Below are 165,426 nucleotides of genomic sequence, written 5' to 3'. Positions count from 1 at the left end.
TTGCTCAGGACTCAACGTCCAGGGGCACGAAGTGCTCACCGGCCAGCGGCTACCAACCCAGGAGTCTGCCCGAACGACCAACTCCTAGCACTCATTAGGAGGCCCGGGAGGGTAGCTGGCGTGCGGTTCTGGCGGCGGCGTGGAGTGGGGCGCTGACGCGCGCGGGCGGCGGCGTGGAGTGGGGCGCTGACGCGCGCGGGCGGCGGCGTGGAGTGGGGCGCTGACGCGCGCGGGCGGCGGCCTGGGGTGGGGCGCTGCCGGGCGCGGGCGGCGGCCTGGGGTGGGGCGCTGCCGGGCGCGGGCGGCGGGATCCGCTTGGGTCGGGCCCGGCCCAAGACAGGCGCGCGCCCCCTCGGGCAGCCGGGCACGGGAGCCGGAACTGGGGTGGCTGACCTGCGCACCGCCGGCTCCAGCTGCGTCTCGCCACCCTTTGTGCACCCAGACGCACAGCTCTGCGCATCCGGGGCGCCCTAGACTGCTCGGTGCACCGGGCGAATCGCTCTGCGCGCCGGGGGGCACGTTGGGTCACGGCGAGGAGGGCGGATGGGCCGGAATTGTCGTGGCGGTCAACGGGCGCGCGCCGATGACCCGGCCTGTCGAGCGGGACAGCCCGGCGGCCGCGCGCGGAGGATGACCACGACGGCGCCGGGGCGCTGCACCGGAGACTTATGGTGAATCCCGTATTTTACGGTGTTTGGTTCTGTGGCTATACGGTCGAGTTGGCCGGCGCGACCGGATCGATCGCGGGAGTGTCCCGCCCGGCCTGCGCAAGGTCGATCTGTTGGGGGCGGCGCAGCAGGAACGTGGTGATCAGCAGGGCGGCGACCACGAAACCGGCGGCGACCAGGAACGCTCGGACGTAGCCATCGTGCAGCGCCTCGACCGCCGGGATTCCCGATGCGGATCGCTGCGCGGTGTGGGAGGCCGCTACCACCGCCAACACCGCCAGACCCAACGCGCCGCCCGCCTGCTGGGCGGTGTTGCCGAAGCCGGAGACCATGCCGGTGTCGGCCGGGTCGGCACCGGCCATCGCCAGCATGATGATCGACGGGACGGTGACGCCGACGCCCAGGCCCATCACGATCAGCGGTGGTAGCAGATCGGCCACGTAGGACACGTTCGCCGGGATCCGGGCCAGCAGCAACAGGCCGATCAGCAGCAGCGACAGGCCGGCGATCAGCACCGGGCGCGGGCCGAAGCGGCCGGTCACGCGGGGGGCCACGAAGAGCGACACCAAACCGATCACGATCGGGGTCGGGAGGAAGGCCAGCCCGGTGCCGAGCGCGTCGTAGCCCATCACTCGCTGGACGAACAGGGCGTTCAGGAATTGGAACCCCATGCCGGTGGCGAAGACCAGCAGCACGGCGGCGTTGGCGGTGAGCAGCCAGCGGCGGGCCAGCACGCGCAGGGCGATCAGCGGGCGGCGGGCCAGGCGCTGCCGGAGCAGGAAGCCGAGGATCAGGACCACGGCGGTGGTTCCGCTGAGCGTGGCGGGCGCGGTTGCCTCCGGCGATCCCGTACGCACGATCGCGTAGACGCCGAGCGAGAGGCCGGCCGTGATCAGGAGCGCGCCGGGCAGGTCGAGGCCGGCGGCCAGTCCCGGGCCGGTCTCGCGGGGCAGCACCCGGCGGCCGAACAGCCAGACCGCCACCCCGATCGGCACGTTGACCAGGAAGATCGCCGGCCAGCCCACGGCGTCGGTGAGCACGCCGCCGGCCACGAAGCCGACCGCGGCGCCGCCGGCCTGGGTGAAGCTGTAGATGCCCATGGCCCGGGCCTGTTCCGCGGGGGTGGGGTAGAGGCGCACGATCATGCCGATCACCACCGCGGCGGCCAGCGCGCCGCCGGCGCCCTGCAGGAAGCGGCCGGCGACCAGCAGCCCGGCGCCGGAGGCCAGGCCGCAGAGCAGGCTCGCGACGGTGAACAGGCCGAGCCCGGCGAGGAACACCCGCCAGGCGCCGACCAGGTCGCCGAGGCGCCCGGCGAGCAGCAGCAGGCCGGCGAAGGCGACCAGGTACGCGTTGACGACCCAGGCCACGCCCGCGGGGGAGAAGCCCAGATCGCGCTGGATGTCGGGAACGGCCACGGCGACGATCGTGCTGTCCAGCACGATCATCAGCGACATGGCGCAGAGGACGGCGAGGGCGGCCGAGCGACGGCTGATATCCATGGCCCGACGTTAGCAGATAATCCGCTACCGGACTATCTGCTAGTGGACCTCAGCGGTTCCGGGGCCGCCGGATCGGCTGCGGCCCGGGGTCGCGAGTGGTCCCGGCCAGCGCGCCGAGCGCCTCGACGAAGGCGGCCCGGGCCTCGGCCGGCAGCCCGCCCAGCGCGTCGGCGTGCACCCGGTCGACGATCCGCTGCGCCTCCTCGGCGGCGAGCCGGCCCTTCTCGGTGACCGCGATGATCCGGGCGCGGCGGTCGGTCGTGGACGGGCGGCGCTCGGCCAGGCCGCGCCGCTCCAACTCGTCGACGGTGCTGACCATGGTGGTCTTGTCCAGGTCGGCGAGGGCGGCGAGCTGGATCTGGGTGCGCTCCTCCTCGAGCGCGTGGATCAGCACGCACTGCATGCGCGGGGTGAGGTCGACCTCCTCGAGGGCGGCGGAGAGGCGGTTGGAGAGCGCGTGCCCGGCCATGTTGAGCAGGCCGGTGATGTCGCGCTCGGTGCGGAGGGGTGCTGCCATGGGCCCATCCTATCGCCGGATCGTCTGGTAGTAGATGATCCGAGCGCTGGACGACCGGCGGGCCATCCCCCGTGCCGGCCCACCGGTCGTCGTCTGCCGGCCCAGAAAAGGACCATATTTCGGAAATACCCGGCTATTACCCGTTCAATCAGGCGTCAAACCAGGTCGGCGCGTACGGACGCACCAGCAGCGGCATCCGCGCCTCGCCGGGCGTACGGTCGCCCTTCCGGTTGTTGCACCGGCCGCAGGCCGCGACCGTGTTCGCCCACTCGTTCCGGCCGCCGCGCGAGCGCGGCAGCACGTGATCGATCGTCGACGCCGGGCCACCGCAGTACCCGCAGCAGCGCTTGTCCCGCGCCAGCACGCCGGCCCGCGACCACATCGGCCCGCGACTGTGCCGCCACCGCGTCACCACGTAGCTCACCAGCCGCACCACGGTCGGCATCGGATAGACCCCGATCCGCCTGTCCGGCTCGGCCTCGTGCACCACGGCCACCTCGCGGAACAACATCCGGACGGCATGCCGGAGGCTGACCCGGTGCAGCGGCCCGCAGTCGGCGTTCAACACCAGCACCGCGCTCATCGTGGCCCACCTCCCCTACAGATGAAATAGAAGTTGTCCGGCCAGCCCACCGCGTCTTTCATCGATCGGCTGTGTCACGGACCACGGTAGGTTCGCGCTCCACCCCGGACAACCGAATAACGATCTATCGCCGCCCGCACCGTAGCTTGTGGACGGTGGCGGCACTCGCCGGACGGTGCTGGGGATCGCTGGGTTGGGCGGGGTTGGGCTGGACTCGGGCTCGCTGGGCGGGGTTGGGCTGGGATGGTCGGGCTGGGCGGGGCCCGTGATCGCCGGGCCGGGCTGGGCCGGGTGGGGCTGGGCTCGTGATCGCCGGGCCGGGCCGGGCCGGGCCGGGTGGGGCTGGGCTCGTGATCGCCGGGCCGGGCTGGGCCGGGTGGGGCTGGGCTCGGGATCGCCGGGCCGGCCGGGCTGGGCTGGACTCGTGGTCACTGGCCTGGGTGGTTTAGGGGACCGCCGGGCTTGGCTCGGCGGCCGTCGATCGGGGGCGGTAGCGGGCGGCGGCGACGGCCAGCGCGGCGGTGATGAGGAAGAGTGGGGTCGGTCCCCAGTGGACCAGGGCCGAACCGAGCGGGATCGTGACCGCGGCCGGGCCGAACATGACGGTGTTCGAGGTGGCGGAGACCCGGCCCAGCAGGTGGTCGGGGGTGCGGGTCTGCACCGCCGTCACACCCGCGATCAGGGCCGGCACCAGCCCGAAGCCGGCAAGCACCCGGCCGGCGATCATCGCAGGCCACCACGGAATCGCCGAGCAGGCGCAGGCGGCCGCGAAGAGCGTCGTCCCCAGGGCGGCCACGGCGAGCGGGGAGCGGCGGGCGAGCAACCGCCCGACCACGAGCCCGCCGACGATCGAGCCGACGCCCTGCGCGGTCGAGAGCGGCCCGAGTCGGGTGGCGGGCAGGTGCAGCCCGTCCACGACCTGCCCGATGACGGCCGCGTTGACCAGCCCCGACAGCCCGATAGCGCCGGCGGCGACGAGGACCGGTCCGCGCACGGCCGGATTACCGAAGAGCGCCCGCAGCCCGGCCCGCACCTCGCCACGGCTCAACCAGTCGGCTCGTCGCCCCGCCCGCGCCTCGGCGCGACTCCGCCGGTCGGCTCGTCGCCCCGGCCGCGCCTCGCCACGACTCGACCGGTCGGCTCGTTGCCCCGCCAGCGCCTCGCCACGACTCCGCCGGTCGGCTCGTTGCCCCGCCCGCGCCTCGCCACGACTCCGCCGGTCGGCTCGTCGCCCGGCCCGTGCCTCGCCACGATTCGACCGTGCGGCCGCCCGCGGTGGGTCCGCCTCGGCGTTGACCGCGGGCGGGTCGCAGTCGGACGGCAGGCGGATGAGGGCGTAGCACGCCGCCGTGCACAGGGGGAGCCCGGCGCAGATCAGGACCACCAGGGTGGGGCCTCGCCAGGCGTAGAGGCCGGCGCCCAGGAGCGGGGCCACGATCTTCATGCCCTCCTGGGCGCTCGACCGCCAGCCGTTGACGTCGCCCAGCAGCTCGGCGGGCAGGGCGGACGGGAGGATCGCCGACTCGCCGGCGTCCCCCAGGACATAGCCCACGCCTCGGGCCAGCAATACCGCGTAGATCAGCCAGGCCGAATCCCGGGACGAGACCAGCAGCAGGGTCAGGATCAACAGGCCCATGACGGCATCGACCGCGATCAGCAACGGTCGGCGCGGCAGGCGATCCACCACGGCGCCCAGCCACGGCGCCGCCAGCGTAGGGGCGTAGATGCACAGGCCGGTCAGGGCGGCCAGCCCGACCGAACCGGTCAGGTCCAGCACCCAGATGCCGGCGGCGAGGCTCATCGCGGTGCTGCCCAGCCCCGACAAGAGGGAGATCAGCACGAACAGCAACGCGTTCCGGCGCACGGCACCGACCTCCCGAGGGGTTGAGTCAACGGGACTCATCCTCAAGAGTTGAGCGGCAATCTGTCAAGTCTGCGGAGTGGCGGCCTCCAGAGCAGCGACCAGCCGAGCAACGGCCGCCCGGGTCGGCCCGGGCAGCGGCGCACTGGCCGTGGCGAGGTCGGCCACGGCCTCGGTGACCAGCGCATACAGGGCCGAGACGGGGGTGTCGGGGGCGGCGGCGAGGGTCTGGCGGACCAGGGCGGCTCGGGTGAAGCGGCGGTCCCAGCGGCGGTCGGCCCCGATCCGGCGGTGCAGGTCGGCGGCGGCGGTGCGCAGGGCTGTCACCTCCGCGCCCAAGCCGCGATCGAGCGACGGGGAGACCGGGTGCACGGCGGCGGTCAAACGGAGGCGGCGCTGCTCGGCAGCCTGGCGACTGCCCAGCCCCAGCGCCTCGGCGACCTGCACCCAGGTGGCGCCCTCCCGCCGGGCCTGGTCGATCAGCGCCAGCTCTCGGGCGTCCAGCCGCGCCCGCTCGGCGGGAATCGCCCGGAGCGCGCTGAGGTCGGCCACGACTCAGATCCTACCGTTGTCAACGATAAATTGACAATGTGCCGCACGATGGGGTGCGCCGGGCGGCGGGAAGGGCGCTAACCATGCAGGACAGCCCGGCGGCCGCGCGCGGAGGGTGACCAACGACGGCGATCGGCGCCGCACCGGGGACTTGGCCCACGCGTACGGTCAAGGGATTTTGAAGTTGATCGGAGTTATGCGCCGCGCTGGAGGGGGAAGACGTCCTCGCCAGAGAGGCGGGAGGGGCGGTGGCCGTCGTCGCCTCGGACGCGGGCGGCTATTTCCTTGCGTGCCTCGGGGCGTAGGCGGCGCAGGCGGGGGGCGGCCGGCTCGCGGGTGATGTAGCCCTGGACGTGCTTGATCTTGCGTTCGAAGATCTGGCGCAGGGTCAGGGGGGACTCGTCGTCGACGCCCTCGACGATCACCACGCGCGGGGTGTGCGAGGCGTCGCGGGCGACCGACACGACCAGGGAGAGTTCCTGCAGCGCCTGGGGGTGGTGCAGGATCGCGCGGTCGACCTTGATCTGGGTCAGCGGGAGCTCGGCCATCCGGGAGAGCGAGGCGTAACCGGTGCCGAAGTCGTCGACCGCGAAGGCCACGCCGACGTCGCGGGCGATCGCGGCCAGGCGCTTGTGGAAGTACGCGTGCGGCTCGTCCGGCCACTGCTCGCCGTCGCGCGGCTCGATCGGGTCCTGCTCGGAGATCTCCAGGGTCACGGCCGAGGGGGTGAGGCCGGCCTCGGCGATCGCGACCCGCAGGGTCTCCACGTACGAGTCGTTGAGCAACGCCCGGACCGAGACGTTGACCGAGACCGGCTTCGGCTCGTCCCACGGGCCGGCGGCGTTGGCCTCGGCGTAGGAGCGCAGCGCCGTGCGGAGGATGACCTTGTCCCGCTCGACCACGAAGCGGTCGCCCCAGATGCGGGCGATCTGCAGCATCGCGACCGGCGCGCGGGTCTCGTCGAGCGAGCGGCGGGCCAGCGCCTCGTAGCTGTGCACGCCGACATTCGCGACCGCGGGGCCGATCGTGACGACCGGCTGGAAGACTATGCGGAACGACTCCAGCACCTCGCGGTAGAGGCGGAAGCAGCGCTCGTAGAGCGGGTTGGGCAGCCGGCCGAACGTCTCGCGCAGCGCGGTCAGCACCTGGATCTCGGCCTCGGCGGGGGAGGCCGCGAAGTCGGTGCGCCAGATCGTCTCGATCACCTTGGCCATCGGCTGGCCCATCGCGACCAGGGCCTGGGGCGGGTCGACCACGGCGAGCAGCAGCACCGTGCCGTCGCTGCGGCTGACCGGGACGCACAGCAGGGTGCGGCTGGTGTCGCGGAAGATGCGGCCGAACCACTCGAGGCTCGACGGGTCGTCGGTGAAGTGCAGCAGGTCCTGCACCGAGGCCTGGTCGAAGCGGGCGGTGGCGTCGATCGTGGTGATGCCGGTCGCCGTGTACTCCAGCAGGGCCACCGACTCGGCGCCGGTCGCGGCGCGCAGGTAGTGCACGCGGTCGGCGCGCAGCATCGTGCCGGAGAGCCGGGGCTCGCGGGCGGCCCGGGACAGCCGATCGATCAGGCCCGCGATCGCGGTGGCGTGCCGGTCGATCGGGTTTTCCAGGGGCAGCACCTCGACCTGCTCGGGCACGCGCTGCACCGGGAGCGGGGTCGTGATGATCAGCTCGGGGCCGGAACTGGTCAGCGCCGTGGTGGTGGCCCAGTCCTGGACGATCGCGGTGGGCTCCGGGTCGAGGCCGCGCTCCAGCACGTACCGGCTCAGCGTCTCGAAGGTCACCCGGCCGGTGGAATCGGCGGCCGCGCCGCGCAGCCCCGCCAGCAGGTGGTGGGTGAGCACGCCGTGACCGAGCGACGGGTCCTCCCGGGCGGCGCCGTCCCGGGCGGACACGGTGAGCGCCGAATACCGGCCGCCCACGCCGATCGGGTCGCGGTGCCGGCCGAGCAGGCTGCCCGAGCGGCAGCAGTCGAGGATCAGGGTGGCCGCGCCGGCGAACAGCTCCAGCACGTCCTGATGCAGGTAGGACAGCCGCAGGCCGGCGTCGGGGTCGTCGCCCAGCGCCGCCTCGTCGAGGTCGGGGGTGACCAGGTAGAAGTCGTTGCCGAGGCTCCAGGCCGGGGTCAGCGTGTGGCCGGCGAAGTAGACCAGCAGCGTGTCGGACGGGTCGGAGTGCAGCGCTATCCGGCGCAGCGCCGTCTTGACCGCGGCGGCGCTGGTATACGGCCCGGCGAACAGCTCGACGTCGGCCGGGTCGAAGGTGCCGATCGCGGGGTCGCAGAGCAGGTCGCGGACGCACTCGGCGTCGCGGGCCGCGTATCGCAGCGGGGGCAGGGCAGCGCGGATGGCGGGATCGTCGACCCCGACCACTACCGCGTAGCGCTTGTCTGTCACCGACTGTCCCCGGGATCGAGCCCTCGGTAGTGAGGGCTGTCGAAGGCGCCAAGCGATGATAGCGACTCGGCAGCCCGGATCAAATCGGTGAGATTGACCGTTCGTAGCGCTCGATGCCGGGCCGGGCACGCCATTGTGCCCGGCCCGGAGCCTCAGCGGTTGCGCAGTGCCTTGCGGTAGTCGCTGTTGAGGCGACCGATCAGGGTCAGCGGGATGCCCTTGGGGCAGACCGTGGTGCACTCGCCGGCGTTGGTGCAGCCGCCGAAGCCGGCGTCGTCCTGCGCCTGGAGCATGTCGATCACCCGGGAGTCGCGCTCCGGCTGGCCCTGCGGCATGAGGCCCAGGTGGGCGACCTTGGCCGCGGTGAACAGCATGGCCGAGCCGTTCGGGCAGGCCGCGACGCAGGCGCCGCAGCCGATGCAGGTGGCCGCCTCGAACGCCAGGTCGGCGTCCTTCTTGGGCACCGGGGTGGCGTGCGCCTCGGGCGCCGCGCCGGTCGGGGCGGTGATGTAGCCGCCGGCCTGGATGATCTTGTCGAACGCGGACCGGTCGACCACCAGGTCCTTGATGACCGGGAAGGCGGCGGCCCGCCACGGCTCGACGTCGATCACGTCGCCGTCCTTGAAGTGCCGCATGTGCAGCTGGCAGGTGGTGGTGGCCCGCTCGGGGCCGTGCGCCACGCCGTCGATGACCATGCTGCACATGCCGCAGATGCCCTCGCGGCAGTCATGGTCGAACGCGACCGGGTCGTCGCCGTCGAGGATCAGCTTCTCGTTCAGGACGTCGAGCATCTCCAGGAAGGAAGCGTCGGGGGAGATGTCCGTCACGTCGTACGTGACCATGCGGCCGTCGTCTTCGCTGGAAGACTGGCGCCAGACGCGTACCTGGATGTCCATTACTTGTAGCTCCGGGTGCTCGGGTGGACGTACTCGAATTCGAGCTGTTCCTTGTGCAGGGTGGGCTTGCCGCCCTCGGTGGCGTACTCCCAGGCCGCGACGTAGCTGAACTCGTCGTCGTGGCGCAGCGCCTCGCCGTCCTCGCTCTGCGACTCGGCGCGGAAGTGGCCGCCGCACGATTCGCGCCGGTGCAGGGCGTCGATGCACATCAGCTCGGCCAGCTCGAAGAAGTCGGCGACCCGGCCGGCCTTCTCCAGGTTCTGGTTGAGCTGCTCGCCGGTGCCCGGCACCTTGACCCGCTGCCAGAACTCCTCGCGCAACGACCGGATGAGGCCGATGGCCTTGGTCAGGCCCTCCTCGGTGCGCTCCATGCCGCAGTACTCCCACATGATGTGGCCGAGCTCGCGGTGGAACGAGTCCACAGTCCGGTCGCCGTCGACGGCCAGTAGCCGCGAAATGCGTTTCTCGACCGACTTGCGCGCTTCGACCACGTCTTCGTGATCTTCTGCGATTTTCTCGAACGGCCCCGCGGCCAGGTAGTTCCCCAGCGTCGTCGGCAGCACGAAGTAGCCGTCGCCCAGGCCCTGCATCAGTGCCGACGCGCCGAGCCGGTTGGCGCCGTGATCGGAGAAGTTCGCCTCGCCCACCACGAACAGGCCGGGGATCGTCGACTGCAGGTCGTAGTCGACCCAGAGGCCGCCCATCGTGTAGTGGACGGCCGGGTAGATCCGCATGGGCGTGCGATATGGGTCCTCGCCGGTGATCCGCTGGTACATCTCGAAGAGGTTGCCGTACTTGGCCTCGACCGCCTTCTTGCCCAGCCGCCGGATCGCGTCCGCGAAGTCCAGGTAGACGCCGAGCCCGCCGGGCCCGACGCCGCGGCCCTCGTCGCAGACGTTCTTGGCGGCCCGGGAGGCGATGTCCCGGGGGACCAGGTTGCCGAACGACGGGTAGATCCGCTCGAGGTAGTAGTCCCGCTCGTCCTCGGGGATGTCGCCCGGTTTTCGGGAATCCCCGCGAGCCGTCGGAACCCAGACCCGCCCGTCGTTGCGCAGCGACTCGCTCATCAGGGTGAGCTTCGACTGGTGCGTGCCGGACTCGGGGATGCAGGTCGGGTGGATCTGCGTGTAACAGGGGTTGCCGAACAACGCGCCCTTGCGGTGCGCCCGCCACGACGCCGTGACGTTGCAGCCCTTGGCGTTGGTGGAGAGGAAGAAGACGTTGCCGTAGCCGCCGGAGGCGAGCACGACCGCGTCGGCCATCTCGGTGGTGATCTCGCCGGTCACCATGTCCCGGACCACGATGCCACGGGCCTTTCCGTCCACCACGATCAGCTCGAGCATCTCGTGCCGGGCGTTCATCTCGATGTTGCCGAGCCCGATCTGCCGCTCCATCGCCTGGTACGCGCCGAGCAGCAGCTGCTGGCCCGTCTGGCCGCGGGCGTAGAAGGTGCGGGACACCTGGGTGCCGCCGAACGAGCGGTTGTCCAGCAGGCCGCCGTACTCGCGGGCGAACGGCACGCCCTGCGCCACGCACTGGTCGATGATGTTCACCGAGACGGAGGCCAGCCGGTAGACGTTGGACTCGCGGGCGCGGAAGTCGCCGCCCTTGACCGTGTCGTAGAACAGCCGGTAGACCGAGTCGCCGTCGTTGCGGTAGTTCTTCGCGGCGTTGATGCCGCCCTGCGCGGCGATCGAGTGCGCCCGCCGCGGGCTGTCCTGGTAGCAGTACGACTTGACGTGGTAGCCGGCCTCGGCCAGGGTCGCCGCCGCCGAGCCGCCGGCCAGGCCGGTGCCCACCACGATCACCGTGAGCTTGCGGCGGTTGGCCGGGTTGACCAGCTTCGCCGAGAACTTGCGGCGCTCCCAGCGGGTCTCGATCGGGCCGTCCGGGGCGGCGGTGTCGGCGATCGGGTCGCCCTCGTTCCAGTATTCGGACATATCCTTTTTAACCCACCAATCCGGTCAGGACCGCGAAGGGGACGCTCAGGTAGCCGACGACCAAGATGAGCGAAAGGACGAGCGCCGTCGCCCGGGCGATCCGCTCGCCGCGCGGCTTCTGCTGGCCCAGCGTGCGGAAGGCGCTCCACAGGCCGTGCCGCAGGTGGAAGCCGATGGCCACGATCGCGAGCGCATAGAACAGCGTCACGTACCAGCGGGCGGGCGCGAAGTCGGCGACGACGTTCGCGTAGACCTTGCCCTGCTGGCCGTTCGGGTTCAGGGTGAGCGTGGTCAGATCCAGGATGTGGTAGATCACGAAGAGCAGGATGATCACGCCGCCCCAGCGCATCGTGCGGGCCGCGTAGCTGCCCTGCACCTTGGGCCGGTGCGCGTACTTGACCGGGCGGGCCCGGCGGGCGCGCCGGGCGAGGACTGTGGCCGCCCAGATGTGGCCGACGATCGCGATCGTGAGGCCGCCCCGCTGGATCCACAGGTACCACTGCTCCGGCAGCAGCGGCTCGCCGATCGTGCGCAGCCAGTGCGCGTAGTGGTCGAAGGTCGTCTCGCCGAAGAAGATCTTCAGGTTGCCGATCATGTGCAGGTACAGGAACAGGACCAGCATGATGCCGGTCACCGCCATGAGGATCTTCAGCGCCACGGACGAGGTCCGCTTCTTCGCCGGAGCCAGTGCCGGCGCTGCCGCCGCCCGGGGAACTTTCGTGTCTACCGCCACGACTCTGACGGTAAGAAGCCCCTATGCGATTCGTCTAATGCATGCTCGGGTAGGTGTTCATAGCGATAGGCTATGAAGGTGCAGCTGCAACAGCTTCGATACTTTCTGGCGGTCGCGGAGACCCGGCATTTCACCCAAGCGGCGGACAATCTGGACGTCGCCCAGCCGACTCTCAGTAAACAAATTCACACCCTGGAACAGAGCCTCGGCGCGCCGCTGTTCGAGCGCGTCCGCGGGGCGGTCGCGCTCACCGTCGCGGGCGAGACGCTGCTGCCGCTGGCCCGCCGGATGGTCGCCGACGCCGACGCCGCGCGCGAGGCCGTGCAGGACATCGTCGGCCTGCGCCGCGGTGACGTCCGGCTGGGCGCCACCCCGAGCCTCTGCTCGTCGCTGGTTCCGGAGGTGCTGCGTACCTTCCGCGCCGAACACCCCGACATCCAGCTGTACGTGAACGAGGGCAGCTCGCAGGACCTGATCGGCAACCTGCTCGCGCACACCCTGGACCTGGCCCTGATCGTGCAGCCCGACGAGGGCGTCGACCCGGCCCTGGTCACCACGCCGGTGCTGCGCGAGAGCCTGGTGGTGGCCTCCGCCTTCGACCGGCCGCCGCCCACCTCGCAGGGGCAGATCGTGCTCTCCGAACTGGAGCACACCCCGCTGGTGATGTTCCGGGCCGGCTACGACATCCGCGGCGTCACCCTCGAGGCCTGCCGGCAGGCCGGGTTCACCCCGAAGTTCGCGGTCGAGGGCGGCGAGATGGACGCGGTGCTCGCCTTCGTCGAGGCCGGGCTGGGGGTGGCGCTGGTGCCGAGCATGGTGCTGGCCAACCGGCCGATGCTGCGGGCGACGCCGCTGGCGCCGCCGGGCATGCGGCGGACCATCGCCCTGGCGCATCGCAAACGGTCCGTGCTTCCCCATGCCGCGGAGGCCTTGCGTACGACGTTGCTCGCGCACGTGGCGACGGAGGAACTGCCCTCCGGCGTACGCCCGCTCTAGAACCTGGCTTCTTCCCGCCACCGCTGCCAGAGCGCCCGGTCGCCCTCGATATCCGCCGGCTCCCGGCGGCGGTTGAGGATGAGCAGCAGGTCGCGGGCCGGGGCGTTGATCTCGGCAGCCGATTTCTGGGCCTTCGATTTCTGGGCGTTGGTCTGCCAGGCGAGGCCATTCGGGGTCAGCGTGACATGCCAGCTCTGGCCGGTGTCGGTGGCGGTGAAGAGCAGCGACTCGCCGGCGCCCTTGAAGCGGGGAAAATAGCCGAGCGCGAGCAACAGGTCGGCGATGCCGTCGGCGGCCAGGTCGGGGGCGAGATCGCCGGCCGGGTCGGCGTCGAACCGGTGCACGATCAGGTCGTGCAGCATCCGGCGCTGCCAGAAACCGGCCGTCTGGTGTTTCGGCTGCCAGCTCCAGACCCTGCCGTCGAAGCCGAGATCGTCGACGGCGGCGTTCAGCCGGCGGGCGCCCTCGGCCAGCCAGGCCGGCCAGTCGGCCGGCTCGTCCGGCGCGGCGATCAGGCGATACTCCGCCGGACGGTCGCGGCGTTCCTCGATGATCCCGGCCGCGAGACGGTGGCCGGTGCCGACGTGGGTGACGAGGTCCCGGACGGTCCACTCCGGACAAGTCTCGATTTTTCCGTCCGTGGGCCTTTGCGCGGCGGCAGCCGCCAGCCGGGCGGTTTCCGCTTCCATCTCGTCGGCGTAGCGCCGGGGCGACAGCCAGTCCATGCGGCCGACCCTATACAACTCGTGGCGTTCATTCCGTCCCCCGCTCACTGCCCGCGTTCGCGGTATTCCGATCTTGCTCGGGTGGGTGGCCCTTTCGCGGCCCATTCGATCTTTATTGATTACCTACCGTATTGACGGCCGTTTTATACCCCGCCCGCGTACCTATCCGGGGTGACCTGGGGTTTCATAGTTTGTTTGGTACGAAAATCAATTTCCCTATTGCCTTCCACGCGCGGGCGGCTACTATTCGGCCTCGTTCGAAATCGACCGTGCGTAATCGCGATCTTCCGGGGAAGGAGGGTGGTGGCATGTCGGATCATCAGCGGCATTCCGCCCTGCCCGATCCGGACGATCAGCCGGCCAGCCTCACCGTCCGCGTCCTCCTCGCCGTCATGATCGTCGGCGTTCTGGTGGTCGTGGGCGGGGGCACCGCCTGGTGGATCTATTCGCAGAAACCGACCGCCCAGGCCGCTCGCCCCGCGGGCCCGTGCCCCGACACGGTCCTGCACGTGATCGCCGCCCCCGAGATCGCTCCGGTGGTCCAGGAGGCGGCGCGCGCCCTCAACGACGGTGGGGACTGCGGGCCGGTCGGCGTCACTGCCCAGGACCCGGTCGTCACGGCGTCCGCCCCCGAACAGCCCGACGTCTGGATCCCCTCCTCCAGTGCCTGGCTGCGAATCTCCCTGGTGGGCGGCGTCGACGCGTACCGGGTCGACGGTGACCCGATCGCCCGCAGCCCCATCGTCCTCGCCGGCCCGACCGCCATCGCCGGCCGGTATGCCAAGGGCGACCAGACCACCTGGATGCAGCTGATGGCCGGCGTCGCCGGCCATCAGATCCCGGCGATGACCATGCCCGACCCGCTGCACTCCACGGTCGGCATGCTCGCCGTCTACGCGATCCAGACCGCGATGGCCTCGAGCACGCCGGACGCGGGCATCGCCCAGCTCCGCGCGCTGACCCTGCGCAGCCGGCTCAAGGACGCCTCCGCCGATCCGGAGGAACTGCTGAAACGGGTCGCCGCGGCGGACGACGCCAACGCGGTCGCCAACGACGTCGGCGTCTTCCCGATCACCGAACAGCAGCTGATCACCTACCAGCACGGCGGGCACACGATCCCGCTGACCGGCTCGTTCCCGTCCGACGGGCTGATCGAGGCGGACTACCCGTTCGCGGTCTCCACCTCGACCAAGCACGCCGAGCTGGCCGAGCGGCTGCGTGCCGCGATCGGCAAGCCGCTGCTGACCGAGGCGGGCTTCCGGACGTACCCGATGGCGCACACCACGGCGGTGCCGGAGCGTACCGACAAGCTGCTCGGCCCGGCGGTGCAGTGGGCGCAGTACCGCACGCTGGCGTTCCAGGTGCTGCTGTTGATCGACGCGTCCGGCTCGATGAACAAGCCGGCCACCGACAAGGCCGGCAAGCCGACCACCAAGGCGGCGCTGCTGCGCCAGTCCGGCCTGGCCGCGACCGAGCTGCTCGGCGACGAGACGAGCGTCGGGATGTGGTTCTTCGACACCCCCGGCCCGAAGAGCCCGCCGCACACCGAGCCCGTCCCGTTCGGCCCGATCAACGCCAAGGTCGGCGCGGGCACCCGGCGTGCGGCGATGGCCGCCGCGATCAACGGCTACCAGGCGCCGAACCAGGCCGGCACGCCGCTGTTCCAGACCATCCTGGACGCCCAGGCCGCGATGCGCCCGCGGGTCGCGCCCAACACCATCACCCTGGTGATCGTGCTGACCGACGGCGCCGACGGTGAGTCCACGTACTCGATGCCGAAGAAGACCTTCCTCGACCGCCTGACCAAGTCCCAGGACCCGAAACGTGAGGTCCCGGTGATCGGGGTCGGCTTCGGCCCGGATGCCGACATGGGCACCCTGGCCACGATCGCCAAGACCACGGACGGCAAGGCGATCGCCGCGAAGAACCCGGCCGACCTGGCATCGGCGATGGCCAAGGCGTTCCTGGCCGCCCACGCCGCCACCCCCTCCTGATCCGCCCTAGATCGCCAGCGGCGGGGCGTGGCGGACGGCCGGGCTGACGGTCGCGCCGACCGCCGTCGCCAGCATGATCGCGGCGAGGACGAGGACGGCGCCGGTCGGGCCCACGGTGGTCAGCAGCAGGCCCGCGCCCAGGGAGCCGATGGGCATCACGCCCCAGGAGAGGGTCATCGCCGCGCCTTTGACCCGGCCCTGCAGGTCGTTGGGCACCAGCAGAGCGGCGTAGCTCCCGATCACCACGTTCCAGAGCGGTCCGATGAAGGCGGTGGCCGCGCCGATCGCGCCGATCAGCAACGGGTCGGTGGTGCAGAGGAAGAGCGGCAACAGGGCGGCCCAGCTCCAATTGATCCCGATGATGACCGTCCTGGGGCTGACGTAGCGGTAGGCCCGGCTCGCCGCCAGCGCGCCGGCCAGGCCGCCGCCGGAGTAGATGCCGAGCATCGCGCCGATGGAGCCGGCGGTGGCGCCGTGGCGCTGGGCGAGGACGACGATGACCAGGACGAGGGCCTGGAAGACCAGGTTGCTCGCGGCGACGAGCAGGATCGCGGCCCGGATCAGCGGGTGGCGCCAGATCCAGCGCAGTCCCGCGACGGTCGCCCGCCACAGCGGCTCGGCCGGGGCGGTCGGCTCCTCCTGCAGGTCCTTGCGGACGAACAACAGCGCAATGGCGGCGACGGCGTAGGAGACCGCATCGGCCAGGAAGGGCAGGACACGATCCAGTCCGAACAGCAGGCCGCCGAGCGGCCCACCGGCCAGGGCCGCGCCCCGGCCCCGGGTCTCGTTCTGGGCCAGGGCGGTGGGCAGGAGGGCCGCCGGCACGATCCGCGGCAGGGCGGCGGTCTCGGCCAGACCGAAGAAGACCGCGCACAGGCCCTGGACGAAGGCGACCACGGCGAGGTGCGCCACCGTGAGCACGTTGAACGCCATCGCGACCGGAACGGTGGCGAGCGCCAGTCCGGCCGCGACCTCGCTGGTCAGCAGGATCCGCCGGCGGTTCCACCGGTCCACCAGGGGGCCGGCCGGTAGGTGGGCGAGGAGGAAGGGCGCCGTGCCGGCCGCGCCGACGAGGCCGGCGTCGGCCGGCGAACCGGTCGTGGCCAGCACGAGCAGCGGCATCGCGGTGGCACTGATCCGGGTACCGAGCGCGGAGACGACCTGGCCGCTCCACAGCGCGACGAAATCGGTGTTGCGCCACAGCGAGCGCCGCACGGTTGTCGCCCCGGCCACGGCGGTCACGACTCCTCCGCCGGGTCGGGGGTCTCCTCCGCCGGGTCGGGGGTCGGGAAGGCGTGGAACAGCACGGAGATGTGTCGCCGGCCGGGGCCTGGTTCCCGGTGCCAGCGCTTGAGGAACGCGATGTACTCCTCGCCGAACTCCGCCAGTTCCGCCGCGGTGAGTGCGGTGCCGCCGAAGGAGTGCGGCGCGGCGCCGGCGAACTCGCCGTACCGCTCCCGGTTCGCGAGGAAGGCGTGCAGGTCCTGCTCGGAGCGTTCCAGCCACTGGCGGCCGATCTCGACGGCGACCGCTGCGACGTCGGGGTCGGCCGGTTGCTTGGGCAGCCGCATGTCCTGCGGGATGGCGCGCCAGTAACGCCGGCGGCCGGCCGACCGCTCGGCGTCCTCCTCGACGAAGCCGAACCGGGCCAATTGCCGCAGGTGATAGCTGGCCGCCCCGCGGTCCACGTCGAATTCGCCGGACAGGTCGGCCGAGGTGGCCGGGCCTCGCTGCTGCAACCGCGCGAGGAACTGCTGCCGTAGCGGATGAGCGAGGGCCTTGAGCGCCTCGATGTCGGAGAGCACACGCGGTTGTCGATCGGCCATAGTGAGAAGATATCTTTGCAAAGAAATATTCTCAACCTGGTAGAGCCGGGCCGATCCGGGTCGCGGCAATCTCGGCGGAGAGGGTGACCATCGGGAGGCCGCCGCCGGGGTGGACCGAGCCGCCCACCAGGTGCAGGTTGGCGAGCGGGCCCTGGTTGGGCGGGCGCAGCAGGCCGCCGGTGGTGCCGTAGATGGCGCCGCCCGGGGTGGCCGTCGCGGCGGCCAGGTCGGCGGGCGTGTGGGTTTCCCAGAACACCAGGCGGTCGCGGACGTCCACGCCTTGGCGGGCCAGCAGATCAAGGACATGCCGGCCGTACGCGTCGGCCAGGCCGGGGCGGCGCCAGTCGATCGCCGACCAGGCCGTGCCGTGGCGTGGGGCGTTGACCAGGACGAACCACGCCTCGCAGCCGGGCGGGCGGACCGCGGGGTCGGCCGGCCGGGTGACGAAGATCGCGGGGTGGTCGGCGAGGCGGGCCCGGCGCGATGCCGTGCCGAAGATGGCGTCGAACTCCGCGTCGTAACAGGGCGGGAAGAAGACGTTGTGGTGCGCCAGCCCGGGCGTCTCGCCGCGTACGCCCAGCAGCAGGACGAAGCCGGCCAGGCTGCGGTCGGTCAGGGACGGCAGGCGGGACGGGGTCGGCACCAGGTCGCGGTAGAGGGCGAGGGCGTCCACATCGGACACGACCACGTCGGCCGGGTGGAAACCGCGAGCGCGGACGCCGGTCGCCCGGCCGCCCGACGTGACGATCCGGGTGACCTCGGAGTGGAAGTTCAGGCGCACGCCCAGCGCCTCGCATCGGGCCACCATCGCCGACCCCAGCGTGGTCAGCCCGCCGGACAGGTACCAGCCACCGAAGGCCAGTTCCGCATACGGGATGGCGGCCAGCGCGGCCGGCGCCCGGCGGGGATCGGTGCCGGTGTACGTGGCGTACCGGTCCAGAAGCATCCGCAGGCGTGGGTCCCGGAAATACTGATAGCCCAGGTGGCGCAGGCTGCGGCCGGGGGCGATCGCGGCCAGGTCGGGCAGCCGCCAGGAGAGGCTTGCCAGGGTGGCGGGCGTGACCGGGTGACGCAGTACCGAGCGCCACGACGCGCGCCAGATGCGCGCCGCCCGGCGCCAGAAACGTTCCCACTCGGCGGCGGAGGCCGGGCCCAGCGACTGCGCGATCCGGTCGGTGAAGACGAGATGACTCGACGAGGAGTCCAGCGTCGTGCCGTCGGGGAAGAAGTGCCGTACGACCGGGTCGAGCGGGACCAGTGGGAGGGACAGTTCCAGGTCGGCGAAGACCTGGGGAAGGGTCAGCAGGCTCGGCCCGGTGTCGAAGCGGAACCCATCCCGCTCGTAGCAGCCCAGTTTGCCGCCCGCCGCGCCGGAGCGCTCGTGCACCTCGACGTCGTGCCCGGCCTGGGCGAGCCGGATCGCGGCGGCCAGCCCGCCCACCCCCGCGCCGATCACGACGATCCGGCTCATACCGGACGGCCTCGCCAGGACAGGCGGGACCGGCGGCGCAGCCGGAACGATCGGGCGGTCAACCAGGCGAACAGCGCTATCGACACGGGATGGGCCAGGCAATCGGGCCAGGGGCGTCCGCCGGTCGCGACCGCGGAGATCGCGCGGCCGGCCACGCCCAGCAGGTAGGCGGTCAGGGCGATCAACGCCGCGGACCCGTGGCCGGTGACGGCCAGGACGGGTGCGGCGACGGCCGGCACCGCGTACAGCAGGAGCAGGGTGACCACGACGATCGCCGCGGCCGGAGCGGAGCCGAAGGACGCCCACAGCGACTTGGCGTAGCCGGCCGTCAGGCCGGACCAGGACGTGTACATCCGGCAGGTCGCGAGGCGGGACGCGTCGGCCAGCGCTATCCGGCCGCCGGCGCGTTTCACCTGCCGGGCGAGCGCGATGTCCTCGAGGATCTCGGCGCGCACGGCAGCATGCCCGCCGGCTCGTAGATACCCCGCGCGGTCGGCGAGCAGCCATTGCCCGCCGGCGGCGGCCAGCGACGGTCGCGGCGAGCGCTCCATCGCCCGCAACGGCAAAAACGTGATCCAAGACCATTGCAGCAGAGGTTGCAGCAGGCGTCCGGCTCCGCCGATCTGCGGGTACGGCGAAAGCAGGGTCACCTCGATCTCCCGCAACAGCCGCACCGCCGAGGCCAGGGCATCGGGCGCGAGCACCACATCCGCGTCCACGAAGGACAGGATGTCGGCATCGGCGGCCGCCGTCGCCAGTTGCCAGCACGCGTGCGGCTTGCCCAGCCACCCAGCCGGCAACGCCGCCCCGGCGATCAGGGTGACCTGGTCGTCGGCCAGCGAGCGGACCAGCTCGGCGGTCCCGTCGGTCGAGCCGTCGTCGAGCACGTAGATGGTCAGGTGGGGAATGCCGCGCTGGGCCAGCAGCGACTCGAGGCAGGGCGTCACCCGATCCGCCTCATCGCGCACCGGAAGAAGGACGGCGACCCTTTCCTCCGTTTCGCCCGTTTCCTCTGCGGAATCGGGCAATCGCCGCAGGAGCCGCGCGTTGACCGCGGCGTGCATAGTCAGCGCGAGCCAGGGGAGAAGAATGAGCCAGCTCATCGCCGCACCCGGACGGCCAGCGGCAGGACGGCGAGGCCCATCAGCGCCCCGCCCCAGGCCGCGGAGGCCGGGAGCCCCAGGAACACCGCGTGGGCGAGCACGGACGAAGCGTACGTCCAGAACCAGAGCACGATGATCGGCGCGTCGGCGGCGTCCGGGGTTTTCGTGGCGCGGCCGCCGGCCGTGGTCAGCGCCGCCATCAGGAGCAGGGCGAACCCGAACCAGCCCAGGTAGTTGCCGATCGGCACGCCGGGGACGCCGGGCAGCGCGGGGGTGGGGTCCGGCCAGCGCCAGTAGCCCTCGGCGACCATCTGCGGGTCGAGGAAGAGATCCCAGGCGGCGAGCCCGAAGGCGGCGATCGCGACCCGGGCGGGGGTGGAGCGGGCCAGGCGGAGCGCGGCGAGCCAGGCCGGCCAGGCCATCCAGGTCCAGGCCAGCGGGATGATCAGCGGGACGCCGAGGAGTTTCGGGCCGAGTTGGCCGGAGTAGTCGTAGGTGCCGAACGGGAAGCCGGTCGCCACGCCGATCGCCTCCACCGCGAAGCCGCCGAGCGTGGCAGTGCCGATCAGGGCGAGGGCCACTCTTGCCCCACGGGTCGTCGCCGCGTGGCCGATTGAGATGATATATCCGATAAGGACGGCTGAATCGGTCAATGCCGCACGAGTGGGGCCGCTCGTGAGCGGGTAGCAGATCTGGATCAGGATGAGCGCGCCGAGCGCCGCCCAAACCGGATATTTCGTCAAATGCCGACGATGCCCGGTGCGTCCTCGGCGGGGCGCTCGGCCAGCGGCAACTCCCGCCCCAGGATCGCGAACGCCCGCTCGTCGCCCGGGAAGAAGAAGTGCCGCAGCACGTCCGCGAAGCCGAACCGCCGGTACAGCCGCCACGCCCGGGACTTCTGCTCGTCGGCCTCCGGCGTGGACAGCAGCACCGTCTTGCCGTCGGCCATCGCCAGCAGCGCCCGCAGCTGCCGGGCGCCGATCCCGTGCCCCTGGGCGGCCGGCCGCACGTGCAGCTCGACCACCTCGAAGCAGTCGCTCAGCCACTGCTCGCGGGCCGGCTCGCCGAGCGCCGAGCGCACCTGGTCGTGCCACCACTGGCCGGGGCCGGAGGTGTAGCCGTACCCGAAACCGGCGAGCCGGCCGTCGGTGGTGAGGGTGGCGACGGCTCGGAAACCCTGCCGCCGGACGTGCGCGCCGATGTAGCCGCGCCGGGTCTGCAGCAGCTCCTGGCGGTAGCCCATCGCCTCGCCGTAGACCGCGACCACGTCGTCGAGCCGTCGCAGCAGGTCGTCCGGCTGCCACGCAACGAGCCTCATACCTAAGTCTGCCCCTCCTCCAGCCACCCCAGCACCGACCGGTCACCCGTCAGGTCGCGAACCGCGAACCGGGCGAACAACTCCTCGGCGTACCACCGATCGGTCGGGGTGCGTGCGATCACCGCACGGTGTTCCGGCTGACGGTACGCGAACCGGGTCAGGTCCGCCGCATCCCGCCACAGGCTGACCGTGCCCTGCCAGCCGACCGGCGCCTCGCCGATGCCGAACGTGGCCAGCAGCCCGGGGGCTCGCCGGACCTCGCGGGCCACCGGTGCGATCGCCCGATAGAACGCCATCGCCCTGGTGGGGCGCAAGCGGGCACGGGTCAGCGCGAGCGTCAAGCCGCCGGATTCACGGCGTTGCGGGAGGAATGGCGTTTTGCCCGACCAGGTGCCGCGGCTGGTCAGCGGCTCGAGGTCGACCGTGGCGCGCTCGACCGCGAGTCGGTCCCAGGTCGGGTATCCGACCGGCGTGTCGCTGACGGTTATCGCCGCGTACCGCGTCAGGTCCGCATTTTTCGGCTGAAAGCCATCGCCAGTGCCCATGAACTTGACAAATCGGACGCCCGGCGGCGTGCGACGGAAGGCGATGCGCAGCCAGGCGGCGCCGACCCGGTGGCGGGGCACCCGCCACACGTGCAGCGTGACCGGCATGCGGCCTCAGGCCACCTCGGTGGGCGTGCCCGCGGTGACCCGGACCAGCTCGTCGTACGAGATCGGGAAGACCGCCCGCGGCACGCCGCCGGCCGCCCAGATCACCTCGTATCGCGCGAGGTCGACGTCGACCAGCGTGCGCACCGGCTTGGGGTGGCCGAGCGGGGCGACCCCGCCGATCGCCTGGCCGGTGTGCTCGCGGACGAATTCCGGGGTGGCCCGGCGCAGCTTCGCGATGCCCAGCGCGGACGCGACCTTGGCGGTGTCCACCCGGTGCGCGCCCGAGGTGAGCACCAGCAGCGGCTCACCCTCGGCGTCGAAGATCAGCGAGTTGGCGATCTGGCCGACCTCGACGCCGAGCGCCTCGGCGGCGGCCACCGCGGTGTGCACGGCGTCGTCCAGGACCACGACCTGGGCGGTGTGCGCGCCGGCCGCCTCCAGGGCCTCGCGCACGGCGACCACGTTCGGATGCTGTTCCATGCCGTTCATTCTTCAACCAGGGCCTTGCCGAACACCCACGGGGCAATGCCGTCGATGAAGTCATGCGGGAAGCCGCGGCGGAAATCGGTCGCCGCGGTCAGCCGGTCGACCTGCTCGGCGGCGAGTTTCACGTCGATCGCGCCCAGGTTGTCGGTGAGCTGGGGGAGCGAGCGGGCGCCGATGATCGGGACGATCGCCGTCGAGCGCGCGACCGTCCAGGCGATGGCGACCTGCGACGGGGTGGCGCCGATCTCGTCGGCGACGGATTCCACCGCTTCGGCCGCGGCGCGCTGCTGATCGTTGAGCGTCGCCGCGTCGTGCCGCGTCGGGCCCGTCAGATTTTTACTGTATTTTCCGGACAAGATGCCTCCGGCTAGCGGGCTCCAAGCGGTCACCCCCAGGCCCAGCGACTCGGCCATCGGCAGCAACTCCCGCTCGATGTCCCGGTCGATCACGTTGTAGGGCACCTGGAGCGCGGTCAGCGGGTTCCACCCGTGCCACTCCGCGAGCGTCTGACCGCGGGCGACCACCCACGCCGGCGCGTCGGAAATACCAACATAAAGGACCTTTCCCGACCGTACGGCGTCGTCCAGCGCCCGCATCGTCTCCTCGATCGGGGTCGACGCGTCCCAGACATGCACCCAATACAGATCCAGGTAGTCGGTGCGCAGCCGGCGCAGGCTGGTCTCGAGGGAGTGGCGCAGGTTCTTCCGGGCGTTGCCGCCGGCGTTCGCGTCGTCCACGTTCCGGCTGGTCGTGTACTTGGTGGACAGCACGAACGACTCGCGGCGGCCGGCCAGCAGCTCGCCGAGGATCTCCTCGCTGCGCCCCTCCCGGTAGTTGATCGCGGTGTCGATCGCGTTGCCGCCGGCCTCGGCGTACGCATCGACGATCTTGCGACACTCCTCGATCGGCGCGCCGACGCCGCCCTGCTCGCCGAAGGTCATCGCGCCGAGGATCAGTTCGGACACGCGCAGGCCGCTGGTGCCGAGGGTCCGGTATCTCATACCGTCCGTTCTACCCCTCGGCGCCACCGGTTTTTCCCAAGCCGACGGCCTCGGCGCTGGCGTCCCAGAGCCGGGCGGCGAGCGCCGGGTCGGCAGCGTGCGGCCGCGGCTGCCGCACCCGGTGGCCGACGTAGTAGCCGCCGTTGACCAGCTCGTCCTCGGGCGCGGTGATCAGCCAGGCCAGCAGCGCGCCGGCCTTCTCCGGCGAGACCAGGAACGGGGCGTACTTGTAGAAGAGCCGCATCGCCCGGCCGTAGCCGAAGTTGGTACGCACCACGCCCGGGTGGAAAGAGACGCTGGTCACGTCCGGCCAGCGGCGGTGTGCCTCGGCGGCGAACAGGATGTTGGCCGACTTGGTGGCGCCGTAGGCGCGGAACGCGCGGTAGTTCGCCGGCTCGCCGACCAGGTCGTCCGGGTCGGGCGCGCCGGAGCTGTGCGCGTCCGAGGCCGTGTTCACCACCCGCTTGCCGGTCAGCCGCTCGCGCAGCAGGTTGGTCAGCAGGAACGGGGCGAGGTGATTGCCCTGCATGGTGGCCTCGTAGCCGTCCTTGGTCCGCCGGTACCCGGCGATGATGCCGCCGGCGTTGTTCGCCAGGACGTCGATGCTCGGGTACGTCTCGAGCAGGTGGGCGGCGAGCGCGCGTACGTCGTCGAGATCTTCGAAATCGGCGCGGAACTGTCCCGGCTCGCGCCCGTTGCCCGCGGTCCTGACCTTGGCCACGGCCGCCGCCAGGCGGTCGGCGTTGCGGCCGATCACCACGACCTGGTCGCCCTGGGCGGCCAGTTGCTCGGCGGCCGCGAGGCCGACGCCCGAGCTCGCCCCCGTGATCACGACGGTCCGGTCCATCCGTGTCCTCCAACGCTCATCGATTTGTCGCACCCGTAGGGCATCCTGGCACCTGTCAGTCGCCGGGCCCAGTGGAGCGTGGATGAGCACCGAGATCAATGTGCCGGCCGTGGTGGCCAGCCCCGAGCGGCCGCATGTGCCGGGTCATCGGGTCAGCCGCTGGCTGCTCGCCCACCGGGTGCAGCCGGTCGGCCCCGAGTCCGCGCAGACCGACCACGAGCAGGCCTGGTGGAAGGTGATGTGCCTGACCGGGGTCGACTACTTCTCCACGCTGTCCTATCTGCCGGCGATCGCGGCGCTCGCGGCCGGCGCGCTCTCCCCGCTGGCCACCCTGCTGATCGTGGCACTGACCCTGTTCGGCATGCTGCCGATGTATCGGCGGGTCGCCCGGGAGAGTCCGCACGGTCAGGGCTCGGTGGCGATGCTCGAGCACCTGCTGCCGTTCTGGCGGGGCAAGGTGTTCGTGCTGGTCCTGCTGGGCTTCGTGTGCACGTCGTGGATCATCACGATCACCCTGTCGGCGGCCGACGCCACCGTCCACATGTCGGAAAATCCGTATCTACCGGGTTTTCTGCATGGCCACGCCGTACTCATCACGGTGGTCCTGCTCTTGATCTTGGGGTTTGTCTTCCTGCTCGGCTTCAGCGAGGCGGTCGGCGTGGCGATCCCGCTGGTCGCGGTCTTCCTCGCGCTCAATGCGGTGATCACCGTGGTCGGCCTCGCCGACGTCTTCACGACGCCCGGCGTGCTGTCCCGCTGGACCGACGCGCTCACGTCCTCCGGCGGCGGCTTCCTCGGCGTCGTCGGGCCGTCCATCCTGGCCTTCCCGGCCCTGGTCCTGGGCCTGTCCGGCTTCGAGACCGGGGTCAGCATGATGCCGCTGATCAAGGCGGGCAACCAGGAGGAGCGCATCCGCAACACCCGCAAGCTGCTCACCACGGCCGCGCTGATCATGAGCGTCTACCTGATCGCAACCAGCTTCGTCACCACCGTGCTGATCCCGAAGGAGCAGTTCCAGCCGGGCGGCCAGGCGAACGGGCGGGCCCTGGCCTACCTCGCGCACGCCAAGCTCGGCGAGGGCTTCGGCACCGTCTACGACATCAGCAGCATCCTGATCCTCTGGTTCGCGGGCGCCTCGGCGATGGCCGGCCTGATCAACATCGTGCCCCGCTACCTGCCCGGCTACGGCATGGCACCCGAGTGGGGCCGGGCGGTGCGCCCGGTCGTGCTGGTCTACACCGCGATCAGCATCGGCATCACGCTGGTCTTCCAGGCCGATGTGGACGCGCAGGCCGGCGCGTATGCCACCGGCATCCTGGCGATGATGGTCTCCGGGGCGGTCGCGGTCACGATCTCCGCCCTTCGGGCGAAACAGCGGGGAGCCACCGTCGGCTTCGCGATCCTCACCCTGATCCTGCTGTACGCGCTGGGCGACAACATCATCGAGAAACCCGACGGCATCGCCATCTCCGCGGTGTTCGTGGCCGGCATCATCCTGGTCTCGCTGGTGTCCCGGGTCAGCCGGACGACGGAGCTGCGCGCCGAGCGGATAGAGCTGGACGAGCCGGCCCGCCGGTACATCGCCGACTCGATCGTCAACGACGGCGAGCTGGACATCGTGACCAACCGGCGGCAGCGCGGCGACGGGGCGGAGTATGCGTCCAAGGAGAGCGAGCAGCGCCGGACGAACCCGGTGCCCGGCCGGCACGACGTGCTGTTCCTCGAGGTGGATGTGGTCGACCCGTCGAAGTTCAGCGAGGTGCTCGAGGTGCGCGGGGTGGCGGTCGACGGCCACCGGGTGCTGCGGGTGCAGAGCCCGGCCGCGCCGAACGCGATCGCCGCGGTGCTGCTCGCCCTGCGCGACGCGACCGGCGTGATCCCGCACTGCTACTTCGCGTGGGCCGAGGGCAGCCCGCTGGCGCACCTGTTCCGGTATCTGCTGCTCGGCCGCGGCGACACGGCGCCGGTGGTGCGCGAGATCATCCGCCAGAGCGAGCCCGATCCGTCCCGTCGGCCGGTGATTCACGTGGGCGGAGTCTAGATTCTCTGACCGTAGTCAGAGATTATGGAGGCGTGGACCAGATCGAGCTCGTACGCGACTTCAACCGGTACTACACGCGGCGCCTCGGGGTGCTGGGCGATCACTACCTCGGGTTGTCCCGGCCGTGGAGCGAGTCCCGGCTGCTCTTCGAGATCGGGCCGGACGGGGTCGACGTGCGCGAGCTGCGCCGCCGGCTCGGGCTCGACTCGGGGTTCGTGAGCCGGATGCTGCGGTCGCTCGCCGACCAGGGGCTGGTGGAGGTGCGGCCGCACCCGCAGGACGGCCGGGTGCGGGTCGCGGCGCTGACCACGGCCGGGCTCGACGCTCGGGACGAGCTCGACGTGCGGGCCCGGGAGAGCGTGGGGGCGCTGCTCGGGCAGCTCACGGCCGGCCAGCGCGACCGGCTGGTGGCGGCGCAGGAGCAGGTGCGGCGGCTGCTGCGGATGGCGACCGTGGAGATCTCGGCGATTCCCGACGACTCGCCCGCCGCGCGGTTCTGCCTGCGGGAGTATGCGGCCGAGCTCGACGGGCGGTTTCCCTCCGGGTATTCGGAGAGCGCGCTGCTGCGGCCGGGGGAGCTGGCGGTCACCGGGGGCGAGTTCCTGGTGGCGATGGAGGAGTCCGCGCCGATCGGGTGCGGGATCTGGCAGCCGCTCGCCGGTGAGCCTGGTTCTGTGGCAGAAATTCGGCATGTCTGGATAAGTCAGTCCTGCCGAGGGCTGGGGCTCGGCCGGCGGCTGCTCTCGGAGCTGGAGAGCCGGGCCGGTGAGCAGGGGTATCGCACGTTCCGGCTGGGCACGCACACGGCGTTGCCCGAGGCTGCGGCGCTGTACCGGAGTCACGGATACCGGGAGATCCCGCTCTACGACCTCAAGGGGTACAACCAGCTCGCCTTCGAAAAGGTTTTGCCGTAGCCGGGGTGCCGCGGGCGCGTTTTTGTCGTACAGGCGTGCTAGTGTCTTCGGTAGTTAGAACGGATGTTCGAAGCCTTCCTTCCAGGCTCCGGCGTCCGGGATGACGCCGGGAGTGACGTTTCGCGGCTTTGCTCCCGGGTGTGGCACCCGCGAAGTGCCGCACGAGAGGTTCCGGGCATTCGCGGGTCCGGCGCCCTCAGACAAGGCAGGACCGTCGCCCACTGCCCCCCGACCCCCGGGTGGTGGGCGGCGGACCCGCCGGCAAGGTCCGGCCGGGTGTGGTGTGGGGAAGCTTCACGCCCGGCCGGCTCGCCCACACGGGCGCTGCGTCTTCCTCCGCAGCGATCGGTTCGACAGCGATCGGTTCGGCACGGCACGTCGGATGCGACACACGCGAGGAGACAAGACCTATGGCGAGCACTACGGCGCCGGCCCTCATACGGGCGCCCGGCCTGGCACATGCGCCCACCGCGGCCGTCCAGGCGGAGGCGCCCACGGTCCCGGCGCACATGCTGCCGCACCGCACCCCTGCCCAACTGCTGGCCATCGCCCGGCAGGGGCTCACTGAGGCGGCGCTGACCCGGCCCGACGGCCTCCGCTACGCGGCCGCGCATCTGGCCGCCCTGCGTGCCGCGGCGGCCGTGCTGGCCGCCCGCGCCCGCCCGGCCGCCCCCACCCGCCGCAGCCGCGTGACGAGCGTCTGGTCGCTGCTGGTCCTGGTGGCCCCCGAGTTCACCGACTGGGCCGGCTATTTCGCCCTGGGCGCCACCAAGCGCGCCGCGGCCGAGGCCGGCATCCCGCGCGTGGTGAGTCCCCGGGAGGCCGACGACCTCCTGAGAGCAGCCGAGCAGTTCGTCACCGTGGTCGAGTCGTCCCTGGGCCTGGCCTACCAGCCACCCTTGGCCGCCTGACCGAGCCCACACAAGCCCACCGACCCGCCCGCTAGCGCCTCCGGCATCTGTTCGCGCCTGGGCCCCGCTGTTCGGCTGGCTTGCTCGTTCGGCTGGCTTGCTCGTTCGGTTGGCTTGCTCGTTCGGTTGGCTTGCTCGTTCGGTTGGCTTGCTCGTTCGGCTGGCCCGCCGGTTCGGCAGGCCCGCCACATTGTCGCTTCGCGCAGGTTGCCGCCATGTCGGCCGGCGCCGCCCATGGCGCCCGCCGCGGTGGTTGCGCGGCGCGGGCTGCGCGGCTTGTCGACTGGGGCCGCGCGCGCGACATGGCGAGTTGGCCGGCCGCGGCACGGGTGGGGTGGCTTGTTGGCTGGCCTGGCGCGGCACAGGTGGCGTGGCTTTTGGCCGGCGTGGTGCGGCTGCGTGGCGCTGGAGGTCTGCCGCGTGGGCTGGCTGGCGCGAGTGGCGTGGCGCGGGCTGTTTGCCTGCCGCGTTGGCTGAGTGGCGCGGGCGGCGCGGGGGCGGGTGGCGTGGGCCGGGCGGCGCGGGGCGGGCGGCGTGGGCTGTTGCGCCGCGTTGCTGCGTGACGTGGGTCGCGTGGCGCGGGCTGTCTGCCGTGCTGGCCGACGTCGTGGGTGCAGCGTGCCGGGTCGGCTGGCGTGGCGCATGCGGGCTGCCGCGTTGGCTCGGCGTGGTGCGGGCTGCCGGGACAGTTCGGCTGGCTTTTGTGGGGCTGGCTTGTCGTTCGGCTGCTTGCCACACGGGCGTCCGCCACTTTGCCGGCCCAGCGAGCGTGACGCTCACCTTGGGTTGGGCCGGCTCACGCGGACGGGCTGCTGGCCCGTGCGGATCGGGAACGCGGCAACACGGCAACGCGGCAACGCGGCAACGCGGCAACGCGGCAAACACGGGAACAGGGGAACACGGGAACGCGGCAACACGGGAACACAGGAACGCGGCAACACGGGAACGCGGCAACACGGAGCGAGGCAGTGATGGCGGGACGCATGATCAGCGGTGCGGCCGCCCTTGCCGAGTTGGTTCGGGCGGCGGGTGAGACGGCGGAGCCGGGCGTGCACCGGGTGCTGCCGGTGGCGCCCGAGTTGAGTGGGCTGCTGCCGGGGCGCGGACTGCGCCGGGGCAGCACCGTCTCGGTTGCCACCGGGCGTTCGCAGCCGGCCGGCGGCGGGACGTCGCTGCTGCTCGCGTTGCTGTCCGAGGCTTCGCGTACCGGGTCCTGGTGCGCGGTGGTCGGGGTGCCCGCGCTGGGCGCGATCGCCGCCGCCGAGAGTGGCATCGTCCTCGACCGTCTCGCGCTCGTGCCCAACCCCGGACCCGAGTGGCCGACCGTGGTGGCCGCCCTGATCGACGGCGTCGACGTGGTGGTCGTGGCCGTGCCCGGCGGCGTGTCCCCGTCGATCGCGAGCCGCCTGGTGGCGCGGGCCCGGCAGCGGGGCTGCGTGCTGGTGCCATTCGGCCCGTGGGACGGCGCCGACGTGACCCTCCAGGTCACCGAGGGCCGCTGGGACGGACTCGGCCCGGGCCGGGGCCGCCTGCGCCGGCGCGAGGTGACCGTCCTGGCCCGCGGCCGCGGCGCGGCGGCCCGCCCACGAGAGGCCACGATGTGGCTGCCGGGGGTCACCGTCCGCCCGTTCACCCTCCCGCCCACACCCACCACTTCGGACCACCGCCCCGACCAGACCGACCTCCCGTCCGTCCCCGAGCCTGCGCCGGAGCTCCCGCAACAGCCCCCGGCCGCAACGGCCACCGCACGTCCGGTCCCGGCCGCGACCTCTCGACCGAAGCGCAGGGCTCGGCCGGCCACCGTTTGGTCCGCTTCCGGGCCGGTGGCGCGTGAGCGGCTCTCGGTGGTGTGACGTGGGTGGGGAGGGACGGACGCTTCTGGTCTGGTGTCCGGACTGGGCGGTGGTGGCGGCCGAGATCGTCGACGGGGTCGATGGGGCCGGGGCGGTTGTCGTGCTCAAGGAGAACCGGGTGGTGGCGTGTTCGGCGGCGGCGCGGCTGGAGGGCGTACGGCAAGGGTTGCGGCGGCGGGAGGCGCAGAGCCGGTGTCCGCGGCTGGTTGTCGTCGAGCATGACCCGGGGCGGGATGCCCGGGCGTTCGAGCCGGTGGTGGCCGCCGTGGAAGAGGTCGCGGTGGGGGTGGAGGTGATCCGGCCGGGGAGTTGTGCGCTCGCCGCGCGCGGGCCGGCCCGGTACTTCGGTGGGGAGGAGGCCGCGGCCGAGCGGATCGTCGAGCAGATCGCCGAGGCCTGTGCGGTGGAGAGTCAGGTGGGGATCGCGGACGGGGTGTTCGCGGCGGGGCTGGCCGCTCGGGAGGGGCAGGTCGTCGCGGCCGGGCGGACCGCCGCGTTCCTGGCCGGGATACCGATCGCGGCGCTGGAGCGGCCCGAGCTGGTCGACCTGCTCAAGCGGCTGGGGATCAAGACGCTCGGGGACTTCGCGCGGCTGCCGGCGGGGGACGTGCTGAGCCGGTTCGGGTTCGACGGGGCGCTCGCGCATCGGCTCGCCTCGGGGCGGGACCATCGGCCGCTCGCGGTTCGGCGGCCGCCGCCCGATCTGGACGTCGCCGACACCTTCGACGAGCCGCTGGAGCGGGTGGACGTGGCCGCGTTCGCCGGCAAGGTGCTGGCCGAGCGCCTGCACGAGCGGCTCGCCGCGCACGGGCTCGCCTGCACCCGGCTCGGCATCGAGGCGGTCACCGCGGACGGCCAGGAACTGCACCGGGTCTGGCGGCACGACGGCACGCTGACCTCGGCGGCGATCGCCGAGCGGGTGCGCTGGCAGCTGGACGGCTGGCTCACCGGGGCGCGTCGCGGGGCGCCCGCCCGGCCCACCGCGGGGCTGGTGCGGCTGCGGCTCGTGCCGGACGGGGTGATCGTCCACCTCGGACTCCAGCCGGGGCTCTGGGGTGACGCCGGGGCGGACCGGGAGCGGGCGCACCGGGCGTTCAGCCGGGTGCAGGGCCTGCTCGGGCCGGAGGCGCTGGTCACGGCGGTGCTCGGTGGCGGACGCTCGGCCGACGACCAGGTGCGCTTCGTCCCGTGGGGCGACGAACGGGAACCGGCCAGGCCCGCCGCCCCGCACGCCGAGCCCATCCCGGACGTCACCACCATCCCGATCCTGGCCCGCTCCGACGCGCCCGTCCTCAACCTGTTCGCCGCACCCCATGATATGGCGATAAATCAGGACACGAGTGCGGGGGAGGAGGGCACGGATTCGGCCGAGGTGATCCACCTGGCGGCCCGCCGAGCGGCTCGAGCCGCCCAGCATGAAGAAAAGCCGACGCAGAGGGGAGGCGGTGGTACGACGAGTGGATTCACGGTGGTCACCGTGCCATCCGCGCGCCGCAAAGGGCGTCGGCCGACCACCCCGCCGGCCGCGCTGCCGCCGTGGCCCGGGCGGATCCCCAAACCCGCCCCCGCGGTGGTCCCGCCGCAACCCCCACCAGCGGTGGTCCTCGACGACACCGGCACCCCGGTCGGCGTCAGCGCCCGCCTCGAACTGACCGGCGCCCCCGCCGCCCTGATCGTCGAGCGTGGACACCCCATCCCGATCAGCGGCTGGGCCGGCCCCTGGCCGATCGACGAGCGCTGGTGGGCGGCGGGCGAGGGCCGCCGGCGGGCGCGCTTCCAGGTGCGACTCGAGGACGGCCGCGCGCTGCTGCTTTCGCTGGAGGGCGGCCACTGGGCGGTGGAGGCCATCTATGACTGACGGGACGGAGTAGGGGATGGGCTTTCACAACCCGAAGAAGTCGTGGAAGGAGCTGGAGTCCGAGCTGACCGGCCGGCCGGTCACGCCGCCGACCGGCGACGGCATCCGGCAGATCGGCCAGCAGACGCCCAAGCCGTTCGCGGTCGACCCGCTCGCCGTCGACGCGGACGGTGGGGATTCACCGGTATGGAGCCGCAAACGCCAGCCCTACCAGGCGCCGGCGATCGTCAGAAAAGAGCAGACCACCCCGTACGCCGAACTGCACTGTCACACCAACTTCAGCTTCCTCGACGGCGCCAGCCACCCCGAGGAGCTCGCCGAGGAGGCGGCCCGCCTCGGCCTGACCGGGCTGGCCGTCACCGACCACGACGGCTTCTACGGCGTGGTCCGCTTCTCCGAGGCGGCCCGCGACCTCGACCTGCCCACGATCTTCGGGGCCGAGCTGTCCCTGGGTTTGTCCCAACCGCAGAACGGCGAGCCCGACCCCGAGGGGCAACACCTGCTGGTGCTGGCCAAGGACGCGGCCGGCTACGCCACGCTGGGCAGCCTGATCGGCGAGGGCCAGCTCACCGGCGGCGAGAAGGGCAAGCCCGACTACGGGACCATCAACAAGATCGCCGAGCGTCTGAAGGACCACGTCATGGTGCTGACCGGCTGCCGCAAGGGTCTGGTCCCGCACGCGCTGGCCACCGGCGGCATCGAGGCGGCCGTCCGCCAACTCGACCAGCTGAGCGACCTCTTCGGGACCGGCAACGTCGTGGTCGAGCTGACCGACCACGGCGATCCGTACGACGGTGATCGCAACGACGTGCTTTACCAGCTCGCGCGGCGCCGGGGGGTGAAAACCGTCGCCACCAACAACGTGCACTACGCGACCCCGGCCCGGCGCCGGCTGGCCACCGCGGTCGCCGCGGTCCGGGCCCGGCGCAGCCTCGACGAGATCGACGGCTGGCTGCCCGCGGCCGGCGCCGCCCACCTGCGCAGCGGCGCCGAGATGGCCCGCCGGTTCGGCGACTACCCGGGCGCGGTCGAGTTCGCCGTCGAGCTGGGCGCCGCGCTCGCCTTCGACCTGCAACTGGTCGCACCGCAGCTGCCCGCGTTCCCGATTCCCGAGGCGGGCCACACCGAGATGAGCTGGCTGCGCGAGCTGACCATGCGCGGCGCCCGGGCCCGGTACGGCCTGCCCGAGGAGGTGCCGGAGGTCTACACGAAGCTCGACTACGAGCTGGCGATGATCGAGGAGCTGGACTTCCCCGGCTACTTCCTGGTCGTCTACGACATCGTCAAGTTCTGCAAGGACAACGACATCTACTGCCAGGGGCGGGGCTCGGCGGCGAACTCGGTGGTCTGCTACGCGCTGGGCATCACCAATGTGGACGCCTTCGAGTACGACCTGGTCTTCGAGCGGTTCCTGGCGCCGGAGCGGGACGGCCCGCCGGACATCGACGTGGACATCGAGTCCGATCGCCGGGAAGAGGTCATCCAGCATGTCTACGAAAAGCACGGGCGCCGGCACACCGCCCAGGTCGCCAACGTCATCTCCTACCGGCCGCGGTCCGCCGTACGGGATATCGCCAAGGCTTTTGGATTCTCACCCGGGCAGCAGGACGCGTGGAGCAAACAGATCGACCGCTGGGGCGACGTGGCCACCGTGGACATCGACGACATTCCGGAGCAGGTCGTCGCGTACGCCAATGAACTGCAGACCTTTCCCCGCCATCTCGGGATCCACTCCGGCGGCATGGTGATCTGCGACCGCCCGGTCAGCGAGGTGTGCCCGGTCGAGTGGGGCCGGATGCCCGGGCGCACCGTCCTGCAGTGGGACAAGGACGACTGCGCCGCGATCAACCTGGTCAAGTTCGACCTGCTGGGCCTGGGCATGCTGTCCGCGCTGCACTACGCGTTCGACATGATCGACGGCAAGCTCGACTTCGGCGACATCCGCCCGTCCGACCCCGAGGTCTACGACATGCTGTGCCGGGCCGACTCGGTCGGGGTGTTCCAGGTGGAGAGCCGGGCACAGATGGCCACCCTGCCCCGGCTCAAGCCGCGGGTCTTCTACGACCTGGTGGTGGAGGTGGCGCTGATCCGGCCGGGCCCGATCCAGGGCGGCTCGGTGCACCCGTACATCCGGCGTAAGAACGGCGTCGAGAAGTGGGAGATGCCGCATCCCACGATGACCCGGGCGCTGCAGAAGACGCTGGGCGTGCCGCTCTTCCAGGAGCAGCTGATGCAGCTCGCGATGGACTCGGCCGGGTTCAGCCCGCTCGAGGCGGACAAGCTGCGCCGGGCGATGGGCTCGAAACGCTCGGTGAAGCGGATGGAGGAAATGCGTGAGCGACTGTACGAGGGGATGGCCGCGAACGGGATCATCGGGGACCTGGCCGACGACCTCTACGTGAAGCTGTGCGCGTTCGCGAACTACGGCTTCCCGGAGAGCCACGCGATCAGCTTCGCGTACCTGGTCTACGTCAGTGCCTGGCTCAAGCGCTACCACCCGGCCGCGTTCTGCGCCGCGCTGCTGAACGCGCAGCCGATGGGCTTCTACTCGCCGCAGTCGCTGGTGGACGACGCCCGCCGGCACGGTGTGGAGGTGCGCCGGCCGGACATCAACCTCAGCGACGCCAAGGCGACCCTGGAGACCACGCCGGAGACCCGGCACCAGAGCGAGAAGGAAGAGCCGCCGCACGCTTGGGGACTGCAGGGTCCGGCCGTCCGCCAAGGGCTTTCCAGCGTGCGTACGGTGGGGGACGAGCTGGCCAAGTCGATCGAGCAGGAGCGGCGCGCCAACGGTCCGTATCGGAGCATGACGGATCTCTCCCGGCGTACCGGCTGCACCGCCACCCACCTGGAGGCGCTCGCCACCGCCGACGCGTTCGCGAGTTTCGGCCTGTCCCGGCGGGAGGCGCTGTGGGCGGCCGGCGCGGCCGCACAGGACAAGCCAGACAAATTGCCGGGTACGGTGTCCGGGGCCGAGGCGCCGATGCTGCCCGGGATGAGCGACGTGGACCGGCTGGTCGCCGACGTGTGGGCGACCGGGCTGTCCCCGGAGGCGCACCCGGCCCAGTTCCTCCGGCCCGAGCTGGACCGGGTCGGCGCGCTGCGGATCGCCCAGCTGGGCGGGGTGGAGGCCGGCACCCGGATCCGGGTCGGCGGGATCGTCACCCATCGGCAACGGCCGGCCACCGCGGGCGGGGTGACCTTCGTGAACCTCGAGGACGAGACCGGGATGCTGAACGTGACCTGCTCGCCCGGCCTGTGGCAGCGGTACCGGCGGGTGGCGAAGACCAATAACGCGCTGATCGTGCGGGGCCGGCTGGAGAAGGCCGAGGGCGTGCTCAACCTGGTCGCCGACCGGATCGAGGGGGCCACCGCGCCGGTCACACCCGCGTCCCGCGACTTCCGGTAACCTACCCTTTTACCGGAAAAATCAGGACAAATCCATGATGCGTACGTCGATCGCCCTGGCCGCGGCCACCCTCTTCATCGCGAGCCCCGCCTTCGCGGGCTCACCCGGCCCCGGCTATTCGGGGGGTGGCGGCCGGGGCCCGGGAGCCGACCTGACCCTGACCTACCTGGCGGAGGCCGGCTTCGCGACGGCCGTGAAGCTCGAATGCGACCCGCCCGGCGGCGGCCACCCGAAACCGGCCGACGCGTGCGCCGAACTGGCCGCGGCCGGCGGTGACCCCGCCAAGATCGAGCCCGGGCACGGCGCCTGCATGATGATTTATGCGCCGATAACCGCCGAGATCACCGGCAAGTGGCACGGGACCGCGATCAACTGGCAGCGGACGTACGGGAACAGTTGCGAGATGCGTCGTGCGCTTGGGGTGTTGTTCGCCTTCTGACCCGGCCGCGTTCTCAGCCGGTGGGCGACGGGCCGATACGCTGCCCGTGTGGAAACCGGAACGACGCGAACTGCCCGGCCGCTCGTCAGCGCTCGCACCGCCGCCGTCTGGGCGGTGCTCCGGCGGGAACTGGACCGGCACGCCGGGCGCGAACTCACGGTGGTCGACGTCGGCGGGGGAACAGGCGGGTTCGCGGTGCCGCTCGCGCAGTCGGGCCACCGGGTCACCGTCGTGGACGCCAGCCCCGACGCGCTCGCCGCGCTCACCCGGCGGGCCGCCGACGCGGGCGTGGCCGAGCGGGTGCGCGCGGTGCAGGGCGACGGCGACGCGCTGGCCGGGCTGGTCGAGCCGGCGAGCGTCGACCTGATCCTGGCACACGCGGTGCTCGAGGTGGTCGATCAGCCGGCCGACGTGGTGGCGGCGGTCGCCGCGGCGCTGCGTCCCGGCGGCGCGGTCAGCGTGCTGGTGGCCGGCCGGGCCGCGGCCGTCCTCGGCCGGGCGATCAACGGGCACCTCCGGTCGGCGTCCGCGCTGGTCACCGATCCCGACGGGCGGGCCGGCGCGCGGGACACGCTGCGCCGCCGCTACGACGCGGAGAGTGCGGCGGATCTCTTGCGCTCGGCGGGCCTCGAGGTGGAGGAGACCCATGGCGTACGGGTGTTGACCGACCTGCTGCCGGCGGCCGTCGTCGAGGAGGACCCGCAGGCGCTGCTCGAACTCGAGTTGGCGCTGTCCGCCCGGCCCCCGTTCCGGGACATCGCCTCGCAACTCCACCTCTTCGCCCGCCGCCCGTGATCACCGAGGTCCCGGCCGACCACCTGCGGGCCGACGCGCTGACCCCGGTGCCCCCGGCGTACGGCCGCGGCAGCCTGGCGGACGTGCTGCCGAGCGTGTGCGCGGTGCTGGGCGTGCCCGGCGCGGTCGACGTGCTGGGACTGGCCGAGGCGCTGGACGGGGTCGACCGGGTGGCGGTGCTGCTCGTCGACGGGCTGGGCGAGTATCAGGTGCCGGTGGCCTCGGCGTACGCACCAGTCTTGAAAGATCTCGCGGCCGGGAGCCGCAGCCTGACCGCGGGTTTTCCCTCCACGACGCCGGTGAGCCTGGTGACCGTGGGGACCGGGGCGGTGCCGGGCGCGCACGGGGTGCTCGGGTTCACGACGCGGCGGCCGGACGGGCAGGTGCTCAACCACATCCTCTGGAAGGACGACCCCGATCCGCGGGCGTGGCAGCCGATTCCGACCCAGTTCGAGCGGGCCGGGGCGGCGGGGCTGGCGGTGACGGTGGTCAACAAGCCGGAGTACGCGGGGAGCGGGCTCAGCGTCTCGGCCAATCGAGGGGCCGTCTACCTCGGCGCCCCTTCCGCGGACGACCTCGCTGCCGGGATCTTGGCGGCCCTGGCGGCCGGGCCGGGGATCGTGTACGGCTATCACCCCGACCTCGATCACTACGGGCACGCGGACGGGGTGGACTCGCCGCGCTGGCGTTCCGCGGCGGGCGAGGTGGGAGTGCTGCTTGATCGTCTCGTGCACGGGTTGCCGGATCGGTCGGCGCTGTTGGTGATCGCTGATCATGGGCAGTTGAATGTGCCGGCTTCCGGGCGATTCGACCTCGCGGACAATTCGGATTTGTCCGCTGGAATCGTCGGGGTGGCCGGGGAACCTCGGGTTCGGTATCTCTATTGCGCGCCGGGTGCCCGGGAGGATGTGATCGCCGCCTGGCAGGGGGTCTTCGGGTCGTCGGCCTGGGTGCTGGCTCGCGAGGAGGCGATCGGGCGCGGGTTGTTCGGGGCGGTCGCCCCCGATCACGTCGACCGGATCGGGGAGGTCGTGGTGATCTGCCTCGAGCGCGTCGTCGCGCTGGCCACCGGGTGGGAGCCGCCGCAGGTCGGCAAGCTGATCGCCTACCACGGGTCGGTGACCGCCGCCGAGATGATGGTGCCGCTGCTGATCGCGCGCTGAGCTGCACGTTCCCCATTTTTGTCAGGGGGTGGGGCTAGGGTCGCCGGCGTGGGACGTAGTCAGGCGGTGCCGCGGGGGCGTGACCCGCGATTCGGGCCGGAGGCGGATGACGCCGGCTGCACGATCCTGCATGTCGATATGGATGCGTTCTTCGCCTCGGTCGCCGTTCGGTCCCGGCCCGAGCTGCGCGGCAAGCCCGTCGTGGTCGGCGGCATCGGGCCGCGCGGGGTGGTGAGCTCGGCCAGTTATGAGGCGCGCCGGTTCGGGGTGCGCAGCGCCATGCCGACGGCGCGGGCCCGGGCGCTCTGCCCTCAGGCGATCTTCCTGCCGGTCGACGGGCCGTCGATCGCGGCCGCCTCCGAGGCGGTCATGAGCATCTTCCGAGACATGACTCCCCTGGTCGAGCCGCTCTCCTCGGACGAGGCGTTCCTCGACGTGGCCGGCGCGCAGCGGCTGCTCGGCCGGCCCGCGGAGATCGCCGCGCGGATCCGCGAGCGGATGTTCGCCGAGCAACAGCTGACCTGCTCGGTGGGGGTCGCGCCGACGAAATTCGTGGCCAAGCTCGGCTCGACCCGCGCCAAACCCAACGGCATGGTCGTCGTGCCCGGCCCGCTCGTGCTCGACTTCCTGCACCCGCTGCCGGTCGAGTCGCTCTGGGGCGTGGGGGAGCGGGCCGCCGAGACGCTGCGCCGGCTCGGCCTGACCACCGTCGGTGAGCTGGCCCGGGCGCCGGTCGGCATGCTGCGCGGCGCGCTCGGCGAGGCGGCCGCGGTCCACCTGCACGAGCTCTCCTGGGGTCGCGACCCGCGCCGGGTCACCCCCGAGCAGGTCGACAAGTCGATCGGCGCCGAGATGACCTTCGACACCGACGTGGCCGACCGGGTGCTGCTGCGGCGCAGCCTGCTCGCGCTTTCCGACAAAGTGGGTGCCCGGCTGCGGGCGAGCGGCCAGGTCGGGCGCACCGTGGCGATCAAGGTGCGGCTCGCCGACTTCCGTACGGTCAACCGGTCACGCACGATGCCGACCAGCACCGATGTGGCCCGTGAGATATTCGAGACCTCGTGGGCGCTGTTCGAGGCGCTCGGTGCGACCGATCACATTCGGCTCGTCGGCGTCCGGGTCGAGGGGCTGACCGCCGCCGCCACCACGTCACGCCAGCTCAGCCTGGGTGAGCCGGAGCGCGGCTGGCGCGAGGCGGAAGCCGCGACCGACGCGATCGCGGCCCGATTCGGGCGCGCCAGCGTCGGTCCAGCCAGTCTTTTGGGACGAACCGATCTACGCCGCACCGAAAATCACCCGGAGCGGACGGTCGTCCCGCTTTCCGAGCCGCCAACCCACTCGTAGACTTGCTCGGTAAGGCAGCCGACGGCTGTCCCGCGCCACCTACCTTGTTTCACCCCGACCCCGCTTCGGGATTGGGATATGCGCCCGGGGAGGAATGCCGTGCCGCTCTCGGAGCACGAGCAGCGGCTGTTCGATCAGATCGAGCGGTCGCTTGCCGAGGACCCCAAGTTCGCCTCGGCTGTGCGGGCCAGCGACCCGCGTTTCCACGCACGGCGCCGGCTCCTGTTCGCCGCGTTCGTGATCATTGTTGGCCTCGGCCTGGTGGTCCTCGGAACCGTCATCGGCAACACGCCCCTCGGCGTGGCCGGTTTCGTGGTGATGCTCGGCTCGGCCGCCTTCGCGATGCAGTCCCGTCGCAAGGGCAATGCTCCGGACCTGCACGCCGTGGGCGGCACCGCGACACGCCGTACCCGCCAGACCCGCAAGGCAGGATTCATCGACCGGCTGGAAGACCGGTGGCGTCAGCGCCCGGAAGGACACCGCTGACCCTGCGCGCCCGGCAACGAGCGCGCACACATCCTGAACACCGCGGGCGCCCCGGCGCCACGCGACCGGCAGATGGCGGCCTCGGGCCGCCATCGCCGTTTATCGATGCCCGCGCGCCCGGGGCACCTATGGCGCGGGTCGCCGCCTGACTCGCGCGGCGTCCGATTTGTGCCGCGGGTCTCTCGTGTCCGCGAAGCCGCGCTCCAAGATCGGGGCGGAGGGGTGAGCGGAGTTGTGTTGGTGTGCGCTCCGAGCGCTTGCGCTCCAAGATCGGGGCGGAGGGGTGAGCGGAGTTGTGTTGGTGTGCGCTCCGAGCGCTTGCGCTCCAAGATCGGGGCGGTCCGGGCGTGCGGGGCCATGTTGGGGTGGTGCTAGTGGTGCGGCTCGGCGGTAGCGCGGCTGTGACGGAGCGAGCGCTACAGCGGTGGGCGGCCCGGCGGCGAGCGATCCGGCGGGGCGGGCGGGCCCGGCAGTGAGCGCTCCGGCGTGGGCGGCCCGTGGAGGGCGGCCGCAGGGCCAGGTCGTCGTGCTGGGCGCCGACACGCTGGGCGTCTCCGCCCGTGGTGGGCGGCCCGGGTTGGGCGGTCCGGGTTGGGCGGCCCGTGGTAGGCGGTCCGGGTTGGGCGGCCCGTGGTGGGCGGTCCGGATTGGGCGGCCCGTGGTGGGCGGCCCGGGTTGGGCGGCCCGGGTTGGGCGGTCCGGGTTGGGCGGTCCGGCGATGAGTGGTCCGGCGGTGAGTGGCGGGCTGGCGGTGGGCGGCCGGTGGTGGGCGGCCCGGTGGTGGGCGGGCTGGCGGTGAGCTTCCGGCGGCGGGTGGGTCGGTGAATTGTGGGCCGGTGGCGGGTGGGTCGGCGGTGGGTGGTGTGCGGGGTTGGGTGGGGCCGCGGACCCCGCGGACCCCGCGGACCCTGCGGACCCCGCGGACGCCGCGGGTGGCGGCGCCCGCGGGGGGGGGTCAGCGGCTGCGGGGGTCAGCCTGCGGGGGGTCAGCGGCTGCGGGGGGTCAGCGGCTGCGGGCCAGGAGGCGGCGGGGGCTGAAGCGGGACATTGACTCGCGCCAGCGGCTTGCGGTGGCGGCGGCTCGGGTGGAGGTCTCGGCGAGGCCCAGGCGCCAGCGCAGCAGCACCGAGGGCGGGAACAGGGACGCCGTGAGCCGGGTGCGGCGGTTGGCCGAGCGGGCCAGGCCCTTGCGTACCAGGTGCAGCGCAGCGGTCAGTTCGGCGCCCTGCAGCGGCTTTCGCGCGTAGCGGGCCCTCTCCTCGGCCGTGCCCAGCAGGGTGGCCGCGGCGGCCGGCTCCTCCAGCAGGACCGCCTCGCCGACCAGGCGGTGGGCGGTGACCCGGGGCGTCTCGGTCGGATCGACCGGGATGCGGTAGTCGATCATCGTGTCGAGGAGTTCGTCCCAGGCCGCGTGGGCGTCCTCGCGGGCCTGGGCCGCCTCGGCGGTGACCACGATGTCGTGCTCGCCCGGTGGGCCGGCGCCCGAGGCGGCCAGCACCTTCGGCGCCTTGGGGACCGTCGCGGCGTGCCGGCGGCGGCGGACCATCAGCCGGCGCAGGGCCGGCACCAGCAGCAGGGCGATCAGCAGCGCCACGCCCGCCATCGTCCAGAGCGTCGTGTACGAGATCGGCGTCGCCCCGCCGTTGATGTTGCCGCCCAGGCCCGCGGCGTCGGGGTCGCGGTCCAGCCGGTTCGAGTTGCCGGCCGCGGCCGACGAACTCGCCCCGGGCGCCGCCGTGCCCGCCGACGACGACGCCGTCGGGAAGGTCTGGTCGACGTTCGGCGCCCAGTCCGTCCGGGTCGAGCCGGCCACGCTGGAGGCCGGCGTGGCGTCGAACGGGATCCAGCCGAAGCCCTTCAGGTAGATCTCGGTCCAGGCGTGCGCGTTGCGGTTCGTGATGACCCACGAGTTGCCCTGCTGGGCGCCCTTGGTGAAGCCGAACGCGACCCGCGCCGGGATCCCGGCCACCCGCGCCATCCAGGCCAGCGCCGCCGCGTACTGCTGGCAGTAGCCGACCTTGTTCTTCAGGAACGCCGCGATCTCCGAGCTGGAGCCGGCCGGCTGGGTGGACAGGCTGTAGGTGAAGCCGTTCGTCTTGGCGAAGTAGTTGTACAGCGCGCGCATCTTGTCGTAGTCGTTGGTCTTGCCCTTGATCAGGCCGGCCACCAGGTTGTCGACGTACGGGTCCCGCGGCGTGTTCGTGTACTGCGTGCGCAGCGGGTCGTCCCGGTTCAGCGCCGGCGCGCCGCGCAGCTCCGACTCGGTGTACGTCGCGCGTACATAGTCGAAGTTGTACTTCTTCCCCTTGGTGGTCTGCCGGCCGGAGTAGATCACCTGCTGGTTCGGGTCGTAGGACCAGCCGCCGCCGAGATCGCTGGTCTGGATCGTGTTGGCGTAGATCGGCAGCAGCGTCTGGCGGAAGCTGTCGCTGATCTCGATCTGCGCGTGGTACTGCTGGAACTCGCCGCCGGCGGTGCTGTTGCGCGGGTCGGCCAGGCCCCGGTTGATCGAGTTGCCGGTCGGGTTGCGGCTGCCGAAACCCAGGTTGGTCAGCTGGTCGGCGACGCCGAAGCGCAGGTAGAAGGGCTCCTGCTCGTTGGTGGTCAGCTTGATCACCTGAACCGTCTCGCCCTGGGTCAGGTTCCCGTTGAGCGCGGCGAACAGGCTGATCTTGCCGCCGCCCCCGCCGATGCCGGTGCCGTCGCCGATCCCGCTGCCGCTCTGCGTGATCTGCGAGAGCAGGCCGCCGGTGATGCTCGGCATGAGCAGCGGCAGCAGCACGGCCGTGGCCACGCCGACCACGCCGAGGCGACGGCCCGCGGCGGCCAGGGGGGAGGGCTCCCAGACGTCCACGTCGCGGCCGTCACCGGTGAAGCGGCGACCGAAACGGCGTACGCGATCGATGTTGTCGGAGACCAGGAGCCAGAGGAAGCCGATCGAGCCGATGATGAACGGCAGGATCGGCACATCGTCCACATAGATCGCGACCGGCACCGAGTAGATCGCCAGCATCGGCAGGCCGGCCAGGGCCGGGCGGCGCGCGACGACGGTGAGCAGGTCGACCACGATCGCCACCGAGCCGATCCCGAGGACCGTGATGAACAGCAGGCCGTCCCGGTCGGGGACGGGCACGCCGTACGATCTCGTGTCCTGCCCGGCCTGGGTGACCAGGTCGGCGAAGTGGCCGAAGGTGGCCGGCTGCGGGACGAGGATCTCGTGGCCGCTGGGGAACATCCAGGTGAGGGTCAGCAGCAGGGTCACGACCATGCTGAGCGCCTGGGCCCAGACCGGGAAGCGCACCGTACGGGCGAGCAGCGCCGCCCCGGCGATCAGGCCGACCGCCACGATGCACCGGACCAGCCAGCTCCACGACTCGAAGATCGACGAGATCGGGGCGGCCGCGAGCAGCGTGGCGCCGGCGGCGACCATCCCGAGACGACGGCGGCCGGTCATCGGATCACCCCGCCGACGGTCTCGGCCATCGCGGCCCGCCAGGCGAAGCCGCTCGAGCCGCGGGCGGCGGCCGGCCACAGGTTGGGCAGCGTGGCGCCGTGCGTGACCGGCACCGAGCGCCAGCCGGCGTGCACCAGGGCGAGCGCCGCGGCGGCGTGCTCCCGGTCGGCCTCCTGCCGCTCGCCGGGCGTCATCGACACCCAGGTGGAGCTGTCGACCGCGAAGCCGATGCAGGTGGCGCCGTTGCCGCGCAGGCCGGTCAGCAGCTCGGCCTCGGCCACCGTGAGCGAGCCGAAGATGCCCACCACCAGGCCGCCGTCCGAGCGGCGCCGGACCTGTTCGACCAGCAACGCGATGTCACCGTGCCGATCCAGCTTCACGTCGGCGAGCGTGTCCAGGATCAAACTCTCGCCACCCTCGTACGCGTCGATGTCGATGCCCGAGCCGGTCACCAGGCGCAGCTTGTAGCCGGCCTGCCGCAGGTGCATGGCGATGCTCGCGGTGGCCGAGACGGCCCACTCGAAGCTGGCCGTCGGGCCCTCGCCGCGGTGCGCGTAGACCCGGGTGTCGAGCACCACCGTCGCCCGGCTCTCCCAGGGCTGCTCCTCGCGGCGCACCATCAGCTCGCCGGTGCGCGCCGTGGACCGCCAGTGCACCCGGCGCAGGTCGTCGCCGCGGCGGTACTCGCGGGTGGCGGCGTCGTCCTCGCCGTGCACGGCCACCGACCGGGCGCGGCTGTCGCCGGTGCCCGCGTACTCCCCGCCGAGCCGGACCGTGGGCAGCGGGTACACCTGCGGGATCACGGTCAGCCGGTCGATGCTCGGGAACGAGCGGGTCAGCTCGCACAGGCCGAACGGGTCGGTCAGCCGGATCACCAGCGGGCCGATCGGGTAGCGGCCGCGCACGTCGGCGCGGACCGTGTAGGCGACCGAGCTGGCCTGGTGGGCGCCGAGCCGTTCCAGCACGACCCGGGGGCGGCTGCCCAGCGCGTACGGCAGCTTGTCCTCCAGCAGCAGCGTGCCGGTGGGCAGGCGGGACAGGTTCTGCAGGCGCAGGATGACCCGGGCGCTGGAGCCGACCGGCGCGCGGCCGGGCTCGAGGGAGCGGGTGCAGGCCAGCTTGTACCGGCTGCGGCCGACGTACGCCGCGGCCAGCAACGGCAGCGCGGCCAGCAGCACCGCCACCCGCAGCAGGTCACGCTCGCCCAGGACGATCGCCGAGATGCCGGCCGCGGCCGCCGCGGCCAGGAACGATCGGCCGCGCGTGGTCAGTCCCCGCAAGGCCTCCCGCATGATCAGCGCCCCCGCGGCTCGTACTGGGCGCCGCCGGTGTTCGGCCGGGTGTCGTACGGCGAGCGGTTGCGCTCGTGCGGCAGCGGCAGCCGGTGCAGGATCTCGGCCACGATGGCATCGGTGGTACGGCGGTTGAGCTGGGCGTCCGCGGTCGGGATGAGGCGGTGCGCGAGGACCGGCACGGCCAGCGTCTGCAGGTCGTCGGGGAGCACGTAGTCGCGGCCCTCGAGGGCGGCCACCGCCTTGGCCGTACGGACCAGCTGGAGGGTGGACCGGGGGGAGGCGCCCAGCCGGATCTCCGGGGCCTCGCGGGTCGCGGTGACCAGGGCGATCGCGTACTGCTGGACGGCGTCGGCGGCGTGCACGTCGCGGACCGTGGCGATCAGCCGGCGGACCAGCCCGGCGTCGGCCACCGGGCGCAGGTCGTTCAGCGGGTCGTGGGCGCCGTGCCCGTCGAGCATGGCCAGCTCGGCCCGCGGATCGGGGTAACCCATCGCGATCCGGGCGGTGAACCGGTCACGCTGCGCCTCGGGCAGCGGGTAGGTGCCCTCCATCTCGATCGGGTTCTGGGTCGCGATGACCATGAAGGGCGACTGCAGCTCGTACGTGGTGCCGTCGACCGTGACCTGGCGTTCCTCCATGCACTCGAGGAGGGCGGACTGGGTCTTCGGCGAGGCCCGGTTGATCTCGTCGCCGACCACCAGGTTGGCGAAGACCGCGCCCGGCTTGAACTCGAAGTCCCGGGTCTCCTGGTTGTAGACGCTGACCCCGGTCACGTCGCTGGGCAGCAGGTCGGGCGTGAACTGGATGCGCCGGACCGAGCAGTCGATCGACCGGGCCAGTGCCTTGGCCAGCTTGGTCTTGCCGACGCCCGGCACGTCCTCGATCAGCAGGTGACCCTCGGCGAGCAGGACGGCCAGCGCGAGCCGAACCGTGGCCGCCTTGCCCTCGATGACGCGCTCGATGTTCGCCATGATGGCCGTGGTCGCGGAGCGGAACTCCTCGCCCGCCATCGGCCCACCGGGCTTGTCCCAGGTCGGGGTTGTCACGAGGCTTCCTCCCAAGTCGTTCGCAGGCCGCGAAATGGGCAGCGAGGGGTACCCGGGCCTGCTGGCACGCCGCCCGTCCCCACAGGTTAGCCCGATCACACCAAACCGCCGACCCCAGCCGCGGGCCCGTGGCGGCGAGCGTCAACCGGACCGCGGTATCGGATAGGTAAAGAATCAGACATAGATCTAGTTACATTCTCCGATCGTCGGACAGAGTCAGCCATCGACGGGCCACACAAGTGGGGTGCGGCCGGCGAGGGCGTCCGCTCCTGGCCGGGCTGCACCGAGCCCGGTCGAGAGGGGCATGATTTGAGACCGTTATCCGTACCGACCGTGACCCGGCGGGTGGGGGCGGCGGCCGCCGGCGTGGTGTTGCTGGCCGGATTGTTGCCGGCCACCGCGCAGGCCGCGCCGGAGCAGAAGCCGGTTCAGAAAAAGACCGTCGCGGACCGCTCGCAGCAGCGCCGCGCCGACTACGACAGCCGGGCGAGCCTGGGCGCCGCGGCCGCCGCGCAGCCGACCGCCGCCCTGCGCGCCGCGATCGTGCCGACCGCGGCGCCGGCGGCCGTCAACAAGCTGCGGGATTCGCTCGGCGTGCAGGGGATCGTCGACGTCGACAACTCGACCGGGACGCCGCGCCGGGTCGCCCGGCTGGACGGCTTCCTGACCGCGCCGAGCAAGCAGAAGCCGGTACCGATCGCGCTCGACTACCTGGCCGCTCACCAGGACGTCTTCGGCCTCGGCCCGGCCGCGATCGCGAATCTCACCCTGCGTCAGGACTACGTCGACGTCGAGGGCACGCACCACCTCAGCTTCGTCCAGTCGGTCGGCGGCGTGCCGGTCTTCGGCAACGGCCTGAAGGCGCACATCACCAAGGACGGGCGGATCATCCAGATCGACGGCTCGCCGCTCCGGGCGCTCCCGGCCGCGGCCGCGTCGCCCACGGTGTCCGCGGCCGGCGCGCGGGACGCGGCCGTCAAGGACGTCTTCGGCGCCTCCGCCGCCAAGGTCACCAGGACCGAGGCCGGCGCCACCCGCAAGACCTCGTTCAGCGACGGCGGCAACGCCAAGCTGGTCTACTTCCAGGCCGCCGGCGGGCCCCGGCTGGCATGGGAGACGATCGCGGTCGACCAGGGCTACGTGCACGTGATCGACGCGGCCACCGACCAGGTGCTGTACCGGCAGAACACCGTCGATGCGGACGCCGGCGACGTCTTCTACAACTACCCGGGCGCTCCGAAGGGTGGTACGCAGAAGACGGTCGGCCTGAGCAAGTGGCTGCCGAACGACTCGCCGCGACTGGCCGGCAACGTCGCGCACGTCTACTCGGACGTGAACGACGACAACGTGGCGAACCCGACCGAAGAGGTCGCGCCCTCCGGCAAGCGCAGCTTCCAGTTCCCGTTCGTGGACTTCAGCGGCACCGTCGGCGGCCGCTGCTCGGCGGCGTTCAAGTGCTCGTGGGACCCGAAGACGGCGAACTCCTGGCAGGCCAACCGGGCGCAGAACGCGGTCCAGATGTACTACTTCCTGGGCACCTGGCACGACCACCTGGCGGCCAGGCCGATCGGCTTCACCCGTACCGCCGGCAACTTCGAGGCGGTCGACGGCGACGCCGTGCAGGGCCAGTCGGACGACGGCGCGAACACCGCGAACGGCCTGCCGGACGCCAACCACGTCGACAACGCCAACATGAACACCATGCCCGACGGCATCCCGCCGGTCATGCAGATGTACCTGTTCCTGCCGGATGCCCGGTTCATCGCCGGCAACTCCGGTGACGACTCGAGTGTCGTGTTCCACGAGTACACCCACGGCCTGTCCAACCGCCTGGTCGTCGACGCCAACGGCAACTCGACGCTCGGCTCCGCCCAGCCCCGCTCGATGGGCGAGGCGTGGAGCGACTGGTACGCGCTGGACTACCTGGTCGACACCGGCCTCGAGAAGGACACCGCGAAGGTCGGCGACGTGATGGTCGGCAAGTACGTCGACGGCGGCGGCACGATCCGGACCGAGCCGCTGGACTGCACCGTCGGCGCGCCCGCGACGGTCTGCCCGGGCACCGCGGCGGCCGGCCCCGGCGGCTACACGTACGGCGACTTCGGCCTGATCTCCGCGCGCGGCACCGAGGTGCACGCGGACGGCGAGATCTGGGGCCAGACCCTGTGGGACCTGCGGCGGGCGATCGGCAGCAAGAAGGCCGAGTCGCTGGTCACCCGGGCCATGGAGCTGTCCCCGGCGAACCCGTCCTACCTGGACGAGCGCAACTCGATCCTGGCGGCCGACCTGGTGGTCGACGGCGGCAAGCTGCAGAAGACGATCTGGAAGGTCTTCGCCAACCGGGGCATGGGCTACTTCGCCGCCAGCCTGGACGGCGCCGACACGCAGCCGGTCGAGGACTTCTCGATGCCGCCGGCCGCGAACACCCCGCGCGGCACGCTGACCGGCAAGGTCACCGACGCGGACTCCGGCACGGCGGTCGCCGGCCTCACCGTCGGCTTCGGCGGGCACGCGTCCGGCTTCGCCGGCGACCTCATGGCCACCACGGCCGCGGACGGCAGCTACAAGATTTCCGACATTCTGCCGGGCACGTACGCCAAGGTCTTCGCCCGCGGCGCCGGATATGACCAGCAGGTCGCCACGCTGTCGATCCCGTCGCACGCGGTCGTGAAGAACTGGGCGGTCCGCAAGGACTGGGCGGCCTCCAGCGGCGGCGGCAAGGTGGTCAGCTTCACCGGGCCGGACTACTCCCCGCAGTGTGGCCCGGCCTTCCTGATCGACCAGTCGCAGGGCACCGGCTGGGGCTCGGACGTGTCCGCGAGCGGGCAGACGGTCGTCCTGAAGCTGTCCGGGAAGGTGAACATCAGCCAGCTGGTGATCAACCCGTCGGCCACCTGCGGCGACCCGGCCAGCGTCTCGACCGGCGGCTATCGGGTGGAGACCTCGCCCGACGGCACGACCTGGACCCAGGCCGCGGCCGGCACCTTCCCGCGGGGCACGGTCACCCCGACCCCGGTCGCGCTGGCCGCCGGCACCGGCACCGGCGTCGGGTACGTCCGGTACACGATGCTGACCACCCAGGGCCAGGACGCCGGACTCTGCCCGCCGGGCCAGCCGGCCCCGGACGCGAGCTGCGTGTTCCTGGACTCCACCGAGCTGTCGGTCTACGGACCGGCCGCCTGATAGACGGGTGATACCGGTCGCCGCCTCTGCGCGGCGACCGGTATCATGCACGCATGGCCCGGCCGTTCCTGCTTCTTAGCCGGCCGTGCTGCCGCCGCCGTTAGACGGACACAGCACGGCGATCCCCTCCTGAGCGAGGGGCTTTTTTGTGTCCACAGACTGATTGAGATGCCGAGACGATGAGCGAGTCAGAGACCCCGCGGTTCCGCTACACGGCCGCGCTGGCCAACGAGATCGAGCCGCGCTGGCAGGCCTGGTGGGCCGAGCACGGGACGTTCCACGCGCCCAACCCGGCCGGCGCCCTGGCCGACCCGGCGCACCCCCGGGCCGGCGCGCCGAAGCTGCACGTGCAGGACATGTTCCCGTACCCCTCGGGCGCGGGACTGCACGTGGGTCACCCGCTCGGCTACATCGGCACCGACAGCTACACCCGGTACAAGCGGATGGCCGGCTTCAACGTGCTGCACCCGATGGGCTTCGACGCCTTCGGCCTGCCCGCCGAGCAGTACGCGGTGCAGACCGGCACGCACCCGGCGGTCACCACGGCGGCCAACGTCGAGCGGTACAAGGGCCAGCTGCGGCGGCTGGGCCTGGCCTACGACGACCGGCGCACGTTCGCGACCACCGACCCCGAGTACTACCGGTGGACGCAGTGGATCTTCCTGCAGGTCTTCAACTCCTGGTACGACGAGAAGGTCCGCAAGGCCCGCCCGATCGCCGCCCTGATCGCCGAGTTCGAGGCCGGCACGCGCCCGACCCCGGGCGAGCCGTGGGCTTCGCTGAGCGCGGTCGAGCGGCGCAAGCTGGTCGACGACCACCGCCTGGCGTACATCAGCGAGGCGCCGGTCAACTGGTGCCCGGGCCTGGGCACGGTGCTGGCCAACGAGGAGGTCACGCCGGACGGGCGCAGCGAGCGCGGCAACTTCCCGGTCTTCCAGCGCAGCCTGAAGCAGTGGATGATGCGGATCACCAAGTACGGCGATCGCCTGATCGAGGACCTGGACACGCTGGACTGGCCGGAGCCGGTCAAGCTGATGCAGCGCAACTGGATCGGCCGGTCGCGTGGCGCACACGTCGACTTCCCGGTCGAATCGGACAACATCCCGGTGTTCACCACTCGTCCGGACACGCTGTTCGGCGCTACCTACATGGTGCTGGCGCCCGAGCATGAACTGGTCAACAAGATCGCGCCCGCCGAATGGCCGGATGGGACGAATCGGAAGTGGACCGGCGGCTTCGACACGCCCGGCGAGGCGATCGCCGCCTATCGGGCGCAGGCCGCGGCAAAGACCGACGAGGAGCGGACCGAGTCCAAGGAGAAGACCGGCGTCTTTATCGGAGCATTCGCGACAAATCCGGTTAACCAGGCGCGCATTCCGATCTTCATCGCGGACTACGTGCTGGCCGGCTACGGCACCGGCGCGATCATGGCGGTGCCCGGCCAGGACGAGCGGGACTGGGAGTTCGCCGAGGTGTTCGAGCTGCCGATCATCCGTACGGTCAAGGCTCCGGAGGATTTTGAAGGGGCCTTCACCGGGGACGGGCCCGCGATCAACAGCGACTGGCTGGACGGCAAGGGCGTCGTCGAGGCCAAGGCCGCGATGATCGCGTGGCTGGAGCAGCACGGGCACGGCCGCGGCGCCACCACCTACCGGCTGCGCGACTGGCTGTTCAGCCGGCAGCGCTACTGGGGCGAGCCCTTCCCGATCGTGTACGACGAGACCGGCCTGCCGGTGGCCCTGCCCGAGTCGATGCTGCCGGTCGTGCTGCCGGATGTGGACGACTTCTCCCCGCGTACGTTCGATCCGGACGACGCGGACAGCGAGCCGGAGACGCCGCTGTCCCGCAAGAAGGACTGGGTGCGGGTCGAGCTGGACCTGGGCGACGGCCCGAAGCAGTACACCCGCGAGACCAACACCATGCCGCAGTGGGCCGGCTCCTGCTGGTACGAGCTGCGCTACCTGGACCCGCGCAACGACAAGGCGCTGGTCGACCCGGACAACGAGGCCTACTGGATGGGCCCGGCCCGGGACGGCGACTGCGGCGGCGTCGACCTGTACGTCGGCGGCGTCGAGCACGCCGTGCTGCACCTGCTGTACGCCCGCTTCTGGCACAAGGTGCTGTACGACCTGGGCCACGTCTCGTCCTTCGAGCCGTTCCGCAAGCTGTTCAACCAGGGCTACATCCAGGCGTACGCGTTCCGGGACGCCCGCGGTGTGATCGTGCCGGCCGAGGAGGTCGTCGAGCGCGACGGCCAGTACTTCTACGAGGACGCTCCGGTCTTCCGCGAATACGGCAAAATGGGCAAGTCCCTGAAGAACGTCGTCACCCCCGACGAGATGTGCGAGCAGTACGGCGCCGACACCTTCCGGGTGTACGAGATGGCAATGGGCCCGCTGGACGTCTCCCGCCCGTGGGAGACCCGCGCGGTGGTCGGCTCGCAGCGCTTCCTGCAGCGGGTCTGGCGGCTGGTGGTCGACGAGGAGAGCGGCGCCACCCGGGTCGGCGACGAGCCGCTGGAGCCGTCCGTACGCAAGCATCTGCACCGGACCATCGCCGGCGTCCGCGAGGACCTGGACGAGCTGCGCTTCAACACCGCGATCGCCAAGCTGATCGAGCTGACCAACACGCTGACCCCACTGCCGACCGTGTCGCGCGAGGCGGTCGAGCCGCTGGTGCTGATGGTGTCGCCGTTCGCCCCGCACCTGGCCGAGGAGCTGTGGCGCAAGCTGGGCCACGACGGCTCGCTGGCCTACGCGGACTTCCCGGTCGCCGACCCGGCCCAGCTGAAGGCCGAGTCGATCACCTATCCGGTGCAGGTCAACGGCAAGGTCCGCGGCCGGGTCGAGGTCTCCCCGGAGGCCGGCGAGGCCGAGGTACGGTCGGCCGCGCTGGAGGCGGTGGCCGAGGCGCTGTCCGGCCGTACGCCCAAGAAGGTCATCGTCGTGCCGGGGCGCCTGGTCTCGGTCGTCGTCTGAGTTCGCAGACACACAAGGGGCGCCTCGCGAACCGCGGGGCGCCCCTTGCTGCTTCGCCGTTACGTCAGGCCGCGATGCGGCGTACGACGTAGTTGCTGCCGTACATCTTGTGCTTGCCGACCCGCGCGCCGGTGTGCGGCGAGTCGTACATGTAGCCGTTACCGGCGTAGATGCCGGCGTGGTAGCCGTACGAGCCGGAGCGGAAGACGATCAGGTCGCCGATCTGCGCCGAGCCCTTGCTGACGGCCGTGCCGTAGCGCTGCTGGTCGTTGGCCTTGTGCGGCAGGCTCTTGCCGGCCGCCTTCTTGTAGACGTACATGGTGAAGCCGGAGCAGTCGAACCGCGACGGCCCGGCCGCGGCGAACTTGTACAGCGCGCCGGTGTGCGAGGCGGCCTCGGCCAGGATCCGCGCGCCGACGCCGCTGCGCACGGTGACCCGCACCGACTTCCCGGTGTGCTGGTTGTACCCGGCGTTGGCCAGGTAGACCGCACGGAGGGAGACGCTGGAGGCGGGGCGCATGTACAGGTTGACGGTACCGGCCTTGTTGACCGAGGCGGCGGACTGGGTGACCCACTTGCCGCCACGGTAGGCCTGCAGGCGGACCCAGCCGTACGTCACGGCCTTGCCGGTCTTCGAGTTGAAGTACCGGGCGGTGACCCGGACCTGCTGACCCTTGTTGATCGTCCCGGCGCTGACGTTGGTCCCTACGGTGAGATTGACCTTGGCGCTGGCCTGGGCGGCGGTCAGGACCGGGGCGGCCGCGCTGGCCGCCGGAGTCGAGATCAGCTGACCGGCGCAGAGGCAGAGGCCCAGGGAGAGCGCGGCGGTACCGGTGCCGACGGACAGACGACGTCGCCGGCTCGAACTGTGCTGAGGCACGGTAAGGGAATCCCTCCGGCACGCCTGCGAGGTTAGCTGTCGGGTTCGGGCGGGAAGGTTGCCCGGTCGCCGTGGTGGCCGACTTCACCCCGAGGTTGCCCCGTACGCCGGCACCGGAGCGGGTGGCGGCCGGGGCGGACCGGCTGTCTCTCTCGAGAAGCTGTGGGTCCCCCGTCCCTGCCCCCGTATGCCTTTGTGGTCGTGCGTGCTTCGTGGTCGCGACGCTCGACCCGGGGCAGGGCTCGGCGTGAGCCGGATCGTCGCGAGCCGTTCCATGCTGGACCGGCGCAACCTTGCTACCAGCAATTTCGCTAGATCGTCCGTTGTGTATCCATCACTCAGCGTGTTTGGCACATTGGTGGGTGTCCAATTTGTTACCTGGAGGAGACAAATGCCATGACGTACGGTCATTGAGTGATCACCACTCGTGGAAGGTTACGGGTGAAACACGACACACAAAAAGTCGCGGCAACCCCGTGTTCGCTGGCCAGGGGCGGTTCGGGTAGCCTGCGCGCCGCCATCAACCCGGGGTAACCGCCGGTCGGGTAACCTCGTCTCCCGTGACGGACGGCAAGATGCCCCTGCGGGCCAAGGTGGCGACCAGCGTGTCGAAGACAGCGGCGGCGCTCTCCAGGGCCGCGGGCCGCGGCGACGGCTCGGTCATCGGCGGATGGATCGGCCTCAAAATCGACCCCGACCTGCTGGCGCACCTCGCCTCGGGGCGCGCGGTCGCACTGATCTCGGGCACCAACGGCAAGACCACCACGACCCGGCTCGCCGCGGCCGCGGTGTCGCACATCGGCCGGGTCGCCACCAACTCGTTCGGCGCCAACATGCCGACCGGGCACACGTCGGCGCTCGCCAAGGCCGGCACCACGCCGTTCGCCGTCCTCGAGGTCGACGAGCACTACCTGGCCCGGGTCATCGACGCCACCACCCCGCGCGTCGTCGCCCTGCTCAACCTCTCCCGCGACCAGCTCGACCGGGCCAAGGAGGTGGCGATGATGGCGCAGCTCTGGCGGGACGCCCTCGCCGGCCACCCCGAGGTACGCGTGGTGGCCAACGCGGACGACCCCATGGTGGTCTGGGCCGCCGAGGGCAGTGGCCAGCAGGTCACCTGGTTCAGCGCCGGCCAGCGCTGGCACGACGACTCGTTCGTCTGCCCGCAGAGCGGTGACCCGATCGAGCGCAACGGCGGCGACTGGTGGTGCACCGGCTGCCCGCTGCGCCGCCCGCGCCCGCACTGGCGGGTCGAGGACGACGGCGTCGTCGACCCGCGCGGCGACTGGCACCTGGTGAAGCTCCAGCTCCCCGGGCAGGTCAACCTGGGTAACGCCGCCACCGCGCTCGCCGTCGCGGCCGAGTTCGGGGTCCGCCCGATAGAGGCCCTCCCGCACCTGGCCACGGTCGCCTCGGTGGCCGGCCGCTACGCCCAGGTCGACCGCGACGGACGCAACGTCCGCCTGCTCCTGGCCAAGAACCCGGCAAGCTGGCTCGAGGCGTTCGACATGGCCGAGCAGGCGCCCACCCTGCTCTCGGTGAACGCCCGCGACCCCGACGGACTTGACACCTCCTGGTTGTATGACGTGAACTTCGCGCCGCTCCGCGACCGGCTGGTGTTGATCACCGGCGACCGGGCGCTTGACCTGGCCGTACGCCTCGAGGTGAACGGTGTGGCCTTCCGGCACGTTAGGACTTTCGACGAGGCGATCCAGGCAGTACCGCCCGGCCGCCTCGAAGTGATCGCCAATTACACGGCGTTCCAGGACATTCGAGCGGAGTTGGACCGTGTCAACTGAGAGCACGTTGCGGATCGTCTGGATTTATCCGGATCTGCTCTCGACGTACGGCGATCGGGGCAATCTGCTGATTCTCGCCCGCCGGGCCGCGATGCGCGGCATTCCGGTCGAGACGTACGAGATCCGCTCGGACCAGCCGATGCCCTCCATGGCCGACATCTACCTGATCGGCGGCGGCGAGGACGGCCCGCAGGCCCTGGCCGCGCAGCGCCTGATCGCCGACGGCGGGCTGCACCGGGCGGTCAACCAGGGCGCGGCGGTCCTCGCGATCTGCGCCGGCTACCAGCTCTTCGGGCACTCGTTCTTCGCCAAGGGCGCGAAATGCCCCGGCCTCGGGCTGCTCGACCTGCACTCCGACCGCGGCGAGACCCGGGCCGTCGGCGAACTGCGCGGCGACATCGACCCGCGGCTCGGCCTGCCCCCGCTGACCGGTTTCGAGAACCACGGCGGGCGTACGCACCTGGGGCCCGGCGTCCAGCCGCTGGCCCGGGTCACCGTGGGCATCGGGAACGACGGTCAGACCGAGGGCGCATGGCACGGCAAGATCCTGGGCACGTACTCCCATGGGCCGGCGCTCGCTCGCAACCCAGCTATAGCCGATCTGCTACTGCGTTGGGCCATCGGCGCGGATAGTCTTCCACCCGTTGACGACACCTGGCCGGAGCGACTCCGCGCCGAAAGGCTCGCCGCGGCGAGCAATTGACCAGTAATCGACAACCAGTTGGGCGGTACGACTGCATGACTGACACCCTGATCGCGCCTCTCCCGGCCACGGCCGCTCCGACCACCGCGCTGCCCGCACCGGCGGCCGGCCTGGGCTGGAAACGCCGTGTCGTCCGGTTCGGCGTCCTGGGCGTCGTCGTCGGCGGCCTCGCGGTCGCCGCGGCCGTCCTCCCGCTGCGCGAGATCGGCGCCGCGATCCTGGCCCTGGGCCACGTCGCGCCGGTGGCGATCGCGGTGGTCGGCGGCCTGCTGCTCTCCGTGCTGGTGCCGCGCACCGCCATCACGATCGCCTGCGGTGCCCTGCTGGGCGCGGCGACCGGCGCGGTGACGGCCCTGGCCGCCGCGGTGATCGCGGCGGCGGCTACTTACTATGCGGGCCGCTGGGCCGGCCGCGGCGTGCTGCACGCGCGGGCCGGCGGCCGGCTCGCCCGCCTGGACGGCTGGCTGAACCGGCGCGGCCTCTCCGCGGTGCTGCTGGTGCGCTTCCTGCCGCTGGCGCCGTTCGGGCTGATCGGGTACGCGTACGGCACGACGAGCGTGTGCCGCAAGCGCTACCTGTTCGGCACATTCCTGGCCTCGATCCCGTCCGCCGTGAGCTACGCGGTGATCGGCGCGGCGGTGGCCAACCCGCACGGCCTCAACCCGCTGAGCCTGACCCCGGCCCTGATCGGCTTCACGCTCACCACCACGATCGTCTGGCGCTGGAAGCGTTCCGCCCGCCGCCAGGCCGCCGCCGAGGCTCTTACCGGGCAGTCCGTCGACGCCTGACCCAAGACTCTCCGAACGCCCGTCGCTTCCCAGCGGCGGGCGTTCTGCTTCTCCGCCCGGCCCCGCCGCGCTCCATGTCGGGCCTCCACTTCGCTCCACGACGGGCTCCACTTTCCTCCCCGGGAGGGGTTGACACGGTGTGGTAGCGAGAGGTTTGGGGATTTTTGGGGTGGTATGTGCGGGCGGGCACGCGGGGTGTCGGGTTGGCGACGGGGTTGATCTTGGGCATCCGCTCCACTTCTGGGAGAAGGCTGTGAGCTGGGACTTTGGCGGCGATGGTGATCGGCGAGCGTGCTCATTCGGCTTGCGGGTGGAGGGAAGTGGAGTAGAGTGGAGCGCAGTGGCAGGGCGAGGGGGACTGGACCTGGGAGGCCTGCCGGCCCGAGTTGACAGGCGGACCGCGAACCGCTGGGGGCAGGGGGTGGACGGCCGATGTTCCTCGGCACCCATACCCCGCGCCTCGATGACAAGGGGCGGCTGATCCTTCCGGCCAAGTTCCGAGATGAGCTGGCGGGAGGTGTCGTGATCACCAAGGGGCAGGAACGCTGCTTGTACGTGTTCCCGATGCCGGAGTTCCAGCGCATCGCGGGTCAGCTTCGCGAGGCGCCGGTGACCAACAAGGCCGCCCGGGCGTACAGCCGGGTGTTCTTCGCCAGCGCTCATGACGAAGTGCCCGACAAGCAAGGGCGGGTGACCATTCCGGCCCACCTGAGGGAGTACGCGACCCTGGATCGCGACCTCGTGGTGATCGGGGCGAGCACCCGGGTGGAGATCTGGGACAAGCAGTCCTGGGATGACTACCTCGCGGCGAGCGAAGACGAGTTCGCCGACATCGAGGAGGGGGTGCTGCCCGGCGGACTGTAGGGCGGGAAACCCTGCCGGGCCGCCGATCACGGCCCCGGACGACGTCACCGCCCGTACTGCGAGATCTCCAGCCGCTCCCGCACCTGGCGCCTCTTCCCCGGCGCCAGGCGCGTGTCCGGACCGGAAAGGACCGGCAACGCCCGCCGGCAACGGGCGGCGCCGGAACGACAGCCGGGGACACGAGCGGATGGGGATCTGGCGGTACGGACGACGTCCGGGCCGGGACAGGCGATGGTGACCGGCCGGGTGGGCAAAGGGGGTCGACATGGGGGAGCCTCGTGGCACGCATGTGCCCGTGCTGCTCGAGCGCTGCCTCGAGCTGCTCACGCCCGCGCTCGATCTGCCCGGCGCCGTGCACGTCGACTTCACGCTCGGGCTCGGCGGCCATGCCGAGGCCGTGCTGGAGCGCTTCCCCGACGTGGTCCTCATCGGGCTCGACCGGGACACCGAGGCGCTCACGCACGCCCGGCACCGGCTGGCCTCGTACCGCGCCCGGACCCATCTCGTGCACGCGGTCTACGACGAGCTCCCGCAGGTGCTCGCCGACCTCGGGTACGAGCGGATCCACAGCGGCCTGTTCGACCTGGGTGTCTCATCGCTGCAACTGGACGAGGCGGACCGCGGTTTCGCGTACGCCCAGGACGCCCCGCTCGACATGCGGATGGACCAGACCGCGGGGATCACCGCCGAGCAGGTCGTGAACGAGTACGAGCCGGGGGAGCTGGTCCGGATCCTGCGGCAGTACGGCGAGGAGAAGTTCGCCCCGCGGGTCGTCTCGGCGATCGTGCGGGAGCGGGCGAAGGGGCGGATCGCCTCCACGGCCCGGCTGGCCGAGCTGGTCAAGGAGGCGATCCCGGCCGCCGCGCGACGAACGGGTGGAAATCCCGCGAAAAGAACGTTTCAGGCGCTACGTATTGAGGTAAATCGGGAGCTCGCCGCGCTGGAGTCGGCCCTACCGTCGGCTTTGGACGCATTGGCGCCGAAAGGCCGCCTTGTGGTGATGAGCTACCAATCGTTGGAGGACCGGATCGTCAAGCGCGAACTCACCGCGAGGACGCGCAGCACCGGGCCGATCGACCTGCCGGTCGAGCTGCCCGGGACCGGTCCCACCCTGCGGCTGCTGACCAGGGGGTCGGAGCCGCCGACCGACGAGGAGGTCGCGGCCAACCCGCGGGCGGCTTCGGTGAAGCTGCGCGCGGTCGAGCGCCTCGGCCGGCAGGACACGACGACGGGGGACGCCCGCGAACGTCCCCGGATGTCAACGCACGGGGGACGACGGCGGTTACGCCAGGGGGAACGCGACGAGGGGGAGGGGAAAGCATGAGCGAGCGCACGCACGCGCCACGGTCGGGGGGCCGGGTCAAGGATCAGCGCGGGACGGTGCCGGCACGCGATGCGCAGACCCAGCAGGGAACGGGCCAGCACAGCGGCCGCGGACGAAGTGACGGCCGGGGGGCGCGCCACTTCGACGGTGCCGACGAGGGCCGGGCCGACACGCGCCGGTCCGGGATCCGGGGATCGGGCGGCGATCTGCCGCGGGCCCGGGCCCAGGACAATGCCGATTCCGTACGCGGTGAGCAGCGCCGTTCCGGGTCGGAGCCGGCCCGTGGCAAGGGCCGCCGGCCGGAGCCGACGATCGGCAGGAACCGTGCGGAGACGGGCGCGCCCCGTCGCCGCGACACCGGCCCGATCGCGCCCCGCAAGCGCGACACCGGCCCGATCGAGACCCGCAAGCGGGACACGGGTCCGGTGGAGAGCCGTAAGCGCGACACGGGTCCGGTGGAGAGCCGTAAGCGCGATACCGGTCCGGTGGAGGCGCGCAAGCGGGACACCGGCGCGGTCGAGGGGCGCAAGCGGGACCTGGGCGTGCTGGCCGAGCGCGGGCTGGGCAAGGGCGTGCGCAGCGGGCGGCTCCGGGACAACCGGGACGTGCGCGGCGGGCGGCCGGTCGTGGTCGCGCCGGTCGACGGCACCGCGGCGCTCAAGCCGATCGAGGTCGAGCCGGTGGCGGCCGAGCCGCTGCGGGTCACCGGTCCGGTCCGGACCACCGGCGAGGTCGTCACGCCGATGCTGCGGGTCGCCCCGCCGGCGCCGGTCAGCACGCCGCGGGCGCCGTTCGTGGCCTCGGTGATCGGCGTGGTCATCGTCGGGGTGCTCGGCATCCTGATGATCAACACGAAGACCAACGAGAACTCGTTCCGGATCGCCGACCTGCAGAAGCAGGGCGCCGCCCTGGACAGCCAGCAGCAGGACCTGGACAACCAGCTGGTCGCGGTGTCGAACATCGGCAACCTGGGCGCCGCGGCCCGCCGGCTCGGTCTGGTCCAGGCGGACAAGCCGGCGATGATCACGCTGCCCGACGGCAAGATCATCGGCGTGCTCACGCCGGCGAACGGCAAGCCGGCGGTCACCGCCGAGGACGGCGCCACGCCGGCCGGCACGGCGTCGACCGGCCCGAGCGCGGGTGTGGGCCAGACCGCGCCCGCCGCCGGGCAGGGCACCGGCGTCTCCAGCGGCACCCAGGGCGCCGGCACGACCGCCGGCACCCAGGGCACCGGCACGGTGGGCACCGGCACGACCGGGAATGGGACGGCGGCCACCGGCACGGCCGGGAACGGCACGGCGGGGAACGGCACCACCGGGAACGGCACGACGGCCGGGAACGGGACCACCGCGGACGGGAGCCAGATGACCGGGACGAACAGCGCCACCACGGGCACCGGGCAGTAACCATGCCGCCGCGAAACGACGACACACCGCGCCGGGGCGAGCAGCCCCGGCGCGGCACGTCTCGTGACCTTCCGACCGAGGGGACCGGGACCGAGGAGACCGGCCGGGGCCGCGGGGGCTTCGGCATCGGCGACGCGCGGGCGTACACCCCGCGCGGCCGTACCCTGGCCGAGCGCGACCAGCGCACCCGCTCGCCGCGTGCCGGCCGCAACACCGACCCGTTCCGCCCCGCCCTGCAGGTGCTCGACGGCGGCCGGCCGCAGCGTGGCCGGCGCCCGGCCGAGACCGATCCGCCCGGGACCCAGCCGCCCGGGACCCAGCCGCCGGCCGGCGACGACACCGGCCGCCGGGAGCAGCGTGACCCGCGCCGCGAGCCGCCGCGCAGCCGCCGCCCGGAGCCGGTCGAGGACGACCGGGACGAGCTCAGGCAGCGCCGGGAGCGGGCCGCCGGCCGTGGCGTCCGGGTCCGCGAGGGCGTGGCGGCCGGCAGGCGGGGGAGCGGCAAGCCGGCGCGCGACGTGCGGTCACCGCTCTCCGCCCGTACGGGAAAGGAACGAACCACCGCAAAAGGCAAGGCCGGCACCGCACCGAAGGGCCGGGCCGTGCGGGCCATCGCGCCCGAACCGCCGAAGCTGGCCAACCCCACCAAGCGGCTGCGGCTGGGCACCGTGCTGGCGCTGTCGCTGTTCGTGATGATCGGCGTGCGGCTCGTCGTGCTGCAGGTGGCCTCGTCGCCGGCCGACGCGGCGCGGCTGATCAAGCTGCGCCAGGACCGGATCAGCGAGATCACCCTGCCCGCGCCGCGCGGCAGCATCCTGGACCGGGACGGCACCGTGCTCGCGCACAGCGTCGAGGCCCGCTACGTGGCCGTCGACCCGGTGCTGGTCAAGAACGTGACCCAGGAGGCGGCCACGCTCGCGCCGCTGCTCGGCGTGCCGGCCTCCAAGCTGATCCCGAAGATGACCAAGCACAACCGGCCCGGCGGCGGGCAGTCCCGCTTCGAGTTCCTCAAGCAGGGCCTGGACATCGGGGTGGGCGAGCGGATCGCCGCGATGAAGCTGGACGGCATCGTGGTGCGGCAGGACGAGCGCCGCGACGAGCCGGGCGCCGACCTGGCCGCGAACCTGATCGGCTTCACCGGCGCGGACAACTCCGGCCTCGAGGGCATCGAGGGCCGGTACGACTCGCTGCTGCGCGGCACCCCGGGCTCGCAGGAGTTCGAGATAGGCAAGGGCGACCTGAACGCGCCGATCCCGGGCGGCTACCAGCGCCGCGTCGAGCCGCAGCCGGGCACCTCGATCGAGCTGACCATCGACGCCGACCTGCAGTACAAGGTGCAGCAGATCCTGGGCGACGAGCTGCGCAAGTGGAAGGCGTCGATCGGCGGGGCGGTCGTGCTCGACGCGAAGACCGGCGAGGTGCTCGCGCAGGCCAGCTATCCGCCGTACAACGCGCAGAAGCCGCTGGACTACTCGTCCGCCGACCGGGAGGACGTGCCGAGCGCGATCGTGGCCGACCCCGGGTCGGTGCACAAGGCGTTCATGTTCGGCGCGGCGCTGCAGGAGGGCCTGATCACGCCGGACTCGACGCTGGCCATCGGCCCGGCGATCAAGCGCGGCGGCTACACCTTCCCGGACAGTCACCCGCAGCCCAAGGGCACCCTGATGACGATGCCGGGCCTGCTCGCGCTCTCCTCCGACGTCGGCACCATCCTGATCGGCGACAAGCTCGGCAAGCAGCGGGTGTACGAGTACCAGCAGAAGTTCGGGCTCGGGCAGTCCACCAACGAGGGCGTGGCCGGCGAGGCGCAGGGCAAGATCCTCGCGCCGGACGAGTGGAGCCCGTCGGCGTCCGGTTCGGTGCCGATCGGGCACAGCGTCGACGCCACGCTCATCCAGATGGCGGCGGGCTACGGCGCGATCGCCAACAATGGCACGTACATCCAGCCGCACATCATCAAGTCGTACATCTCCGGCACGGACGGCAAGGTCACCAACGCGCCGGCTCCCGCGACGCATCAGGTGCTGAGCCCGAACGTCGCCGCCGAACTGCGCACGATGATGGAGGCCGTGGTCGACAACGCGGACGCCACCGGCACCCTGGCCCGGGTCAACGGCTACCGGGTGGCGGGCAAGACCGGCACCGGCAAGCGGCTGGTCGACGGGCAGTACACGAGCAGCAACTACGGGTCGTTCATCGGGATGGCGCCGGCCGAGAACCCGCGGTTCGTCATCGCGGTCTCCGCCGAGGTGCCGAACGCCAGCGGCGGCGAGGTCGCGGCGCCGGCGTTCAGCCAGATGATGTCGTACGCGCTGCTGCAGAACCGGGTGCCGCCGTCCGCCACCAAGCCGCCGACCTTCCGGATCCACGCGTGAGCCGTGGCGTTTTCTCCTCGAATGCGGGCAGCGGGTAGGGTCTGACGCCGTGTCCGGCATTCCCCGTCCCGAGTCCGTCGTACCGCTGCGGCTGACGCGCCTCGCGGCCCTGCTCCCGGCGGTGCTCACCGGCGGTGATGCCGAGGTCACCGGCATCACGCACGCCAGCCAGGAGGTACGCCCCGGCGACCTGTACGCGGCGCTGGCCGGTGCGAACCGGCACGGCGCCGAGTTCGTGGCCGGCGCGGTGGCCGCCGGCGCGGTGGCCGTGCTGACCGACGAGGCCGGGAAGGCCGCCGCGCTCGCGGCCGGCCTCCCGGTGCTGGTGGCCGACGACCCGCGGGCGGTGCTGGGCGCGGCCGCGGCGGCCGTCTACGGCGACCCGTCGGCCCGGCTCACGATGATCGGCATCACCGGCACGGCGGGGAAGACGTCGACGGCGTACCTGGTCGAGTCCGGGCTGCGCGCGGCCGGGATGACCACCGGCCTGATCGGGACGGTGGCGACTCGCCTCGGCGACCTGGTGGTGACCAGCGTGCGCACCACCCCCGAGGCGACCGACCTGCAGGCGATCCTGGCCGCGGCGGCCGAGCGGCGGGTGAGCGCGGTGGTGATGGAGGTGTCCAGCCACGCGCTGCAGATCGGCCGGGTCAACGGGCTGCGGTTCGCGGTCGGCGGGTACACCAACTTCGGCCTCGACCACCTGGATTTCCACGCCGACGTCGAGGAGTATTTCGCGGCCAAGGCGCGCCTGTTCGACGGGCGCAGCCGGGTCGAGGTGCTCAACCACGACGACCCGGCGCTGCGCCCGCTGTTCAAGCCGGCGACGGTCAGCTATTCGGCGGCCGGCGACGAGACGGCCACCTGGTGGGCCGGCGACGTGCGGCCGTCGGCGTTCGGGCAGCGGTTCGTCGCGCACGGGCCGGACGGCATCACGGTGGAGGCCGGCGTCTCCCTGCCCGGCCGGCACAACGTGGCCAACGCGCTGCTCGCGCTCGCCTCGCTGGTGGCGATCGGGGTGGACGCCCAGGTCGCGGCCCGCGGGATCGCCGCCTGCCCGGGCGTGCCGGGCCGGCTGGAGCAGGTGGACGCGCCGGGCGAGGTGCTGGGCGTGGTCGACTACGCGCACAAGCCGGACGCGATCGTGGCGGCCCTGGCGGCGCTGCGCGAACTGGCGGCCGGGCGCGGCGGGCGGGTGATCTGCCTGATCGGGGCCGGCGGCGACCGGGACAGGGGCAAGCGGCCGGTGATGGGGGCGGCCGCCGCGCGCGGGGCCGACCTGGTGATCGTGACCGACGACAACCCGCGTAGCGAGGACCCGGCCGAGATCCGCGCCGCGGTGCGCGCCGGAGCGGAAGGCGCCGGCGTGGCTACCAAGATCATTGAGGTGGCGGGGCGGCGGGCGGCGATCGACGAGGCGGTCCGGCTGGCCGGGCCGGGGGACGTGATCGCGCTGCTCGGTAAGGGGCACGAGCGGGGACAAGAGGTGAACGGGCAGATGCTGCCGTTCGACGATCGGGTCGAGCTGGCCGCCGCGCTAGGGAGTAACTCATGATCCGCATGACTCTGGACGAGATCGCCAAGGCCACCGGCGGGCGGGTCGTCAACGCGTCGCCGTCGGTGATGGTGACCGGTGGCGTCGAGTACGACTCCCGCAAGGTCGGGCCGGGCGGGCTGTTCGTGGCCTTCGAGGGCGAGAAGGTGGACGGTCACTCCTTCGCCGCGGGCGTCGTCGCGGCGGGTGCGGCCGCGGTGCTGAGCACCCGGGACACCGGGCAGCCGGGCGTGGTCGTCGAGGAGCCGCTGGCGGCGCTGGCCGCGCTCGCGCACGCCGTCGTCGAGCGGCTGCCCGAGCTCACGATCGTCGGCCTGACCGGGTCCTCCGGCAAGACCACGACCAAGGACTTCGTCGGGCAGCTGCTCGCCCGGCTCGGGCCGACGGTGGCGCTGCCCGGGTCGCTCAACAACGAGCTGGGCTTCCCGTACACGGTGCTGCAGACCACCGCGGAGACCCGGTTCCTGGTGCTGGAGATGGGCGCGCGGGCGGTCGGGCACATCCGGTTCCTGTGCGAGATCGCCCCGCCGCGGGTGGGCGTGGTGACCAACGTCGGGGCGGCGCACATCGGGCTGTTCGGCACGGTCGAGGGGACGGCGCGGGCCAAGGGGGAGCTGGTCGAGGCGCTGCCGGCCACCGGCGTGGCGGTGCTCAACGCGGACGACCGGCTGGTCGCCGGGATGGCGCCGCGGACGAGCGCGCGGGTGCTGCTGACCGGGGAGTCGGCGGACGCGGCGGTGCGGGCCACGGACGTGACGCTCGATGAGGGAGGCCGCGCGGCGTACACCATTGGATTCAATGAGAAAAGTGGACATGTCCGGCTGCGGGTTGCCGGTCGGCATCAGGTGTCGAACACGCTGGCGGCCGCGGGGGTGGCGCTGTCGCTGGGGATGGAATTCGACGACCTCGTCACGGCGCTGAGCGAGATCGGGATCGTGTCGAGCCGGCGGATGGACGTGTTCACCCGTCCGGACGGCGTCACGGTGATCGACGACTCCTACAACGCGAACACCTCGTCGACGTCGGCGGCGTTGCAGGCGCTCGCCACGATGAGGGCGGACGGACGCCGCGTCGCGGTGCTCGGCTACATGGCCGAGCTCGGCGAGCACGAGCGCTCCGACCACGAGGAGGTCGGCCGGCTGGCCGCGGAGCTCGGCGTGGACCGCATCGTCGCGGTGGCCGACAACGCCCGACCGGTGCTGGACGGGGCGGCGACGGTCGAGGGATGGAAAGGCGAGGCGATCTTCGCGGTCGATCAGGCCGCCGCGCTGGAGATCGTCCGGGGGGATCTGCGGGCCGGCGACGTCGTGCTCGTGAAGGGTTCCAGGTACCGCACGTGGGACGTGGTCGACGGACTGCGTCCCGAGGAGGGTCGCCCGTGAGGGCAGTCATAGTCGCGGCCGCGGTCGCGTTCATCGTTTCGCTGTTCGGCACGCCGATCGCCATCCGCGTCTTCACCGCGCTGAAGGCCGGCCAGCCGATCCGCACCATCGGCCCGGCCACCCACCAGGGCAAGAAGGGCACGCCGACGATGGGCGGCGTCGCCTTCATCGTGGCCACCGTCGTCGCGTACGTGGCCGGCCACGTCGCGCTGACCACGCTGCCCGAGCGGCAGATCGCGCAGGAGGGGCCGACGATGACGGCCCTGGTGCTGCTCGGCCTGTTCGTCTTCTGCGGCGTGGTCGGCTTCCTGGACGACTTCCTCAAGGTGCGCCGGCGCAACTCGGACGGCCTGAGCGCCAAGGGCAAGCTGCTCGGCCAGCTCGTCGTCGGCGCCGGGTTCGGCATCGCCGCCCTGTACGTGGCGAGCACCAACGGCCAGACCGTGGCGAGCGAGCACATCTCGTTCATCCGGGACGTCAGCTGGCTGAACGTCGGCAAGGTCGGCTCGGTCCTGGTCTTCGTCTTCGTGATCATGGCGATGTCGAACGGCGTGAACCTCACCGACGGCCTCGACGGCCTCGCCACCGGCGCCTCGATCCTGGTGCTCGGGGCGTACGCCCTGATCGGTTTCTGGCAGTATCGCCACTGGTGCGGCGACACCGATTACTCCCGCGCCAACGCCTACTGCTACCAGGTGCGCGACCCGTTGGAGATCGCGATGATCGCGGCCGCGGCGGCGGCCGCCTGCGTGGGCTTCCTGTGGTGGAACACGTCGCCGGCCCGGATCTTCATGGGCGACACCGGCGCGCTGGGCCTGGGCGGCCTGATCGGCGGCCTGGCCGTGTCCACCCGCACCACGCTGCTGTCGATCATCATCGGCGGCCTCTTCGTGATCATCACGATGTCGGTGGTCATCCAGATCATCTCGTTCAAGACCACCGGTAAACGGGTGTTCCGCATGTCCCCGCTGCAGCATCACTTCGAATTGGCGGGGTGGAGCGAGGTCAACATCGTGGTCCGGTTCTGGATCGTGGCCGGCATCTGCGTGGCGATCGGCCTCGGCCTGTTCTACTCGGACTTCCTGGCGGTCATGGGCTGAGTCACATCGCGCCGCGACACGCCCGCGAAGTGCCAAGGGCTGGCGTGTCGCGGCCACGATGATGGGTCCATGGCGGACGACCGGATGACCAAGGCGGCTCGCCCGTCGCTGAGCCGGCAGCTCCTGCCCGCCGTGCACGGGCTGCTCGCCCGGCCCCTCTCCTCGTACTACCTGCTGATCGCCAGCTCCAGCCTGCTGCTGCTGATCGGCCTCACCATGGTCTTCTCGGCGACCAGTGTGAAGGCGTTCCACGACAGCGGCAGCGCCTTCGCCACGATCGCCAACCAGGCGTTCTTCGCGCTGCTCGGCCTGGTCGCCTTCTGGCTCTGCCAGCGGCTGCCCGCCTCCACCCTGCGCGACCTCGGCAAATACATCCTCGGCGCGGCGGTGGTGCTGCTCGCGATCCTGGACCTGATCGGCGCGCTGGTCAAGGTCGGCCTGCTCAAGCACCCGGCAATCGGCCCGATCCGCACCGACCTGCTCTGGCTGTACCTCGGCCCGATCGGCCTGCAGCCGGCCGAGCTCGCGAAGCTCGGCATGGTGCTGTGGGGTGCCGACGTGATCGCCCGCAAGGGCCCGGCGCTTGGCCATTGGCGGGAACTGTCCCGCCCGCTGTTCCCCGTGGTCGGCCTGCTGTTCGTCCTGGTCGGCTACAACGACCTGGGCACCTTCCTGGTTCTGCTGGCGTTGATCGTCGGCCTGCTCTGGGCGGCCGGGGTGCGCCTGCGGGTGTTCGGCGCGCTCGGCGTCATCGGCCTGGCCGGCATCGGCCTGCTCATCGCGGCGGCATCCGGCGGCGCCGGCTCGGGCTCGACCACCGGCGGCAACTACCGGCTGGCCCGGCTCACCGACTTCCTGCAGCCGCTCGACAAGTGCAACCTCAGTGTCAACTGCTACCAGCTGATCCAGGCCCGTTCGGCGATCTTCGAGGGTGGCTGGTTCGGGGTCGGCCTGGGCAAGGGCGTGCTCAAGTGGAACTGGCTGCCCGAGGCCTCCAACGACTTCATCTTCGGCGTGGTCGCCGAGGAGCTGGGCGTGGTCGGCTGCGGGGTGATCCTCGCGCTGTTCTCGGTGCTCGCCTACACCGGCTTCCGGATCGCCCGGCGCTCGGCCGACCCGTTCCGCCGGCTGGCCGCCACCGCGATCACCACCTGGCTGGTCACCCAGGCCGTCATCAACATCGGCGGGGTCACCGGCATGCTGCCGATCACCGGGCTGCCGCTGCCGTTCATCTCCACCGGCGGCAGCGCGCTGGTCGTGACGCTGGCCGCGATCGGGATGCTCGCCTCGTTCGCCCGCGCGGAGCCGGATGCGGCCAAGGCCCTGAACGCCCGTCCGCCCGCGAAGTGGGTGCGGCTACTCTGGGCCCCGTTGCCGCCCGTACCCCCGCAGCGGCAGCCGGGGCCTGGCCGGGCTCCCGCCCCCGCGGGGGGCGAGAGGAGACGGTGATGGGGTTGCTGCGGTCGGTAGTGCTCGCCGGCGGAGGCACCGGCGGTCACATCTACCCGCTGCTCGCCTTCGCCGACGCGGTGAAGCGGCACTTCCCGGAGGTGCGCATCACGGCCCTCGGCAGTCCGAAGGGCATGGAGAACGAGCTGATCCCGCCCACCGGGTACGACCTGCGGATCATCCCCGCGTTCCAGCTGCCGCGGTCGGTCAACATGAACCTGCTGCGCACCCCGGACCGGATGTACAAGTCCGCGCATGCGGCCGGCAAGATCATCGACGAGGTGCAGGCCGACGTGGTGGTCGGCTTCGGCGGGTACGTCTCGGTCCCGGCCTACCTGGCCGCTTGGAAGCGTGACCTGCCGATCGTCATCCACGAGGTGAACGTGCCGCCGGGCGTGGCGAACCGGATGGGTATGCGGTTCACCAAGAACGTCGCGGTCGGCTTTCCCAGCCAGCCGCAGCTGGTCGAGTCGCTGCGCGACGCCCGGGTGGTCGGCGTGCCGCTGCGCACCAAGCTCACCCACATGGACCGGGCCGCACTGCGGCCGCAGGCGCTCTACCAGTTCGGCCTGCGCCCCGACCTGCCGGTGCTGTTCGTCTCCGGCGGTTCCTCCGGCGCCCGTACGATCAACCTGGCGGTGGCCGCGGCGGCGAAGCGGATCACGCACGCCGGCATCCAGGTATTGCACGTACAGGGCGGCCGGAACGACCCGTTCGAGGTGCCCGGCGACCTCCCGGTGCCGTACGTGGTGCTGCCCTACCTCTCCGAGATGCAGCTGGGCTACGCCGCGGCCGACCTCATGCTCTGCCGGGGCGGCGCGATCACGGTGGCCGAGACGACCGCGCTCGGCGTGCCGGCCGTCTACGTCCCGTACCCGCACAGCAACCAGGAGCAGAAGCGCAACGCGCTGCCGGTGGTCGAGGCGGGCGGCGGCATCCTGGTGGACGACAGCGAGATCAGTCCCGAGTGGATCGAGCAGCACATCATCCCGTTGGCACGCGACCGGCAGCGGCTGGAGATGATGGGCGCGGCCGCTTCGCGGTACGGACGCCGCGACGGTGACGAGGCACTCCTGGAGTTTGTGTTGGAAGCGGTGGCCGCCAGATGATTTTGGAGAATTGCGCGATGTCCATTTTCTCCGGAGGAGGCTTGTGAACACCACGGAGCTCACCCCGGCCGGCGAGTTGACCGCCGAGGAGCTGGGCAGCGTGCACCTCATCGGCATCGGCGGGGTCGGCATGGGCGGCCTGGCCCGGCTGCTGCTGACCCGCGGCGTGCCGGTCTCCGGCAGCGAGCTGCGCGAGTGGCCGGCGCTGGCCGCGCTGCGCGCGCTCGGCGGCACCGTGCACATGTCCCACGTCCCGGAAAACCTGGACGGGGTGGACACGGTCGTCTACTCGACCGCGATCCCGCAGGACCACCTGGAGCTGGTCGAGGCCCGCCGGCGCGGTCTACGGATCATGCACCGTTCCGAGGCGCTCGCCGCGGCGATGACCGGCCGGCAGACCATCGCGGTGGCCGGCACCCACGGCAAGACCACCACCACCTCGATCATGACGGTGATCCTGCAGCACGCCGGGCAGGACCCGTCCTTCGTGATCGGCGGCGAGATCTCCGAGGCCGGCTCCAACGGGCACCACGGCACCGGGCCGCATTTCGTGGCCGAGGCGGACGAGAGTGACAAGACCTTCCTGATCTACCGGCCGCACGTCTCGATCATCACGAACATCGAGGCCGATCACCTCAACAACTGGGGCGACCTGGCCGGGCTCAAGGCCGGTTTCCTGGAGTTCGCCGAGCTCACCGACGCCGACGGCTTCGTGGTGACGTGCGCCGACGACCCCGGGACCCAAGACCTGATCGGTTCGCTGCGCGCTCAGGGCAAGACCGTTTGGACGTACGGCGAAAGTGCCGGCGCCGATCTGCGGATCAGCGACGTGGTCTCCACCGTGAGCGGCGTGCGCTACCGGGCGTCGCTGGACGGCCAGGAGCTGGGCGAGGTCAAGCTGGCGCTGCCCGGCCGGCACATGGGCCTGAACAGCGCGGCGGCGGTGCTCACCGCGCTGCGCCTGGGCCTGCCGCTCGACAAGATCACCGAGGCGCTGGAGTCGTTCCCGGGCGTCCGCCGGCGGTTCGAGCGCAAGGGCATCGCCGCCGGGGTACGGGTCTACGACGAGTACGCGTACCACCCGACCTCGGTGAAGGCGGCGCTGCTGACCCTGCGCGAGGTGGCCGGCGACGGGCGGCTGCTGGTGGTCTTCCAGCCGTACCGGGTGTACCGCACCCGCGACCTGCAGGCCGAGCTGGCCGAGGGGCTGGCGATCGCCGACGAGGTGATCGTGATGGAGGTCTTCGGGCCGGGCGAGGTGCGCGGGCCGGGCGAGGGCGGGGTGGCGCTGACCGCCGCGATCGACCTGCCGGCCGAGCGCAAGGTCTTCGTCCCGGACTGGGAGGACGTGCCGGCCGAGGTGCTGCGCCGCAGCCGCCCGGGGGACGTGGTGGTCACCATGGGCGCGCCGCCGATCTCGCTGATGGGCGACGAGCTGCTGGCCGCGCTGGCCGGGTCGGCGGCGGAGGAGTAAAGAGGAGCAACCGGATGAGTGCGGGCGGGCGCAACTGGCGGCTGGTCCGGGCGAACACCGACGCGGTGCCGTCCTCGGCCCGGCGGTTCATGGCGCGCGCCCGCCGGCGCCGGCTGCGGGCCGCCGTGCCCTGGGCGGCGGCGGCCGGGGCGCTGGTCGTCGCCGGCGCGCTGACCTGGGTGGTGTACGGCACGGCGGTCCTCGGTGTCCGGAACGTCAAGGTGGTCGGCGCCCAGCTGATCGACCCGGTGCAGGTCCAGCAGGCCGCCGACGTGCCGGCCGACGAGCCGCTGGCCCGGGTCGACCTGGACGCGGTGCGCGCCCGGGTGCGGGCCATCCCGGCGGTCGACCGGGTCACGGTCAAGCGCGGCTGGCCGTCGACGCTGGTGATCGAGGTGGTGGAGCGGACGGCGGTGGCCGCGGTGCCCACCGGCCCCGGGAAGATGGCGCTGATCGACGCGACCGGTACCCCGTACCGGGAAGTCTCCCGCAAGCCGGACGGCCTGCCGCTGGTCCGCACGGCGCAGCCGGGCCCGGCCGACCTGAACACCCGGTCGGCGCTGAAGGTGCTCGGCGCGCTCAGCCCGGAACTGCGCGAGCAGCTGATCGCGGTCTCGGTGGCCGCGCCCGCGCAGATCCACCTGGAGCTGAGCAAGGGCCGCACGGTGGTCTGGGGCGACGACACCGAGAACGAGACGAAGAGTCAGGTGGCGACGGCCCTGCTGAAGAAGGCGAGCAAGGAGATCGATGTCTCGGCGCCGCTCGTCGTGACGATCCGCTGATCGGACATTTCGCCACGAACGGCTTATTAGGGCGGAGGTTACGGGCGCGTCGGATATTCGCCACGCACGCGGCTCTCGACACGCCGCGCCGGTCCTTGGTTGACGCCTGCCGTCCGCTTACGTTGCCTCCAGAGGTTGACTGGTTGACATAACCCTAAGCCTCTAGTAGAGGGTGAGGGTTTCCTCGCCCTCCCTTACACGGCAGCGGACGTCGAAGTCGCGCCGCGACGTTCGTCCACCCCGAAGGGAAGGCTGAGCCCGATGACACCTCCACACAACTACCTGGCGGTCATCAAGGTCGTCGGGATCGGCGGCGGCGGTGTCAACGCCGTCAACCGGATGATCGAGGTGGGGCTCAAGGGCGTCGAGTTCATCGCGATCAACACCGACGCCCAGGCGTTGCTGATGAGCGACGCCGACGTGAAGCTGGACGTCGGCCGCGAGCTCACCCGCGGCCTCGGTGCGGGCGCCCAGCCCGACGTCGGCAAGAACGCCGCCGAGGATCACCGCGACGAGATCGAGGAGGTCCTCAAGGGCGCCGACATGGTCTTCGTGACCTGCGGCGAGGGCGGCGGTACGGGCACCGGCGGCGCGCCGGTCGTGGCCAACATCGCCCGCAAGCTCGGCGCGCTCACCATCGGCGTGGTCACCCGGCCGTTCTCGTTCGAGGGCAAGCGCCGCCAGGTGCAGGCCGAGTCGGGCATCGAGGAGCTGCGCAACCAGTGCGACACGCTCATCGTGATCCCGAACGACCGGCTGCTCGCGCTCGGCGACCGCGGCATCAGCATGATGGATGCGTTCCGCCAGGCCGACCAGGTGCTGCTCTCCGGCGTCCAGGGCATCACCGACCTGATCACCACGCCCGGTCTGATCAACCTGGACTTCGCCGACGTCAAGAGCGTGATGAGCAACGCCGGCAGCGCGCTCATGGGCATCGGCAGCGCGCGCGGCGACAACCGCGCCGTCGAGGCGGCCGAGCGGGCGATCTCCAGCCCGCTGCTCGAGCAGAGCATGGACGGCGCCCGCGGCGTCCTGCTCTCCATCGCCGGCGGCTCCGACCTCGGCCTGTTCGAGATCAACGACGCCGCGCAGCTGGTCACCGACGCGGCGCACCCGGACGCGAACATCATCTTCGGCGCGGTCATCGACGACGCGCTCGGCGACGAGGTGCGGGTGACCGTGATCGCGGCCGGGTTCGACGGCGGTGCCCCGTCCTACAAGCCGGCCGAGACCAGCCGCAAGACGCCGCCGGTGCAGCCGGCCAGCGCTCCGGTGTCGGCGCCGGTGTCCACCGCGCCGGTGCAGGCCCCGCCGGCCCAGACGCCGCGCCGGGTGCTCTTCGACGACGTGGACGTGCCGGACTTCCTCAAGAACGGCTCGTGACCGCGGGCCGCCGGGAGGAGCTCGCCGCCTCGCTGGCCGAGGTCCGGGCGCGGATCGCCCGCGCCTGCGTGGACGCGGGCCGGCCGGCGGAGGCGGTCACCCTGGTGGCCGTGACCAAGACGTACCCGGCGAGCGACGTGGTGCTGCTCGCCGGGCTCGGCGTCACCGACGTCGGGGAGAACCGGGACCAGGAGGCGGGGCCCAAGGCCGCCGCGGCGCGGGCCGAGGGCGCGACGCCGCGCTGGCACTTCATCGGGCAATTGCAACGCAACAAGGTCAAAAGCGTGCTTGCGTACGCCGATGTGGTCGAATCGGTGGACAGCGTGCGACTGGCGACCGCGCTGGCGAAGGCCGCGCTCGACCGGCCGGCGCCCCTCGAGGTGCTGGTCCAGGTGAGCATCGACGGCGACCCGGGCCGGGGCGGCGCGGCCGGCGACGACATCTGGCGGATATCCGACCTCGTGGCGGCCTCGGCGGCGCTGCGGCTCGGCGGGGTGATGGCGGTCGCGCCCCAGGATTGGGATCCGGACCGCGCGTTCGAACAGCTGGCCGCGCTGACCGGGCGACTCGTGGCGGCCCATCCGGGCGCGACCACGGTCTCGGCCGGGATGAGCGGCGACCTCGAGGCGGCGATCCGGCACGGGGCGACACACGTCCGGATCGGCACTTCTTTGCTCGGAATGCGAAACCCGCTGCGGTAGCCTTGCGGCGGGCAGCAAACTACATAGGTGTCATTCAAGCCCGAGTGAAGCTCGGGCTTTCGGGGCACGTTTCGCCGGGGGGAATGCGGTACGCCGTGGGGGCGCGGGCCGCGCAGCGGACAAAAGGTGGGGGACATGGCTGGTCGGGTCGGCACTTTCGCGATGCGGAATGGGGTGGGGGCATGAGCGCGATTCGGAAGGCCGGCGTCTGGCTGGGCCTCGTCGAGGAGGACGAGGAGAGCGGGTACGAGGAGCGCGGTTACCGGGAGAGCTCCTACCGCGACCGTGACCGTGACCGTGAGCGCAGCCGGGACCGCGACCGCTACACGTCGGACCGCTACGCCGACGAGTTCGCCGACGAGGACGACGACCTCGAGGAGGAGCGGACCGTCCCGCGTGCCCGCGGCGAGCGGTCCCGCCCGTCCGACCGGCTCTCCCGGGTGGACCTCGACAACCACGATCGGGTGGAAACCGGCGAGCGGGCCCGCGTGCGTTCCATCACTCGGTCGAGCACGGCGAGTGAGGCCGCGGCCCCGGTGAGCTATGCGACTCGGGACAATCTCGCGCTGGCCGAGGAGCGCGTGCACGCGCCGCAGCCAGCCCCGCGCCCGGTCGAGGAGGAGCAGCGGTACCAGATCACGACGCTGCACCCGACCACGTACCGTGAGGCCCGGACCATCGGAGAGCACTTCCGGGACGGCGTTCCGGTAATCATCAACCTCACCGAGATGGACGAGGGGGATGCCCGCCGCCTGGTCGACTTCGCGGCCGGGCTGGCGTTCGGCCTTCGCGGTACGATCGAGCGCGTGACCAACCGGGTTTTCCTGCTCTCTCCGGCGAATGTCCAGGTCACCGCGGAGGACAAGGCCAAGATCGCTGAGGGTGGGTTCTTCAACCAGAGCTGAACCCGAACGAGGGACCCTCAGAAGTGCTGTCGATCCTGTTCCAGATTCTTTACCTCATCGTCTACCTTTTCTTCCTGGTTCTGCTGGCGAGGTTCGTCCTTTCGGCGGTGCTCCAGTACGGACGGCGGTGGCAACCTGGCCGCGGCGCGGCGGCGGCGTTGGAGACGGTGTGGACCGTCACTGATCCGCCCCTCAAGGCGTTGAGGCGGGTGATCCCACCGCTGCGCATTGGTAACGTGAGCTTGGACCTGGCTTTCATCGTGCTGCTGGTTATCCTGTTCGTGCTCATGGAGTTCGTGCTAACCAACTTGATCCAGGCGTACAGCTAGACAGCAGCCACACCGCGGCCGCGACTGACCCGAGGAGTTTCGATGCCGCTGACCCCGGCCGACGTGCACAACGTCGCCTTCAAGAAGCCCCCGATCGGCAAGCGGGGGTACGACGAGGAGGAGGTCGACGCCTTCCTTGACGAGGTCGAGCGCGAGCTCGCCCGTCTCATCGAGGAGAACAACGAGCTTCGCGCCCAGGTGGAGCGCGGTGGCCGGGGTGGCGCGCCAGCCGTCTCGGGTGCCGACCCCCGCCTTGCCGCCGAGCTCAACGAGGTGAAGGCCCAGCTGGACCGTGTCCAGCGGGACAAGGCACAGGCCGAGCAGGCCGCCCGCCAGATGCAGGCCGAGCTGGAGCAGGTGCGGGCCCAGGGCCCGGTCGGCGCTCCCGGCGGCGGCAGTGGCGACGGTGAGCAGCAGGCCCTGCGCGTGCTGATGATGGCCCAGCGCACGGCGGACGACCACGTGGCCGACGCCCGTCGCGAGGCCGACAAGCTTCTCTCCGACGCCCGTTCCAAGGCGGAGGAGGTCACCCGCGAGGCGCGGGCCAAGGCCGACGCGCTCGAGCGCGACGCCCGCCAGCGGCACCAGGAGGCCATGGGCGGCCTGGACGCGAAGCGGTCGGCGCTGCAGAAGCACATCGAGGAGCTGAAGCAGTTCGAGCGGGAGTACCGGACGCGCCTCAAGGCGTACCTGGAGAGCCAGCTGCGTGACCTCGACGGTCGCGGGCAGGGCCTCGAGGCCGAGCTCACCCGGGCCGACTCGCAACGCGCGGTCGGTGGTTCCGGCGGGCTCGCCGCGGCCGGCCTGGCCGGCTCGTACGGCGGCACCCGCACCGGCGCCATCGAGTCCGGCCGCTGACGCCGGCCCCGCAGGAAGACCTCCGGAACCCGACGAGGATGAGCCATGATCGTTGCTAGTTTGCTGCTCATCCTCGTCGCGGTGACGTTGCTCGTGCTGGGCCTCACCGGCGGGTCGAGCGATCTGCTGATCAGCTCGATCGTGGCCAGCCTGCTGGCCGCGATCGCCCTGGTCGTCGGCGCCCGGCAGAGCGGCGCCGCCCGGCGCGCCGCGACCGGGACGACGCCGGAGGCCGCGGCGCCCGAGTTTGCCGCCGAGTCCGCGTCGCCCGGGCGCGGCATGGACGATTTTGCCCCGGTCGGCGACACCTTCGCGGCCGAATCGGCCGAGTCCGATTTGTCGGACAGGCGGGAAACTGTCCAGCTCGAGCCGGTCGCCTACGACGACTACGACGAGCTGGAGCCGGAGCCCGTCCGGGACCGGGAGTACCAGCGCGACGCCCGGGATTACGACGCTCCGGACTACGAGCGCAAGGCTTTCGAGGCCGGCCTCCGCGACGCCGCCGCCGGCATGGCCGCCTCGGCGGCGCGCCGCGAGGAGGGCTCGCCGACCCCGAAGGCTGCGTCCATCCCGGAGGCCGGGCCTGACCGCGACCTCGCCGCCGACGCGATCAACGCGGCCCGCAGCGGGAACCCCGAGGAGCACGCCTGGCGCCGCCCCGAGCCGGTGCACGCCGAGGCCATGGCCACCGGCGGGGCGGCGGATCTCGACGCCGGACTGGACGAGGCGGACGAGGACGACCCGGCCGACGAGCCGCTCCCGCAGAAGGTCAGCCCGGCCGACGCGGTCCAGGTGGCCCGGCTCGACAGCGAGGTGCTGGTCGTCGACGGCCGGCCGCGCTACCACGTCCCCGACTGCCCGCATCTGGTCGGCAAGCTCACCGAGCCGATCCCGGTGAACGAGGCGGTCGAGCTCGGCTTCAGCCCGTGCGGCCTGTGCCGCCCGGTCGACCGGCTCGTCTCCACGGCGGCTCGTCGCTGACCGTGGACGGGCCGCACCGTCGGCGATTGCCGCGGAGCGGAGCGCCGCCGGCCGGCTCTGACCGGCCAGAATGAGGCATGGTCAACCACGGTCCCGGTCAGTCCGTCGCGGTGCGAGTGCGGCCCGGTGCCGGGCGGAATCGGGTGGGTGGCCGCTACGACGGCCCGCACGGGCCCGCGCTGATCGTGGCGGTCGCCGCGCCCGCGGTCGGTGGGAAGGCCACCGAGGCGGTGCGCAAGGCCCTCGCGAGCGCGCTCGGCGTACGGGCCGGGGAGGTCGCCCTCAAGATCGGCGCCACCAGCCGGGACAAGGTGTTCACCGTGCCGGCCGGCGACGAGATCCTCAGCCGGCTGGCCGCGCTGCGTGACGGCACGTGACAGGCAATCTGGACATCGCGCTGCTGATCGGCGCCGCGGTGCTGCTGGTGGCGGTGGCCGCGGTGCGCCTGTCGACCCGGCTCGGCCTGCCCAGCCTGCTCGTCTACCTGGCCCTCGGCATGGTCATCGGGGAGGCGGGGCTGGGCATCCGGTTCGACGACGCCGAGCTCACCCGTACGCTCGGATTCTGCGCGCTCATCGTGATCATCGCGGAGGGCGGCCTGACCGCGCGGTGGAGCGCGCTGCGGCCGGTGCTCGGGCTCAGCGCCTCGCTCGCGACGATCGGCGTGGCGGTCAGCATCGTCGTGGTCGGTATCTGCGTACATCTGATCTTGGGTCTTAATTGGCGATTGGCGCTGCTTTACGGCGCCGTGCTCTCCTCGACCGACGCCGCCGCGGTCTTCGCGACGCTGCGGCGGCTCCGGCTGCCGCCGCGGCTGGTGGCCACCCTGGAGGCCGAGTCCGGCCTGAACGACGCCCCGGTGGTGCTGCTGGTCGTGCTGCTGTCGGCGACCGCGGCGGTCGACCATCCCTGGTGGTACGAGGTGCTGATGGTCGGCTACGAGCTGGCCGCCGGCGCGGCGATCGGGTTCGCGGTGGGCGCGGCCGGGCGCTGGACCTTGCGGCACGCGGCGCTGCCGTCGGCCGGGCTCTACCCGATCGCCGCGGTCGGTTTGACGGTTCTTGCGTACGCGGCCGGGGCGGTCGCGCACGCCTCCGGCTTCCTCGCCGTCTACGTCGCCGGGGTGGTGCTCGGGAACGGCCGCCTGCCGCACCGCCGGGCCGTCCTCGGGTTCGCCGACGGGCTGGCCTGGGTCGCCCAGATCGGCCTGTTCGTGCTGCTCGGCCTTCTCGCCTCGCCCGGCCGGCTGGGCGGCGCGCTGGTCCCGGCGCTGGTCGTCGGCCTGGCCCTGGTGCTGCTGGCCCGCCCATTGTCGGTGGTGGTCGCGGCCGTCCTGGCCCGCCCGGTGCGCGGCTGGGCGCCCGCCCGCGCCCGATCCTTCGGACGGCCCGCTCGGGGCCGGAGCCGGCCGGAACGTTTTCGCGTGGGTTGGCGGGGGACCGCGTTCCTCTCCTGGGCCGGGCTGCGTGGGGCGGTGCCGATCGTGCTGTCCACCATCCCGCTCTCGGCCGGCACGCCCGGCGCCGACGGCCTGTTCGACGCGGTCTTCGTGCTGGTCATCATCTTCACGCTGGTGCAGGCGAGCACGCTCGGCCCGGCCGCCCGGATGCTCGGGGTGACCGCGCCGGCCGAGCCCGCCGAGATCCACGTGGAGACCGCGCCGCTCGAGAACATCGCCGCCGACCTGCTGCAGCTGGACGTGGCGCCCGGCTCCCGCCTGGCCGGCGTGCACATCGACGAGCTGCGGCTGCCGGTCGGCGCGTCGGTCACCCTGATCGTGCGGGACGGTGCCGGCTTCGTGCCGGGTCCGGACACCCGCCTGCGTACGGGCGACGCCATGCTCATTGTGGCCACCGCGGCCGCGCGCGACGTCGCCGAGCGGCGGCTGCGAGCGGTGAGCCGCCGCGGCCGGCTGGCCCGCTGGTTCGGCGAGGACGGCCGCGAAGAGCCGGCCGGTCGATAGCGGACCTGTCCTAATCCGGAACGGTCTGGTATCCGACTGGGGCTTTTGATGAGGTTTGGCCAGGCAAGATCGTGAGCAATTGTTGTCGCTGCTGGATACGTTCCGTATCCTTGCCACCCTCCGGAGTGCGCGGCTGACCGTTCGGCCGCGCCGTTTGCGCAGGTGGGGCAAGATCTACGGCGGCGTCCGGGCGCGTGGGCTGCCCCCTTCGGAGTGCGGGCCGGGCGCTCAGGGGATGCGACCGGCACAACTGAGGCGGACCCGGCCCGGGTCCGAAGACCCGCTGATCGCCGCGCCGGGGGGCGTGGCCGAGGGAGCGACCATGGCCAAGGCAACCAACACCAGCACCGCTACGACCGCCAAGGCCACGAAGCGGACGCGTACCGCGGCCGAGACCGAGAAGATCAGGGTGGCCCTGGTCGAGCGCCGCGACGAGCTGCAGAGCGAGTACGACGAGTCGCTCACCGAGATCACCGAGCTGCAGCGGGACCGGCTCGCCGACTCGGCCGGCGACGACCAGGCCGACGCCGGCACCAAGACGTTCGAGCGCGAGCAGGAGATCACCCTCGCCAACAACCTGCTCGAACGGATCAACCAGGTGGAGCGGGCCCTCGAGCGTCTCGGCGAGGGCAACTACGGCTGGTGTGAGCGGTGCGGCAACCCCATCCCGGTCGAGCGGCTGGCCGCATTCCCCTCCGCTACTCTTTGCGTGACCTGCAAGCAGTTGGAGGAACGACGCTGAACGCCGACGAGGCTTCCGGCGCGACCGCGGTGCAGCCGGAGCCGGATGCCCGGCCCGGCTTCAGCGGCCGCGCCCTCACCGTGCTCGTCGCCACCGCCGTGCTCGCGGTGGCGCTCGACCAGTGGGTGAAATGGCTCAGCACCGAGCACCTGACCGAGGGCAGGCCCGTGCGCATCCTCGGCGGCCTGATCTACCTGTCGCTGCTGCGCAACAGCGGCGCGGCGTTCAGCTTCGGCAGCGGGCACACCTGGGTGTTCCCGGTGATCACCCTGGTCGTGATCGGCTGGATCTGCTGGATGGCGACCAAGCTGCGTTCGGTCCCGTGGGCGGTCTCGCTGGGGCTGGTGCTGGGCGGCGCGTTCGGCAACCTCGCCGACCGGCTGTTCCGCGCGCCCGGCCCGTTCCGCGGCCACGTGGTCGACATGATCAGCGCGTTCGCGCCGTACGCGGAGAAGTTCGCGGTCTTCAACATCGCCGACAGCTGCCTCACCGTGGGCGTCTGCCTGGCCGTTCTGCTCGAGCTCATGGGCCGGCAGCGGGACGGCACCAAGGCCGTACGCAAGAAAGAGAAAGCCGAACCAGCGTGACCCAGCGCTCGCTTCCGGTCCCCGACGGGCTCGACGGCATGCGGCTCGACCAGGCCGTCTCCCGGCTCTTCGGGCTGTCCCGCACCGCCGCGGCCACCCTGGTCGAGGCGGGTGACGCGCTGGTCGACGGCTATCCGCGGCCGAAGTCCGACAAGGTCACCGCCGGCTCCTGGCTCGAGGTCACGCTGCCCGCGCCGGTCACCGCGCCGGTCGTGGTGGCCGAGCCGGTGACCGGGCTGACCGTCGTCTACAGCGACGACGACATCGTGGTGGTGGACAAGCCGGTCGGCGTGGCCGCCCACCCGAGCCCCGGCTGGACCGGCCCGACGGTGCTCGGCGGCCTGGCCGCGATGGGGCAGAACGTGGCGACCAGCGGCGCCGCCGAGCGGCAGGGCATCGTGCACCGGCTGGACGTGGGCACCACCGGGCTGATGGTGGTGGCCAAGAGCGAGCTGGCGTACAGCGTGCTCAAGCGGGCCTTCAAGGAGCGCGAGGTGGACAAGCGGTACCACGCCGTGGTCCAGGGCCACCTCGACCCGCTGCGCGGCACCATCGACGCCCCGATCGACCGGCACCCGACCGCCGACTACAAGTACGCGGTCATGTCCACCGGCAAGCCGAGCGTCACCCACTACGACACGCTCGAGGCGTTCCGGGCCGCCAGCCTGGTCGACGTGAAGCTGGAGACCGGCCGCACCCACCAGATCCGGGTGCACTTCTCGGCGCTGCGCCACCCGTGCGTCGGCGATCTCACGTACGGCGCCGACCCCACCCTCGCGGCCCGGCTCGAGCTGAACCGGCAGTGGCTGCACGCCCGAGAATTGGGGTTCCTCCACCCCCGAACGCACGATGAGGTTCGGTTCGTCAGCGATTACCCTGACGACCTGAAGTACGCGCTGGACGTCCTTCAGGACGCGAGCTGATCTCGGGGAGCTGAGACGTGAGCCCGGCCGAACCCGTGCGGCAGCCGGTGCTGGGCGCGCTGGCGCTGCGGGCCGTGATCGGCCTCGCCGTCGTCTCGGCCTTCGCCCTGCTGCTGGCCGCCATCGCCGCGAGCCGTGGGGACGACGCGTCCCCCGGCGCCCCGGGCGACCTGGTGCAGGTCGGCGTCGTGCAGGGCCAGGCGGTCGCGGGGTACCTGCGTAACTCCCGCTCCGAGCTGGCCGCGCTGACCGACCCGTCGGCGCCGCCCTCCGGGGACACCTGGGCGCTGGTCAGCCTGAACGAATACCTGCCGCCGGGTGCGCTGGCGCCGGTGTTCGACGGCGCGGCCGTGGCCCAGGTCTACACCCGGGTGCCGCTGGCCGGGCGGCAGACCCAGGTGGTGCGGATCCCGGTCTACCGGCTGCCCGCCGACGCGCTGTCCGGGATGCTCGACGCGGCCCTCCAGCGCGACCAGGAACGGGCCGAGTATCAACAGCTGGGCCGGCGGGTGACCGGCGACGGGCCGAACGCGGTACGGGCCCGGCAGGCCTATGCGACGGCGGCCGACACGGCGGGGGCCGAGGCCGACGCGTACCGCTCCGGATGTGCCTGTGTCTTCGCGGCCGTGGTCCGCGCCGCCCCGGCCGCGTTGCGGGTGGTCGCGGACCGGCCCGGGGTGCGGGTGGTCGATCCCGCCCCCGAGGTGCGGCAACTCGATCGGGCCGAGTTCCGGCCGCCGCTGCCCGAGCAGGACGGGACTATTCCGGCGGAACCGAGCGGATCACCGGTTCCTGTGCCAAACGCCGGTTCAGCCATTGCCTCCCGGACGCCCGCGCCGATACTGTCTTCGTCCGGGCTCCCTGTGACATCGGACTCACCGGCGAGCGCCGACCCCTTGCCCGATCCGTCAGCCGCGGCACCGCAGGAGCGCACTGCCGTACCTTCAGCGACAAACGTGAGTGCTGCTCAGGAGCCGGCCGGCTCGTGATCAACAGCACCTCGAGCGCCGTCCGCCCGTTAGTTCTCTCGTCCGCGAAACGTACGGATGGCCACTCGAGCACCATGGTGGCGCTGAGTCTCGATCGAGGAGAATGACCGGGATGGTCGGTTGGGCAGTGGCCCGAATCGGGTTCGCTCCGTAGCCTGTCAGGGGCAACGGGCAGCCGTCGGCATCACCGGGAGCGCCGGCATCGACCGGGAGTAAGGGCAGGGAGGACGAGCCGTGGATGGGACCGAGACCGGCTGGGGCCGGCCTGCGGAACCAGCCCCGCGTTGGCGGGCGCTGCTCGACCGGGCCCGGCATGGCCGCGGCGCGACCGAGGAGGAGCCGTCCTCGCCGCCGGCGCCGGCCACCGCCCCGCCGTCGGAGTTCGGGCAGCCGCTGCCGACCCGCCGGCCGTACAACCCGCTGGATACGCGCCCGCCGCTGGAGCCGCGGCCGCAGCACGGCTTCGAGCCGCAGCCGCCGCCCCCGCCGCCGGGATTCGAGCAGTCCCGGCCGATGCAGCGGCCGATCAACCCGCTCGACCCGCGCCGCCAGGGCCGCGCGCAGCCCGCGCAGCAGTCGCCCGCGCCGCCGGCCGAGCAGCCGCACAGCTACTTCAGCCCCAGCCCGGTCCGGTCCACCCCGGTCGCCCCGCCCGCGCCGCCGCTCCAGCCCGTGCCGCCGCCGCAGCGCGACTATCCGCAGATCCGCGCCTCCGCCGCCGCCCCGGTGCGCCCGCCGGCCCCGGCGCCCGCCCCGGCGCCGATCTCGCCCGCGACCACCGGCGCCCGCATCGAGTGGCGGCAGACCCGGCCCGACGACGAGATGCAGAACGCCGTCTCGGTGCTGCGGCGCAAGCTCGGCAAGCCGCGCGTGCTGGCCTTCGCCAACCCCAAGGGCGGCGTGCACAAGACCACCGCGACCGTGCTGGCCGCCGCCACCATCGGCAGCGTCCGCGGCCGCGGCGTGCTCGCCTGGGACGACAACGAGTTGCGCGGCACGCTCGGCCTGCGGGCCGGCAGCGCCCGGCACGCGCGCACCATCAAGCACCTGCTGGCCGACCTGACGCAGATCGAGTCGCTGCACGGCGACGGGCTGCTCAGCGAGTTGGACGGCTACCTGCGGCACGCCTCCGACGGGTCGTACGACGTGCTGGCCGGCGAGGAGAACCCGCGCTTCGCCGCACGGCTCGACCAGGGCACCGTGCGCCGGGTGATGGACCTGCTGCGGCGGACCCACGACGTGATCTGCGTGGACACCGGCAACAACGTGGAGAGCGTCAACTGGCAGACGGTGATGCGCCAGGCCGACCAGCTGGTGATCACCACGGTGCCGCGCGAGGACGCCGCGTTCACCGCCGACTGGATGCTCGACGTCCTCGACGACAGCGGCATGGGCGACCTGGTGTCGAACGCGGTGACGTTGATCTCCTGCCCGTCGCCGGGGCCGCTGCCGATGCTGAACGACTTCGCCAAGCATTTCGGCACCCGTACGCGGGGCGTGGCGATCGTTCCGTACGACCCGTCCCTGGAGGTCGGGTCGTCGATCGAGTACCAGGAGCTTCAGCCGGACACCAAGCAGGCGTGGCTCCGCGCGGCCTCGATGATGATCGAACCGTTCGCCGAGTGACCTCCGCGAGCCCTCTCGTTTCTGTCGTACCTGCCGACTAGAGTCGCCGGGGTCCGTACAACTTAAGGGGGCCCGGGGTGTCTGACTCGTTCGTGCATCTCCACGTGCACACCGAGTATTCGATGCTCGACGGGGCCGCCCGGGTCAAGGAACTGCTCGGCGAGGCCAAGCGGCTGGGCATGCCGGCCGCGGCGATCACCGACCACGGCAACATGCACGGGGCGTACGACTTCTACACCCAGGCGAAGGCCGCGGAGCTCATCCCGGTGATCGGCGTCGAGGCGTATGTGGCGCCCGAGTCCCGCCTGGAGAAGAGCCGCATCAAGTGGGGCCGCCCCGAGCAGAAGGGCGACGACGTCTCGGGTAACGGCGCGTACACCCACATGACGATGTGGGCGCGCAACGCGGTCGGCCTGAAGAACCTCTTCCGCCTGAACTCGCGGGCGTCGATGGAGGGCCAGCTCGGCAAGTACCCCCGGATGGACTTCGACATCATCGCCGAGCACGCCGAGGGGATCATGGGCACCACCGGGTGCCCGTCCGGCGCGGTGCAGACCCGGCTGCGGCTCGGCCAGTTCGACGAGGCGCTCAAGTCGGCGGCGATCTACCAGGAGGCGCTCGGGAAGGACAACTACTTCCTCGAGATCATGGACCACGGGCTCTCGATCGAGAAAAGGGTCCGCGACGGCCTGCTGGAGATCGGTAAGAAGCTCGGTATCCGGCCGCTGGTCACCAACGACTCGCATTACACGTACGAGGCTCAGGCCGAGGCGCACGACGTGCTGCTCTGCGTGCAGACCGGCAGCAACGTCGCCGACCCCAACCGGTTCCGCTTCGACGGCAACGGCTACTTCGTGAAATCGGCCGACCAGATGCGCGCGGTCGACTCCTCGGAGGCCTGGCAGGAGGGCTGCCGCACCACGCTGCTGGTGGCGGAGAAGGTGGACACCGAGGGGATGTTCACCTTCAAGAACCTGATGCCCCGGTTCCCGATCCCGGCCGACCGCAGCGAGGAGGAGTACTTCCGCGAGGTCGCCTTCGAGGGCCTGCGCAACCGCTTCCCCGACGGCATCCCCGAGACGCACATCAAGCAGGCCGAGTACGAGCTCGGCGTCATCATCCAGATGGGCTTCCCGTCGTACTTCCTCGTGGTCGCCGACTTCATCCAGTGGTCCAAGCGCAACGGGATCGCGGTGGGCCCGGGGCGTGGGTCGGCGGCGGGCTCGCTCGTGGCGTACGCAATGGGAATCACCGACCTCGATCCGCTGCCGCACGGCCTGATCTTCGAGCGGTTCCTCAACCCCGAGCGCATCTCGATGCCGGACGTCGACATCGACTTCGACGAGCGCCGGCGCGGCGAGGTCATCAAGTACGTGACCGACCGGTGGGGCGAGGACAAGGTCGCGCAGATCGCCACCTTCGGCACGATCAAGGCGAAGGCCGCGATCAAGGACGCCGCCCGGGTGCTCGGCTACCCGTTCGCGGTCGGCGACCGGATCACCAAGGCGATGCCGCCGGATGTGATGGGCAAGGGCATCCCGCTCTCCGGCATCTTCGACAAGGAGCACAAGCGGTACAGCGAGGCGGGCGAGATCCGCACGATGTACGAGCAGGACCAGGACGTCAAGAAGGTGATCGACACCGCGCGCGGGATCGAGGGCCTGATCCGGCAGACCGGCGTGCACGCGGCCGGCGTGATCATGTCGGCCGAGCCGATCATCGACCACATCCCGCTGATGCGCCGGGCCTCGGACGGCGTGATCATCACGCAGTTCGACTACCCGACCTGCGAGACGCTCGGCCTGCTCAAGATGGACTTCCTGGGCCTGCGGAACCTGACGATCCTGGACGACGCGGTCAAGAACATCAAGCTCAACCACGAGCGCGACCTCGACCTGCTGCAGGTGCCGCTGGACGACCAGGCGGCGTACGACCTGCTGGCCCGGGGCGACACGCTGGGCGTGTTCCAGCTGGACGGCGGCCCGATGCGGTCGCTGCTGCGGCTGATGAAACCGGACAACTTCGAGGACATCTCGGCCGTGCTGGCGCTGTACCGGCCCGGTCCGATGGGCGTCGAGTCGCACACCAACTACGCGCTCCGGAAGAACAAGCTGCAGGACATCACGCCGATCCACCCGCAGCTCGAGGAGCCGCTGCGGGAGATCCTGGAGCCCACGTACGGTCTGATCGTCTACCAGGAGCAGGTGCAGCGCGCCGCGCAGATCCTCGCCGGGTACAGCCTGGGCCAGGCCGACCTGCTCCGCCGGGCGATGGGCAAGAAGAAGAAGGAGATCCTCGACAAGGAGTTCATCCCGTTCCGGGACGGCTGCCGCGAGCGCGGCTACTCCGACGAGGCGATCCAGGCGGTGTGGGACGTGCTGGTCCCGTTCGCCGGGTATGCGTTCAACAAGGCCCACTCCGCGGCGTACGGGCTGGTGTCCTACTGGACGGCGTACCTCAAGGCGCACTTCCCGGCCGAGTACATGGCCGGCCTGCTGACCAGCGTCGGCGACGACAAGGACAAGATGGCGATGTATCTGGCCGAGTGCCGGCGCATGGGCATCCAGGTCCTCCCGCCGGACGTGAACCAGTCCGCCGGCCCGTTCACCCCGGTCGGCAAGGACATCCGGTTCGGCCTGGCCGCGGTCCGCAACGTCGGGCACAACGTGGTCGAGGCGATCGCCCGGTGCCGTAAAGAAAAGGGCGAGTATCAGGACTTCTACGACTTCCTGTCCAAGGTGGACGCGGTCGCGTGCAACAAGAAGACGATTGAATCGCTGATCAAGGCGGGCGCGTTCGACTCGATGGGGCACACCCGCAAGGGCCTGCTCGCCGTGCACGCCGAGGCGATCGACGCGTACGCGGACGTCAAGCGCAACGAGGCGGCCGGCCAGTTCGACCTCTTCGGGGCCTTCGGCGACACCATGGGCGGCTCCTCGGCGACCGTCGCGATGCCGCCGATCGGCGAGAGCGAGTGGGACAAGCGGGACAAGCTGGCGTTCGAGCGGGAGATGCTCGGCCTGTACGTCTCCGACCACCCCCTCGCGGGCCTCGAGCAGTTGCTGGCGAACGCGGCGGACACGTCGATCGCGGCGCTCAACGAGGAGGGTTCGGTACCGGACGGGCAGGTCGTCACGCTCGCCGGCATCCTCACCGGCGTGCAGCGGCGGATCACCAAGCAGGGCCGGGCGTGGGCGTCGGCCACGCTGGAAGACCTGGCCGGCGGGGTGGAGACGCTGTTCTTCCCCAATACGTACGAGGTGATCGGCCAGTACATCGCCGAGGACGCGATCGTGGTGGTCAAGGGCCGGGTCGACCGCCGCGACGACACGCCGCGGATCATGGCGATGGACATGTCCCTGCCGGACATCAGCCACAACCCGGACAGCAAGCCGGTCACCCTGACCATGCCGATCACCAGGTGTACGCCGCCGCTGGTCTCCGAGCTCAAGGAGATCCTCACCAGCCACCCCGGCGACTCCGAGGTGCACGTCCACCTGCAGAACGGCAGCCGGACGACGGTGCTGCGGCTGGGCGCGGTGCGGGTGGCGCCGACGCCGGCGCTGCGGGCCGACCTCAAGATGATCCTCGGCCCGTCCGCGGTCGCCTGACGACGGGAAAACGCTGGTGGGCGGGGGTCGATCGGGGCACAAGCGGCAATGGCCGCCACGACCTGGCAGGATCGTAGGGTGAACCCGAGTCAGGAGTCGGCCCCCAGCCCGGAGCCGGCGCAGCATTCCGGCCCACCGGCCGACCCGGCCACCGCGCTCGGCCCCGCGGGCGGCGACGCCACCGCGCTGGGCGCCGCGCACGACGATCCCACCGCGGCCGGCCCCTCGCCGGCGGCCGCCATGGGCGGCTCCGCGTTCGGCGGTGCGGGCGGCCCTGAGTTTGGTGGTGCGCGGCCCAGTGCTGGCGGTTCTTCCGCCGGCGCCCCTTCATCCGGGGACTCTTCCGCTGGCGGCCCTTCATCCGGGGACTCTTCCGCTGGCGGCCCTTCGTCTGGCGCCCCTTCGTCTGCCGGTTCTTCGTCTGGCGGTCCTTTGTCTAGCGGCGCGGGTGGCCCGTCGTATGGCCAAGCGGGCGCGGTCGGGCCTGATGTCTACGGTTTCGCCGCGGAGAACGGTGGTTACGGGCTGGCGCATCCCACCGGGCCCGAGGTGGTCGCCGACGGCGGGATCGGCTCGGGGTGGTGGGGGATGGCGGCGGCGTCTCACCGGCCGTGGAAGCGGACCGTCCTGGTCGCCGTGTTGTGCGCGCTCGTCGTGCTGGCGCTCGGCGCGCCGCTGGGTCTGCTGTGGGCGCGGCTGGCGCCGAGCGTGCCGGTCATCGCCACCGGGGACAGCATCGTGGTGAACGATCCCTCACCGGAGCAGTACATCGCCGCCGACGGGTGGTACACGCTGCTCGGGCTCGGCTTCGGGCTGGTCGTCGCGGCCGCCGCCTGGCTGCTGCTGCGTCGCGACCGGGGGCCGTTCCTGCTTCTGGGGGTCGTCGCCGGAACGCTGGGCGCGGGGTTCTACGTCGCGAAGTGGGTCGGCGAGATGATCGGGCGCAGCGGGTACGAGCACTGGCGGGACGTCGCCACGCGCGGGGCGACCTACCTGGCGCCGCCCGAGGTGCACTCGGTCGGGCCGAGGCTGGTGTCCGCGTTCGCGGCCGCGATCGTGCTGACCTTGCTGGCCGGCTGGTCCAACGACCCGGATCTCGACCAGCCGGGCGCGAAACCCGGCTACGGCCCGAACGCGGCGGCCACCGAGCCCTACGAGGCCGAGCCGGCCCCCGCGCAGTCGCCGGAGGCGAGCGAGACACTCGACCCGCAGCCGTGCCGGGCCGCGCGTGCTGTGCCGGGCCGCGCGTGCTGTGCCGGGCCGCGCGTGCTGTGCCGGGCCGCGCGTGCTGTGCCGGGCCGCGCGTGCCGCGCGAGTTGTGCCGAGCCCCGCGTGCCCGGGGCGCCGCGCCGAGCGAGCCGCGCCGGGCCGCGCCCAGCCCCCAGCGAGCCGCGGGTAGCTGCTGGGTGGGCCGGGCGCGATCGACCGGGCTGGGGCCGCGGTCGGCAAAGGAGTGGCGTCGAGAGCTGGGCTGGGAGCGCGCGGTCGGCCGAGAGCGCCCGGCATTGATTGGCGGCCGCGGCAAAGATGGGACGTGTCCGTCAGTTCGGCTGGCGGGGCGGGTTCACCAATTCGAGCTGACCGGGCGGGTCCATCGGCTCGGGTGGCGCGGCGGGTTCGTCGGCTCGGGTGGCGGGGCGGGTTCGTCGGCTCGGGTGGCGGGGCGGGTTCGTCGGCTCGGGTGGCGGGGGCGGTCGTCGGCTCGGGTGGCGGGGTGGGTTCGTCCGTTCGGGTGGCGCAGGGCCGCCTTGTCAGTTCGGGCTGGCGGGACGGGCCAGGTCGGAGAGCGGGACCGGCACCGCGCGCACCCGGGCCAGCAGCCCCGCCTCGCGGTTGAGCAGCTTCAGTTCGGCTCGCAGGCGGGTGGCCGTATCCGGCGCGGCCAGCAGCAACTGGCGCTCGTCGGTGGTCAGCTGGGCGGTCGCCGCGATCAGGTGGGACAGGACGGTCGGGTCGCCGGGGACCGCGTCGATCACCTCGGAGTCGGGGCGGAGCAGGTCCAGATATGTGCGGAACGCGGCCAGCGCGCGGGGCGCCAGCTGCGCCGCGATCTCGTCGGGGGACTCGTCGGGCAGCCACTCGACCTCGGCCGTCAGGTACGGCTCGGTGCCCTGCTGGATGTCGACGATGCTGAACCGGCGGCGGCCCACCGTCATGATGTCGAACCGGCCGTCGGGCAGTTCGGTGACCTGCCGCAACTCCGCCGTGCAGCCGACCGGGTAGAGATCCTCGGCGCGCACCGGGGCCGGCTCGGGCATCGGGCCGTCCTCGCCCTCGGGGGACGGCGCCTCCACCCCGCGGCGCAGCGTGACCACGCCGAACTCGTGCGGCCCGTCCTCGGGGCTCGCCACGAGCTCGCGCACCAGGGTGCGGTAGCGCTCCTCGAAGATGTGCAGGGGCAGCACGAGCCCCGGAAACAGCACCGTACCCAGGGGGAACACCGGCAGCCGTTTGCTCACGGGTTCAGACTATCGGCCGCCTGACCATGGTCAACCCGCGCACCTGCGTACCGGGCGGGCCGGGTAAATGATCACTGTCCCAAGGCCTGGGCCGCGCTGTGGCAAGCGCGGAGATCACCTCGCCGCCGCCTAGACTTGCACGCGTGCTGAATCGGACTGACCTGCGCGGCTCCCGCCGGGATCCGCGCGGCTTGCTGCCCCGTGCCCAGCTCGACGTCTCCGTGGCCGTCGAGCAGATCCGCCCCACCGTCGAGGCGGTCCATCAGCATGGCTTCGACGCGATCCGGGCGGCCACCGAGCGGTTCGACGGCGTCGCGATCGAGCGGCTGCGCGTGCCGGCCGAGGCCATCGCCGCGGCTGCGGCGACGCTCGATCCCGAGGTCAAGGCCGCGCTGCTCGAGTCGATCAAGCGGGTCCGCAAGGTGCACGCCGACCAGCGCCGGCCGGATGTGACGACCACGGTGGTCGACGGCGGCACGGTCACCGAGCGCTGGCTCCCGGTCCGCCGGGTCGGCCTCTATGTGCCCGGTGGCCTGGCGGTCTACCCGTCCACCGTGGTGATGAATGTGGTGCCCGCCCAGGCGGCCGGCGTCGAGGGCCTGGTGGTGGCCAGCCCGCCGCAGAAGGAGAACGGCGGTCTGCCCGACGCCCGGGTTCTCGCCGCGTGCGCGCTGCTCGGCGTCGACGAGGTTTACGGGGTCGGTGGCGCCCAGGCGATCGCGATGCTGGGGTATGGCTCGGCGGGCGTCGACGACGGGGACGGTTGCGAGCCGGTCGACATCATCACCGGCCCGGGCAACGTCTGGGTCACCGCCGCCAAGCGCCTGCTGCAGGGCGTCGTCGGCATCGACGCCGAGGCCGGCCCCACCGAGATCGCCATCCTCGCCGATGAGACGGCCGACCCGCGGCACGTCGCGGCCGACCTGATCAGCCAGGCCGAGCACGACCCGCTCGCCGCGAGCGTGCTGGTCACCGACTCCGAGGCGCTGGTCGCCGCGGTCGAGGCCGAGCTGACCCGGCAGGTGACGACGACCAAGCACGAGCAGCGGGTGCTGGCCGCGCTGACCGGCGCGCAGTCCGGCGTCGTGCTGGTGGACGACCTCGAGCAGGGTTTGCGCGTGGTCGACGCGTACGCGGCCGAGCATTTGGAAATCCAGACGCGCGACGCGCGGCAGTGGGCCATGCGGGTCCGCAACGCCGGCGCGATCTTCGTGGGCGCCTGGTCGCCGGTGTCGCTGGGCGACTACGCGGCCGGCTCCAACCACGTGCTGCCCACCGCCGGTTGCGCGCGGCACTCGTCCGGCCTGTCGGTGCAGTCGTTCCTGCGCGGCATCCACGTCGTCGAGTACGACCAGGCCGCCCTACGAGATGTGGCCGGCCACGTGGTCGCGCTGGCCAACGCGGAGGACCTGCCGGCTCACGGGGACGCCGTGAAGGTGAGGTTCGAGCAGTGAACATCGACGACCTGCCGATCCGGGACGACCTGCGGGGCAAGTCGCCGTACGGGGCGCCGCAGCTCGACGTCGCGGTCCGGCTGAACACCAACGAGAACTCGTACCCGCTGCCCGATGAGGTCACCGACGCGATCGGCAAGGCGCTGCAGGCCGAGCTGCGCGACCTCAACCGCTACCCCGACCGGGACGCGGTGGCGCTGCGTACCGACCTGGCCGACTATCTCGGGCATGGCCTGACCACCGCGAACCTGTGGGCGGCCAACGGGTCGAACGAGGTGCAGCAGCAGCTGCTCCAGGCGTTCGCCGGGCCGGGTCGGTCGGCGCTCGGCTTCGGCCCGTCGTACTCGATGCACCCGCTGCTCGCCCAGGGCACCGGCACCCGCTGGATCGGCGCGCTGCGCGACCCGGATTTCGGGCTCACCCCGGCGGCGGCCCGCGAGCAGCTCGCCCGGCACGATCCCGACCTGGTCTTCCTCTGCTCGCCGAACAACCCGACCGGCACCGCGCTGGACCCCGAGGTGATCGCCGAGGTGCTGGCCCACGCGCGCGGCATGGTGGTGGTGGATGAGGCGTATGCGGAGTTCGCCCGGGCCGGCACGCCGAGCGCGCTCGGGCTGATCGCCGGCCACCCGCGGCTGGTGGTGACCCGGACGATGAGCAAGGCGTTCGGCTTCGCGGGCGGCCGGCTGGGCTACTTCGCGGCGCATCCCGCGGTCGTCGACGCGGTTCAGCTGGTGCGGCTCCCGTACCACCTCAGTTCTTTGACCCAGGCGGCCGCGCGCGCGGCACTGGCGCAACGCGACGCCCTGCTCGCGACGGTCGAGGCGATCAAGGAGCAGCGCGACCGGATCGTCGATGAGTTGCGCCGGTCGGGCTACCGGGTGGCCGACTCGGATGCCAACTTCGTGCTGTTCGAGGTGGGTGGCGATCAGAAAATCGCGTGGCAGCGGTTGCTCGACCGCGGTGTACTGATCCGCGACGTCGGCCTGCCCGGCTGGCTGCGCGTGACCGCCGGCATCCCCGCCGAGACCGATGCGTTCCTGGAGGCTTTGAGATGACCCGGTCAGCGCGCGTGGAGCGCGTCACCAAGGAGACCAAGGTCCTCGTCGAGATCGACCTCGACGGCACCGGCCAGGGTGACCTCAGCACCGGGGTCGGCTTCTACGACCACATGCTCAACCAGCTCGCCAAGCACGGCGGCTTCGACCTGACCGTGCGCACCGAGGGCGACCTGGAGATCGACGCGCACCACACGATGGAGGACACCGCCATCGCGCTGGGCGAGGCGTTCGCCCGGGCGCTGGGCGACAAGGCCGGCATCCGGCGGTACGGTTCGGCCACCATCCCGATGGACGAGGTGCTCTGCCGGGCGGCCGTCGACCTGTCCGGCCGGCCGTACGTGGTGCACGACGAGCCGGAGCTGGCGCCGTACATCGGCCCGGTCTACCCGACCAGCATGACCCGGCACATCTTCGAGTCGTTCGGCTTCGCCGCCCGGGTCACGCTGCACGTGAGCGTGCTCCGCGCGGCCCGCGACGGCGGCAAGCCGGATGCGCACCACGTGGTGGAGGCGCAGTTCAAGGCGTTCTCCCGGGCGCTGCGCGAGGCCGTCGAGATCGACCCGCGGAACGCCGGCGCGCTGCCCTCGACGAAGGGCGTGCTCTGATGGCGATCGTGCTGTTCCTGGTGGCCGGCTTCCTGGCCGGCGGGGTCGTGCAGCTGGTCCGGTCGGGCGCGACGAAGTTCAGCGTGGGCGTGGTCGGGGTGCTCGCGGCGCTGGCCGCCGCGGGTGGCGTCGCCTGGTTGCTGCCGTCATGACGCGGGTGGTCGTCCTCGACTACGGGTCGGGCAACCTGCGCTCGGCGGAGCGGGCGGTGGCCCGCACCGGCGTGGAGGTGACGGTGACCAGCGACCTGGAGGCGGCGGCGGAGGCCGACGGGCTGTTCGTGCCGGGCGTGGGGGCCTATGCGGCGTGCATGGCCGGCATCGAGGAGCTGGGCGCCGGTCCGATGATCGCCGACCGGGTCGCCGCCGGGAGGCCGACCCTGGGCGTCTGCGTCGGCATGCAGATCTTCTTCGACTCGGGCGTCGAGCACGGCGTCGAGACGAAGGGGCTCGGCCTGCTGCCCGGCGTGGTGACGAAGCTGAAAGCGGAGCGCATCCCGCACATGGGCTGGAATACCGTCGATATTTCGGACAATTCCGATTTGTTTGAGGGGGTCGAGCCGGGGACCCGCTTCTACTTTGTCCACTCGTACGCGGCCTCGGACCTTGATCTTTTGCGGAAAGCCGGCGCCAAGGTGACCACCGCGAGCCACGACGAGCCCTTCGCGGCCGCGGTCGAGCTGGGCAGTCTCGCCGTCGCGCAGTTCCACCCGGAGAAGTCGGCGGACGCCGGCTATGCGCTGCTGCGCAACTGGGTCGCCGGGCTGTAGCGGCCGGTGTCCAAGGAGCGTGCCCGACGCCGCGCCGAGCGGCTCGCCGTGCTGGAGCGGGAGAAGGCGGCCCGTGCCCGCAAGGTGGCCCGCCGGCAGCGGCGTCGCATCATGGTCCGGCGGCTGACCCCGCGCGTCGGCCGGCCGGGACGGATCTACCGGCGCAGCCGCGGCGAGCGGATCGGCATCGTGCTGGTGCCGCTGCTCGCCGCGGCGGCGGTCTGGCTGCTGGTGTCGGATCTGGCGCTGCGCGTCGTGCTCACCATCGTGATCGTCATGGCCCTGCCCGCCCTGGTCGTCTTGATCTTCGGTAAACGGGCATAAGGAGATAAAGTGACACTTGTCCTGCTTCCTGCCGTCGACGTCGCCGACGGTCAGGCGGTACGCCTCGTCCAGGGCGCCGCCGGCTCGGAGACCTCCTATGGCGACCCGCTCGAGGCCGCGCTCGCCTGGCAGAACGACGGCGCCGAGTGGGTGCACCTGGTCGACCTGGACGCGGCGTTCGGGCGCGGCTCGAACGCCGACCTGCTCGCGGGCGTGGTGGGCCGGCTGGACGTCAAAGTCGAGCTGTCCGGCGGCATCCGGGACGACGAGTCGCTGACCCGGGCCCTGGCCACCGGCGCGGCCCGGGTCAACATCGGCACCGCCGCGCTGGAGGACCCGGAGTGGTGCGACCGGGTCTGCGGCGAGTACGGCGACCGCGTGGCGATAGGGCTTGATGTGCGCGGCCGCACCCTGTCGGCGCGCGGCTGGACCCGCGACGGCGGCGACCTGTACGAGGTGCTGGCCCGGCTCGACAAGGCGGGCGCGGCCCGGTACGTCGTCACCGACATCACCAAGGACGGCATGATGCGCGGGCCGAACGTGGAGCTGCTCCGCGAGGTGTGCGCGGCCACCGACAAGCCGATCATCGCGAGCGGCGGCGTGTCCACGCTGGACGACCTGCGCGCGCTGGCGACGCTGGAGCCGGTCGGGGTGGAGGGCGTGATCGCCGGGAAGGCGCTCTACGCCGGGGCGTTCACCGTACGCGAGGCCCTCGCCGCGCTGGCCTGATCCCAGGACTCGCGCAGTGCCCGCTCGGCGGCCTTGATCGCCGGGCGGGCGGCGGCGGCCTCACGCCAGGCGACGACGACACGCCGTCGCGGTGCCGGATTTATCGCGACAATTCGGACGCCTGTCGGGAGCTGCGGCGGCCGCGCCAACCGCGGGATGATCGCCACCCCCAACCCGGCCGCGATCAACGTCAACTGCGTCTCGAACTCGCCGACGTGGAAATCCGGTTGGACCCCCGGCAGCACCCGGACCAGCCACTCGTGGCAGATGTCCCCGGCCTTCGCCGAGATCCACCGCTCGCTCCCGAGTTGCGCCAGCGTCGTGGTGCCGGCGGTGGCGTGCCCGCTCGGCACGATCAGGTCGGCCACGTCCCAGCCCAGTTCCACATGCGCGATGCCGGGCGGGTAGCGCAGCGCTACCTCGGGCCAGTCGTCGAGCACGGCCAGGTCGACATGCCCGCGGTGCAGCGCCTCCAGCCCCTCGTGCGGGTTCGCCTCGATCAGCCCGGTGGACAGCTGCGGGTGCTCGGCCGCGAGCTTGTGCAGCGCCCACGGCAGCAACGCCCGGCACGCGGTGGCGAAGGCGACCACGGTGAGCCGGCCGACCACCGTGTCCCGGTGCGCCGCCAGCGCCGCCTCGGCCTCGTCGACGGTGGCCATGACCCGCTCGGCGTGCTGGGCGAGCAGCCGGCCGGCCTCGGTCAGCCGCAGACCGCGCCCGTCCTTCTCGACCAGTGTGGTGCCGGTCTCCCGCTCCAGCTTGGCAAGCTGCTGGGAGACCGCGGACGGGGTGCAATGCAGCGCCTCGCCCGCCGCCAGCACCGTCTTGTAGCTGGCCACGGCATGCAGCGCGCGCAGGCGGCCCAGGTCAATCATGTAGCGACCCTACATCCTCGGTGCAGCACTATTCGATGGTGCTAATGCATGGCGTCCCGCAGGCTCTTCGTTGTGAGACCTCGTGACATCGCCCTCGCCGTCGCCGTGATGGCGATCTGGGGCATCAACTTCGTCGCCATCGAGACCGGCCTCGACCACTTCCCGCCCCTGATGTTCAACGCGCTGCGCTTCACCCTCGCCGCGTTCCCGGCCCTGTTCCTGGTCGGCCGCCCGCAGGTCCCGTGGCGCTGGATCGTCGCCACCGGCCTGATCCTCGGCGTGGTCAAGTTCACCCTGCTCTTCGCCGGCATGGCCGCCGGAATGCCGGCCGGCCTCAGCTCCCTGGTCCTGCAGAGCCAGCCGATCTTCACGGTCCTCTTCGCCGCCCTGCTGCTGCGCGAACGCCCCCGCCGCCTCCAGGTGATCGGCCTGCTCGTCGCCCTGATCGGCATCGGCGTCGTCGCCACTGGCATGACCGCCCCGGTCGGCGCCTTCCTCCTGATCATCGGTGCGGCCGCCGCCTGGGGCCTGTCCAACGTCGTCGCCCGCAAGGCCGCCCCACCCGACACGCTGCGCTTCATGGTCTGGGCGAGCGCGATCGCCTCCGGCCCGCTGGTCCTGCTGTCCCTGCTGATCGACGGCCCCTCGACCGACCTGGCGGCCCTGCGCGCGATCGACGGCCAAGCGGTGCTGGCCGTGCTCTACGTCGCCTTGATCTCGACCCTCGTGGGCTTCGCCGCCTGGGGCTTCCTGCTCCGCCGCTACGGCCCAGCGACCGTGGCCCCGTTCTCCATGCTCGTCCCGTTCTTCGGCCTGGCCTCCGCCGCCCTCTTGCTCGGCGAGCACATCACCCCGCTCGACCTGCTCGGCGGCACCCTCGTGATCGGCGGCATCCTGCTCGGCCTGACCCGCACCCGCCCGGTCCGTCGTGCGCAAGTTCCGACTTTCACTTCCGCCGCTCCGACCGTACGAGCGTCCGACAGGTCCCCGGCGCGCCAGGGCCGCTAGCCGCACATACCGGCCCCGACCCCGGCCGCCGGGCGGGCCCGGCCCAAGACCACCTATGCCGCGCCGTCGTGCCCAGCGGGTGCGGGCACTGGTGCGTCTTTGGCCGTGACCTCCCGGCTTCGCAGGACGTGACGGAGCAGGGCCAGACCGGCCAGGAGTGCGACCAGGCCACAAACGCCGTTCCAGCCGAAGGTGGAGTAACTACGGACCCCGAGCCAGGAACCGGCGCTGCCGCCCAGGAAAGCGCAGGTCATGTACGCGGTGTTGAGCCGCGCGCGGGCCTCCGGTCGCACGGCGAATATGCGGGCCTGGTTGGCGACCTGGCCGGACTGCACGGCCACATCGAGCAGCAGCATCCCCGCGCCCAAGCCGACCAGTCCGACGGCTCCACCCCGCTGACCGGTGAGCAGCAGCGCGCCCGCAGCGACGGCGCCCACCATGCACACCGGGCTGACGGCGTCGGGGCCGCGGCGATCGGTGCGCCGGCCGGCGACCGGCGTGGCGAGCATGCTGACCGCGCCTACCAGGGCGAGCACACCCACCGCCGGGGTGCCCAGGCCGTAGTGCGGGCCGGTGATGAACAGGGCAAGCGCGGTCCAGGCGGCGCTGAACGCGGCGAACATCAGGACCTGGTACTGGCACGAGCGGCGCAGCAGCGGTTCGGTGCGTAGAAGGTGCAGGGTGGCCGCCAGGAGGGCCGGGTAGCGCTGGTCGGTGCTCGGTGTCGTGTGCGGGAGGGCGGTTGCCATCGCGAGTGCGAGGATCATGGCCATCGCGGCGGCGACGAGATAGGGCCACCGCCAGCCGAGCCATTCGCCCAGGGTGCCGGAGAACGTCCGGGCCAGCAGGATGCCACCGATCAGGCCGGAGAGCAACGTTCCGGTGACGGCGCCGCGACGCTGCGGGTCGGTGAGGCCGGCCGCCATGGGAATGAGGATCTGCGGCACGACCGTGGTCAGGCCGACCAGGGCGCTGGCGACGGCGAGGACGGGGAGCGAGGGGGCCGTCCCGGCGAGCGCGAGACCCGCGCAGGTCATCAGCAGCAGGGTAGTGATCAGTCCGCGGTGGCGGAGCCGGTCGCCCAGAGGTACGAGAAGAAAGATGCCCGCGGCGTAGCCGAGCTGGGCGCAGGTGACCGCCACGGCCGCGGAGGCGGGGCGCACGTGCAGGTCATCCGCGATCAGCGGGCTGATCGCCTGGGGGAAGTAGATGTTGGCCACCGCGATGCCGCAGGCGACCGAGAGAAGCAGGATCAGGGACCGCTTCAACGCCGACGGCGAAGCTTGGCAGACGCCCGGAGCCATGACACACACCTCGACCGGGGAGAAAGCAGGAACCGGTTTAACCGGTGTCGTCAAGGTACCAGTAAAACCGGTTCCGCAGTAGGCTGCTTCGCATGGCTGTCTCGCCCGCGCCACCGGTTCCCCCATTCCGCAGCGGCTCCGGACGGATCTGCCTGGACTTCATGCGCACCCTGCGGCTGCGTGGCTCGGACAGCGCCACTGAGGAGCTGGATACACCGGCCGCCCTGTCCGCCTGGGTCGCCCAACTTGGCCCGTATCCCGACGGTGCCGTCGTCCCGCTCCCCAGCGAGGCCGTGCTGCACCGGGCGAGGGAGGTACGGGAGGCCGTGCATGCGCTCCTGGTGGCGGCCCGCGGCGAGCGCGGTCCAGGCGCATGCCCCGCGGACGACCGCGCGTTGCTGAACCGGGCGGCCGCCGCGGTGCCGCCGGTGCCGGTACTCGACGAGCACGGCACGCTGATCTACACCGCGGCCGACCCGGTCGGCGCGGTTCTCGCCGACATCGCCCGCGATGCCCTGACCCTGGCGACCTCACCGATGCTGCAGCGGGTCCGCGCCTGCGCCGGGCCGGCTTGCGCCGCCTGGTTCGTCGACACGTCCCGCCCGGGCAACCGGCGTTGGTGCTCCATGGACACCTGCGGGAACCAGGCCAAGAAAACCACCTGGCGGACCAGGCACGCGTCGGGGACGAGAGCCTGAGAATGGGATCGTGTTTGCAGTCAGGCGATCACGGCGGCGCGGGAGAGGGCGCCGGAGATCGGGCCGGACGGGTAACTACGCTGGTCGCATGAGTGTGGCGGTGCGTGTTATCCCCTGTCTCGACGTCGACAACGGGCGGGTGGTGAAGGGGGTCAACTTCGTCGACCTGCGCGATGCCGGCGACCCCGTGGAACTGGCCGCCGCCTATGACGCGGCCGGGGCGGACGAGCTGACCTTTCTCGACGTGACCGCCTCCTCGGATGACCGCGGCACCATGCTCGACGTGGTCCGGCGTACGGCGGAAAGTGTTTTCATCCCGCTCACCGTGGGTGGCGGGGTGCGCTCGGTCGAGGATGTGGACGTGCTGCTGCGCGCCGGCGCCGACAAGGTGGGAGTGAACACGGCGGCGATCAAGCGGCCCGAGTTGATCCGGGAGATCGCCGAGCGGTTCGGCAACCAGGTGCTCGTGCTCTCGCTCGACGTGCGGCGCTCGGCGGAGCAGCCCAGCGGCTGGGAGGTCACCACGCACGGCGGCCGGCGCAGCGCGGGGCTGGACGCGATCGCGTGGGCCCGCACGGTTGCCGAGCTGGGCGCCGGGGAGATCCTGCTCAACTCGATGGACGCGGACGGCACCAAGGCCGGCTTCGACCTCGAGCTGATCGAGGAGGTGCGCGCGGTCGTCGACATCCCGGTGATCGCGAGCGGCGGCGCGGGCGCGGTCGAGCACTTCCCGCCGGCCGTGGCGGCGGGTGCCGACGCGGTGCTGGCGGCCAGCGTCTTCCACTTCGGAGACCTCAGCATCGGCGAGGTCAAGGAGAGCCTCCGGGCGGCCGGCCACCCGGTCCGATAACTCAGCGGCCGTCGGCGAGGCGCAGCGAATACTCCCGGATCGCGGCGTTGTACGTCTTCTCGTCGAGCGTCCAATCCGACTCGCCCGGCGTGCTGGCACGATTTAGCTGGGTCTGAAGGGTCATCACGGCCGACGACAGGCCGCTGAACGGGCGGGTCCGCCACAGCTGCTCGCCGGCCGGCGCCACCTCGATCAGGTCGTCCTCGACGATCAGCAGCCCGGCGCCGGCCAGGCGGCGTACCGAATCTTGCAGCTCCTGGCGGCTGGGGACCGCGTGGTGCAGGAAGTCGGCGGCGGCCAGCACGTCGGCCAGGCCGGCCCCGGTGATCGGCAGGGCGGCGTGCGCGGCGCGGTCGCGCTCGAGGCGCTCGGCAATGACCGCGGACACGAAGATCCAAGCGTCGTTCCATTGCCAGCCGCCAGCCCCCATGCGGCAATGATGCCGCGCCTACGCCGCGCCCGGAAGCAAATGTGTCCGGATGATCACTGACCTGTGTCAGTCCACTGAGGCCAGTTGTGTCCGCGGGACCGGCTCGACGGTGCAAAGCGGGAGGAACAACTGCACCAAAGGGCCGATTCCGAGCGCGTACGCGACGGTGCCGATCCCGACCGTGCCGCCCAGCAGGAAGCCGACGCCGAGGACGGACAACTCGATAGTGGTACGAACCAGGCGGATGGAGAGCCGCGGGAAGCGCTTGACGATCCCGGTCATCAGGCCGTCGCGCGGGCCCGAGCCCAGGTTCGCGCCGATGTACAGCCCGGTGGCGAGCCCGTTGACCAGGACGCCGGCCACCAGGTAGCCGACCCGGGCCGGGATGCCGACGCCGGCCGGGAGCACGGCCAGCGCCCCGTTCACCACGAAGCCGATCACCACGAGGTTCGCGATCGTGCCGAAGCCGGGGCGCTGCCGCAGCGGGATCCACAGCAGCAGGATCGGGATGCCGAGCAGGATCACCACCCACCCGAAGCTGATCCCGGTGACTTTGGAAAGGCCTTGATGGAAAACGTCCCACGGATTGAGACCAAGATCGGACTGCACCATGAAGGCCATGCTGAAGCCGTAGAGCACCAGACCGGTGAAGAGTTGGAGGACACGTCTTTCCCTGTTGCCGATAGCCTTCATGGATGCCACTCTGAAGGCCAATTGACGGCGGCTGTAGGGCCAATTCGTGGGAGGTGGCTGTGACGAGCTCGGTTCGAGGCGCCCAACTGGCCCGCCTGCTCGGTCAGTGGCATTCGCTGCCTGGCCGCCACCGCAGCCCCGACTACGCCGCGCTGGCCGCCGCCGTGCGCGGCCTACTCTCCGACGGGCGGCTGCCGCTCGGCGTCCGGCTTCCCGCGGAGCGGGAACTGGCCGAGGCGCTCGGGGTGAGCCGCACCACGGTGAGCGCCGCGTACCGTGCGCTCCGCGAGACCGGCCACCTCACCAGCCGGCGCGGCGCGGGCAGCTGGACCACGCTGCCGCACGGCCACCGGGTGGCCACCTCGGGCCTGTGGGCGGCCGGCGACGAGGCCGACGTGATCGACCTGGGCGTGGCCGCCTCCCCGGCGCCCGACGAGCTGATCGGCGCGGCCCGCGCCGCCGCCGACGACCTGCCGCGCTACCTGGGCAGCGCCGGCTACCACCCGACCGGCCTGGTCGAGCTGCGCGAGGCGGTCGCCGCCGGCTACACCGCGCGCGGGGTGGCCACCTCGGCCGAGCAGATCCTGATCACCGCGGGCACCCAGCAGGCCCTCGACCTGGTGCTGCGGCTGTCCGTGCCGGCCGGCGCGCCGGTGCTGGTCGAGTCGCCGACCTATCCGAACGCGCTGGCCGCCCTCTCCGCCCGGCGCGCCCGGATCAGCACCCACGGCCTCGACGCGGCGACCGGCTGGGACGGGGAGATGCTGCTGGGTGCGCTGCGGCAGGGGCGGCCGCGGGTCGCGTACGTGATCCCGGAATTCCACAATCCCACCGGCCACCTGATGGACGCCGGCCTGCGCGAACGGCTGGTCGCCACGGCACATGCGGCCGGCACCGAGCTGATCGCCGACGAGTCGTTCGTCGACCTGTCGCTGGACGGCGCCGAGATGCCGCCGCCGGTCGCCGTCTACGACCGGCACTCCCGGGTGGTGTCGATCGGCGGCATGAGCAAGGGCTACTGGGGCGGCCTGCGGATCGGCTGGGTGCGCGCCTCGGCCCCGCTGGTGCAGCGCCTGGCCGCGATCCGGGTCGGCGTCGACATGGCCAGTCCCGTGCTGGAACAACTGGTCGCCGTACGCCTGCTGGCCCAGGCCCCGCAGATCATCGCCGGCCGCCGCGCCCAGCTGCGCACCCGCCGCGACGCGTTGGTGGCCGCCCTGCGCGACCACCTGCCGGAGTGGAGCTTCACGATCCCGGCCGGCGGCATCATGCTCTGGGCCGAGCTGGACGGCCCGATCTCCAGCGCCCTCGCCCGCGCCGCCGAGGACGTCGACGTCCGCCTCGCCCCCGGCCCCCGCTTCGGCCTGGACGGCACCCTCGAACGCTTCCTGCGCCTACCCTTCGCCCTCGACGAGGACACCCTCACCGAGGCCATCCGCCGCATCGCGTCCGTGCGCTACGACCTGGACCGAGACGCCCGCCCGGCCTGGCGCGCCCCAGCCGTGATCGCCTGACCTGACCCGAGGCCCCACCCGGCCTGACACACGCCCGCCGTGATCGCCTGACAAACCATTCGACCGTACGGCTGACAAAAGTCCCCGGTGCAGCGCCGAGCTGGGTGGTGGGTCACCCTCCGCGCGCGGCCGCCGGGCTGTCCTGCATGGCCGGCCCGGCCCCGGGGACTGTCCGACACCGTCGAACGGATCGCCCCACCTCGCGTGGCGCCCGCTTCATACACCTCCCGGCCTCGCACCTCGGGTCCGCGCACCCGCCCCGCCCGCTCGCGCCTCCCGATCCGGCGCCGCTCCCGGCCCTCGCCCGATCTTGAAGCCGAACCGTTCGCGGCGAACGGAAACTCATCTTCGATGCGGGCGGGCCGACCGACAGTGCAGATTTCCTGTTCACGGCGAACGGGACGTGTGCAAGATCGGGCGACGGCCGGGAGCGGAGCGGGTGGGGAGTGGCGCCGTGCCGGGAGCGGCGGCGCGGGCGGGAGTGGTGACGTGTTCGGGCATAGGGGCCGTCTGTGTACTTCAAGAGGTGGTGCTGAGGAGCAGGCCGGTGGCCGTTACCTCGAGGCGGCACGCGGTGAGGTCGGGGACGAGGGTGTCGGCGGTGGTGAGATCCGAGGCGGGGTGGCTGGTCGCTACCGCCAGCACGCGGGCTCCGGCGGCCCGGCCGGCTTCGATGCCGGCGGGGGCGTCCTCCACGACCAGGCAGCGGCGGATGTCGTGGCCGAGAGCGGCGGCCGCGGCGGCGTAGCCCTCCGGGTCGGGCTTGCCGGCCTTGACGTCCTCGGCTGCTATCAGCACCCGGGGGATCGGCAGGCCGGCGGCGGTGAGGCGGGCGCGCATGAGCCGCTGCGAGCCCGAGGTCACCGCCGCCCAGCGGTCTGCGGGTAGACGCGACAACAAGGAACGCGTCGCGGGGAGTGCGATGATTTCGTTCAGGTCGTCCAGCTCCAACTGCTCCAGCTCGGTCACCGCCGCCGCCTGCTGTGCGGGCGGCAGGAACATGGCGATCGTGTCCTCGGTGCGCCGGCCGTGGCAGACCCGGAGGATCTCCTCGGCGTCGATGCCGCGCGGAGCGGCCCACGCCTGCCAGGTGCGGATGACCGCGGCGGTGGAGTCCACCAGCGTGCCATCGATGTCGAACAGGATGGCGTCTACGGGAAAGAGCATGAAAGGTCACGGTACGCGAGCCGCGCGGTGTTGGTCTTGGGCCGGGCCCGCCCGGCGGCCGGGCGCGGAGCCGGTGTTGCAGCTCGCGGCCCGGGCACACCGGGGCCTGGCGCACGCGTACGGTCAAGGCGGCGGAAGGGGAACGCCTAGACCAGCCATGCTCCGTTCCGCATGAGGAGGCGGTCGGGCAGCTCGTTCTCCTCGCGCCACGCCTGCACGCGCCGGGGGCGCAGGGCCAGGAAGACGAAGCCCTCGCCGGCCTGGCGCGGGTCCCAGTCGTTCTGCTTGGCGTAGGCCTCGCCGAGCGCGCCGGAATCGGTGACCGGGAAGGTCTCGTCGAGGGCGGCGTCGATCAGGATCACGTCCCGGGTGGGGCCCAGCCCGACCCGGGCCCGCCCGTGCGCGATCAGGTTTCGCGCGGTGGGCGAGCGCCGGGACGTGGCCAGGATGATCCGGTCCTGATACCAGGCGGCGGTCAGCGGGACCAGGTAGGGCTCGTCGCCGTCGGCCGTGGACACCCAGCAGTCGGCCACCGGGGCGGCCAGCCGGGCCAGGACGTCCGCCTTGCGCTGGGAGCGGGGGCGCGGCTGCGCAGGCAGTGGGTGGTTACTCACTGGCGCCCTGGAACAGGCCGATGAGGTTGCCGTCGCCGTCGCGCAGGTGGGCGGTGAGGCCGCCGCCGCCGACGTCGCGCGGCTCCTGCTCGACGGTGGCGCCGGCCGCGGCGAGGTCGGCGACCGTCGCCTTGATGTCGGCCACGTGGTAGTAGGTGATCGGGCCGGTGGAGAGGTCACCGTGCGGGTTCAGGCCCACTTCGGGGGAGCCCTCGGGGCGGAAGCCGACATAGTAGGCCGTGGCCATGTACGGCTCCGTGCCGAGCAGCTTCGTGTAGAGGGCGGTCGCCGCCGCCAGGTCCTTGACCGGAACGGTGATGGTGCGAATAGCCATGGGATCCTCCGTCTGTCACAGCGGACCGCTGCGGTCCGTCAAAGGCTATGACGGACCCCGAGCGGAGGGTGTGACGATGAGCGACTTGGAGATCCTGGCGGCGCGGTTCGAGGCCGACCGGGGACACCTGCGGCAGGTGGCGCAGCGGATCCTGGGATCGGCGCACGAGGCCGACGACGCGGTGCAGGAGGCGTGGGTACGGCTGAGCCGCGCCGACACCACCGAGGTGGACAACCTGACCGGCTGGCTGACCACGGTCGTCTCCCGGGTCTGCCTGGACATGCTGCGCTCGCGTCAGGCCCGCCGGGAGGACCCGGCCGAGCTGCCGGTGGTGGCCGCCGAGACGGCCGACCCGGAGCAGGAGGCGGTGCTGGCCGACGCGCTGGGGCCGGCGCTGCTGCTGGTGCTGGACACGCTCGGGCCCCGGGAGCGGCTGGCGTTCGTGCTGCACGACATGTTCGCGGTGCCGTTCCCGGAGATCGCCGAGATCATCGGGGCGTCGCCGGCGGTGGCGCGGCAGCTGGCGAGCCGGGCGCGGCGGCGGGTGCAGGGCAGTGACCCCACTAATGAGGGAGAAATCAGGAGAAAACGCGAAATAGTGGATGCGTTTCTGGCGGCGGCCCGGGGCGGGGACTTCGGCGCGCTGCTGGAGCTGCTGGACCCGTCGGTGGTGCTCCGAGCCGACGATGCGGCCGTCAGCATGGGCGTGAGCGCGCTGGTGAGCGGCCCTAGCGAGGTGGCCGGCGTGTTCAACGGCCGGGCCAAGGCGCTGCGCACGGCGCTCATCGACGGCCTGCCCGGCCTGGTGTGGGCGCTGCGCGGCGAGCCGAAGGTGGCCTTCGCCTTCACGATCGACGAGGACGGCCGGGTCACCGGGATCGAGCAGCTCGCCGACCCGGCGACCCTGGCCGCCCTCGCCATCGAATTTCTCTAGGTTGGGCAGCGACTTCGTTTAGATCTGGGCCAGCGATCCCTCGTACATCTTGTCGATCTGAGCGGCGAAGTTCGTCTCCACGCTTCGCCGCTTGATCTTCATGGACGGGGTGATCTCGCCGGCCTCGATGCTCAGGTCGCGCGGGAGGATGGCGAACTTCTTCACCGTCTCCCACCGGTTGAGCTTGGTGTTCAGCTCCTTCACGTATCCGTCGATCAGCGCCTCGACCTCGGCCGAGACGACCAGCTCGTCGTACGGCCTGCCGTCGAGCGGGCCGCCCTTGGCCCAGGAGGCGATCGCGTCCTCGTCCAGCGAGATCAGCATGGTCACGTAGTTGCGCGCCTGCCCGACGATCACCGCCTGGGACGTGTACGGGCAGACCGCCTTGAACATGCCCTCGATCGCCGACGGCGCGATGTACTTGCCGCCCGAGGTCTTGACCAGGTCTTTCTTCCGGTCGGTGATGGTCAGGAAGCCGTCCGCGTCGAGCTCGCCGATGTCCCCGGTACGCAGGAAGCCGTCCTCGGTGAACGCCTCGGCCGTCTCCTGCGGGAGGTCGTGGTAGCCCCGCATGACCGGCGCGCCGCGCAGCAGAATCTCGCCGTCCGTGTCGATCTTGCACTCGAGGTCGCCGAGCGGCTGGCCGACCGTGCCGATCTTGAGCTTGCCCATCCGGTTCACGAAATTCGCCGCGCTGCTCTCGGTCATGCCGTACCCCTCCATGATCGGAAGGTTGGCGGCGGCGAAGAACTCGGCGATGTCCCGGCTGAGCGGGGCCGAGCCGCTGACCATCACCCGCAGCCGGCCGCCGAGCCGGGCCTGCAGCTTCGCGAAGACCAGCCTCTCGGCCAGCGCGTACCGCATCTTGAGGCCGGTCGGCAGCGGCTTGCCGGCCTGCTCGAGCGCCACCTTCTGCTTGCCGGTGGCGACCGCCCAGCCGAAGATCTTGGCCTTGGCGCCGCCCGCCTCGAGCGCGGTGGTGACGGTCTTGTTGTAGACCTTCTCGAAGATGCGCGGCGCGGCGCACATCAGCGTCGGCTTGACCACCGAGAGCATGTCGACCAGCTTGTCGACCCGGCCGTCGATGTAGGTGGGCACGCCGACGTGCAGGATGCCGCAGAGCAGCGTCTTGCCGAACGAGTGGGACAGCGGCAGCCACAGGTATTGCAGGTCGGTCGACTCGAACAGCCCGAGGTCCTCCTGGGCGACGCCCTCCCACGTCCAGCCGCGGTGCAGCAGCTGCACGCCCTTGGGCCGGCCGGTTGTGCCGGAGGTGTAGATCAGCGTGGCGAGGTGGTCGGGGCCGACCCCGGCGACGATCTCGTCGATCAGCCCGGGTTTGTCGCGCAGCGCCGCGGCGCCCCGCTCCTCCAGCTCGGCGAGGGTCAGCTGGGGCGGGGTGGCGCCCGCGTCGGCCTGCCCGTCGAGCAGCACCACGTGGGTGACGCCGGTCTCGGCTCCGGAGATCTTGAGGGCCTGCTTCGGATTCTCCGCGATCAGCACCTTCGAGCCCGAGTTGGCGACGATGAAGCTCGCGTCCTCCGGCTCGGTGGTCGGGTAGACCGTGGTGGTGGCCGCGCCGGCGCAGTTGATGCCGAGGTCGGCGAGCACCCACTCGTACCGGGTGCCGGCCAGGATCGCGACCCGGTCCTCCAGGCCGACGCCCAGCTCGTGCAGGCCGGCGGCGATCGCCTTGGCCCGGTCGCCCACCTCCGACCAGGTGTGCCACACCATCCCGGTGTCATCCGCGTTCGGCGTCGCGAACGCCTGACCGTTCGGAGTCGCCGCCACGCGTTTCAAGAACATGTCGGGAATCGACCGGTAAGGAACCTCGAGAGCCATCGGGCGCCGCCTTTGAGCTTGGACCGGGGGACGGGTAACGCGTTAGTTACCGCAGAGTATTGAAAGTGCGGCCAGAGGGCTAGTACCACCCCATGCCGCCCAGTTTATCGACGAACCGGCCGGTAGCCCCACTTCATCGACCGCTCACGGGGTGGCGGCCTCCTCCAACGGGCGCATGGTCCGGATGCCCGCGGCCAGCGTCGCGGTGAGCGCCGCCACCGCGACCGAGGCGGCGAAGACGAGGATCGTCCGGGCGCTGCCCCACGTGATGACGAACACGCCGGCGAGCACCGGGGCCGCGGCCGAGGTGGACATCGCGGCCAGGAGGATGACGCTCAGCACCCGGCCCTGCAGGTGGTCGGGGGTGATCGCGGCCTGGTAGCCGAACAGGGCCGCGTTGCACGAGGGGCCCAGGAAGACCGCCAGCGCCACCGGGACGGCGGCGGCGATGCTGGCGGTCAGCCAGGAGCTGGCCACCAGGACGCCGGCGGCGGCCCAGCAGATGACCCGGATCAGCCGGGCGAACGGGAGCCAGCGCTGCAGGGCGGGTGCCACGAACGCGCCGGCCAGCCCGCCCACCCCGACGATGGTCTCGGTCAGGCCGATCACGGCCGGCTGCACGCCGTGCCGCTGGAGGGTCACGATGATCGTGAAGATGGCGCCGTTGAGGGCGAAGTTCAGCGGCGCCGCGATGATCAGGACGGCTCGCAGGAACGGGTTGCCGAAGACGAAGCGCAGGCCCTCGGCCAGGGCGGCGGCGTGCCCGGGCGGCCGCTCGTCCCGCTCGGCCTGCAGCGGGCGGCGGATCAGCGCGATCCCGGCGAACGACACCAGGTAGGACAGGGCGTTGCCGAGGAACGGCAGGAACGGGGTGACGCCGAAGAGCAGGCCGCCCAGCGGCGGGCCGGCCAGCGACGTGCCGTAGCTGCGGGCCTCGTTGCGGGCCACCGCCGACGGCAGCTGGGCCGGGGGGACGATGCTGCGGATCGAGGCCAGCTCGATGGTGTTGAACATCGCGGTGCAGAAGGCGTCGATGACCGCCACCACGATGACCGTCGCCAGATCGGCCCGGCCGGCCGCGATCGCGGTGGCCAGCAGCAGGAAGGCGATCAGGCGGACCACGTCGCAGGTGAGCAGGGCGCGGCGGCGGTCGATCCGGTCGGCCAGGACGCCGGCCGGCAGGCGGACGGCGAGCTTGACGACCAGGGCGGTGGTGCCGACCGCGCCGGCCTTGACCGGGGAGCCGGTCCGCTCGAGCACCAGCAGCGGGACGGCCAGTTGGGCGATGGCGCTGCCGAGGTCGGAGAGGGACTGACTGGACCACAGGAGGTTGAACTCCCGGTTGCGCCACAGAGGGGTGGTCACGTCTCACCGCTCAGTGGCTGAAGGGTCACCTAGCGTAAGTTATTTACTGGCTGCGATTAACGCAACAGTCGGTCGGCGGCCCCATCCAACCACCCCGCCCGCCACCCAAAAACGGACTGAAGGCCGCCTCCGTGCTCGTGACACGTCAACGCGACGGCCCCCGTTCCGCATGAGCCGAGCCTAGGTGACCAGCACCGGGTGGCCGGCATATTGCTTGGGCCATACCAGAATGGGGCGATGGACCTGGTCATCGAGGCGTTCCCGGCCGGCGAGAAGACGGTGGCCGTGTATCGGGCGCTGCGCGCCGCCATTGTGGACGGGCGGCTGCCGCGGGGGCATCGGCTGCCGGCCACCCGTACGCTCGCCATTGATCTCGGGGTTTCCCGGGGGAGCGTGGCGACCGCCTACGAACGCCTGGTGGCCGAGGGGTATTTGACCTCGCGGGTCGGGTCGGGGACCTTCGTGGCCCCGGTGCGCGCCGCGAAACCGTCGCGCGCGGCGGCGGCCGATCCGCTGCGGCCACGCCGAGGGTGGGCGATCGAACCGGTGCCGACCAGCGCGAACGAGGCGACGCCACGGTACGACTTCCGTACCGGCATTCCGGACGCGCGGCTGTTCCCGTTCGACACCTGGCGGCGGCTGGTCGCGGCCGAGATGCGCCAGGGGGCGAACAATCCGGGCGTCTACGCGGGACCGGAGGGGCATCCGGCGCTGCGGGCGGCGATCGCGCGCTATCTCGGGTACGCCCGGTCGGTCCGCGTGGCGGCCGGCGACGTCGTGGTCACCAACGGCACGCAGCACGCGCTCGACCTGGTCGGCCGGGTGCTGCTGCGGCCGGGGGACGTGGTGGCCGTGGAGGAGCCGGGGTATCCGCCGGCGCGGCGGCTGTTCGAGACCCTCGGCTGCCGGGTGGTGGGGGTGCCGGTCGACGAGGAGGGGCTGGTCGTGGCGGCGCTGCCGGCCGGGTGCCGGCTGGTCTACGCGACGCCGTCCCATCAGTTTCCGCTCGGGCGGGCGATGAGCCTCGACCGGCGGCGGGAACTGCTCGACTGGGCCGCGCGCCGGCCGGTGGCGATCGTCGAGGACGACTACGACAGCGAGTTCCGGTTCTCCGCGCGGCCGCTCGAACCGCTGTTCAGCCTCGACGCGGCCGGGCGGGTGATCTACGCCGGGACGTTTTCCAAAAGCATGATTCCGGCCGTACGCACGGGATTCGTCCTCGTGCCGCCGGGGCTGCGGGCCGCGGTGGCGGCGGCTCGGCAGGTGAGCGATGGGTATGGGTCGCCGCCGCTGCAGGCCGCCCTCGCCCGGTTCATCGACGAGGGGTTGCTGGCTCGGCACGTGCGGCGGGCCGGGCGCGAGTATGGGCGGCGACACGAGACGATTTCCCGCAACATTTCAGAAATGTCGGACCTGGCGCTGCTGCCCTCCGCGGCCGGCCTGCACGTGACGGCCCTGCTCCGGAGGGGCCGCGCCGCCCCGGTGGTGGCCGAGGCGGCGGCGAACGGGCTGGCCGTCGAGGACCTGGGTCGCTACGCCACCTCGCAGGAGGGCTTCGTGTTCGGGTTCGGCGCGGTCGACCCGGCGCTGATCGGCGAGGGGATGGCGATCTTCGCCGGCCTCCTGGCCCGCCACGCCTGATAGCCGACCGCCCCCGCCGCCACCACGAGGCTGAGCAGCGCCGGCGCCCCGGTCAGCACCAGCAGCCCGAGCACCGCCACGAAGGCCACGCCGGCCCAGAACCGGGACGGCCCGGCCGGCAGCAGCCGCAGCGCCGCCGCCGTCCCGAGCACGTAGACGAGCGTGAAGCACCCGGTGACCAGCAGCATCGAGGTCTGCAGCCCGAACGGCAGGGTCACCGCCCCCAGGCTCGCCACCAGCACGAACGTGAGCGACCGCCGCTGCGTACCGAACGCCCTGGACGGCAGCGCGCCGTCCCGGGCCAGCGCCGCGCCGAGCCGGGACGCCCCGGCCAGGTACGCGTTGACCGCGCCGATCGTGAGCAGCACCGCGACCACCGCCGTGACGACCCGGACCGGGCCGCCCACCCCGACCGCGAGCAGGTCGGCCAGCGGTGCCGGGCTCCGGCCGAGGGCCGGCCCCAGCACGAGCACGCTGGTCGCCGCGATCGCCAGGTACAGCACGCCCACCACGGCGACCGCGATCGCGGTGGCCCGCGGCACGTCCCGGCGCGGGTCGCGGTAGTCCGGCGAGAGCGAGGACACCGCCTCCCAGCCGGCGAAGCCCCAGACCAGCACGGCCGCGGCCGCCCCGATCCCGGCCAGGCCGTGCGGCGCGAACGGGGTCAGGTTGTGCCAGCGCGCGTGCGGCAGCGCGGTCGCCACGGTGACCAGCAGCAGGGTGGCCAGCGCACCGGTGAGCCACAGCTGGACCCGGCCGGAGATCCGCAGGCCGAACCAGTTCATCACGTACACCACGCCGACGATCACCAGGAACGTGGCGAGCACCGTACGGCGGCCGCCGCCCAGCACGTCGGCCACGTAGTTGCCGGCGAACGCGGCCGCGGCCGGCGCGCCGAGCGGCACGGCGAAGTAGAAACACCACCCGACCGCGGCCGCCGCGCGCGGGCCGAAGGCGAGCCGGACGTACGTGGAGACGCCGCCGCCGTCCGGGTGCCGCGCGCCGAGGGCCGCGAACGTATCGGCCAGCGGGGCCGAGAGCAGGATCAGCGCGGCCCAGGCGACCAGCGAGGACGGGCCGGCCACGCCGGCGGCGAGGGCGGGCATCGAGATCACGCCGGTGCCGAGGACGGCGCCGACGCTGAGCGCGGTGCCCTGCGCCACGGTGAGCTTCATGATACGAACGTACGGCCCGGATTGGCCCGGCGTCTGGGCCAATCCGGCGCCAATGGCTTGGGCCAATTTAGACCCCGAGATGGGCCGTCCGCAGCCGCTCGGCCTGCTCGGGCGGCCCCTCGACCTCGGCCCGGCAGGCGCGCTGCCGGCCAGAGAGGAACAGGGCCAGTTCGCCGGCCGGCGCGACGACCGCCAGTTCCGGCCGCTCGCCGCCGACGGTGAACTCGCCGTAGCCGTTCGCCTCCCGCACCCGGACCGGCATCCGCAGCCGGCGCAGCGCCATCTTGCCGGTGAACCGGACCGCCCGCCAGATCGCCCGGGCGTGCTCCTCGGCCAGCTCGCGCGGCTCCCAGCCGGCCCCGCCGCGGCGTACGTCCTCGTGGTGAATGAAGAATTCGACGGTGTTGGTGAGCTCGTCGAGCAGCGGGTTGCTGACCGGGCTCCACCAGGGCGGATTCCGTACCTCGGCGACGATCTCGGGGAACGGGCGGGCGGCCGTGGCCCGCCGAATCCGCTCGCCGTGCTCGCGCAGCGGTGGCAGGATCACCCCGGCCGCCGCGTCCGGACGGCGCTCGCGCACGACGAGGTGCGCCGCGAGGTCGCGGGTGGTCCAGCCGGCGCAGAGGGTCGGCTGGTCGGGGCCGGTCCGGAGCAGCAGGTCGGCGAGGCGTTGCCGCTCTTCACGGGCAAAGGCAGTCACGGACGTGATGGTAGACACATTGTCACAGGTGTAAACGGCGGCAGGATAGTTCGGTAAGGCCGGTGTTGCCGGCGAACGCTTACAGGTCGGGTTGGGACATTGAGCGGCAGCAGGGCCAGCCGGGACGTGCTGGGACGGGGACTGCGGGTGCTCGGGCAAGCGATTCGGGACGAGCCGCGCCTGTTCACCGTCGGGGTCGTCGGCAGCAGCCTCTTCGGCTTGCTGATCATCGCTAACTCGTACGTCGTCGGCGGCGTGGTCGGGCACGTGGTGGTGCCGGCCTTCGCCTCCCGGCGCGCCGAGACGGGCACGCTGGCGCTGGTCGCCGTGCTCTTCCTCGGGATCAGCGTGCTGCGGGTGGCGAGCATCTTCGGACGCCGGCTCGGCGCCGGGTTCATGCAGTTCCGGCTGCAGGCCCGTTACCGCCGAGCGGTGACCCGCCGCTACCTGTCGCTGCCGCCGTCCTGGCACCAGACGCACGCCACCGGCACCCTGCTGTCCAACGCGAACTCCGACGTGGAGGCCGCGTTCGTGCCGATCGCGCCGCTGCCGTTCGCGGTCGGCACGATCGTGATGGTGTTCGCCGCGGTGCTCGCGCTGTTCCTCACCGACTGGGTGCTGGCGCTGGTCGGGGTGGCGCTGTTCCCGGCGCTGTTCGGGCTGAACGTCATCTACTCCCGCTACATGTCGCCAAGACAGATCCGCGCCCAGCAGATGCGGGCGAAGGTCAGCGCGGTGGCGCACGAGAGCTTCGACGGCGCGCTGGTGGTCAAGACGATGGGCCGGGAGGAGGACGAGTCCCGCCGGTTCGCCGTGTTCGTGACCGAGCTGCGGGACGCGCTGATCTCGGTGGGCCGGCTGCGCGGCCTGTTCGACCCGGTGATGGACAGCCTGCCCAGCGTCGGCACGCTGGCCGTGCTGCTGCTGGGGGCGTGGCGGCTGCAGACCGGGGCGATCAGCGTGGCCGAGCTGGTGACGGTCTCGTTCCTGTTCACCGTGCTGGCGTTCCCGGTGCGGGCGATCGGCTGGGTGGTCGCCGAGTTGCCGCGGTCGGTGGCCGGCTGGGACCGGGTGCAGGCCGTGATCTCGTCGACCGGCGATCTGCACTACGGCACGAAAAACCTGGAAAAATCGGGCGAATCTGCGACGCTGGCGTTTGAACACGTCGATTTCGCGTACGGCGATGGGCCCTTGGTCTTGAACGACGTGACCTTCACCGTGCCGGCCGGCAAGACCGTGGCCCTGGTCGGCCCCACCGGATCGGGCAAGTCGACCATCGCCTCGCTGGCGATCCGCCTGGTCGACCCGGCCGACGGCAAGATCACGATCGACGGCGAGGAGCTGCCGTCCCTGACGGAAGCGTCGCTGGCGAGGACGGCCGCGCTCGTACCGCAAATTCCTTTTGTCTTCGATGACACGGTGCGCGGGAACGTGACCCTCGAACGGGACGGGGTCGGCGAGGAGGAGGCCTGGCGGGCGCTGCGGCTGGCCCAGGCCGACCGGTTCATCGAGAAGCTGCCCGAGGGCCTCGACACGGCGGTCGGCGAGCGCGGCACCTCGCTCTCCGGCGGCCAGCGGCAGCGGATCACCCTGGCCCGGGCGCTGGCCGGCCGCCCCCGGCTGCTCGTGCTGGACGACGCGACGAGCGCGGTCGACCCGCGGGTGGAGGCGGCCATCCTCGGCTCGCTGCGGGGCCGGGAGGCGGGCGCGTCGATCCTGGTGGTGGCGTACCGGCGGGCCACGATCGCGCTCGCCGACGAGGTGATCTACCTGGAGCAGGGCAAGGTGGTGGCGACCGGCACGCACGCCGATCTGCTGGCCGGCAACCAGGGGTACGTCGACCTGGTCACCGCGTACGAGAAGGCCGAGCAGGAACGGGTCGAGGCATGACCACCGCTACCCCGGCCCCCGTCGGCGAGGGCACTTTCGCGACCGTCAAGCGGGGCCTGGCGCTCTCGCCGGAGCTACGCCCCGGGCTGGGCGGCACGATCGCGCTGGCCATCGTGCAGATGCTCGGCAAGGTGGCCGTCCCGATCGCCGTGCAGCAGGGCATCGACCACGGCATCCGGGCGGCCGGCGGCCCCGACCTCGGCTTCGTGGGCCAGGTCGTGGCGCTCACCCTGGTGGTCCTGGCGATCTCCACGGCGGCCGGCTATCTGATGACCCGCCGCCTGTTCACGGTCAGCGAGACCGCGCTGGGCGCCCTCCGCTCGCGCACCTTCCGGCACATCCACGACCTGTCGATGCTGCACCAGCAGTCCGAGCGACGCGGCTCGATGGTGTCCCGGGTGACCAGCGACGTCGACCAGATCTCCCAGTTCCTGCAGTTCGGCGGGGTGCAGCTGCTGCTCTCCTCGGGCCAGCTGCTGGTGTCCACGCTGGTCATGCTCTTCTACTCGTGGCAGCTGACGATCGTCGTGCTGCTTGCCTTCGGCCCGGCGGTCGCCGTGATCCGGCTCTTCCAGAAGAGGCTGGCCGCGGTCTACAAGGCGGTCCGCGAGCGGACCGGCGTCATGCTCGGCGCGGTCGCCGAGAGCGTGGTGGGTGCGATGGTGATCCGGGCGTACGGGGTGGCCGGCCGCACCGAGAAGCGCCTGGACACCTCGATCGAGAGCCTGCGGGTCGCCCAGCAGCGGGCCCTGCGTACCAGCGTGACCAGCTTCTCCTCGGGCGAGCTCGGGGCCGGCCTGGCGCTGGCCGCGGTGGTGGTGATCGGCACGCTGCTCGGCGTCGGCGGGCACCTCACGGTCGGCGAGCTGACCGCGTTCCTGTTCCTGGTGACGCTGTTCATCCAGCCGGTGCAGATCGCCACCGACATGCTCAACGAGGCGCAGAACGCGGTCGCGGGCTGGCGTCGCGTACTCGATGTGCTTGATCTTCTGCCCGATGTCGCCGATCCGGAGGACGAGGGGGTCGCGCTGCCGCCCGGCCCGCTGTCGGTGCGCTTCCGCGACGTGTCGTTCCGCTATCCGGGCGGCCCGATCGTGCTCGCCGACGTCGACCTGACGCTGGACGCCCGCAAGAAGTACGCGGTGGTCGGCGAGACCGGTAGCGGCAAGACCACGTTCGCGAAGCTGCTGACCCGGCTGATGGACCCGGTCGCCGGCGAGGTGCTGCTCTCCGGGACGCCGCTGCCGAGCGTGCGCTTCTCCTCGCTGCGCTCGCGGGTGGTGATGGTGCCGCAGGACGGGTTCCTGTTCGACGCGACGATCGCCGAGAACATCCGCTTCGCCGAGCCGTCGCTCACCGACGAGCAGCTGGCGATCGCGTTCGAGGAGCTGGGCCTGTCCGACTGGCTCGCCGGCCTGGCCGCCGGGCTGGAGACCCCGGTGGGCGAGCGCGGCGAGGCGCTCAGCGTGGGGGAGCGGCAGCTGGTCGCGCTGGTCCGGGCGTACGTAGCCGACCCCGACCTGCTCGTGCTGGACGAGGCGACGAGCGCGGTCGACCCGGCCACCGAGGTACGCCTGCAGCGAGCCCTCGACCTGGTCACCCGCGGCCGCACGACGGTGGCGATCGCGCACCGGCTCTCCACCGCCCAGGCCGCCGACGAGGTGATCGTGGTGGACGCGGGCCGGGTCGTGCAGCGCGGCCCGCATGCCACGCTGGTCGCCGAGGAGGACTCGATCTACGCCAAGCTGTACGCCTCCTGGTTGGAACAGACCCGCTCGCATTGAGGTCAGGATGTGAGGACTGGGCGGCCTCAACCCAGCCGTCGATGACGGGAATCCTGCGGCCGCCAGGTGGGGCGCCCGGCCAGACGTAACAGCACTTACATAAGCACTGTTACGATCGGGCGGTGACCGAGGACCCGACCGAGAGCAGCCTCTGGCGGCCGCTGTTCGCCTTGCAGGCCGCCATGGACGCCGATATCGCCCGGGTTTACGCCGAGGCGCGGATCGACGGGCTCAAGCCGAGTTGGGTGATGGAGCTCATCCGGCTACACCTGCGCGGGCCGATGACGCTCACCGAGTTGGCCGCGGCGGTGGAGCGCACCCATTCGGCGATCAGCCAGAAGGTGTCGGCGATGCGGGCGGCCGGCTGGGTGCATACCGTCGAAGGGGCCGACGCCCGCAGCAAGCGAGTGACTCTCACGCCGAAGGCCCGCAGAGTCGTCGGCCGGCTCGCCGCCGAGTGGCGGGCCACCGAGGCCGCGCTCGCCGAGCTCGAGACAGAGATTCCCTATCCGCTCAGCCGCGCCGCCGCCGATATCGCGGCCGCGCTCGAGCGGCGTAGCTTCCACGATCGCATCCTCGACAAACTCGCCGAGGATCCGGCGTGGCGGTGAGGCACGCGCTGATCGACGTGACCCCGCTGCGTTCGCAGCCGCTGTTCCGGCGAGTGTGGATCGGCGGTCTGTGCTCGGGGTTCGGCAGCCAGATGACGCTGGTCGCGGTGATGTTCCAGGTGTGGCAGCGCACTCACAGCACGGTCTGGACGGGCGCGGTCGGCGTCGCCCAGGCACTGCCGATCATGCTGTTCGGGCTGTTCGCCGGTGCGCTCGTGGACCGCGCCGACCGGCGGCGGATCTACCTGGCGGCGGTAACTGGATCGGGTGCCTGCTCGGCCCTGCTCGCAGTGCAGGGCTTCGCGGGCGGCCTGCCCGTCGCAGGCGTACTGGGACTGGTGGCGGCGCAGTCCTGCTTCGGCGCACTCGGCGGGCCCGCCAGGCGAACCTTTCTTGTCCGTCTCCTGCCGCCCCCGCAGCAGGCGGCCGGGCTGGCGCTCAACCGCATCTCGTTCCAGTCGGCCATGCTCCTCGGGCCGGCGCTCGGCGGCCTGCTGGTGGGCGCGGTCGGCGTCGGCGGCTGCTACCTGGTCGACGCGCTGACCTTCGCGGTATCGCTCGCCTGTGTCGCTGGGCTGCCGCCGATGCTCCCGGCCGGCGAACCGCCCAGGCCTGGACTGCACGGCGTCGCCGAAGGGCTCCGGTTCCTGGCGGGCAGCCCGGCGGTACGCGCGGCGCTGCTCACCGACCTGGCGTCGACCGTGCTCTCCATGCCGATCAGCCTGTTCCCGCTGATCAACGCTGAGCGCTTCGGGAACGATCCTCGGACGCTCGGCTTGTTCCTGTCGGCGATCGCCGTCGGCGGCGTCGTCGCATCGGTGCTGTCCGGCACGTTCACCCGGCTTTCGCGGCCCGGCCTGGTGATGCTCTGCGGCTCAGCGGCCTGGGGTGTCGCGCTGGTCCTGTTCGGATTGGTGCCGGACGCCCGGGCCGGGCTCGCGTTTCTGTCGCTGGCCGGGGCCGCCGACACGGTCGCCGTGGTCGCCCGCGGCACGGTCGTACAGCGTTTCACCCCCGACGGTCTGCTGGGCCGGGTTGCGGCGGCCGAGCAGATCGTCGGCCAGGCGGGCCCCGATGTCGGGAATCTGCGCGCAGGCGTGGTAGCAGGCCTGACCTCGGGTGTGACAGCTCTGGTCAGCGGCGGCCTGCTGTGCGTGGCAGCTGTCCTGCTCATCGACCGAACCACCCCGCAGCTGCGCCGAGCCGGCGGCAATCTCGAGGCAGGGTAACTGTCACCATTTCTTCTGTCGGCCATGCTCGGCCATCCGCCGGCCAGGCCGGTGTGCTTGAGTCGCAGCCGGCTAGCCGCCCAGAAAGCGCAGCACGGCCAGCACCCGGCGGTGGTCGCTGTCCGCCGGGGCCAGCCCCAGCTTGGCGAAGATGCTGTTCACGTGCTTGGCCACGGCGCTCTCGCTGACCACCAGCGCGCCGGCGATGCCGGCGTTGGACCGGCCCTCGGCCATCAGGGCGAGCACGTCGTGCTCGCGCGGGGTGAGCCGGTCGAGCGGGGCGGTGCGGCGCACCAGCAGCTGCGAAACGACCTCGGGGTCGAGCACCGTGCCGCCGCCGGCGATCCGGCGCGCCGCCGCGACGAAGTCGTCGACGTCGGCCACCCGGTCCTTGAGCAGGTAGCCGAGCCGACGGGTGTCGCCGGTGAGCAGCCTGGTGGCGTACCGCTCCTCGACGTACTGGGACAGCACCAGCACGCCGACCTCGGGCCACTGCCGGCGGACCTGGATCGCGGCGCGCAACCCCTCGTCGGCGTAGCCGGGCGGCATCCGCACGTCGGCCACGAGCAGGTCGGGCCGGTGCTCGTCGACGGCCCGCAGCAGCGCGTCGGCGTCGCCCACCGCGGCGACGACCGGGCAGTCGTGGGAGGCGAACAGGCGGGAGAGGCCGTCGCGCAGCAGCACCGAGTCCTCGGCGAGCACTACCCGCACGGCAGGGTCACCAGGATCGACGTCGGGCCGCCGGCCGGGCTGGCGATGCTGAGCGTGCCGTCCACCGACTCGACGCGCTGGCGCAGGCCGCGCAGGCCGGTGCCGCGTACCGGGTCGGCGCCGCCCCGGCCGTCGTCGGCGACGGCCAGGGTCAGGCCGTCGGTCTGCTGCCGTACCACGACGTCGGCCCGGGTCGCGGCCGCGTGTTTGGCCACATTGGACAGCGCCTCGGACACCACGAAGTAGGCGACCGCCTCGATCGCCGCGGGCGGCCGCCCGCGCAGGTCGACCACCAGCCGGACCGGCACCGGCGAGCGGGCCGCGATGCCGGACAGCGCCGCGTCCAGGCCGAGCTCGTCGAGGATGGCCGGGTGCAGGCCGCGGATGAGGTCGCGCAGCTCGGCGAGCGTCTGCTTCGCCTCCTCGTGCGCTGCCGTGACGGCCGCGCGCACCGTGGGGTCGGCGTCGGCGACCGCGGCGCGGGTCATCCCGAGGTTCATGGCCAGCGACACCAGGCGCTGTTGGGTGCCGTCGTGCAGGTCGCGCTCGATGCGGCGGCGCTCGGCGTCGGCCGCCTCGACGGCGGCGGCCCGGCTGGCCGACAGGGACGCGACGCGCCGGGCGAGCAGCTCGGCGGCCGGCGGCTGCAGCAGCCGCCGGGCCAGCGCCAGGTCGAGGGCGGCGGCACCCCGGGCGAGCCAACCCGCCGCGATCGCCATGGCCACGCCGAGCGCCGCGATCGGCAACCGGTTCAGCAGGCTGCCCTTGCTGCTGAGCGCCGCGGCCACCACGAAACCGGGGCCGAACACCAAGCCGGCCAGGACCAGGACGCCGGCCAGCGCGAGGAATGCGCCACCCAGCGCGTGGTAGCGGACCTGCCGCCAGGTCGCGGACGACACCGCCTGGCGGGCCAGCCAACGCCGGCGGGGCACGCCGGGCGGCCGCGCGGCGGGCGGTGCCAGGCCGGCGCCGAGCAGGCGGAGCCGGGCCTCGTGCCACAACGTGAACCGGAAGGTCAGCGCGAGCAGCACGGGCAGCGCCACGGCAAGCGGAGCCGCCGCGCCGACCATGCCGCCCAGCTCCTCGGAGCCGCTCAAGCCCGGCAACGGGTGCTCCGCCCCGACCAGCACCCCGACGCCCACCATTGCCACGACCAGGGCGACCGGCACGAGCCACAACCCGGCGCCGGCCAGCAGGCCGGCGACGGCCAGCCAGGTACGCCGCGACCACAGCACCGCCGGCCCGTCCCGCCACATCACGCGCCCACCCTAGCCATCCGTGGCCGCCCGGAGGATCCCGCTGATTACCGGATCTGCCCTGTACCCAGTACCACCCCCAAGACAGTTGCCGCCGCTACCGACACCGGCCGCCGCGGCCGACACGCTTGATCGCATGGATCGAATCGGGTCTGGGCGGTCTTGGGCCGGGCCCGCCCGGCGGCCGGGCGCGGAGCTGTTGTTGCAGCCTGCGGCCCGGGCACACCGGGTACTGGTCTCACCCGTACGGTAAAGGTGCGGCAGGGAAACGCCTGGAGGGACCGGCGGTGAAGTAGGCCGCGGTCAGCGGGCGTAGAACTCCACGACCAGCTGCTCGTCGCAGAGGACCGGGATCTCCTTGCGTTCGGGGGCCCGCAGCAGCGTGGTGCGCAGCTCCTCGACGGCGGTGGAGAGGTAGGGCGCGGTCGGGCCGTCCAGGTGGGCGCCGGCCGCGGCCAGCTGGAACGGGGGCTTCTGGCGGCTGGACTCGCGTACCTCGACCACCTGGCCGGGCTTCAGGCGGAAGCCGGGGCGGTCGACCTTCTTGCCGTCGACGGTGAAGTGGCCGTGCACTACCAGCTGGCGGGCCTGGTAGATGGTGCGGGCCAGGACGGCCCGGTGCACGACCGCGTCGAGGCGGCGTTCGAGGAGGGTGACCATGGTCTCGCCGGTCTTGCCGTCGGCGCGGTGGGCGTCCTCGTATGCCTTGCGCATCTGCGCCTCACTGATGTTGTACTGGTGCCGCAGGCGCTGCTTCTCCAGCAGTCGCACCTGGTAGTCCGAGGCCTTGCGGCGCCCGCGGCCGTGCACGCCCGGCGGGAAGGGCCGCTTCTCGAAGTACTTCACGCACTTGGGGGTCAGCGGGATGCCGAGGGCACGGGACAGCTTGGCCTTGGGCCGGGGGTTGTTCATGAAGTCTCCGAGAGAGGTACTTGCGCTCGAGGCCGGTGTTACGGTTAGCCTCACCTTACTAAGGCAAGCCTAACTGGTCCGCGGAGGTATCAACAATGCAGCCCACTCCCGCCGAGGTCGCTCGGACGATCGCGGCCGGCCACCTCCCGGCGGTCGCGCACATCGCGTGCCGGCCGGGACCGCTCCCGGTGCGCCACGTGACCGACGCGCACGGCCGGGTGCTGCTGCTCTCGCCGGCCGGCGGGGGTGTCGCCGCCGCGCTCCGGCCGCAGCCGGGCACCGGGGACACGGCGATGGTGCTCGACATCGCCGACGTGCCGCCGGTGGCCGGCTCGCCCTCGCTCGGCCGGGTCTGGGTCTCCGGCTGGGCCACCCGGCTCGACGGCGACGAGGCCAAGCGGGCCGCGCTGGACTACGCCGAGATCGACGCCTCCGGCGACCTGCTCGACGTCGGCGAGTCCCAGGTGCTGCACCGGATGGACGTCGCCGAGGTGCGCTACGAGCGCAACGAGAACCTGGTCGACGTCGACCCCGACGAGTTCGCGGCGGCCGCGCCGGACCCGCTGCGGCAGATCGAGTTCGACCTGATCACCGACCTGGCCGACCATCACCTGGCCGAGATGAGCGCGTACGTGCGCCGCCAGCTCGGCTCGGCGTTCCAGCCGAAGGACGAGCCGCGGGTGGTGCGGATGGACCGGTACGGCTTCCTGGTCCGCCTCGACGAGAAGCTGGCCCGGCTCGCCTTCCCGCGCCCGGTCGCCGACCGGCAGGACCTGGCCCATCTGCTGCATCCGGTGCTCTGCCACCGCTGCGGCGGCTGAACCCCTGCTACGAGCCGGCCTTGAACACCTCGGGCATCGGGTCGTCCAGGAACCGCTGGACGTTCGGCCCGATCGCCGCCACCAGCACCTCGGCGTCGGCGCCGGCCAGCGGCTCGAGCTTCAGCACGTACCGGGCCACCATCAGGCCGGCTATCTGGGTGGCGACCAGGGTCGAGCGCAGCGGCGCCTCGGCCGGCTCGAGGACCAGGTCGGCGACCGCCCGCCGGAGGATCTGCGTGATCACGAACTCGCGCAGCAGCCGCGCCGTCCACTCGTTGCTCAGCGCCGACCGGAACATGGCCAGTGCCGCCGCCCCGGCCGGCGAGTCCCACACCGACAGCACCAGCCGCACCAGGCGGATACCGGCCTGATCCCGCGGGCCGGCCAGCGCCCGCGGGATCATCTCGGCCGGGTTGATCGGCGCGTTCATGGCCGCCAGGAAGAGCTGTTCCTTCGTACCGAAATAATGGTGCACGAGGGCGGGATCGACCCCGGCGCCGGCCGCGATGGCGCGGATCGACGCCTTGTCGTACCCCTTCTCCGCGAAGGTGCGGCGGGCGGAGTCCAGAATGGACGACCGGGTGTCCTGATTGCCGGGGCGCCGCCCGCTCCGCTTCACCAACCAACTCTCCTAGGGTGTGCGGCGCCGCAGCGTCGCGGCGGCCAGGACCAGCGCGAGCACCGCGGCGCCGGCCACGATGATCACGTCGCGCCACATCGTGGCGGTGGCCTCGGCCGACTTGCCGACCTCGAGCAGCGCGTCGACCGCGTAGGTCAGCGGCAACACGTCGGCGATCGCCTGCAGCCAGCCGGACATCGCCTCGCGCGGCACGAACAGCCCGCAGAGCAGGATCTGCGGGACGACCACCACCGGTAGGAACTGTACGGCCTGGAACTCGGTGCGGGCGAAGGCGCTGCACAGCAGGCCGAGCGCCACCCCGAGCACCGCGTCGACCACGGCGATCAGCAGGACCAGCCCGGCGCTGCCCGCGGTGTCCAGCCCGAGCAGCCAGTAGGCCACGCCGGTGGCGACCGCGCCCTGCACCGCCGCCGCGACCGAGAAGGCGATGCCGTACCCGAACAGCAGGTCGACCTTGCCCAGCGGCGTGGTGAGCAGCCGTTCCAGGGTGCCGGTGGTCCGCTCGCGCAGCATCGCGATGCTGGTCACCAGGAACATGATCACGAACGGGAAGATGCCGAGCATGGTCAGCGCGATCCGGTCGAAGGCGCCCGGCGCGTCCTCGTACATGTAGTAGAGGACGGCCAGCAGCAGCGCCGGCACCACGATCAGCAGCGCCACCGTGCGCCGGTCGTGCCGAAGTTGCCGGACGATGCGCCCGGACGTGGACAGAGTGATCCCGACGCTCATGCCGCCACCTTCTCCTCGCGCTCGCGGATCAACCGCAGGAACGCCGCTTCCAGGTCGTCGGTGCCGGCGGCCGCGCGCACTCCCGCCGGGGTGTCGTCGGCGATCAGCTCGCCGTCCCGGATCAGCAGCAGCCGGTCGCAGCGCCCGGCCTCGTCCATCACGTGGCTGGAGACGAGGAAGGTCACCCCGCGCCCGGAGAGGTCGTGAAATTGCGCCCAGAGGTCGTCCCGGAGCACCGGATCCTGCCCCACGGTCGGCTCGTCCAGCACCAGCACCTCGGGCGAGGCGACCAGCGCGCAGGCCAGCGACGCCCGGCTGCGCTGCCCGCCGGAGAGGTTGCCGACCAGCTGCCGCGCCGCCGAGGTGAGCCCGACATCCGCGATCGCCCGCTCGGCGTCGGCCGCGCCCAGCCCGTACAGCGAGGCGAAGTACCGCGCGTTCTCCCGCACGGAAAGATCCGCATACACACTCGGCGCCTGCGTCACGTAGCCCACCGTGCGCCGCAGCGGCGCGCTCCCGGCCGGCTTCCCGAGGACCGTCACCGTGCCCGCCTTGACGATCTGCACCCCGACGATCGCCCTGATCAGCGTCGTCTTGCCGCTCCCGCTCGGCCCGAGCAGCCCGGTCACGCTCCCGGCCGGGATCGAGCAGTCGATCCCGTCGAGCACGCGCCGCCGCCCCCTATCCACCACGAGGCCGGACACCTCGATCGCGCTCTGGTAATTCATCACGTGATGATTTCACCGCGCGATGAATTCAAAAGCAAGTCCAAAGCAGCAGACGTACGCGATCTGACAAGTCCCCGATGCGGTGGATGGCCCGAGTGGGTGGTCGCGCTCCGACTCCGGCTTCCGGGCTGTCCTGCATGGCAAAAAACAAGAGCGCCCGCCGTCGGCCGACGGCGGGCGCTTCGAGGCCGGGGTGCTACAAGGCCAGGATGCGGTCGAGGAACTCCCGGTAGCCGCGCATCGCCATCCGCATACTCTCGGTGTCCGGGGTGGCGGTGCCGCGCAGCGGGTCCAGCTCGTCCCGCTCGGCGAGCAGCGCCTCGGTCAGCTCGTTGACCGCGTCGGTGAGCAGGTCGTGCGCCCGGGTGAGCGCCCGCTCCGGGTCGTCCACGAACTCGGCCTTCACCTCGTGCCAGGCCGCCCGGAAGTGCCGGGTCGCGTCGTCGTCCCAGAACGCGATGTGCCCGGCCGCGACGTCGCCCGGGCGCAGCGCCTCCGCGGCGGGCTGCTCGTCGTCGGGATCGGGGGCGGCGCGGCGGCCGCGGCGGGCCGGCTCGGCGTCCTCGAGGCTGGCAGAGCGGCGCGGCGCCGGCGTCCGCGGCGGGTTGTCGTCGTCCCAGGGGCGCAGGTCGTCGCCCAGGGCGCGCAGGCCGGCCGCGAGCGCGGCGATCTGCGGCTCGCCCGGCGGGGTGACCAGCGGCGGCGCGTCCTCGGCCGACTGCGTCCTGCCCGCCGAGACAACACCCGACACCGGCACGGACGCCAAGGTCGCCCCCGATCCGAGGACCGCCCCGGACGCCGGGGTGGCCCCGGGCCGCAAGGCCGACCCGGATTCCAGGACTGCCCCGGACGCCGATGCGGTCCCGGATCCCATGACCGCCCCGGACGACGACGCGGCCCCGGATGCCGAAGCCGCCCCGGGCGCCGAGGTGGACCCGGAAGCGATGGCCGACCCGGACGCGGGGGTGGCGCCAGACGCGAAGCCTGATCCGGACGCCGGGGTGGAGCCAGACGCGGGAGCCGAGCCGGACGCCGGAGCCGAGCCGGGCGCTGATGTCGGGGCAAGTGGCGATGTGGTGCCCGTGCGCGGGGCGGGGACGCCGGAGACCGGGCCGGCCGTCGGGTCGGGCAGGGCCGGCACATAGGACGGCGGCTGGCCGTAAGCCGGAGTGAAACCGGAGGAGACGGCCTGCCCCGAGGTCGGCTGCCCGGAGACGGGCTGCGCCGAGAGCGGCTGGCCCGAGACCGGCCGACCTGAGACTGGCTGCCCCGAGACCGATTGGCCCGAGTCGGGCTGGCTGGAGGTGGGCTGCCCCGAGACTGGCTGCCCGGAGGCGGGTCGGCCGGAGATCGGCTGTCCGGAGATTGGCTGCCCGGAGACGGGCTGTCCGGAGATCGGCTGTCCCGAGGTCGGCTGTCCCGAGACGGGCTGTCCCGAGGCCGGCCGTCCGGAGATCGGCTGTCCCGAGGTCGGCTGCCCCGACACGGGTTGCCCGGAGACCGGCTGGCCGGAGGTGGGCTGGCCGGAGACGGGTTGGCCGGAGACGGGTTGGCCGGAGACGGGTTGGCCGGAGATCGGCGCGCCCGAGGTCGGCGTGACGATCGGGTTGGTGGAGGTCGGCGCGGACGCCCAGCCGGTCGCCGGCCGGCGCGGGTCGGTCGGCGGCTCGGTCCACGGGCGGCCGCTCAGTTGGCCGGGCGTCGGGGTGTCGGCGTCGTCCTCGGAGCGGGTGTCGCCGGACGCCGGGAAGCCGGGCCCCCGGAAGGTGGGCGCCGCGAAGCCGGGTGCGGGGAAACCGGGACCGCCGGCCCGTCCGTTCATGTCGTCACGCCCGTTCTCGTCGCTGGCCGTCGCCGGCCCGGTGGTCTCCGCGGCCGGGTCATCCACAGTAGACGGCTCGGTGTCCGGTTTGCTCGGCCGCCCGTTCAGGTCGGGGCCGCTGTGGCCGTTCAGGCCGGCCCGGTGCTCGCCGGGGGTGGTGCGCCCGCCGAACAGGAAATGCCCGTTGCGCCCGCCGAGCCCGAAGCCGCCGAACGTGCCGGCGTCCCGGTCCCACGGGTCAGTTCGCGAGGACTCTACGGCGTGAGCTGCGTCTTCACCGGTCTCCGACGCGCCGGAGTGACCGGGATCGCCCTCCCGAGCCGTCGGCCGCGCGTCGCCCCCGGCATCCGCCCCGTCCCTGGCGCGCCCCTCCGAAGCGTCCCCGCCACGCCCCTGCGGCCCGCCCTGAGCGCCGGGTCCGCCCGGCCCGCCCTGAGCACCGGGCCCGCCCGGGCCGCCCTGAGCGCCCGGCCCGCCCAGCCCGTCGCCGATTCGCCCGGCCCCGCTGTTCGCCAGTTCCCGTCCGAGCCCGCCGGTGAAGCCCCCGCCGCCCAGACCGCCGAAGCTGCCCCCCGAGCCGCCGCCGTGGCTTCCGCCCGGGCCGCCGGACGTCGGTGAGGACCCCGGGTCGTTCGGGCCGGGACCGTCAGGGCCTCGGGCGGCCGATGCGAAGGCGACCCCCGGCGTACCCGGGAAAGGTGGTCTTGTCGGAATGGGAGTGCCGTGGACCGGCGTGACCGGGGTCGGAACACCCTCGGCGGCCGTCGCGGGATCGGGTGCACGTCTCGAACCGAGCGCCACCATCTGAGTTTCACCCGGATGAGCGATGGTCATTTCGTGCGGCCCGGACTCGGCGGACGGTTCCTCGTCCTCCCGATGAACCGGCCAGAAGCGCGAGAGGCCGCGCGGTGACCGGGCGTTGTCGGGGCTGGACGTCGGCTCCATGGGCTTAAGACTCCCGTCGCGTGGCTGCCCCACCCGCGCCCGTGAGCTGCGCAGACCCTCGTCCGGCGGGCGGGCCACCGCGTCCTGGGCCGGGCGCGGCGCAGCACGACGGTACCGTCCCGGACGTCCCGGGTCATCCCCCGTGCCCGGATCGTGGGCCGCGCCGCGGGGCGTGCCCACCCCGATTCCGGCGGGGGTGGAGAATCGGAGCGTGGCAGTCAAGACCGACCTCGACCCGGCGATCGCCGCCCGGCTCAAGCGCACCCCCGACGGGCTCGTCGCGGCGATCGTGCGCGAGCAGGGCACCGGCGACGTGCTCATGCTCGCGTGGATGGATGACGAGGCGCTGCATCGCACGCTCACCACCGGCCGGGCCACCTACTGGTCGCGCAGCCGCCAGGAGTATTGGGTGAAGGGCGCCACCTCCGGCCACCACCAGTTCGTGCGGTCTGTGGCGCTCGACTGCGACGGCGACGCCCTGCTGGTCACCGTCGAGCAGGTCGGCGCGGCCTGCCACACCGGCGCGCACGACTGCTTCTTCACCGAGCTCCCCGTCTCGATTTCTGAGGAGGCGCAGTGACCAGCGGTGCGGTCAGCCCCGACGAGGCGACCTTCCTGCGGCAGCGGCGGCGCGTCGTCCCGGTGACCCGGCGCCTGCTCGCCGATGGTGAGACCCCGGTCGGCGTCTACACCAAGCTGGCCGGCGGCCCCGGCACCTTCCTGCTGGAGTCGGCCGAGCAGGGCGCGGGCCCGTCCGGCGCGGCCTGGTCGCGGTATTCGTTCATCGGCGTGCGCAGCGCCGCCACCCTGGTCGAGCGGGACGGCGAGGCGGCCTGGCTGGGCGTGCCCCCGGCCGGCGTGCCGCTCGACGGCGACCCGGTGACCGCGCTGCGCGAGACGGTGGCCGCCCTCGCCGACGGGCCGGCCGAGGCCGGCCTGCCCCCGCTGACCGGCGGCATGGTGGGCTACCTCAGCTATGACCTGGTCCGGCGCTTCGAGCGGCTGCCGGCCACCGCCGAGGACGATCTGGCCCTGCCCGAGCTCGGCATGATGCTCGCCACCGACCTGGTGGTGCTCGACCACTACGACGGCTCGGCGATCCTGGTGGCGAACGCGGTGCTCGCCGAGGGGGCGGACGAGAAGGCTCGGCTCGCGGCGTACCACAACGCGGTCGGCCGGCTCGACGCGATGACCACCGCGCTCTCCCGCCCCACCCCGCCGATGATCTCCACCGTGGAGCGTCGACCAGCCGCCGAACCGGTCAGCCGCACCGCCCCGGGGGAGTATCAGAAGGCGGTCGAGGAGGCCAAGGAGGCGATCCGGGCCGGCGAGTGCTTCCAGATCGTCGTGGCCCAGCGGTTCGAGCGGGCCACCGACGCGAATTCGCTGGACGTCTACCGGGTGCTGCGGGCGACCAATCCCAGCCCGTACATGTATCTCTTGCGCTTCGACGACTTCGATATCGTCGGCTCGTCCCCGGAAGCGCACCTCAAGGTCAACCCCGATGAGGCGGGCGTACGCCGGGCGCTGCTGCACCCGATCGCCGGCACCCGCTGGCGGGGCGCCACCCCGGAGCAGGACAACGCGCTCGCCGCCGAGCTGCTGGCCGACCCGAAGGAGCGCTCCGAGCACGTCATGCTGGTCGACCTGGGCCGCAACGACCTGGGCCGGGTGTGCAAGCCGGGCACGGTCGAGGTGCCGGAGTTCGCCCGGATCGAGCGCTACAGCCACGTCATGCACATCGTCTCGACGGTCACCGGCGAGCTGCGCGACGACCGTACGGCCTTCGACGCCCTGGCCGCCACGTTCCCGGCCGGCACCCTCTCCGGCGCGCCCAAGGTCCGCGCCATGGAGATCATCGAGTCGCTCGAGCCGACCCGCCGCGGGCTGTACGGCGGCACGGTCGGCTACTTCGGCTTCGCCGGCGACATGGACATGGCGATCGCGATCCGCACCGCCCTGCTCAAGGACGGCACGGCCTACGTGGGCGCCGGCGCCGGCATCGTGGCCGATTCCGACCCGGCCGCGGAGGAGACCGAGACCCGCAACAAGGCGGCCGCCGTGCTGGCCGCGATCGCCTCCGCGGAAACCTTGCGCGCCGCCCGATGAGCCGTCGCTCCTATTTCCTATCGCTGGTCGCCTGCCTGGCCGGCGCGGGGCTGGCGCTGTACGCGATCACCCGCACCTGGTCGGTCCACCTGACCCCGCGCACCGGCATGTCCGCCCTGCGCGACGCGAAGACCGGGACGGACCTGGCGCCGTGGGTGACCGGACTGGCCGTGGTCGCCCTGGCCGGCACCGGTGCCCTCCTGGCCACCTCCGGCTGGCTGCGCCGCGTCGTCGGCGTGCTGCTGTCGCTGGCCGGCGTGGGGGTCGTCGCCGGTGCCATCGCCGGGCGAGCCGGCCTGGACCCGGGTGCGGCCACCGGCGGCACCGCGTGGCCGGTGGTGTGCGTCATCGGCGGCGCGATCATCATGCTCAGCGGCGTCACGGCCGCCCGCCAGGGTCATCGATGGCCGCGCATGTCTGCCCGCTACGACCGCAAACCGGTTCCGCTGCCCCGCTCCGGGGCCGGTGGCGCGGCGACCGGCCGGCCACGAGACAAGTCCTCGACTGTGGTGGCCGACCACCGGGCCGCCTGGGACGCCCTGGACCGGGGCGACGACCCGACGGCCGGGTGACCGACCAGCGTACTTTCCGGATATTTCCGGTCATTGACCGAGAGTGCGGGCCATGGCACGCCGGAGCGGCGGAATCGCGGCGGTCGTACGCAGGGCAGTACGGAAGAAGGCGCGACCCAGAGTGGACGACGTCGCCGACTGGCGGGCGTTGCGCATGGAGCGACGGACGGCCTTGAAGCCGTAGTCGAGCATCTCCGTCTCGTACCGGTGGATCGCGGCGAGCAGCGCCGTGCCGTCGCCGGTCGCGGCGGCGGTAGTGACGGTCCGACCGGCGGTGGTGCCGATCCGGGTGGCGGTCGTGCCGGGGTGGGCGGCCGGGGCGGCGGCCGCGGTCAGTTCGCGGGTCAGGGCGGCGGCGTCGCGCAGGGCCGTGTTGGCGCCGATGCCGGCCATCGGGGTCATGTTGTGGATGGCGTCGCCGAGCAGAGTGACTCAGGTCGTCGGCCAGGGGGAGACCGGGCCGGCGCTCTTCACGTGGAAGGCGTTGACGGTGGCCGGGTCGCTGTTCTCGATCAGGGCGTGGAAGTCGGGGGACCAGCCGTCGATGCGGGAGCGGACCAGGGCCCGTAGCGCCGGGCCGTCGTAGCCGGTCACGTCGGTGGGGAAGGTCCCGGCGGCGTCGGAGTAGCCCCAGATGGCCTCGCCGGACTCGACCGCGGTGAACAGGGAACCCCGGGCGCGCGGGAGCACGATGTTCGCCCGGGTGGTCAGCGTGGGGGCCAGGCTCGCCGCGTCGGGGTTGCGGCCGGCGATCGTCAGGACGCCGGTGTCGATGCGCTGCGCGTGCGGGAGTAGTTGCGCGCGTACGGCGGAGTTCGCGCCGTCGGCTCCGATCAGGAGGTCGGCGGTCGCGGTGGTGCCGTCGGTGAAGTGGGCGGTCACCCGGTCGCCGGTGCGGTCGTAGTGGGTGAACGTCTTGCCCCGGTGCAGGACGTCGTCCAGGCCGGACAGCAGGGCGGCGCGCAGCCGGATGCGGCCGATGCCGTAGTGCCGCTCGCTCTCCGGCGCGCCCGGCCGGTTGATCTCGGACTCGTCGAAGGCGAGCAGGTCGGTGGCCCGGTCGGTGAGGAAGCCGAAGCCGCCGCCGGGGGACGCCGCCGCGCGGAACTCCTGCCAGTTGGGCGGGGGCAGGCAGTCGTGCAGGGCGCGGGCGCCGGCCGGGCTGATGTGGATGCGGTAGCCCTGCAGCCAGTCGGTGCGCTCGTAGGTGCGCTCGTAGACGTCGACGCGGATGCCCGCGCGCCGCAGGCCGTGCGCGAGGGCCAGTCCGCCGACGCCGCCGCCGATGATCGTCACGCTTGGGTTTGTCATACCAGCACTGTCACTCAAGCAAATGACGCTGTCAACCAATTGTTTGATTGATAGGGTCAGGCGCGTGACTGAGGAGCGGAGACCTCGGCGTTCGCCGTCCGCGGGCGAGCGGCTGCGCGACCCCACGCGGACCCGGGAGCGGATTCTGGACGCGGCGCTGGTCGAGTTCGGCGAGCACGGGTTCGCCGGGGCGCGGATCGGCGCGATCGCCCGCCGGGCCGGGGTCAACCAGCAGCTGATCTCGTACTACTTCGACGGGAAGGCCGGCCTGCACACCGCGCTGATCGAGCGGTGGCGGCGGTTGAGCGCCGCGTTGAACCCGTCGGACGCGCCGCTGGGCGAGGTGGTGGCCGGCTTCGTGCGAGTGAGCGCCGAGCAGCGGCACTGGGTGCGGTTGCTGATCTGGCAGGCGCTCGCCGGGCACCGCGACGAGGGCGACACAGAGTATCGGCGGGCGATGGTCGACGACCTGCGGCGGCGCCAAGCGGCCGGGGAGATCGCGGCCGACCTCGACCCGGGCTATTTGCAGTTGGCGCTCTTCGGAGCCGCGTTGGCGCCGATGGTGCTGGCCCAGTTCGCCGAGGACTTCACCGGGCTGTCGCCGGAGTCGGCCGAATTCCGGGACAACTACCTGGAGCAGCTCACGCGGATGATCGGCCACCTGGCCGAGCGGTCCTGAACCCCCGGGACGGCCGCGATCGGCGGGACGGCGTCAGCCTCGTACGACCTGGGGTGTTTTGGTCATCTTGCGGCCGCGCGGCGCGCGACGAGCGACCAGCGCGGCGACCTCGCGGATCAGATCGGCGCGGGCCTGGTTGCGGGCTCGGTCGGCGAGCATCGCGTCCCAGGCGTTGTCCCGGGCGGTGCGGACGTTCTCCTCGCCGACGACCACTCGCTGCACGTTGCTGATCAGATCGGCGGCGGTGGCGACGACGGCTCGGGAGACGGCTGCGAGGCCGGCGGGCTGGGCCGGAGCGGGCTTCATATCGGCCACGGTCATCTCCTCGTCGATCACAGTTGCTCGGTCACCTTCGGGTCACCGGTCGCCTACTCCGCGAACAAGTGTGCCCTGGACCGAGCATGGCCGGGCCGTGTTTCACCGTCATGACGACGGCGTCAACGGGTTTCGGTATCCACCGATCAGATGAGGTGTCCCAGCGCAGGCCCGTGGGACCCCTGTGACTGAACTGACAAGATGGTCGAGCAGGCGGCATTATGCCGCAGCCCACCTCGTGAGGCGCGCCATACCCCGGGGGCTTGCCGGGGACCGCCACCTCCTAGCATCGGGCGGAGGACACCCGGAGAGGGGAGTCATTTCGTGACATCCGATCAGCAGGCGGAAGCGGGCAGTGGCGGGCCGCAGAACGTGCTGGAGGAGATTCTCGCCGGTGTGCGCGAGGACGTGGCGGCCCGGCAGGAGCGGGTGCCGCTGGAGCAGGTTCGGGAGGCAGCGGCGACGGCGCCGCCGGCCATCGACGCCTACGCGGCGTTGCGTAAGCCCGGGGTGGCGGTGATCGCCGAGGTGAAGCGGTCGTCGCCGTCCAAGGGCGCGCTGGCCGACATCCCCGATCCGGCCGACCTCGCCGGCGAGTATGCGGCGGGTGGCGCCCGCTGCATCAGCGTGCTCACCGAGGGCCGCTGGTTCGGTGGCTCGCTGGCCGACCTGGCCGCGGTGCGCGCCTCCGTGCGCATCCCGGTGCTGCGCAAGGACTTCGTGGTCTCGGCGTACCAGGTGCACGAGGCCCGCGCGCACGGCGCCGACCTGGTCCTGCTGATCGTGGCGGCGCTGGAGCAGAACGTTCTGGTGGGCCTCCTGGAGCGGATCGAGTCGCTGGGCATGACCGCGCTGGTCGAGGTGCACAACGAGGAAGAGGCCGATCGGGCGCTGGAGGCGAACGCGAAGGTGATCGGGGTGAACGCCCGGGACCTGCGGACGCTGGAGGTGGACCGGTCGGTGTTCGAGCGGATCGCCCCGGGCCTGCCGAACAATGTCGTGAAGATCGCCGAGTCCGGGGTGCGCGGGCCGCACGACCTGATTCGGTACGCGTCGGCCGGCGCCGACGCCGTCCTGGTGGGGGAGGGTCTGGTGACCCAGAAGTCGCCGCGGGACGCGGTCGCCGAGCTGGTGAACGCGGGCAACCACCCGGCCACCCCGAGGCCGGTCCGGTGAGCGCGCCCAGCCTGCCCGAACTGCCCAGCCTGCCCGACCTGTCCGGGCATTTCGGCCGCTACGGCGGCCGGTTCGTTCCGGAGGCGCTGGTCCGGGCGCTCGATGAGCTGGATGACGCATATCGGACAGCCAAGACTGATCCGATATTTCAGGCGGAATTCGGAAATCTCCTCAAGAACTACGCCGGGGTGCCCTCGCTGCTCTACCGCGCCGAGCGGCTCAGCCGGGCGGTCGGCGCCGAGATCCTCCTCAAGCGGGAAGATCTGAACCACACCGGCGCCCACAAGGTCCGCAACGTGCTGGGCCAGGCCCTGCTGGCCAAGCGGATGGGCAAGCCCCGGGTGATCGCCGAGACCGGCGCCGGGCAGCACGGCGTGGCCAGCGCGACCGCCGCCGCCCTGCTCGACCTCGAGTGCGTGGTCTACATGGGCGAGATGGACACCGAGCGGCAGGCGCTCAACGTCGCCCGGATGCGGATGCTCGGCGCCACCGTGATCCCGGTGACGAACGGCTCCCGCACCCTCAAGGACGCCCTCAACGAGGCCCTGCGCGACTGGGTGGCCAGCGTCGACACCACGCACTACCTGCTCGGCACGGCGGCCGGCCCGCACCCGTTCCCGGAGATCGTCCGCGATTTCGTGGGCGGGATCGGGGTGGAGGCCCGGGCCCAGTGCCTCGACCAGCTGGGCCGCCTGCCCGACGCGGTGGCGGCCTGTGTCGGCGGCGGCTCGAACGCGATCGGCATCTTCCACGCCTTCGTGCCCGACGAGGAGGTGCGGCTGTACGGCTTCGAGGCCGGCGGCGAGGGCGTCGAGACCGGGCGGCACGCGGCGTCGATCACCGGCGGCTCGTCCGGGGTGCTGCACGGCGCCCGGACGTACGTGCTGCAGGACGAGGACGGGCAGACCGTCGAGTCGCACTCGATCTCGGCGGGCCTGGACTATCCGGGCGTGGGGCCGGAACACGCGTGGCTGCACGACACGGGGCAGGCGGAGTATCAGCCGGTCACCGATGCCGAGGCGATGGCAGCCTTCCAGTTGCTGTGCCGGACCGAAGGGATCATCCCGGCGATCGAGAGCGCTCACGCCATCGCCGGAGCAGTCCGGATAATTCCGGAATTGTCGGCAGAAATCGGGCGGGAGCCGACGATCGTGATCAACCTGTCCGGCCGCGGGGACAAGGACGTGCACACCGCCGGCGCCTACTTCGGCATCCTCGACCCGGTCGAGACGCTGGTCCCCGGGGAGCAAGAGTGAGTATCTCGGACATTTTCCGCAAGGCGCGCGCGGAGAACCGGGCCGTCCTGGTGGGCTGCATGCCGGCCGGGTTCCCGACCGTCGAGGACAGCATCGCCTCGATGATCGCCATGCACGAGGCCGGCTGCGACGTCATCGAGGTCGAGCTGCCCTACTCCGACCCGGTGATGGACGGCCCGGTGATCCAGAAGGCGAGCGACATCGCCCTGGCCGCCGGCGTACGCACCCGGGACACGCTGCACATCATCGAGGCGGTGGCGAAGGCCGGCGCCCCGGTGGTCCTGATGACCTACTGGAATCCGATCGAGAAGTACGGGGTGAACGCGTTCGCCCGCGACCTGGCCGCGGCCGGCGCCACCGGAATGATCACGCCCGACCTGATCCCGGACGAGGCGGCGGAGTGGATCGCCGCGGCGGACGAGCAGAGCCTTGATCGGACCTTCCTGGTCTCGCCGTCCTCGACCGACGAGCGGATCGCGATGACCGTGGCGAACTGCCGGGGATTCGTCTACGCCACCGCGCTGATGGGCGTCACCGGCGCCCGCACCTCGGTGTCGCGGCAGGCCCCGGACCTGGTCGCCCGGGTGCGGCACGCCGACCCGGAGATGCCGGTCGGGGTCGGCCTGGGCGTCGGCAACGGCAAGCAGGCCGCCGAGGTGGCCGGGTTCGCCGACGGCGTGATCGTGGGCAGCGCGCTGATCCGCTGCGTGCTGGAGGCGACCGACCGGCCGACCGGCCTGGCCCGGCTGCGCGCGCTCAGCGGGGAGTTGGCCGAGGGCGTACGCCGGCCCGAGAAGTAAGGCCGGCCGGAAAAGTAAAGAGGGCGCAAAAGTAGACGTGCCCTGGTACTTCCCCGCGAGCGCGGCGGCGGTAGCGTGTGCACCCGTGATAGTTGCCGCCATCCCCAGCCCGACGACGTCCGTCTGGCACCTGCTCGGCCTGCCCATCCGGGCGTATGCGCTCTGCATCGTCGTGGGCATCGTCGCCGCTGTCCTGATCATGGAACAGCGGATGCGCAGCCGCGGCGTCGCGCCCTGGGCCTCGCTCGACATCGCGGTCTGGGCGGTGCCGTTCGGCATCATCGGCGCCCGCATCTATCACCTGATCACCTCGCCGCAGGACTACTTCGGCTCCGGCGGCCACCCGATCGACGCGCTCTACATCTGGAAGGGCGGCCTGGGCATCTGGGGCGCCGTGGCGTTCGGCGCGCTCGGCGCGTACATCGGCGCCCGTCAGCTGCGGCTGCCGTTCAGCCTGGTCGCCGATTCGCTCGCGGTGGGCCTGCCGGTGGCGCAGGGGATCGGCCGGCTCGGCAACTGGTTCAACAACGAGTTGTACGGCAAGGCCACCACGCTGCCGTGGGGCCTGCGGGTGCACGACATGGATTCGAACAACCCGGGGCACGCGCTGACCATCGACGGCCAGCCGGTCACCAAGGCGGGGCTCTACCAGCCGACCTTCCTGTACGAGCTGGTGTGGGACCTGGGCGTGGCGGGGCTGGTCTGGGCGCTGGACCGTAAGTACAAGTTCGGGCGGGGCCGGGCGTTCGCGCTGTACGTGATGGCGTACACCGCCGGCCGGTTCTGGATCGAGATGCTGCGCATCGACGACGCCAACCACATCTTCGGCATCCGGCTCAACGTGTTCACCGCCGGGATCGTGTTCGTGGCCGCGCTGGCCTACTTCGTGATCGTCCGCGGCCCCCGGGCGTACGTGGTGCCGGACGACGCGCCGGAGACCGCCCCCGAGGCGGGCGCCGAGACCTTGGCGGGCGAGGTCCGCACCGAGGACGGCCAGGTCGCCGAGCCGGCCGAGGAGTCCCCGCGGCGGGCGCCCAAGGGCTACCAGTTGGTCAGCGAGCCGAGGTTCGAGGCGTACCGGAAGACCGGCGTGCTGCCACCGGACACCCCCGAGGATCGGGCGCTGGAGGCCGCCGCCGGCGGCCACCCGGTCGAGCCCGACCCGGCCGGGCCGGCCGGCAACACCGAGGCGGTCCTCGCCACCGGCGCGGCCGCGACCACCGGCCCCGACGGCGCCACCGGCGGCGACGCCGAAGTGGACAAGCGCCCCGCCGACGAGAACTGACCCGCGGTCGTCGTGCGTACGGCGGTAGTGGTGGGCGCGGGGATGGCCGGTCTGGCCACCGCCGGAGCCCTGTCGCGCGCCGGCTGGCAAGTGATCCTGCTGGAGCGGGGCGAGCGGGTCGCCGCCTCGCCCACCGCCCTGGTGCTGTGGTCGAACGGCCGCCGCGCCCTGGAGTCCCTCGACCCCGACGGCGGCTGGTCGGCGATCGCCGCGCCGCTGCCCGACGGTGGGGTGCGCCGCCCGGACGGCCAGTGGCTGGTCCCCCCGCGCGCCCGCAACGGCGCTTCGGCACAGCCGGCTACCGACGGCGCGGAGAACCCGAGCCCCTCCGGGGCTGGGCCGGCACCCGCCGTCGTGCACCTCCAGGACCTGTACGACGCGCTCGTCGCCGGCCTCAGCGACCGGGTGGAGATCCGCACCGGCTGCACGGTGACCACGGTCCGGACCAGCGCCCGCAACCGCCCCGTGGTCGAGGTCGGCCGCACGCCGATCGAGGCCGACCTGGTGGTGGCCGCCGACGGCATCGACAGCCCGGTGCGCCGCGCGTTCGCGCCCGAGTCGGTGGCGGTCGGCTCCGGCTTCGCGGCCTGGCAGGCGGTGATCCCGGCGTACCGGGTGCCGCGCCTGTCCCCGGAGGAGGCGGCCGGCGGCGAGACGCTCGGCGCCGGCTACCGGTTCGTCTCGATCCCGCTCGGCGAGCGGGCCGCCGGCCGGGGCGGCGTCTACTGGGTGGCGACCGCGGCCGGCGCGCCCCGGCCCGAGTCGCCCGCGACCCAGCTCGCGCTGCTGCGTCGCTGGTTCGCCGACTGGCACCCGCCGGTGGCCGCGCTGATCGAGGCGACCCACCCGGAGGACCTGGTGCCGCAGGAGGTGCGCGAGCTGCGGCCGCTGCCCCGGTCGTACGGGTTCCGCTCCGGCCCGGGCGGCGTGGTGCTGCTCGGCGACGCGGCCCACGCCATGCCGCACCACCTGGGCCAGGGCGCCTGCCTCGCCTTCGAGGACGCGGCCACGCTGCGCTCGCTGGCCGCCGACGCGGCGCCCGGCGAGGCACTGGTCGCGGCGATCGACGAGTACAGCCGGCTGCGCCGCCCCCGGACCACCAGCGTGGTGCGGCAGACCCGGCGGATGTCCGCGGTCGTGCAGGCCCGCGGCCGGCTCGCGCTGCGCGCCCGGGACGCCGCGCTCAACCACATGCGCCCCCGCATCCTCGGCGGCCACGCCATGGGTTCGGGCGACTGGATGCCGCCGGAGTGAAGCGTTCATCCCGCCCGGATGACACCCGCGGGGCAGAGACAACCGGACCATGAACGACGTGCTCGCCCGCCTCGACCGGTTCCAGCGGGAGCACCGCGCGGCCGGCTTCCCGTACGCGGTGATCATCAAGTATCTCGACGACGACGGCCCGCGCCACGCCGCGCTGATCACGTACTACGGATTCCTGAGCATGTTCCCGCTGCTGCTGCTCGGTGTCGCGGTCGTCTCCCGCCTGCTGGCCACCGACCCCGGCCTGCGGCACAGCGTGGTCACCGCGATCGTCCCGACGGCGCTGCAGTCCACCGTCGACGCGGCCGCCTCGGCGCTGCCCACCTCGCCGGTGGCGTTCGTGATCGGCGCGATCGGCCTGGTCTGGTCGGCGACGGGGGTGGTGTACGCCGCGTACCGCACGCTCAACCACGTGGCCGGCGTCCGGATGCGTGACTTCCCCAACCCGATCGGCGCGTACGCCCGGGTCGTCGGGGTGGCCCTGCTCCTGCTGGTCGGCGTGATCGCCGGCGGCGGTCTCACCGTGGCGACGGCCGCGCTGCCCAGCATCGGCCTCCCGGACCGGCTGTTCGCCGCGCTCGGCACCGGCGTCGCCGCGTTCGCCGTGCTGATGTTCGGCGTCCGGATCCTGCTGTTGCGCCCGGCGCCGGTGGCCGCCCTGTGGCGCCCGGCCGCCTCCGGAGCGCTGCTGCTGGCCGTGGTCCTGCACGTGGGCGCCCCGGTGCTCACCCTGCTGGTCCGCAAGGCGGGCCCGGTGTACGGCGCGTTCGCCACCGTGGCCGGCCTGTTCGCCCTGCTCTACCTGGTCAGCCAGGCGCTGGTCGCGGTGGCCGAGATCGCCGTGGTCCGGCGCGCGCGGTTGTGGCCGCGTGCCCTGGACCGGGCGCACCCGACCGGGGCGGACGAGCGGGCGCTCGCGATGCTGGCCCGGGAGCAGGAGCGTATCCCCGGCCAGGTGGTCGAGTCCCGCATCATTCGCGAGGCATGATGCGCGATCGCGGGGTGACCACGAACGCTCGGCGGTATGGCTGACTATCCGCCCATCGCCGAGCACGGCCTGATCGGCGACCTGCAGACGGCCGCGCTGGTGGCCACCGACGGCTCGGTCGACTGGTTCTGCGCGCCCCGCTTCGACTCGCCCAGCATCTTCGGCGCGCTCCTCCACGCCGATTCCGGCGGATATTTCCGGATTGGTCCGGTGCGTGCCGGGCCGACGACCGTGCGGCAGCTCTACGTCCCCGACACGGCCATCCTGATCACCCGCTTCCTGACCGAGGACGGTGTCGGCGAAGTCATCGACTTCATGCCGATCTCCGGAAAAACCCGGACGGACGTCCATCGGCTCGTCCGGCTGGTCCGCTGCGTCCGGGGCGCGATGACCTTCACGGTGGACCTCGCGCGTGCCTGTACTTCGCCGACCGCCACGGCATCGCGGCCGGCCGCCTGGGCTGGCGCAAGATCTGTGACCTGCTCGCCTGGCTCGGCGACAACTGGGACCAGCCGGAGGAGGGCATCTGGGAGACCCGCGGCGGCCGCCAGGACTTCACCTACGGCCGCCTGATGAGCTGGGTGGCCCTCGACCGGGGCATTCGCCTGGCCACCGAGAGCGGCCAGCCGGCGCCGCTGGCCCGGTGGATCCGCGAGCGGGACGCGATCTACGACCAGATCATGCAGCTCGGCTGGAGCCCGGCCCGCCAGGCGTTCCGCCAGTACGTGGAGGCGCTGGCCCGCTCCGGCCGCGTCGACCAGGCCCGGATGACCTTCGCGAAGATGCTGACGTACGCCAATCACCTGGGCCTGTACTCCGAGGAGATCGCCCTCACCGGCGAACAGATCGGCAACTTCCCGCAGACCTTCACCCACCTGGCGCTGATCAACGCGGCCCTGGCCCTCGACGACCGGCTGCGGCGGCCCGGCTACATCGGGGCGGCGGCGGGCTCGGCGATGCAGGCGGTGCCGATGCGGCGGAACCCGACCCGGGTATAGAGGCGGGCCACGTCGTCGTTGCCGGCCGAGAGAAAGACCAGCGAGACGTGGTCGGCCAGCGCCCGGCGGGCCAGGGCGGCGGTGAGCTGGGAGGCGTAGCCGCGGCGGCGGGCGGACGGCAGCGTCGACACGCCGGCCACCTCGGCGACGTCGCCCGAGCGCATCAGGATGCCGCCGGCGAGGATGCCGTCGGCCGGGGAGGTCACCACCGCGGAGACGTACGTGCCGTCCGCCGCCCGGGCGCGGAAGCCCTCGACCATGGCCTCGCTCAACGGCTGGGTGGCGGCGTCGCGCTCGGCCGGGCCGGCCGGCTCGACCAGCAGGGCCGGTTCGAGCGGCTGGGCGGGCTCGGTGGCGACCGCGGTGACCTCCTCGAGCGGGGTCGCGGCCGGCGGGTCGGCGAACGCGAGGTTCGCCACCGCGCGCGACGCCGCGAGATCCGACGCGTACGTGGGGGAGGACGGGTCGAGCAGGCTGACCGTGGCGCCGGGGACCGGCAGGTCGGGCACCAGCGCCGCCGGATCGAGCACCAGCAGCGGGGCGAGCAGCACCTCGAGCCCGGCCGAACGGGCCACGGCCAGCAGGTCGGGCGTGGTCTCGTGGACCCACTCGAAAGCCTCCGGGACGCCCAAATCTCGCTGCCTGCGCCGGGTGGCAGTAATATCAGCGGCAGATGGCGTTTGCGCCCCTACCCGGGGCCGGGCGTAGTAGGGCCACCCCTCGCCCTCGCGGACGAAAAGCACAAGCTCCCCGATTTCCTCCACACGTGCGTAGGGTCGGGGGAGAGCGTCGTAGAACCGCTCGAGCCTGACGAAGACGTCGGATTCCGGGGCGTCGCTATCCGGGTTTGGCACCGCGCGAGACTACCGAATGGCGCAACGAAGCGCCGCTCAGCCAACTCCCCTCACATTGGCCCTTAGCAAATTGCCCGCGTACGTGCCGGTTCGCCCCGATCCAAGTGTGATCCATCCGAACTGGCGGAGATCGGTGCTCCTTAACGTAGACTCTAGAGACTTTGCAGGGCCGACGTCGTCCCGACCTTGATGTGTAACACCAGTGACGACAGGAGGCCCGGTGGCATATCCGCACCCCCAGGGACTGTACGACCCGGCGCAGGAGCGTGATGCCTGCGGAGTGGCCTTCGTCGCCGATCTCCACGGCCGTCGCTCCCATGACGTGGTCGCCAAGGGCCTGTCGGCGCTGATCCGGCTCGACCACCGGGGCGCCCGCGGCGCCGAGTACAACACCGGCGACGGGGCCGGCATCCTGCTCCAGGTCCCGGACGCCTTCTACCGCGCGGTCGCCGAGTTCGAGCTGCCCGCCGCCGGCTCGTACGCGACCGGCCTGGTCTTCCTGCCCAACGACGCCGACGCCGCGGCCCGCGCGATCAAGGTCTTCGAGAAGTACGCGCTCGTCGAGGGCGGCGAGGTGCTCGGCTGGCGCGACGTCCCGGTGCGCCCGGACGGCCTGGGCGCGTCGGCCGACGAGGCCCGCCCGGCGATCAAGCAGGTGTTCCTGGGCGCGCACCGGCTGACCGACACGCCGGCCGGCCCCAAGGACGAGCCGCTGAGCGGGCTCGAGCTCGACCGGGTCGCGTTCACCATCCGCAAGCAGGCGGAACGGGAGTCGACGCAGCGTGGCGTCGGCGCGTACTTCCCCTCGCTGAGCTGCCGGACGATCACCTACAAGGGCATGCTCACCCCGGACCAGCTGCCCGAGTTCTTCCCGGACCTGACCGACGAGCGGGTCGCCAGCGCGATCGCCCTGGTGCACAGCCGGTTCTCCACCAACACGTTCCCGTCCTGGCCGCTGGCGCACCCGTACCGGTTCATCGCGCACAACGGCGAGATCAACACGATCCGCGGCAACAAGAACTGGATGGCGGCCCGCGAGGCGCTGCTGCAGTCGAAGGTGCTGCCCGGCAACATCAAGCGGCTGTTCCCGATCGCCACGCCGGAGGCGTCCGACTCGGCCAGCTTCGACGAGGTGCTCGAGCTGCTGCACCTGGCCGGCCGGACGCTGCCGCACGCGATGCTCATGATGATCCCCGAGGCCTGGGAGAACGACCCGGGGATGGAGCCCCGCCGGCGCGCGTTCTACCGCTTCCACGCGAGCCTGATGGAGCCGTGGGACGGTCCGGCCGCCGTCGCGTTCACCGACGGCACCCAGATCGGCGCGGTCCTCGACCGCAACGGCCTGCGCCCGGGTCGGTGGTGGCACACCGCCGACGGGCTGGTCGTGCTCGGTTCCGAGGCGGGCGTGCTCGACCTCGACCCGGCCACTGTGGTCGCCAAGGGCCGCCTGCAGCCGGGCAAGATGTTCCTGGTCGACACCGCCGCGGGCCGGATCGTGCACGACGACGAGATCAAGGCCGAGCTGGCCGCCGCCGAGCCGTACGACGAGTGGCTGCACGCCGGGCTGATCAACCTGGCCGACCTGCCGCCGCGCGAGCACGTCATCTACACGCACGACTCGGTGACCCGCCGCCAGCAGGTCTTCGGCTACACCGAGGAGGAGCTGAAGATCCTGGTGGCGCCGATGGCCCGGACCGGCTCGGAGCCGCTGGGCTCGATGGGCACCGACACGCCGATCTCGCCGCTGTCGCTGCGGCCGCGGCTGCTGTTCGACTACTTCCACCAGATGTTCGCGCAGGTCACCAACCCGCCGCTGGACGCCATCCGGGAGGAGCTGGTCACCAGCCTGTCCGCCACGATCGGTTCGGAGGCGAACCTGCTCGACCCGGGCCCGGCGTCCTGCCGGCAGATCGTGCTGCCCTACCCGGTGATCGACAACGACGAGCTGGCCAAGCTGCTGTCCATCGACGAGGACGGCAACCTGCCCGGCTTCAAGGCGGTGCGGGTCAGCGGCCTGTACCCGCTGCGCGACGGCGCGGCCGGCATCAAGGCGCGGCTCACCCAGATCTGCCGGCACGTCTCGGAGGCGATCGAGGACGGCGTACGCATCCTGGTCCTCTCCGACCGCGACTCCAACGCGGACCTCGCGCCGATCCCGTCGTTGCTGCTCACCGCGGCGGTGCACCAGCACCTGGTCCGCGAGCAGACCCGCACCCAGGTGGCGCTGGTCGTCGAGTCCGGCGACTGCCGGGAGGTGCACCACGCCGCCGTGCTGATCGGCTACGGCGCCGCCGCGGTCAACCCGTACCTGGCGTTCGAGACGGTCGACGACCTGATCGCCACCGGGCCGCTGGCCGGCATGGACCCGCGCACCGCGGTCCGCAACTACGTCAAGGCGCTCGGCAAGGGCGTCCTGAAAATCATGTCGAAGATGGGCATCTCGACCGTCTCGTCGTACTGCGGCGCCCAGGTGTTCGAGGCCGTCGGCCTGGACAACAAGCTGCTGCAGCGCTATTTCGCCGGCACCAGCGGCCGGATCGGCGGAGCCGGCCTCGCCGAGATCCACGCCGAGGTGAAGGCGCGGCACGAGAAGGGCTACCCGGCGAACCCGGCCGAGCGCAGCCACCGCCGCCTCGAGGTGGGCGGCGAGTACCAGTGGCGCCGCGAGGGTGAGGTGCACCTGTTCAACCCGGAGACGGTGTTCCTGCTCCAGCACGCCACCCGCTCCAAGCAGTACGACGTGTTCCGCAAGTACACGGCGAAGGTGGACGAACTGGCGTCGCAGGCGGGCTCGCTGCGCGGCCTGTTCGAATTCCGCGGCGACCGTACGCCGATCCCGCTGGACGAGGTCGAGCCGGCCACCGAGATCGTCAAGCGGTTCGCCACCGGCGCGATGAGCTACGGCTCGATCTCCGCCGAATCGCACGAGACGCTCGCGATCGCGATGAACCGGCTGGGCGGCAAGTCCAACACCGGCGAGGGCGGCGAGGACGTCGAGCGCCTCTACGACCCGCAGCGCCGCTCGGCGGTCAAGCAGATCGCCTCCGGCCGGTTCGGCGTGACCAGCGAGTACCTCGTGAACGCCGACGACCTGCAGATCAAGATGGCGCAGGGCGCGAAGCCCGGCGAGGGCGGCCAGCTGCCCGGCAACAAGGTGTGGCCGTGGATCGCCAAGACCCGGCACGCCACCCCGGGCGTCGGCCTGATCTCCCCGCCGCCGCACCACGACATCTACTCCATCGAGGACCTCGCCCAGCTCGTGCACGACCTGAAGATGGTGAACCCGTCCTCCCGGGTGCACGTCAAGCTGGTCAGCGAGATCGGCGTGGGCACGGTCGCGGCCGGCGTCGCGAAGCTCAAGGCCGACGTCATCCTGATCTCCGGGCACGACGGCGGCACCGGCGCGTCCCCGCTGAACTCGCTCAAGCACGCCGGCTCCCCGTGGGAGCTGGGCCTGGCCGAGGCGCAGCAGACGCTGCTGCTCAACAAGCTGCGCGACCGGGTCACCGTGCAGGTCGACGGCCAGCTCAAGACCGGCCGGGACGTGATGATCGCGGCGCTGCTGGGCGCCGAGGAGTTCGGCTTCGCCACCGCGCCGCTGATCGTCTCGGGCTGCATCATGATGCGGGTCTGCCACCTGGACACCTGCCCGGTCGGCATCGCCACCCAGAACCCGGTGCTGCGCGAGCGCTTCACCGGCAAGCCGGAGTTCGTCGAGAACTTCTTCATGTTCCTCGCCGAGGAGGTCCGCGGGTACCTGGCCGAGCTGGGCTTCCGCACGATCGACGAGGCGATCGGCCACGCCGAGCTCCTGGACGTACGCCCGGCGGTCGACCACTGGAAGGCCAAGGGCCTCGACCTGGCCCCGGTGCTGTTCGTCCCCGAGCTGCCCGAGGGCGCGGCCCGCCGCGGCGTCCAGAAGCAGGACCACGGCCTCGACAAGGCGCTCGACAACAAGCTCATCGAGCTGGCCCGCCCGGCGCTGGACGGCGGCGACAAGGTCAGCGAGGAGCTGCCGGTCCGCAACGACCAGCGCAGCGTCGGCGCGATGCTCGGCGGCGAGGTGACCCGCCAGTTCGGCGGCGCCGGGCTGCCCGACGACACCATCGCCTTCACCCTGCGCGGCACCGGCGGGCAGTCGTTCGGCGCGTTCCTGCCGCGCGGGGTCACCCTGCGGCTGATCGGCGACACCAACGACTACGTGGCCAAGGGCCTGTCCGGCGGCCGGGTGGTGGTGCGGCCGGACGAGCGTGCGCCGTTCGTCGCGGAGGACAACATCATCGCCGGCAACACCATCCTGTACGGGGCGACCAGCGGCGAGCTGTTCCTGCGCGGCCGCGCGGGCGAGCGATTCGCGGTCCGCAACTCCGGCGCGTCGGCGGTCGTCGAGGGCGTCGGCGACCACGGCTGCGAGTACATGACCGGCGGCGTCGTGGTGGTGCTCGGCCCGACCGGGCGCAACTTCGCGGCCGGCATGAGCGGCGGCCAGGCGTTCGTGCTCGACCTGGTGCCCACCCGGGTCAACCCGGAGCTGGTCGACCTGGCCCCGCTCACCCCGGACGAGCAGAACGTGCTGCGCGGCCTGGTGGGCAATCACCTGGCCGAGACCGGCTCGGCGGTCGCCGACCGGCTGCTGGCCGACTGGCCCGCCGCGGTCGGCCGGTTCACCGCCGTGGTACCGCGCGACTACAAGCGCGTGATGGAGCTGATCAGGACCGCCGAAGCCGCCGGTCGCAATGTGGACGAGGCGGTAATGGGGGTCAAGGGTGCCTGATCCGAACGGTTTTCTCCGCTACGAGCGGCAGCTGCCCAAGCGGCGGCCCGTCCCGGTACGCATCCGGGACTGGCGGGAGGTCTACCCGCCGGCCGGCGAGGAGCTGATCCGCGACCAGGCGACCCGCTGCATGGACTGCGGCATCCCGTTCTGCCATGAGGGCTGCCCGCTGGGCAACCGCATCCCGGACTGGAACGACCTGGTACGCACCGGGGCGTGGCAGGCGGCGGCCGAGTCGCTGCACGCCACCAACAACTTCCCGGAGTTCACCGGCCGGCTCTGCCCGGCGCCGTGCGAGGCCGCCTGCGTGCTGGGCATTTCCGACGACCCGGTGACCATCAAGCAGGTCGAGGTCGAGATCGCCAACCACGCGTTCGAGCTCGGCTACGTACGTCCCCAGCCGGCGCCCGCCCCCACCGGATTCAAGGTCGCGGTGGTCGGCTCCGGCCCGGCCGGCCTGGCCGCCGCGCAGCAGCTGGCCCGGGCCGGGCACGCGGTCACCGTCTTCGAGCGGGACGACCGGATCGGCGGCCTGCTCCGCTACGGCATCCCGGACTTCAAGATCGAGAAGTCGGTGGTCGACGCGCGGCTGGCCCAGATGGAGGCCGAGGGCGTCGTCTTCCAGACCGGTGTGAATGTGGGCGTCGACATCACCGCCGACGACCTGCGCGACCGGTTCGACGCGGTGCTGCTCGCCGCGGGTGCGCTGGCCGGCCGGGACACCCCGGCCACGCCGGGCCGCGGCCTCAACGGCGTGCACCTGGCGATGGACCACCTGGTCCCGGCCAACCGGATGGTGGCCGGCCTGCAGGACACCACGCCGATCGACGCGGCCGGCAAGCACGTCGTGATCATCGGCGGCGGCGACACCGGCGCGGACTGCCTCGGCGTCGCCCACCGGCAGGGCGCGGCCAACGTCATCCAGCTCGACCAGTACCCGCTGCCGCCCGAGGTGCGGGCCGGCGACCTGCACCCGTGGCCCACCTGGCCGGTGATCCTGCGCAACTACCCGGCCCACGAGGAGGGCGGCGACCGGGTCTTCGGCGTCGCGGTGCAGGAGTTCATCGACGACGGCGCCGGCAACGTCCACGCGGTCCGGGTCGCCGAGGTGGTCGTCGAGCGGGTCGACGGCGTCCGCACGGTCACCGTCACCCCCGGCACCGAGCGGGACCTGCGCGCCGACCTGGTGCTGCTGGCGATCGGCTTCGACGGCACCGAGCAGCAGCCGCTGCTCGAGCAGTTCGGCATCACCCGCAACCGGCGCGGGGTGCTGGACGCCGACGCCACCTGGCAGACCGGCGCCGAGGGCGTCTTCGTGGCCGGCGACATGCACCGCGGCGCCTCCCTCATCGTCTGGGCGATCGCCGAGGGCCGCTCGGCCGCCGCGGCGATCCACGACTACCTCGGCGCCAAGGGCGACCTGCCCGCCCCCGTCCGATCGAGCGCCCAGCCCCTGGGCGTCTGAAGCCGGACCACCGCCACACGCGAGAGGCGCGTCCACGGCCTCGCCATGCAGCTCGATCGCGTTGGCGAGGCGGTAACGGTCATCATTGCGGTCGGTGACGGTCCGGGCCTCGTACGGCAAAGGGGGTTGTCGCCGGACGGCCCGGAAGCGAAGGATTAAGCTGTCACGCGCGGTCGTCGACGCCCGCGAGACGGCGCAGCGCACCTGCGGTTTCCCTCCGGAGGAAGGCCTCGCCGCCTACCGTTCACCCGCATGACGGGGGTCGGTCAAAAGGCCGATCCGGAAGAGAGACTAGCCTGATGGCTGTGACACGCCGCGTAAAGATCGTCTGCACCATGGGGCCCGCGACCGCATCCGCCGAGCGCATGCTCGGGCTCGTCGAGGCGGGCATGGACGTGGCCCGCATGAACTTCAGCCATGGCAGCCACGAGGACCACCAGAAGGTGTACGACCTCGTGCGCGAGGCCGCCCGGCAGACCGGTCGCGCGGTCGCCGTCCTCGCCGACCTGCAGGGGCCGAAGATCCGGCTGGGCAAGTTCGCCGACGGCCCGCACGTGTGGAACACCGGTGACCTGGTGACCATCACCAGCGACGAGATCCTGGGCACCGTCGACCGCGTCTCCTGCACGTACAAGAAGCTTCCGCAAGAGGTCAAGACCGGCGACCGGCTGCTGATCGACGACGGCAAGGTGGCCGTCGAGGTGGCCGGCGTCGAGGGCAACGACATCCGCTGCCTGGTCATCGAGGGCGGCCCGGTCAGCAACAACAAGGGCGTCTCGCTGCCGAACGTTGCGGTCAGCGTCCCGGCGATGAGCGACAAGGACGAGGAGGACCTGCGCTTCGCCCTGTCGCTGGGCGTCGACCTGGTCGCGCTGTCGTTCGTCCGCTCGCCCGACGACATCAAGCTGGTGCACGCCGTGATGACCGAGGAGGGCCGTACGGTCCCGGTCATCGCCAAGGTGGAGAAGCCCGAGGCGGTCGACCACCTGGAGCAGATCGTGCTCGCCTTCGACGGCGTCATGGTGGCCCGCGGCGACCTCGGCGTCGAGCTGCCCCTCGACCAGGTGCCGCTGGTGCAGAAACGCGCCGTGCAGCTGTGCCGGGAGAACGCGAAGCCGGTCATCGTGGCGACCCAGATGCTCGACTCGATGATCGAGAATTCCCGCCCGACCCGCGCCGAGGCCTCCGACGTGGCGAACGCGGTGCTCGACGGCACCGACGCGGTGATGCTCTCCGGCGAGACCTCGGTCGGTAAGTACCCGGTGCTCACCGTCAGCACGATGGCGAAGATCGTCTCGACCACCGAGGCCGGCTCGATCCCGGTGCCGCGCCTGCAGCACGACCCGCGTACGCACGGCGGCGCGCTGACCGTGGCGGCCTCCCAGATTGCCCGCAACATCGGGGCGAAGGCGCTGGTCGCGTTCTCGCAGACCGGCGACACCGTGCGCCGGCTCGCCCGGCTGCACTGCGAGCTCCCGCTGTACGCGTTCACCCCGGTCCCCGCGGTGCGCGACCAGCTGGCGATGAGCTGGGGCGTGGAGACGTTCCTCACCGACTTCGTGCAGCACACCGACGACATGTTCCGGCAGGTCGACGCGAAGATGCTGGGCCTCGGGCTGGCCAAGCCCGGCGACTACGTGGTCGTCGTGGCCGGCTCCCCGCCGAACGCGCCGGGCTCGACCAACACGCTGCGGGTGCACCAGTTGGGTTCGCTCGTCGACCCGTCCACGGTGTGACCGTTCGCACGCCTTAGGCTCGGGGCGTGACCTCACCACTTCGCGGACAGGCCGCTGTCGACCAGCTTCTGGAGATCCTCGACCTCAAGCAGGTCGACGCGGCCACGTTCGTGGGGGAGAGCCCGCAGACCGGGGCGCAGCGCGTCTTCGGCGGCCAGGTCGCCGGTCAGGCCCTGGTCGCCGCCGGCCGCACGGTCGACCCGTCCCGGTTCGTGCACTCCCTGCACGGCTACTTCGTGCGGCCGGGCGACCCGACCGAGCCGATCCAGTTCAGCGTGGAGAACATCCGCGACGGCCGGTCCTTCTCGGTGCGGCGCTCGGTGGCCCAGCAGCACGGGCGGACGATCTTCTTCATGTCGGCCTCCTTCCAGGTACGCGAGGAGGGGCTCGACCACTACCTGCCGGCACCGGCCGACGTGCCCGGGCCCGACGAGGTGCCGACGATGGCCGACTGGGTGGCGCGGTATCCCGGGCGGTTCGGGGTCTTCGCGGCCGCGCCGCAGGCGATCGACGTGCGGTATGTCGGGGTGCCCGGGTGGGTGCCACCGGGCGACCGGGAGGCCAGCAAGCTGCAGCGGGTCTGGATGCGGATCAACGGCACCCTGCCGGACGACCCGCTGATCCACGCGTGCGCCCTGACCTATGCGTCCGATCTGTCGCTGCTGGATTCGGTGCTCTCCGCACACGGCGAGGTGTGGGGGCCGGGCGGCGTGATCGGGGCGAGCCTGGACCACGCGCTGTGGCTGCACCGGCCGTTCCGGGCGGACGAGTGGTTCCTCTACGACTGCACCAGCCCGTCGGCGAGCGGGAGCCGGGGGCTCGCGATGGGGCGGATGTTCACCCAGGACGGCCGGCACATCGCCAGCGCCGTGCAGGAGGGTTTGTTGCGTCGAGTGGGCAGTCGCGCCTGACTTCCCGCTTTAAGCCCCGCCGGGCGGAATCCGGCCTGGCGACCGGCCTGGTGGATTCCGCCCGGCGGGACCGGGGACATTCATTCCTCAGTGAGGCTCCTCGCCGGCTCCACGCCGGCCGGCGTGTCCGGCACCGGCGGCAGGTCCTCGGGCAGCCGGGCCGCCGTTCCGGTGCCGGTCACCCCGGCCTGCGCGATCTTGGCGTCCAGGTCCATGGTGCTGCGCAGGACCTCCTCGTGGAACGTCTTCGGCCCCGGCGTGTCGGCCCGGTGCTTCGCCTTGGCCGGCGGCGGCGTCCCCTCGTAGTCGGCCAGCCCGGCCGAGTACCCGGACACGCCCGCCTCCCGCTCCGGCGTCAGATGCAAGACCTCATGGCGTACGGAGACCTCCCGTAACCGCAGGGCGGTGACCAGATCCGCCACCGCGCGCAACACGCCGAGCCCGCCCAGCACCAGGATCACCGGGTCGGACCGGCGGGCGAGCGGCCCGGCCGCGTAGAAGCCCAGCGCCGCCTGCGCCACTCCGACCGCCAGCATCATCCCCCAGGTCCGGTCGATCCCGCGGTTCATCGTCGACACCGCGACGTCCATCGCGCCCCGCACCAGCAGGAACCAGCCGATCAGCGAGGCCGGTGTGGCATAGGTGGCGTCCCGATTTAGCAGCAGCACCGCCGCGGTGGCCCCGAACAGCAGCGCCATCCCCGCGTTCAACCACCAGGTACGCGTACCGGCCAGCGCCCGGACGGCCTCGCACAACGCCCCGAAGAGCACCACCGGCCCGGCCACCGGCGCCACATCCGCCGGCTCCAGCCGCAGCACACTCCACCCGATCGCCAGCCACGCCACCCCCGCGAACAGCAGAAAACCCCACATGCTGTCGCGCATGACGGTCATGGGAGAGGAACCGGACCACAACATGAGGCCTCCTGCCGAAGGTGTCCCTGCCATGACAACATCCGCGTCCCGCGGCGACCCGCCGTTCCGCCAGATTCACCGGACCGCCCCCGGGGTAAAGCACGCGCAACCGCCCACCCCCGGAGCCCGCCCGTGCGACGCCCCACCCCCGACCTCGGCCCCGCCCTGGCCGCCGCCCGCGACGGCGACCCGCACGGGTTCGCCCAGCTGTGGCGCGCCCTGCAGCCCGCCCTGCTGCGCTACCTGCGGGTCGTCGCCGGCGACCACGCCGAGGACGCCGCCAGCGAGACGTGGCTCCAGGTCATCCGCGACCTCGACCGGTTCCGGGGCGACCTCGGCGCCTTCCGCGGCTGGCTGTTCCGCATCGCCCGGCACCGCGCCCTGGACGAGCACCGCCGGCGCCACGCCACCCCGGCCGAGGACGCCGACCGGACTTCGCCCGACGCCGCGACCGTCGCCATCGAGGGGGAGGGCACCGACTGGGCGCTGCAAGTGATCGCCACCCTGCCGAGCGACCAGGCCGAGGCCGTCATGCTGCGGATCGTCGCCGGGCTCGACGTCGCCACCACCGCGCAGATCCTCGGCAAAAGACCGGGCGCCGTACGCGTCGCCACCATGCACGGACTCCGGCGGCTCGCCACACACCCGCAGGTATGCGACCGAACCGCCCGCGAGGCGGCCGCGGAGGTGTAACGGAATGTGGACCCCGCGCGCCTTTCTCCACGCGACGCGCATCCGGAGAACCCACCGCATCGGCCAAGCCGAGGCCGATCGACTGGTCGCCGGCGACCTGCCCGGCCCCCCGCACGCCGCCCTGAGGGAACTCCTCGACGCCGCCCGCGCCCCAGCGACCGCCGACGAGCTCAGCGGCGAGAGGGCCGCGGTCGCCGCGTTCACCGCGCACCGCCGGCGCGCTGCCCGTGCCGCCCGGCGACACCGGGCCCGGACGAGGACCGCGATCGTGGCAGTCACGACCGGCGTGGCTTTCCTGTCCGCCGGCACCGCCGTAGCGGCCCGCACCGGCAACCTCCCAGAGGAAGCCCAGCGGCACGCGCACCGCTTGTTCTCGGCGCTGGGAGTACCGGCGCCGAGAACAGGTGGCTCGTCCCCGAGTACGGCGCGTGCGCCGTTGGTGGCGGCCCTGAGCTGGTGCGACTCGTGGCAGGGGCCGGGGTTGGCGGGCAGGTCCCCGGCGGGCGGGCCGGGGGAAGGCGCCTCGTCGAGGGGGCCTTCGCCGCTGGGCGCGTCGCCTCAGGGTGTGTCACCGCTCGGCGCCTCGTCTCAGGCCGCCTCGTCTCAGGCCGCCTTGCCGCAGGGCCCATCCCCACAGGGCCCATCCCCACAGGGCCCATCCCCACAGGGCCCGTCCTCGCCGGGCTCTTCCCCACTGGGCTCTTCGCCGTTGGGCGCCTCGTCACAGGGCCCAGCCCCACGGGACGCATCCCCGCCAGGCCCATCACCGTCGGGCGACTCGCCGCTCAGCCTCGAGAACCGGCGGAGGCTCGTGGCCGCGGCCGGCGGGGAGAACGGCGTCGAGCGGTACTGCGCAGCGCTGCGTCGGTCGGCCCCGTCTGCGCCACTGGCGAGTTCCAAGCCGGGGCCCAGGCCGCAGCCGAGCGGCTCGCCGCAGCCCGGCGCGTCGCAGAGCCCAGCCGGCGCGTCGCAGAGCCCAGCCGGCGCGTCGCAGAGCCCAGCCGACGCGTCGCAGAGCCCGCCCGGCGTGCCACCTGGCCCAACGGGCGCTGCTGGGACCGGTGTGCCGCCGGTGCCAACGCCGACCAGCGCGCCTTCGTCGACGCCACCGACGGCCGCCCGCTGACACCCGCCACGCCGCGAATGGTCACTCGGCCCGTGGTCGCCGCACCGACCGAGACCCGGCTGGAGAGGCGCCGCAGACGTGCCCCGCACCGAATTGCCGCCGGTCGAGCCCGCCCCGCCCGCCGGATGCCCGGGCGGCGTGAGCACCGCGGGTCATCGGCACCCGTTACCGGACGCTGCGCTCCGCAAGGTCAAGGTCACGCAGAGAGACGGAGTCCTGCCCGGGGTGCCGCGGGAGCGCTGTGGAGGCAGGCAAGATCGGCCGGCGCTCACCATTTCGGGCCGATGAACTCGTCGAGTCGTGCTGCCGCCTCCCTCCGCGCCACCGACAGGGTGTTGCGCCGGGCCATCCGCCAGCTGATGTCAAGGCTGTCGAGCGTCCGGGCGCACAGGGCCATGATGTCGGCGGATTCGTTGACGAACGTGCAACGCGGATAGGTGTAAGTCTTGCCGTTCCGAACGGTTCGATTGGTGAACCGGCTGCCGTCGGAGTGGAAAAGCCCGCGCAGAAATCGTCTCGGCTCGGCGGCTGTCACTTCCTGTTGCCAATCCGCCAATTCAATCTTTCGGAGATGTTTGGCGCCGGGGCCGTGCTGCGGCAATAGGCAGGGCCAATGCGTCCAATGTGCGCGGACACACATGCAGCCGACGCGCTCCTGATATCCGACCGTCCGGGCGCCGCACGCCTCCATCGCCTGCGACACCTCGTGGATGAGCCCGGGATACCGCACGTCGCAGGTGACCGTCAGCAGCGGCACGCGTTGGGTGGTGAGCAGATGCCCGTCGCCGAGATACTGCCCCAAGAGGTAGGCATATGCACGCGGGTCGTCGAGCGGACGGGGCGGCCGGTCGCATCGGGGACACCTGTTGTCGATCTTTATGTGCGCCGAGCGGCGGTTGTAGAGCCCGCAGGCAACCGTGTTGCGCGACAATCCCAACTGACGGTGGATCTCGGTGAATGGCACACCCTCGGCATGCAATCTGAGGGCCGCGAGACGCAAGTGAGGAGGGTGCACGCGGAAATCATCTCGCGTGGCTACGACAATTTTCGTGCCCCCGGTGGGATTCGAACCCACACTGTATGGTGTTTGAGACCATCTTCTCTGCCGGTTGGAATACAGGGGCCAGCAAACCCGTCCCGCACGAGTAGGCCACGCCAGGATGAGCTTCCGACAGCCTACCTACTACGCTTAGGGCGGCGGTACCCACATACCGGGGTGTCGCGACTTCGGGAGTGTTGGGGGTAGGGGTTCCGTGGCCGACACGCAGGCTGGGGGCGATCGCAAGCGGGTGCTGATCGCCGAGGACGAGGCCCTCATCCGTCTGGACCTGGCCGAGATGCTGGTCGAGGAGGGCTACGACGTCGTCGGGGAGGCCGGTGACGGCGAGACCGCCGTGCGTCTGGCCGAGGAGCTCCGGCCCGACCTCGTGATTCTCGACATCAAGATGCCGATCATGGATGGGCTGGCGGCCGCCGAGCGGATCGCCGGGGGGCGGATCGCGCCGGTGGTGATCCTGACCGCGTTCAGCCAGCGTGATCTGGTGGAGCGGGCGCGGGCGGCCGGGGCGATGGCGTACCTGGTGAAGCCGTTCCAGAAGTCGGACCTGGTGCCGGCGATCGAGATCGCCCTGTCCCGGTATTCGGAGATCGCGGCGCTGGAGTCCGAGGTCGCCGGCCTGACCGATCGGCTGGAGACGCGTAAGTCGGTGGAGCGCGCCAAGGGCGAGCTGATGACGAAGTACCAGATGACCGAGCCGCAGGCGTTCAAGTGGATTCAGCGGACGGCGATGGACCACCGGATGACGATGCGTGAGGTGGCCGACCGGATCCTGGCGGAGAGTCAGGAGGCGGGGGGCGCGCAACCCGCCACCAGTTGATCTCGCCGTAACGCTCATGTTGTAACACCTGCTCCCGCCTGCGAATGACCTGACGTAACGGTTCGGTGAAAGCCCGATCGAAGTCTTTTGGCAGGCCCGAAGACTGGGATAGCGTCCCGCCCCATGACGGGCGCGGTGTGGTCGTGTGTGCACGCAAGTGCCAATCGGCCGCCGGTGGCTCGGTGGGTTCGGTATGGAGGAGGGTTCCAACCTTGAGGCAGGTTCTCGCACGAGCCATCGGCGGGGTGGCCATCATCGGGCTCATCGCCGGTGCCGCTGCTTGTAATAAGTCTTCGAGCAGCGACAACACGGCGAGCGGCTCGAACTGCGGCTACAAGCTCGCTTTCTTCGGCGCTCTCACCGGCTCGGCTGCCAACCTCGGTGTGAACATCGAGCAGGGCTTCGAGCTGGCCGTTCAGCAGTACAACAAGCAGAAGGGCTCCGACTGCATCACCGTGGCGAAGTTCGACTCGCAGGGCGCCCCCGAGGTCGCCCCCGGTGTCGCGCGGAGCCTGGTGGCGGACAAGAAGGTCCTGGGCATCGTCGGGCCGCCGTTCTCCGGCGAGTCCGCCGCGGCCGACCCGATCTTCGAAGCGGCCGGTATCCCGACCATCACGCCGTCCGCGACCCGTACGTCGCTGTCGTCGAGCGGCTGGAAGGTCTTCCACCGCGCGGTCGCCAACGACGACGCGCAGGGCCCCGCGGCCGCCTCGTACATCAAGGATGTGCTGAAGGCGCAGAAGGTCTTCGTCGCGGACGACCAGTCGGCGTACGGCGCCGGCCTGTCCGACGTGGTGAAGAAGACGCTCGGCTCGCTGGTCGTGCAGTCGGACAAGACCGAGGCCGACGGCAAGCAGTCGGACTTCTCGGCGCTGGTGTCGAAGGTGCAGGCCTCCGGCGCGACCGCGCTGTTCTACGGCGGCTACTACACGAACGCGGGCATCATCCGCAAGCAGCTGACGGCGGCGGGCTGGAAGGGCACGCTGGTCGGCGGCGACGGCATGAAGGACCCGGGCCTGGCCAAGGCGTCCGGCACGGCGGCCGCGGTGGGCACCGTGGTGACCTGCCCGTGTTCGCCGCCCGAGGCGGCCGGCGGCACCTTCGTGAACGACTACAAGGCGAAGTGGAACCAGGACGCCGGCACGTACTCCGACGTGGCGTTCGACGCGGCGAACATCTTCCTGCAGGGTATCGACGCGGGTAACACCACGCCGCAGAAGCTGAACGACTACCTGTCCACGGTGAACTACAAGGGCATCGCGAACACGTACAAGTTCACCTCGACCGGCGAGCTCGACCCGTCGCTGATCAAGGTGTGGGCGTTCAAGTTCGACGCCACCGGCAACCCGGTGAAGGACCAGCAGATCAAGACCTCCTGAGCGCGTCGTAACACTCTCGTAGGGCCGGTGCGGCCGGATTGATCTCCGGCCGCACCGACCTCGTCGTTTTGGGAGCCCCTCTGTGAACTTCTCCGGTCTGATCAACGAATTCGGGCCGCTCACCGTCGCCGGTCTGGCACAGGGCGCGATCATCGCGTTGTTCGCCCTTGGGTACACGCTGGTCTACGGCGTGTTGCGGCTGATCAACTTCGCACACTCCGAGGTGTTTCTGGTGGGCACGTACGCCTGCTTGATCGCCTGGGGTTGGTTCGGTCTCGACCAGAACTCCGCGGCGCCGGATCTCGGCGCGATGCTGGGTTACATGGCGCTGGGTCTGGTGGTGGCGATCGTCGCCTCGGGCCTGGTCGCGCTGCTGGTCGAGTTGGTGGCCTATCGGCCGCTGCGCCGTCGTAACGCGCCGCCGCTGGCGTTCCTGATCACGGCGATCGGCGCGTCGCTGGCCATTTCGGAGACGGTGGGCGTGTTGACCCACCGGGTCCAGAGGGGTGTTCCGCCGATCATCCAGGCGAAGACCGTGATCACCATCGGCAACACGCACATCACGAATCTGCAGATCCTGATCGTGGTGCTGGCGCTGGTGATGATGTTCGTGCTGGATCGTTTCATCAACGGCTCACGTCTGGGCCGGGGCATCCGCGCGGTGGCGCAGAGCCCGGACAGCGCTGCGCTGATGGGCGTCAACAAGTCCCGGGTGATCTCGCTGGTCTTCCTGCTCGGCGGGCTGATGGCGGGCATCGCCGCGGTGATGTACGACCTGAAGATCGGTGTGACCAAGTACGACGCGGGCTTCCTGCTCGGCATCGACGCGTTCACCGCGGCCGTGCTGGGCGGTATCGGCAACCTGCGCGGCGCGCTGGTGGGCGGCCTGTTGCTGGGCGTGTTGCAGAACTACGCGGCCGGTCTGTTCGGCTCGAGCTGGCTGCACGGCGCCGCGTTCGTGCTGCTGGTGCTGATCCTGATGTTCCGTCCGACGGGTCTGTTGGGTGAGTCTCTCGGAAGGGCGCGAGCATGAGCGACACCGCGGTGGCCCCGGCGAAGGAGAAGGCGACCTTCCGGGAGAACGGTGGGGTGCGGGGCTGGTTCGGCCGGCAACCGGCGTGGGTGCGCTGGGCGGTGATGTTGCTGTTCGCGGTGCTGGCGTTCCTGCTGCCGTACGCCGGGGACATCCCGGTGATCGGCCCGCAGATCACCACCGAGGGCATCGACTGGCCGTCGGCCCTGTTCAACATGTCGTACTACGTGCTGCTGGCCCTGGGCCTGAACGTGGTGGTCGGCTACGCGGGCCTGCTGGACCTGGGGTACGTCGGCTTCTTCGCCATCGGGGCGTACGGGACGGCGCTGCTGACCTCGCCGGACAGCGTGCTGTACTCGCACACCGGCTGGGCCTGGCTGGGCGCGGCGCCGGTGGCGCTGGCGGCGACCATGCTGGCCGGCCTGATCCTGGGCTATCCGACGCTGCGGCTGCGCGGCGACTATCTGGCGATCGTGACGCTGGGCTTCGCGGAGATCATCCGGATCGTGGCGACGAACACGACCACCTTCCGCGGTGACCGGGGCTTCACCAACGTGCCGCACCCGCCGGGCTCGTCCGGCGGTAAGCCGATCTTCGGGGTGACCGACGCGACGCCGTACTTCTGGCTCGGCCTCGTGGTCATCATTCTGGTGATCTTCGGGGTGCGGAACCTGGACCGGTCCCGGGTCGGGCGCTCCTGGCTGGCCATCCGGGAGGACGAGGAGGCCGCCGAGATCATGGGCGTGCGGACCACCAAGTTCAAGCTGTGGGCGTTCTCGGTGGGCGCGTTCATCGGTGGCCTGGGCGGCGTGCTGTTCGCCGGCGAGCAGGGCTTCATCAACTCGTCCACGTTCGTGCTGCAGTTCTCGATCCTGGTGCTGGCCGGCGTGGTCATGGGTGGCTCGGGCAACATGGCGGGCGCGATCCTGGGCGGCGCGCTGATCTCGTACATCCCGGACCGGTTGCGGGGCATCTCGCTGGGCGGCACGGACCTGTACGAGTACCGGTTCGCGATGTTCGGTGCCGTGATCATCGCCATCATGATCGTGCGGCCGCAGGGCCTCATTCCGAGCCGGCGCCGCGCGATGGAGCTCAAGGACCGGGAGAAGGAGGTGGCTCCGCTGTGAGTGAGCCGCACATCGAGACTCCGGAGGAGCTCGACCGCGAGAACGCGCGCCCGGTCGACCAGGCCGCTCCGACGGGCCGCGACAATGTCGAGGATCCCGGCGTACACGATCCGGATGTTCTTCTTGAAGTTGACCATGTGACCCTGCGGTTCGGCGGTGTGGTCGCGCTCAACGACGTCAGCTTCTCGCTGCGCCGGGGCGAGATCTTCGGGCTGATCGGGCCGAACGGCGCCGGGAAGACCACCTGCTTCAACGCGATGACCGGGGTGTACCGGCCGACCAGCGGGGCGATCCGGTTCAACGGCGAGTCGATCGTCGGCAAGAAGAAGCACGAGATCACCCGGGGCGGCATCGCCCGTACGTTCCAGAACGTCCGGTTGTTCCCGGAGATGACCGCGCTGGAGAACGTCATGGTGGGCGCGGACGCGCACCACAAGACGAGCGTGGTCGGCGCGTTGTTCCGGCTGCCGCGGCACTGGCAGGAGGAGCGCTCCGGCCGGGAACGCTCGCTCGAGCTGCTGCGCTTCGTCGGGATCTCGCACCGGGCCGGGGACGTCAGCCGCAATCTCTCGTACGGCGAGCAGCGCCGGCTGGAGATCGCGCGGGCGCTGGCCACCAACCCGACGCTGCTCTGCCTGGACGAGCCGGCGGCCGGCTTCAACCCGGCCGAGAAGGTGGACCTGCTGCAACTGATTCGCCGGATCCGGGATCTCGGCGTGACGGTGCTGCTGATCGAGCACGACATGCGCCTGGTGATGGGCGTGACCGACCGGATCGTGGTGCTGGAGTTCGGCAAGAAGATCGCCGAGGGGACGCCGGCCGAGGTGCGGGACAACCCGGCGGTCATCGCCGCGTATCTGGGGGTGCCGACCGATGCTGCTTGAGCTGGACAACATCTCTCTCGCGTACGGCCGGATCCAGGCCCTGCACGGGATCAGCCTCACCGTCGGCCAGGGCGAGATCGTCGCGCTGATCGGCGCGAACGGCGCCGGGAAGTCGACGACCATGCGGGCCATCTCGGGCCTGCGCCCGGTGTCGCAGGGCTCGATCAAGTTCGACGGCAAGGACATCACGCGGCTGCGCGCCGACCTGCGCGTGGTCCGCGGGGTGTCGCAGTCGCCCGAGGGCCGCGGCATCTTCCCCGGCATGTCGGTGCGGGAGAACCTCGAGATGGGCGCCTACACGCGCCGGGTACGCGCCGAGATCGACGAGGACCTGGAGCGGGTGTTCGGCCTGTTCCCGCGCATGAAGGAGCGGGAGAAGCAGTCCGGCGGCACGCTCTCCGGCGGCGAGCAGCAGATGCTGGCGGTGGGCCGGGCGCTGATGAGCCGGCCGAAGCTGCTGCTGCTGGACGAGCCGTCGATGGGCCTGGCCCCGATGCTGATCCAGCAGATCTTCGACATCATCGTGGAGATCAACCAACAGGGCACCACGATCCTGCTGGTCGAACAGAACGCCCAGCAGGCGCTTTCCCGGGCACATCGGGCGTACGTTCTGGAGACCGGACGGATAGTGAAGGCGGGCACCGGCGCCGAGCTCCTGCACGACCCGGCGGTCAAGGACGCCTACCTGGGTGTCGCCTAACCAGATTCATCCCGCAACAGAGGAGTTCTTATGTTCCGCACCTCCCCAGGCCGACGGGCGATCCTCGGGCTGGCCGTCGCGGTGGCGCTGACGACCTCCGCCGCCGCCTGCGGTTCGGAGTCCGGCGACAACAGCGGCACCGGCTCGACCCCCGTGTCCAGCGCCTCCGCCGACACGAGCCTGGCCGACAAGGTCCCGGCCGACGTCAAGGCGGCCGGCAAGCTGGTCATCGGCACCGACTCGACGTACGCGCCCAGCGAGTTCCTGGACACCGACGGCAAGACCGTCATCGGCTTCGACGTCGACCTGTTCAACGCGGTCGCGCAGAAGCTGGGCCTGACCACCCAGTGGGAGTCGGCGAAGTTCGACAGCATCATCCCGGGCGTGACCAGCAAGAAGTACGCCGCCGGCGTCTCCTCCTTCACGATCAACAAGGATCGGCTGAAGCAGGTCACCATGGTCAGCTACTTCAACGCCGGCACCCAGTGGGCGGCGAAGACCGGCGCCACGATCGACCCGGACAACGCCTGCGGCAAGAAGATCGCGGTGCAGACCTCGACGGTCCAGGCCGACGACATCGCGGCCCGGTCGAAGAAGTGCACCGACGGCGGCAAGGCGAAGATCACCGTCGACCAGTACCAGGCCCAGTCGGACGCCACCAACGCCGTGGTGACCGGCAAGGACGACGCGATGCTCGCCGACTCGCCGGTCTGCGCGTACGCGGTGAAGCAGACCAACGGCCAGCTGGCCCTGCTCGGCAGCATCTACGACTCGGCGCCGTACGGCTACGTGCTGCCCAAGGACCAGGCCGACACGATGGCCGTCGCGGTCCAGGGCGCGCTGAAGGCGCTGATCGCCGACGGCACCTACAAGACGATCCTGGCGAAGTGGGGCGTCGACGCGGGCGCCATCACCGACCCCACGGTGAACCCGACCGTCTGAGTCGTCGATGACCGACCTGAAAACCCCCGAGCGGGCACGGCCTGAACCGATCAAGGCCGTGCCCGTGCGGCACCCCGGGCGATGGGTTCTCATCGCCGTGCTCGCGGTGCTGGCGGCGATGTTCGCGCACGTGCTGGTGACGAACCACCAGTTCGACTGGAAGTTCATCTTCGTCTCGTACGCGCCGGGCAAGCGCGGCGTGATGTTCACCGGGCCGGTCCTCGACGGCCTGCGCGGCACCATCCTGCTGACCATCACGTCGATGCTGATCGGCATCGTCCTGGGTGTCTTCATCGCGATCATGCGGCTGTCCGACAACCCGGTCCTCAAGGCGGTCGCGTTCGTCTACACCTGGTTCTTCCGGGCGGTGCCGCGGCTCGTGCTCGCGGTCCTGTTCGGCAACCTGAACATCCTGTGGAACCGGATCGGGTTCGGCCTGCCGTTCGACCATCAGATCGGCAAGCTGTTCGGCATCAACGACCTGAACGCGCAGTTCTACAGCGTGAAGGCGAGCGACCTGCTGGCCGGGTTCGTGGCCGGCATGCTGGCGCTGGGCCTGTCCGAGGGCGCGTACATGGCCGAGATCGTCCGGGCCGGCATCCAGTCGGTCGACCCCGGCCAGGCCGAGGCGGCGACCGCGCTGGGCCTGTCCCGGGCGCTGGTGCTGCGCCGGGTCGTGCTGCCGCAGGCGATGCGGGTGATCGTGCCGCCGACCGGCAACGAGGTCATCGCGATGGTCAAGGACACCTCGCTGGTGGCCTACGTGCCGGTCACGTTCGAGCTGTACTTCCAGCTCAACGCGGTGGCGGCCCGGACCTTCGTGGTGTTCCCGGTGCTGGTCGCCGCGGTGCTCTGGTACCTGATCCTGTGCACGGTGCTGATGATCGGTCAGTATTTCCTGGAGCGGCACTTCGGCAAGGGCTACGGCGCTACCGGCCGCGCCCGGCAGAAGCTGCGCGACATCGAGGCCGAGCAGAGCGGCCGGATCGTCGTCGAGGGAGGAGGCCCCACATGACCGAGATGATCAAGGCCGACAACGTGCACAAGTCGTTCGGCTCGCTCGAGGTGCTCAAGGGCATCGACCTGGTCGTGAGGTCGGGCGAGGTGTGCTGCGTGCTGGGCCCGTCCGGCTCCGGCAAGTCGACGTTCCTGCGCTGCGTCAACCACCTCGAGAAGATCAACGCCGGGAAGATCTTCGTGGACGGCGACCTGGTCGGCTACCACGAGCGCGGCGGCAAGCTGCACGAGATGAAGGACAGCGAGGTCTCCCGCCAGCGCCAGCAGATCGGCATGGTGTTCCAGCGGTTCAACCTCTTCCCGCACATGACCGTTCTGCAGAACGTCATGGAGGCGCCCTGCCGGGTGAAAAAAGAGGACAAGGCGGCCGTACGGGACCGGGCGGTCGGCCTCCTCGATCGGGTCGGGCTCGGGGCCAAGAAGGACAATTACCCCGGCCAGCTCTCCGGCGGCCAGCAGCAGCGGGTGGCGATCGCCCGGGCGCTGGCGATGCGGCCCAAGCTGATGCTCTTCGACGAGCCGACCAGCGCGCTCGACCCGGAACTGGTCGGCGAGGTCCTGGACGTGATGAAGGACCTGGCCCGGGACGGGATGACCATGGTGGTGGTGACCCACGAGATCGGCTTTGCCCGCGAGGTGGGCGACACCGTGGTGTTCATGGACGGCGGCGTCGTGGTCGAGCAGGGCCCGCCCGCCGAGATCATCGCGAATCCGAAGCAGGACCGTACCAAGGCATTCCTCAGCAAAGTGTTGTAAAGGCGACCGGGGCGGTCGGAGTTTCTGTCGTACCCCAGGGCTAGAGTTTCTGGACGTGAGCGACGACGCCCTGACCCCCCGTTTGCTGCTGCTCGACGGCCACTCGCTGGCGTATCGGGCCTATTACGCCCTGCCGGTGGACAACTTCAGCACCGCCACCGGCCAGGCGACGAACGCGGTGTTCGGCTTCACCTCGATGCTGATCAACATGCTGCGCGACGAGAAGCCGACGCACATCGTGGTCGCGTTCGACGTCTCCCGCATCTCCTTCCGCACGGCGATCTACCCGGAGTACAAGGCCGGCCGCTCCGAGACGCCGAAGCCGTTCCTGGGTCAGGTCAGCCTGATCAAGGAGGTCCTCGACGCCCTGCGCATCCCCGTGGTGGAGAAGGAGGGCTTCGAGGCCGACGACGTGATCGCCACCCTCTCCCGGCAGGGCCGCGAGGCCGGCATGGAAGTGATCATCTCGACCGGCGACCGTGACGCGTTCCAGCTGGCCGACGAGCACACCACGATCCTCTACCCGGTGCGCGGCGTCTCCGAGGTGTGGCGGATGACCCCCGAGGCGATCGAGGCGAAATACTTCGTGCCCCCGTCCCGCTACCGGGAGAAGGCGGCCCTGGTCGGCGAGGCCAGCGACAACCTGCCCGGGGTGCCCGGCGTCGGCGACAAGACCGCCGCCAAGTGGATCAACGAGTTCGGCGGCCTCGACGGCATCGTCGCCCACGTCGACAAGATCAAGGGCAAGGCCGGCGACAGCCTGCGCGCCAACCTGGCCGGGGTGCTGCGCAACTACGAGGTGAACGCGCTCAAGCGCGAGCTCGAGCTGCCGCTGACGCCGGCCGACGCGAAGTGGCACGGGTGGGACCGCGAGGCCGTCCACCAGGTCTTCGACGCGCTCGAGTTCCGGGTCCTGCGGGAGCGGCTGTATTCGTACCTGGACGCGGTCGAGCCCGAGGCGGAGGCCGGCTTCGACCTGTCCGGGCAGACCCTGCGGGCCGGCGAGGTCGCCGCCTGGCTGACCAGGCACGCGGCCGGGGCGCCGGTCGGCGTCGCCGTCACCGGCTCGTTCGGCCGCGGCACCGGCACCCTCACCGGTGTAGCGGTCGCCACCGGCGACGGCCCGGCCGGGTGGTTCGACCCGGCCGCGCTCGACCAGTCCGACGAGACCGCGGTCGCGACCTGGCTGGCCGACCCCGACCGGCCCAAGGTGGTGCACGACGCCAAGCCCGCGTCGCTGGCGATGCGCGCGCACGGCTGGCGCCTCGAGGGCGTCCGCGTCGACACGGCGCTCGCGGCCTACCTGGCGAAACCCGACCAGCGGGCGTACGACCTGACCGATCTCGCCCTGCGCTACCTCAAGCGTGAGCTGCGGGTCGAGGAGCCGGCGAGCGGCCAGCTCGACCTGCTGTCCGGTCTGGAGGAGAGCCACGACGCCCAGGCCGAGGAAGGCCTGATGCTGCGGGCCCGGGCCACCCTCGACCTCGCCGACGTGCTCACCGAGGAGCTGTCCCGCGACGGCGGGGCGTCCCAGGCCCTGCTCACCGAGGTCGAGCAGCCGCTGTCCCGGGTGCTCGCCGAGATGGAGCACCTCGGCATCGCCGCCGACACGCACTATCTCTCCGAGCTCGAGGCGCATTTCGCGGCCGAGGTCAAGGCGGCGCAGCAGGCGGCGCACGAGGTGGTCGGCCGGGAATTCAACCTCGGCTCGCCCAAGCAGCTGCAGGAGATCCTGTTCACCGAGCGCAACCTGCCCAAGACCAAGAAGATCAAGTCCGGGTACACGACCGATGCCGACGCGCTGCAGAGCCTGTACGCGCAGACCGAGGACCCGCTGCTGGCCCACCTGCTGCGGCACCGGGACGTCGCCAAGCTCAAGTCCACGGTCGACGGGCTGCTCAAGTCGGTCTCGGACGACGGGCGCATCCACACCACGTTCAACCAGACCGTGGCCGCCACCGGCCGGCTCTCGTCGACCGACCCCAACCTGCAGAACATCCCGATCCGTACCGAGGAGGGCCGGCGGATCCGCCGCGCGTTCGTCGTCGGCGACGGCTTCGAGCAGCTGATGACGGCCGACTACAGCCAGATCGAGATGCGCATCATGGCGCACCTGTCCGGCGACGAGGCGCTGATCGCGGCGTTCAACTCGGCGTTCGACTTCCACGCCGCCACCGCCTCGTCGGTCTTCCACGTCCCGGTGGAGGAGGTCGTCCCCGACCAGCGCCGCAAGATCAAAGCCATGAACTACGGGCTGGCGTACGGATTGTCCGCCTACGGTCTGTCCAACCAGCTGACGATCGGGGTGGACGAGGCGCGCGCGCTGATGGAGGAGTATTTCGAGCGGTTCGGCGGCGTCCGCGAGTATTTGCAGGCGGTCGTGAAACGGGCGGTGCAGGACGGCTACACGGCCACCATCCTCGGCCGGCGCCGCTACCTGCCCGACCTGTCCAGCGACAACCGGCAGCGCCGCGAGATGGCCGAGCGGATGGCGCTCAACGCGCCGATCCAGGGCTCGGCGGCCGACATCATCAAGGTGGCCATGCTCCGGGTCGACGCGGCCATCCGGAAGGCCGGCCTGCGCTCCCGGATGCTGCTGCAGGTGCACGACGAACTGGTCTTCGACGTGGCGCCGGGCGAGCGCGAGGCCCTCGAGGAACTGGTCCGCCGCGAGATGGGCGGCGCCCACCCGCTGTCGGTCCCGCTGGAGGTCTCGGTCGGCTCCGGCCGGGACTGGAACGGCGCCGACCACTGACGCATTCTGGCCGGGAGGCGGGTGCGGTTTTCGCACGCAGGTTGTAGATGTAAGGTCTGCGCGGCTGGTTCGGAGAGCGGAGGTGTCGTGGGCGGCGAAAAGTGCCGGTTGCGGAACACAATCGACCGGCGTGGGGGACGGGGCGTGTGGCCCACGGAAAGGCTGGGCCGATGCTGAGAAAATCGACGGGGGAGACCGCGGCCGTGACGGCCGACGGCGCTCCGATAGCGCAGGGCCCGATGGACCCGGCGCAGGCGAGCAGGTTTGCTCCGATGTTCAAGGCGCTCGGCGACCCGGTGCGCCTCCGGCTGCTCTCGATGATCGCCTCCGCGGGCGGCGGCGAGGTCTGCGTCTGCGACCTGACCGGTGCCTTCCACCTGACCGGCCCGACCATCTCGCACCACCTGCGGGTACTGCGCGAGGCGGGCCTGGTCGACTCGGACCGGCGCGGCACGTGGGTGTATTACCGGCTCATTCCCGCCGGCCTCACCGTGCTGGCCGCCCTGCTGGACGCAGGCCAGAACTTCATAAGCTGAGCTGTGCTGAGCTTGCCGGCGTCGCTGCGTTTTGCCGGCGTCGCTGAGTTTGCCCGAGGCCAGCGGCGGAGGATCGGGCGGCGCTCTCACCCGAGCGCGGCATCCGTCTCGCATGGTGGGTCGGCCGTGCCGGTTGGTGGGCTGCGTTTCGCATGCTGGCCGAGGCTCCCGCATATTGATCGTCGCGGTCACATGCTGGGATTCTGCCCTGCCGACTGTCCTGATATTCCCCTCAAATCGGGCGGCGCGGCCGGTCGGGTAGGCAGGGGTGAAGCGCTGGTGCGCGCACCGAACACGAACGCATCAAGGTCTGCGGCCCGGAGCCGATCGTGGAGAGTTTGTGCTCCTGAGCCCGGCGTTCCGCAGCCGGCCGCAACCAACCCGCCAGCCGAGCCGCCGCCGGCCGCCGGCCGCAACCAACCCGCCAGCCGAGCCGCCGCTGGACGCCGGCCGCCGCCACACCCGCCAGCCGAGCCGCCGCCGGCCGCCGGCCGCAACCAACCCGCCAGCCGAGCCGCCGCCGGCCGCCGGCCGCAACCACACTCACCGGCCAAGGCGGCGCAGCCGCCGCACCCCAACCCGTAGGTGGGTGATCTCCTTGCGACGGCAGCCAAAGCGCCATCTGCTGGTGGGAGGCGGCGCAAGCGGGGTTTGCTTGCGCCGCCTCCCACCAGCAGATCCCCTACGGTTGTCGTCGCAAGGAGATCACCCACCGTCCCCACCGCAACCAACATCGCCAGGCTGATCTCTGCAGCGATGGCCGGGTCTGGGCGGAGCCCAGGGTCTACCCCCAAACATCCAGAACCGGGAAAATACGAGGCGGGGCACGCTTGCGCGACGCGGGAGAGGCTTGCGCGACGCGGGAGAGGCTTGCGCGACGCGGAGGCAGGCTCGGGCGACGCGGGGTGGATCGTTTCGGCCGCTGGGTGGACCGGCCGCTGGGTGGACCGGCCGCTGGATGGACGAGCCGCTGGGTGGACGAGCCGCCGGGTGGACCGGCAGCCGAATCGACCAGTCAGGTCGCGGTGACCCCGGCCGCGTCGTCAGGCCGGCAGGTCGGCGACGAAGATGGCGGTGCCGGGGAAGAGGCGGCCGCGCAGCGGGCTCCACTGGCCCCAGACCTGGTCGTGCCCGGCCGGCCACTCCGGCTCGATCAGGTCGCGCAGCACGAAACCGGCCGCGACCAGCTCGCGCACCCGGTCGCCGAGCGTGCGGTGCTGCTCGACGTAGGTCGGCCGGCCCCGCTCGTCGACCTCGACGTACGGCCGCCGGTCGAAGTACGAGTTCCGGGCGATCAGGCCGCTCTCATCCGGTTCGTCCCAGAAAATCCAGCGCATCGGGTGGGTGATCGAGAACACCCAGGTGCCGCCGGGCCTGAGCACCCGGGCCACCTCGAGCATCGCGGCGCCCGAGTCGGCCACGAACGGGATCGCCCCGAAGGCGGTGCAGACGATGTCGAATACGCTGTCCGCGAACGGCAGGGCCAGCGCGTCGGCTTGTGCCAGCGGCACGCGTACGCCGGACCTCTCCTCGCCGGCCCGCGCCTGCCGCAACATGCCCGCGGAGAGATCCATGGCCACCACGTTCGCGCCCTGCCCGTCCAGCCAGCGCGCCCCGGCGGCGGCGCCGGCGCCCAGTTCGAGCACCCGCCGGCCGCGCACGTCGCCGAGCAGCCGGGCGTCCGCCTCGCGCAGCCCCTCCGGGCACCAGACGAAGTCGTTGTCGCCCAGGAAGGCGCCGTGTTCGCCCTGGTAGTCGTCGGCGTCGAGATCCCACCAGGCGCGGCTCGCGCGCCGGCTCTCGTCGTCGGTAACCGGCCGGCGCAGCACCGTCGTCTCGCTGGCCGGGACAGCCGTCCCGGGACCCGGAATATCGATCACGTGACCAACGGTACGTGAGGGCACGCCATGGTCCTGATTCGGTACATTACGGGCACGATGCGGGGTTTCCGCCGAACATTGTGCCGCCGTCGTCAGGAGGGCTTGCAACCTGTGGTAATGCGCACGGTAAGCTAGTCGATGCGCTCGCGGATCGTGTGCCTCGGCAGGGAGCAGGCTCCGTGGTCACCGGTCTCGTCATGATCATTTCAATCGTTCGTGGCGTGCCCGGTGGCAGTTCCGTGGAGCGCTAGAGACACCACAATCCATCCGTTCGGAGCAACTGTCCACATGACGAGCAGCATCGAGGCCACCTCGAGCGCCAACAAGGTCACCGTCGACGACCTCGGTTCCGAGGAGGCTTTCCTCGCCGCAATCGACGAGACCATCAAGTACTTCAACGACGGCGACATTGTCGAAGGCACCGTCGTCAAGGTCGATCGGGACGAGGTCCTGCTCGACATCGGCTACAAGACCGAGGGTGTCATCCCCTCGCGCGAGTTGTCGATCAAGCATGACGTGGACCCCGCGGAAGTGGTGTCGGTCGGTGACCACATCGAGGCTCTTGTTCTCACCAAGGAGGACAAGGAAGGCCGCCTGATCCTGTCCAAGAAACGCGCTCAGTACGAGCGGGCCTGGGGCACGATCGAGAAGATCAAGGAAGACGACGGCGTCGTGCGTGGCTCCGTCATCGAGGTCGTCAAGGGTGGTCTCATCCTCGACATCGGTCTCCGCGGCTTCCTGCCGGCCTCCCTGGTCGAGATGCGTCGCGTGCGTGACCTGCAGCCGTACGTGGGCCGTGAGCTCGAGGCGAAGATCATCGAGCTGGACAAGAACCGCAACAACGTGGTCCTGTCCCGCCGCGCCTGGCTG

General features: G+C 71.8%; 139 protein-coding genes, 1 tRNA gene, 3 pseudogenes and 1 riboswitch (1 of these 144 only partly in view). Of the genes and pseudogenes, 91 read left to right on the top strand and 52 right to left on the bottom strand.

Annotated features, from left to right (window positions below):
* Positions 1–706: 706 nt before the first annotated feature.
* The 9 genes from IH26_RS0129570 to IH26_RS0129530 form a co-directional block, all read right to left on the bottom strand.
* A complete protein-coding gene (locus tag IH26_RS0129570; RefSeq protein WP_245665594.1) occupies positions 707–2,170 on the bottom strand; it encodes an MFS transporter in 1,464 nt (487 codons plus the stop codon).
* A gap of 49 nt (positions 2,171–2,219) precedes the next feature.
* Positions 2,220–2,687, bottom strand: coding sequence for a MarR family winged helix-turn-helix transcriptional regulator (locus IH26_RS0129565; RefSeq protein WP_030439527.1), 468 nt, complete (start codon positions 2,685–2,687; stop codon positions 2,220–2,222).
* A 148-nt stretch (positions 2,688–2,835) separates the two neighbouring features.
* Positions 2,836–3,270: an HNH endonuclease gene (locus IH26_RS0129560; protein ID WP_030439526.1), complete on the bottom strand. Its 435-nt coding sequence runs from the start codon at positions 3,268–3,270 to the stop codon at positions 2,836–2,838.
* A 445-nt stretch (positions 3,271–3,715) separates the two neighbouring features.
* Positions 3,716–5,134, bottom strand: a complete 1,419-nt coding sequence (locus tag IH26_RS58465; protein WP_051808655.1) for an MFS transporter — start codon at positions 5,132–5,134, stop codon at positions 3,716–3,718.
* Between the two features lie 63 nt (positions 5,135–5,197).
* Positions 5,198–5,683 carry a hypothetical protein gene (locus tag IH26_RS0129550; protein ID WP_051808653.1) on the bottom strand — a complete coding sequence of 162 codons (486 nt, stop codon included), beginning with the start codon at positions 5,681–5,683 and terminating at the stop codon, positions 5,198–5,200.
* Between the two features lie 194 nt (positions 5,684–5,877).
* A complete protein-coding gene (locus IH26_RS0129545) occupies positions 5,878–8,076 on the bottom strand; it encodes an EAL domain-containing protein (RefSeq protein ID WP_084599149.1) in 2,199 nt (732 codons plus the stop codon).
* A 152-nt stretch (positions 8,077–8,228) separates the two neighbouring features.
* Positions 8,229–8,972, bottom strand: a complete 744-nt coding sequence (locus IH26_RS0129540) for a succinate dehydrogenase/fumarate reductase iron-sulfur subunit (protein ID WP_030439522.1) — start codon at positions 8,970–8,972, stop codon at positions 8,229–8,231.
* Positions 8,972–10,912: a fumarate reductase/succinate dehydrogenase flavoprotein subunit gene (locus IH26_RS0129535; RefSeq protein ID WP_030439521.1), complete on the bottom strand. Its 1,941-nt coding sequence runs from the start codon at positions 10,910–10,912 to the stop codon at positions 8,972–8,974. Before IH26_RS0129535 ends, IH26_RS0129540 begins: the two co-directional genes overlap by 1 nt.
* Before the next feature lie 7 nt (positions 10,913–10,919).
* Positions 10,920–11,600, bottom strand: coding sequence for a succinate dehydrogenase cytochrome b subunit (locus tag IH26_RS0129530; RefSeq protein ID WP_281179799.1), 681 nt, complete (start codon positions 11,598–11,600; stop codon positions 10,920–10,922).
* Between the two features lie 117 nt (positions 11,601–11,717).
* Here IH26_RS0129530 and IH26_RS0129525 point away from each other — a divergent pair, with 117 nt between their 5' ends.
* Positions 11,718–12,641 carry a LysR family transcriptional regulator gene (locus IH26_RS0129525; protein ID WP_034216112.1) on the top strand — a complete coding sequence of 308 codons (924 nt, stop codon included), beginning with the start codon at positions 11,718–11,720 and terminating at the stop codon, positions 12,639–12,641.
* Here the strand turns inward: IH26_RS0129525 and IH26_RS0129520 are convergent.
* Positions 12,638–13,366, bottom strand: a complete 729-nt coding sequence (locus IH26_RS0129520; protein ID WP_051808650.1) for a maleylpyruvate isomerase family mycothiol-dependent enzyme — start codon at positions 13,364–13,366, stop codon at positions 12,638–12,640. The two genes, IH26_RS0129525 and IH26_RS0129520, sit on opposite strands and share 4 nt — an antisense overlap.
* A 308-nt stretch (positions 13,367–13,674) precedes the next feature.
* Here IH26_RS0129520 and IH26_RS0129515 point away from each other — a divergent pair, with 308 nt between their 5' ends.
* Positions 13,675–15,360: a substrate-binding domain-containing protein gene (locus IH26_RS0129515; RefSeq protein ID WP_030439517.1), complete on the top strand. Its 1,686-nt coding sequence runs from the start codon at positions 13,675–13,677 to the stop codon at positions 15,358–15,360.
* Between the two features lie 6 nt (positions 15,361–15,366).
* Here the strand turns inward: IH26_RS0129515 and IH26_RS0129510 are convergent, their stop codons facing one another.
* From IH26_RS0129510 to IH26_RS0129465, 10 genes are read right to left on the bottom strand one after another with little or no spacing between them, the layout of a single operon-like run.
* Positions 15,367–16,602, bottom strand: coding sequence for an MFS transporter (locus tag IH26_RS0129510; RefSeq protein WP_051808648.1), 1,236 nt, complete (start codon positions 16,600–16,602; stop codon positions 15,367–15,369).
* Positions 16,599–17,186: an ArsR/SmtB family transcription factor gene (locus IH26_RS0129505; RefSeq protein WP_063763762.1), complete on the bottom strand. Its 588-nt coding sequence runs from the start codon at positions 17,184–17,186 to the stop codon at positions 16,599–16,601. The genes IH26_RS0129510 and IH26_RS0129505 overlap by 4 nt, the downstream gene beginning before the upstream one ends.
* A gap of 31 nt (positions 17,187–17,217) precedes the next feature.
* Entirely contained in the window at positions 17,218–18,657 is a 1,440-nt protein-coding gene (locus IH26_RS0129500) for a phytoene desaturase family protein (protein WP_030439514.1), read from the bottom strand.
* Positions 18,654–19,760 carry a glycosyltransferase family 2 protein gene (locus IH26_RS0129495; RefSeq protein WP_030439513.1) on the bottom strand — a complete coding sequence of 369 codons (1,107 nt, stop codon included), beginning with the start codon at positions 19,758–19,760 and terminating at the stop codon, positions 18,654–18,656. The genes IH26_RS0129500 and IH26_RS0129495 overlap by 4 nt, the downstream gene beginning before the upstream one ends.
* A complete protein-coding gene (locus IH26_RS0129490; protein ID WP_030439512.1) occupies positions 19,757–20,503 on the bottom strand; it encodes a carotenoid biosynthesis protein in 747 nt (248 codons plus the stop codon). The genes IH26_RS0129495 and IH26_RS0129490 overlap by 4 nt, the downstream gene beginning before the upstream one ends.
* Positions 20,500–21,078 (bottom strand): GNAT family N-acetyltransferase, encoded by a 579-nt coding sequence (locus IH26_RS0129485; RefSeq protein ID WP_030439511.1) that lies wholly within the window; start codon positions 21,076–21,078, stop codon positions 20,500–20,502. Before IH26_RS0129485 ends, IH26_RS0129490 begins: the two co-directional genes overlap by 4 nt.
* 2 nt (positions 21,079–21,080) lie before the next feature.
* Positions 21,081–21,731 (bottom strand): hypothetical protein, encoded by a 651-nt coding sequence (locus IH26_RS0129480; RefSeq protein WP_030439510.1) that lies wholly within the window; start codon positions 21,729–21,731, stop codon positions 21,081–21,083.
* A 6-nt stretch (positions 21,732–21,737) separates the two neighbouring features.
* On the bottom strand, positions 21,738–22,211 hold the full coding sequence (locus IH26_RS0129475; RefSeq protein ID WP_030439509.1) for a YbaK/EbsC family protein: 474 nt from the start codon (positions 22,209–22,211) through the stop codon (positions 21,738–21,740).
* Positions 22,212–22,216: 5 nt separating this feature from the next.
* A complete protein-coding gene (locus IH26_RS0129470) occupies positions 22,217–23,218 on the bottom strand; it encodes an aldo/keto reductase (RefSeq protein WP_030439508.1) in 1,002 nt (333 codons plus the stop codon).
* A gap of 10 nt (positions 23,219–23,228) precedes the next feature.
* Positions 23,229–24,065 carry an SDR family NAD(P)-dependent oxidoreductase gene (locus IH26_RS0129465; RefSeq protein ID WP_030439507.1) on the bottom strand — a complete coding sequence of 279 codons (837 nt, stop codon included), beginning with the start codon at positions 24,063–24,065 and terminating at the stop codon, positions 23,229–23,231.
* An 82-nt stretch (positions 24,066–24,147) separates the two neighbouring features.
* Here IH26_RS0129465 and IH26_RS0129460 point away from each other — a divergent pair, with 82 nt between their 5' ends.
* From IH26_RS0129460 to IH26_RS0129410, 11 genes and pseudogenes are all read left to right on the top strand, one after another.
* Positions 24,148–26,106 (top strand): APC family permease, encoded by a 1,959-nt coding sequence (locus IH26_RS0129460; protein ID WP_030439506.1) that lies wholly within the window; start codon positions 24,148–24,150, stop codon positions 26,104–26,106.
* A gap of 32 nt (positions 26,107–26,138) precedes the next feature.
* Positions 26,139–27,020, top strand: a complete 882-nt coding sequence (locus IH26_RS0129455; RefSeq protein ID WP_030439505.1) for a bifunctional helix-turn-helix transcriptional regulator/GNAT family N-acetyltransferase — start codon at positions 26,139–26,141, stop codon at positions 27,018–27,020.
* A gap of 509 nt (positions 27,021–27,529) precedes the next feature.
* Positions 27,530–27,931: an SAV_6107 family HEPN domain-containing protein gene (locus tag IH26_RS0129450; protein ID WP_211268775.1), complete on the top strand. Its 402-nt coding sequence runs from the start codon at positions 27,530–27,532 to the stop codon at positions 27,929–27,931.
* Between the two features lie 971 nt (positions 27,932–28,902).
* Positions 28,903–29,544: pseudogene (locus tag IH26_RS0129445) on the top strand (hypothetical protein); the annotation flags it as partial.
* Between the two features lie 241 nt (positions 29,545–29,785).
* The gene (locus tag IH26_RS0129440; protein WP_030439502.1) at positions 29,786–31,642 is read left to right on the top strand and encodes a DNA polymerase Y family protein; all 1,857 of its coding nucleotides are present in this window, start codon (positions 29,786–29,788) and stop codon (positions 31,640–31,642) included.
* A gap of 16 nt (positions 31,643–31,658) precedes the next feature.
* Positions 31,659–35,051, top strand: a complete 3,393-nt coding sequence (locus IH26_RS0129435; protein WP_030439501.1) for an error-prone DNA polymerase — start codon at positions 31,659–31,661, stop codon at positions 35,049–35,051.
* Between the two features lie 34 nt (positions 35,052–35,085).
* Positions 35,086–35,490 (top strand): SSI family serine proteinase inhibitor, encoded by a 405-nt coding sequence (locus IH26_RS0129430; RefSeq protein WP_030439500.1) that lies wholly within the window; start codon positions 35,086–35,088, stop codon positions 35,488–35,490.
* A gap of 48 nt (positions 35,491–35,538) precedes the next feature.
* Entirely contained in the window at positions 35,539–36,285 is a 747-nt protein-coding gene (locus IH26_RS0129425; RefSeq protein ID WP_030439499.1) for a methyltransferase domain-containing protein, read from the top strand.
* Positions 36,282–37,448, top strand: a complete 1,167-nt coding sequence (locus IH26_RS0129420) for an alkaline phosphatase family protein (protein ID WP_030439498.1) — start codon at positions 36,282–36,284, stop codon at positions 37,446–37,448. The genes IH26_RS0129425 and IH26_RS0129420 overlap by 4 nt, the downstream gene beginning before the upstream one ends.
* Before the next feature lie 48 nt (positions 37,449–37,496).
* On the top strand, positions 37,497–38,792 hold the full coding sequence (dinB, locus tag IH26_RS0129415) for a DNA polymerase IV (RefSeq protein WP_030439497.1): 1,296 nt from the start codon (positions 37,497–37,499) through the stop codon (positions 38,790–38,792).
* Between the two features lie 99 nt (positions 38,793–38,891).
* Positions 38,892–39,278: a DUF3040 domain-containing protein gene (locus IH26_RS0129410; RefSeq protein WP_030439496.1), complete on the top strand. Its 387-nt coding sequence runs from the start codon at positions 38,892–38,894 to the stop codon at positions 39,276–39,278.
* 1,003 nt (positions 39,279–40,281) lie between these two features.
* Here the strand turns inward: IH26_RS0129410 and IH26_RS0129405 are convergent.
* The 3 genes from IH26_RS0129405 to IH26_RS0129395 are packed head-to-tail and all read right to left on the bottom strand — an operon-like array spanning position 40,282 to position 45,073.
* Positions 40,282–42,732, bottom strand: a complete 2,451-nt coding sequence (locus IH26_RS0129405) for a transglutaminase TgpA family protein (RefSeq protein WP_030439495.1) — start codon at positions 42,730–42,732, stop codon at positions 40,282–40,284.
* Positions 42,729–44,024 (bottom strand): DUF58 domain-containing protein, encoded by a 1,296-nt coding sequence (locus IH26_RS0129400; protein WP_030439494.1) that lies wholly within the window; start codon positions 44,022–44,024, stop codon positions 42,729–42,731. The genes IH26_RS0129405 and IH26_RS0129400 overlap by 4 nt, the downstream gene beginning before the upstream one ends.
* A gap of 2 nt (positions 44,025–44,026) precedes the next feature.
* Positions 44,027–45,073: an AAA family ATPase gene (locus IH26_RS0129395; protein ID WP_030439493.1), complete on the bottom strand. Its 1,047-nt coding sequence runs from the start codon at positions 45,071–45,073 to the stop codon at positions 44,027–44,029.
* Positions 45,074–45,406: 333 nt separating this feature from the next.
* On the opposite strand from IH26_RS0129395, the gene IH26_RS0129390 reads away from it, so the two are divergent.
* The gene (locus IH26_RS0129390) at positions 45,407–48,256 is read left to right on the top strand and encodes a M36 family metallopeptidase (RefSeq protein ID WP_030439492.1); all 2,850 of its coding nucleotides are present in this window, start codon (positions 45,407–45,409) and stop codon (positions 48,254–48,256) included.
* Positions 48,257–48,435: 179 nt separating this feature from the next.
* Positions 48,436–51,234 (top strand): leucine--tRNA ligase, encoded by a 2,799-nt coding sequence (gene leuS, locus IH26_RS0129385; RefSeq protein ID WP_030439491.1) that lies wholly within the window; start codon positions 48,436–48,438, stop codon positions 51,232–51,234.
* A gap of 64 nt (positions 51,235–51,298) precedes the next feature.
* On the opposite strand, the gene IH26_RS0129380 is transcribed toward leuS, so the two are convergent.
* Positions 51,299–52,114: a C40 family peptidase gene (locus IH26_RS0129380; protein ID WP_030439490.1), complete on the bottom strand. Its 816-nt coding sequence runs from the start codon at positions 52,112–52,114 to the stop codon at positions 51,299–51,301.
* Between the two features lie 6 nt (positions 52,115–52,120).
* A riboswitch (cyclic di-AMP (ydaO/yuaA leader) is annotated at positions 52,121–52,245 on the bottom strand.
* 444 nt (positions 52,246–52,689) lie between these two features.
* Between IH26_RS0129380 and IH26_RS0129375 the strand changes: the two genes are divergently transcribed.
* From IH26_RS0129375 to dnaE, 28 genes and pseudogenes are all read left to right on the top strand, one after another.
* Positions 52,690–53,913, top strand: a complete 1,224-nt coding sequence (locus tag IH26_RS0129375) for a Mur ligase family protein (protein ID WP_030439489.1) — start codon at positions 52,690–52,692, stop codon at positions 53,911–53,913.
* On the top strand, positions 53,903–54,616 hold the full coding sequence (locus tag IH26_RS0129370) for a type 1 glutamine amidotransferase (RefSeq protein ID WP_030439488.1): 714 nt from the start codon (positions 53,903–53,905) through the stop codon (positions 54,614–54,616). The genes IH26_RS0129375 and IH26_RS0129370 overlap by 11 nt, the downstream gene beginning before the upstream one ends.
* Positions 54,617–54,651: 35 nt before the next feature.
* Complete coding sequence (locus IH26_RS0129365) at positions 54,652–55,404, top strand: TVP38/TMEM64 family protein (protein ID WP_030439487.1); 753 nt, start codon at positions 54,652–54,654, stop codon at positions 55,402–55,404.
* 432 nt (positions 55,405–55,836) lie between these two features.
* On the top strand, positions 55,837–56,268 hold the full coding sequence (mraZ, locus tag IH26_RS0129360; protein WP_030439486.1) for a division/cell wall cluster transcriptional repressor MraZ: 432 nt from the start codon (positions 55,837–55,839) through the stop codon (positions 56,266–56,268).
* A gap of 265 nt (positions 56,269–56,533) precedes the next feature.
* The gene (gene rsmH, locus IH26_RS0129355; RefSeq protein WP_030439485.1) at positions 56,534–57,592 is read left to right on the top strand and encodes a 16S rRNA (cytosine(1402)-N(4))-methyltransferase RsmH; all 1,059 of its coding nucleotides are present in this window, start codon (positions 56,534–56,536) and stop codon (positions 57,590–57,592) included.
* Entirely contained in the window at positions 57,589–58,998 is a 1,410-nt protein-coding gene (ftsL, locus tag IH26_RS56240) for a cell division protein FtsL (protein WP_157437449.1), read from the top strand. Before rsmH ends, ftsL begins: the two co-directional genes overlap by 4 nt.
* 2 nt (positions 58,999–59,000) lie before the next feature.
* Entirely contained in the window at positions 59,001–61,373 is a 2,373-nt protein-coding gene (locus IH26_RS0129345) for a peptidoglycan D,D-transpeptidase FtsI family protein (RefSeq protein WP_030439483.1), read from the top strand.
* 49 nt (positions 61,374–61,422) lie between these two features.
* Positions 61,423–62,928 (top strand): UDP-N-acetylmuramoyl-L-alanyl-D-glutamate--2,6-diaminopimelate ligase, encoded by a 1,506-nt coding sequence (locus tag IH26_RS0129340; RefSeq protein WP_030439482.1) that lies wholly within the window; start codon positions 61,423–61,425, stop codon positions 62,926–62,928.
* Complete coding sequence (locus IH26_RS0129335; protein WP_030439481.1) at positions 62,925–64,310, top strand: UDP-N-acetylmuramoyl-tripeptide--D-alanyl-D-alanine ligase; 1,386 nt, start codon at positions 62,925–62,927, stop codon at positions 64,308–64,310. The genes IH26_RS0129340 and IH26_RS0129335 overlap by 4 nt, the downstream gene beginning before the upstream one ends.
* Positions 64,307–65,410, top strand: a complete 1,104-nt coding sequence (gene mraY, locus IH26_RS0129330; RefSeq protein WP_030439480.1) for a phospho-N-acetylmuramoyl-pentapeptide-transferase — start codon at positions 64,307–64,309, stop codon at positions 65,408–65,410. Before IH26_RS0129335 ends, mraY begins: the two co-directional genes overlap by 4 nt.
* Positions 65,411–65,479: 69 nt before the next feature.
* Positions 65,480–66,938 (top strand): annotated as a pseudogene (locus IH26_RS0129325) (FtsW/RodA/SpoVE family cell cycle protein); the annotation flags it as partial.
* A complete protein-coding gene (gene murG / locus IH26_RS0129320) occupies positions 66,859–67,968 on the top strand; it encodes an undecaprenyldiphospho-muramoylpentapeptide beta-N-acetylglucosaminyltransferase (RefSeq protein ID WP_030439478.1) in 1,110 nt (369 codons plus the stop codon). The pseudogene IH26_RS0129325 and the gene murG, both read left to right, overlap by 80 nt.
* Positions 67,969–68,011: 43 nt before the next feature.
* Positions 68,012–69,442 carry a UDP-N-acetylmuramate--L-alanine ligase gene (murC, locus tag IH26_RS0129315; RefSeq protein ID WP_030439477.1) on the top strand — a complete coding sequence of 477 codons (1,431 nt, stop codon included), beginning with the start codon at positions 68,012–68,014 and terminating at the stop codon, positions 69,440–69,442.
* Positions 69,443–69,456: 14 nt separating this feature from the next.
* The gene (locus IH26_RS0129310) at positions 69,457–70,224 is read left to right on the top strand and encodes a cell division protein FtsQ/DivIB (protein WP_030439476.1); all 768 of its coding nucleotides are present in this window, start codon (positions 69,457–69,459) and stop codon (positions 70,222–70,224) included.
* A 261-nt stretch (positions 70,225–70,485) separates the two neighbouring features.
* Positions 70,486–71,607, top strand: coding sequence for a cell division protein FtsZ (ftsZ, locus tag IH26_RS0129305; protein ID WP_030439475.1), 1,122 nt, complete (start codon positions 70,486–70,488; stop codon positions 71,605–71,607).
* Positions 71,604–72,308, top strand: coding sequence for a YggS family pyridoxal phosphate-dependent enzyme (locus IH26_RS0129300; RefSeq protein ID WP_030439474.1), 705 nt, complete (start codon positions 71,604–71,606; stop codon positions 72,306–72,308). Before ftsZ ends, IH26_RS0129300 begins: the two co-directional genes overlap by 4 nt.
* Positions 72,309–72,490: 182 nt before the next feature.
* Entirely contained in the window at positions 72,491–73,213 is a 723-nt protein-coding gene (locus IH26_RS0129295; protein WP_030439473.1) for a cell division protein SepF, read from the top strand.
* A 23-nt stretch (positions 73,214–73,236) separates the two neighbouring features.
* Entirely contained in the window at positions 73,237–73,542 is a 306-nt protein-coding gene (locus IH26_RS0129290; protein WP_030439472.1) for a YggT family protein, read from the top strand.
* 42 nt (positions 73,543–73,584) lie between these two features.
* Positions 73,585–74,400, top strand: coding sequence for a DivIVA domain-containing protein (locus tag IH26_RS0129285; protein WP_030439471.1), 816 nt, complete (start codon positions 73,585–73,587; stop codon positions 74,398–74,400).
* A 45-nt stretch (positions 74,401–74,445) separates the two neighbouring features.
* Positions 74,446–74,634: pseudogene (locus IH26_RS64660) on the top strand (hypothetical protein); the annotation flags it as partial.
* 824 nt (positions 74,635–75,458) lie between these two features.
* Positions 75,459–75,758: a DUF167 domain-containing protein gene (locus IH26_RS0129275; RefSeq protein ID WP_030439469.1), complete on the top strand. Its 300-nt coding sequence runs from the start codon at positions 75,459–75,461 to the stop codon at positions 75,756–75,758.
* Entirely contained in the window at positions 75,755–77,344 is a 1,590-nt protein-coding gene (locus IH26_RS0129270; protein ID WP_030439468.1) for a potassium/proton antiporter, read from the top strand. Before IH26_RS0129275 ends, IH26_RS0129270 begins: the two co-directional genes overlap by 4 nt.
* 322 nt (positions 77,345–77,666) lie before the next feature.
* Complete coding sequence (locus IH26_RS0129265; RefSeq protein ID WP_030439467.1) at positions 77,667–78,086, top strand: TraR/DksA family transcriptional regulator; 420 nt, start codon at positions 77,667–77,669, stop codon at positions 78,084–78,086.
* The gene (gene lspA / locus IH26_RS0129260; RefSeq protein WP_084599163.1) at positions 78,059–78,673 is read left to right on the top strand and encodes a signal peptidase II; all 615 of its coding nucleotides are present in this window, start codon (positions 78,059–78,061) and stop codon (positions 78,671–78,673) included. The genes IH26_RS0129265 and lspA overlap by 28 nt, the downstream gene beginning before the upstream one ends.
* Positions 78,674–78,711: 38 nt before the next feature.
* On the top strand, positions 78,712–79,596 hold the full coding sequence (locus IH26_RS0129255; RefSeq protein WP_245665604.1) for an RluA family pseudouridine synthase: 885 nt from the start codon (positions 78,712–78,714) through the stop codon (positions 79,594–79,596).
* Positions 79,597–79,613: 17 nt separating this feature from the next.
* On the top strand, positions 79,614–80,585 hold the full coding sequence (locus IH26_RS0129250; protein ID WP_030439464.1) for a hypothetical protein: 972 nt from the start codon (positions 79,614–79,616) through the stop codon (positions 80,583–80,585).
* Positions 80,586–80,819: 234 nt separating this feature from the next.
* Positions 80,820–82,211: a MinD/ParA family ATP-binding protein gene (locus IH26_RS0129245; RefSeq protein ID WP_030439463.1), complete on the top strand. Its 1,392-nt coding sequence runs from the start codon at positions 80,820–80,822 to the stop codon at positions 82,209–82,211.
* A gap of 77 nt (positions 82,212–82,288) precedes the next feature.
* A complete protein-coding gene (gene dnaE / locus IH26_RS0129240; RefSeq protein WP_030439462.1) occupies positions 82,289–85,822 on the top strand; it encodes a DNA polymerase III subunit alpha in 3,534 nt (1,177 codons plus the stop codon).
* Between the two features lie 89 nt (positions 85,823–85,911).
* Here the strand turns inward: dnaE and IH26_RS60125 are convergent, their stop codons facing one another.
* Positions 85,912–86,064, bottom strand: a complete 153-nt coding sequence (locus IH26_RS60125) for a hypothetical protein (RefSeq protein ID WP_157437448.1) — start codon at positions 86,062–86,064, stop codon at positions 85,912–85,914.
* Between the two features lie 346 nt (positions 86,065–86,410).
* Here IH26_RS60125 and IH26_RS62290 point away from each other — a divergent pair, with 346 nt between their 5' ends.
* Positions 86,411–87,331, top strand: coding sequence for a hypothetical protein (locus IH26_RS62290; RefSeq protein ID WP_211268768.1), 921 nt, complete (start codon positions 86,411–86,413; stop codon positions 87,329–87,331).
* A gap of 242 nt (positions 87,332–87,573) precedes the next feature.
* Here IH26_RS62290 and IH26_RS0129230 read toward each other — a convergent pair whose 3' ends face one another.
* Entirely contained in the window at positions 87,574–88,281 is a 708-nt protein-coding gene (locus IH26_RS0129230; protein ID WP_030439460.1) for an LON peptidase substrate-binding domain-containing protein, read from the bottom strand.
* Positions 88,282–88,424: 143 nt separating this feature from the next.
* Here IH26_RS0129230 and hisD point away from each other — a divergent pair, with 143 nt between their 5' ends.
* The 7 genes from hisD to priA are packed head-to-tail and all read left to right on the top strand — an operon-like array spanning position 88,425 to position 93,223.
* Positions 88,425–89,735 (top strand): histidinol dehydrogenase, encoded by a 1,311-nt coding sequence (gene hisD / locus IH26_RS0129225; protein ID WP_030439459.1) that lies wholly within the window; start codon positions 88,425–88,427, stop codon positions 89,733–89,735.
* Entirely contained in the window at positions 89,732–90,793 is a 1,062-nt protein-coding gene (locus IH26_RS0129220; protein WP_030439458.1) for a histidinol-phosphate transaminase, read from the top strand. The genes hisD and IH26_RS0129220 overlap by 4 nt, the downstream gene beginning before the upstream one ends.
* On the top strand, positions 90,790–91,401 hold the full coding sequence (hisB, locus tag IH26_RS0129215) for an imidazoleglycerol-phosphate dehydratase HisB (protein ID WP_030439457.1): 612 nt from the start codon (positions 90,790–90,792) through the stop codon (positions 91,399–91,401). The genes IH26_RS0129220 and hisB overlap by 4 nt, the downstream gene beginning before the upstream one ends.
* Positions 91,401–91,553, top strand: coding sequence for a hypothetical protein (locus IH26_RS61475; RefSeq protein WP_169789837.1), 153 nt, complete (start codon positions 91,401–91,403; stop codon positions 91,551–91,553). Before hisB ends, IH26_RS61475 begins: the two co-directional genes overlap by 1 nt.
* The gene (hisH, locus tag IH26_RS0129205; protein WP_030439456.1) at positions 91,550–92,170 is read left to right on the top strand and encodes an imidazole glycerol phosphate synthase subunit HisH; all 621 of its coding nucleotides are present in this window, start codon (positions 91,550–91,552) and stop codon (positions 92,168–92,170) included. Before IH26_RS61475 ends, hisH begins: the two co-directional genes overlap by 4 nt.
* Before the next feature lie 6 nt (positions 92,171–92,176).
* On the top strand, positions 92,177–92,494 hold the full coding sequence (locus IH26_RS0129200; RefSeq protein ID WP_030439455.1) for a hypothetical protein: 318 nt from the start codon (positions 92,177–92,179) through the stop codon (positions 92,492–92,494).
* A gap of 9 nt (positions 92,495–92,503) precedes the next feature.
* Positions 92,504–93,223: a bifunctional 1-(5-phosphoribosyl)-5-((5-phosphoribosylamino)methylideneamino)imidazole-4-carboxamide isomerase/phosphoribosylanthranilate isomerase PriA gene (gene priA, locus IH26_RS0129195; RefSeq protein ID WP_030439454.1), complete on the top strand. Its 720-nt coding sequence runs from the start codon at positions 92,504–92,506 to the stop codon at positions 93,221–93,223.
* Here priA and IH26_RS0129190 read toward each other — a convergent pair.
* Positions 93,175–94,098 (bottom strand): LysR family transcriptional regulator, encoded by a 924-nt coding sequence (locus tag IH26_RS0129190; RefSeq protein WP_030439453.1) that lies wholly within the window; start codon positions 94,096–94,098, stop codon positions 93,175–93,177. The genes priA and IH26_RS0129190 overlap by 49 nt on opposite strands.
* A 72-nt stretch (positions 94,099–94,170) precedes the next feature.
* On the opposite strand from IH26_RS0129190, the gene IH26_RS0129185 reads away from it, so the two are divergent.
* Positions 94,171–95,106 (top strand): EamA family transporter, encoded by a 936-nt coding sequence (locus IH26_RS0129185; RefSeq protein WP_030439452.1) that lies wholly within the window; start codon positions 94,171–94,173, stop codon positions 95,104–95,106.
* A gap of 53 nt (positions 95,107–95,159) precedes the next feature.
* On the opposite strand, the gene IH26_RS0129180 is transcribed toward IH26_RS0129185, so the two are convergent.
* The gene (locus tag IH26_RS0129180; RefSeq protein WP_030439451.1) at positions 95,160–96,410 is read right to left on the bottom strand and encodes an MFS transporter; all 1,251 of its coding nucleotides are present in this window, start codon (positions 96,408–96,410) and stop codon (positions 95,160–95,162) included.
* A gap of 92 nt (positions 96,411–96,502) precedes the next feature.
* On the opposite strand from IH26_RS0129180, the gene IH26_RS0129175 reads away from it, so the two are divergent.
* Positions 96,503–97,108, top strand: coding sequence for a CGNR zinc finger domain-containing protein (locus IH26_RS0129175; protein ID WP_030439450.1), 606 nt, complete (start codon positions 96,503–96,505; stop codon positions 97,106–97,108).
* Between the two features lie 88 nt (positions 97,109–97,196).
* Complete coding sequence (hisF, locus tag IH26_RS0129170; RefSeq protein ID WP_030439449.1) at positions 97,197–97,958, top strand: imidazole glycerol phosphate synthase subunit HisF; 762 nt, start codon at positions 97,197–97,199, stop codon at positions 97,956–97,958.
* Position 97,959: 1 nt separating this feature from the next.
* On the opposite strand, the gene IH26_RS0129165 is transcribed toward hisF, so the two are convergent.
* Positions 97,960–98,388 (bottom strand): hypothetical protein, encoded by a 429-nt coding sequence (locus IH26_RS0129165; protein ID WP_030439448.1) that lies wholly within the window; start codon positions 98,386–98,388, stop codon positions 97,960–97,962.
* A 66-nt stretch (positions 98,389–98,454) separates the two neighbouring features.
* The gene (gene yczE, locus IH26_RS0129160; RefSeq protein ID WP_030439447.1) at positions 98,455–99,081 is read right to left on the bottom strand and encodes a membrane protein YczE; all 627 of its coding nucleotides are present in this window, start codon (positions 99,079–99,081) and stop codon (positions 98,455–98,457) included.
* A 59-nt stretch (positions 99,082–99,140) separates the two neighbouring features.
* Here yczE and yczR point away from each other — a divergent pair, with 59 nt between their 5' ends.
* Entirely contained in the window at positions 99,141–100,595 is a 1,455-nt protein-coding gene (gene yczR / locus IH26_RS0129155) for a MocR-like transcription factor YczR (RefSeq protein ID WP_030439446.1), read from the top strand.
* A 519-nt stretch (positions 100,596–101,114) separates the two neighbouring features.
* Here yczR and IH26_RS0129150 read toward each other — a convergent pair.
* From IH26_RS0129150 to IH26_RS0129140, 3 genes are all read right to left on the bottom strand, one after another.
* Positions 101,115–101,762: an HAD family hydrolase gene (locus IH26_RS0129150; protein ID WP_030439445.1), complete on the bottom strand. Its 648-nt coding sequence runs from the start codon at positions 101,760–101,762 to the stop codon at positions 101,115–101,117.
* A 146-nt stretch (positions 101,763–101,908) separates the two neighbouring features.
* Positions 101,909–102,376 (bottom strand): pyridoxamine 5'-phosphate oxidase family protein, encoded by a 468-nt coding sequence (locus IH26_RS0129145; RefSeq protein WP_245665591.1) that lies wholly within the window; start codon positions 102,374–102,376, stop codon positions 101,909–101,911.
* Complete coding sequence (locus tag IH26_RS0129140) at positions 102,369–102,710, bottom strand: VOC family protein (protein ID WP_030439443.1); 342 nt, start codon at positions 102,708–102,710, stop codon at positions 102,369–102,371. The genes IH26_RS0129145 and IH26_RS0129140 overlap by 8 nt, the downstream gene beginning before the upstream one ends.
* A 76-nt stretch (positions 102,711–102,786) precedes the next feature.
* Here IH26_RS0129140 and IH26_RS0129135 point away from each other — a divergent pair, with 76 nt between their 5' ends.
* A complete protein-coding gene (locus IH26_RS0129135; protein WP_030439442.1) occupies positions 102,787–103,644 on the top strand; it encodes a sigma-70 family RNA polymerase sigma factor in 858 nt (285 codons plus the stop codon).
* A gap of 18 nt (positions 103,645–103,662) precedes the next feature.
* Here the strand turns inward: IH26_RS0129135 and IH26_RS0129130 are convergent, their stop codons facing one another.
* Together IH26_RS0129130 and IH26_RS0129125 are read right to left on the bottom strand one after the other, a co-directional pair.
* On the bottom strand, positions 103,663–105,486 hold the full coding sequence (locus IH26_RS0129130) for an AMP-dependent synthetase/ligase (RefSeq protein ID WP_030439441.1): 1,824 nt from the start codon (positions 105,484–105,486) through the stop codon (positions 103,663–103,665).
* 144 nt (positions 105,487–105,630) lie between these two features.
* Positions 105,631–106,851: an MFS transporter gene (locus IH26_RS0129125; protein WP_034216096.1), complete on the bottom strand. Its 1,221-nt coding sequence runs from the start codon at positions 106,849–106,851 to the stop codon at positions 105,631–105,633.
* 237 nt (positions 106,852–107,088) lie between these two features.
* On the opposite strand from IH26_RS0129125, the gene pdxR reads away from it, so the two are divergent.
* The gene (gene pdxR, locus IH26_RS58450) at positions 107,089–108,492 is read left to right on the top strand and encodes a MocR-like pyridoxine biosynthesis transcription factor PdxR (protein ID WP_084599144.1); all 1,404 of its coding nucleotides are present in this window, start codon (positions 107,089–107,091) and stop codon (positions 108,490–108,492) included.
* Here pdxR and IH26_RS0129115 read toward each other — a convergent pair.
* Positions 108,384–109,667 carry an APC family permease gene (locus tag IH26_RS0129115; RefSeq protein ID WP_034216093.1) on the bottom strand — a complete coding sequence of 428 codons (1,284 nt, stop codon included), beginning with the start codon at positions 109,665–109,667 and terminating at the stop codon, positions 108,384–108,386. The genes pdxR and IH26_RS0129115 overlap by 109 nt on opposite strands.
* Positions 109,668–109,734: 67 nt before the next feature.
* Complete coding sequence (locus tag IH26_RS0129110) at positions 109,735–110,367, bottom strand: TIGR03085 family metal-binding protein (RefSeq protein WP_030439437.1); 633 nt, start codon at positions 110,365–110,367, stop codon at positions 109,735–109,737.
* A gap of 99 nt (positions 110,368–110,466) precedes the next feature.
* Here IH26_RS0129110 and IH26_RS0129105 point away from each other — a divergent pair, with 99 nt between their 5' ends.
* From IH26_RS0129105 to IH26_RS0129090, 4 genes are all read left to right on the top strand, one after another.
* Positions 110,467–112,257 carry an ABC transporter ATP-binding protein gene (locus tag IH26_RS0129105; protein WP_425394404.1) on the top strand — a complete coding sequence of 597 codons (1,791 nt, stop codon included), beginning with the start codon at positions 110,467–110,469 and terminating at the stop codon, positions 112,255–112,257.
* On the top strand, positions 112,254–114,041 hold the full coding sequence (locus IH26_RS0129100) for an ABC transporter ATP-binding protein (protein WP_030439435.1): 1,788 nt from the start codon (positions 112,254–112,256) through the stop codon (positions 114,039–114,041). Before IH26_RS0129105 ends, IH26_RS0129100 begins: the two co-directional genes overlap by 4 nt.
* A gap of 122 nt (positions 114,042–114,163) precedes the next feature.
* Positions 114,164–114,652 (top strand): MarR family winged helix-turn-helix transcriptional regulator, encoded by a 489-nt coding sequence (locus IH26_RS0129095; protein WP_030439434.1) that lies wholly within the window; start codon positions 114,164–114,166, stop codon positions 114,650–114,652.
* Positions 114,643–115,881, top strand: coding sequence for an MFS transporter (locus tag IH26_RS0129090; RefSeq protein ID WP_030439433.1), 1,239 nt, complete (start codon positions 114,643–114,645; stop codon positions 115,879–115,881). The genes IH26_RS0129095 and IH26_RS0129090 overlap by 10 nt, the downstream gene beginning before the upstream one ends.
* 72 nt (positions 115,882–115,953) lie before the next feature.
* Here the strand turns inward: IH26_RS0129090 and IH26_RS0129085 are convergent, their stop codons facing one another.
* The 3 genes from IH26_RS0129085 to rpsD form a co-directional block, all read right to left on the bottom strand.
* Positions 115,954–116,592 (bottom strand): response regulator, encoded by a 639-nt coding sequence (locus tag IH26_RS0129085; protein WP_030439432.1) that lies wholly within the window; start codon positions 116,590–116,592, stop codon positions 115,954–115,956.
* Positions 116,583–117,848 (bottom strand): sensor histidine kinase, encoded by a 1,266-nt coding sequence (locus IH26_RS0129080; RefSeq protein WP_034216089.1) that lies wholly within the window; start codon positions 117,846–117,848, stop codon positions 116,583–116,585. The genes IH26_RS0129085 and IH26_RS0129080 overlap by 10 nt, the downstream gene beginning before the upstream one ends.
* Before the next feature lie 303 nt (positions 117,849–118,151).
* Entirely contained in the window at positions 118,152–118,760 is a 609-nt protein-coding gene (gene rpsD, locus IH26_RS0129075; RefSeq protein ID WP_030439430.1) for a 30S ribosomal protein S4, read from the bottom strand.
* A 95-nt stretch (positions 118,761–118,855) separates the two neighbouring features.
* Between rpsD and IH26_RS0129070 the strand changes: the two genes are divergently transcribed.
* Positions 118,856–119,581 carry a DUF2470 domain-containing protein gene (locus IH26_RS0129070; protein ID WP_030439429.1) on the top strand — a complete coding sequence of 242 codons (726 nt, stop codon included), beginning with the start codon at positions 118,856–118,858 and terminating at the stop codon, positions 119,579–119,581.
* A 7-nt stretch (positions 119,582–119,588) separates the two neighbouring features.
* Here IH26_RS0129070 and IH26_RS0129065 read toward each other — a convergent pair whose 3' ends face one another.
* From IH26_RS0129065 to IH26_RS56225, 4 genes are all read right to left on the bottom strand, one after another.
* Positions 119,589–120,203: a TetR/AcrR family transcriptional regulator gene (locus IH26_RS0129065; protein WP_030439428.1), complete on the bottom strand. Its 615-nt coding sequence runs from the start codon at positions 120,201–120,203 to the stop codon at positions 119,589–119,591.
* 9 nt (positions 120,204–120,212) lie between these two features.
* On the bottom strand, positions 120,213–120,950 hold the full coding sequence (locus IH26_RS0129060; RefSeq protein ID WP_030439427.1) for an ABC transporter permease: 738 nt from the start codon (positions 120,948–120,950) through the stop codon (positions 120,213–120,215).
* Positions 120,947–121,678: an ABC transporter ATP-binding protein gene (locus IH26_RS0129055; protein WP_030439426.1), complete on the bottom strand. Its 732-nt coding sequence runs from the start codon at positions 121,676–121,678 to the stop codon at positions 120,947–120,949. Before IH26_RS0129055 ends, IH26_RS0129060 begins: the two co-directional genes overlap by 4 nt.
* Positions 121,679–121,874: 196 nt before the next feature.
* Positions 121,875–122,435 (bottom strand): hypothetical protein, encoded by a 561-nt coding sequence (locus IH26_RS56225; protein WP_157437447.1) that lies wholly within the window; start codon positions 122,433–122,435, stop codon positions 121,875–121,877.
* A gap of 2,182 nt (positions 122,436–124,617) precedes the next feature.
* Between IH26_RS56225 and hisI the strand changes: the two genes are divergently transcribed.
* From hisI to IH26_RS0129035, 3 genes are read left to right on the top strand one after another with little or no spacing between them, the layout of a single operon-like run.
* Positions 124,618–125,025: a phosphoribosyl-AMP cyclohydrolase gene (gene hisI, locus IH26_RS0129045; protein ID WP_051808693.1), complete on the top strand. Its 408-nt coding sequence runs from the start codon at positions 124,618–124,620 to the stop codon at positions 125,023–125,025.
* Positions 125,022–126,554, top strand: coding sequence for an anthranilate synthase component I (locus tag IH26_RS0129040; protein WP_030439424.1), 1,533 nt, complete (start codon positions 125,022–125,024; stop codon positions 126,552–126,554). The genes hisI and IH26_RS0129040 overlap by 4 nt, the downstream gene beginning before the upstream one ends.
* Positions 126,551–127,126: a Trp biosynthesis-associated membrane protein gene (locus tag IH26_RS0129035; protein ID WP_030439423.1), complete on the top strand. Its 576-nt coding sequence runs from the start codon at positions 126,551–126,553 to the stop codon at positions 127,124–127,126. The genes IH26_RS0129040 and IH26_RS0129035 overlap by 4 nt, the downstream gene beginning before the upstream one ends.
* A 30-nt stretch (positions 127,127–127,156) precedes the next feature.
* Here the strand turns inward: IH26_RS0129035 and IH26_RS58445 are convergent, their stop codons facing one another.
* The gene (locus IH26_RS58445) at positions 127,157–127,552 is read right to left on the bottom strand and encodes an FAD-dependent oxidoreductase (RefSeq protein WP_281179798.1); all 396 of its coding nucleotides are present in this window, start codon (positions 127,550–127,552) and stop codon (positions 127,157–127,159) included.
* Between the two features lie 6 nt (positions 127,553–127,558).
* On the bottom strand, positions 127,559–128,437 hold the full coding sequence (locus IH26_RS58440) for an FAD-dependent oxidoreductase (protein WP_157437445.1): 879 nt from the start codon (positions 128,435–128,437) through the stop codon (positions 127,559–127,561).
* Between the two features lie 64 nt (positions 128,438–128,501).
* Between IH26_RS58440 and IH26_RS0129025 the strand changes: the two genes are divergently transcribed.
* Positions 128,502–129,116, top strand: coding sequence for a TetR/AcrR family transcriptional regulator (locus IH26_RS0129025; RefSeq protein WP_030439422.1), 615 nt, complete (start codon positions 128,502–128,504; stop codon positions 129,114–129,116).
* A 33-nt stretch (positions 129,117–129,149) separates the two neighbouring features.
* Here the strand turns inward: IH26_RS0129025 and IH26_RS0129020 are convergent, their stop codons facing one another.
* Positions 129,150–129,452, bottom strand: a complete 303-nt coding sequence (locus IH26_RS0129020; protein WP_425394403.1) for a hypothetical protein — start codon at positions 129,450–129,452, stop codon at positions 129,150–129,152.
* 351 nt (positions 129,453–129,803) lie between these two features.
* Here IH26_RS0129020 and trpC point away from each other — a divergent pair, with 351 nt between their 5' ends.
* The 8 genes from trpC (at position 129,804) to IH26_RS63200 (ending at position 137,197) form a co-directional block, all read left to right on the top strand.
* A complete protein-coding gene (gene trpC / locus IH26_RS0129015) occupies positions 129,804–130,607 on the top strand; it encodes an indole-3-glycerol phosphate synthase TrpC (protein WP_030439420.1) in 804 nt (267 codons plus the stop codon).
* Positions 130,604–131,863: a tryptophan synthase subunit beta gene (gene trpB, locus IH26_RS0129010; protein ID WP_051808625.1), complete on the top strand. Its 1,260-nt coding sequence runs from the start codon at positions 130,604–130,606 to the stop codon at positions 131,861–131,863. Before trpC ends, trpB begins: the two co-directional genes overlap by 4 nt.
* Complete coding sequence (gene trpA / locus IH26_RS0129005; RefSeq protein ID WP_030439418.1) at positions 131,860–132,663, top strand: tryptophan synthase subunit alpha; 804 nt, start codon at positions 131,860–131,862, stop codon at positions 132,661–132,663. The genes trpB and trpA overlap by 4 nt, the downstream gene beginning before the upstream one ends.
* A gap of 85 nt (positions 132,664–132,748) precedes the next feature.
* Entirely contained in the window at positions 132,749–133,948 is a 1,200-nt protein-coding gene (gene lgt / locus IH26_RS0129000; protein WP_157437444.1) for a prolipoprotein diacylglyceryl transferase, read from the top strand.
* 12 nt (positions 133,949–133,960) lie between these two features.
* Positions 133,961–135,202 carry an FAD-dependent oxidoreductase gene (locus tag IH26_RS0128995; protein ID WP_030439416.1) on the top strand — a complete coding sequence of 414 codons (1,242 nt, stop codon included), beginning with the start codon at positions 133,961–133,963 and terminating at the stop codon, positions 135,200–135,202.
* Positions 135,203–135,251: 49 nt separating this feature from the next.
* Positions 135,252–136,199: a YihY/virulence factor BrkB family protein gene (locus IH26_RS0128990; RefSeq protein ID WP_030439415.1), complete on the top strand. Its 948-nt coding sequence runs from the start codon at positions 135,252–135,254 to the stop codon at positions 136,197–136,199.
* 36 nt (positions 136,200–136,235) lie between these two features.
* Positions 136,236–136,772 (top strand): trehalase-like domain-containing protein, encoded by a 537-nt coding sequence (locus tag IH26_RS63205; protein WP_030439414.1) that lies wholly within the window; start codon positions 136,236–136,238, stop codon positions 136,770–136,772.
* Positions 136,655–137,197, top strand: coding sequence for a glycoside hydrolase family 15 protein (locus tag IH26_RS63200; RefSeq protein WP_342668316.1), 543 nt, complete (start codon positions 136,655–136,657; stop codon positions 137,195–137,197). The genes IH26_RS63205 and IH26_RS63200 overlap by 118 nt, the downstream gene beginning before the upstream one ends.
* Here IH26_RS63200 and IH26_RS0128975 read toward each other — a convergent pair.
* Positions 137,128–137,829: a GNAT family N-acetyltransferase gene (locus IH26_RS0128975; RefSeq protein WP_342668314.1), complete on the bottom strand. Its 702-nt coding sequence runs from the start codon at positions 137,827–137,829 to the stop codon at positions 137,128–137,130. The two genes, IH26_RS63200 and IH26_RS0128975, sit on opposite strands and share 70 nt — an antisense overlap.
* Before the next feature lie 442 nt (positions 137,830–138,271).
* Here IH26_RS0128975 and gltB point away from each other — a divergent pair, with 442 nt between their 5' ends.
* From gltB to IH26_RS0128955, 4 genes are all read left to right on the top strand, one after another.
* On the top strand, positions 138,272–142,825 hold the full coding sequence (gene gltB, locus IH26_RS0128970; protein ID WP_030439411.1) for a glutamate synthase large subunit: 4,554 nt from the start codon (positions 138,272–138,274) through the stop codon (positions 142,823–142,825).
* Complete coding sequence (locus IH26_RS0128965; protein ID WP_030439410.1) at positions 142,818–144,290, top strand: glutamate synthase subunit beta; 1,473 nt, start codon at positions 142,818–142,820, stop codon at positions 144,288–144,290. Before gltB ends, IH26_RS0128965 begins: the two co-directional genes overlap by 8 nt.
* 299 nt (positions 144,291–144,589) lie before the next feature.
* Positions 144,590–146,026, top strand: a complete 1,437-nt coding sequence (gene pyk, locus IH26_RS0128960; RefSeq protein ID WP_030439409.1) for a pyruvate kinase — start codon at positions 144,590–144,592, stop codon at positions 146,024–146,026.
* A 26-nt stretch (positions 146,027–146,052) separates the two neighbouring features.
* Complete coding sequence (locus tag IH26_RS0128955; protein ID WP_030439408.1) at positions 146,053–146,937, top strand: acyl-CoA thioesterase; 885 nt, start codon at positions 146,053–146,055, stop codon at positions 146,935–146,937.
* 80 nt (positions 146,938–147,017) lie between these two features.
* On the opposite strand, the gene IH26_RS0128950 is transcribed toward IH26_RS0128955, so the two are convergent.
* Complete coding sequence (locus tag IH26_RS0128950) at positions 147,018–147,821, bottom strand: hypothetical protein (protein ID WP_030439407.1); 804 nt, start codon at positions 147,819–147,821, stop codon at positions 147,018–147,020.
* Positions 147,822–147,983: 162 nt separating this feature from the next.
* On the opposite strand from IH26_RS0128950, the gene IH26_RS0128945 reads away from it, so the two are divergent.
* Entirely contained in the window at positions 147,984–148,544 is a 561-nt protein-coding gene (locus tag IH26_RS0128945) for an RNA polymerase sigma factor (RefSeq protein ID WP_030439406.1), read from the top strand.
* 1,394 nt (positions 148,545–149,938) lie between these two features.
* Here the strand turns inward: IH26_RS0128945 and IH26_RS0128940 are convergent.
* Positions 149,939–150,670, bottom strand: a complete 732-nt coding sequence (locus IH26_RS0128940) for a helix-turn-helix domain-containing protein (protein WP_084599139.1) — start codon at positions 150,668–150,670, stop codon at positions 149,939–149,941.
* Between the two features lie 50 nt (positions 150,671–150,720).
* A tRNA-Leu gene (locus tag IH26_RS0128935) sits at positions 150,721–150,794 on the bottom strand.
* 129 nt (positions 150,795–150,923) lie between these two features.
* Here IH26_RS0128935 and IH26_RS0128930 point away from each other — a divergent pair.
* The 11 genes from IH26_RS0128930 to IH26_RS54115 all read left to right on the top strand — a co-directional run bounded on the left by IH26_RS0128930 (position 150,924) and on the right by IH26_RS54115 (position 162,676).
* A complete protein-coding gene (locus tag IH26_RS0128930) occupies positions 150,924–151,547 on the top strand; it encodes an ANTAR domain-containing response regulator (RefSeq protein ID WP_030439404.1) in 624 nt (207 codons plus the stop codon).
* 212 nt (positions 151,548–151,759) lie between these two features.
* Entirely contained in the window at positions 151,760–152,926 is a 1,167-nt protein-coding gene (locus IH26_RS0128925; protein WP_030439403.1) for a branched-chain amino acid ABC transporter substrate-binding protein, read from the top strand.
* A gap of 82 nt (positions 152,927–153,008) precedes the next feature.
* Positions 153,009–153,959 carry a branched-chain amino acid ABC transporter permease gene (locus IH26_RS0128920; protein ID WP_051808621.1) on the top strand — a complete coding sequence of 317 codons (951 nt, stop codon included), beginning with the start codon at positions 153,009–153,011 and terminating at the stop codon, positions 153,957–153,959.
* A complete protein-coding gene (locus IH26_RS0128915; protein WP_030439401.1) occupies positions 153,956–155,086 on the top strand; it encodes a branched-chain amino acid ABC transporter permease in 1,131 nt (376 codons plus the stop codon). The genes IH26_RS0128920 and IH26_RS0128915 overlap by 4 nt, the downstream gene beginning before the upstream one ends.
* 11 nt (positions 155,087–155,097) lie before the next feature.
* Entirely contained in the window at positions 155,098–155,970 is an 873-nt protein-coding gene (locus IH26_RS0128910; protein WP_425394410.1) for an ABC transporter ATP-binding protein, read from the top strand.
* A complete protein-coding gene (locus IH26_RS0128905; protein ID WP_030439399.1) occupies positions 155,960–156,670 on the top strand; it encodes an ABC transporter ATP-binding protein in 711 nt (236 codons plus the stop codon). Before IH26_RS0128910 ends, IH26_RS0128905 begins: the two co-directional genes overlap by 11 nt.
* 30 nt (positions 156,671–156,700) lie before the next feature.
* Positions 156,701–157,612, top strand: coding sequence for an ABC transporter substrate-binding protein (locus IH26_RS0128900; RefSeq protein ID WP_030439398.1), 912 nt, complete (start codon positions 156,701–156,703; stop codon positions 157,610–157,612).
* A gap of 7 nt (positions 157,613–157,619) precedes the next feature.
* Complete coding sequence (locus tag IH26_RS0128895; protein ID WP_030439397.1) at positions 157,620–158,627, top strand: amino acid ABC transporter permease; 1,008 nt, start codon at positions 157,620–157,622, stop codon at positions 158,625–158,627.
* Positions 158,624–159,385, top strand: a complete 762-nt coding sequence (locus tag IH26_RS0128890; protein WP_030439396.1) for an amino acid ABC transporter ATP-binding protein — start codon at positions 158,624–158,626, stop codon at positions 159,383–159,385. Before IH26_RS0128895 ends, IH26_RS0128890 begins: the two co-directional genes overlap by 4 nt.
* Positions 159,386–159,440: 55 nt before the next feature.
* Entirely contained in the window at positions 159,441–162,140 is a 2,700-nt protein-coding gene (gene polA / locus IH26_RS0128885; protein WP_030439395.1) for a DNA polymerase I, read from the top strand.
* Between the two features lie 239 nt (positions 162,141–162,379).
* Positions 162,380–162,676 carry an ArsR/SmtB family transcription factor gene (locus IH26_RS54115; protein WP_245665600.1) on the top strand — a complete coding sequence of 99 codons (297 nt, stop codon included), beginning with the start codon at positions 162,380–162,382 and terminating at the stop codon, positions 162,674–162,676.
* 1,043 nt (positions 162,677–163,719) lie between these two features.
* Here the strand turns inward: IH26_RS54115 and IH26_RS0128875 are convergent.
* Positions 163,720–164,556: a class I SAM-dependent methyltransferase gene (locus tag IH26_RS0128875; protein WP_084599138.1), complete on the bottom strand. Its 837-nt coding sequence runs from the start codon at positions 164,554–164,556 to the stop codon at positions 163,720–163,722.
* Between the two features lie 288 nt (positions 164,557–164,844).
* On the opposite strand from IH26_RS0128875, the gene rpsA reads away from it, so the two are divergent.
* Positions 164,845–165,426, top strand: partial view of a 30S ribosomal protein S1 gene (gene rpsA, locus IH26_RS0128870; RefSeq protein WP_030439392.1) — the beginning only. The gene runs 927 nt beyond the window's last position; 582 of the gene's 1,509 nt are visible here — the first part of the coding sequence; its start codon is at positions 164,845–164,847; its stop codon lies off the right edge, out of view.

The sequence above is a fragment of the Actinoplanes subtropicus genome (genome assembly GCF_000721705.1).
In the GTDB taxonomy this organism is placed as follows: domain Bacteria; phylum Actinomycetota; class Actinomycetes; order Mycobacteriales; family Micromonosporaceae; genus Actinoplanes; species Actinoplanes subtropicus.
Note: the sequence above shows the minus strand (reverse complement) of the source record. Positions and strands in the feature narration are given on the sequence as shown.

Excerpts from the sequence above, each read along its gene's own strand:
- IH26_RS0129570 (WP_245665594.1), bottom strand. The coding sequence starts at position 2,170 with ATGGATATCAGCCGTCGCTCGGCCGCCCTCGCCGTCCTCTGCGCCATG.
- IH26_RS0129565 (WP_030439527.1), bottom strand. The coding sequence starts at position 2,687 with ATGGCAGCACCCCTCCGCACCGAGCGCGACATCACCGGCCTGCTCAAC.
- IH26_RS0129560 (WP_030439526.1), bottom strand. The coding sequence starts at position 3,270 with ATGAGCGCGGTGCTGGTGTTGAACGCCGACTGCGGGCCGCTGCACCGG.
- IH26_RS0129540 (WP_030439522.1), bottom strand. The coding sequence starts at position 8,972 with ATGGACATCCAGGTACGCGTCTGGCGCCAGTCTTCCAGCGAAGACGAC.
- IH26_RS0129535 (WP_030439521.1), bottom strand. The coding sequence starts at position 10,912 with ATGTCCGAATACTGGAACGAGGGCGACCCGATCGCCGACACCGCCGCC.
- IH26_RS0129525 (WP_034216112.1), top strand. The coding sequence starts at position 11,718 with ATGAAGGTGCAGCTGCAACAGCTTCGATACTTTCTGGCGGTCGCGGAG.
- IH26_RS0129520 (WP_051808650.1), bottom strand. The coding sequence starts at position 13,366 with ATGGACTGGCTGTCGCCCCGGCGCTACGCCGACGAGATGGAAGCGGAA.
- IH26_RS0129515 (WP_030439517.1), top strand. The coding sequence starts at position 13,675 with ATGTCGGATCATCAGCGGCATTCCGCCCTGCCCGATCCGGACGATCAG.
- IH26_RS0129505 (WP_063763762.1), bottom strand. The coding sequence starts at position 17,186 with ATGGCCGATCGACAACCGCGTGTGCTCTCCGACATCGAGGCGCTCAAG.
- IH26_RS0129500 (WP_030439514.1), bottom strand. The coding sequence starts at position 18,657 with ATGAGCCGGATCGTCGTGATCGGCGCGGGGGTGGGCGGGCTGGCCGCC.
- IH26_RS0129495 (WP_030439513.1), bottom strand. The coding sequence starts at position 19,760 with ATGAGCTGGCTCATTCTTCTCCCCTGGCTCGCGCTGACTATGCACGCC.
- IH26_RS0129485 (WP_030439511.1), bottom strand. The coding sequence starts at position 21,078 with ATGAGGCTCGTTGCGTGGCAGCCGGACGACCTGCTGCGACGGCTCGAC.
- IH26_RS0129480 (WP_030439510.1), bottom strand. The coding sequence starts at position 21,731 with ATGCCGGTCACGCTGCACGTGTGGCGGGTGCCCCGCCACCGGGTCGGC.
- IH26_RS0129475 (WP_030439509.1), bottom strand. The coding sequence starts at position 22,211 with ATGGAACAGCATCCGAACGTGGTCGCCGTGCGCGAGGCCCTGGAGGCG.
- IH26_RS0129470 (WP_030439508.1), bottom strand. The coding sequence starts at position 23,218 with ATGAGATACCGGACCCTCGGCACCAGCGGCCTGCGCGTGTCCGAACTG.
- IH26_RS0129465 (WP_030439507.1), bottom strand. The coding sequence starts at position 24,065 with ATGGACCGGACCGTCGTGATCACGGGGGCGAGCTCGGGCGTCGGCCTC.
- IH26_RS0129460 (WP_030439506.1), top strand. The coding sequence starts at position 24,148 with ATGAGCACCGAGATCAATGTGCCGGCCGTGGTGGCCAGCCCCGAGCGG.
- IH26_RS0129450 (WP_211268775.1), top strand. The coding sequence starts at position 27,530 with ATGCTGCCGCACCGCACCCCTGCCCAACTGCTGGCCATCGCCCGGCAG.
- IH26_RS0129435 (WP_030439501.1), top strand. The coding sequence starts at position 31,659 with ATGGGCTTTCACAACCCGAAGAAGTCGTGGAAGGAGCTGGAGTCCGAG.
- IH26_RS0129430 (WP_030439500.1), top strand. The coding sequence starts at position 35,086 with ATGATGCGTACGTCGATCGCCCTGGCCGCGGCCACCCTCTTCATCGCG.
- IH26_RS0129405 (WP_030439495.1), bottom strand. The coding sequence starts at position 42,732 with ATGACCGGCCGCCGTCGTCTCGGGATGGTCGCCGCCGGCGCCACGCTG.
- IH26_RS0129400 (WP_030439494.1), bottom strand. The coding sequence starts at position 44,024 with ATGCGGGAGGCCTTGCGGGGACTGACCACGCGCGGCCGATCGTTCCTG.
- leuS (WP_030439491.1), top strand. The coding sequence starts at position 48,436 with ATGAGCGAGTCAGAGACCCCGCGGTTCCGCTACACGGCCGCGCTGGCC.
- IH26_RS0129375 (WP_030439489.1), top strand. The coding sequence starts at position 52,690 with ATGCCCCTGCGGGCCAAGGTGGCGACCAGCGTGTCGAAGACAGCGGCG.
- IH26_RS0129365 (WP_030439487.1), top strand. The coding sequence starts at position 54,652 with ATGACTGACACCCTGATCGCGCCTCTCCCGGCCACGGCCGCTCCGACC.
- mraZ (WP_030439486.1), top strand. The coding sequence starts at position 55,837 with ATGTTCCTCGGCACCCATACCCCGCGCCTCGATGACAAGGGGCGGCTG.
- rsmH (WP_030439485.1), top strand. The coding sequence starts at position 56,534 with ATGGGGGAGCCTCGTGGCACGCATGTGCCCGTGCTGCTCGAGCGCTGC.
- ftsL (WP_157437449.1), top strand. The coding sequence starts at position 57,589 with ATGAGCGAGCGCACGCACGCGCCACGGTCGGGGGGCCGGGTCAAGGAT.
- IH26_RS0129345 (WP_030439483.1), top strand. The coding sequence starts at position 59,001 with ATGCCGCCGCGAAACGACGACACACCGCGCCGGGGCGAGCAGCCCCGG.
- IH26_RS0129335 (WP_030439481.1), top strand. The coding sequence starts at position 62,925 with ATGATCCGCATGACTCTGGACGAGATCGCCAAGGCCACCGGCGGGCGG.
- murG (WP_030439478.1), top strand. The coding sequence starts at position 66,859 with ATGGGGTTGCTGCGGTCGGTAGTGCTCGCCGGCGGAGGCACCGGCGGT.
- IH26_RS0129310 (WP_030439476.1), top strand. The coding sequence starts at position 69,457 with ATGAGTGCGGGCGGGCGCAACTGGCGGCTGGTCCGGGCGAACACCGAC.
- ftsZ (WP_030439475.1), top strand. The coding sequence starts at position 70,486 with ATGACACCTCCACACAACTACCTGGCGGTCATCAAGGTCGTCGGGATC.
- IH26_RS0129295 (WP_030439473.1), top strand. The coding sequence starts at position 72,491 with ATGAGCGCGATTCGGAAGGCCGGCGTCTGGCTGGGCCTCGTCGAGGAG.
- IH26_RS0129285 (WP_030439471.1), top strand. The coding sequence starts at position 73,585 with ATGCCGCTGACCCCGGCCGACGTGCACAACGTCGCCTTCAAGAAGCCC.
- IH26_RS0129275 (WP_030439469.1), top strand. The coding sequence starts at position 75,459 with ATGGTCAACCACGGTCCCGGTCAGTCCGTCGCGGTGCGAGTGCGGCCC.
- IH26_RS0129265 (WP_030439467.1), top strand. The coding sequence starts at position 77,667 with ATGGCCAAGGCAACCAACACCAGCACCGCTACGACCGCCAAGGCCACG.
- IH26_RS0129255 (WP_245665604.1), top strand. The coding sequence starts at position 78,712 with ATGCGGCTCGACCAGGCCGTCTCCCGGCTCTTCGGGCTGTCCCGCACC.
- IH26_RS60125 (WP_157437448.1), bottom strand. The coding sequence starts at position 86,064 with ATGGCGGCCGCCGGCGAGGGGCCGGCCGCGGTGGGATCGTCGTGCGCG.
- IH26_RS62290 (WP_211268768.1), top strand. The coding sequence starts at position 86,411 with ATGGCGGCGGCGTCTCACCGGCCGTGGAAGCGGACCGTCCTGGTCGCC.
- hisB (WP_030439457.1), top strand. The coding sequence starts at position 90,790 with ATGACCCGGTCAGCGCGCGTGGAGCGCGTCACCAAGGAGACCAAGGTC.
- IH26_RS61475 (WP_169789837.1), top strand. The coding sequence starts at position 91,401 with ATGGCGATCGTGCTGTTCCTGGTGGCCGGCTTCCTGGCCGGCGGGGTC.
- hisH (WP_030439456.1), top strand. The coding sequence starts at position 91,550 with ATGACGCGGGTGGTCGTCCTCGACTACGGGTCGGGCAACCTGCGCTCG.
- IH26_RS0129190 (WP_030439453.1), bottom strand. The coding sequence starts at position 94,098 with ATGATTGACCTGGGCCGCCTGCGCGCGCTGCATGCCGTGGCCAGCTAC.
- IH26_RS0129180 (WP_030439451.1), bottom strand. The coding sequence starts at position 96,410 with ATGGCTCCGGGCGTCTGCCAAGCTTCGCCGTCGGCGTTGAAGCGGTCC.
- IH26_RS0129175 (WP_030439450.1), top strand. The coding sequence starts at position 96,503 with ATGGCTGTCTCGCCCGCGCCACCGGTTCCCCCATTCCGCAGCGGCTCC.
- hisF (WP_030439449.1), top strand. The coding sequence starts at position 97,197 with ATGAGTGTGGCGGTGCGTGTTATCCCCTGTCTCGACGTCGACAACGGG.
- IH26_RS0129165 (WP_030439448.1), bottom strand. The coding sequence starts at position 98,388 with ATGGGGGCTGGCGGCTGGCAATGGAACGACGCTTGGATCTTCGTGTCC.
- yczE (WP_030439447.1), bottom strand. The coding sequence starts at position 99,081 with ATGAAGGCTATCGGCAACAGGGAAAGACGTGTCCTCCAACTCTTCACC.
- IH26_RS0129150 (WP_030439445.1), bottom strand. The coding sequence starts at position 101,762 with ATGCTCTTTCCCGTAGACGCCATCCTGTTCGACATCGATGGCACGCTG.
- IH26_RS0129140 (WP_030439443.1), bottom strand. The coding sequence starts at position 102,710 with ATGGCTATTCGCACCATCACCGTTCCGGTCAAGGACCTGGCGGCGGCG.
- IH26_RS0129135 (WP_030439442.1), top strand. The coding sequence starts at position 102,787 with ATGAGCGACTTGGAGATCCTGGCGGCGCGGTTCGAGGCCGACCGGGGA.
- IH26_RS0129130 (WP_030439441.1), bottom strand. The coding sequence starts at position 105,486 with ATGGCTCTCGAGGTTCCTTACCGGTCGATTCCCGACATGTTCTTGAAA.
- pdxR (WP_084599144.1), top strand. The coding sequence starts at position 107,089 with ATGGACCTGGTCATCGAGGCGTTCCCGGCCGGCGAGAAGACGGTGGCC.
- IH26_RS0129115 (WP_034216093.1), bottom strand. The coding sequence starts at position 109,667 with ATGAAGCTCACCGTGGCGCAGGGCACCGCGCTCAGCGTCGGCGCCGTC.
- IH26_RS0129100 (WP_030439435.1), top strand. The coding sequence starts at position 112,254 with ATGACCACCGCTACCCCGGCCCCCGTCGGCGAGGGCACTTTCGCGACC.
- IH26_RS0129080 (WP_034216089.1), bottom strand. The coding sequence starts at position 117,848 with ATGTGGCGGGACGGGCCGGCGGTGCTGTGGTCGCGGCGTACCTGGCTG.
- rpsD (WP_030439430.1), bottom strand. The coding sequence starts at position 118,760 with ATGAACAACCCCCGGCCCAAGGCCAAGCTGTCCCGTGCCCTCGGCATC.
- IH26_RS0129070 (WP_030439429.1), top strand. The coding sequence starts at position 118,856 with ATGCAGCCCACTCCCGCCGAGGTCGCTCGGACGATCGCGGCCGGCCAC.
- IH26_RS0129060 (WP_030439427.1), bottom strand. The coding sequence starts at position 120,950 with ATGAGCGTCGGGATCACTCTGTCCACGTCCGGGCGCATCGTCCGGCAA.
- IH26_RS0129055 (WP_030439426.1), bottom strand. The coding sequence starts at position 121,678 with ATGAATTACCAGAGCGCGATCGAGGTGTCCGGCCTCGTGGTGGATAGG.
- IH26_RS0129035 (WP_030439423.1), top strand. The coding sequence starts at position 126,551 with ATGAGCCGTCGCTCCTATTTCCTATCGCTGGTCGCCTGCCTGGCCGGC.
- IH26_RS58440 (WP_157437445.1), bottom strand. The coding sequence starts at position 128,437 with ATGACAAACCCAAGCGTGACGATCATCGGCGGCGGCGTCGGCGGACTG.
- IH26_RS0128990 (WP_030439415.1), top strand. The coding sequence starts at position 135,252 with ATGAACGACGTGCTCGCCCGCCTCGACCGGTTCCAGCGGGAGCACCGC.
- IH26_RS63205 (WP_030439414.1), top strand. The coding sequence starts at position 136,236 with ATGGCTGACTATCCGCCCATCGCCGAGCACGGCCTGATCGGCGACCTG.
- pyk (WP_030439409.1), top strand. The coding sequence starts at position 144,590 with ATGGCTGTGACACGCCGCGTAAAGATCGTCTGCACCATGGGGCCCGCG.
- IH26_RS0128950 (WP_030439407.1), bottom strand. The coding sequence starts at position 147,821 with ATGCGCGACAGCATGTGGGGTTTTCTGCTGTTCGCGGGGGTGGCGTGG.
- IH26_RS0128915 (WP_030439401.1), top strand. The coding sequence starts at position 153,956 with ATGAGCGACACCGCGGTGGCCCCGGCGAAGGAGAAGGCGACCTTCCGG.
- IH26_RS0128905 (WP_030439399.1), top strand. The coding sequence starts at position 155,960 with ATGCTGCTTGAGCTGGACAACATCTCTCTCGCGTACGGCCGGATCCAG.
- IH26_RS0128900 (WP_030439398.1), top strand. The coding sequence starts at position 156,701 with ATGTTCCGCACCTCCCCAGGCCGACGGGCGATCCTCGGGCTGGCCGTC.
- IH26_RS0128895 (WP_030439397.1), top strand. The coding sequence starts at position 157,620 with ATGACCGACCTGAAAACCCCCGAGCGGGCACGGCCTGAACCGATCAAG.
- IH26_RS0128890 (WP_030439396.1), top strand. The coding sequence starts at position 158,624 with ATGACCGAGATGATCAAGGCCGACAACGTGCACAAGTCGTTCGGCTCG.
- IH26_RS54115 (WP_245665600.1), top strand. The coding sequence starts at position 162,380 with ATGGACCCGGCGCAGGCGAGCAGGTTTGCTCCGATGTTCAAGGCGCTC.